155 protein-coding genes and 3 tRNA genes (1 of these 158 only partly in view) are annotated in these 185,952 nt (G+C 60.1%); 77 read left to right on the plus strand and 81 right to left on the minus strand.

Going from position 1 to position 185,952, the window contains the following annotated elements; genetic code table 11:
- The 14 genes from ACR0JN_RS03005 to ACR0JN_RS03070 all read right to left on the minus strand — a co-directional run.
- On the minus strand, positions 1–859 hold the beginning of the coding sequence (locus ACR0JN_RS03005) for a 4Fe-4S binding protein (RefSeq protein WP_480884357.1). 1,265 nt of this gene lie to the left of the window's left edge; only the first 859 of its 2,124 coding nucleotides appear in the window; its start codon is at positions 857–859; the stop codon falls past the left edge of the window.
- 44 nt (positions 860–903) lie between these two features.
- The gene (locus ACR0JN_RS03010; protein WP_480884121.1) at positions 904–1,368 is read right to left on the minus strand and encodes a DUF2946 family protein; all 465 of its coding nucleotides are present in this window, start codon (positions 1,366–1,368) and stop codon (positions 904–906) included.
- Between the two features lie 124 nt (positions 1,369–1,492).
- Positions 1,493–1,756: a hypothetical protein gene (locus ACR0JN_RS03015; RefSeq protein WP_480529918.1), complete on the minus strand. Its 264-nt coding sequence runs from the start codon at positions 1,754–1,756 to the stop codon at positions 1,493–1,495.
- Positions 1,713–3,356 (minus strand): cytochrome D1 domain-containing protein, encoded by a 1,644-nt coding sequence (locus ACR0JN_RS03020; protein ID WP_480884123.1) that lies wholly within the window; start codon positions 3,354–3,356, stop codon positions 1,713–1,715. Before ACR0JN_RS03020 ends, ACR0JN_RS03015 begins: the two co-directional genes overlap by 44 nt.
- The gene (gene nirJ / locus ACR0JN_RS03025; RefSeq protein WP_480884124.1) at positions 3,331–4,545 is read right to left on the minus strand and encodes a heme d1 biosynthesis radical SAM protein NirJ; all 1,215 of its coding nucleotides are present in this window, start codon (positions 4,543–4,545) and stop codon (positions 3,331–3,333) included. Before nirJ ends, ACR0JN_RS03020 begins: the two co-directional genes overlap by 26 nt.
- Positions 4,546–4,548: 3 nt before the next feature.
- Positions 4,549–5,031: a siroheme decarboxylase subunit beta gene (gene ahbB, locus ACR0JN_RS03030; protein ID WP_480884126.1), complete on the minus strand. Its 483-nt coding sequence runs from the start codon at positions 5,029–5,031 to the stop codon at positions 4,549–4,551.
- Positions 5,028–5,477, minus strand: a complete 450-nt coding sequence (locus tag ACR0JN_RS03035) for an Lrp/AsnC family transcriptional regulator (protein WP_480817426.1) — start codon at positions 5,475–5,477, stop codon at positions 5,028–5,030. The genes ahbB (ACR0JN_RS03030) and ACR0JN_RS03035 overlap by 4 nt, the downstream gene beginning before the upstream one ends.
- On the minus strand, positions 5,474–6,463 hold the full coding sequence (ahbB, locus tag ACR0JN_RS03040; protein ID WP_480817425.1) for a siroheme decarboxylase subunit beta: 990 nt from the start codon (positions 6,461–6,463) through the stop codon (positions 5,474–5,476). Before ahbB (ACR0JN_RS03040) ends, ACR0JN_RS03035 begins: the two co-directional genes overlap by 4 nt.
- A gap of 1 nt (position 6,464) precedes the next feature.
- Positions 6,465–7,610: a cytochrome D1 domain-containing protein gene (locus ACR0JN_RS03045; RefSeq protein ID WP_480884128.1), complete on the minus strand. Its 1,146-nt coding sequence runs from the start codon at positions 7,608–7,610 to the stop codon at positions 6,465–6,467.
- Positions 7,607–8,032: a c-type cytochrome gene (locus ACR0JN_RS03050; protein ID WP_480884130.1), complete on the minus strand. Its 426-nt coding sequence runs from the start codon at positions 8,030–8,032 to the stop codon at positions 7,607–7,609. The genes ACR0JN_RS03045 and ACR0JN_RS03050 overlap by 4 nt, the downstream gene beginning before the upstream one ends.
- Positions 8,025–8,786 carry a uroporphyrinogen-III C-methyltransferase gene (cobA, locus tag ACR0JN_RS03055; RefSeq protein WP_480884131.1) on the minus strand — a complete coding sequence of 254 codons (762 nt, stop codon included), beginning with the start codon at positions 8,784–8,786 and terminating at the stop codon, positions 8,025–8,027. The genes ACR0JN_RS03050 and cobA overlap by 8 nt, the downstream gene beginning before the upstream one ends.
- A gap of 188 nt (positions 8,787–8,974) precedes the next feature.
- On the minus strand, positions 8,975–9,382 hold the full coding sequence (locus tag ACR0JN_RS03060) for a cupredoxin domain-containing protein (RefSeq protein ID WP_480884133.1): 408 nt from the start codon (positions 9,380–9,382) through the stop codon (positions 8,975–8,977).
- A gap of 50 nt (positions 9,383–9,432) precedes the next feature.
- On the minus strand, positions 9,433–11,217 hold the full coding sequence (locus ACR0JN_RS03065; RefSeq protein ID WP_480884135.1) for a NapC/NirT family cytochrome c: 1,785 nt from the start codon (positions 11,215–11,217) through the stop codon (positions 9,433–9,435).
- A gap of 125 nt (positions 11,218–11,342) precedes the next feature.
- The gene (locus tag ACR0JN_RS03070; protein ID WP_480884137.1) at positions 11,343–13,019 is read right to left on the minus strand and encodes a cytochrome D1 domain-containing protein; all 1,677 of its coding nucleotides are present in this window, start codon (positions 13,017–13,019) and stop codon (positions 11,343–11,345) included.
- A 223-nt stretch (positions 13,020–13,242) separates the two neighbouring features.
- Between ACR0JN_RS03070 and ACR0JN_RS03075 the strand changes: the two genes are divergently transcribed.
- From ACR0JN_RS03075 to ACR0JN_RS03105, 7 genes are all read left to right on the plus strand, one after another.
- A complete protein-coding gene (locus tag ACR0JN_RS03075) occupies positions 13,243–14,424 on the plus strand; it encodes an NnrS family protein (RefSeq protein WP_480884139.1) in 1,182 nt (393 codons plus the stop codon).
- Positions 14,425–14,523: 99 nt separating this feature from the next.
- Positions 14,524–14,973, plus strand: a complete 450-nt coding sequence (locus ACR0JN_RS03080) for a c-type cytochrome (RefSeq protein ID WP_480817417.1) — start codon at positions 14,524–14,526, stop codon at positions 14,971–14,973.
- 16 nt (positions 14,974–14,989) lie between these two features.
- Complete coding sequence (locus ACR0JN_RS03085) at positions 14,990–16,357, plus strand: cbb3-type cytochrome c oxidase subunit I (RefSeq protein ID WP_480817416.1); 1,368 nt, start codon at positions 14,990–14,992, stop codon at positions 16,355–16,357.
- 5 nt (positions 16,358–16,362) lie between these two features.
- On the plus strand, positions 16,363–17,172 hold the full coding sequence (locus ACR0JN_RS03090) for an AAA family ATPase (RefSeq protein ID WP_480884141.1): 810 nt from the start codon (positions 16,363–16,365) through the stop codon (positions 17,170–17,172).
- A 9-nt stretch (positions 17,173–17,181) separates the two neighbouring features.
- Complete coding sequence (locus tag ACR0JN_RS03095) at positions 17,182–19,104, plus strand: nitric oxide reductase activation protein NorD (RefSeq protein WP_480884142.1); 1,923 nt, start codon at positions 17,182–17,184, stop codon at positions 19,102–19,104.
- Positions 19,101–19,649 carry a cytochrome c oxidase subunit 3 gene (locus ACR0JN_RS03100; protein ID WP_480884144.1) on the plus strand — a complete coding sequence of 183 codons (549 nt, stop codon included), beginning with the start codon at positions 19,101–19,103 and terminating at the stop codon, positions 19,647–19,649. Before ACR0JN_RS03095 ends, ACR0JN_RS03100 begins: the two co-directional genes overlap by 4 nt.
- Before the next feature lie 5 nt (positions 19,650–19,654).
- Positions 19,655–19,942, plus strand: coding sequence for a cytochrome C oxidase subunit IV family protein (locus tag ACR0JN_RS03105; protein WP_480884146.1), 288 nt, complete (start codon positions 19,655–19,657; stop codon positions 19,940–19,942).
- 60 nt (positions 19,943–20,002) lie between these two features.
- Here the strand turns inward: ACR0JN_RS03105 and hemA are convergent, their stop codons facing one another.
- Positions 20,003–21,226, minus strand: coding sequence for a 5-aminolevulinate synthase (hemA, locus tag ACR0JN_RS03110; RefSeq protein WP_480884148.1), 1,224 nt, complete (start codon positions 21,224–21,226; stop codon positions 20,003–20,005).
- A 179-nt stretch (positions 21,227–21,405) separates the two neighbouring features.
- Here hemA and ACR0JN_RS03115 point away from each other — a divergent pair, with 179 nt between their 5' ends.
- From ACR0JN_RS03115 to ACR0JN_RS03125, 3 genes are all read left to right on the plus strand, one after another.
- Complete coding sequence (locus ACR0JN_RS03115; RefSeq protein WP_480884150.1) at positions 21,406–22,092, plus strand: Crp/Fnr family transcriptional regulator; 687 nt, start codon at positions 21,406–21,408, stop codon at positions 22,090–22,092.
- A gap of 201 nt (positions 22,093–22,293) precedes the next feature.
- Positions 22,294–23,406, plus strand: coding sequence for a FecR family protein (locus ACR0JN_RS03120; protein ID WP_480884151.1), 1,113 nt, complete (start codon positions 22,294–22,296; stop codon positions 23,404–23,406).
- 125 nt (positions 23,407–23,531) lie between these two features.
- A complete protein-coding gene (locus ACR0JN_RS03125; protein WP_480884358.1) occupies positions 23,532–25,700 on the plus strand; it encodes a CHASE2 domain-containing protein in 2,169 nt (722 codons plus the stop codon).
- A 70-nt stretch (positions 25,701–25,770) separates the two neighbouring features.
- Here the strand turns inward: ACR0JN_RS03125 and ACR0JN_RS03130 are convergent, their stop codons facing one another.
- Positions 25,771–27,318: a winged helix-turn-helix domain-containing tetratricopeptide repeat protein gene (locus ACR0JN_RS03130; RefSeq protein ID WP_480884153.1), complete on the minus strand. Its 1,548-nt coding sequence runs from the start codon at positions 27,316–27,318 to the stop codon at positions 25,771–25,773.
- Positions 27,319–27,468: 150 nt separating this feature from the next.
- Here ACR0JN_RS03130 and ACR0JN_RS03135 point away from each other — a divergent pair, with 150 nt between their 5' ends.
- The 7 genes from ACR0JN_RS03135 (at position 27,469) to ACR0JN_RS03165 (ending at position 39,671) form a co-directional block, all read left to right on the plus strand.
- Entirely contained in the window at positions 27,469–28,437 is a 969-nt protein-coding gene (locus ACR0JN_RS03135; protein WP_480884154.1) for a homocysteine S-methyltransferase family protein, read from the plus strand.
- A gap of 550 nt (positions 28,438–28,987) precedes the next feature.
- On the plus strand, positions 28,988–30,238 hold the full coding sequence (locus tag ACR0JN_RS03140) for an ABC transporter substrate-binding protein (RefSeq protein ID WP_480817406.1): 1,251 nt from the start codon (positions 28,988–28,990) through the stop codon (positions 30,236–30,238).
- A 102-nt stretch (positions 30,239–30,340) separates the two neighbouring features.
- Positions 30,341–31,234 carry a carbohydrate ABC transporter permease gene (locus ACR0JN_RS03145; protein WP_480884155.1) on the plus strand — a complete coding sequence of 298 codons (894 nt, stop codon included), beginning with the start codon at positions 30,341–30,343 and terminating at the stop codon, positions 31,232–31,234.
- Positions 31,234–32,115, plus strand: coding sequence for a carbohydrate ABC transporter permease (locus ACR0JN_RS03150; protein ID WP_480817404.1), 882 nt, complete (start codon positions 31,234–31,236; stop codon positions 32,113–32,115). The genes ACR0JN_RS03145 and ACR0JN_RS03150 overlap by 1 nt, the downstream gene beginning before the upstream one ends.
- A 6-nt stretch (positions 32,116–32,121) precedes the next feature.
- Entirely contained in the window at positions 32,122–33,234 is a 1,113-nt protein-coding gene (locus tag ACR0JN_RS03155; RefSeq protein WP_480884156.1) for an ABC transporter ATP-binding protein, read from the plus strand.
- A gap of 41 nt (positions 33,235–33,275) precedes the next feature.
- On the plus strand, positions 33,276–34,868 hold the full coding sequence (locus ACR0JN_RS03160) for a GMC family oxidoreductase (protein ID WP_480884158.1): 1,593 nt from the start codon (positions 33,276–33,278) through the stop codon (positions 34,866–34,868).
- A gap of 270 nt (positions 34,869–35,138) precedes the next feature.
- Complete coding sequence (locus ACR0JN_RS03165) at positions 35,139–39,671, plus strand: hypothetical protein (protein ID WP_480884160.1); 4,533 nt, start codon at positions 35,139–35,141, stop codon at positions 39,669–39,671.
- An 8-nt stretch (positions 39,672–39,679) separates the two neighbouring features.
- Here the strand turns inward: ACR0JN_RS03165 and ACR0JN_RS03170 are convergent, their stop codons facing one another.
- The 3 genes from ACR0JN_RS03170 to ACR0JN_RS03180 form a co-directional block, all read right to left on the minus strand.
- The gene (locus ACR0JN_RS03170) at positions 39,680–41,233 is read right to left on the minus strand and encodes an acetolactate synthase large subunit (protein WP_480884162.1); all 1,554 of its coding nucleotides are present in this window, start codon (positions 41,231–41,233) and stop codon (positions 39,680–39,682) included.
- Between the two features lie 79 nt (positions 41,234–41,312).
- Positions 41,313–42,881, minus strand: coding sequence for a hypothetical protein (locus ACR0JN_RS03175; protein WP_480884164.1), 1,569 nt, complete (start codon positions 42,879–42,881; stop codon positions 41,313–41,315).
- An 85-nt stretch (positions 42,882–42,966) separates the two neighbouring features.
- Complete coding sequence (locus ACR0JN_RS03180) at positions 42,967–43,626, minus strand: hypothetical protein (RefSeq protein WP_480884165.1); 660 nt, start codon at positions 43,624–43,626, stop codon at positions 42,967–42,969.
- Positions 43,627–43,781: 155 nt separating this feature from the next.
- Between ACR0JN_RS03180 and ACR0JN_RS03185 the strand changes: the two genes are divergently transcribed.
- Positions 43,782–44,690 carry a hypothetical protein gene (locus ACR0JN_RS03185; RefSeq protein ID WP_480884167.1) on the plus strand — a complete coding sequence of 303 codons (909 nt, stop codon included), beginning with the start codon at positions 43,782–43,784 and terminating at the stop codon, positions 44,688–44,690.
- Between the two features lies 1 nt (position 44,691).
- Here ACR0JN_RS03185 and ACR0JN_RS03190 read toward each other — a convergent pair whose 3' ends face one another.
- The 9 genes from ACR0JN_RS03190 to ACR0JN_RS03230 are packed head-to-tail and all read right to left on the minus strand — an operon-like array spanning position 44,692 to position 59,319.
- Positions 44,692–45,894 (minus strand): ABC transporter permease, encoded by a 1,203-nt coding sequence (locus tag ACR0JN_RS03190; protein ID WP_480884169.1) that lies wholly within the window; start codon positions 45,892–45,894, stop codon positions 44,692–44,694.
- On the minus strand, positions 45,891–46,643 hold the full coding sequence (locus ACR0JN_RS03195) for an ABC transporter ATP-binding protein (RefSeq protein WP_480884171.1): 753 nt from the start codon (positions 46,641–46,643) through the stop codon (positions 45,891–45,893). Before ACR0JN_RS03195 ends, ACR0JN_RS03190 begins: the two co-directional genes overlap by 4 nt.
- A gap of 3 nt (positions 46,644–46,646) precedes the next feature.
- Positions 46,647–48,578, minus strand: coding sequence for a vWA domain-containing protein (locus tag ACR0JN_RS03200; protein WP_480884172.1), 1,932 nt, complete (start codon positions 48,576–48,578; stop codon positions 46,647–46,649).
- A 20-nt stretch (positions 48,579–48,598) separates the two neighbouring features.
- Positions 48,599–49,627, minus strand: a complete 1,029-nt coding sequence (locus ACR0JN_RS03205) for a hypothetical protein (RefSeq protein ID WP_480884174.1) — start codon at positions 49,625–49,627, stop codon at positions 48,599–48,601.
- Positions 49,624–52,344: a virulence factor SrfC family protein gene (locus tag ACR0JN_RS03210; RefSeq protein WP_480884176.1), complete on the minus strand. Its 2,721-nt coding sequence runs from the start codon at positions 52,342–52,344 to the stop codon at positions 49,624–49,626. Before ACR0JN_RS03210 ends, ACR0JN_RS03205 begins: the two co-directional genes overlap by 4 nt.
- A gap of 26 nt (positions 52,345–52,370) precedes the next feature.
- Positions 52,371–55,508, minus strand: coding sequence for a virulence factor SrfB (locus tag ACR0JN_RS03215; protein WP_480884177.1), 3,138 nt, complete (start codon positions 55,506–55,508; stop codon positions 52,371–52,373).
- Positions 55,508–56,794 carry a hypothetical protein gene (locus ACR0JN_RS03220; protein ID WP_480884179.1) on the minus strand — a complete coding sequence of 429 codons (1,287 nt, stop codon included), beginning with the start codon at positions 56,792–56,794 and terminating at the stop codon, positions 55,508–55,510. Before ACR0JN_RS03220 ends, ACR0JN_RS03215 begins: the two co-directional genes overlap by 1 nt.
- Positions 56,795–56,803: 9 nt before the next feature.
- Positions 56,804–58,624 (minus strand): trypsin-like peptidase domain-containing protein, encoded by a 1,821-nt coding sequence (locus ACR0JN_RS03225; RefSeq protein ID WP_480884181.1) that lies wholly within the window; start codon positions 58,622–58,624, stop codon positions 56,804–56,806.
- On the minus strand, positions 58,624–59,319 hold the full coding sequence (locus ACR0JN_RS03230; RefSeq protein WP_480884183.1) for a hypothetical protein: 696 nt from the start codon (positions 59,317–59,319) through the stop codon (positions 58,624–58,626). The genes ACR0JN_RS03225 and ACR0JN_RS03230 overlap by 1 nt, the downstream gene beginning before the upstream one ends.
- Positions 59,320–59,507: 188 nt before the next feature.
- On the opposite strand from ACR0JN_RS03230, the gene ACR0JN_RS03235 reads away from it, so the two are divergent.
- The 7 genes from ACR0JN_RS03235 to ACR0JN_RS03265 all read left to right on the plus strand — a co-directional run bounded on the left by ACR0JN_RS03235 (position 59,508) and on the right by ACR0JN_RS03265 (position 69,691).
- A complete protein-coding gene (locus ACR0JN_RS03235) occupies positions 59,508–60,572 on the plus strand; it encodes a patatin-like phospholipase family protein (protein ID WP_480884185.1) in 1,065 nt (354 codons plus the stop codon).
- 39 nt (positions 60,573–60,611) lie between these two features.
- Positions 60,612–61,682, plus strand: a complete 1,071-nt coding sequence (locus tag ACR0JN_RS03240) for a response regulator transcription factor (protein WP_480884186.1) — start codon at positions 60,612–60,614, stop codon at positions 61,680–61,682.
- Positions 61,679–63,094 carry a sensor histidine kinase gene (locus tag ACR0JN_RS03245; protein ID WP_480884188.1) on the plus strand — a complete coding sequence of 472 codons (1,416 nt, stop codon included), beginning with the start codon at positions 61,679–61,681 and terminating at the stop codon, positions 63,092–63,094. Before ACR0JN_RS03240 ends, ACR0JN_RS03245 begins: the two co-directional genes overlap by 4 nt.
- A complete protein-coding gene (locus tag ACR0JN_RS03250) occupies positions 63,087–63,620 on the plus strand; it encodes a hypothetical protein (RefSeq protein ID WP_480884190.1) in 534 nt (177 codons plus the stop codon). The genes ACR0JN_RS03245 and ACR0JN_RS03250 overlap by 8 nt, the downstream gene beginning before the upstream one ends.
- A gap of 74 nt (positions 63,621–63,694) precedes the next feature.
- Complete coding sequence (locus tag ACR0JN_RS03255; protein WP_480884191.1) at positions 63,695–65,725, plus strand: caspase family protein; 2,031 nt, start codon at positions 63,695–63,697, stop codon at positions 65,723–65,725.
- A complete protein-coding gene (locus tag ACR0JN_RS03260) occupies positions 65,715–66,353 on the plus strand; it encodes a hypothetical protein (RefSeq protein WP_480884192.1) in 639 nt (212 codons plus the stop codon). The genes ACR0JN_RS03255 and ACR0JN_RS03260 overlap by 11 nt, the downstream gene beginning before the upstream one ends.
- Positions 66,350–69,691 carry a CHAT domain-containing protein gene (locus tag ACR0JN_RS03265; RefSeq protein WP_480884194.1) on the plus strand — a complete coding sequence of 1,114 codons (3,342 nt, stop codon included), beginning with the start codon at positions 66,350–66,352 and terminating at the stop codon, positions 69,689–69,691. Before ACR0JN_RS03260 ends, ACR0JN_RS03265 begins: the two co-directional genes overlap by 4 nt.
- 64 nt (positions 69,692–69,755) lie before the next feature.
- Here ACR0JN_RS03265 and ACR0JN_RS03270 read toward each other — a convergent pair whose 3' ends face one another.
- Both ACR0JN_RS03270 and ACR0JN_RS03275 read right to left on the minus strand, forming a co-directional pair.
- Complete coding sequence (locus ACR0JN_RS03270; protein WP_480884196.1) at positions 69,756–71,171, minus strand: peptidoglycan-binding domain-containing protein; 1,416 nt, start codon at positions 71,169–71,171, stop codon at positions 69,756–69,758.
- 359 nt (positions 71,172–71,530) lie between these two features.
- A complete protein-coding gene (locus tag ACR0JN_RS03275; protein ID WP_480884198.1) occupies positions 71,531–73,102 on the minus strand; it encodes a formylglycine-generating enzyme family protein in 1,572 nt (523 codons plus the stop codon).
- Positions 73,103–73,323: 221 nt separating this feature from the next.
- Between ACR0JN_RS03275 and ACR0JN_RS03280 the strand changes: the two genes are divergently transcribed.
- The 3 genes from ACR0JN_RS03280 to ACR0JN_RS03290 are packed head-to-tail and all read left to right on the plus strand — an operon-like array spanning position 73,324 to position 79,282.
- The gene (locus ACR0JN_RS03280) at positions 73,324–75,054 is read left to right on the plus strand and encodes a thiamine pyrophosphate-binding protein (RefSeq protein ID WP_480884200.1); all 1,731 of its coding nucleotides are present in this window, start codon (positions 73,324–73,326) and stop codon (positions 75,052–75,054) included.
- A gap of 13 nt (positions 75,055–75,067) precedes the next feature.
- Positions 75,068–77,902, plus strand: a complete 2,835-nt coding sequence (locus tag ACR0JN_RS03285) for a peroxidase family protein (protein WP_480884202.1) — start codon at positions 75,068–75,070, stop codon at positions 77,900–77,902.
- A 3-nt stretch (positions 77,903–77,905) separates the two neighbouring features.
- Positions 77,906–79,282 carry a hypothetical protein gene (locus tag ACR0JN_RS03290; RefSeq protein WP_480884204.1) on the plus strand — a complete coding sequence of 459 codons (1,377 nt, stop codon included), beginning with the start codon at positions 77,906–77,908 and terminating at the stop codon, positions 79,280–79,282.
- A gap of 2 nt (positions 79,283–79,284) precedes the next feature.
- Here ACR0JN_RS03290 and ACR0JN_RS03295 read toward each other — a convergent pair whose 3' ends face one another.
- On the minus strand, positions 79,285–81,054 hold the full coding sequence (locus ACR0JN_RS03295) for an adenylate/guanylate cyclase domain-containing protein (protein ID WP_480884205.1): 1,770 nt from the start codon (positions 81,052–81,054) through the stop codon (positions 79,285–79,287).
- A gap of 433 nt (positions 81,055–81,487) precedes the next feature.
- Here ACR0JN_RS03295 and ACR0JN_RS03300 point away from each other — a divergent pair, with 433 nt between their 5' ends.
- The 4 genes from ACR0JN_RS03300 to ACR0JN_RS03315 are packed head-to-tail and all read left to right on the plus strand — an operon-like array spanning position 81,488 to position 85,897.
- The gene (locus tag ACR0JN_RS03300; protein ID WP_480884207.1) at positions 81,488–82,783 is read left to right on the plus strand and encodes a hypothetical protein; all 1,296 of its coding nucleotides are present in this window, start codon (positions 81,488–81,490) and stop codon (positions 82,781–82,783) included.
- Between the two features lie 15 nt (positions 82,784–82,798).
- Positions 82,799–84,169: a toll/interleukin-1 receptor domain-containing protein gene (locus tag ACR0JN_RS03305; protein WP_480884208.1), complete on the plus strand. Its 1,371-nt coding sequence runs from the start codon at positions 82,799–82,801 to the stop codon at positions 84,167–84,169.
- Positions 84,162–84,758, plus strand: a complete 597-nt coding sequence (locus tag ACR0JN_RS03310; protein ID WP_480884210.1) for a hypothetical protein — start codon at positions 84,162–84,164, stop codon at positions 84,756–84,758. Before ACR0JN_RS03305 ends, ACR0JN_RS03310 begins: the two co-directional genes overlap by 8 nt.
- On the plus strand, positions 84,755–85,897 hold the full coding sequence (locus tag ACR0JN_RS03315; protein ID WP_480884212.1) for a hypothetical protein: 1,143 nt from the start codon (positions 84,755–84,757) through the stop codon (positions 85,895–85,897). The genes ACR0JN_RS03310 and ACR0JN_RS03315 overlap by 4 nt, the downstream gene beginning before the upstream one ends.
- Before the next feature lie 25 nt (positions 85,898–85,922).
- Here ACR0JN_RS03315 and tssM read toward each other — a convergent pair whose 3' ends face one another.
- The 3 genes from tssM to ACR0JN_RS03330 are packed head-to-tail and all read right to left on the minus strand — an operon-like array spanning position 85,923 to position 91,809.
- Positions 85,923–88,352: a type VI secretion system membrane subunit TssM gene (tssM, locus tag ACR0JN_RS03320; protein WP_480884214.1), complete on the minus strand. Its 2,430-nt coding sequence runs from the start codon at positions 88,350–88,352 to the stop codon at positions 85,923–85,925.
- A 2-nt stretch (positions 88,353–88,354) separates the two neighbouring features.
- A complete protein-coding gene (locus ACR0JN_RS03325; RefSeq protein ID WP_480884215.1) occupies positions 88,355–90,313 on the minus strand; it encodes an nSTAND1 domain-containing NTPase in 1,959 nt (652 codons plus the stop codon).
- Positions 90,310–91,809 carry an SIR2 family protein gene (locus ACR0JN_RS03330; protein ID WP_480884217.1) on the minus strand — a complete coding sequence of 500 codons (1,500 nt, stop codon included), beginning with the start codon at positions 91,807–91,809 and terminating at the stop codon, positions 90,310–90,312. Before ACR0JN_RS03330 ends, ACR0JN_RS03325 begins: the two co-directional genes overlap by 4 nt.
- A gap of 485 nt (positions 91,810–92,294) precedes the next feature.
- On the opposite strand from ACR0JN_RS03330, the gene ACR0JN_RS03335 reads away from it, so the two are divergent.
- The 4 genes from ACR0JN_RS03335 (at position 92,295) to ACR0JN_RS03350 (ending at position 99,114) form a co-directional block, all read left to right on the plus strand.
- Positions 92,295–93,836: an N-acetylmuramoyl-L-alanine amidase gene (locus tag ACR0JN_RS03335; RefSeq protein ID WP_480884218.1), complete on the plus strand. Its 1,542-nt coding sequence runs from the start codon at positions 92,295–92,297 to the stop codon at positions 93,834–93,836.
- Positions 93,837–93,901: 65 nt separating this feature from the next.
- The gene (locus tag ACR0JN_RS03340; RefSeq protein ID WP_480884220.1) at positions 93,902–95,089 is read left to right on the plus strand and encodes a patatin-like phospholipase family protein; all 1,188 of its coding nucleotides are present in this window, start codon (positions 93,902–93,904) and stop codon (positions 95,087–95,089) included.
- 12 nt (positions 95,090–95,101) lie between these two features.
- The gene (locus ACR0JN_RS03345; protein WP_480884221.1) at positions 95,102–97,120 is read left to right on the plus strand and encodes a tetratricopeptide repeat-containing protein; all 2,019 of its coding nucleotides are present in this window, start codon (positions 95,102–95,104) and stop codon (positions 97,118–97,120) included.
- 227 nt (positions 97,121–97,347) lie between these two features.
- The gene (locus ACR0JN_RS03350; protein ID WP_480884223.1) at positions 97,348–99,114 is read left to right on the plus strand and encodes an AAA family ATPase; all 1,767 of its coding nucleotides are present in this window, start codon (positions 97,348–97,350) and stop codon (positions 99,112–99,114) included.
- Between the two features lie 25 nt (positions 99,115–99,139).
- On the opposite strand, the gene ACR0JN_RS03355 is transcribed toward ACR0JN_RS03350, so the two are convergent.
- The 3 genes from ACR0JN_RS03355 to ACR0JN_RS03365 form a co-directional block, all read right to left on the minus strand.
- Positions 99,140–100,198 carry a TAXI family TRAP transporter solute-binding subunit gene (locus ACR0JN_RS03355; protein ID WP_480884224.1) on the minus strand — a complete coding sequence of 353 codons (1,059 nt, stop codon included), beginning with the start codon at positions 100,196–100,198 and terminating at the stop codon, positions 99,140–99,142.
- Positions 100,199–100,225: 27 nt separating this feature from the next.
- Positions 100,226–102,973, minus strand: coding sequence for a hypothetical protein (locus ACR0JN_RS03360; protein ID WP_480884226.1), 2,748 nt, complete (start codon positions 102,971–102,973; stop codon positions 100,226–100,228).
- A gap of 292 nt (positions 102,974–103,265) precedes the next feature.
- Positions 103,266–104,915: a tetratricopeptide repeat protein gene (locus tag ACR0JN_RS03365; protein WP_480884228.1), complete on the minus strand. Its 1,650-nt coding sequence runs from the start codon at positions 104,913–104,915 to the stop codon at positions 103,266–103,268.
- Between the two features lie 148 nt (positions 104,916–105,063).
- On the opposite strand from ACR0JN_RS03365, the gene xylB reads away from it, so the two are divergent.
- Together xylB and ACR0JN_RS03375 are read left to right on the plus strand one after the other, a co-directional pair.
- The gene (gene xylB, locus ACR0JN_RS03370) at positions 105,064–106,521 is read left to right on the plus strand and encodes a xylulokinase (RefSeq protein ID WP_480884359.1); all 1,458 of its coding nucleotides are present in this window, start codon (positions 105,064–105,066) and stop codon (positions 106,519–106,521) included.
- A gap of 2 nt (positions 106,522–106,523) precedes the next feature.
- Positions 106,524–107,462 (plus strand): aldose epimerase family protein, encoded by a 939-nt coding sequence (locus tag ACR0JN_RS03375; protein ID WP_480884361.1) that lies wholly within the window; start codon positions 106,524–106,526, stop codon positions 107,460–107,462.
- 30 nt (positions 107,463–107,492) lie between these two features.
- Here the strand turns inward: ACR0JN_RS03375 and trhA are convergent, their stop codons facing one another.
- The 5 genes from trhA to ACR0JN_RS03400 all read right to left on the minus strand — a co-directional run bounded on the left by trhA (position 107,493) and on the right by ACR0JN_RS03400 (position 113,686).
- On the minus strand, positions 107,493–108,161 hold the full coding sequence (gene trhA / locus ACR0JN_RS03380) for a PAQR family membrane homeostasis protein TrhA (RefSeq protein WP_480884230.1): 669 nt from the start codon (positions 108,159–108,161) through the stop codon (positions 107,493–107,495).
- A gap of 63 nt (positions 108,162–108,224) precedes the next feature.
- Positions 108,225–110,606 (minus strand): fatty acid cis/trans isomerase, encoded by a 2,382-nt coding sequence (locus tag ACR0JN_RS03385; protein ID WP_480884232.1) that lies wholly within the window; start codon positions 110,604–110,606, stop codon positions 108,225–108,227.
- A 74-nt stretch (positions 110,607–110,680) separates the two neighbouring features.
- Complete coding sequence (locus ACR0JN_RS03390) at positions 110,681–111,721, minus strand: TRAP transporter substrate-binding protein (RefSeq protein ID WP_480884234.1); 1,041 nt, start codon at positions 111,719–111,721, stop codon at positions 110,681–110,683.
- 67 nt (positions 111,722–111,788) lie between these two features.
- Positions 111,789–113,117, minus strand: a complete 1,329-nt coding sequence (locus ACR0JN_RS03395) for a TRAP transporter large permease (protein ID WP_480884236.1) — start codon at positions 113,115–113,117, stop codon at positions 111,789–111,791.
- On the minus strand, positions 113,114–113,686 hold the full coding sequence (locus ACR0JN_RS03400) for a TRAP transporter small permease subunit (RefSeq protein WP_480884238.1): 573 nt from the start codon (positions 113,684–113,686) through the stop codon (positions 113,114–113,116). Before ACR0JN_RS03400 ends, ACR0JN_RS03395 begins: the two co-directional genes overlap by 4 nt.
- A 288-nt stretch (positions 113,687–113,974) precedes the next feature.
- Here ACR0JN_RS03400 and ACR0JN_RS03405 point away from each other — a divergent pair, with 288 nt between their 5' ends.
- From ACR0JN_RS03405 to ACR0JN_RS03440, 8 genes are all read left to right on the plus strand, one after another.
- Positions 113,975–115,378, plus strand: a complete 1,404-nt coding sequence (locus tag ACR0JN_RS03405; RefSeq protein WP_480884240.1) for an MATE family efflux transporter — start codon at positions 113,975–113,977, stop codon at positions 115,376–115,378.
- Positions 115,379–115,556: 178 nt separating this feature from the next.
- A complete protein-coding gene (locus tag ACR0JN_RS03410; protein WP_480884242.1) occupies positions 115,557–116,918 on the plus strand; it encodes a V-type ATP synthase subunit B in 1,362 nt (453 codons plus the stop codon).
- The gene (locus tag ACR0JN_RS03415) at positions 116,896–117,501 is read left to right on the plus strand and encodes a V-type ATP synthase subunit D (protein WP_480884244.1); all 606 of its coding nucleotides are present in this window, start codon (positions 116,896–116,898) and stop codon (positions 117,499–117,501) included. Before ACR0JN_RS03410 ends, ACR0JN_RS03415 begins: the two co-directional genes overlap by 23 nt.
- Positions 117,498–119,303: a V-type ATP synthase subunit I gene (locus ACR0JN_RS03420; RefSeq protein ID WP_480884246.1), complete on the plus strand. Its 1,806-nt coding sequence runs from the start codon at positions 117,498–117,500 to the stop codon at positions 119,301–119,303. The genes ACR0JN_RS03415 and ACR0JN_RS03420 overlap by 4 nt, the downstream gene beginning before the upstream one ends.
- Positions 119,300–119,743, plus strand: a complete 444-nt coding sequence (locus ACR0JN_RS03425) for an ATP synthase subunit C (protein WP_480884247.1) — start codon at positions 119,300–119,302, stop codon at positions 119,741–119,743. The genes ACR0JN_RS03420 and ACR0JN_RS03425 overlap by 4 nt, the downstream gene beginning before the upstream one ends.
- Positions 119,743–120,420, plus strand: a complete 678-nt coding sequence (locus ACR0JN_RS03430) for a hypothetical protein (RefSeq protein ID WP_480884249.1) — start codon at positions 119,743–119,745, stop codon at positions 120,418–120,420. Before ACR0JN_RS03425 ends, ACR0JN_RS03430 begins: the two co-directional genes overlap by 1 nt.
- Before the next feature lies 1 nt (position 120,421).
- Positions 120,422–121,114 carry a hypothetical protein gene (locus ACR0JN_RS03435; RefSeq protein WP_480884251.1) on the plus strand — a complete coding sequence of 231 codons (693 nt, stop codon included), beginning with the start codon at positions 120,422–120,424 and terminating at the stop codon, positions 121,112–121,114.
- The gene (locus ACR0JN_RS03440) at positions 121,111–122,952 is read left to right on the plus strand and encodes a V-type ATP synthase subunit A (protein ID WP_480884253.1); all 1,842 of its coding nucleotides are present in this window, start codon (positions 121,111–121,113) and stop codon (positions 122,950–122,952) included. The genes ACR0JN_RS03435 and ACR0JN_RS03440 overlap by 4 nt, the downstream gene beginning before the upstream one ends.
- 8 nt (positions 122,953–122,960) lie before the next feature.
- On the opposite strand, the gene ACR0JN_RS03445 is transcribed toward ACR0JN_RS03440, so the two are convergent.
- The 6 genes from ACR0JN_RS03445 to ACR0JN_RS03470 all read right to left on the minus strand — a co-directional run bounded on the left by ACR0JN_RS03445 (position 122,961) and on the right by ACR0JN_RS03470 (position 127,768).
- A tRNA-Glu gene (locus ACR0JN_RS03445) sits at positions 122,961–123,035 on the minus strand.
- A gap of 22 nt (positions 123,036–123,057) precedes the next feature.
- Positions 123,058–123,132, minus strand: a tRNA-Glu gene (locus ACR0JN_RS03450).
- 98 nt (positions 123,133–123,230) lie between these two features.
- Entirely contained in the window at positions 123,231–124,973 is a 1,743-nt protein-coding gene (gene recJ, locus ACR0JN_RS03455) for a single-stranded-DNA-specific exonuclease RecJ (RefSeq protein ID WP_480884255.1), read from the minus strand.
- Between the two features lie 90 nt (positions 124,974–125,063).
- Complete coding sequence (glpX, locus tag ACR0JN_RS03460) at positions 125,064–126,047, minus strand: class II fructose-bisphosphatase (RefSeq protein WP_480884257.1); 984 nt, start codon at positions 126,045–126,047, stop codon at positions 125,064–125,066.
- Between the two features lie 68 nt (positions 126,048–126,115).
- On the minus strand, positions 126,116–127,402 hold the full coding sequence (locus tag ACR0JN_RS03465; protein WP_480884259.1) for a homoserine dehydrogenase: 1,287 nt from the start codon (positions 127,400–127,402) through the stop codon (positions 126,116–126,118).
- Positions 127,403–127,519: 117 nt separating this feature from the next.
- Entirely contained in the window at positions 127,520–127,768 is a 249-nt protein-coding gene (locus ACR0JN_RS03470) for a hypothetical protein (protein WP_480884261.1), read from the minus strand.
- Between the two features lie 100 nt (positions 127,769–127,868).
- Between ACR0JN_RS03470 and ACR0JN_RS03475 the strand changes: the two genes are divergently transcribed.
- Positions 127,869–128,456 carry a TetR/AcrR family transcriptional regulator gene (locus tag ACR0JN_RS03475; protein WP_480884262.1) on the plus strand — a complete coding sequence of 196 codons (588 nt, stop codon included), beginning with the start codon at positions 127,869–127,871 and terminating at the stop codon, positions 128,454–128,456.
- A 15-nt stretch (positions 128,457–128,471) separates the two neighbouring features.
- Here the strand turns inward: ACR0JN_RS03475 and ACR0JN_RS03480 are convergent, their stop codons facing one another.
- Positions 128,472–129,383 carry a pirin family protein gene (locus ACR0JN_RS03480; protein ID WP_480884264.1) on the minus strand — a complete coding sequence of 304 codons (912 nt, stop codon included), beginning with the start codon at positions 129,381–129,383 and terminating at the stop codon, positions 128,472–128,474.
- A gap of 158 nt (positions 129,384–129,541) precedes the next feature.
- Between ACR0JN_RS03480 and ACR0JN_RS03485 the strand changes: the two genes are divergently transcribed.
- Complete coding sequence (locus ACR0JN_RS03485; protein ID WP_480884266.1) at positions 129,542–130,009, plus strand: hypothetical protein; 468 nt, start codon at positions 129,542–129,544, stop codon at positions 130,007–130,009.
- Here ACR0JN_RS03485 and ACR0JN_RS03490 read toward each other — a convergent pair.
- The 3 genes from ACR0JN_RS03490 to ACR0JN_RS03500 form a co-directional block, all read right to left on the minus strand.
- Positions 130,006–130,527, minus strand: a complete 522-nt coding sequence (locus ACR0JN_RS03490) for a hypothetical protein (RefSeq protein WP_480817789.1) — start codon at positions 130,525–130,527, stop codon at positions 130,006–130,008. The two genes, ACR0JN_RS03485 and ACR0JN_RS03490, sit on opposite strands and share 4 nt — an antisense overlap.
- 85 nt (positions 130,528–130,612) lie before the next feature.
- On the minus strand, positions 130,613–131,203 hold the full coding sequence (locus tag ACR0JN_RS03495; RefSeq protein WP_480817790.1) for a TadE/TadG family type IV pilus assembly protein: 591 nt from the start codon (positions 131,201–131,203) through the stop codon (positions 130,613–130,615).
- Positions 131,200–132,993 (minus strand): pilus assembly protein TadG-related protein, encoded by a 1,794-nt coding sequence (locus ACR0JN_RS03500; protein WP_480884268.1) that lies wholly within the window; start codon positions 132,991–132,993, stop codon positions 131,200–131,202. The genes ACR0JN_RS03495 and ACR0JN_RS03500 overlap by 4 nt, the downstream gene beginning before the upstream one ends.
- Before the next feature lie 542 nt (positions 132,994–133,535).
- Between ACR0JN_RS03500 and ACR0JN_RS03505 the strand changes: the two genes are divergently transcribed.
- From ACR0JN_RS03505 to rpoD, 3 genes are all read left to right on the plus strand, one after another.
- The gene (locus ACR0JN_RS03505; protein WP_480884270.1) at positions 133,536–133,832 is read left to right on the plus strand and encodes a hypothetical protein; all 297 of its coding nucleotides are present in this window, start codon (positions 133,536–133,538) and stop codon (positions 133,830–133,832) included.
- 81 nt (positions 133,833–133,913) lie between these two features.
- Entirely contained in the window at positions 133,914–135,863 is a 1,950-nt protein-coding gene (dnaG, locus tag ACR0JN_RS03510; RefSeq protein WP_480884272.1) for a DNA primase, read from the plus strand.
- Between the two features lie 114 nt (positions 135,864–135,977).
- Entirely contained in the window at positions 135,978–137,966 is a 1,989-nt protein-coding gene (gene rpoD / locus ACR0JN_RS03515) for an RNA polymerase sigma factor RpoD (RefSeq protein WP_480817794.1), read from the plus strand.
- Positions 137,967–138,140: 174 nt separating this feature from the next.
- On the opposite strand, the gene ACR0JN_RS03520 is transcribed toward rpoD, so the two are convergent.
- Positions 138,141–139,160: a helix-turn-helix domain-containing protein gene (locus ACR0JN_RS03520; RefSeq protein ID WP_480884273.1), complete on the minus strand. Its 1,020-nt coding sequence runs from the start codon at positions 139,158–139,160 to the stop codon at positions 138,141–138,143.
- Positions 139,161–139,423: 263 nt separating this feature from the next.
- On the opposite strand from ACR0JN_RS03520, the gene ACR0JN_RS03525 reads away from it, so the two are divergent.
- The 6 genes from ACR0JN_RS03525 (at position 139,424) to ribD (ending at position 143,009) form a co-directional block, all read left to right on the plus strand.
- The gene (locus ACR0JN_RS03525; RefSeq protein WP_480884274.1) at positions 139,424–139,861 is read left to right on the plus strand and encodes a thiol-disulfide oxidoreductase DCC family protein; all 438 of its coding nucleotides are present in this window, start codon (positions 139,424–139,426) and stop codon (positions 139,859–139,861) included.
- Positions 139,862–139,992: 131 nt separating this feature from the next.
- Entirely contained in the window at positions 139,993–140,406 is a 414-nt protein-coding gene (locus tag ACR0JN_RS03530; protein ID WP_480884276.1) for a DUF4166 domain-containing protein, read from the plus strand.
- A gap of 78 nt (positions 140,407–140,484) precedes the next feature.
- Entirely contained in the window at positions 140,485–140,889 is a 405-nt protein-coding gene (locus ACR0JN_RS03535; RefSeq protein ID WP_480817798.1) for a hypothetical protein, read from the plus strand.
- A gap of 21 nt (positions 140,890–140,910) precedes the next feature.
- Positions 140,911–141,324 (plus strand): secondary thiamine-phosphate synthase enzyme YjbQ, encoded by a 414-nt coding sequence (locus ACR0JN_RS03540; protein ID WP_480884278.1) that lies wholly within the window; start codon positions 140,911–140,913, stop codon positions 141,322–141,324.
- A 120-nt stretch (positions 141,325–141,444) separates the two neighbouring features.
- Positions 141,445–141,915 (plus strand): transcriptional regulator NrdR, encoded by a 471-nt coding sequence (gene nrdR / locus ACR0JN_RS03545; protein WP_039525240.1) that lies wholly within the window; start codon positions 141,445–141,447, stop codon positions 141,913–141,915.
- Positions 141,912–143,009: a bifunctional diaminohydroxyphosphoribosylaminopyrimidine deaminase/5-amino-6-(5-phosphoribosylamino)uracil reductase RibD gene (ribD, locus tag ACR0JN_RS03550; protein ID WP_480884280.1), complete on the plus strand. Its 1,098-nt coding sequence runs from the start codon at positions 141,912–141,914 to the stop codon at positions 143,007–143,009. The genes nrdR and ribD overlap by 4 nt, the downstream gene beginning before the upstream one ends.
- 4 nt (positions 143,010–143,013) lie before the next feature.
- Here the strand turns inward: ribD and ACR0JN_RS03555 are convergent, their stop codons facing one another.
- The 3 genes from ACR0JN_RS03555 to ACR0JN_RS03565 all read right to left on the minus strand — a co-directional run bounded on the left by ACR0JN_RS03555 (position 143,014) and on the right by ACR0JN_RS03565 (position 147,536).
- The gene (locus ACR0JN_RS03555; RefSeq protein ID WP_480884282.1) at positions 143,014–145,008 is read right to left on the minus strand and encodes a capsular polysaccharide biosynthesis protein; all 1,995 of its coding nucleotides are present in this window, start codon (positions 145,006–145,008) and stop codon (positions 143,014–143,016) included.
- 3 nt (positions 145,009–145,011) lie between these two features.
- Positions 145,012–146,145, minus strand: a complete 1,134-nt coding sequence (locus tag ACR0JN_RS03560; RefSeq protein ID WP_480817802.1) for a polysaccharide biosynthesis/export family protein — start codon at positions 146,143–146,145, stop codon at positions 145,012–145,014.
- Between the two features lie 92 nt (positions 146,146–146,237).
- Positions 146,238–147,536, minus strand: a complete 1,299-nt coding sequence (locus ACR0JN_RS03565) for a capsule biosynthesis protein (protein ID WP_480884283.1) — start codon at positions 147,534–147,536, stop codon at positions 146,238–146,240.
- A 134-nt stretch (positions 147,537–147,670) separates the two neighbouring features.
- Here ACR0JN_RS03565 and ACR0JN_RS03570 point away from each other — a divergent pair, with 134 nt between their 5' ends.
- Positions 147,671–148,258 (plus strand): riboflavin synthase, encoded by a 588-nt coding sequence (locus ACR0JN_RS03570; RefSeq protein WP_480884285.1) that lies wholly within the window; start codon positions 147,671–147,673, stop codon positions 148,256–148,258.
- A gap of 3 nt (positions 148,259–148,261) precedes the next feature.
- Here ACR0JN_RS03570 and ACR0JN_RS03575 read toward each other — a convergent pair whose 3' ends face one another.
- Positions 148,262–149,317 carry a phosphatase PAP2 family protein gene (locus ACR0JN_RS03575; RefSeq protein WP_480884286.1) on the minus strand — a complete coding sequence of 352 codons (1,056 nt, stop codon included), beginning with the start codon at positions 149,315–149,317 and terminating at the stop codon, positions 148,262–148,264.
- 259 nt (positions 149,318–149,576) lie between these two features.
- Between ACR0JN_RS03575 and ribB the strand changes: the two genes are divergently transcribed.
- From ribB to ACR0JN_RS03595, 4 genes are read left to right on the plus strand one after another with little or no spacing between them, the layout of a single operon-like run.
- Positions 149,577–150,698: a 3,4-dihydroxy-2-butanone-4-phosphate synthase gene (gene ribB / locus ACR0JN_RS03580; RefSeq protein ID WP_480884288.1), complete on the plus strand. Its 1,122-nt coding sequence runs from the start codon at positions 149,577–149,579 to the stop codon at positions 150,696–150,698.
- Between the two features lie 2 nt (positions 150,699–150,700).
- A complete protein-coding gene (locus ACR0JN_RS03585; protein WP_480884290.1) occupies positions 150,701–151,252 on the plus strand; it encodes a 6,7-dimethyl-8-ribityllumazine synthase in 552 nt (183 codons plus the stop codon).
- A complete protein-coding gene (gene nusB, locus ACR0JN_RS03590; protein ID WP_480884292.1) occupies positions 151,249–151,731 on the plus strand; it encodes a transcription antitermination factor NusB in 483 nt (160 codons plus the stop codon). Before ACR0JN_RS03585 ends, nusB begins: the two co-directional genes overlap by 4 nt.
- Positions 151,732–151,788: 57 nt before the next feature.
- A complete protein-coding gene (locus ACR0JN_RS03595) occupies positions 151,789–152,094 on the plus strand; it encodes a hypothetical protein (protein WP_480884293.1) in 306 nt (101 codons plus the stop codon).
- A 226-nt stretch (positions 152,095–152,320) separates the two neighbouring features.
- Here ACR0JN_RS03595 and ACR0JN_RS03600 read toward each other — a convergent pair whose 3' ends face one another.
- Both ACR0JN_RS03600 and ACR0JN_RS03605 read right to left on the minus strand, forming a co-directional pair.
- Positions 152,321–152,746 (minus strand): SRPBCC family protein, encoded by a 426-nt coding sequence (locus tag ACR0JN_RS03600; protein WP_480884295.1) that lies wholly within the window; start codon positions 152,744–152,746, stop codon positions 152,321–152,323.
- Complete coding sequence (locus ACR0JN_RS03605) at positions 152,743–153,063, minus strand: ArsR/SmtB family transcription factor (RefSeq protein WP_480884297.1); 321 nt, start codon at positions 153,061–153,063, stop codon at positions 152,743–152,745. The genes ACR0JN_RS03600 and ACR0JN_RS03605 overlap by 4 nt, the downstream gene beginning before the upstream one ends.
- A gap of 114 nt (positions 153,064–153,177) precedes the next feature.
- On the opposite strand from ACR0JN_RS03605, the gene ACR0JN_RS03610 reads away from it, so the two are divergent.
- Positions 153,178–153,609, plus strand: a complete 432-nt coding sequence (locus ACR0JN_RS03610) for an MmcB family DNA repair protein (RefSeq protein WP_480884298.1) — start codon at positions 153,178–153,180, stop codon at positions 153,607–153,609.
- A gap of 6 nt (positions 153,610–153,615) precedes the next feature.
- Here ACR0JN_RS03610 and ACR0JN_RS03615 read toward each other — a convergent pair whose 3' ends face one another.
- Positions 153,616–153,804 (minus strand): DUF6324 family protein, encoded by a 189-nt coding sequence (locus ACR0JN_RS03615; protein ID WP_480817813.1) that lies wholly within the window; start codon positions 153,802–153,804, stop codon positions 153,616–153,618.
- Between the two features lie 77 nt (positions 153,805–153,881).
- On the opposite strand from ACR0JN_RS03615, the gene ACR0JN_RS03620 reads away from it, so the two are divergent.
- Positions 153,882–154,364 (plus strand): N-acetyltransferase family protein, encoded by a 483-nt coding sequence (locus tag ACR0JN_RS03620; protein WP_480884299.1) that lies wholly within the window; start codon positions 153,882–153,884, stop codon positions 154,362–154,364.
- Positions 154,365–154,412: 48 nt separating this feature from the next.
- A tRNA-His gene (locus tag ACR0JN_RS03625) sits at positions 154,413–154,489 on the plus strand.
- A 70-nt stretch (positions 154,490–154,559) separates the two neighbouring features.
- Here ACR0JN_RS03625 and ACR0JN_RS03630 read toward each other — a convergent pair.
- From ACR0JN_RS03630 to secG, 11 genes are all read right to left on the minus strand, one after another.
- Positions 154,560–155,366: an ABC transporter permease gene (locus ACR0JN_RS03630; protein ID WP_480817815.1), complete on the minus strand. Its 807-nt coding sequence runs from the start codon at positions 155,364–155,366 to the stop codon at positions 154,560–154,562.
- 91 nt (positions 155,367–155,457) lie between these two features.
- Positions 155,458–156,345, minus strand: a complete 888-nt coding sequence (locus ACR0JN_RS03635; protein WP_480884301.1) for an ABC transporter permease — start codon at positions 156,343–156,345, stop codon at positions 155,458–155,460.
- 81 nt (positions 156,346–156,426) lie between these two features.
- Positions 156,427–157,176, minus strand: a complete 750-nt coding sequence (locus ACR0JN_RS03640) for a transporter substrate-binding domain-containing protein (RefSeq protein ID WP_480817817.1) — start codon at positions 157,174–157,176, stop codon at positions 156,427–156,429.
- A 32-nt stretch (positions 157,177–157,208) separates the two neighbouring features.
- Positions 157,209–157,985 carry an ABC transporter ATP-binding protein gene (locus tag ACR0JN_RS03645; protein ID WP_480884303.1) on the minus strand — a complete coding sequence of 259 codons (777 nt, stop codon included), beginning with the start codon at positions 157,983–157,985 and terminating at the stop codon, positions 157,209–157,211.
- A gap of 125 nt (positions 157,986–158,110) precedes the next feature.
- Complete coding sequence (locus ACR0JN_RS03650; RefSeq protein WP_480884305.1) at positions 158,111–158,863, minus strand: phosphate/phosphite/phosphonate ABC transporter substrate-binding protein; 753 nt, start codon at positions 158,861–158,863, stop codon at positions 158,111–158,113.
- A complete protein-coding gene (locus ACR0JN_RS03655; protein ID WP_480884307.1) occupies positions 158,860–159,297 on the minus strand; it encodes a tellurite resistance TerB family protein in 438 nt (145 codons plus the stop codon). Before ACR0JN_RS03655 ends, ACR0JN_RS03650 begins: the two co-directional genes overlap by 4 nt.
- A 20-nt stretch (positions 159,298–159,317) precedes the next feature.
- Positions 159,318–159,767 (minus strand): tellurite resistance TerB family protein, encoded by a 450-nt coding sequence (locus tag ACR0JN_RS03660; RefSeq protein WP_480817821.1) that lies wholly within the window; start codon positions 159,765–159,767, stop codon positions 159,318–159,320.
- A 41-nt stretch (positions 159,768–159,808) separates the two neighbouring features.
- Positions 159,809–160,102, minus strand: a complete 294-nt coding sequence (locus ACR0JN_RS03665) for a DUF1330 domain-containing protein (protein WP_480817822.1) — start codon at positions 160,100–160,102, stop codon at positions 159,809–159,811.
- Between the two features lie 66 nt (positions 160,103–160,168).
- The gene (locus ACR0JN_RS03670) at positions 160,169–160,945 is read right to left on the minus strand and encodes an isocitrate lyase/PEP mutase family protein (RefSeq protein WP_480884308.1); all 777 of its coding nucleotides are present in this window, start codon (positions 160,943–160,945) and stop codon (positions 160,169–160,171) included.
- Between the two features lie 102 nt (positions 160,946–161,047).
- On the minus strand, positions 161,048–162,691 hold the full coding sequence (locus ACR0JN_RS03675; protein ID WP_480884310.1) for a CTP synthase: 1,644 nt from the start codon (positions 162,689–162,691) through the stop codon (positions 161,048–161,050).
- A 159-nt stretch (positions 162,692–162,850) separates the two neighbouring features.
- Positions 162,851–163,216: a preprotein translocase subunit SecG gene (secG, locus tag ACR0JN_RS03680; RefSeq protein WP_480529825.1), complete on the minus strand. Its 366-nt coding sequence runs from the start codon at positions 163,214–163,216 to the stop codon at positions 162,851–162,853.
- Positions 163,217–163,367: 151 nt separating this feature from the next.
- Between secG and nthA the strand changes: the two genes are divergently transcribed.
- The 5 genes from nthA (at position 163,368) to ACR0JN_RS03705 (ending at position 166,834) form a co-directional block, all read left to right on the plus strand.
- Positions 163,368–163,982, plus strand: coding sequence for a nitrile hydratase subunit alpha (nthA, locus tag ACR0JN_RS03685; RefSeq protein ID WP_480884312.1), 615 nt, complete (start codon positions 163,368–163,370; stop codon positions 163,980–163,982).
- On the plus strand, positions 163,979–164,656 hold the full coding sequence (nthB, locus tag ACR0JN_RS03690) for a nitrile hydratase subunit beta (protein WP_480884314.1): 678 nt from the start codon (positions 163,979–163,981) through the stop codon (positions 164,654–164,656). Before nthA ends, nthB begins: the two co-directional genes overlap by 4 nt.
- A complete protein-coding gene (locus tag ACR0JN_RS03695; protein ID WP_480884316.1) occupies positions 164,653–164,988 on the plus strand; it encodes a nitrile hydratase accessory protein in 336 nt (111 codons plus the stop codon). The genes nthB and ACR0JN_RS03695 overlap by 4 nt, the downstream gene beginning before the upstream one ends.
- Positions 164,989–165,302: 314 nt before the next feature.
- Positions 165,303–166,598, plus strand: coding sequence for an adenylosuccinate synthase (locus ACR0JN_RS03700; RefSeq protein WP_480884318.1), 1,296 nt, complete (start codon positions 165,303–165,305; stop codon positions 166,596–166,598).
- Positions 166,598–166,834: a DUF2842 domain-containing protein gene (locus ACR0JN_RS03705; protein WP_480884320.1), complete on the plus strand. Its 237-nt coding sequence runs from the start codon at positions 166,598–166,600 to the stop codon at positions 166,832–166,834. The genes ACR0JN_RS03700 and ACR0JN_RS03705 overlap by 1 nt, the downstream gene beginning before the upstream one ends.
- 80 nt (positions 166,835–166,914) lie before the next feature.
- On the opposite strand, the gene ACR0JN_RS03710 is transcribed toward ACR0JN_RS03705, so the two are convergent.
- Entirely contained in the window at positions 166,915–168,534 is a 1,620-nt protein-coding gene (locus tag ACR0JN_RS03710; RefSeq protein ID WP_480884322.1) for a hypothetical protein, read from the minus strand.
- Between the two features lie 210 nt (positions 168,535–168,744).
- Between ACR0JN_RS03710 and ACR0JN_RS03715 the strand changes: the two genes are divergently transcribed.
- A complete protein-coding gene (locus ACR0JN_RS03715; protein WP_480884323.1) occupies positions 168,745–169,365 on the plus strand; it encodes a thiamine diphosphokinase in 621 nt (206 codons plus the stop codon).
- Here the strand turns inward: ACR0JN_RS03715 and ACR0JN_RS03720 are convergent.
- From ACR0JN_RS03720 to ACR0JN_RS03735, 4 genes are read right to left on the minus strand one after another with little or no spacing between them, the layout of a single operon-like run.
- Positions 169,310–170,224 carry a DMT family transporter gene (locus ACR0JN_RS03720; RefSeq protein WP_480884325.1) on the minus strand — a complete coding sequence of 305 codons (915 nt, stop codon included), beginning with the start codon at positions 170,222–170,224 and terminating at the stop codon, positions 169,310–169,312. The two genes, ACR0JN_RS03715 and ACR0JN_RS03720, sit on opposite strands and share 56 nt — an antisense overlap.
- A gap of 38 nt (positions 170,225–170,262) precedes the next feature.
- Positions 170,263–170,679 carry a GFA family protein gene (locus ACR0JN_RS03725; RefSeq protein ID WP_480884327.1) on the minus strand — a complete coding sequence of 139 codons (417 nt, stop codon included), beginning with the start codon at positions 170,677–170,679 and terminating at the stop codon, positions 170,263–170,265.
- Positions 170,680–170,700: 21 nt separating this feature from the next.
- Complete coding sequence (locus ACR0JN_RS03730) at positions 170,701–172,074, minus strand: L-serine ammonia-lyase (RefSeq protein ID WP_480884329.1); 1,374 nt, start codon at positions 172,072–172,074, stop codon at positions 170,701–170,703.
- 1 nt (position 172,075) lies between these two features.
- Positions 172,076–172,777, minus strand: a complete 702-nt coding sequence (locus ACR0JN_RS03735; RefSeq protein ID WP_480884331.1) for a glutathione S-transferase family protein — start codon at positions 172,775–172,777, stop codon at positions 172,076–172,078.
- 168 nt (positions 172,778–172,945) lie between these two features.
- Here ACR0JN_RS03735 and rpiA point away from each other — a divergent pair, with 168 nt between their 5' ends.
- The 6 genes from rpiA (at position 172,946) to ACR0JN_RS03765 (ending at position 179,123) form a co-directional block, all read left to right on the plus strand.
- Positions 172,946–173,734 carry a ribose-5-phosphate isomerase RpiA gene (gene rpiA / locus ACR0JN_RS03740; protein WP_480884333.1) on the plus strand — a complete coding sequence of 263 codons (789 nt, stop codon included), beginning with the start codon at positions 172,946–172,948 and terminating at the stop codon, positions 173,732–173,734.
- A gap of 122 nt (positions 173,735–173,856) precedes the next feature.
- A complete protein-coding gene (gene gor, locus ACR0JN_RS03745; RefSeq protein ID WP_480884335.1) occupies positions 173,857–175,215 on the plus strand; it encodes a glutathione-disulfide reductase in 1,359 nt (452 codons plus the stop codon).
- Positions 175,216–175,287: 72 nt separating this feature from the next.
- Complete coding sequence (gene hflK / locus ACR0JN_RS03750; protein WP_480884337.1) at positions 175,288–176,430, plus strand: FtsH protease activity modulator HflK; 1,143 nt, start codon at positions 175,288–175,290, stop codon at positions 176,428–176,430.
- On the plus strand, positions 176,430–177,308 hold the full coding sequence (gene hflC / locus ACR0JN_RS03755) for a protease modulator HflC (RefSeq protein WP_480817840.1): 879 nt from the start codon (positions 176,430–176,432) through the stop codon (positions 177,306–177,308). The genes hflK and hflC overlap by 1 nt, the downstream gene beginning before the upstream one ends.
- The gene (locus ACR0JN_RS03760) at positions 177,308–177,502 is read left to right on the plus strand and encodes a DUF2065 domain-containing protein (protein WP_480817841.1); all 195 of its coding nucleotides are present in this window, start codon (positions 177,308–177,310) and stop codon (positions 177,500–177,502) included. The genes hflC and ACR0JN_RS03760 overlap by 1 nt, the downstream gene beginning before the upstream one ends.
- Positions 177,503–177,683: 181 nt before the next feature.
- The gene (locus ACR0JN_RS03765) at positions 177,684–179,123 is read left to right on the plus strand and encodes a Do family serine endopeptidase (protein WP_480884363.1); all 1,440 of its coding nucleotides are present in this window, start codon (positions 177,684–177,686) and stop codon (positions 179,121–179,123) included.
- Positions 179,124–179,197: 74 nt separating this feature from the next.
- Here the strand turns inward: ACR0JN_RS03765 and ACR0JN_RS03770 are convergent, their stop codons facing one another.
- The 5 genes from ACR0JN_RS03770 to ACR0JN_RS03790 form a co-directional block, all read right to left on the minus strand.
- On the minus strand, positions 179,198–182,215 hold the full coding sequence (locus ACR0JN_RS03770; protein ID WP_480884339.1) for a trypsin-like peptidase domain-containing protein: 3,018 nt from the start codon (positions 182,213–182,215) through the stop codon (positions 179,198–179,200).
- 89 nt (positions 182,216–182,304) lie between these two features.
- Positions 182,305–183,324, minus strand: coding sequence for a hypothetical protein (locus ACR0JN_RS03775; protein WP_480817843.1), 1,020 nt, complete (start codon positions 183,322–183,324; stop codon positions 182,305–182,307).
- 244 nt (positions 183,325–183,568) lie between these two features.
- Entirely contained in the window at positions 183,569–184,237 is a 669-nt protein-coding gene (locus tag ACR0JN_RS03780; protein ID WP_480817844.1) for a Crp/Fnr family transcriptional regulator, read from the minus strand.
- Between the two features lie 126 nt (positions 184,238–184,363).
- Complete coding sequence (locus tag ACR0JN_RS03785) at positions 184,364–184,969, minus strand: inner membrane-spanning protein YciB (protein WP_480884340.1); 606 nt, start codon at positions 184,967–184,969, stop codon at positions 184,364–184,366.
- Between the two features lie 17 nt (positions 184,970–184,986).
- A complete protein-coding gene (locus ACR0JN_RS03790; protein ID WP_480884365.1) occupies positions 184,987–185,889 on the minus strand; it encodes an EamA family transporter in 903 nt (300 codons plus the stop codon).
- Between the last annotated feature and the right edge of the window lie 63 nt (positions 185,890–185,952).

Consider the following 185,952-nt stretch of genomic DNA (forward strand, 5'->3'; position numbering starts at 1 on the left):
TCCGGTCGAAAATCCCGCCCCGGACATAGCCCGAGCCCTTGAAGCTATAGGCCCCGCGCCCCAGTACCAGAATGGCCTGTTCGCCTTCGTCCAGCCAGTCGACCATGTTCTGATATTCGGCCTCGCCCAGCAGCGACTTGCCGATCGACGGCACCGAGACCAGCGCCATATGCATGTCGATATATGTGTCATCAGGTTCACCGGGCTCGGGGCGCTTGATTGCCCGCTGATCGCCGGTGGCCTCAAACGCCGCGTTGACCTGCCCGATATCCAGCGTCAGCCGCCGGACCGAGCCGTCGCCCGACAGCGTCGTCCAGTCATAGATGGCGTCCTGCGCCAAATCGACCTCGCGTTTCGGCCCATCGGCCTGCGCCGGTGCCAAGCCGCCCAGCCCCAGCGCGCGCGCCACCTTGATGCCGCCCCGCACAAGACTGTCATCGATCACCATGATCGTGACGGTTGCCCCCGAGATAATATCAAGGTCATGCCCTTCACCGCCCGTCTCGGCCTCAACCTTCAGGTCCAGCCCGGCATAGCCTTCGGTCAGCTCAACCATGCGGGAATTGGGAATGCCGATCAGCACGATCGGTTCGGAGTGTTTGACCAGTTGCACACCCGTCAGCACCGCCTCATCATCGATGGCGGCGACCACATGAATGGGCTTGCCGGAATACCCGGTGGTGCCCACCAGATCAGAGGTTAAGAAAGCCCAGGCGATGCGGTCGCCGTCCTTAAGAACGGGGGCCACCGGCACGTCCTCGCGCACCGGGCCAAAGGCATCGGCACCGGGGGCCAGATCGGCGGGCTCAATCTCGGGCAGGAAGCTGGCAAGGCTGTCGGCCTGGGCACTGATCGCCATCAGGCAGGACAGGACAAAGGCCAGCAGGAAATGGATTGCGCGACTTACGACCACGGCGCACCTCCGGGAATTTGGGTGAACGCCATGGACGCGCGCAGGGCGCGTTCGGTTGTGATTTCGGGCGCGCACGGGGGCCCTCGGGTCTCGGGCCACAGCCGATGAGTTTGGTACAAAACGGAAGATGTGCCGATTTCCCCATGTACAAAATGGAAGATTCCGGCATGCGCCACCTGTGCCAGCTCGGGCATCGGCGCTGCGCTGGTCACGGCGCACAGCGCGCAATCGGCGCATTTGGGGCAATACGCGGTCGGGTCTTCGGCACCCTCCTCAAGGTCAACCTCGACCCAGACCGCGCCGCCTTCCGAGCAGATCTCCACCCAGACACTTTCACCGGGACTCGCCAGCGCCGGCCCAAAGGTCTGCAACAACAAAATGACGATGCCCGCCAACCCGACCGCCGCGCGAACCGCGCGGGCAGGGAGATTGTGCAATGGGTTCAGGGCAGGCATGGAGTCTCCGACTCGGGAAGCTATGCCTCTGTGGTAGGGGATTCGTCCGGGTGGATACTTGACTTAGGTCATTTGTTTTCAGGGCGATCAAAAATTAATCGTATTCCTGAATTTGCATTTATAATCAAGTATCTGCCTCATCCATCAACCCACGTACCCACCGTCCGGCCAGCCACGCAGCGGGTATGCCCAGAGGGATCGACCACAGGATTGCAGGCACCGGCGCGATGGCGCTGAACCCCGCGCTGTGCAGGATCAGCCCCGCCAGAAACAGGTTGATGGCCACGGTCAGCGCCGTGGCCGGATAGAGCAAAACGGCCAGTTTCCAGACCGGCCATTTGCCCTCAGTGGCTGGTGCCTTCCGAGAAGGTGATTTTGTTCCAGACATTGTATTTCCCAGACGGTTTGCGCATCGGCAGGCGGCGGACCTCTTCCAGCGTCTGCGCGTCATAGACGATCACCGCGCCGTCATCTTCCCAGATCGAAACCAGCGCGTGACTGCCATCCTTGGTGAACTCCACATGGGCCACGGTCTTGCCCGGCGCAGGCCGCAAAGTTCTCACGATTTCAAGGCTTTGCTTGTCGATCACATGCATCGCATCCTTGTTCGGGCCAAAGAACACATCGGCCCAGACATAAGGCGAATTCTCATGGCTGCGCATGAAGAAACCGGGCCCTTCGGTCTTGATCCGCTTGACCGTTTCCCAGCTTTCCATGTCGATCACCGACACGGTGCCATCGGTCAGATGCGGCGTCGCCATCACGGTGGTGTCGCCATGTTTCCACGTGATCCCCGAGCCCAAATGCGGCATCCCCGGCAGGTCCAGATCGGCCACTTTCTGCCCGATCACCAGATCGATCACCTGCCCGCTATTGCCATCGCGCGAGGCGCCCATGACGTATTCGTAACTCTGGTCGAAAAAGAAATCGTCCAGATAATCCGGCGTCGTGATCTTGCGCACCGGGAACGGATCAGGGTTTTTGAACTGCCCCTCGATACGGAAATCATGCCCCAGCCCGAATTGAGGAGGGTTAGCGCCATAAAACACTTCCCAGATCTCCGGTACATCCTTCAGCGCCAGCACAAAGCTTTCGCGCGGCGGGGCCTGATAGACCGCTGATACGCGGCTTGAGACTCCATTTTTGCTTTTTATATCAATGACTTTCACAACCGACAGATCCTCGGTCGACAGCAACGTCAGCGAGTTCGGCAGGTAGTTCGCAACAGCCACCCATTTGCCATCACCCGACATGGCGATGTTGCGGCTGTTCAAACCGGCGCGCACCCGGCCCACCTGTTGCAGCGCCCAGATGTCATATTTCTGCACCCAGCCATCGCGCGACATGATGAACACATAGCGCCCATCGGGGCTGAACTTCGGCCCGCCATGCACGGCAAAGGGTGTCTCGAACCGGTCCAGAACCTCGAACGTATCCCCATCCAGAACACTGACATGGTGATCGCCGGTCTCAACCGCCAGCGTGATGTTCATCGGATCACTGTCCCAAACCGGCGCGTCCACCGGCACATATTCCTCATCCAGAACGCGGCTGGCCATGATATCGGCCTCACCCCATTCGGGGTCCGTCTCCAGCGGAGATTTCAGCCACCCCGCCAGCTCCTCAATCTGCAACGCGTCCAGCTCATGCGAAAACGCGGGCATCTGCGTCGCCGCGCGCCCCTCCGCAATCACCGCCGCCACACGCGGCCCCCGCATCCGTTTCAGCGTCTCGGGGATCAGCGCAGGGCCAACCCCGCCCAACCGGTTCTCGCCATGACACGAAGCGCAAAACTCGGCATAATCCGAAGGCGCATCCGCTTGCGCCATCGCGCCCGCCAACACCAGCGCAACGCTGGATAGAAACAGAGCAACCCCCTGCTTCTTCTTGTTCCAAATACGGCCGCCGGAGGCTCCTGCACCCACCACCCGCGCATCGGCTGGGCCAGCAAGATTAACGGTGTCAAAAGAACTGATGCGCCGGATCATGGCTTTTCCCCCGAAACGGCGTGACCTGCAGGCGCGCGCCCGTATCCTCAACACCGATTTCTTGATTTGACAGATAACAGGCCGGGTCCTCGGCCCAGGGATCGCCGGTCAGTTGCAGCGCTCGGATACGAGTGTTGCCGCCGCAGACGTCCTTGAGCTGACAGGCCCCACATCGGCCCTTCAATGGGCGCGGACGCGTGCGCAGCATGGCCAGCATCGGGTCATTGCTGCTCCACAGCTCGGAAAACCGTGCCGTTTTCACATTCCCGACCGTGTAATCCGACCAATAGGTATCGGGATGCACCCGGCCCAGATTGTCGATATTGGCCACGCCCAACCCGCTGGAGTTTCCACCCCATGCGGCCAGATGCGCACGCACATGCGCCGCTTTATCCTCGTCGAAATGGGCCCGGACCCAGTTCAGGAAATAGCCCGCATCGGCGTCGTTATTCCCGGTCACGATATCCAGCGGACGCCCACCTGTGGCAGCCTCCCACGCGCGCTCCAGCAACAGATCCAAGCCCTTGCGGGTGCGCAGATGTTCAGCATCCTCGCCCCGGTTCTTGTCACCCCGCCCGGCATAAACCAGATGCGACAGGTAGAACTTGTCGACACCCTCATCATCGCACAGCTGCAACAGATCGGACAGATGATGCTGGGTGCCCTCCGTCAGGCAAAAGCGCAAGCCAACCTTGATGCCGCGCTTTTTACATTCGCGCACGCCGCGCAGGGCGTCGGCAAAGGCACCTTCGACGCCCCGGAACCAGTCATTTGTGGCCCCGATCCCGTCCAGAGAAATACCGACATAGTTGAACCCCACATCGGCGATCATATCGGCGGTCTCGTCGTAGATCCGGGTGCCGTTGGTTGACAGCGCAAGCATCGGCACCAGATCCCGCGCGCGTTTGGCGATGTCGAAGAAATCGAACCGGTCCAACGGCTCCCCACCCGAGAGGATCAGGGCCGGGACGCGAAATTGGCCCAGATCCTCAAGGGTTACCATGGCTTGCTCGTGGCTGAGCTCACCGGGGAAGGTCACATCCGCCGAGACGGTGTAGCAATGGCGGCATTTCAGGTTGCAGCGCCGTGTCAGGTTCCAGATCACCACCGGTTTCACCGGGCCGGGGCGGCGTTTACGCACCGGGGTTGGTTTGACCAGCTGTTGCATGTATTCGGTCAGGCGGAACATATCTCAGCCTTTCGTTTTCAGGCGCAGCCCGGTCTTTTTCAGGATGCGCGTGGAATAGAGGATATCTTTCGCCCGGCAGGCCTCGCCCAGAATGGCCGCGATTTCGGCGCGCTTTTCTTCGACCTCAGCCCGGTCGGTGCCATGGACCATGGCAAACAGGTTATAGGGCCAGTCGGGCAGCGCGCGGGGGCGTTCATAGCAATGGGTGACAAAGGGCAGAAGGCCGATCTGGGTGCCCATCTCGGCCACGCGGTTGTCTGCGACATCCCAAACGGTCATGCCGTTCGATGTCATGCCCAGCTTGTAGTGGTTTGGGGCCGCCGCAATGCGCCGGATGACGCCGCGCGATTTCATGTCGGCGAGGCGGAACATCAGAGTGTCTTCATCCAGACCCAGCCCCTCGGCCACCTGCGCGTAAGGGGCAGGCACCAGCGGCAGGCCGGTTTGCAGCGCCTCGATAATCTCTCTGTCTTTTGCGTCGATCATGCTGCCACCCGGAAGCCGATGAAAAATTCCTGAAGTTTGGGGAATTGCAGGACCCGGGTCCCGGTTTCCCGTTCGATAGCCTCGGCTGCGGTTGCGATCCCTTCGGGCGTTTCGGTCGCCAGAACGAACCACATATTCAGCCGGTGCGTGCGCTCATAATTATGGGCGACCTCCGGATGCGCATTGACTTTGGTCAGGACGGTTTCGAAATCCTCAGACGGTACAACCATCGCGCACAGACAGAAGGCCCCGCCCATTGCGGCGGCGTCGAAGAAGGGGCCGAAACGGGTGATGACGCGGGCCTCTTTCATGCGGGTCAGACGGCCCAGAAGGTCGGATTCCGCGATCCCCAATTCCTCGGCGATCACCGCGTAGGGGTGCGAGGTCAAAGGCAAGTCGTCCTGCATCCGGTTCAGGATGGCGCGGTCTGTATCGTCGAGCGTCATGCCGCCACCTCTTTCGCCTGAATCAGCGCGCCGGTTTGCTTGAAGCAACGGGTCGAGAATAGAACCTTGTGCCGCGCACCAGCCAGTTCCGGCAGGGCGGTGGCATTGGCCAGAACCTCAAGCGCTTCGGGGCGCGAGCGGGCGTGGATCATGGAATAAAGGCGATACGGCCAGACGCCTTCGACCGGGTTGCGCTCATAACACAGCGTCACACCGGGATGGGCAGCCAGCGCCGGACCTGCGGTGCCGACCTGATCGGCAGGCATATCCCAGACCACCATCGCATTGGCGGACCATCCCAGCGCACGATGGCGCACGATGACGCCGAGGCGTGAGATGATCCCGGCCCCATGCAGGGCCTCGATCCGCTCCATCACATCGACCGTGCTGCGGCTCAGCGACCGGGCCAGTGCTGCATAGGGTTCTGCGACCAGCGACAGCCCGGAACTCAGCGCCTGCAACAGGGGCCGGTCGCCGTCCTGCATCGCTGAACAATCCACCTTGCGGGGGCCGGGAACATTGCGGGTCTCGCCCGACATCCGGAACCCCAGATCAACGTTGAACGGGCGGACCAGCCGCAGGTCCAGCACGCGCAGTCCGGTGCGGCGGCTGATCCGAGCAAGCGTTTCGTTCACATGCGCGCGGTCCGGGCCGGTGGCCACGAACCAAAGGTTCCAGTCATCCTCGCGCTGGTAATTGTGGTTCACACCGGGTTCCGCGTCGATCAGGGCGGCGACCTCTTCCAGCCGCGCGTCAGGGGCGGCAACAGCGGCAAGGGTGCTGGCCGATACCGCACCGGGGGCAATGGTCGCACCCACCCGGGTGATGCGCCCGGTCTTGCGCATCCGCGCCAGTCGGTCGAGCACTTCGGCCTCGTCCAGACCAAGCGCGTCGGCCAGAACCTGAAACGGACGCGCGGTTATGGGGAAATCGCGCTGGAACTCGTCCAGCAGACGGCAATCGAGCGGGTCGGTGATGTGCTGCATTTCAAAGCCCCGTTCTGTGCGCTCGAGCGGTAAAGAAAATGCCCGAGGGGCTGTCGGCCTCGATCTCGCGCAGTTTCTCGAAGCTTTGCGTGTCGTAGACCATGACCTTGTTGGCATCGCGCACGCTGATCCAAACCTCATGCCCGCGCGGCGTGAACTCCATATGCAGCACGGCGGGGCCCGGTTTGAATTCGTGGATGATTTCTTTGGTCACTGAATCAATGACCTGAATCGTATCGTTCAGCGGATGGGCGAAATTCACCCAGACCTGCCGTCCATCAGGACGGGCCATGGCAAAGACCGGCTGGCCATGGGTCTGTGTGCGCCCAGTTTCAGTGAGGGTGTCGGCGTCGATCCACAGAACCTCGTGATGACCAACGGCGGGCAGCACGAACTCGCGACCCGTCAACGCCCAGCCTTCCAGATGGGGCATTTTGTAGACGGGCATTTCCTCTTGCCCGCGCCCATAGTTTGGCAGCACGCGGATGGGTTCGGGCGTCTTGGCCCACAGGTCCAGCGCGGTCAGGCCGTCCTCGCCAAACAGGCCGGTGATATAGGTCCGGCCATTGGCGGTGATCAGCGCGTCATAGGGGTTCTTGCCCATGTCGGTGATCTTGGTGATCGCGGGGGTGCCGTTCGAGAAATCGGCAATCCATGTCTCGCCCGTGTCCCACATGGTGAACACGAACCGGCGACCGGGCGCATCGACCAGCCCGATGGTTTTGCTGTCGGTGGGAATGTCGGCGACCATGTCCAGCGTGTCCGCATCAAAGACCCGCACACCGCCGGGTTCATAGTTCGACACGGCGACCAGCTTGCCGTCATCCGAGATTGCCCCGCCGATGGCATTGCCCGCCTGCACCACGCGGTTCACGATCTGACGAGTGACGATATCAACCTTGGTCAACCCACCATCACGGCCGAAGACATAAGCAAAGCGTTCATCGGGCGAATAGACCAGCGAGGCATGGGACAGATCGCCCAGCCCCTCGATCCGTGCCAGCGTGGCGCGGTCGGATTGATCGACCAGCAGGACCGAGCCCTTGGCGCGTTCGATCACAAGGCCCAGGTCGCCGGTCGCGGTCGGTTCCGCCTGCGAGGTGGTCATCAGCAGCGTGGCTGCGAGTGTGAGGATAAGCTGTTTCATTGTGCCTCCTGTGCCAGTAGGTAACGGGCGATCCATTCGGCCTCTTCTTCGCTGATCAGGGGCCGCCATGGGGGCATCGGAGTATCGGGGATGCCATCGAGGATCACGCCGGTCAGAACCTCGGCGTCATAGTGTTCAAGGGTTTCAGACCGCAGATCGGGACCAAGCCCGCCCTTCAGCGACAGCCCATGGCACGAGCCGCAATCCTGATGGACAAGGCGTTTCAGGGCGTTGGGGTCAAGCGTGTCGGCGGCAAAGGCTGTTGTGGCCACAAGTACGGCGGTTGTCAGGACAGCGCGCGCGGTCCATCCAGATCGCCCGGCGGCAACGCCGGGCCGCCCCCGACCCTCCCCCCGGGAGGGCGCTTCTCGCCCACCCAGGGTCGGGCGCGACCCTAATTTCTTAGAGCCAAGCTTAGCCATGAGCCTGCTCCAATACCTCTGCCACGGGCTGTTCCGCGTATAGCGAAACCACCTTGCCGATGATGAACAGCGTGGGCGCTTTCAGATCGGCGGCGCGCACATCCGCCGCCAGCCGGTCCAGCCGGGACACCATACGGCGTTCCTCGGGGGTGGTGGCTTTGCCAACGGCCAGAATTGGGGTCGAGCCGGGCAGGTTCTCGGTCATCAGCCCCATTGCGATCTGGCCGATATTGGCGACGCCCATATAGACGACCAGCGTGGATTCAGGGTCGGCAAGACGCTTCCAATCCAGATCCAGCACTTTGTCGGCCTGCCGGTGCCCGGTGACATATTGCACCGAGGTCGCCAGCCCGCGATGGGTCAGCGGCACACCGGTGGAACACGAGGCCCCCTGCGCCGCCGTAATCCCCGGCGCGTATTCGACCGGGATGCCGTTTGCCATCAGATACGCGGCCTCTTCCGAGCCGCGGCCAAAGATCATCGGATCGCCGCCTTTCAGCCGCGCAACCGTATGGCCGGCACGGGCCTGTTCGACGAGAATGTCATTGATGCGATCCTGCGGCACCGTATGGCATTTGGGCGCCTTGCCCACCGGGATCAGCCGCGCGCCATCCGCGTGCAGGTTCAGAATATCGGCCGAGACCAGACGGTCATAAACCACCACATCCGCCTCTTGCAGCATCCGCAGGGCGCGCAGGGTCATCAATTCGGGGTCGCCGGGGCCTGCGCCAATCAGAAAAACCTTACCGCTCATGTGTGAACTCGCTTGGTCTGAATGTTCTCTGCGCCCCGCAGCCCTGCGCGATCTGGTGACGTTGCTGGGAAAGCCGGGCGTGTCATGAGGGCAGGTTGGCGGAATCGAAAACAAACCTCCTTGACTAAAGTTAAGGAGCGCGGGTTTTGCGCCCGCGCTCCTGTGATCTTGCCTGTATGTGCCTCGGCTCAGGGGTCGACGGTAATCATTCCGATCATGTTCTGCGTCTCCCAATGCGGTCCGCACAGGTACTCCTGCGGCCCCGGGGTCAGGAAAGTCAGATCAACCGATTCCTCGGGAAACAGCCGGTCGCTTTCGGGTTCGCTGGCGTCCTTCAACAGGACCGAGTGGCTGGTGCGTTTGTCCACGTTCACCCAGCGTACCGTGGTGCCTGCTTTGACCGTCAGCTCGACCGGGCAAAAGAGGTATTTGTACATCAGCACCACCTCGGCATCTTCGACCGCCGATGAGGGCTGGCCGAACAGTTCGACATAGCGCTCTTCGGCCTCGGCGCAGGTGGCGGCGATGTCGTCTTCCGCCGCCAGCGCGGGGGATGCCATCAGCAGCAGGGCAGGAAGAAGGTTTTGGGGTTTCATCGACCTCTCCTTTGGGGTGGGAGGGGGCCGGGAAATCCGGCCCCGATCCGTTACTGTTTGACCACGTTGATGAAGGCGCTGTCGTCATCCAGCGCCAGGCTGGTATCCAGCGTCACGTGGTGGAACCGCGCGGCGGCAAAGTCATCGTGGATGGCAAAGCCGACCGTATAGGTCTGCCCGGGTTCCAGCGGCACGTCACCGGCTGCGCCCGAGTTTAGCGGGCGGGTGAAGACCACCGTCCAGATGCCGCCGTCCAGGCTGGCCGAGGCTGCAATCTCGCCGTCATTGACCACGCGCTGTTCCAGCAGATAGCCGTTGGTGGCGCTGCCATCGGCATAGACGCGCATCAGGTCCAGATAGGTGCCGTCGGCCAGATACTGCTCGATCTGTTCAGCCGCCTGCAGCTTGTCCCAACCCCCCAGCGCCTTGCCGCGACGGCCCCGAACCTCGACCTCGGTGCGGCTTTCGCTGAGATACTTGGTCACGGTGTCCTGCGCAGCCATGCGGCTGGTGAAATCACCATTGGCGGCAATCGCGTCGGCACCCGGATCAAAGGGCATATAGGTGTTGTCCGCATGGCACGAGGCCCAACAACCCACCTGATCACCCATCTCGATACCGGTGCCGGTGATCATCATCGCAACCTTGATCTGGTTGTCGGGGTCCATCTTGCCGCCATCGACGAAGGGCGCAGGGCTGTGGCCCGCATCCGGCCATTGCAGACGGATATACAGGGTCTCGTCATCATGGGCCGCCTGAACCGTCGCGTCGATTACGCCGCGCTTGCCGGGGATCGGCGTTGGTTCCAGCTCACCCCCTGCAACGATCTTGTTGCCGATCGCATCCAGTTCCTTGGCGTGACAGGTCGTGCACTGATCGCCGCCTTTGGTCAGCGGACGTGCGCCGCCATGGGACCGTCCGTTCTGCACCCATTCGAACGAGGCCTGGCCGGGGTAGAACAGTTTCATGTCGGTGCTGACCACGCCAGACCAGTCGATATTGGTGCCCACATCGCTGCCACCACCGGCAGATGCTGCCGCTTCATCGCCTGCGGCCTGGGCGCGCTCCTCGGCCAAGGCGGCGTCAACTGCGGCTGCGATCTGCGCCTGCACGGCCTCTTGCTGCGCTGCGCGGGCGGCTTTGTCAGCCTCGGCGTCGGCAGCTTCCTTGGCTTCGATCCGCTCAAGGCTGGCCAGATATTCAGCCGGGATCTCGCGGATGAAGGCGGGGTTCGGGGCTTCGAGTTCTTCCAGATAATCCTCATCCGCCCGATCGCGGGCATCCGAGTGTGCAATCCCCTTGTGGCAGTCGATGCAGGTCTGACCCACGGACATCGCGTTCAGGTGCTGTTGACGGGCGCGGGGCTTCTGGAACTCGGGCATCATAGATTCAAAATCGTGGCAGTTGCGGCATTCGCGCGAGTCGGTGGCTTTCATCCGCTCCCACTCGTTCATCGCCAGATGCACGCGCTTGGCTTCGAACTTCTCACGTGTGTTTATGGTGCCGACCATCTTGCCATACAGCTCTTTGCTGGCCTTGATCTTGCGGATGATCTTGTGCGTCCAGTCCTTGGGAACGTGGCAGTCGGAGCAGACCGCGCCCACGCCCGAGCGGTTCACGTCATGGATCGTGCCGGTGTATTCTTCGTAGACGAAATCGCGCATCTCGTGGCACGAGACGCAGAATTCCTTGGTGTTGGTCGCTTCCATGGCGGTGTTGAACCCGCCCCAGAAGATGATGCCGGCAGCAAAGGCCGCGGCGATGCCGGCCACGGGCATTCCCCACAGGAAATACCGGCGCCAGATCGGTTTTTTCTTTTCCGGTTCCGAGGTCATATCCGGGCTCCGTTTTGGCTGTCTTGACTGGCCCGGTTTGTCGGGCAGGCGTGTTTGGCTGATAGGTCAAACAGGGAAAGGGCGGGCGAGGGGCCCGCCCTTTCCGGTTCTCGGTGTCCGATCCGTCAGGTGACGTGGTTCGAACGGTTGTAGACGTTGAACTTGCCGGTCGGGGCAAACAGACCCTTAACGCGACCGATCTCTTCCAGCGTCTTGGCGTCGAAGATCACGATCTCACCGTTGGGCTCTTTCGAGGTCGAGCGGTTCCACTTGGAAACCCAAACCTCGGACCCGTCCTGGTTGAACTCGAAGTGGACGGCGACGTTGCCTTCCTCTTCGGTGATCTGGATCGTTTTCACGATCTCACCGGTTGCCTTGTCGATGACCTGCACCGATTGCTGAATTTCGGGCTCGGGGTGCTTGGTCTGGTCGGCCCAGATGTAGTCCGAAGTCGGGTGCGTCCGGATGAACAGACCAGGACCGTCGGTTTCCACCTCGTAGCAGGTTTTCCAGGCCTGATCCGGGTGACCTTCGGGATCGTTGCCCCAAACGGTGACCGTGCCTTCACCCAGGTGGGTTGTACCGGCAACAGGACCGCAATTCGGGTCATCCCAGTTGGCGCCCGGGCCGGGGTGCGGCAGCGGTGCTGTGTCGATCATGGCTTCCAGCTTGTGGGTCTCGGTATCGACCACAACCATTTTGTTTGACGCGTTTGCGGCGATCTGGAAGAAGCGACCCGACGGATCAAAGAAGCCGTCATGCAGGAACTTGGCGCTGTCGATCTTGTCGATCCGCAGGTTGTCCAGGTCGGTGTAATCGACCTGCCAGAGCTGGCCGAGTTCCTTCACCGCTACGATCCATGTGGGCTCGTTCGGGGTGGTGTAGATGGCGGCCACGCGGCTTTCTTCGACATAGTCCCCGTCCACGTTGTAGCCTCGGGTCGAGACGACCTTTTTCGGCTCCATGGTTTCGGCATCGACGATCGCGAAATGCGGCGGCCAGTAGGCACCACCGATGACGTATTTACCGTCACCCGATACCGCTACGTCGCGGGCGTCATAACCAATGGTAACCTCGGCCACGAGCATGTTCTCGGGGTTTTGCCACAGGTCGATCTTGGTCATCTTGCCGTCGCGGCCCATGGTGTACCAGAAGCGGCCCGGGTTTTCCGGCTCTTCCAGTTTGTGGTGCTCGGAGGCTTTCAGAACGTGCACCGCATAGCCGGTCGGGATATGCGCCAGCACTTCTTTGGTGTCACCGTCGATCACCGCTACCTTGCCCACGTCACGTTCGATGACCACAAAGAAGTTTTCCCAGTTGCGGCCATGCAGCGGCTCGGATGGATAGTCTTCGGGTTCGACATAGACCTTGCGGGTCGCCATCATCTGCTCAAGCGACATTTCCGGCGGCTTGGGCGGCTCCATCTGGATGTAGGTCGCCATATCGCGGATTTCGTCCTCGGTCATAACGTCCGAGAAGTTGTTCATACCGCCTTCGGTACCCCACGCGATGATTTTTTCCAGACGTTCCTGACCCAGTTTCAGGGTACCGGATTCGGTCACGGTTCCATCGGCGTTCTTTGTTTCGACCAAAGGCTCAAGGCTTTTACCCGTTGCCCCTTTGCGCAGCACACCATGGCAACCGGCGCAGCGTTCAAAGTAAAGTTGTTTCGAGGATTCAAAGGCTTCCTTGCTCAGGGTTGGCTCGTCTGCAAAGGCTGGCGCGGCGACGCTGCCCAGCAACATCGCCAAACCGACCCCAAAGGCGCGGCCAGTTTTGTTGTAGCTGATTCCAAGTGACATGATCACTCTCCATTTGCTGGTGAGGCAGGTCCAAGGGTGAGACATCGGTGCGGCGCGATCCTTGACGAAAGTCAACAGGTGAGCCAATCGCGCGCCGATTTTCACGAAAAAGCCGCCCTGAAATCTGAGTCTTGAGGTCATATTTTCGGGTCGTTTTGACTTTGGTTAAGCCGTGCGCGCGGGAGGCCTGTTAGAGTTTCCAAAACCGAGCAGGAGAGCAGTCATGCCCGCAATCATCACCCGTATTTTCGGGGAGGGGTTTCGCGTTTTCTTTCTGTCCGCCGGACTTTACGGCCTGTTCGTCGGGCTGGTCTGGGGGCTGTGGCTGACCGTGCCCTACATGGCACCGGATTACGGTATGACACCGCCCATGTGGCACGCGCATGAGATGATTTTTGGCTATGCCACCGCCGCGCTGGGTGGGTTCTTTCTGACCGCAGTGCCCAACTGGACCGGCGCGCCCGACGCGCGCGCGCGATTCATTACCCTCGCTGCAGGGCTGTGGCTGGCCGGGCGGATGGCGATGTGGTTTTCGGGGATGTTGTCGCCTGTTCTGGTGGCTGCGGTCGATCTGGCCTTTGTGCCGATTCTGGCCGCCAAGATCACAACGCAGTTGGTCCGGCGTCCGAAACCGCAGAACATGATCTTTCTGCTGTTGCTGACCTTCATCTGGCTGGCTGATTTGCTGACCCATCTGGAATGGATGGGCGTCACGGAGGACACGCTACAAACCGGGCTGCGCGCGGGGCTGCTGACGCTGTGTTCCATGATCGCGATTCTGGGCGGTCGGATCACACCGGCTTTCACCCGAAACGCCATGAAACGCGCAAACGTGCCCGAGGCCAACTGGCCTGTCTCGGTCGCCGCTCTGGACAAGGTGGGGATGGCGCTGGCGCTTGTGTTGCCGCTCAGCGTTCTGGCGTTGGGCGTGGGACCGGTCTCTGGCGTGGTGGCGCTGATTCTGGGCGGGGTGCAGATCTTTCGCATGGCGCGGTGGCGCGCGCGCTGGGCGGTTCAGCAGCCGATCCTGCTGGCGCTGCATTTAGGGCTGGCCATGCTGGCGCTGGGGCTGATCCTGTGGGGGCTCGCAGGTCTGGGCATCGGCAATGAGGTCGCCGCCGTCCATATCCTCGGCATCGGCTGCGTGGGCGGCATGACGCTGGCGGTCATGAGCCGCGCGGCTTTGGGTCATAGCGGTCGTCCGCTGGTGGCACCGGGGCCGATGGTTGTTGCCTATGGGCTGATGGCCGCCGCGGCCCTGTCGCGCTGGGTCGGCACCGATCTGAACACCGGCTATCTGATGGCGATGCTGCTGTCGGACGGTCTGTGGGTCGGGGCTTTTGCGCTGTACCTGATCGCGATGTGGCCCGCGCTGACGGGGCCTCGGGCTGCTCCGGACGGATGATTTTCAATTCCGACTGAAAGTCTTGACTTTCGTTAAGGCACCCCGACGACCCAACCGCCATTGTTGAGATACTAGCTAATCTGCGCAAAGGAGAGCGCAATGCGAGAAGTCATGACAAAGAGCATGGCTCGCAACATATTCTATGGCGGGTCACTGTTCTTCATTCTTATCTTTCTGGCCCTGTCGGCCCATTCCCACCTGTATATCGTGCGGTCCGAGAACGCTGCGAACCTGGATGAAAGTGTCGTCCGGGGTAAGCACGTCTGGGAAAAGCACGCTTGCATCAACTGTCACACGATTCTGGGCGAGGGGGCTTACTACGCCCCTGAGGTCGGCAATGTGATGACCCGTTGGGGTGTTCTGGACGACCCGGAATCGGCCTTTGAATCGCTCAAGGGCTGGATGGAAGCACAACCGACCGGCATTCCCGGTCGCCGGCAGATGCCCAATTTTAACCTCAGCGACGACGAGCTGCGTGATCTGACCAATTTCCTGATCTGGACCGACAATATCGACGCACAGGGCTGGCCGCCCAACGAGGCAGGCTGAGAAAGGGACAAGGACAATGAAATACGAATCCCAGAAAATCGCCTACGCCTACTTTGCCGTAGCCATGGGCCTGTTCGCGATACAGGTGATCGGCGGCCTGCTGGCCGGTCTGATCTATGTATCCCCCAATTTCCTGAGCGAGCTTCTGCCGTTCAACATCGTGCGTATGCTGCACACAAACTCTCTGATCGTCTGGCTGATCCTTGGCTTCTTCGGGGCTGCCTACTTCCTGATCCCGGAAGAGGCCGAGCGTGAGATCCATTCGACCAAGCTGGCCTATCTGCAGCTGATCATCCTTGTGGTCGGCACTTTGGGCGTGGTTGTGACTTATGTCTTCAACCTGTTCGAAGGCAACTGGCTGCTGGGCAAAGAGGGGCGCGAGTTCCTTGAACAGCCCAAATGGGTCAAGGCGGGCATCGTCGTGGCCGCGCTGATCTTCCTGTACAACGTTTCGATGACCGTTCTGAAGGGCAAGAAGACCGCGATCACCAACATCCTTCTGTTGGGTCTGTGGGGTCTGGCGCTGCTGTTCCTGTTTGCCTTCTACAACCCCGGCAACCTGTCCTTGGACAAGCAATACTGGTGGTACGTTGTCCACCTGTGGGTTGAAGGCGTGTGGGAACTGATCATGGCCTCGATCCTCGCCTACCTGATGCTCAAGCTGACGGGCGTTGACCGTGAGATCGTCGAGAAATGGCTCTATGTCATCGTCGCCGCCGCGCTGTTCTCGGGCATTCTTGGCACAGGGCACCACTACTACTGGATCGGTACGCCCGGCTATTGGCAGTGGATCGGATCGATCTTCTCAAGCCTCGAAGTGATCCCGTTCTTTGCGATGATGGCCTTTGCCTTCGTCATGGTCTGGAAGGGCCGCCGGGACCATCCCAACAAGGCCGCACTGCTGTGGTCGCTGGGCTGTGCCACGCTGGCCTTCTTCGGAGCTGGTGTCTGGGGCTTCCTGCATACGCTGCACGGGGTGAACTATTACACCCACGGCACGCAGATCACCGCAGCCCACGGTCACTTGGCCTTCTACGGTGCCTATGTCTGCCTCAATCTGGCGATCTTCAGCTACGCGATGCCGATCCTCAAGAACCGCGATCCCTATAATCAGGTTCTGAACATGGGTTCGTTCTGGCTGATGACCAGCGGCATGGTCTTCATGACCTTCGTGCTGACCTTCGCAGGTACCGTTCAGACGCACATGCAGCGTGTGGTCGGAGACTACTTCATGGATGTGCAGGATCAGGTCGCCATCTTCTACTGGATGCGCCTTGGCTCTGGCATCGTCGTGGTCCTTGGTGCGCTGCTGTTCATCTACTCGATTTGGGTTCCCCGGAAAGAGATCATTGAACCCGGCGCAGCCGAAACCCCTGCGGAGTGATGACTATGGACGGCTCCATGAAATTGACTGAGGGGGCGGCTGACGCCCCCTTCTACCTCGCCCAGGGCGATGAATGCGACGTCTTCTGCGCCGCCTACACCAACGACCTGCCGGTTCTGTTGAAGGGGCCGACAGGCTGCGGCAAAACCCGTTTCGTGGCCCACATGGCCGCCAAGCTTGGCCGCCCGCTTTACACCGTGGCCTGTCACGATGACCTTGCCGCCGCCGACCTGATCGGGCGTTACCTGCTGAAAGGTGGCGAAACCGTCTGGGTTGATGGCCCCCTGACCCGCGCGGTGCGCGAAGGCGCGATCTGCTACCTTGATGAGGTGGTCGAGGCCCGCAAGGACGTGACTGTCGTGCTGCACCCACTGACCGACGACCGGCGCATCCTGCCGATCGATCGTACCGGCGAAGAGCTTGAGGCCGCGCCCGGCTTCATGCTGGTCGCCTCCTATAACCCCGGATACCAGAATATCCTAAAAACCCTGAAACCCTCGACCCGTCAGCGGTTTATCTCGCTGGAGTTCGACTTTCCATCGCCCGAGATGGAGGCCGAAGTCGTCGCGCAGGAAAGCGGGCTGGCGCTGGAACGCTGCAAGCCGCTGATCCGGCTGGCGAACAAGCTGCGCGGGCTCAAGGGTCAGGACCTTGAGGAAGGCGTTTCTACCCGTCTGGTCGTCTATGCCGCGACGCTGATCGCGCAGGGCATGTCCACCGACCGTGCCATCCTTGCCGCTATGGTTGAACCTCTGACAGATGATGAGGACATCAAACGCGGGCTCCTCGATCTTGTCACGGCTGTCTTTGGGTGAGGCCGGCCGATGGTCAGGATCGATTTTGAGCCATGGGAACCCGAAGAAACGATCGGGAAACTTTGGCACACCCTTGCCAGCCGCCTCGATGCACCTGAGGTGCATGTTGGAGCCGCGGTCGACCTCTCAGAGGTCGCGGGGCGGCTGGCCGTCCTCTTCCGAGGACTTGGGGGTAGCCCGGGCGTTGAATTGCGCCCGGTCTCACCCGAGATTTCACGCCACCGCCTGAGCTGGCGTCGCAAGCTGGCAACCGAGGCCGAGTTGATGCCGCGCGCGTCCTTCGATGGCGAAGTTCTGCGTCTGCCCGACCGGCTTGCCGTATTCCCCGCGCGTGAAGCAAACGGCGCGCTTTATGTCTGGCTGGCCGCCGCTGCCGCCCATGCGGGCACCCGCATTGACGAAGACGACCGACTGCGCGCCGACCTGCGCGCGTTGATGGCAGCGCAGGACATGGTCGCGGCGACGCTCGACGACGCCCCCGGCCTGCGCCCGCTTTATACCGAGCTTTGCAAGGGCGTGCTGCACCACCGCGACATTCCCGGCCTTCCTCCTGTTGAGGCTGCGGTCGAAGAACTGATCCGGCATAAGCTGGGCGACCCGGCCCCCCTGTCGCCAAAGGCCGAGCAGCTTCTGACGCTAGACGACGATCTGACCGCCCCGCGCGGCTATCAACCGATGCGCCCGGTGCCCTTGTGGCCCGAGCTGCGCGCCGTTGGCTTTTCCGAACATAACGAGGTCGAAAACCCCGAAACCGAAGGCGAGCCCGAAGAGTCTGGCGAAAAAACCCACCGCGCCCGCCGCCGCAAATCCGATCAGGCGAACCGCAGCGACAGTTTCATCTTGCATAAGTTCGAAGCGATCCTCAGCTGGGCCGAGTTCCTGAATATCAACCGTCGCATCGATGATGACGACCCCGATAATGCCAAGAAAGCCGCCGACGATCAGGAAGAGATCGGGCTGGGTCAGATCTCCAAAGCGCCGCCGACCAAGCTGAAGCTGCACTTGGACCTCGCGCCCGAGGACGTGAACCGTGAACGTCTCTCTGGCCGCATCCTCTATCCCGAATGGGATGTGCGCACCGGTCAGTACCTGCCGGACCATGTGAACGTCTTGCTGTCCGACGCCGATATCCGTGAGGATGCGGCTGAATTCGGCAAAGACCCCGCCACCGCCCGCCGCATCCGCGCCGTCAAACGCCAGTTCGAAGCTCTGCGCCCCGGTCGCGTCATGACGCGTGGCCATCTGGACGGTGATCAGCTGGATATCGAAGCCGCCGTGCGCGCCGAAACCGACCGCCATGCCAGCGGCGAAGGCAATGAACGCATCTGGATGCAATCCCGCCCCGAGGCGCGCGATCTGGCGGTCTCGATCCTGCTGGATGTCAGCCGCTCGACCGAAAGCGCCGTAACGGGCCGCGCCGTGATCGATATCGAACGCGAGGCGCTGGCCGCCTTGGCGTGGGGCCTGAACGCCTGCGGTGACGATTTCGCCATCCACGCCTTCAGTTCGCTGAAACGTCAGCGCGTCTATGTGCAACGCTGCAAGCGGTTCGATGAGGCCATGGGCACAACTGTCGAACAACGCATCGCTTCGCTGCGCCCCGGCCACTACACAAGGCTTGGCGCTGCGATCCGCCATTGCTCTGCCGATCTGGCAGAGCAATCCCGCAAGCGTCGCCTGCTATTGGTCATCACTGATGGCAAACCCAACGATCTGGATCACTATGAAGGTCGCCACGGTATCGAAGACACCTGCATGGCCGTCCGCGAGGCGCGCCGCGTCGGACAATCGGTCTTTGGCGTCACCATCGACAAAACCGGCAAAAGCTGGTTCCCGCGCATGTTTGGCCAAGGCGGGTTCGCCGTCATCCCCGACCCGCACCGCCTGACCATGGCCCTGCCGCAGATCTACTGCCAACTGGTCGGCGCATGACCGACAGCTCCCTCATCGACGAGCTTCCGGGCGAGTTGCTGATGTGGGTGCTGATCATCTCGGAACTGCTGGTCTTCGGCGCGGGCCTGATCGCCTTCATGGGCGTCCGCCTGACCGACCCGGCGGGCTTTGCCGAAGCACAATCGCATCTCTACCGCACCGGCGCTGCGCTCAACACCGCCATCCTGATCACGTCCGGCTATCTCGCCGCACAGGCCCTGCATTGGCGGCAAACCGCCCGCCGTGCCGCTGCCCGTCTGGCGCTGATCGCGGCGGCTGCGCTGGGCGTTGTTTTCCTGATCATCAAAGGCGCGGAATATGCAGGCAAAGCCGCGCAAGGTATCACGTATGAGACCCACCCGTTTTTCCTGTTCTACTATCTGCTCACCGGCTTTCATGCCGCGCATGTGCTGGCCGGCATCGCCATCCTGCTGCTGGTCGCATGGCGCGACGATCCCCGGAACATCGAGGCCGGCGCGCAGTTCTGGCACATGGTCGATCTGGTCTGGATCATGCTGTTCCCCGTGATCTACCTGCTGGGATAAGTGCGATGCCCGCCGCTTCATCTTTTCAAAAATACTCCCGCCGGAGGCTCCCGACCCCTCTCACACGCGCATGGCTCTCCCTTCTGGCGCTCAGCCTCGCATCGGCAATCCTGACATTAACCCCACTCCCATCAAAAATCCTCGGCGCAGGCATCCTGATCCTGGCGCTGGCCAAATCCCGCATCATCCTTGCGCGTTACCTCGAGCTTGCCACCAGCCCCGCCTGGCTGCGCGGCTTTACCCTGGTGCTGACGGGCTTTGTGCTGACCGTCTTCGGCCTCTACCTGATCTGACCAAAGAAAAACGCCGCCCCCGAAAGGACGGCGCTTTTCCAAGCGGAGGGGGAGCTTTGGTTATTGAGCAGCCATCGGCATCCGCGCGATCTGGCAACGCTGCCACAGCGCCGACAAGGCACCGACCAGATGGTCGATATCCTCATCCGTATGCACAGGTGAGGGCGTGATCCGCAGGCGCTCGGTCCCTTTTGGAACGGTGGGATAGTTGATCGGCTGGATGTAGATGCCGAATTCTTCCAGCAGCGTGTCCGAGATGAATTTGCATTTCACCGGATCGCCGACCATCACCGGGATGATATGGCTGGGATTGGGCAGATGCGGGATGCCTTCCGCGTCCAGCCGCGCGCGCACCTCGGCCACGCGGGCCTTTTGCAGGTCGCGTTCGGCATTCGATTGCTTCAGATGGCGGATCGACGCAGCGGCCCCGGCGGCAATCGACGGCGGCAGAGCGGTGGTGAAGATGAACCCGCTGGCAAAGCTGCGCACGAAATCGCACAGCGCGGCCGACGCGGCGATATAGCCGCCAACCACACCGAACGCCTTGCCCAGCGTGCCTTCGATTACGGTCAGGCGATCCATCAGACCTTCGCGCTCGGCGATGCCGCCACCGTGCGGGCCGTACAGGCCAACGGCGTGGACCTCGTCCAGATAAGTCATCGCGCCGTATTTGTCGGCCAGATCACAGATTTCTTTGATGGGTGCGATGTCACCGTCCATCGAATAGACCGATTCAAACGCCACCATCTTGGGCGCGTCCGGGTCGGCTGCGGCCAGCTTGGCCTCGAGGTCTTCCAGATCATTATGCCCCCAGATGACCTTCTGCGCTCGCGAATGGCGGATGCCTTCGATCATCGAGGCATGGTTCAGCGCATCCGAGAACACGATCAGGCCGGGGATTTTCGACGCAAGCGTTCCCAGCGCCGCCCAGTTCGATACGTAGCCGGAGGTAAACAGCAGCGCGTCTTCCTTGCCGTGCAAATCGGCCAGTTCGCGTTCCAGCAGAACGTGATCATGGGTTGTCCCCGAGATATTCCGCGTCCCGCCCGCACCCGCGCCGCAGCGGTCCAGAGCGTCATGCATGGCGCTGATCACTGCGGGGTGCTGCCCCATGCCCAGATAGTCGTTCGAACACCAGATCCGCACGTCACGCTGCACTGCCCCATCGGTCTGGCGCGCGTTCGGAAACGCTCCGCAGCGCCGTTGCAGGTCGATGAAAACACGGTAATTCCCTTCGTCCCTCAGGGCATCCAGGCTCTGGGTAAAAAATCGCTCGTAGTCCATGAAACTGGCTCCCCGGCTTGCTGGTGTTAGGCAAAGAATAGGCGCGGCTCGCATGGTGGAACATGACAATTGTCAAGTTACACCACCGAATTTGGCTGGCGATTGAGAACCAACATAGCTTAGGCTGTAGCTTAGGGATGGGCTGGCCGAAACATTGGCCAGGGAAGAGAGGACCCTTCGTGGCGCATGAACGACAAAAGGCGATCGCGCGACAATCGCTTCTGCTCAAGAGCTTGCCGGAACAGTATCTGGATCATTTGCTGAGCCGCGCGATCTGGCGATCCTATGACCGGGGTGAGACGATTTTCCTGCAGGAGGAAGAAGCCAACGCCGTGCACGTGGTGCTGGCTGGATGGGTAAAGCTATTCCGCGTCACACCGACTGGTGCCGAGGCCGTGGTGAGTGTCTTCACCCGCGGTGAGAGCTTTGGCGAAGCGGTCGCCTTGCGCAACGTGCCTTACCCGGTTTCGGCCGAGGCGGTGTCCGCTTGCGAGATCATGCATATTCCCAGCCCTGTGCTGTTATCGCTGATGAAGGAAGACCCCGAGATCGGCATATCCATATTGGCCTCAACCTTCACACATCTTCATTCGCTGGTGGCGCAGTTGGAACAGCTCAAGGCGCAGACCGGCGCACAACGGGTGGCTGAGTTCCTTCTGAACCTGTGCGAGATCGAGGAGGGCAGCTGCGACGTGGAATTGCCCTATGACAAGATGCTGATTGCGGGCCGTCTTGGGATGAAACCCGAAAGCCTCAGCCGTGCCTTTTCGCGATTAAAATCGATTGGCGTGAAAATAAATCGCAATCATGCGGAAATCTCTGACATCACCGAACTGCGCAGCTACGCCGAAAGTGAGTCCACGTAGAACCGGCATTGCGACCTGCCGGATTGGCAGTAACGGTTTTCGCGCGATCCGCCGTCGTACTGGGCGTTGTTCTGCTGTTCGTCAAGCCTCGTGAATTACGGGCCTCGAAAAAAGGCTTAGCCTTGGATGAGAGGGGCTGTCTCTGATCAGCCATGAGGGTAATCGTCGCGGCGGCAGGCAGGGTGTTCGTAGGGCGGCGATATGTGGGAAATGGCAAGCTGGAAGTTGATCCTTGGGATGCCGGTTGAGCAAACACCAATACCCGTTCCGACAAAGACCTTGCCAAAAATATTAGCTTTAAGGCATATTTGCACAAATTTATGGATTTTTAAGAAACCAAATAAGCGGTTTAACGAGGTTAAGTTCGGGCTCAGAGCGTTTAGCGCTCATCAGGAACCTTTTGGGGGAAGGGGCTTGGGTGTGACCTGGTTAAAAATTGTGTTGGTTCTTTGTGTTTGTGTGATCTTACCGTCGCAGACCTCAGCCAATATTGGAAAAGTGATTGGCGCAAAGCAAGGTGCGAAGATTACGCGTGGGGGCAAATCTCAGCCTGTGCGCACAGGAATGGAGATCGCTTCGGGCGACGCGATTTCAACAGACCGCAATGGCCTGGTTCAACTTGTTTTCGTGGATGAAACCAAGATCGCCATTGGACCCAATTCGCAAATGGTTCTGGACGTGACGATGCTGCGCAGCAATCGCAAGGCCAAGAGCTTTGCTGTGCAGGCATTGGGCGGCAGCTTTCGCTTTATCTCAGGCAAAAGCCGAAAGCGGGCCTATTCGGTTAAAACCCCGTCGGCCACGATGGCGGTTCGTGGAACGACTTTCGACATGTGGATTGTGTCGAACGACCAAAGCGCAATGCTAGTTCTTGAAGGCACAGTGCAGATGTGCAGCGTGCGCGGGTCCTGCCGGTCAACGGGTCGCCAATGCAGCTTGTATGCCACAAGCGGAAGAGGGCGCGTAGGGCGACCAGCCGATCAGGCGCAATATGACAAGGCGCTAAAGGGCGGCTTTCCCTTTATTCAGTCGCAGGACGGATTACTGCCGCCTTTGCAGGTCAATGTCGAAGGGTGCGCACGGGAGTCAGCGCCCATTCGACGCGTTGAGCCCGACAGACAAGAGACGCGCAGAGAAGCACCTGCGCAGCAGGCCGCAGCTCCGACACCAACTCGTTCAGATCCCCCTTCAGGACCATCGCCGCCCGACGAACCAGAACCCGATGATGACGAACCGGAAAGAGATGAGCCCGAGCGGGAAGAACCTGAACCCGAGGAACCCGAACCCAGTGAACCTGAACCGGAAGAAGAGTAACCCGAGGCCGTACTGGAACAGACCGGAGGTCGCCAGAATCCAAGATAATCCCGCCCTTTTCCCAGGAGGATGATGTGGTCGAAAAGACGCGGAAAACCAGCAATGCCAGATGGGCTTTCCGTCTTGTGGGGGTATGCCTTATCCTTTTGGGTTGTTTTGTCAGGGTTCTGGATCCTTTTCCGGTCCGTATGACGCGTCTGATCTATTTTGACATTTTGCAAAGACTGTCCCCGACAGAGTTCAACCCCGAATTGCCGGTGCGCGTTGTGGATATCGACGAAGTCTCTTTAGGAAAATGGGGCCAGTGGCCGTGGCCTCGGACATTGCTTGCGCAATTGGTGGAAAACCTGGGCGAATACGGTGCCGCATCAATTGCATTCGATATGTTGTTTGTCGAACCTGACCGGTATTCGCCGTCCCGGCTGCTGAACGATCCGACACTGATCGGACGTGTCGCCGTTGAGCCAGATGCCGAAAATCTGGACAATGACGCTATCTTTGGATCCGCAATTGCCGACTGGCCGGTCGTATTGGGCGTCGCCGCCCGCCTGCAAGGGGACGACCGAAAGCTGTCGACCAAGGCTGGAGTTGTCGAAATTGGCGAAAACCCGGCTGCGGGTTTGATCTCGGTTCCGTATTGGACCCCGCCAGCCGCGCCTTTGAACCGGGATGCGTCGGGGATAGGTGGCGTCAATGTCTCGCCGCTCGGGGGCACAGGGGTGGTGCGGCGCGTCCCCGTGTTATGGGGTGGGCCAGAAGGCGTGATCCCCGGTCTCGGGATCGAAGCGCTGAGGGTTGCGCTGGGCGAGCCTGTGATCTTTGCCGAAGGATCGCAAAATGAAGAAGGTATAATGCTGGCGGTCGAGATCGGCGAATACCGTTTACCAACAACTGAAAATGGCGAGCTTTGGGTGAAGTACAGGCGGGATTTCCCGGACCTTTATATCTCAGCCGACGATGTCATGAACGGGTCCGATGACCCTGCCTTGCAGGATCAGGTCGAGGGTCGGATCATTCTGGTCGGCACCTCTGCCGCCGGTCTGTTCGACATGCATCAAACCGCCCTTGGCGAAACCGTTCCGGGCGTTTCCATTCACGCGCAAATTCTAGAGCAGGTCTTGACGAACAGTATGCTCAGCCGGTCCGATGTCACGGCCGCGCTGGAACTGGTTGCTTTCGTCATACTGGGGCTGGTCGTTATTGCGGTCATGTCCAGTTTTGGGGCGGTTGCGTCTTTTGTTGCCGGTGGCGTCGCTGCAGCGGTTGTTCTTTTAATCAGCTGGCTGACCTACCAAAATCAGTTGATCCTGTTTGACGCCACCTTTCCCCTTATCGGGGGGATGGCGAATTTCGGTCTGCTGGCAGGATATCTTTTTGTTTCGACGGAACGCGAGAAGCGTGAAATACGAAAGGTCTTTTCCCACTATGTGGCCCCGGAAATCCTGGATGAAATGGAGTCGACGGGCCACAGGCTGCAGTTAGGAGGGGAGACGCAGGAAATCACCGTGATGTTTTCAGACATTCGCGGATTTACCTCTTTGTCGGAAACCGCCTCCGCGACCGAACTTGTTTCGCTGCTGAATGCGCTTTTTTCCAACATCGGAGATCAGATCCTGAAGCAGCGGGGCACGATCGACAAGTTCATTGGCGACGCCGTGATGGCGTTCTGGAATGCCCCGTTGCCCGTTGAAGATCACCCCTGCCGGGCGGCGTTGGCCGCGCTGGAAATGCGCGGCGCGTTGGTCGAGTTCAATGCCTCTGCCATCATGCGAAACCGACATCCCATCGCGCTGGCGACGGGATGCGCCACGGGTTTGGCCTGTGTCGGCAATATCGGGTCTCAGAAACGGTTCAACTATACAGTCATCGGCGATGTGGTTAACGTGTCGGCTCGGATCGAACAGTGCTGCCGGACGGTTGAATACGACATTGTTGTTTCCAGCGGTGTGTACGAGGCCGCCCGAGGGAAGCTGGCCATGCTCGAAGCTGGCTATGTCGATCTGAAAGGCAAGGCCAAGCCAGAGCCCGTCTATATTCTGGTGGGCGATCAGAATTTGCAGCAAACTGACGGCTTCCAGAGCCTTTTGGCTGCGCACGGGGCTTTGATCGCGGCGGTCAGAGCGCGCGAGCCTCAGGCCGCCATCGAAAAGCTGTGCCTGCATTGCGAAAGCCTCGCCCAGGCGATCGACCCCGGGTTGCACCGGTTCTATCGTGCCATGCCGGGACGCGCGGCGGATTTTCGGTCAGACATGCCGTCCGTCGCATTCGAGTTCGCCCGACATGGCAGAGCGTGAGGGAACGGGATCGGGTACTAGGCCTGTTAGCTTTTAGAGAATCTGATGCTGCGTTTGAATGGTGGCGGTCTCAAACGCCCAAACCAGATGCCGCATCCGCCAATATCTCGCGGAACCGCGTGCTGGAGGCCGGAACAAGCGCCAGAATGTGCTCCTGCCGCAAGTCGGGGTTCCGGCGGCGCGCCTCGTTCACCCACCACTGCGCTCTTTCGCTATTGCCGTTCAGCCAGTTGCTCATCGCAGCGAAAAAGGCCATTCCGGCATGGGACCAGGGTGTGCGGGCGGCTATTTCTGCCCATTTCGTCGCCTTTTCCAGATCGCCCTGTGCGATATACACCCACATCTTGTTGCCCGTCATGCCGGGCCGGAACGGGTCAATCGGGCTCAGGTCAATTGCCCGGTTGGCGTTTTCCATCGCGGTGTCGAAATCACCGGTGAACACACTCGCCCAACTGGCCCCGTAATGCCCCCACGTGTAGTTCGGGCACGAGGCGATGGATTGCGAGAACCACTGTTTGCTGCCCTCGGGGTCGTGGTCCAGCCAGTGGCAGCGCCCCATCATGAAATTGGCAAACGGGTCGCGGGGCTGCAGCGACAGGCTGGTTTCCACGAAGCGCCGGGCGCGTTCCGCCTCGGATATCGTATCCGGCGAATAGCGCATGAACGCGTTCTGGAAGTGAACAAAGGCCATTCCCGCGCTGGCGCGCGCCAGTTGAGGGTCCAACTCCAGCGCGCGGCTTAACATCGTTTTGGCCATCTCATTGCCGCTGCGGCTGAACTGGCTCATGTAGCGAAACCCCAGATGCATGGCAGACCAGGCATCCAGATTTTCCGCCTCGGTCTGCGTCAGGGTCGCGGCCTCGTGCTGCGGGATCTCCAACTCGGCCACCATGATGACATTGGCGGCGATTTCCGCGCGCAGGGCGTGAATATCGTCGATATCGGCGCTTTTGCGCAGGGCCCAGATGACCTCGGAACTGCGGGTGTCGGACAGTTCGGTGTCGATGGTGATCCGGTTGCCGGTCAGATCAATGACGCCCGTCAGGCAATAGCGCGCGTTCAGGATTTGATTGACCTGCGCCAGATCGACCTGCTTGCCGCGAAACTTAAAGGCGGAGCCGTGGGACACCACCTTGATCCATCGCAGGCTCGCCAGCGTCATGATCAACTCGCGCGGGATCGCCTCTTCTATGGCCTCGAACCTGTCCTGATCGCCGTTTCGTTGGAAGGGCAGGACGGCGATCGAGGGCGGCGCACGATTGCTGGACATTGGTGGCTGGTCTAGGGCCGTCGGTGCCGCAGGTGCTGCGCGCAGGGTGACGTCGCCAGCGAACCGGAACCCGTGGCCGCGCACGGTACGCACCAGACCTGCGTCCTGACCGGCATCCGCCAGAACCCGTCGCAGGTCACGAATGCGGCTGGAAATCGCATCATCCGAGACGATGCGCCCTTTCCAGACTTTCTCGACAATCTCATCCCGGCTGATTACGCGATGGGCGTTTTCCACCAAAAGGGACAGAAGATCAAAGACCTGCGGCTGCAGGTGAACCGGCTGCCCGGCGCACCACAACTCCCGGCGTGCATCGTCCAGCAGAAAAGGTTCGAACGCATATTTCACAACGACCGTTCGCTTCTTGAAATCCGTCGTTCAAGCATACCGGGATTGAAAAACCCTGCAATATCCCGGTTTTCTCCCCTCTGTCTCCCAGCAGCGCAGCTGAAATCGACCTAGGGCTGACGGATCGACACATTTCAATGGAGATAGATTATGTCAGATTCTGTTACGACCCCGGTCCTGCCGCTGGCCACTGAGGGTTACTTTTTGACCGATGGCGGAATTGAAACCACGCTGATCTTTCACGACGGCATTGACCTGCCGCTGTTTGCGTCCTTCGTCTTGCTGGAAACCGAGGACGGACGGCGGGCGCTGACCGAGTATTTCGAGCGCCACATCGCCGTCGCCCGTGCGCACCAGCTTGGGTTCATTCTGGAAAGCCCGACATGGCGTTCCAGCCGCGACTGGGCGCGAAAGCTGGGCTACAGCGACGCCGATCTGGACAAGATCAACGCCGAGGCGATCTATCTGATGCGCACGCTGCGCAACCGCCACGAAGACACCGTCTCGCCGCTGGTCATCAGTGGATGCGTCGGACCCCGGGGCGACGGGTATGTGCCGGGCGAGCTGATGAGCGCAACCCAGGCGCAGACCTATCACGCGCCCCAGATCGCGGTCATGGCCAAGGCCGGGGCGGATATGGTCACGGCGATCACGATGAACAACACGCCCGAGGCCACCGGAATTGCGCTGGCCGCCAAGGCGCAAGGCGTGCCCGTGGTCATCGCCTTTACCGTCGAAACGGATGGCAAGCTGGCCACCGGTCAAACGCTGGCCGATGCCATTCGCGAGGTCGACGCGGCCACCGGCGGCTATCCGATCTATTTCATGGTCAACTGCGCGCACCCCGACCACTTTGCGCATGTGCTGCAGGATGGCAGCGACTGGATTGGACGTATCGGCGGGGTTCGGGCAAATGCCTCGCGCATGTCTCATGCCGAGTTGGATGGAAGCGAGGTGCTGGACGACGGCAACCCGACCGAACTGGGCGAGGATTATCGCAAGCTGATGGGCCTTCTTCCCAACCTGCGGGTTATGGGCGGGTGCTGCGGCACCGATCATCGCCATGTAGATGCCATGGGGCGGGCGTGTACGCACGCACATCCTGTTGCCGCGCAATAGTCGCCTCGAATTCCAGGTCGATCCGGGCCCACGCCCGGATCGCATTGCTTCAAGACGAATCCTATAAAGTGGACTTTGTTATTCGCGCCATGCCCCGACCCTTGAATGGTCGGGTGGCTGATTCAGTCAGCCACGGCCGCCCGCGACGCCCCAACTACACAAGTCATGCCATTTGACGTGGATTTGCCGGGTGTTTTGGCGGGAACAGTAAAATAGGCCTTTACATAGAGGCATGGTAGCGCTAACAGTGCCTCATTAGCGGTCTGGAGTGTGAAACCGTATGCCTGCCTTGACTTTGCCCGGTACGCAAAAGCGGGAGTGGTGTGATCAAACACCCGACCGGATGAATACCCCCCAATTGCCATCTGAGGAGACATGCCGCCAGTTCGCGGCTGGAGATTTGGCGACATGGGGCTGAGGGGGGCTTCGACATTAATCCATTAGTATGGACACGGTATCGACCGAATGCCATGCTGGCCGCACGTCAAGAAAAGGTACCCTCATAAAAAGGGGCCGATAAACAAAATACGCATTTAGGGAGGAAACAAGAATGCGCAATCTAATCAAGACGAAATCGCTGATTGTGGCAGGGCTTCTGTGCACGACAAGCATGGCGCAAGCCGAAGAGGTCGAGGTTCTGCACTGGTGGACCTCGGGCGGTGAAGCGGCGGCGCTGAACGTTTTGAAGGATGACCTGTCCGGTCAGGGTATCGGCTGGACCGACATGCCCGTCGCGGGCGGTGGCGGCGAACAGGCGATGACCGTGCTGCGTGCACGTGTCACTGCCGGGAACGCGCCGACGGCTGTTCAGGCGCTGGGTTTCGACATTCTGGACTGGGCAGATCAGGGCGCATTGGCTGACCTGAACGAGGTTGCGGCCAAAGAAGGCTGGGATGATGTTGTTCCGGATGCGCTGAAAGCCTTTGCCAAGAGCGATGGCAAGTGGGTTGCGGCACCGGTGAATGTGCATTCGACCAACTGGGTCTGGGCCAACAAGGCCGTTCTGGATGCAAATGGTATCGCGCAGCCGACCAACTGGGACGAATTCGTCGCAGCGGTCGAGGCGCTGAAGGCGGCTGGTATCACCCCGATCGCGCATGGCGGTCAGGCGTGGCAGGACGCGACGATTTTCGACGCGGTTGCGATGTCAACGCTGGGGCCGGACGGCTACAAGGCGGCGTTCATCGATCTGGACGAAGGAGCCCTTGGCGGTGACGCGATGAAAGAAGCCTTCGACCGCATGGCCTTCATCCGCGACAACGTCGATGAGAACTTCTCGGGCCGTGACTGGAACCTTGCAACCGCGATGGTGATCAATGGCGAGGCCGGTTTCCAGATGATGGGCGACTGGGCCAAAGGTGAATTCCTGGGTGCTGGTAAAGTGCCCGGCGAGGACTTCCTTTGCTTCCGCTTCCCCGGCACGCAGGATCAGGTCACATTTAACGCTGACCAGTTCATGATGTTCGATCAGGGCGGTTCGGTTTCGGCTGAACAGGCCGCACTGGCCAGCGCGATCCTGTCGCCGACATTCCAGATTGCGTTCAACAAGGTGAAGGGCTCGGTCCCGGCACGTACCGATGTTGATGGCAGCGATCTGGACGCATGTGGTCAGCAGGGCATGAAGGATCTGGCTGCAGCCGCCTCCTCGGGCAACCTGTTCGGCTCAATGGCGCATGGCCACGCGGCCCCGGCCTCGGTGAAGAACGCGGTCTATGACGTTGTTACGGCTCACTTTAACGGTGAGTATGACAGCGAAACCGCTGTGACCGAACTGGTGGACGCCGTTTCGATCGCCAAGTGATCCTGATGTGATCCTATCGACAGGGTGGCTGCTTGGCCGCCCTGTCTCACAGGGGCAGGATAAGCCCCGAAAACAACAACTCTGGAACGAGGAGGGCGCGCCATGGCTGTTTCAGCCGACGCGGATTTCAAGACACGCCTTCAGAACTGGATTCCCAAACTGGTCCTGTCACCGTCGCTTGCGATGATGCTGGTCTTTGTCTACGGCTTCATTCTGTTTTCGGTCTACCTGTCCTTTACCGACAGCCGGATTCTGCCCTCATTTGGCTGGGTCGGCTGGGAAAACTACGATAAGCTTTGGCGGCTAAGTCACTGGGAAACATCGCTGATCAATATGGGCATCTTCGCGGGGCTCTATATCGTGATCTGTACCGGTATTGGTTTGGGTCTGGCGATATTCCTCGATCAGAAAATCCGCGGCGAGGGGCTGCTGCGCCCGATTTACCTCTATCCCATGGCGCTGAGCTTCATCGTGACCGGCACCGCGTGGAAGTGGTTTCTGGACCCCGGCATCGGTCTTGAGAACGTGATGCACACATGGGGCTGGACCAGTTTCGAATTCGACTGGATCAAGAACCGCGACTACGCGATCTATACTGTGGTTATGGCAGCCGTCTGGCAGACCAGCGGGTTTGTCATGGCGATGTTTCTGGCCGGATTACGCGGGATCGACAACGAAATCCTGCGCGCGGCGCAGATGGATGGGGCGTCAAACTGGAACCTTTATCGGCGGATCATCATCCCTCAGCTTCGGCCAGCGTTTCTGTCGGCCTTCGTCATTCTCAGCCACCTTGCGATCAAGACGTTTGACCTGGTGATCGCCCTGACCGGAGGGGGGCCGGGCCGGGCAACCGAATTGCCTGCGACCTTTATGTACTCCTACACGTTCACGCGAAACCAGATGGGGATCGGTGCGGCCTCGGCCACGATTATGCTGATGACCATCGCGGCGATCATGATCCCGTATCTGTATGCGGAACTGCGGGAGAAACGCTGATGTCACAAGCCTCGCAAGATACCGCAATCCGCACCGGGCGCGTCACGCGTACGCTGATCTATCTGGTGCTGCTGCTGTTTGCTTTGTTCTACCTGCTGCCGCTTTACGTGATGCTGGTGAACTCGGTGAAACCACTGGAGGAAATCACCGGCGGCGGCATGATGAACCTGCCGCAGGTCTTCACGCTTGAGCCATGGTTCAAGGCATGGAACTCGGCCCAGATCGGTGTCGATCCGACCGGGTTGAAACCTTACTTCTGGAACTCGATCAAGATGGTGGTTCCGGCGGTGATCGTGTCGACCATTTTGGGCGCGCTGAACGGCTATGTGCTGACCAAGTGGCGCTTCAAGTACGACACCATCCTGTTCGGTCTGATGCTGTTTGCCTGCTTCATTCCGTTCCAGATCGTGCTGATCCCAATGGCGCGGATGCTGGGCATTATCGGTCTGGCCGGTTCGACCTGGGGGCTGGCGCTGGTGCATGTGGTCTATGGGGTTGGTTTCACCACGCTGTACTTCCGCAACTACTACGCCGTGTTCCCGACCGAGCTGATCCGGGCCGCCCAAATCGACGGGGCGGGGTTCTTCCAGATTTTCTGGCGTATTCTGCTGCCCAGTTCCGGGCCGATCGCGGTGGTGTCGATCATCTGGCAGTTCACCAACATCTGGAACGACTTCCTGTTCGGGGCCTCGTTCGCCGATGCCAATAGCCAGCCGATGACGGTGGCGCTGAACAATCTGGTGCAGTCGTCAACCGGTGTTAAGGAATACAACGTTCATTTCGCAGGCGCCATACTGGCGGCCATGCCAACTCTGCTCGTCTACATCGTGGCCGGTCGATACTTCGTCCGTGGCCTGATGGCGGGCTCGGTGAAAGGATAAGACCTGATGGGTTTTCTGGACATAGACAACGCGACCAAATCCTATGGGGCGGTCGAGGTTCTGCACAAGGTCGATATCTCGGTGCAGGAGGGCGAGTTTCTGGTACTGGTCGGCCCCTCGGGCTGTGGCAAATCCACCTTGCTGAACATGATCGCCGGGCTGGAGGAAATCACCAGCGGCGAAATCCGCATCAAGGATCAGGTGATGAACGGGGTCCACCCGTCGAACCGGAACATTGCGATGGTGTTTCAGAGCTACGCTCTGTACCCCAACATGACCGTTGGGCAGAACATCACCTTCGGGCTTGAGATGCACGGTGTACCCAAGGCGGACCGCGACAAGGCGATGGCCGAAGTAGCCAAGCTGCTGCAGATCGAACAGCTCCTGGACCGCAAACCGGGGCAGCTTTCAGGCGGTCAGCGTCAGCGAGTGGCGATGGGCCGGGCGCTGGTGCGCAATCCGGATGTGTTCCTGTTCGACGAACCTCTGTCCAACCTCGACGCCAAGCTGCGCGTCGATATGCGGACTGAGATCAAGAAACTGCACCAGAACCTCGGGACCACCATCGTCTACGTGACCCACGACCAGATCGAGGCGATGACCCTGTCCAGCCGTATCGCGGTGATGAACGGTGGCTATGTGCAGCAGCTTGGTACGCCGCAGGAAATCTATGACACGCCCGCCAATATCTTCGTCGCGACCTTCATGGGCTCGCCCGCGATGAATGTCGTGTCCGCCCGCGTGGCGGTTCTGAATGGCCGACCCCATGCCGAGGTCGCGCTGCACGACGGGTCGATGGCGCAACTGCCGTTCAGTCAGGACAACCTGACCGCTTGGGACGGGCGCGAGATTTTGCTGGGTATCCGCCCCGAAACCATCACGGATATGGACGGAGCGGATCGGAAATCGTCGAACATCGCCTCAATGACCAACCGCATCGTGGTTACTGAACCCGCAGGCTCGGATACGTTTGTGTCCATGATGCTGGGGGGGCAGGACGTGATCGCCCGCATGCGCTCGGATGCCGAGGTCGCGCCGGGGCAGGATTTCCCCTTTGCGGTGAACATGGAAAAGGCGGTGGCCTTCGACCCCGAGACCGAGATGCGGATCATCCGGTGACACGGGCCGCGTGCCGCTAGGATACTCTGAGGGCAAGCGGGATGCCTGAGGGATACGATTTCATCGTGATCGGCGGCGGCTCGGCAGGCTCGGTCATTGCCGCGCGACTGTCCGAAGAACCTTCGGCCTCGGTACTGCTGCTCGAGGCCGGTTCGACCGACCGCCATCCGTTTTTCCACCTGCCTGCCGGGTTTGCCAAGATGACCAAGGGCATTGGCAGCTGGGGCTGGTCAACGGTTCCGCAGAAGCACATGCAGAACAAGGTTTTCAACTACACGCAAGCTAAGGTGATCGGCGGCGGGTCCGCCATCAACGCGCAGATATACACCCGTGGCGCTGCGCAGGATTACGACGAATGGCGACAGATGGGGTGTGAGGGTTGGAGCTATGCCGATGTCCTTCCCTATTTCAAGAAGTCCGAAGACAACGACACCTATGACGACACGTTCCACGGCAAAGGCGGGCCATTGGGCGTTTCGATGCCCGCCGCGCCCTTACCGATTTGCGACGCCTACATCAAAGCCGCCGGGCAGGTCGGCATCCCCGAAACACGCGATGCGAATGGCGCGAAGCAGGACGGTGCGGGCTACTACCAACTGACCCAGCGCAATGCGCGGCGGTCTTCTGCTGCGATGGCGTTCCTCGCGCCCAACCGCAGCCGTCCGAACCTGACGGTGCGAACGGGCGCTCAGGTCCGCCGCATCGTTGTGGACAAGGGCAGGGCGCGCGGGGTCGAGATGCTGAGTGGTGAGAGGATCAGCGCATCGAAAGAGGTTGTGCTTTCCTCCGGGGCCATCGGCTCTCCGCGCCTGTTGCAACTGTCCGGGATCGGCCCGGCGGAGCATCTGGAAAGCCTTGGGATCAAGACTGTCTACGATCAGCCGCAGGTCGGCGAAAACCTGCAAGACCATCTGGACCTCTATGCGATTTGCGAGGTGACCGGTCCGCACACCTATGACCGCTTTGCCAAGCTGCCATTCTCGGCCCTTGCCGGATTGCAGTACCTATTCACCCGCAAGGGTCCCGTGGCCTCCAGCCTATTTGAAACGGGCGGGTTCTGGTACGCGGACCCCGAGGCGCGCTCGCCGGACATTCAGATGCACTTGGGACTGGGCACCGGCATCGAGGCGGGGGTTCAGGCGATGCCGAATGGCGGCGTCACGCTGAACGCGTGCTTTCTGCGGCCCCGGTCGCGGGGCACCGTGCGGTTGCAAAGCGCCGATCCTGCGGCGATGCCGTTGATCGACCCTAACTATCTGGCCGACCCTTACGATCGCGAGATGTCCATTCGGGGTCTGAAATTGGTGCAGACCATTCTGGCGCAGGACGCCCTGAAGCCTTTTATCCTTGCCGAACGCCTGCCGGGCCGCGATGTGCGCACCGATCAGGAGTATTTTGATTTCATCTGCACCCACTCCAAGACCTCGCATCATTGCGCTGGCACCTGCCGGATGGGCGGTGATGCGCAGGCGGTGCTGGACCCCCGGTTGCGGTTCAACGGGATCGAGGGGCTGCGGGTTGCCGACGCGTCCGTCATGCCGAGGGTCAATTCCTCGAACACCAACGCGCCGTCGATAATGATCGGAGAGAAGGCCGCCGATATGATCAAGCAGGATCACGGGTTTACCTCGTAACCCGCCCTGTCACACCGCCGTCAATTTCTGCTCAACCATGGGTGGAATTATGCCGATTGCGCGGGTTTGGGGCAGTGACCGGCCCGGAAACCGTCGAAATGTGCTATGTAGGAGGCACTATTTTCCCATTTTTCAGCAGCGGGGGGCTCCACGTTGCAAGATCATTTTAAACATACCGCCCAACAAAAACCTGCAAAACGGACGTTCTGCAAACGCCGGAACCTGAACACGCCGAGGGACATTCTGTCGGCTGCCGGAGGCCTTGCTGCTTTGTCAGACGACGCAAAAACGCTGGTGGTGCCGACCCGGACGGGTATAGCCATACTGGACTTGAGCGCCGAGGCATCGGAATGCGACCCGGTTTGCATTGACCTACCATCGCGGGCGCGCGCTTTGTCCATCGCGCCGGATGGGGCGATCTTTGCCCTGTGTAAAACCCCGTGCGGGGATTGGTCCATTCACCGGGCGCGCGGGGACAAGGCGCAGTGCGTTCTCGAAATTTCCCTGCCGGTCCGCGATTTCGTGGCCACCCGGCACAGGCTGGTCCTTGCGACCGCCGCCTCGGGGCTGGAGCCGCCGGGACTTGCCGTATTTGGCCGTGACAGTGGGCGGATTGTCTCTCGCGAGGCTGTCCGGCGTCCGCCCCGCCTTTTGCGCGGGAAACGGGATGAGGTTCTGGTGATGGAGCCCGGTTCCGGTGCCCTGCGCCGGGTCGATGTGAACCGCAGGGAGTCCGCCTGCGACCCTTCCGATGATCCTACGCGGCATGACCGTGATCCGACCCCGGACCCAGATCACCGTCCGCCAAAAAAGCCCTGCGGCTGCACGCCCGATGACCGGGAGCCGCCGAAAGACGACGGCGGGGGCCGCGTGCCGCCGCGACGTCCCGATGAACCGCCTGAGACATGTATACCGGGCGATGATGGTGACTCGGACGGGTGCTTTGTCTATGTGCAGGCCGGGTCGTCGATCATCGTGCAGAATATCTGCGATCCGGGGCAGGGGCCGTGCGCTCAGGATCTGGGCTTTGGCATTGCCGCCGTGCGCAAGGCGGGGCGGTCCGTGGCCGCGCTGTCGGATGATGGCCGCCAGCTGACCCTGCTTGCGGCGGAAACCCTGAAGCCGCTGTCCACGCTCAACCTGTCACGCGGCACGACGCCGCTTTTTGCACGCGAAAGCGACACCATTCTGCTGCTGGCCCCCGATGGCGGGCTAGAGGAGGTGGACCCGACGCCCGTGCTACCCAGCCTTGACCTCGAACTGCAAAGCAATTCGGGCGGGCGTGTCTATATGGGGCAGGAATCGCCGGTGATCTGGTCGCGCGGCGGCGTTCAGACCGGGCCTGTTCGCGTGCTGATCATCCCGGTTCTGGAGCCCGGTCAGGGCGATTTCCGGGGCACGATCACCGAGTATTTCGATCATCCCGATTTCGACGAGGCGTTGGAGCTTGTCCGCTCATATTACGCCGAAGTGTCCTATTCCGACGACCGAGAGGCGAATGACGTCGATGTCAGTTTCCGGGTCTTTGGCCGGGACACGCCGACGGCCTATTCCGGCCCACCGGTTGTGCTGGACCGCCCGTTCAGGGACTTCTGGAACACAGGCTACATTCCGGGCGGGATCATCGCCGAAGCGACTTTGCCCGCGAACAGAATGTTGCGCTTTGACGGCGATGAACGCCTGACACTGGAAACCTTCACGGCAATCCCGACCGTGAACACGCAGTTCGATATCGAATTCCCGGCGGCCTGCATCAAGGTCCAGATACCCGAAAGCACCACCGGCTATTCCCTTGAATTCAGCGGTGGAAGCGCTCCAGGTCGAAGCTTTTCGCTATCCGGTACCGACCGGACGGGAAGCGCGTTCAATACCAACGCAAACAACTCGGCACTCAGCGGATCGCAAACCGTCGTGATCCCCAATGTCGAGGCGATCCCCGGCGTGCTCGACCAGATTGCCGATATTCTGGAAGAGATGCTGAGCGCTGCCACAAACCAGCCTTTTGAGCGGCCAGAGGTGGTCTGGCACGATGACGGCGAAGGCTGGGGTAGCCTTAGTGTGACGTTCTTTTTTGCCGGCAGCGGCGGGTCGCCTCAGGTCGATCTGGTGGATTTTGCGAACCTGTTCGTCATGGGCGAATTGGGCACCCTCGTCGCGCTTGACGGGGAATTCGATATGTCCGTCACGGGCGATGTCACGGATTTTGCCAGCTATATCTCCATCGCGCTGGCCCATTCGATGGCGTCGCAAGGGGGCATCTACAACTCATCGACCGGTCAGTTCGACCTTGGCCGCTTTCAAGCCCCGCAAGTCAGTGTTGCGGGAAGCCAGTTGACCGTCGATATCCGCCTGTCGCAGGACTATGCCTATTCTCGGAACAAGGAAAGCAACAACGATACCGACCAGTCGCGGATCGAGGTCGCTTCGCAACAGGGCCTGTCGAAGATCGGAATGGACAGCGCCACGCCTTTCATCGGCGAGGAAACCAAGCGAAGCAGTTCGGGCGGGCCGACACTGGATAAGGCCCATATTCTGTTTGATCTGACCTACACGCGGATGATTGACGCCATCATCCGCGATGGTGGCGGCAACCTGCAAACCCGGATCGACAGGGCCAACACGCTGTTCAACTGTGACGGGCTCAGCGCCATCGAATGCAACCTGTTCGAGTTGATAAATGTGTATATGATCATGCCGGTCTACAGGCGCTATGGCGGTCTTGTCGGCCCGGCATTTGATCCCGACATTGACGACGACGGTGCTGATAAACGCCGTTTGCGGGCCTCGGCCCCGATTCTTGCCATGGATGACATGCCCGCAGAATACAGCGATAAGGACCCGACCCGTACGCTGAAGGCGATGCAGATCCCGAACTCGCGCGGGATGATGGTGACGCGATTGAGGTTCAGCGATCTGTCGAACCCCGACCGGCACCTGTCGGACGCGGCGACGCTGGCGCATGAAATCGGGCATTCGCTTCTGGCCTTTTCCGATCAGTATCAACAAAGCCAGGACCGCGATGATCTGGACTATGCAGGGGCCTATGACCCAATGGCGTCGTCCAGCCTCGCGCTGCCGCATTTCTCAAGCTATCACAAGCTGATCGCGGGGTGGCTGGGCGTTGGCTCGATCATAGATTTCACCCGACCCCGCGATGGCGACGAGATCGACGAAGACATCGTGCTGGTCAATATCGAAGGCTGGGACCCGCTGGAAAGGGACAATCTGGCACAGATGGCGCGGGATTTTCTGGACGTCCCGGACGAGTTCCGCATGGGACCCGCAGCGCTGTTACGGCTGGGTGAGGACAGCACGCAATTCAACCTGCTTGAACTGCGCGGACCGGGTGATCAGTTCTCGCAAGAGCTTTCGCCGCCAAGGGTGGTCATGCTCAACGCCATCGACCCGCGCGACAGCACCCGTTACGGGGTTGGCGTGGACGACCCGGACACGCCGGAGGATGAGGGCGAGACCGGCCACAGCGTGCTGACCCGCTATCGCCGTCAGTTGCACCTGATCGACGACAGCGTGCGAAATCCACAGATCACTGGCGGGTCCGGGCCGGGAACGACCTATGATGTGGGCACGCATGATGCGCTCGCCGAAGTGGGGCTGCAATACACGCTTGTCCACCTGGTTCAGGTGGGCCTCGCCGCCCGCACCATCTGGATGGCCAAGGTCCGGGTCGAGTGGGAGCGTGGGCCAGCGGTTGATGTGGGGTTCGACAGTCAGGTGCCCGAGTGGCAGAGTCCCGATATCGCGGTCCTGTTGCCGGGCGATTTCACCTCGGGCGAGATCGGCGATTTCCCCGATCAGCAGGACCCGCAGGGGATCGAGTATTTCCGTATTCCCGGCGCGGGAGATGACCCGCTGGAACATCAGGTTCTGGTCCGGGTACACAATTTCGGCGATGCCGAGGCCCGCAACGTCGAAGTTCATCTGCGCGCCCGCATCCCCTATGGCAATGGCGACTGGACCAGCGACCCGTTCGACAATGACATGCCCTTCGCTCCGCAGGTGATCGACAGCATCGGGCCGGACGTCGAGGTCGTGATCGCGTTTCCCATGTTCGTCGAAAATGTCGAGGACGCGCATATGTGCCTAAGGGCCGAGATTGCGGATCTCGATCCCGTATCGGGGGCCTCGAATGACGGAAACTCGGACAATGACTGGACGCAGCAGAACGTCTTTCGCGAAGAGGTCGTGCAAAACAGCCCGCTGCCGCCGCTGGATCGTCTGATCTCGGTCACCAATGACGGGCCTTATGCCGAAGATGTCTTCATCGCCCCCCGCAACATGGTACCCGGTGCGCGGCTGACGATCCGCCCGACCCAGATGCGCATCCCGGGCAAGTCGCGCGGGGTGTTCAGCGTGCGGGCAGAGCTTGACGATGCCATGCTGGATGCCAAATGCGGCGGCGATTTCCCGGTGATCATCGACGCGTGGATGCAACGGGACCACTATTGGGATCGCTGGGGGGCGACCAAGATCGTGTACCAGCCGAAACGGGGCACCAAGATCGACCTGTCCATCAACCTCGCCCCCGGTATGGGCATTCGGCTGTTCGGCGCGGTGACGCCCGACATAGGTGGTGAGGATCTGGACTTCCACGTTGTCCTGCCCGGCGCAGACCCGATCTGGATTCGCCGCTCTCTGGGGCCCGGATCGACGTTTGAGCACGTGATTGAAGGGGTGGTCGGTCCGAACGAGACCGCCTTTGCAACGGCCTATTTCGACGGCAATGATGAGTTCGCGTCGTCGGTGTCACAGACGGTGTCGGTCACGAATGTCATCGCGGGGTGATCCGTTTGTCAGGCCGGGGGACAGACGACCTCGATCAGCGAGGGGCCGTCGCTGGAAAGCCCGGCGGATAAGGCCTTGACGAAGCTGTCCATGTCTTCCGCCCGCGCCCCCGGAACGCCGTGGCCTTTGGCGAGGGCAACCCAGTCCAACACCGGATTCTCCACGTCGAACATCGCCTGCGCGTTGCGGCCATAGCTTTCGACCCCGACATTCGCAAGTTCGTCGCGCAGGATCTGATAACCCCGGTTCGCGAACACAATCACGGTGACATCAAGGTTTTCCCGCGCCATCGTCCACAAGGATTGCAGCGTGTACATCGCCGACCCGTCACCGGTCAGCGCAAACACCTTTCTGTCGGGGCAGGCGATCGCCGCTCCGGTCGCGCAGGGCAAGCATAACCCGATCGCGCCGCCGGTGCCGGAAAGCACTTCATGCGGGCGGGCCGTGGCGGTTGGCGGCATGACATGAAACCCCGACGTGACGGATTCATTGCAGATAACCGCGTTTTCGGGGATCAGAGCGGCCAGCGCCTGACCGACTTTTGCCAGCGTCAGGTCTCCGGTCGGAAGGTCGGGCAGGTTCAGCGCATAGGTTTCCGGCTGGGTTTTGTCCGACACGCCAACTGCATCCGCTAAGGCCTGTATCGTCCACTCGATGTCGTCCGTTGGGCTGCACAGGCTGGTTATCGAAGAACCGGCGGGCTCGGGCGTACTGGGCTTTTCTGGATAGGCAAAGAAGGCAACGGGCCTGTCGGTTCCCAGCAGGGTTATCGACTCGGTCTGCTCCAGTTGCGCGATCTTGGGCGTGATCGGATACACAAGCTGGTCCAGACGGGCCGTTCCTGCCCCCTTCGATATGCGCGGGATCAGCGTATCGGCCAGCAGGCGGCACCCGGTCGCGGCGGAAATTTGACCCGCCAGCGCGCGCAGAGGTCCAAACAGCGCGGGCCCACCGATCATCAACACAGCACCCGGTGTCGTTAGGCGCGCGGCGGTGGCCTCAACCTCTTCAATGGATGGGCAATGTAGCTGCGGCAGGGCACTGGCCGTCGCCGGGCCGGTGGCAGGGTCCCAGGCAGTGTCGGCGGGCAGGATCAGCGTGGCAATTTGCCCATTTCGAGACCGTGCTGCGCGGATTGCGGCGGCTCCGTCCTCAGCAACACTTGTGGCGTGATCCGACACGCGGGTCCAATGGCTGATTGACTGGCTGATACCAACGATATCGCCTTTCAAGGGGCTTTCGTGGCGCAAGTGACGCGTCGCGTGATCCCCCACCACATTCACAATGCCTGAACTCGCCTTGCGGGCATTGTGCAAGTTGGCAAAGGCATTGCCAAAGCCAGGCGCCAGATGCAGCAGCGTGCCTGCAACGTCGCGCTTCATGCGATAATACCCATCGGCGGCCCCGGTCGTGCCGCCTTCGAACAGGCACAGTACGCAGTTCATCTGGGGGTGATCGTCCAGCGCGGCGACAAAATGCATCTCGGACGTGCCGGGATTAGCGAAAACCGTATCCAAGCCGCTTTGCAGAAAAGTTTTGACCAGAGTTTCCGCGCCGTTCATGTGACCCCCGTTTGCTCAGCCATCCCAGGACATTAGGGGACGAACGATCCGGGTGTCACTTAAAACTTTGGAGGTATGACTAGTTCTGAACCATGCACCGCAGCGTATCCGCGCCCTGAGGGTTACCCGACTTGGACCAGATATCCGCGAACAGGGCCTGGACATCCTGAAGTGCTTTCTTGTCGACCAGCACGATAATCCGATCCGCCGGAACGCGCTGGGCCAGTGCCATGATTTCGAACTGAATGCCTGTGTTGGACTGCTCGAACCCGCGCATGTCGATCAGTACGCGCTGCGCGTGGCTCATCAGAGTCAGGACGGTAGGCCGCCAACTGTTGTCCCGGCAATAGAAATCCCGCATCGGAAACAACCCATCGCTGAGCCGGGCGTTGCCTTCGGCCTCGGCCTGTTTCAGGTCTTCGGGTGTCTCGATAAAGATGTCCCGCAGGCGACGCCGCAGAAACGCCGAAAGCTCGGGTGCGTCCAGCGTTTCAGTAGCGAGATCGGCGGACCCGACCAACAGTACCGGGCCCGTTCTACGCCAATCCAGAAGCAGCCCACGGGCGAGCGAGGTTTGCAGCCGCCGTTGTCCGAAAACACGGAGGAGCAAGTTTACATCTGTTGCACCGGAGGTTGGGCGTAGAAGGCGTAGCGTTACCCGGTAGGCCACGAAGGCGAGGAAATACAAAAGGACGATTGCGCCGCTTTCTCCCAAAGCCATGCCAATCAACCAGAGTACCTGAAACGACCAAAGTAGGTCGTGCTGCATGGTCAATTCGCTGGATCCATCCAGCGCCCAGGCAAAAATTCGCACGATGTTCAGCGCGAGTGCGATACCTATTGCGAGGGAAACAGCCAAACCGGTCAGAACATAGAAAGCCGAAACTAACGTTACTGGAAAGATCAACAACAGAAAATCGAAAACACCGGCGACCATGAGCAAGTACATAAAATCAAGCGAGAATATGAGCGGTACGACAAGCGAGACAGCGACAAGAAACAGCGGAATCGACGTAGTCCTAAGAGATGGATTGCCGACGAGCAGAGACAGGATAAGAGCAGGACCGACGAGCGTGCCAACGACCGCTGCGCTCAGTTCGTCGATAAGGCTGAGTAGAAACATCCAGAATACGGCGAACAGCAGAATCAAGTACCAGCGCAGACCGGCCACATAGAACGCCATGATCATCGCGGGCAGCGCGAAATATGCGACCATCAGGGCAAAGGCCAGTGGAGCGAATTCTGTTCCGTCGATGATTAGAATGTCCAAAGCTATCACGATGGCAAACACCACGCCGGACGCGAGATACCGGAACGCAAGCCCAAACCTCAATGGCAGGCGCTGCTCCGCAGGGGAGACGTCGAACTCAAGCGTCGATCTGTTCGGGCGTATCGCTTGTGGCACTTCAAACGCCGATTCCGGCGCGCCTGATCGGGCCATCATCTCTCGTTTAATCGCCTTTCTGTAACGCGCTTTGACAATCACCCCCAGAATTGCAGCCACCGGAACCGCAAGCAAAAACACGAAAGCCAGAAATCCGCTGAAGTTGTATGCGTTAACCATGTCAGCTCCGGTCACGTCCGTTGGCTGCGTCGCATGGGGACACGTGCTGCCCCCTCCCGCATAGAGACGTCGGGGCAGGCTCAAAGGCCGCGCGCCACCCAAATACGTGATGCAATTCTACGCCATATGACCAATCCGGCAAAGCGCCGCTTGGATTGGGCCCTCGGACCTAAAGCGCGCGCTGAAACCCAACCGTGGCCTCACCACGGGTTTCTGGCTGCACAGTGTCACAGGTGGCTTTTCCGCCGGGTGCGGGGACGCAGGAGATTTGGCGCTGGTGAATATAGCCGTCGTCCTGACACGGCAGATTTCCCGGCTCCAGCAGGTCAAGCCGACCCTCGGAAAACTGCGCCTGCACGGGCCCTTCGCAGGTGATCCCATCGTCGGACCGCATGATCTGCTTGCCGTTGCCTTCTGTATCGAAACACATTTGCCAGTCGCGATAGGTGCGGATGTCTCCGGTGTCGACATCGCGGGTGCGATAGGTCGTATCCAGAGCCCAGCAGCCGTAGAGCATCGTGAGATCAGCGTTGTCCCAGCCTTCGTCATTCAACGGCCCGGTCGCATCCGGCGGGGCCTTGACGCATTGCAGGGCGGCCAGTTCGCGTTCCAACTGAAATATCCGGCGGTGCAGTTCCTCGTTATACGCGCCCGAGGTGGCAAGGCGTTCGACCGTCGCCAATTCCTCGGGCTTGGGGCACTGGGACAGGTGCCGTAGCAGCGGAATGTCCAACGCGCAGGCCTGCAGGATAAGGGCCGTTCCCACACCGGCCAGCCCGATCAGACCGGCACTGGCCAGAGCGACGGAAATTACGGATTTAAAAGACATAAACGCTCACAATAACCGCCAGATACCTGCAATACATGCTGTCAGAGTTGCGGATTATCAGGCGCTGGTCAATCCGTTCGGGGTGATAGTTTTCGTCACTTTGCGGGGCCTTCAATTGCGCTATAGTGACCGGATATTGAGTGTGGAGTACGTTCGTGTCGCGGTTCAGCCATTCCTTCAGGTCCCTGTTTGCCGTCCTTCTGTTTTTTGCCTTGGGAGCGGCGGCCGTTGCCCAGCACCAGAGCCCGAACCAGACCACCCGTGTGCTGTGGTTCAGCGGAATGCCGGATATTGGCCGGGATTTCACCTCGCGGCACCGTCAGAAAATGGCTGATTATCTGGGGCAGTACGGGGACGGCAAGGTCTTCGCTGTCACCTATACAAGGAATCTTTCAGGGGGCGGTCTGGCAGCCGCCATGCGCGGCGGGCAGTATGATATTGTGATCCTCGACGTGGCGAACCGGCGCAAACGCATGAATTCGGCTGATCTGCAGGCCCTGCAACAATTCTATCAGGCCGGAAATCGCACCCTGATGCTGGACGGCTCATTCGCAATTCGCAGTTTCAGCCACAATCCCACGACCAATTTTCCGGGCCGCAATGGGTCGAGCGCGGCGATCCTTGTCAACCAATTAACGGCCATGGCGCAGCGGGGTGGAGGCATCCTGATCGGGACGGATCATGACATCTGGCAGGTTAACGCAAATGCCGCCCTCTCCGCGCTGCTGCCTGGTGCGCAGTTCCGTGGGACGACGAACCCCTCAACCGACGGCGATTTCATCGGGGTGACCCTGATCGGCGGTCGGGAATCCATTAAGGCGATTGATCTGCTGAGGCACTGGGAGTCGGTTCCAAATCAAGGCGAAGCGCCGGTCGGGACGTTTCAGGACTTCACTGGCCAGCAGGTGGTGCTGTATTCGCTGGTCGAAACTGCGGACAAACCGGGCGGCGGGCGCAAGCGGCCTTATATTTCGGCCAGCTATTTTCCGGGTGACAACCGCATTCCGATCGACAGCGAAGAAGAGATATTCGACAACCTTCCCACCCATAAAAGCGGGGGCTGATTCAGGTCGCGCCTTCGCGCAGAACCTCAGCCGGGTCAACCCGGGCGGCGCTGCGGGCGGCGAAAAAGGCGGATGTGCCGACAAACAGCAAGGTCAGCCCGATGATCGCGACGGTCTGCGCGAAGCTGAGAACGACAAGACCGCTGTCCCCGGTCAATCCATTGTCAAACAGCGTTTCCGCAACGGCCCCAGCGATCCGATACAAGGCAAAGCTGACAACAAGTCCCAGCAGGCCGCTGACTAGCGCCTGAATGACAGGGAAGAGCCAAAGGCGGCGCGGGCTGATGCCCAGCAGCGCCAGCGCCGCAAGAGTTTGACGCTTGCGCGCGACTTCACCCCAGAAGCCGAACACCAGTGCTGCCGCAAGGCCAAGGCTGGCCACAACGGCAATCAGGATCAGCGCCAGATTCAGGTTGCGCCCAAGGCTGAGGACGCCGCTGACCTCAGCCGTGCGCGCCTCGGTCTGGACGCCGAAGCGTTGTTCGATTTTCGATTGCAGCTCAGCCAGTTCGGTGATGTCGCGGGCAAAGACGCGCATGCCTTCGAATTCCGGGACACGCAGGCTCAGATCGCGCCCTTCGGTGATGCCGTGATCGGGCAGGGCGTATTCATCATAAAACGCCTCGACCAGATCGAGCACGGCGATGTCGGCCAGAACCGTGCGGCCAGACAGGGCTGAATCCGGCAGAATGGCGATCAGGTTCAAGGGCAGCATCAATTGCCGTTTCCGCTCGCTGGCTTGCGTGAAAATTTGCACCGTGTCGCCCACCGCGAAATCCAACTGGCGTGCCAGACTGGCGCTGAGGACGGCCTGATCAGCCGACAGTTCCATGCCCTTCGGCAGGGTCGGATCGCCGGTTCCCGACGGAACAAGCACCGCGTCGCGCTTGGCGATCTCTCCTTGCTTCCGGACGTTGACGAAATCGAAAACCGACCGTGTTTTGGCGGTGGCAAAGGCGGTTTGGTCCCAGCCCGCGACCTCGGCCACGTCGCTGTCGACGAACGCGCTGTTACCGGTGGTTTCGATACGCAGAGTCGCAGGGTCGTTCAGAAGCCGACCTATCAGGGCATCGTAAATCCCGTTCTTGGCCCCGAAAATCACCATCAGCGGCACCAGTACACCCGCCAGAATGGCGACATTGCAGATCAGATGCGTGCGCTGGCGCAGCAGGTCGCGCAGGGCCAGGTCGAACATCAGCTTCATGACGCGTCTCGTTTTTGCAGGGCTTGGGTCTCGCCCTGCAACTGGCTGACAACGGCAGAGGCTCCGGGCTCGCTGATCAGATTCAATGTCACGCGCCGCAGGTCGAACTGGTCCAGCAAGCCAAGATCATGGGACGAGATGATCACGCCAGCCCCGTCCGACGCGGCCATATCAATAAGCAGCCCCATAGCGGTCGCAGCGGCATCCGGGTCCAGCGCCGCAGTGGGTTCATCCGCGATCACGAAAGAGGGGCGATGCGCCAACGCCCGACAGATCGCGACGCGCTGGCGTTGTCCGATGGACAGCGCACCGGGGTAGAGCCCGGATATGTCGCCGATGCCAAGACGATCCAGCAGGGTTCCACACCATTCCAGGTCGGGTTTTCCAGCAATTTTCTGGGACAGAGCGACATTTTCAGTCACGGTCAGGAAGGGCAGCAGCCCGCCACTTTGCGGCACAAATCCAAACTGCGTTCCGCGAACAAGGGCAGGGGGCATCTGCGCCGAGGCCCAGACCCCGGCCAGATCAATCGTGCCGTCCTGCGACGCGATCTGAAACCGCTCCACGGCCTGCGGTCTGCGCAGCAGCCCAAGTGTTTCCAGTAGCAGAGTCTTCCCAGTGCCGCTTGGACCGGTCAGCCCGACCGCCTCGCCCGAGGTCAGATCAAAAGCAGGCACACTCAGCGTAAAACGGCGGTCCTGATCGGCCAGACTAACCGAAACGTCCCTCAGAAACAGCGTCTCAGCCATCAGCTAGGGCAGCACATCGAAGGGCATGGCAAAGACATGCTCACCATCCGGCGCGCCGTCATAGAGCGGTGTCCAGACCGAACTGTCGAACAGCCATTTGCGGTACTGCGCCAGTTTCTGGCGCATGCCGTCGATAACGCTGCGGCGGAACATGGCGCTTTCGGCCCAGCGTTGCTCGCTCATGCCCAGAACCTGACTTTGGTAGGGTAGCCGGTCGAGGAATTCCATTGCGCCGCCCAGCGTATCGGCATCAGCGTTGACCAGCAGATCGGGGTTTTGCGCCATATCCGCGATCAGTCCGCGCACCTGCGAGAAGAAATCAAGCGATTGCTCCGAGCTTTGCGCGGTCTCGCCAAAGCGCACAAGGTTATCCAGAAACTCTGCCATGCTAGCCATCTCGTTCTTGGTCACCAGCAGGCGGGGTTCGATGGCCAGCCGGTCCGGGGCCTCGACAGCGCGGTTCGACAGCCAGCCTTTGATCACGCTGGGGGCTTGCGTTCCCTTCTGCTCACCCAGCCAGGCCAGTTGCATGGCGCGGCCAAGTTCGACCAGACCTTCTCCGGCCTCTTCGGGGTTCAGAACGGTTTTCTCGCCGCGCACCAGTCGCACATGGTCGGTCAGGGCGGTGACAACGCGGCTGACCACGCCTTCGAAGGCTTCTTCGGAACCGCCCTCAATCGGGAAATAATATTCCCGTCCGGCAAAGCGCGACAACTCGCGGTACTTTCCGGCGGCATAGGCGTGGTTGCCCGAGCCGTTCGGGGTTTTCAGGTGCAGCGTCATGATGACGATGTTCCGGCCCTCGGCGTCTTTTTGCAGCTCGACTGTGCCGATTTCCGACCGCGCGTTCGGATCGCGCGGGTCTTTCGGACCGGCATCGGTGACAAGGATCACGTAGCGCGCGTCAATCTTGTCGCCATCCGCCTTGGTCAGGTCCCAGTCGATCTTGTCGATGGCGTCCTCTACCCCCGCAAGACTATCCTCGTTAAAACCCGGAGAGTTGGCCCGCGCCACATTGGTCGCCTGACCGATTGCCGCCAGAATCGGCGTTTGATCACTGCGGCGGTCGACATCCATCAGGGTTTTGGTGCGGTATTCCAGTTCCGGTACCGCTTCGGTGTTGTCGCGAAAGCCGATCACGCCGAAATTTACCAACTCGCCGATTTCCGTACCTTCGATCTGGCGCACGGTGTTTTGCAGCACCCGCTGCGTCGCGGCGATGTAGGGTTCCATCGACTGCGTGGTGTCCAGAACAAAAACGATCCCCACGTCAAAGGCCGAGGTTTCGTCCTGCAGTTCCTGCGCGCCCGAGGTATCTTTCTGTTTCGGGACCGACGCGACCTGCATCATCAGGATTTCGTCATAGGTCAGCGGGTGCAGCGCCTCGGTGAAATCGAGGATCGGCATCAGGTACAGCTCATCTTTGATGTTGACGAATTCCTGCGGTTCGACCGAAACCACACCGTTTTCCCCGTTGATGACCCCGGCCGAGGCTTCGGCGACCAGACGTTCCTGAATGTCCCGCAGTGCCTCGTGATTCATCAGCCAGTCCAGATCGCCCTGCGTATCAAACAGCAACTGGCGGCTGCGCCCGGCCGAGTTAGTAAACGCCCCGACGATGTTCTGTTTCCACGGGACGGTCCCGTTTTCCTGTACCCAGCCTTCCGGGGCTGCGTTGGGACTTGGTCCGACCTCCAGCCAATCACCTTCGCGCGCAAACACATAGAGCGGCTGGAACGCGGGGTAGGTGACCTGCACGGGCCCGTTTGCCGCCGTATGCCCGGTGGTTCCGGGGCGGGTCAGGACGCGTTGATAGATGGTCTGAGTGCCCTCCAGCAGCAGCGGTTTACGCTGCTGCGCCACTGCATCCGCCGGAACAAAGGCCCAGAGAAGCACCGTCAGACAGGCAAGCCGGAATGTCAAAGCGAGTTGCATGATATTTGGGCTCCTCAGGTTCACTGGCAATAATCCTCAAGCGCGCTTTGGGAAAGGGTGTCGGATTTCAGCCGAAGCCGATTGCAGACCGCATTCAGGTTTGTCGCCGCCTGTTCCGAGCCTGCGCTGGCGGCTCGGCTATAATACTCCGCCGCGCGCGAGGGTTCATCGGGGAAGGTCAGGCCGATCTGCCCCTCGATCACGTCGTCGGTCACGGTGGCGTCGTAGAGCGTTCCGAACAGCGCAAGCGCATCCGCATCGCCGGAATTGGCGGCTTTTTCGACAAAGCCAAGTGCGTTGTCAGGGGATATTGCGCTGCCGCACTCGCGGATTTTGCCCGCCAGTGCGTTGAAGCCCTGCGACGACAGTTCCGCCAACTGCGATTGTTCGCACGGGTTATTTGTGGGGGCGTTCTGTTCAGGCTCAACGACGGCGGTCTCGGGCTCTGCGTTGTCTGATGCGCTCAGGAAGAAATATGCGCCGCCGACGAGCAGCAAAACCAGCGCCGCAAGGCCCGCCAAAAGGCCGAATGAGCGGGATTTACCTTCATCAGTGCCTTCCTCGGTCGCGCTTTCTTCTTCCGCCTCGGCTTTCTGATCCTCGTCAAGCGTCTCCGTTGCTGAAAGCTCGGACTCCGAACTCTCCGCCTCGGGCGTGGCGACCATCACCGTGGGCGCTTTGGCCTCCGGGGTTGCGCCAGTGCCACCAATGCCGCCAATGATGGCCTCATCCGGTCCGGCGTTGATGTCATCCGGCCAATACGTATCCCAACTGCCCGCGCCGACCTCGACCTTTATGGGCGTGTCCTCTTCGATCTGATTGACGATCTCGGGGCCGACAATCAGCCGCAGCACATCGCCGTCTTGCGTGGCAGACCGGGCGGGAATGACGGCCTTGTTCGCCTGCCACCCCTCGGGGCTGAGCCACTTTTGCTGGTAGCTGTTGAACACCGCAACCGTCACCGGGTCACTCTCGGCTACAGCGCCAGAGATGGTGAGTTCGGCAAAGCCGCCATGCGGATGCTTGGGATCTGGCCTGATCTCGATCACGAGGGCTGCTCCGTTCCTGATGACAGCTCGGTCAGGACGCCGCCAAGTTTGATGTTCTGTTCGATATTCACCGTGCCCGCGTCGCTGTCTTTGGCATTCTCAACGAACAGCGAGTCCAGCGCAAAGACCCAGTCGGTCCAGGTGTCGGTTGCTGCCGCGCGAGGCGTCTCGGGCAGGCTTTCCGCACTGCCGGCCCCGATGCGCGGCGCAAAGGCCTTTCGGCTGTTTCCATCGCCCAGATCAATATCCAGCCCCTTGCCATCCTGCACATCCCGCGCGCCAAGCGTCGTGACAAAACTGTTGATACGTTCCGAGCAGACGATCGCCGCCGAGGGTGCCTGCTTGTCCACCGTCAACCCATAGGAAATCGCGCGCAGCATCCCCATGATGTCGTCCTGAACATTGGTGCGCGACAGCCCATGGATCATTTCGTTGACCAGATCGCCCGCTTTTTCCTGATTCAACTGGTAGACGGCAAGGCGTTCTTCGTCTTCCTTGAACCTGTTAAGCTCTTCAATCCAAACGGAAACCGCCGTCGACGCCTGAAAGGACTCCGGTGTCATGGTCCGGATCGTGTTTGCCTTTGGCTTGGCGACTTCTTCCTCGGCGGGGGCCTGTTGTGCCGCCGGTGCCTCTGCCGCAGGCGCAGCCGGACGGGCTGGCGCGCCGGGGCGCAGCGGTGCACCGGGGCGGGTAGGGCGCGCGGTGGTGGCGGCCGGGGCCGCTGCAGCAGCCGGTTTCGGGGCTTCGTTCGCCACCGCGTTGGTGATACGGATCGAGGATGGCACTCGCGAAATCCGATCCTGCACCGCGTCCTGATCCACCGAAAGCGCCTTGAGGAAGGCCCCGAACCGGTGGTTCGATAGGGTCAGTTCCAGGCTGTCGATGATCCCCGCAGCCGCCACCCGTTTTTCTTCAATTCGCTGTTCGACGTCGTCCGAGACGTAGAACTGGGCCAGTTCCTGATGCAACGATGCAGCGACCGCCTCCACCTGAGTGCTGATCTGGCGTAGTTTGCTTTCCGGTTTGCAGACCTTGGTCAATTCATCAATCAGATAGCTCACGCCGCCATCGTTCAGGCCAAGGGCGGCCTCCCACGCGCGGTCGGGGTCTTTGAAGTGTTTCTGCACAGGCTCTGCCTGCAGACATCCGGCCTTGAGTTGCGAGACCCGTTCCACCTTTTCGGGGATGATTTCGACCTCGCGATCATCCTCGTACCGGATCAGCGCCTCGATCGGATAATACGGGTTGCGCAGCCAGTAGCAGTTCGTGAACGGCTCTGACCCCGCCCATTTATGCACCCAAGACGTCGGCACCTTACCAAACCCCTTGAGCAGCGAGGCATCCATGCGCCGTTCGAACCGCTCATAATCTTCCGCGCCCGAGGCGCTGTCGATCAGGTGTTTGTCGAACTTGGTCATCACGAAGAACAGGATACAGTCGTTCTTGGCCCGCTCATCTGGGGTCGCGCCATGGGTCAGTTCGATCCACTGTTCCACCAGCCCCGGCAGGCTGAGCGTTTCCATGTTGCTGTCCGGCACACAAAGCAGCATCGAGGTGATTTCCTGGTTCGACACATATCGGTCGAACAGATAGGCCACCTTGCCGCGCAGAAGCATGTTGGTAACCGCTTCCTCGGGGTTGCGAAGGGTCACCGACAATGGCGCTTCGAACCGGTTACGGGCACCGGGGAAGTCCAGCAGATCGGTCTCGGCAAACAGGGGCGAGGGCTGTTCGTCCATCGGAAACACCAGTTCAGCCGCCAGCGCCGTGGTCACGGCGCGGTTCAACTGACCGTTTTGTCCAGCAGCGGTCTGGATCGACAGCATGTCCTCGTTTTCAGGGCCGAACAGGCCCGACAGGGTGTTCACGTCGATAATCGACGTCTCGCGCGGTTGCAGCGAGTCGAGCGAGGCGTAGATCACCTCGGCATGGTTGATGCTCGCCAGTGCCTTTGACAGCTTGATGTAGAGGTTCGTCAGGGGTTCATAGCCACCCCAAAGGATCGCAAGAAACTGACCGCGGTCTTCGGGTGAAAGCCGGGGGGCGAGTTCCGCCGCCTCGTCCCAGAACCCGCCGAGATTAAAGGCATAAGACGACTTGCTGACCCATTTCTGCACGTAATCAGCGATCTCATAGACTTCTTCATAGTCCAGCCCACCGGTGGGCGCGCCCTGCGCCTTGCCGGAATGCGCCTTGAAATGCGCCTCGAGCGCTTCGGGCGTCGGGGGTTCTTCGCTCAGGTCGCCGTCTTCGTAGAAACTGTTGATCAGGGTTCGGGCAATGTCCGCCTCGGTCAGCAGGTTCAGCTGGATCGGAAAGCCGTCCGGGGTCGGGGCCTTGGTCATGGTAAAGCGGGTCACGAGACCGGTGGATTCGCCGTCGCCTGCCGGGTTGACCTGACTGATGTAGTCCAGCTTTCCGCCCGGCCCGTTGAAATCGGCCACCAGTCGCCCTTCGTTCGGGCGAGCCAGAACCGAGACCAGAAAGGACTTACCGGCTTGCGATGGGCCAAAAACACTGACGCTCATCTTGGTTTGCGCCGCGCGGCTCAGCCGTTCCGCGCGCCGGGCGCTTTTGCGCAGAACTTTGGGCAGATGGGCGACCCGGCCTTCGACGGTTTTTTCGTTTTCGGGATCGTTGATCCATTCCAGCGCGGCGCGCGAAGGGCGCGCGACGTCGGTGCAGCGGGAGGACAGGGCGTCTTGTTGGCTCATATCATCGTCTCATCTGTTCATGCTGGTCAGACCTGGAACACGCCAGTGTCGATCCAGTATTCATCTTCAAAACCAAGGGTGTGCAGGCGCAAGATAACCTCGCTGGATTTCATCGCGCCGCCTTCGCCATCCTCGACCTGATCAATCTCAAACGCTTCGCGCATGGATTCGCGCCGCAGCTTGTCTTCGCTGGTTTCGCCATCGCTGTCGTCGAAATCTGTCTTGCGCAGCTCGACCTTGATTGGCAGGGGGCGCGTCTGGTTGCCGGTATCCGCAAAATCCAGCCGGAACAGCGGCGTTGTGGTCCAGCGATCCAGCGGGAGTTGGCGTGAGCCGATATAGACCGGGGAATACAGGTTCACCGTCGCCGTGTCGTTGCTGGACCCATCGGAATCCAGATCGACATCGCTGAACAGAATGCGCGCATCGGGGATTTGACCGTTGATATCCATTTCCCCGACATAGCGCGCGGTAGACTGCATCTGGAACGCGCCGGTCGTGACCTTGAAGTTAGGGATGCGGTTTTCCGACAAAGCGATCAGCATGCCCCCGACAGCCACCGTCGATTTCGGGTCGCCGATCTTCTGCGAAACCGGGTCGCGGAACGGGTACCAGCGACCGGTCTTGTATTGATGCATCGAGATCAGGCGATGCGGAGGAACCACCAGCATTTCCTCGACGATCGAGCGGATGGCGGGCAGGCGCGAGGGCCGCCCGGTCAGCAGAACCACATCGACACCCAAATGGTCGATCACCTCGCACATATTGCCTAAGACACGCTGGAACACCTCGCGGCTGATCGCATCCACATCCTCGCGCGAGGACGTAAGGATCAGGTCCGCCAGTTTCCAATCCCGCGCGCCCAAGGCGGCGGCGGCGTCCTCGACATAGGACAGGATTTCCGAGCCCACCTCGCCGCTGCTGTCGACTTCCGGCGCGGTGTCGGGGGTGGTTTCTTCCTCATCCGTCTGCTCGTCAGGCTCGACCGGTTCCGGCATGCCCAGAATGCGGGCGACCGGCAGGTCGAAACGTTCGAACTCTTCCGAGGTTTCGCAATGGGCCAGCGTGGCTTCGGCCAATGGGACCAGCACCCGCAGCGAGAATTGCCGTCGTCGCTGAACAGCCTGCTGGTCCTGCCCGCCGATATCGCCGCCGAACAATTCGCGCAGTTTCTCGGCGACATACACGCCACCTGCCGCTTCGATGGATTCCTGAATGCGCGGAATGACGATGGCACTGACCACCCGGTGGACCAAATCATCGCCTGCAACCCGGAACCCCTCGCGGAAAGTCTGTTCGGGGTGCAGAACGCGGTTGGCCTCATTCCGGTAGGTGGTGATCATCAGGTCGGTCGTGCCGCCGCCCACATCAATGCTGGCCAGCCGCAGCGAGGGTTCCTCGGCCCCCGACGGGGCCATTCTTGGCTTGCCTTTGAGGTCGATGAACGTGTCCAGTCGTCCGTCGAACTTTTGCGTCAACTCGCTGTAAAGGTAGACCAGTTGCGTGCACGAGGCCTCGTCCCAATCCACCTTGACCTCGGGCTTGGTCGAATAGGGTTTCTGCGCGTTGTCCAGACCCAATTGGTGCCAGATCAGGCTCAGCGCGCCTTGGGTGCGCGATCGGATGATCGCTTGTTCCTTGATCGGCGTCGCGGTCGGGAGGCTGAGAATGATGCGGTTCAGGCGTCGGGGCAGGTCCGATTGCGCCCGGCGAGACCGGCCCGCAGGATCGTTTATCTGGATCAGAGCATGCGCGATGATCTCGCCCATCATAAAGCCAAACAGCGAGCTGCGCGAGAAACGCGGGCGGATCGCGGGTGTCGTCGGCGTCTCCCCGCGACGACGCAGGCGCTGTTCTTCCTCATACCGGACCTGCTTCATCACATCGCCCGCCTCGTTCAGGTGGCGCATGGCAGATCGCACCGCCTTGGGCAGGTTGTTGGGGTCCATATGGTTGTGAAAGCGCCAGTCCTGCTGAACTGCGGCGCTGTCCCAGAGATAGCGTTTGGGCGAGGACAAGCCCGACAGCGTTTCCGTGCCTTCTTCGCCCTGGACCAACCTCACGGCCTCGGGGCCGATGCGGACGAAGCTGGGCCACAGAAATGCGTTGCGCCGACCCGACCGGCTGGCATAGCGATCATCGCCGAACCGAACGTCCGAAAACTCGACCCGGCTTGGGAACAGGCCGCTATAGTGGAACTCGGGGCGGCTCAGATCGCGGATTTCCAGCGGGAAGGACCGGGCCAGATCGACCCGCGTTTCGCCGGGAAACTGTTCGATCAGAATACCGCAGGTGCGGCTGTTGCCCACGTCTAGCACCAGATCGACATTGACCGGCGTCACCGCATCGCGCGGGCTGACAGTATTGGCAAAGCGCACTGTGGGCGGTTTCGCGGCCTTTTGCACCACATGCAGATAGGCCAGATAACGCGCCCAGTGCTCGAACCGGTGGGGCAGGTCTTCCTCGGCGAACCGGCGACCGGGGCGTTCGGCGCGTTTGAAATCCAGAAACAGCTCTTTCAGCCAGTCCGAGACCCAGCGCTGATGATCCAGCATGTTGCCGTTTTCGTCCGTCTCGGGGCGGCGCAGGAACCAGCGCATGTCGATGGGTTCAGAGACCAGCCGGAAATCGCGGGCCTTTTCGGCGTCCGATTTTTCGGGCGCGACATAGTTCACATCCTGCTGCAGATCGACCAAAGCGGTGTCCAGCGCAATCTGAATCCGGTGAGTATGCCCGGTTTCCGGGTCGGGTTCAGCCAGTTCAACCGTGCGCATACGCGCCCAGCTTGTCGGGCCGGGATCAAATTGCAACTCACCCGCATGGCCGCGCTGGCTTTTCTGCCGCAGGAAGGGAATGGGCACCCACTTGTCCAGAAACGGATCAAGCGCAGCGGTGACGCGGACCGAGTATTCATCATCATCGTCCTGCCGCGCATCCAGTACCTCGGCATCGCGGGTATCGTCGCCGGACAGAGGGAACAGGGTCAGGATCTTCTCACCATCCTGCTCGCCCGTCACGCGTTCGATATACCGCAGCGGGCGCATTTCCAGCTTGGCAATGTCAAAGCCGAAATCCAGCATCTGCGTGCCCGAGAATGGGATCAGAGTGATTTCATCGCGCAAATTCGCGAGTTTACGAATTTGTGGCTTGCGATCTCTGAGCATCAGTTACCCTTTCCGACTTCGTATATCGCGGTCCAGGCCGGTTGGTTCTGCGAAACCGAGCCTGTGAACGTCTTGATCTTGCTGCCCTCTTTGACCCGCAGGCGAAACGGTTGCGTCGTGCTTTGGCCATGTGGGTTGTAAAGAGAGATTGATATGAAATAGGTCCCGTCCGCCGGGGCGTCGAAATACATGCTTTCGATTGCGTTGGGCAGGGCCGTGGTAATATCGTGGTTGCCGCCGATATCGAGCGTTCCGCCGCAGGCAGACCGGTTGTCGTAATTGATGATCTGGCTGTTTGGGCATCGCACGTCCATGTGCAGATCGGCAATCGAGTCCCATAGCAGCGAAATCGTCAGCTTCCCCTCGCGCGCGCCGCGTTCGGTCAGCCTGTTGCTATCGACATCGGGGGCGGCCTCGGTCCGGTCTTTCGGGTCCGGGATCGGGGCCAATACCTTTTCAGGCTGGCAGGCCCGGTCGGCAATGCCGATTTGCCGTTCCAGACTTGCGATCCGGTCGCGCAGCCAAAGGGTTCGGCGCTCCTCTTCCGAAGCTTCGGCGGCCGGAGGCGGGCAATAGTTTTCAACACCCGGAAGGCGCAGGGCGCAGGTTTCAACCATCAGATACCATATCGCGGCGATCATCAGCAGCAACAGCAACCAGCCAAACCACATCAGCCACCAAAGGTTGACGGGACCTCGGTCTGCGGTAGCAACGGCTGCAGGTGCTGTGTCCTGACCGGTTGGCTGGGCGGCTGAGGCCGCCGTCGCCGCAGCTTGCGCCGCCGCTTTCTTCTGGGCTCGCGCGGCCCCTTCGGCCCCGCTCAGATCTCCGGTCACGGCGGCCTGATTGTCGGACACCCAGGCCCAGTTCAGCATGACCGGCTGTTTGGCGTCGCCGTCCTCTAACACATAAACGCAGTCAGGTCCGGGATGCTGCACGGCGTTGCACAAAGCCTCACCCAGACGCTGCTGGTCGGGGTCCTTGCTGTCCAGCAGAGACTGGCCGTAGTCGGTGATATCGGACAGGAGTGATTGAAAATCGGCTTCAATCTCGGCGCGCGTATCTTCGTCGAAACTGTCCAACTGACGCGGCGCGCCAGCGGTGGTCGCGTACCAGTCGAACCGGTCGCCATATTGTGTCGCCACCGGTTCGGCGAACAGGGCAGCGTGCCGCTCACCCAGCTTGTCGCGCACGGTGCCGGTGATCAGCTCGAACGACCGTTGCGGTGCGGTTCCAAGCGGGGACAGGCCCTGCGTCGATGTGTTTGCGAGGAAAGCTTCAAACATTACGCCAACTCACTCGCTTTGCGGCGTCAGCGCTGGAAGTTTTGGCAGAGGCTCGGCGGTGCCTTCCGGCGTTCCCGAAGCCTGCGCGCTGTCCGGCGGCAGCGGGCGCTGAATCTGCGGCGCACAGTTCTGGGTCACAACTGTCGGCAGCGCGCCGGTATCGGTCAGAAATCGCATCAGGTCGGGGGTGGACAGCGCGAAATTCAGGCTGCGCATCGGTCCGACTTTGACAAACGTATTCACACCGACAAGACGACCGCACATGTCGACAAGCGGCCCGCCCGAGTTGCCCCGCGAGATCGGCGCAGAGTGAACCACGACCTTGTACTGCGGGTTGATTTGCTGCTCGGTCGAAACCGTTCCATCCGTGACGGCCAGTTCCGGAACCGCTGTCCGGTCGCCCGCCCGCAATTGCTGAAACCGCGCGTCGCTTTGCAGCAGATCACCGGGATACCCGGCTGCGATGACAGACTGCAGGCGTAGGGATTCGTTTGAATCCAGTACGTTGAAGGATGGCTGCTGTGCCCCTTCGACCCGTAACAGGGCAAAGTCCCCTCCGGTCGCTTCCAACGGGCCCAGTGTTTTCAGAACCTGCGCCTCGCGCAGAGAGCCAAGCGCGTTGTTTGTCACATAGATCGTCGAGCCGGGGGCCGCGATGACATGGTAATTCGTGACCAGCAGATCGGGGCCCACAAAGAACCCAGAGCCGCTGCCCAGACCCGCCGGGGACGGGGCCAGCACAATTGCGGTGCGTTCCTCGATATAGGCCAGCAGCGATTTGGTGTCTTTCGGGCCGTCCGAGTCCGGAACCTGCACGCGTTCGGGATCGGGGGGCAAAATGGCTGTCCGCTCGGCGGGCCGGACCGCGCCGGGGATGTCAGTGCGATCATTGGGGTTCGGCGGCAGCAGCCCCTCGATTGTGCGCCCGTTGGGCATCACCAGCGTGCCGTCCGCCTCGCATACCGCGCCGTCGATGGCGGTTTGCAACGTGGCCAACCGTTCTTCCAGCGACTTGTTGGCGCTTGCCACTGCGGCCAGCGCGGCCTCATCGGTGATGGCCTTGTCGCCTGCCTGTTCGGGAAAGATGCGGTTGCCGGGGATCAGCAGCCAGATCAACACGACACCCGCAATCAGAACCAACAGCAACAGCGGCAGCCAGGCCCACAAAGGCACCCTCTGCGGCGCTGCGGCCACGGGCTGCGGTGCCTGGGGCGGGGGCGGAGGGGCAGCGCTTCCTGTTGCGCCAACCGGTGGTGCGGTCGAGGCCGGGCCGGGGGCCTGCGAAGGTTGAGGCGACGCGGTCACCTCAGGCGGTTCACTCGCCGACGCAGCCACGGGGGCCGCCAGCGGCAGAAAACGCCCGAGGGTCTGGGCATAATGCGCCTTCCGTGTCTCCGCATCGTGCTTGGACCCCGCGGGCATCATGCCCCAGTTGATAATGACCGGTGTGCCATCCACGGACCACACATCGTTCAGATCGGAAATATGCAACGCACTGCCCAGCAGGCCGCTGTTTTCATCTCCCAAAGCGGACCGAAGCGGTTCCAGTCTGCGCGTCAGTTCTGCCGAAAGTGCCTTTTGCGAGGCATCATCCAGCCGCCCGAATGGCGTCGCGTTGCCCTGAACGTTTGTGTACCACGAAACAGACGGCGCAACCTGATCGTTGCCGCGGCTCAGCAAAGGCTCGGCAAAAAGCTGGGCGGCCTCATCCCCGCCGTTAGCTTTCAGGGCGTCCTGCAGGGCCGGGAATGCCTCAATCGCCAGTTCGCCATCAACCTCGAGGCATTGTTTCAGTTCAATCTGTGTTTTGGTCAAAAAATGTTCGGCCATCAGTTGCCTCTTGTGGATCGGCGGAATTCTACGGTTGCGGAACTTCCGACCTCGGGTTGTGTCACGACACAGTTTGCCGTGCCGGCCTCGTTCAACTCGCAACTGCTGCGCAGGCGGTAGATATAGCCGCCATCGCTGCAGGCCAGATCGCCGGGTTCTTCAATGATCAGCGCACCGCTGCCGTCAAACGCGCCCGTGACAGGGCCCTCGCAGCTATTGCCGTTGGCGGCGCGCATCTCTTCACGGCCAACACCGTTTGCGTCGAAACACATGATCCATTGGTTATATGTCGTTTCAACGCCTGTGGTGCGGTTGGTTGTCACGAAACTCGAATCCAGTTCCCAACACCCTTCAAGCAAGCCGATGCGCCGACCTTCCCAATCCCCACGGTCGATCTTTTCGGGCAGCGGGGCGGGTTCCGGCAGGGCCGCCTGTTGGGGCTCCTCGGGCTGGCATTGTATCAGGGCAAGCTCACGTTCGCGCTGCAGAATACGATCAAGCAAAATCTTGTTTTGACCTTCAAGAACCGCCAAGCGCGCTTCGGTCTGTTCGGCCTTGTTTACGGGGCACCAGTCGAACCATGTGGCTGCAACGCGATCCCCGGCACCACATGCCGGTACCAGCGCGGCGGCGGACCAGGCGACAATTGCGACTAGCAATGCAGTACCAAAAAAGACCGATACAATTCGGAGCAAAACGAAAACACCCCCTACAAATCGAAAGTCAGTAAACGTGACTCATCCCTATTGGTCAACGCAATTCTGCGACTGCGATCAGTTACAAAAAATGTCATGCCCACCCGATTACAAAAGCTGTCATTTCAAACGGCTAACCGTAACCGCTACGAAATTATCAATTGGTAAACTCGTAAGGGATTTGGGTCATGTTCGACTTTGAAACAGCAGAAAGAAACGAAACTCAAAAGACGCTTTTGTCGGTTTCCGGAGGCGGCCTGCTTGGGGTAATCCCAGCCGCCATGCTGATGCGTTTCGAGGCGCTTGGAAAAGACGCCTACGGCCCTGCCTACCGGCTGTGCGACAGCTTCGATTCCGTCGCAGGCACATCGACCGGGGCGGTCATTGCCGCCGGGGTCGCCCTTGGCCTGTCTGCCCAGGATATCGCCGACTTTTATCTGCGCGACGTGCCCCGTGGGTTCAAGCGGCGCAAGCGTGCCGTTCCCCTGTTGCACGACGTTTTTGACAGCGAATTGCTGCACAGTTTCTTTGAACAACGCACCCAGGGACGTCTGTTGGACCGCAGCCAGTTGGAATGCGATCTAACAGTACTGACCAAAGACCTTCAACGCGGAAAAGCCGTTGCTTTTACGACAGTTGACAGCGATACCGATACGATCTTGTCCGCAGAAATTCGCCGTGAAAAGCAGCCCCTGTCTGACCTGTTGCGCGCCAGCACTGCTGCGCCGGGGCTGTTTTCTCCGATCACGCTGGACCTGCGGGGCTTGGGTAAGACCCGGCTGGTGGATGGCGGTTTCAGCCTGTTCAACGACCCGTCCTATCTGCTGACCCGACTGACCCGCGAAGCGGGCGCGCGCCGGGCGGCTCTGATCTCGCTCGGGACCGGCAGTTCGCGGCCGACCTATTCGGGTAAAGACCTGGTGGACCGGGTCTCGGTCCTGCGTGCCTTTCGTGGTCTGTTCGGCCTGATCAAGGATGCCGAGGCCTTGTCGCAGGAACTGATGCGCGACATGGCGCAGATGTTCGGCCCGTCCTTGCAGCACGATCACTACGACATGAGCCTGACCCGCAACACTTTCGAGGCGCTGTCCTTTCCCCTGAAACCCGGTGAGTTAAGCGATATGCGGAAATTCGCGGATTTCGCGGGTAAAGAGCGGCTATTCGAAGCCGCTGGCCTTTTGGCTGAACAGCTAATTTCAGAGCCACTGCCGCTGACCGGTGACGTATTAGCCCCTGAAACGGTTGACAGATAATTCCATTTCCGCACCATTTGGGCAGTTGGGAATTTTAGCATGAACACAATTGATGTCTCATATCTGGGCGGCATTCCTGAAAAGAAATCCGCGCGTGTCGAAATACTGAGCGCACAGAAGCTGTCTGTCGTCAATGAGGGCGAAGGGACTGTGACTGTTCTGGATGCGGAAACGCTATCGGATCAAGAGGTGGATGCCCGGCTTACCGAGGTCTCTCAAACCGCCTCCCGGATACTGGTGTTGTTCTCCCTGTCGCACGGGGTCAGCTTCCGCAACCGGCGCGACGCGCTGCTTGCCCTTGGCGCAAGCGACGTCATGTCAGCGGATGGAACGGATGAAGAGTTTCTGACCCGTGTTCAGGCGCTCAAACTGCAGGCTCAGTCTCCGCGCATTCTGATCGTTGAGGACGAAGAGGAAATCGGCGACTGGGCCATCGACGTGCTGCGCGACGCCGGAATGGACGCAACCCGCGTCCGCACCCTGAAAGAGGCGCAGGATCGGTTCGAGGCCGGGCCGGTCGATGCCCTGATCGTTGATCGCGGCTTGCCCGACGGCGATGGTCTGACCTTCATCAGCCGGTTGCGCGACCTCGGGATCCGCATTCCGGCGCTGTTGTTCACTGCGCTGGATTCCATCGAGGACAGAATTCGCGGTCTCGAAACGGCCCGTGCAGACGACTACATCTGCAAACCGGTGCACGAGGGCGAATTGCGCGCCCGTGTTCAGGTTTTGCTGCGCCCTTTGATCTCTGAGGAAACGATGGTCTTCGGCCCGCTCGAGATCAATCGTAAGGACAGAATAGTGCGCTGGCGTGGCACACGGGTCGAGCTTCGGCCAAAAGAATGCGAAATGCTGATCTATCTGGCCGAACGCGAAGGCCTGCCGATCCCCAAGCGGATGATCTATCTGGATGTCTGGCAGAAGACGTTCATGGATGTGGGCTCGAACCCGGTGACAGCCGCGCGGCACAGGCTGGTGCGCGATTTCAAGTCAGCGCTTGGTGAGCGCGGCGAAGAGTACCCAGAGTTTCTGGCAACCGATGGCGACGCCTATGTGTTTCTGTCTGAAGAACTGTTGCGCATTCCTCCGACCATAGGATCGGGACCGTGAACAAACGGGCCGCAGCTTTTCCGCAGCCCTTGCGCATGGTGACAGGGCAGGGGCTGTTTTACGCCGCGCTTGGTGTGTACCTGATGCTGGCTGCGGTCTTCTGCGTTTCGGTGTTTACGGCCGCCGACAGGGCGGATCAGAGGGCTCTGCAAAGCGTCGAGGCGCAGATGTTGCGTATCCTCGAAGACACCGGGGTCAGCGGGCTGGCCACCGCATTTGACCGGTCGCGCAACATCGTTCTCCCGGGAACGGACCGGTTGGAACTGGCGCTCTGGCAAATCGGTGGCGGCAAGCGGCGCGTGTTGCTGGAAACCACGCCCGGGGCAGCGGCGGAGCTTGATCAAGAAGCGACGCAGGCCACCGTTGACGGGATCAATCTGGACCTGCGCTCGGTCGATGTGGCTGCGGCGTCCAGTGACTGGGCCTTGCCTATGGGTGACGTGGCGCTTGTATTCGGTATCGAAGCCCCCAGTGCCGAGGCCAAACGCGCCCGGCGGCTTGCCTTGGCCACCGGCTTTATCTCGCTGTTTGTCTGCGGGCTGATGGTTTTGCTGCAGGTCGCGCACTGGCAACGCTATCGCCGCAACCTGCAGCGCATCAACACTTTGCTCGACCGCTATTCCTCGGGCGAGACCCGCATTCGGTTCGAAGATGAAAACCCCGCACCCGAGCTGCGCGAACTGGCGCGGCAATTGAACACGGCGCTGCCCAAGATCGATGAGCTTTTTGCCGATCTGCGCGCCTTGTCGGCGCATCTGGCGCATGAAATGCGAACCCCGTTGCAGAATATCCGCAGTGGCCTCCGCAAGATCGTGCGTGCGGAGACGGATGAGGAAAGGCGCGCACAGGCCCAACGCATCGACATGGGCATCGACGCCGCCGACGCACGCCTGCAGTCGATCATGCAACTGTTTCGCTTGCAGGCGGATGCGGATATCCAGTTCGAGCCAGAGGTCGCCTTGGGTGATATCCTCGAAGACCTTGTTTATGACTTCGAGGAAGATCTGACCGCGCAGGGCCGCGAATTGACTGTGCGGATCGACAAATCGGTGCGCGTTGCGGGCAATACACATTTGCTGGAGTTGCTGCTGGCCAACCTCCTGTCCAATGCGGTGAAATACGCGCCCGCCAATTCGGGTATCTCGGTGCATCTGCAACGGCGGGCCGGGCAATTTGAGTTGAGGATATCCAATGACGGGTCGTTACCGGAGGGGTTCACCGAAAACGCATTCGACCGCTACGCCCAAAGCGCCGAGAATCCGGGCTATGGTCTGGGCCTTGGGCTGGTCAAGGCTATTGCGCAAAAGCATGGGTTTAAGGCAGAATTGGGTGCAGGCGAAGACGGAACCCGCGTCACCGCATATGTGCACGGCGCGGCGCTGCCCCAACCTGCGGAGGACGGTGATGACTAGCAAGCACATCGTTTCGACCGTCCTTGGCTTCTTCCTCTGCACCGCAGCTTTCGCGCAATCCGATCATCCTGTCGCCCGCGTCGCGGCGGGTCTGGTTCTGGCGGAAACTGCGGTAGAGGATGAAAACGCTCCTCTGCTGATGTCGGCGTTGGAAATGATCTCGGCCTATGCTCCGCAAGGCGGGGCTGCGGCGGGATTGCTGGAGCAGTATCGGGCCGAGGCCCGGTTTCTCGCCCGTGGCGATCCGGCTCTGATCGCCCGATTCGATAAGATAGCTGGCGAAAGATCGGCTCCGTCGCAACAGGGCATGATATGGATTTTGGATGGCAGCACATTCGAGGTGCCTGACGCGCAAGGGATTGCCGCTTTCGCCTCGCAGTCTGGCGGGTCACTGGATCAGGGGCTTGGGGTCGCCTGCCGCCGAGATGGGTTTGTGTGGCTGTGTGATCCGTCGCTCTTGCAGGGACAGGTGACGATCCCCTCAGAAACATGGGTTGTGATCCAGACCCACCCAGCAGCGCAATGAGGCGGCTGGCGCTTTTTTTCACCGCGTTGGCTTGCGTTTTTGCGCAGGCTGTCCATGCAGAGCATAAGGCGTTGATGATCGGCGTCATGAACTATTCCGGCGATCAGACGCGGGATTTTGGCACGCTGGGTGGACCGGGACCGGACGTGGCCCTGATGACGCAGGTTTTTGTCGATATGGGGGTGGAGGCGGAACAGATCACCGTTCTGACCGACGCGCCCGAGTTCCTTACCACCGATGGGATCACGCCAGGTCTTCCGGATCGCGCCAACATACTTGCCGCGCTGAACCGGCTTGCTGAAGGCGCGAAGCCCGGTGATCGGATTACCGTCTATCTGGCAGGGCACGGGGCGCAGATACCCGCAGGCGCGGCGTCTGGTGAAATCGATGGCTTTGACGAGGTGTTCCTGCCTGCGGATTTCAGCCTTGGCGCGGATGGTGTGCCAGTGAACGTTATTCTGGATGATGAAATCGGGGGCAAGATCGACCAGATGATCGCGGCCGGGGCGCATGTCTGGCTGATTGCCGATACCTGCCATTCGGGCAGTTTTCGCCGCGACGCCGGGACTGATCTGGTGGCAAGGTTCGTCAACCTGACGCCGGACACGACGCCCGTGGCCAGGGCGGAGACGCTGGTCGACATTTCGCCACACGGCGCGCAGAGCACGGGGCAATTCATAGGGTTCTATGGAGCGGCTGCGGGGGCGCTGGCCTATGAGGCTAAGATCGCAGGGTCCGAAACGCCCCACGGTCTGCTGACATGGGCGCTGGCCCGTGCAATCCGAGAGGGGCGGGCCGCCACCTTCTCGGACCTTGCGCGGCATATGACGTCGACCATCTGGACGATTGGAAATGGGTGGGCCGATCCGCAATTCGAAGGGGCTATGGGCGCTGCGCATGCATTTGCGGAACGGGCTGAGGGTACGGCCCGTTTTGCTGTTTCCATTGACCAAATAATCACCGTCGCGGCTGGCCGGATTGATGGCGTAGCCCCTGGCACAGTGTTTTCCATACTGGGTCAGACGGAAATGCCCCTGTTCGAGGTGACAGTCAACGATGTGTCCCTGACGCACAGCACCGGTTCGGTTCCCGCCGGGGCGCTGCCGGAACTGGACGACAAACTGTCATCCGAAGGGTTGGATCCGACCCGTTTTCGCCTGCGCTGGTTGCAAGACCGCGCGCCTGTACTTGCGGCTGAAGTAAAGTCGCGGCCAGCGGATTTTTCTTTCTCAGTCGTGCTGTCCTTGTCCGGCGTCGATGCCGAGATGTCAGAGGACATCGCGCAGATGATCGCGGATTTGGCCCCCCGCCTGCGTCTTGAGCAAGAGCGTGGAGACCTGCGTATTGTCGCCAAAGATGATCTACTTGCCCTGCACCCAGCTGCTCCCGGAGCGCGGCAGGCGCTGACAGTTCCGGTTGATCCGATGCAATTGCCTCGGTTGCAGAACATGCTGCAGCACTATGCGAAATCGCGATCATTGGTTTCGGTCGCGCAGTCTCTGCAGACAACGGAGCTTGCCCAAAACCTGATTGTCAGCCTGCATCTGCGCGCCGGGCAGGCGGGTGAGGGCGGGGGATGCACGACCACACCCACCGCTTCGCAGGCCCCGACCCAAGGTATCCCGCATATTTTTCATTGCGACTCGGTTTCCGTCACCGTTCAAAACCGCAACCCATGGCCGGTCGATCTGACACCGCTTTATGTTGCGCCCGACAACCAGGTGTATTTCCTGTCCGGATATCGCGATGCCGCGAAGGGCGGCTGGCGTATCGAGGCCGGTGAAACAGATACCCTCGGCTATGTCGAGGCGACGCAAACGCCCGATGGTTCACCGCTTGCTACGGGGCCGATGCGTCTTGTTATACTGGCCGAGCGCGGCGTTGCGGGTGCTGTTCCGGTCGATTTCCGGTATCTTCAATCCCCTGCTGCGCCGCCCGCCACCAGATCGGCAGACCCCGCGTCCTTGACCGCGCTGCTGACCGAGGCCGGGTTTGGAAAATCCGCGCGCCGCTCGATCGGGGATACGGTCCTGCGCCAAAGCGGGGCCGTGATCATGCCGTTGAAAACGGTAGGGGAAGAAGGGATGGATCGCGTTGCTGAGTAGGTACAAAACAGTCGTCCTATGCCTGATTTGCCTGACCTCGATGGTCTGGGCCGTTGCGGCAATTGCACTGGACAGCAGGCAGAGCGCACAGATCGCAGCGGATTGGGCGGTCGAAACACGCAACCCGCATGCACTAGCCGACAGCTTGTCGGTTTTGCTTGAGGTAGGCAGCACGCTGGATCGCGAAGACCCGTTTTCCGTCTCTCACTTCGCCGATGAACTGGCGGCCATGCCCGGCGGGGCGGACCTGCTCGAGGCCATTGTTGCCTCAAAATCCCGTGGTCAGTTGGGCGGGGCGGCCCGGTTGGATCTGGAGCTTGGGCCCGGCGAGGCGCATGAGGTGGAGGTCGTGCTGGTGGGCCGTGAACTGACCTGGGTCGAGGCCCGTCTGTGGCGCGGGTCAGAGGGTGCTAACATAGACGTCGTCCTGACCGGGACCGATGGCACGGGGCTGGCCGCTGATACGCAGCCGCAGACAGGGGTTGAAGGGGTTGCCGCCTTGCTGGATGTCTGGGTCGAATCTTGCACGCGCGCCAGATTGCGGATCACCAATGCCGGGACGGGCGCTGGCCGGGTCGCGCTGTTTGTCCCACAGACAACCCGCCCGAATTGCGAGGCACCGGGATGAGGGCACGTGTCGGGCTGATAGGATGTGTCTGCGCCCTGCTGCTGTTAAGTCAGCCCCTGACGGCACAGACCCGGGTGGAGACGTTGCGCGAGCAAGCCGTTCAGGCGCTTGTCGCACAGGACTTCGCGACCGCCCGGAAACTGGCCGTTCAACTTGAGCAGATGATTGATCAGGGCCAGCGCCCAGAAGGGGCGAGCGGCGTGTCGCAATATGGTCTTGTGGCCGAGATGCTGTTCCACATGGGCGACACCGAAGGCGCGGAACGCGCTTATAAGAAAGCTGTTGGCGCGGCGAGCTCCGAAGGTCTTTGGACCAGCCAGCAGGGTCTTTACGTTCGCTACGAATACGGAAGCCTGCTGTTGGTACTGGGCCGAACTCCGGCGGCGCTGAAGGTGGGGCAGGAGTTACTGGATGATCTCGACCGTATGGGGCAACTGGCCGGCCCTGCAGGTCTGGACACCGCCATTCTGGTCGGCATGGCGCAGCAGACCACGGGCGACCCCGAGCAGGCGAGCCGAACGTTCCAAGCGGCAGTTGACGCTGCGCAGGAAGGCGGCGACAACGGCCAGAAACTCAGACTGGCGCTTGTGGGTCTGACAAGTGCGCTGACGGAACTGGGTGCATTCGAAGCGGCGCTGGGCCCGGCCCGGCGGGTTGTTGACATGGACCAGAGGCAGGGCGCGTCGGACACCGAACAGGGGCTGTACGCCCGTCTGCGCTATGGCATGGCCCTGGAAGGCGCGGGGGAGTTGACCGAGGGCCGGTCCGTCACGCAGGCCGTTTTGGACGACGCGCTGCGTAGCCTGGCTTCGGGCCATGACGTGACGCAATTCGCCCGCCGAACGCTTGAAAAGATCGAGCGTGCTGAAGGCCGTAAGTTCGCCGCGCGCGCGTTGAACCGCCAGATCACGGATGCGGCTCTCACCAGCGAGAACCCCTCCGTTCGACTGGATGCGCTGCTGAATCTGGCCGCTCACAACCTGGCCAATGGCGAGTTGGACAATTACGAAAAGGCGCTTCTGGAAGCGCTGGAATTGACAACCGAGCATCCTCAAGCCGCGCCGCCGACACGCCGGGCCGAGATTTTGTTCTCGCTGGCGGATTTCTTGGTCAGTTACCGCCTGATGTTTGCCGAAGCCAAACCGCTTTACGAGCTTTCGATCGCTATCATGACGCAGGAACTGGGGCCATATCACCGGGAAACTCTGCGTGTCAAAGCCCGCAGAATTCAGGCGAAAGACAAGGAAATTCAGGTTGCCGCGTTGCCCACTTCCGGCAGTCACGCGGTGTTTTGGGACGGAACCGACGAAGGCAAAAGACCGACGCCGGATGATCTGGAGGTATTGCGTCGCCTCGCTGATGAAGAAAGCAGGCACGGCACGCGGTTCGAAGCCTATGCCTCGCACCTCAGCTATGCGTTTTATCTGTCGGAAGCGGGGCAGTTTGACCGCGCGCTGTCTGTGATCGATGCACAAATCAACAAGCGCCGGGCAGAGCGCCCCGTGACCGACCCGGAAATCGACTACAAGCTGGCCGATGCCAAAGGTTCGGCTTTGCTGAAAAGCGGGCGCTACGCCTCTGCGGCGCAGGTATTTGGTGAGGGCGCCGATGCGCTTTTGCTGTATCTGCGCGGTCTCCAATGGCTGGAAGGACAGCTCAGCGCGACGGCGCTGAACCTGCAGGGGCAAGTTTATGGAGAGCTTTACGCCTCGGCGGTGTTGCGCGCGGCTGAAGGCGGTACATCTGCCGAAAAAGAGCGGTTGACCCAAATGGCTTTCGAGGCGATGCAACTGGCCGGATACGGCCCGGCGTCGGTGGCGGTTGCACGCGCAGCGATCCGCGAGGCTGCTGAAGACCCGGAACTCGTCAAGCTGGCGGCGGAGTGGCAGCAGGCGGTTCTGAACGCGCCCGCAGAAGGGCAGAATACGGACCTCGACCGTTTGCGATCCCGAATGTCCGCCAATTTCGCCCAGTATTTCGAATGGCAGATTCCGGCCCCGGCGGACCTGATCGACGTGCAGAAGAACCTTCTGAACCCAGATGAGGCCCTGATCACGCTTCTGACCGCAACGACCCAAAGTGCCAGTGAAGACGCGGTCAAAGGTTTGGTGCTGGCAGTTACTCAGGAAAAAGCGGTGTTGGCCGAGATACCGTTGGATTGGTCGCAGGTTGTTCAGGACATAAGCGCCCTACACCAATCGCTCGACCCGAAGGGGTCTGACCGGATGGCAGCGCTCAGGGCTCCGCTGGCGAGTGTTCAGGAGACCTCAGAAGCGGAACCAAGGCTTTCAGCGCCTTTCGCTTTTGATGCCGCGCAGCGTCTGCATGAAGCCTTCTTCGGTGAACCTGAGATCGCGGCCCTGATCGATTCCAAGCCGGTCTGGACGTTGGTGCCCTATGGCGAGACGATGGGCATCCCTTTTGCGGCCCTGATTGCAAGCGATGATCGCGCCAACGCCCCGGTGCTGCGTCGTACTGCGGAAGAACTGCGCCGGATACGGTGGCTGGGGCATGAGCGAGCCTTGCAGGTCGTTCCCTCAGTACACGCGCTAAAAGCGCTGCGCGCGGGGCGGACACAGCCACCCCAAGCCGGACGATTGGCCTATGTCGGGATCGGCGCGCCAGAGTTTTCCGGTGCGCAATATGCGGCCTTGCCCAGCACGGATACGGTCATGCTGCGGTCTGCTTCCGAGCGGATGAAAGCGGTCAGTGCTTTACCGGCCTTGCCCGGAACCCGGCGTGAAATAGAAACCTTGGCCGACGTGTTCGGCATTGGCCGCAGCGAGGTCCGGCTGGGTGCAGCAGCGAACGAGGTTCAGATCAAGGCGCTCAATGACGCAGGCGTATTGGCGCAGGCGGATATTTTGCACTTCGCAACGCATGGCCTGCTGTCCGGCGCGTTCGAGGGGTTGTCGGAACCGGCCTTGGCGCTGACCCCCGATTTGACTGCGAGAGACGATCTGACCGGTGATCGCGATGGTCTTTTGACGGCGTCCGAGGCCGCCCGGCTGAACCTGGATGCCGACTGGGTCATCCTTTCGGCCTGTGACACCGCAGGCGAGGACACGCTTGGTGGTGAAGGGCTGGGCGGGCTGGTTCAGGGGTTTTTCGCGGCGGGTGCGCGCAACGTGTTGGCCTCACATTGGCGGGTGGATGATCAGGCGGCTGAGCGGCTAATTACCCGCACGGTCGGCCTGTCGCAGACCGGGACAGGCAAGGCCGAGGCGTTGCGCCGTGCTATGCTGGAACTCTCAGAAGATCAGACGCGCGATCAGTCTTTGCTGACCAATGCGCACCCGTCTGTATGGGCCCCGTTTCTGATGATTGGCGGCGGTTGACCGTGCCCCAAAGGAAAATGGCCAGCCCGAAGGCTGACCATTATGCAACGTCTGTCGATACCGCTTAGTTCTTCGGCGTCAGGGCCGGCAGCGTGTTCGAAACCGGTACAACTTTCGGCAACGTATGGTTGCCACCATTTGCGCGCTGGCTCTGGACCTGCAACGCGGTGCGGATGACCTGAATGCGCTCGGGCGTCGTGCTGGGCACGAAGACCGGTGTTGCGCCGCGCTCAAGCGAATCCATCGCGTTCACGTACCAAGGTGTTGCCGCTGTGGCAGAGGTCTGTACGCCAAAACCTTCACGCAGATGGTGCCCGACCAGTTCGCCGTAAGGCTCGTTCCCGGCTGCCATCATCGTCAGCGCACCCGCCAGAGCCATTTCCGCGTTGTCGAGGCGATAGCCGATGCCGATACAAATCTGCCCGTAGACGCCCATCGTCGCAGGATCGCTCAGGCCCAATTGCTGTGCTGTGGACTGAACGCTCGGAATGATCTGTGCCGGAGCGGCGTTTCCAAGACCTGAAATCGTGTCGCCAAACCCTGTGGCAATCTGTTCGCACAGCGCGGTCATTTCATTTTCAGAAACCGCATATTGCGACGCTACTGTGCCGCCCTGCGTGATCGCAAATCCGCGCGCTTCGCAGAACTTCTCGCTCAGCGCCTGGTTGGGGTCTGTCATGTTGGTTGCCTGAACGACGCCGCCCTGAATGCGCGTGGTCTGATCCACCAACTCGCAGCGGGCCGCCGCCGAGGCCGCAACCTGACCCAGAGGCTGCAACGGTTTAAGCTTGGGCACCGCGCCACCGGCATTCCCGATCACCTGACCGCCCTGAGGCTGCGGCGCTACGGGCTGGACCTGAGGCACCTGCGTCTGAGGCTGAATGGCCGCGTTCTGAGTCCCATTGTCGCCCCAGCGGTTGATCGTACCTTCGTTGTTGGCACCGTAATTTGTGCCCACCAGATCCCCATACCGCGCCGCATAGTTCGGATCACGGCCAATATTCAGCAGTCCACGCGGACCTTCAGCGGCCATGGTGCGCGGATAGGCACCACCGGCACCGGCCTGATATTTCTGCCAGCCGTCGATCAGGTTCTGGCGTTCCCAATCCGACAGTTGCCCGGTCTGCGGGTAGCCCATGTATCCCTGATAATCCCGGATCGCCGCACGGCTTCGGTTCCCCATCACGCCGTCAACGGTACCTGCATTCCAGCCAAACCCGTTCAGCGCGGTTTGAATCTGACGGTTCTGCTGACGTGCCGCAGAATTAACGGTCGCGCGGGGCTGAGTACGGGTTGTCCGCTGTCTTTGCTGCTTGCCCTTACAATTCAGGGCACCCGAGGCACATCCGATAATGGCCGCCGCACCCGCGCCGATGATAACATCCGCAAGATCAGCCTGAGCGCGACTTACTCCGGTGGTGATGAACATGGAGGCCAGAAGCGCGCCACCGATTGATTTACTAACAAACTGAAACCGCATTTCAGTTACCTCCATACCAAATACGTTGCACCGTAATATTTACGTAAACATGTGATTCAATGCATGTTACAAAAAATGTCACCGCATTGCATCCAACCATTTCTAGCGGGTTGTTTGGCCCAGGCAAGGTTCCTGGGCCGATTCCGTCATTTAAGCCTTTGTTAAGAAATTGAAAAAACACGCTCTCGATGTGTGTTTCCCTGGTGTGCTCACGCGTCCGTGATTCTTGTTAGAGTTGGTTTTGAGGGCGCGACATTCGTTAAAAGGGAGTCGGCGGCAATCTGAACTGAGGTCTCAAAATGATTCGCATCGGCGCAGGGCATTGCGAAAAACCAACCACTTACGTGGCTTGACCTGCGCTATTGTATCGCGATCTGCAGTAGTTGGTCTTTTTCCATGTCCGGAGACTCCAGATACACGCCCATGTCGTCCCAGAACCGGTTGAGCATGTCCAGAAGCTGAAGCTGCTCAGCCTCGGCCAGGTCCTGCGCCAGCACCGAATAGGCGGTCTCACGCATCTCGGTCTCAACATCTGATCCCAGCGTTTCTAGTGCGGCCCGGTAAGACAGCAGATACGTGTCGCGACTGGCCCGCAGCGCGTCCAACCGGTCGAGGTTCAAGTTCAACGTCTGCATCAACTGCGCCCGTTGATCGCCCACCGTGACCTGCACAGTGTCCAGCAGCCTGCGGCTGTCACGCTCCAGTTGCCGGATTTCCCGGCTGCCCTCGATCAACGTTTCGACAAAAGCCGCGCCGCTGAGCAATGTGGACTTGGCCGCCTGGGACAGGGACTCAGCCGCCTCTTCCCGCGCGATGCGGAATTCCAGTTGCAAGTCCCCCAGTGCCGAGCGACGGCGGGGGTCTACTTCCTCTTCCAGCAGCGCTTTGAGCGTGGACAGCGGATCAGCCTCGGACTCTGTTGACCTGTCAGCCTCCTCAGTCCAGCCGGTGCGGATGGCGTCATACCGGTCTTCCGAAACAACGGTTGCGCTGATCACCAGCCGGACGCCGAAATACTCTCCGGCCAGCGCTTTGCCGGTCAGGTTGCTGAACATCGGGTATTCATTCCGCCGCGCCGTATAAATCTGGGCGTCCTCCTGATCGACCGAGCCGCCCCGTGTCACAACCCCGCCGGGCTGGCCGTGGGTGCGACCGATGGCGTTCAGGCGGAAGGGCTCAAGCATCAGTTCCTCGGCATTTCCATAGATGTCCAACAGACCAAGCGGGTTCGGGGCGCGGCGCGCGCCGATGATCGACAGTTTCTTGCTGCCGGTACCCGGCGCAAGATAGACCGCATAGTCCGTCAAAGACCCTTCGGAAAAGAAGCGCCGCGCCGCAAAGACCGAGGCATCCGCCTTGGCCCCGCCACGGGCGGCGAATTCCCATTCCGGCTCGGTCGGTAGGCGCAGAAACCCAATCCTGTCCCCTTGTTTCGGCAGGCTGTCGCGCGCGTTCTGCATCAGCCATTCGGAATAGGCGCGCGAGACATCCACCGCCTGAAACCAAGTCAGCCCGCCTTTGGCACGGGCGTCAACGGGTTTGAAACCGCCCTCACAGTCGCCGTTGATGGCGCGGTATTGCCCTTCGTTCAGTTCATAGCGCGCGATGTAAAAATAGCTGACCTGAGTTTCCGGGTCGTCGAAAGCACCCCGCAAATATGTGGGCTTCAGATAATCCGAGAATGCGGTATCGGCATCAGACTGCCCCATGCGGAACGGCCTGTCGGACAGCGGGCTTGCAACATCCACAGGTACGTTCACGCGTTGAAACGCCATCCCGCCGCCGCAGGGCATGGGCAGGATCAGGTCCGCCGGGCCGTGGAACTTGCTGGAGGGGTCCGTCAGAAGCTCGGGCCATTGCCCGTCATTTGCCAACGCTGGCGCGCACCAGGTCAGGAATAACCCGAGGCAGAAACGAATGGAAACGGGCAACTCGGGGCCTCCTTCAACCAGCAGTCCGCATGAACCGCGCTGGTCAGTTTTGCACAAATCGGTTGAACTTCAACCGACAAGATCGGGGCATTTCGGTTGACTGCGCGGGCTCGCAGGCCGGTCGCACTCTGCTTTTGCGTGCATTCGAACCGAGACTGTTTCGCGAAACGTTAATTTTTGTTATCGTGAGCAATTATTGTTCAAATTTTTTGGAGCACATTATGCGAGTTTACGAAGCAGTTGTCGCTGCTTTAGAAACAATTGGCGTTGATGCAGCGTATGGCGGCGCGGGGGAGAACGCGGCCGGGATGATGCTGGCGCTGGATGCTTCTGACAAAATCCGACCCGTTATTGCAAAGAACGAACAAGGCGCGTCCTTCATGGCCTGCGGTCACGCGATGTTCACCGACAAGCTGGGTTTCTGTTTCGCAACCGCCGGGCCGGGGGCGTTCAATTTGCTTTCGGGCATGTGCGTGGCGCTGACCGACAGTTACCCATTGCTGGCCGTCAGCGGATATTCGACGGTCGCCTGGCAGGGGCGGGGCGGGCTGAACGAAACCTCGGGGCTGGCGCGCACACCGGATTCGCGGATGATGTTCCGTGCCGCAACCAAGAAAGACCCGGCCACGGGCGAGCCCGCTGATTTTCTGGTCACGGATCCGGACGATCTGATGGACACGCTGCAGAAAGCCATCGACATCGCGTTTGAAGGGCGGCCCGGCCCGGTGCATGTGGCAATCGCCGAAGACATCACTGACCCCAAGGTCGAAGTTACCAATTTCCGGCCACTGCGCCTGCCGCAGATAGGTGTCACCCCTGAACCCGCCGCGCTGGACAAGGCAGCAGAGGTTCTGGAACACGCGATCAAGACCGAAAAGACCGTGGTGCTGCTGGCTGGATTTGGCGCAATCCGGGCCGGGGCGAATGAGATCACCGAAACATTCATCGAACGGTTTCAGATCCCGCTGCTGACCACGATGGACGGCAAAGGCATCGTGGATGAGGAGAACCCTCTGGCCATCGGCCTTTATTGCGATTCCGGCCACAAGGCGGCGTGGGAACTGTTCTCGGATGCGGATGTGGTGCTGGCGGTTGGCAACTCGTTTGCCCAGCACGCCACCTTTGACTTTCACGACGGACTTTTCGACGGCAAGACGCTGATCCACGTCAACATCGACGCCGGAGAGTTCGACAAGTTCTACAATCCCGATCACGTGGTTCTGGGTGATGCCAAGCAGGTGATGCAGGGGCTGTATGACCGCATGGATGCGGATATCGGCCCGGTGCCCAAGCGCGACTATCGGCCCAAGGATTATGATGAGCGGTTCATCATCTCTCCGCAGAAACAGCTGCATCCGGGGGAGATGGTGCAGAAGATTTCGCAGATGCTGCCTCCGGGCGGGATCGTTCTGGCCGACGCTGGCGCGCATGCGGCCTGGGCCGGGTACTATCTGGAACTGAAAGAGGGACAGAACTTCCGCAAGCCGGGCACCTATGGGCCGATGGGGATCGGCGTCTGCGGGGCCATCGGCGCGAAGTTTGCTGAGATGCACCGTCCCGTGGTGGCCGCCGTCGGCGACGGCTCGTATCTGATGAGCGGGTTCGAGTTGATGACCGCCGTGCAGTACAACATCCCGGTGATCTGGGTCATCTTCAATGACCGCGAATTCAAACTGATTAAGCTGTATCAATTATCGGCCTTCCGGAAGACGGGATTGGTCGAATTCGACAATCCCGATTACGCCGCCTACGCCCGCGCCTGCGGGGCCGAAGGCTATGCGGTGGACCGATTGGAAGAGTTCGAAGACGCGTTCCGCACCGCGCTGGCCAGCGGAAAACCCTGCCTGATCGACGCGCGGATCACGCGTCTGGCATTACCCAATTACTCACCGCATCCCGAGGGCGTGCTGGCCGCGATCTGGTCAGGTGTGCGCGAACGGTTTGGATTGTAAGCAGGAGGTTCCGATGGACGGCAGCCCGAAAACACAGCCGAAATGGCGCGAGGTTTATGTGGGCGGATCGCCCGAGGCCGAGTTGAAGGAAACCAAAGAGCTTGCCCAGATGATGATGGCCGCGCAGCTCAAATCCATGGCCGCGGCCAAGGCGCGGGGCGTGGATCGGGCCTTTCACAAGAAGCCTATTGCGGCGTTCAAGGGGGCCGAGTTGCGCTTTGTCGAGGACCTGCCCGACGACCTGCAGGTCGGTTTCGCCCAACCCGGTGCGTGCTATACGGCGATGGTGCGGTTCTCCAACGCCTCGTCGCAGACACAATCCGATGAGGACAAAGACTTGCGCGGTCTGGCCGTCCGCGTGACTGAGTCCGAAGGGGTGGATCACGACCTATTGGCCACCAACTTCGCGGTCCCCCATGCCCGCAATGCGCGGCAGTTCGTGGTCTTCGCCCACGCGCTGGCCGGCGGACGGCTGTCGAAACTGGTGGGGTTGGTGCGGCTGTGCTTCGTGCTGGGCCTGTCGGAAACGCGCCGGATGCTGGGCAATGTCCGCACCGCGTTACGGGAATGCGAAAGCGTTGCGTTGGAAAGCTATTGGAGCCGGGGCGCGATTGCCTGGGGGTCCGACGCCGTGCGCTACACGTTCAAGCCGGCGCCCGGGACCTCGGGGTTTCAGGGCGCGTTCACCGGGGCAGGGCGGCTATCGGCGGAATACGCTGCGCGGCAGGCCAGCGGAGATATCACCTTCGATCTGTTTGTGCAGCGCTTCTACGCGGAAGATCAGACACCCATCGAAGACGCTGCCCATGAATGGAGCGAGATGGTATCTCCCCCGGTCAAAGTGGCCGAGTTGGTCCTGCCGCAGCGCGATCTGTCAACGCCCGACGCTCTGGCCGAAGCGCTTGAGATCGAGCGAATGGGCTTCAACCCGTGGAACACAACCGATGAGTTCCGCCCGCTAGGCAATCTGAACCGGGCGCGGAGGGCGGCGTATGATGCCTCGGCCGCGCATCGGCAGGGCAAACGCTTCAAGGCCCCGCCGCCGCCGTTGCAGAACCGGATTTTCGGCACTGCTGCGCGGTCGATCCTGCGGGTGGTGAACCGGCGGGTGCCGTGGCACCGGATTCCCAGCGTGTTGTTGCAGATGCTGAACCTCGACGCGCTGCGCCATGACTTGCGGCAGAAAAGCCTAATCGACACCGACCCGGAAGAGCCTGTGCCAAGTACCCGCGCGGTGCCGCCGGAACCCAAAGCAGAACACCGGGTCTACCGCACCCATGACGGCAGCTATAACGACCTGTCCGATCCGCAGATGGGCGCGGCGGGAGCCACGTTTGGCCGCAATATGCCGCCGCAAGTGCAACCCGACGGCAGCCCCAATCCGTATGAGGTGGCGCGCAAGTTGATGGACCGACAGGCCTTTATCCCGGCCAAGATCCTGAACATTCTGGCCGCCTCGTGGATTCAGTTTCAGGTTCACGATTGGGTGGCCCATGAACGGCGGAAACTGGGCGAGGACGACGATGTGGTGCCTGTGCCGGACGGTTATCCCGACTGGACGAACTCCGTCGATGGCAAGCCTGAGCGCGAGATGCGCATCGGCGGCAATGTCCCGAAAGAGGGGGCGGATGATCCGTTCCTCTTCGCCAATCAGAACTCGCATTGGTGGGATGGCTCGCAGGTTTACGGCATCAGCACCGAGGCCGCGATGGAACTGCGGGACGGGCCCAAAATCAGGCTGGATCAATTTAAGGACGGTGAGTACCTGCCTGAGAACGTTCACGGATTTTCCCTGACTGGCTTCAACGAAAGCTGGTGGCTTGGCCTGTCAACGCTACACACGCTTTTTGCCCGCGAACACAATGTGTTGTGCGATGAATTGAAGGCGGCATACCCGACGATGGATGATGAGCGCGTCTATCAAACCGCGCGGTTGATCGTGTCGGCGCTGATCGCCAAGATACATACGGTGGAATGGACACCTGCGGTTCTCGGGACCGAGGCGCTGGATATCGGCATGAAGACCAACTGGTATGGCCCGCCGAAATCCTGGCTCACCCGCCTTGGTATCTGGCTGACCGACACCCATGCGTTGAAAGGCATCCCCGAGACCGAGCCGGATCATCACACTGCGCGCTATTCTCTGACCGAGGAATTCGCCACAGTCTACCGGATGCACCCCCTGATCCCGGACGACTACATCTTTTACAATTTCGAAACCGGCAAGGAAAAGGCGCGTCGCAGTTTTCTGGACATTCAGGGAGAGCAAACGGACGAACAACTGCGCGATTTGGGTCTGCGCGATTGTCTTTATTCGCAGGGCATCGCACATCCGGGTGCAATCACCCTGCACAATTTCCCGAAAACCCTGCAAAACATGGAGCGTGAGGGTGAGATCATTGACCTCTCGGTGGTCGATATCGTCCGAACCCGCGCCCGCCGGGTGCCTCGGTACAACGAATTCCGCAAAGGGCTGCACATGCCGCCGGTGACCGAGTGGGACGACCTGACCGCGAGCCCGGAAACCAACCGTATCTTGAAAGAGCTGTATGGCGATATCGACAAGGTCGATACGGTGATCGGCCTGCTGGGCGAAACGCCCCCGGACGGATTTGGCTTCTCGGACACCGCGTTTCGGGTGTTCATCCTGATGGCCTCGCGCCGGTTGCAGTCGGATCGGTTCCTGACCACCGATTTCCGGCCCGAGATCTACACGCCGCTGGGTATGGATTGGATTGCGCAGAACGGGATGAAATCGGTGCTGTTGCGGCACTTCCCGGAATTCGCGCCGGTGCTGCCAAAGAACGCCACGGCCTTTGCACCGTGGTCCGTCGTGCAGGAGGGGTGAGGTATGGCCAAAAACTCAATTTCCAAGGGGCTTGAATCCTTTGTGTTCGCCAAGACCGCCGAAACCCTGTGGAACCGGCGCACCAAGCGGGTCAGCCGGGGCTCTAACGTGGTGGCAGGCTCGCTGAGTTGGGAGTCAAAGAATGACCGCTCGCCCCTATCACCCTTGCAAGAGGCGATCCTGATCGCCGCCACCGGGGCCTCGGGCATGACCATGCCGGACCGGCCGTTTTTCGACGATGAAAGCGGTGATCCGATCATGTCGAAACCCAATCTGGTGATGGAGGGGCGAACGGCGGGCAGCCCCGACAACGCCCAAGGCACGCATTTCTTCATGATCAACGACAGCGGCACATATTTCCTGCGCCGTCTTGATCCGCTGGAAGGCGGGACCAACACCTGGACGCCCGAGGTGCTGATCGACCGGGCCGAGCAGGCCAAGGTCCAGATCCTCGACCGTCGTATCGACGTCCCGGGCGATATGCGCGATTTCCCGGCCTATCTGGATTCGAACCGCTTCCTGTCGAACACACCGGGCTCGACCATCTTCTTTCCGGTGGTGGACCTGTCACACCAATACATCAACGCGCTGATGTACCTGCTGACGCAGCCGGAAAACGCGCGGCCTGTTATCGTGGATGACCGCAACTTCTATCAGCCAGCCGGTGTGAAAAAGTGGATCGAGAAAGGGTTCCTGAACCCCGACATCAAAATTCCGCTGGGCGTTCTGGGCCAGATGCGCACGCAGATCGAGGCGGATTTGCTAATCCAGAACCTGTTTCTGGTGACCGAGGCGTTGGGGTTGGGTGGATGGATTCACGCGGCGATCTCTCCACCGGTACTGATGGGCGATCCGAAATTCAGTGACCGATACGGCAAGATGTTGGGTTTTGATTATGTGACTCCGAAATGGCGTGTGATGGACCTGTTGCGCTGGCACACCTTGCCGATTGCGGCGATGAAACACGTTCGGGCGCATGCCGTGGGGTTGCGGCATCACGGGGAACATCTGATCAAGGGCAAATGCCCGCCGTACTATCCGACCATGTCCGACGCGGTTGACGCGGTGATTGCAGGCAAGTTCGGGCCCGACGGTATCTATAAGAACGAGGCGCTGTTCGAACGCATCTACAAAGGCGAATTCGGCGACAAGTATCTGGAAGAGGCAGGCGAGTACGAACAAGACGTCATCGACTGCGCCCGTGACATCTGCACCTATATTCACAAAACGCACGGTCGCTTCCCCGCCCATTGCGAGGCGATCCATGCGCCGGGCATCTGGTTGCAGACCCACCGCGTGGAAAACGAATACTACGACACCTATTTCGACAACGGCCTGACTGCAGCGCAGCGCGCGCATGACGACAACTGGGAAGCGTGACCTCAGAAACCGGCCATCTTGAGGCTTTCAAGGAAGTGCTGCGTGTCGGTTTCCAGCCGGTCGGGCTGAATGTCGGCCCAGCGGGACAGTGAGAAATTCGGATGCACGGCGCGGTGTTTGTCGGCAACCTGCCGCGCCATTTCTAGCTCACCCAGTTGCGCATAGCTGGCGGCGAGCATGCGCTGACCCTCGGTCGGGTTGTGCATTTTGTTCACGGTTTCAATAACATCCCCGTAGCGCTTCAAGTTGAAATACGCACCACCCAGATGCCACAAATACTGGTCGGGGAAATAGGGGTTCAGCCGCATCGCTTGCTTGAGATGTGAGATCGCGCCCTCGTTATCGCCGGAATGCGCCAGCGCGTCGGCAAAGTCCGAATGTAGGTCTGCATCGTTCGGGTTCAGCGCCAAAGCCCGCTTGTAGGACTGGATCGCCGAGTCATGTTCCTTGCGGTAAAGCTGAACAAAGCCCAGTTCACCAAACCCGCGTGCATCAGTCGGGTCCAGATCAATGGCCCGCTGGGCATAGGATAGCGCCTGATCCAGCGCGCCGTCCGCGCCGTTGTCCCATGAATACCGCCAGTTGATGTTCAACGTCCGCGACAGCGCTGCCGAGGCGCGGGCATAGCCATCGTCGCGTTCAAGGGCGAACTCATAGCAGCTCTGCGCCCTTTGATTGTCGTTGCGAGTGTATTTAAAGATGTAATGCTGGCCCTTCAGAACCGCCCCATAGGCCTCGAGGTCTGCGGGCGTGGCCTGCGCCATCCGCTGTTTTTCCTGCGACTCGATCATCACGGCGGCGGCGGCGACGATGCATTCTGTCACCTCGTCCAGAATGTCGAAAACGTCATCGATCTTGCGGTCAAAGCGCTCGGCCCAGATGGTGCGTTCTGAATTCACGTCAATCAGTTCCGCGGTGATCCGGATGCGGCTTTGTGACCGGCGAATTTTACCCCGGGCGATATAGCGGACGTTCAGTCTGCGGGCGGCCTCTTTCGGGGGCATCGTCTCGGCCTTGAAGAAGAAGGACGAGTTGCGGGCGATGACGAACAGGTTCCGGAACTTCGACAAGTTCATGATGATGTCGTCGGTCAGCCCCTCGGCAATCCAGCTGTCCTCTGGGTCGCCACTGGCGCTGGAAAACGGCAGCACCGCGACCGAGGGCATGTCGGGCCGCTGCATATTGCCCTCATGCAATTCAGGACGCAGAGTTGCCGCCATCGTCGCGCCCTCGACCTCACTGCGGACGCAATAGGTGGCCACCGGGGCCAGGATGTTTTTGAGGTGCTTGGGGCCAAGGAATTCATAGCCATAGCGCAGGCGGTTGCGGATTTGCTCATAGACAGCGGCGCTGATGAATACTCGTTCCGGCTCGGCAATCTCTTGCAGGCGCGCGGCGATGTTTACGTTGTCGCCGTGAACGCCGCGCTCGTCGAGCAGAACCTCGCCCATATGGACACCGGCCCGGAACTTGATCCGGTGGTCCTTGTCGCGCTTCTGATTGTGCTCCGCCGCTATGCGGTGCAGTTCGACGCTGAACTCGACCGCGCTAGTTGCGGTATCGAACAGGGCCAGAATGCCGTCGCCGCGGACCTCGACAATGGTGCCCTGATACTGAGTGCAGGTGTCTTCAAGCCGGGACAGCAGGGACTTCAGCGCGCTGTAGGTATCAAGCTCGTTCTCGTTCATCAGACGCGAATACCCGACAACATCCGCAAACAGCACTGCGCCGAGCTTTTGCGTGATCTGGGTTTCTGGTCTGCTGTGCGTCACTAACGGTACTCGGTCGTGATTTTATTCAGAGTTCAGGTCGTATAGGGCCCTGTTATCATTCTGGGCGGTCAGTGGAAGCCCCTGTGTAAACTTCCCAGCCCGTCTGATATGGCGCAGGAAAGTACGAGAAAACCGGGACCGACCACAGTCTCCTGCCATCGATCCGTCCATTCCGGTTGAAGGAATCCCCACATGAGCATGTCACGAAACGGATCGCCTGCAAACCACACTTTTTGCAACTTGTCCGGGATTCCATTTGGTATCGGACGAAAGACACAGAAAGCTGTTTCCGTGACAGATCGGGCCTGTGCTGCTAAGATTTAGTATACAATGCAACGATAAGACTGCTCATATTCCTGGGCAAGGTCACAGCTTTACAAGGATTCTTAGGTTTAAGTTCTTTCGCCATTAAAGATTTCGACAGGAGTTTGCGATGGACCAGATTGCAGAAAACAACCCGGCCAAACTGATTGATGCTCGGCCAGAACTGCGGGTGTCCCAAAGCTCGGCCTGGCTTCGGGCCTATGAACAGCGGCAACGCTTTGTCGCCGCCATCGAAGCGGAACTGGCACGGCACAACGTCAAGGCGCTGGTGACAAGGTCGGTCAACGGGGTTTATCCGCCCTGGCTCAAGGTCGAGGCCTGGCTGCCGGACAACGCAGCCCGGCCCGAGGGCAGCGACCCCCGCGTGCGCTGCGAGATGCAGATCATCATCGACACCCGCCCGTATCACGAACATGATGTTGTCACCACCGCACGGGCCGACGATGGGCGGAAGAAGATCGCCGTTTTCAACCGCTTGTATTTCGGGGAACAGCAAGCGGCGGAATGGGTTGCCTACACCATCCAGAAGGGGCCTAAGCCAAGCGGCTACACCCCGTGGCAGGACAGGCTTGAATCCTTTTTTCTGGCCTTCATTCCTTTTGCCAGAACCCGGCATTCCAATCGCATACGCGATATCTATCGCAATAAACTGCGGTTCTCGGGGCCCGGATTTCTGTTGATTGCCGGGGCTGTGATTGCCTTTGTCGGGTCATCCAGCGGCATTGTCCTTGTTCTCGGGCTGCTGGTGATCGCCGCTGCTTTGGTGATCCTGGCGCGGCGGCAAAAAAAGGTCTCGGTCATCAACACACCCGATACCTCGCCCCGGGCGCTATTGTCCGTAGATTCGTGGCAAACGGTTGTGCCGCAATTGGGCGAACGTCTGGCGGATATGAAGGCGCGTATCCTCAAAGCGCTGGGGGATCATGCTGAAAACGGGCTTATGGTCGAAGAAGAAACCTATGGTTTCAGGACGCCCCGCGGCTTTGAAGAGCGTGACCGCATCGTCGTCACCAAGGGGCAAGGCGTGGCGCAGATCCACATTTATCAGTTCGGCAAAGATATCTATGTCGGTTGGGAGAGCTTTGTGAACTGGGCGAAATGGGGCGAGACCAGAGCGATTTCGGCGCTGTCCGACATGACCTCGATCGTCGAGTTCCGGGCGGTGAAGGAAGAGTTGTACATCCCGAACCAGTTCGATCTGATCGACCTGAACAGTCTGTCCGAGGTCGTGCACCGGGACACGTCGGACGTCGTCAAAGCGATGATGAAAGAGTTCGAAATTGATCAGGAGATCGACTTTCAGATCATTCGGGGTGATCGCGACAGCGCGTTGGACAAAGACCGCTTTGACAAGAGGAAGAACAGCGAACGCAGCACCAGCACCCGGCGCTGGTCGATCCGTTAAGCTGTTGGGTGCGCTATGCATATTCTGACGATTGACCGGCAAGATGACACCGTTATTCAGGGCGCCTTGCGGGTCGAATTTGCCAAGAAAACAGATCGCTCGGTGCGTATCTGGGGCCATATGCGGGTCGCGTTGCGCGGTTTTGCAGGCTTGCCTGCCTTGTCGCGGTTTTTGTCTGTCCAATCGCACCCGGATGGCCCGGTCTGCCTGACGCTTGGCGCCGTTTGTGAAACCCAGCACGAAGATGCGCTCCGGCACAGTCTGGCGGGGTTCTTTCGGCTGGACGGACATGGGGATGTCAAGGTCAGTTCACCCGGTTCGGCTGAGGATTTCGGCGAGGCCTTTCTGGACCCGGAAGCCGAAAGGTGGAGTATCCACACCGATGTAACCACCGGCGACGGTAGCGCCCGGCTGCTTTTACCGATCAACCTGTTCACGCTTCTGGGGCAGAATCTGGCCCGCGCAGATCAGTTGGGGGCCGCGTTTCGCTACGAATGCGCCCTGGCCCCCGGACGCCCCGATCCCGAAGTGATGCGCAAAGCGCGTTACGCCGCCACCGCGCTTAAGGCGCAAGGTGCCCCCGATGCGATTGCCGAAGACCAGGTCGCCAGAAGCGAGGCGCTGGCCAATGCGACGGCCCATGTGGTCGAGGCTCTGGTCGCACCGCCAAACCTTTTGCGTGTGGTCGAAGAAGAGGCGCAACGCGCCGTATCCGGGCACCCTCTGGGCGCATCAGGCTATGTGCCCAAGCTGGAACCGGCAGATGATCTGGAAGCGGAAGCGCTGGGTTATCTGACCCATCCCGGCATTCTCGAACCCGGTGCTGATATGGATGCGAACGGTTTTCTGGATGAACCTGCACGGCTGGCTCGGGTGCTGTTAGACCCGTTGGCGCAGCATCTGGGTGTTCCCGATCCTGACGCAGCCGAGGCGTTTGGCCCCATCGCCTCTCCCCCCAAAACCCAAGCGCCGGATATGCAGGGCGAGCCGTTTCTGTTTCTGTCCTATGCCCGTGACGACTGGGATCGGGTCGAACCGCTGGTTCTGACCCTGCGGGAAAAAGGCATCCGCATCTGGACCGATGCCCAGATACAGCCCGCACAGGAATGGGACACTGCGCTTGAGGAAAAAGTGCGTGTCGCGGCGGGGATATTCTGCGTAGTCACGGATTCGTTTGTGCAATCCAAGTATTGCCGCCGCGAGATCAAATTCGCCGACGCACTGGACAAGCCCATTCTGGCAGCGCTTGAAGAAAGCGCGACCTTGTCGGATGGGCTGGCGATGATATTTGCCTCGTGCCAATACGTGCCGATGGATCATGATTTGGTGGTCGACAAACTGTACGGCGCAGCCAAGGTCATGATGCAGGAGGGGGCGCATGAATGAACCCTCGATTCTTGCTTCATTCATTCCGCTACTTCTTTTGGCGGTGCTGTACTGGTTGTTCAGAAGATGGCGAAACCGGCGTGTCGAGCTGAGCTTTGACGAACCAACCCGCGAGTTGTTTCAGGACAATGCCGACCGGACCGAACGCCTGATACGTGCAGGCAAACGGGCCGGGGCGGGCGCTGCACTTAGCGTTGCTTTCCTGCTGCTTGCCGCTGTCGTAGCCAGCGCCGTGGTGAGCCGCTATGTCTTCAAAACCGCGCTTCTTCTTCCATTTGATCTTATCTTTCTTGTTGCAAACGCGCTTGTAATCGCGGTCGCGATTGGCAGTGACCGGTTTGCCTTGATTGGCAAAGCCGCCCGCCGCAATGGAACGGTTTTGTGGCTCAACCGTTTAGGAGCCGTCGGGTTTGCAGTGATCCTTGTTTATCTGCAGTATCAGATCGCTCTGGGCACCTATCTGCGCCGATGGCGGCACGATGTTTTCGACGTTGAGCTTTTCCCGACATACTTTGCCGCAGTCGTCATCTTCTGTGTCGCGGCCATTGTTGCGCTCATACGCCTGTTGCGTGGTCAGGAGGGGCCATGACGGCCGATCTGATCCCTCTGATTGCCGTTGTTTTAGGGATCGGCCTGCCCATCCTCTTCGGTATTTGGCCGCCTATTGTATTTGCCATCGGCGGGGCAGTGCTCTTTGTCGTGTCCGGCCTGCCACCGCGCATGTTTTTAGGGTTTAGCCAGCAAGTCATTCTGTCCGTGCTAGGCGGCTACACGATCATGGTCCTGTTCTTTGCCATCTTCGCAGCGCGACTTTTTGCAACGCTTTACATGCCACCCAAGGGAGAAGGCCCCCTGCCAAAAAGCTGGGCCGCAGTCGTGGGCGGCGGTGCGGGGGCGCTGGCGGCTGATGAAGCACCTACAAGCGCCGAGTTTTCGACGGCGGCACCGCTAGCCCAGTATCTGTCGACCATCGCGCAGTTTGCCCCATTGGCTGTTGGGCCGATTGTGGTGGCGCTTGTTTCTGAAACCAGCATCGCTCGGAACATCGTCCCGCCACTTATCCTTGCGGGGAGTTTTGTTTTCCTCACAATGTACCTGGGACCACGGGAACACCCGCTGGAGTTAAAGGGGCACTCTCGCACCGACTGGTCTGGTTATCTGGCCATACCATCATTCGCGGCGGCTGTTCTTCTGGGCGTTCTCACATCGTCCGAGGCGTTGGCGTTTTCGGTTTTGTGGCTGGCTTACGTCCTGTACCAGCGCGCCGGTTTTGCGATTTTGTCCGATACGCTGAAAACAGGGGCGATTGATGCCGGTTCGCTGATCGCCACCTTTCTGACGGCTTCGTTCTTCGCTGGATTCGCCGTCATGGGCCTTCCGATCCGAAACATGGATTTCGATCTGGTGCAAATGATGCCGTATATCTCGTTGCTCTTTGCGGCGTTCATGGGGTTCTGCGGCGGCCCAATCGTCGCGGTTCTGACCGTTGTTCCTATAGCCATGCCTGTCGCTGTGAGCACCGGCATGACAGACCCTTACCGGTTTGCGATGGCTGTCTTGGTTGCAGGCGAAGCCGGTCGCTTTGCCTCGACCCGCATCGGATATCTCTCGGGCAACAAAGGGATCGATGGCGGCTCGGCAGTTTGGATCACGCTTTTGGCGCTTGCGTCGGTGTTGGTTCTTATCTTCGATTTGGTGTCTTTAGTTGAGGAGCTATTGTCTGGTTGACAGAACAACCCGCTGCGGGTCCAACTTACAGTGAATTGACGCAGCTAAAGTCTCGGACCGCCTGACTGTTGAACGGGTTCAGCACTGACGATGTTTGTATGCGCAAGATCACCAACCGGCCATCGAGGTCTACAGTGGCGCGATATATGTCCAAAGATTTTTCGCGGTGAATGTCCATTTTGTCGAATAAACGGAACAGGGCCCAATCGCCTGTTTCGTAAACGCCATATACGACCTCTTGCGCGTCCGACAGCAATTCCATGGACAGCATCCCGCCGGTCTGGGGCCAGTTGAACATGTAATCGCGGCCGGGGAATGAGTGCCGATAGATAAACAAGCTACTACCCTGAAAATCTATCGCGACGGCCGAGGCCTTGGGGTCGAGCGCCTCGACGGAAAGGGAAAACGCCACGTTGGCCGAGCCGCTTGCGCTAAAGAAAACGTCGCGAATTTCGGCTGCGTTTTCGAACATTCTCAGCGCCGCGTCGGACATTTGCAAATCTGCCGCCGCAGGACGCCAGCGCCAGGGCTTCCGGCTGCGATCGACCATAGAATTCATGTTCGCGTTAAAAAACGAGTCGATGACTCCGCCGGGAGAAAACAGAGTATTAAAGTCCTGCAGGTTGGTGTCGACGGAGGACTCCGGAGCAAACGGGTAACGCTCCTGCGTGGTCACCTCGCAAAGGGCAGACACCTGCGCTTGGAAATCAGAATTCAACCGCGACCGCACGGGCGCGCGAAACGCATCGGTCGCCAGGGTCGCAAACTGAACCGACCAGCGGTTCAGTGGGGCGGACAGGTTTTGGCCGATGCTGCGCAGGTTGTCCGCAGCCGTCAGTTCACTGGGGATTGGCTGAGAGCCAGCGGAGGTGCCCAGAACACTAAGTTCGCGGTATAGCGATCCGAGTTCGACCTGGACAAAATCGGTAAGTTCGGATGGTGTGCCCGCGTTGCCATCGACCATCTGATGCAGCCAGCCGAAATAGTCGTCAACGAACTGCCCTGGCAGCGCGGTCGGAAGTTGTGCCTGTTGCTGCTGCTGTTGCAGCAGTGTCGTGACCCGGGTTAACGCCCGCGTCTGGGGAACGTTGAGGTTTTTTGTGATCTGCTGGTCTGCCTTGGCTATACCGATCCCCGCTGTGGGTTCCTCGAATTCCGCCAGTTTGGTTTCAGCGGAAATCGCATTCATCAGCCGCAGGATCGGCGAGTTCGGGCGTGCGGCAAGTCTTGTGATCTGGACCACCTGTCCCAGCGAGTCGGCGTGAACGATGTCGATATCAGCCAGCAATTCGGACCAGAGGCGGATGTAGTCGTCATAGTATGACGACAAGACATCCTGCGCGATTTCGGCTTTTTGGACCTCGGTCAGGTCGGGCTGTCCGTATTCCCCCAAAACCCAATTGTGCTGCTGCATCTCGTCAATTGCACCGGCCAGACCGGTCAGCAGGACCTCGTGAAATCCGCGGCGCGTGAATAACCCTTCCACCCCGGCAGTCAGGGGCTGACCCGAGGCGCGTGTGAACACCCGTGCGGTGTCGGGGCCGCCTTGTTCGCTGATCTCCCACTGCGGCAGTCTTTTGGCTTCGGGGCCGTCGATGATTTCCCAATATGCGCGCGATGCCAGCGGTTCGCGCGCAAGTACGGCCCGCACGTTCTCAATCAACGGAAGGTTCAGCGGATAGCGGCTGCGCCGGGCGTTGCTGAGCATGACGTTCAGGTGATTTTGCAGGACTTCTTGATCGGTAAATTGACCCGGAAGGGACGTGGCCCAGTCGGAATGCATCCAGACGCGGATGGTTTCGTCATTGGTTGGGCCTGCCTGACCCAACATCAGATACACGCGCAGCGCCTGATTTAGATATCGCGGGTTGTTAAGGTTCTGCGTCATTTGCTGTTCCAGCCGATACATAAGGCTGGTGCGGAAATGGCTGCCGATTAATTCGTGATAGTGATTGCGAAGCCTGCCAGCCTCGGAAACCGGGTTCAGACGGGGCAGAGACAGGAACTTCTCGTCGACCCGCTGCATATTCTGGGCTCGGTTCAAAATCAGGCCTGTCTGCTCAAGCCGACGGTCCGGTCCAAGCTGGTTGGCGCTTATGGACAGGCCGTCCAGGTCTTGCTGCAGCGTAACCATGGTGTTGATGCTGTGGCGGTAGGATCGTTCGATGATCCAGAAACAGGCAATGGCGATCAGAATGGTCGGGGCCAGTTGAAGCGCGACGTAGAACCGGGTGCGCCGCATCTGGCGGGCCGCTTCAGATTTCTCATCCTTGGGTTTGTGCTTCTTGCCGCGACGGAAATAGACAAATGCCCCCACGACCAAAAGAAAGGCCAGGATCAAAACGGCGGCCACCGTCCCATCCGTCACCAGCATCAGATAAAGGAACATCGCCACAAGCGCGATCAATCCGGTCAGGACGAGAGCCATCAGAACGCGGAAAAGAAAGCGGAGCATCGTCAGGACCCCTTTCTTACGATGATTTCGATGCGACGGTTGCGGGCGCGCCCTTCCGGCGTGTCGTTTTGCGCTATGGCTTCCAAATCTCCCCGACCTTCGGCGAATAACCGGCTGTTGTCCTGAAAACTGTCCTTCATCGCGTCTAGAACCGATTGCGCGCGATCCAACGACAGTTGCGTATTGCCCCCCCGGATACCGCGCAGGGGCACGCTGTTTGTATGGCCGACAATTCCGATCGGGCCGGGCAGGGTGTTCAGCACGCCCGCCAGCTTTTCAATGACCGGAATGTAATTTGCGTTCATTTCGGTTGCTCCGGAACTAAACAAATCTTCCGCGCCAAGCGTGATGACCACGAATGGGCCTTGCGACTGCACGTTAACGCTGCCCGCCTCGATTTCGGGATGCAGCGCGCGGGTCAGGGCGGTCCAAGGATCCGACCGGTACGCCACTGCAGTTTCCCCGAGCCCGGCTGAAAAGTTCTCTCTTTGCAGGTCCACGACCGCCTGGATTTGTGTGCTGAGGGCGTGGGCCTGAAGCTTATCCAACTGAATAGCCAGGTCATCGCGGGCACCGTTCAATAATGCGACGCGGGTTCCGTAGAAGGCCCCCAGCAGCACCAGCCCCGCACAGGCAAGCAGCAAGTTGAAACGTGTCGCGGCCCGCATGATGCTCTGATGCCGCTCAGCCGCTGCTTTGGCGGCAACCAGATCGGCCGTTTTGGCTTGGTGGATCATGTCGCGTTGCCATTCCAGGATCGCGCTGCCCAGAACGTCGTGGTAAATCTCGAACCGGTTGCCCATGGTGTCGTCGGCGGCGACGACCTCGCGCAGGATGCGGGATTCCCGCTGGCACAGGCGCTTTAGAACCTCCTCGATTTCGGCAGTTTCGCAATCCGTGTAGTTCGCAAGATCCTCGGCAGAGTGGGCGATTTTCGCCCCGGAGGGGGTTACAAGGTAGTAAAACACCTTGCGCGCAATATCTTGATCGCTTGTCCTCAGACGGTTCAGCACGCGACCCAGATGGGTGCGCAGAATCTCTTGCGCGCCGCCAAGGTCCTTGAGGGTATGCAGCCGCAGGGCGTTGGACCCGGCCTCGCGCTCTTCGCTCCAGATCCGTTGCATGACCAGCTGCAGATAGGGAGTTTCGATTTCCTCGCGGCTCCGCCCGTCGTCCTGCGCAACGCCGCGGCCGCGATGGCCAAATCCCTGCTGCCCAAGCTGAACCTGACGCAGGACCTCTTCCCGCAACTCGGGCTCGACCGATACGCTGGGATCCTTGTCAACCTCGCGGTTTTCGTTCCAGCGTTCCACCGGGCCGTCGATGGCCAACCGCCCGGCTTCGAAATCCAGACGGTCGATGCGCAAGTAGTTGGAAAACAGCTTGGGGATGCGGCCCTTGAAGCGGTCCATCTGGCTGAGCGCATCGTCGCGCAGCGAGACCAGCAGGTTGACGGGCAGGTCTTTGGCCGACGCGATCCGGGCGAGCGTATCTGCGAAATCGCCGGGGATGTCGGTCGGATGATACAGGAAATACTCTTCGAACTGGTCGAGGATCAGGAAAAGCTCGCCGTTTAGGCGTTCGCACCACTGTTCCAGCCGGTCAATCGTCGATTCTCCGTGCACAGGCCCGCCATCCCCACCCATCGCGTCCGCAACGGCGTCCCGGACGGCCCGTTCCAGTCGGATGCTCGGGTCGCCGCGCCATTCGCTCAGCCAGGCGACAGCAAACTCCGGCAGCCCCAGCCGGTCGAGATTGGCGCGTGCTTCGGTGCGCATATCGCGCAGAACCCCGGCGCGTAGGACTGAGGTTTTGCCGACGCCCGAGGGGCCATAAAGCAGCGTGAATCTGGAGGCCGACAGGTTCGACGCAATCACCTTGCGCTCGCGGTCGCGGCCAAAGAAATAAGCGGCGTCTTCTTCCTGATAAGGCATCAGGCCGCGATAGGGATCGGACCTCATGACCTTTTCCACGAAGAGCTTTCACCGATCCAATTTACCAAACCATTGGCAAATTCGGGCAGCGAGGCCTGGATCAGTTCGGCGTTGCGATAGGTCCAGAAATCGCGATCCTGTTCGTCGCTTGTCTGGTCCACAACCCAACTGCGTGCGGGCAGGCGGCCATGCCCGAACACCCGGCTGAGGATAGATCGCAATGTCCAATGCGACAGGGAATGGCCGAGAAACAGATAGTGGCACCGAAACAGCCGCGTCTTCAGCGCTGGCGGCAGCAACTGCTTAATGTCGCGATCGACTACATAGGAAAAATGATCGTCTTCGGTGACCACGAAATGCTCGATCCCGGATTCGGCCCGGTCGACCGTTCCGGCGAGTTTCAGCAGCAGTGGGCGTTCATGCTCGCCCAGCGAGAATTCCGAATTCTCATTGGGGCGCTTGAGCAACTTGGTCTCGTTATCCGGTGAGATATGGCTGAATATGCCGCGATTGTTCTGATCCACGGAGTAAGCCAACACATCCAGCGGCTCGCCAATTTCGGCAAAAGCACGCTCGGTCAGATCGTCATAGTTCACCGTGATAAAGATCGGATTGGGATCAGTCCGCCCCGAGGCCCGTAACGCACCCGGCAACTGCGCCATGGCGCGGTGGATGTCGTTTATCGCGTAGTCGAAGTTCAGCAGATCGTGCAGATCTGAATAAATCGGCGCGATGCCGTCCCGCACCGCAACCCGCTGCGCGACCTCGGCGAGGCAGGCGTCAGCATCAATGGGCAGAGAGTTGTTTTCGGCGATGAACTGGGCGATCTCACCATTCAGCGGCGGGATATCTGGGTTTCCGTGCTGCCATCCGGAATACACGCTCGGGTCGGGGCGGTTCACGCCTTCGCCCAGAAACACCGCGACACGCCCCAGATCCAGCGCGCGGAGTATTGTATTGTACTTATCCGCAAAGGGCGACGTGGGCTCGGTCTTGACCGGCGCGGGCTGCACGGGCGTGGCCGCAACTCGTTGCACTGGGGCCGCCGGGGTTGATTTCATGTCCTGAACCACTGCGGCAAAGGCATCGCCAACATCCGTCCAGGCCTGATCCCGCGCGCCGTTTTCGGTCGAGAACGAAACCACTGGCAAGCCGTCTTTCGGCAACACCTGCAAATCCGCAATTTCGCTGGCCTTCCAGCGGCAGGGGCGCAGAATGATCGGGAACATCTGGACGTTACCCGCTTTCCAGCGTTTTAGCAGGCGGCCCCATTCTTCGGAAAAGATAAACTCTGAATCGAGGAAGTTGGACGACACCAGCAGGACCGCAATATCGCAGGACTCGACGCGTTCGCGGATTTGCTGCAGCCAGGCGTCACCGGGGCTGAGTTGACGGTCATCCCACAGATCAATTTCACCACCACGGGTCAAATCGATCAATTGCTGGCGGAAGGTTTCCTTATGCTCCTCATCATCATGCGAGTAGCTGACAAATACCTTGAGTGATGAAATTCCACTATCCAAAGCAGCGTCCGTTCAACCTGTTTGGTTCACAACGTAAATCCAAATTACATCAAAATGTGACTTGTCGCCAATAGCTTCGGTCGGCGAGGTGAATTTCCAGATCAATTCAGGCCTTTTGCTAGGGTTTTGCAACCGACGGTGTTCTGAAACTGAACGCTAAATTTGTCCCGATTTCTCTTTCCGCGCCAAATCGTGTAAACTGCTAACTAATTTAATTGGATTGCTTTTTTATTTTGAAAGTAGTGCCCAAAGCCGGGCCTCGGAAAGGTAAATTTTTCAAGTCGTTAACGCGTTTTGTGGGGGCAAAGGAATTCAGAAATTGATACGCAAGAAATTGATATATGCGTCTTCTGTCTTCGAAGCTTTGATGCCGCCCGTACGCACAAATGCCGGAACGTGCCCGGTGCTGATGCTCAACATGTCCCCTTATCAGAGTAAGGGCCTGTTCCGCCCGACTGGCCGAACAGGGATTCAGGAGGAAGCAAATGCGAAATATCACGGAAATCATTGTTCATTGCAGCGCGACGCGCCCGAACTGGATGGAAGGCAAGAAAACCACTGAAAAGGTTGAGGAAATTCGCCGCTGGCATACCGACCCGAAACCAAAGGGGCGGGGTTGGGCCGATATTGGCTACCATCACGTGATTGACCGGGACGGCACGATTGCAGCGGGTCGTCCGATTGACAAGGCCGGCGCCCATGCGAAAGGACACAACGCCAATTCCATCGGGGTTTGCCTGCTGGGCGGGCACGGGTCTTCGGAGAATGACAACTTTCAAGATAATTTTACGCCCGAGCAGGACGCGGCGCTGAGGGAATATATCCGAACCCAGAAAGAACGCTTCCCCACAATCGCGAAAATCAGCGGGCACAACGAATACGCGGCCAAGGCCTGTCCGGGGTTCAATGTGTCGGATTGGTTCAAAAGTGGCTTGCCGGTCTCTCTGCTTGCTCTGGCAGAGGCTGGTCCGAAACCCGCATCCCCGGTTGGCGGTGCCCCGGACGTCCGATTTGAAAAGCTGCATGGGTTTGTTCGACAATGGGCGAGCCGGTCCTCCGGGCATCTGGGTATTGAAATCGAAACCCTGGCCGAGTGGCGGAAGTCCGAGGTGTCGATGGACGATCTGAATGCATTAACGCAGGCCGAGGCGGATGAGATATTCCGCGCCCTCTATTACACCGCGTGCCGTTGCAGCGAAATGCCCGAAAGAATGGCACTGGTTGTCTACGACACAGCGACGCAGTCGGGGGTCAAACCGGCGATCGAACTGGCCCAGACCGCATTCAACACGCTGGGGCTGACCGTCGACGGAGAGCCGCTGGACGTTGATGGCATCAACGGACGTCTGACCATAGCGGCTATCAAAAAGACCGATCCAAGCGTTTTGGCCGAGGCGTTCATGGATGCACAAGAAACGCGCCTGCGGGCTGCCAACGATACGGACGGTCTGACCCGGCTGGCGGCCCTTCGTGAGTTTGTGAACACCTTGCCTGAGGGAGCGGGCGTGCGCCCGAACAAGAAAATGGACGTTACCGACAGAGATATTGATCTGAAAGACATTCTGGAAATCGCCGGTGCAGCCAAAAGCGGGGATACCGCAGGTTCTCTGGCCAAGGTCGCCAGCCTGCTGCTGCGGGACGATTCCGATGACAGTGACTCCAGAACGCGCAACAAAGCGCTGGCGCGGATGATCCTTGGCATCAACGATGGCGCGCCCATTCCGGCTGATGTGGCGGGTACGGTTACCAAGGGACCTGACGGTAAACCTCCGCTGACGCCAATTAACGCGGCATTGGGGCAGACCATTGGCAATGCCTTGAACGGAAAGAAATCCGTTTCGGGTATTGTTGGGCTGTTGCTGACGGTGCTTTTGCCGAAGCTGGGTCTTTCGGGCGACATCGTCGATTTTCTTTCGAACAATGCGGAAGCTTTGATCAGTGTTTTCGCTCTGATCACCGGGTGGGGCATGTTTGGTAAACTCGACAAGGCAATTCGCCTGATGGGAATGATCAGTAGCCGGAAGTAAGCGGCGGTCCTACGGTCTGGCCTAAGACTTTGACTCGTTCCCGGTGACAACTATCGGAGCATGCCATGACGCATTTGAACGTTTGGAGCGAAAAATACTCCAGTGAGCGCCCACGACGCCTTCTAGCGCTGGATGGTGGGGGTATTTTGGGGATTATCACTCTGGAAATCCTCAAGGAAATTGAAAGCCAACTGGCCAATGAGACAGGTCAGGGCGCGTCTTTTCGGCTGGGGGACTATTTTGACTACATCGCCGGAACCTCGACCGGGGCGATTATTTCGACCGGTCTGGCGGTTGGCATGTCCGTGGATGAGTTGACCGAGTTTTATGTAAACTCCGGAAGCCGGATGTTCACAAAGCAATGGCTGCTCAAACGGGCGAGAGCGCTTTATGAGGCCGACCCTCTGCGCGAAGAACTGCAGAAAGTGCTTGTGAATGATCAAGACATGGACAGAACCCTCGGGTCCGAGGATTTGCGCTGTCTGCTGCTGGTTGTGACACGAAACGCAACGACGGATTCCGCGTGGCCGGTGTCGAACAATCCTTTTGCCAAGTATAATGACAGATCGGGTTACGCCGACCGGAACAACCTGGATATTCGCCTGTGGGAGCTTGTGCGCGCCTCAACAGCGGCCCCGGTTTACTTCCCGCCCGAGTCGCTTGAGATGGACAAGGACATGTCCTTCACCTTCGTCGATGGCGGCGTGACCCCGTACAACAACCCGGCCTTCCTGTTGTACCGAATGGCCACTTTGCCCCACTACCGGTTGAACTGGCCCAAAGGGGAAGACAAGCTGATGCTGGTGTCGGTAGGGACGGGATCGGCTGCGAAGGTCGAGCTTGATCTGGATGATCGCGGAGAACTGCTTCCCAAGAACGCAGCCGCCATGCCCGGCGTTCTGATGGGCGGTTCTGCCGTGGATCAGGATATCAACTGCCGCGCGTTTGGCCGGTGCCTGTTTGGCGACGTGATAGACCGGGAGCTTGGCGATATGAAACCGCGTGAGGGCGATCCAGTGACCGGCGCCGAGGTTCCGCGCGAAACGCCAACCGGCAGGGATTTCCTGTATGGGCGGTACAACCCGAATGTCAGCCGCGCCGGTCTGGATGCGCTTGGTCTGCCCGATATCCCGGAACGCAACGTGCAGGCGATGGACAAGGTGGAATTCCTTGAGGACATGCGCAAAGTTGGCAGGGCCTACGCGCAGAAATACGTGGACATGTCCATTTTCAGCCATTTCTGTAGCGACTAAGGAGGCCTTGGAATGCGCGCCTTCATCATCCGGCCCTTTGGGACGAAAACCGCCAAAAGCGGGCGGGAAATCGATTTCGACCTGATCGAAGACACCCTGATCGGCCCGGCGTTGACGGCCTCCGAGATTGAGGGGCGGACAACCGGCGACATCATCTCGCAAGGCAATATACGGCGCGACATGTTCCAGCGCTTGCTGACGGCGGATGTGGTTGTTGCCGATATCACCGTCGACAACGCAAACGCGTATTACGAACTTGGCATCCGCCACGCGATGCGCGACCGGGTCACGATACTCTTGCGCGGAACGGCGGCTGAGGGCACGCCGGAACCCGACCCGGTGCCTTTCGATCTGAAAACCGACCGTTACCTCTCTTATGATTTGGACGATCCGGCGGCATCCGTGGACGATTTGACCCATGTGATCAAGTCAAGCCACCGAAACCACGAATCCGACAGTCCGGTGTTCCAGATACTGCCCGGCGTGCAACCGCAGGAGAAGCTAAAGTTCCAGTCCGTGCCACGGGATTTCAACGAAGCCCATGCAGTATACTTGCATGATCGACGGCGGTCTGAGTTGTCTTTGTTGTCCGAAGAAATCGCGCGCTTCAAACCGGAATGGGGGTTGTTGGGGCAGTTCATGATCGCCAAGTCTCTGTTCGAACTGGGCGCATATGGGCGCGCGGCCAAGGCGTGGGAACACGTGTTGCTGCTTGAGCCCGACAATGTCCACGCGAACCTAAAACTGGGCACCTGCTATCAGAAACTCGGCGCGCCGGGTCGATCGAACGTGGCGCTCGCTCGGGTCGAGGCGGACCGGCAGACAGCCCATGACAATGCGGAACGCCTGTCCCTTATGGCCAGCAACAAGAAAAGCCAGTGGATTGACGATTGGCAGGACAAACCAGCCGATGACCGCGCCGACGCCGCGCTGGCCTCGGGCCATTTGGAAGAGTCGCGGAAGCTCTATTCTGCTGCCTTCAAGCGCGATCTGAACCACTATTATTCGGGCTTTAACGCACTGGCTTTGACGGTCATCGAACTGGAACTCGCAAACGCAAATGTCGAAGCCTGGCGCGCCGCCTTCCTGTCCGAGGAGGAGGCCGACGCACGCCATGCAAAACTTGTACGTGAACGCGACGAGTTGGCGGTTGCGGTGCAAGTGTCCTTGGACGCGGCCACACAACCGGACGAACAGGATGAATGGCTGCTTCTGACCCGCATTGATCTGGCGTTGCTAACCATCGACAGGCCCGATGCGGTTGCCCGCCAGTACCAGCGCGCCTTGGGGGGGCTCAGCGCTCAGCAACGGGATACGGTTCTGCGGCAGTTACAGGTTTACACCGGACTTGGCGTTCGCGCAGAGGTCGCCGCGAAAGCCGCCGAAACAGTCGAGAATATGGGGACCGAACGGGCCCAGTCCGTGGACAATCCAATTCCGCTGATCTTCACCGGTCACCGCGTTGATGCGCCGGACAGGGAAACGCCGCGTTTCCCGAACACGCCCGCAGCAATCGGGACTGCAACGCAGATGATACGCGACGCAATCGCAAAAAACACCGGCGGGCTCGACAATGTCATGGGCTTTGCGGGCGGCGCGAGCGGCGGGGACTTGATCTTTCACGAGCAATGCGCCGAGTTGGGTATCGAAACCACGTTGTTGCTGGCGCTGCCACGGGAAGACTACATGAAAGCTTCAGTAAACGATGGCGGGGCTGAGTGGATAGACCGGTTTAACAAGGTCTATGCAGCGCTTTCTGACCAGAACCGCGTTCTGGTTCTGCAAGAAGAACCGGACCTACCAGCTTGGCTATCCGAGGTCGAAAATTACAGCGTCTGGCAACGCAACAACATCTGGACTCTCGGGTTCGGCCTGCTCGCGCCACCGGGTCAGGCGCGTTTGATTGCTTTGTGGAACCAGGCGCCGGGCGACAGCCCCGGTGGCACTCAAGAGATGGTTGACCTGGCGCGCGACTACGGCATGGGCATCGAACTGTTGCCTGCGGCAGAGCTTGCCGCTGCGGCCAACTAGGTGCCCGGCCCAGTAATTCCTAGATTTTTTGCCTGTTTTCCGGCAGAATTCACAATGCTGCCGACCTACGGGTAATTTAACGGTTCGATTCAGTCAAAGGGGCAAAGATGACCTGCCTCGTCACCACAACGGATGTGTTCCGGATTTTTGACCGGTAACATGACCACAGGCTGCTATCGGGCCAACCACGAATGTTTTGATTTTTACTTTTGACGAGTTGGGGGAATATGGAAGGCACCAGGGCGCAAACCGCGTTATCCTCGGGCACGGTCTCCGGGTCCGAAGCGCTCGGGCCGATTTATTGGAGCAAAGCCCACAAGCTGGCCATTGATCGTCTGCGTTTTGCGGTCACCAGCCAGGCACCGCTGACGATATTTATCGGACAGATCGGAACCGGGCGAACCCGCTTGATCCGTGAACTGACCAAGCGCAAGTTTTCGGATGTGGCGATCGGAACGCAGTACAATCCTGACGCATTTTCGGGCGAAGTATACGCCGACGTGCTGTCGGTCTTTGACCCCAAGCACAAACCCAGCGGCGACATCGAAACTGAGCGTCAGAAGCTGTCGACCCTTTTGGACAAGTTTCACGGCAAGAAGCGGTTCCCGGTTCTGATCGTCGATGATGCCGATATGTTGCCCAACCAATACCTGGGGGCCTTGTGCGCTTTGTGCGACCAAAGCGCCGGAATGCGCCCCATGCTTAAACTCGTTCTGGTCGGGCAGCCCGGATTGACGGACGTGCTGGCTTATGAACGGCCCGACCTGACTGGCCCGGCCTTTACGCTCAGCGGGATGAGCGAAGAGGATGTCGCGGGATACCTCAAGGCGCGGTGTTCCAATCTGGGTGCAGACAGCAGCGTTTTTACCGAGGATGCTGTTGCCGAGGTTGCAGCCCAAACCGACGGCATTCCGTCGCGCATCAATGCTTTGTGCGATCGGGTACGGCAGTTTGCAGCCAAAGAGGGGTTGATCGCCCTCAACCGCGAACATATTCGCCGCGTCGTCGCGCTGACCCGGATTTTCGGCACGGGCCGGTTCACACCCACCGCATCACCTCCTCAGAACGAAGACGAGCATGGCTCGGAGGTCGAAACGGCTTTGGGGGTTGAGCAGGCGGAAACGCCCATGCCGGATACATCGGACAGCCCGCAAGCGGCACCCGATGAGGATGAGGTCAAAGCCGAGGACGCGCCAGCGCCCGCAAAACGCTCAGGGCGGCGGAAAACAGTTCTTGCTGGTGCGGTTGTTCTGGCGGGTGTGGCGGCGGTTGCGCTGTTGCCCGAGACCGGGACACGTGTGGGCGACCGCCTGCTGCCTTTGCGCGATGACGCCGTTGCAGCCTCGCAACGGCTTAGGGCGGGTCTCTCTGGCGGCGGCGAAGTCGTTGCCAGTTTTGATCCCGACCAGATTGCCGCAGCACAGGCTCGCGTGACCCGGATTTCAGATGCGTTGACCGGAACCGAATTGACTGCCAGCGGACAGTACCGGGCCGCGCTGGACCTTGCCGACTCCACCGCCGATGCGGCGGTTGTAGGTTTTGCCCGCGCCGCGCTGTCGGGTCATGACAGGTCGGCCTATTACCTCGGCCAGATTTTTGAGACCGGTGAAGGCGTGCCGGTGGATTTGGAACTGGCAAGAGCATGGTACCAAGCCGCCGGGCCAGAAGTGAGCGGGGCGGCCAGCCGCCTTAGCGACTTGCAGCCGCCAGTCGAGGGTGGCGTGCCGTCCTCACCGATCCCACTGTTCTCGAACGAAATGCCGGGCGGTACGGTTGAACTTGTCTGGACCAGCGGAGAGGGGCCAGACCCGTCTTACTATCGCATCGAACTCGCAACCGCTGACGGGGACATCACGCTGAGCGTGCAGCCCGTTGCGATCTCGGCGATCCGGCTGACAGCGCCCGAGGATGCGCAGCAATGGCGTGTTGTGGCGGTGGACGAAAACAGCGGGACGCAGGTCGCCTCGCCGTGGGTTGCAATCGGCCCGGGTTAGGCCGACCACAGCAAGGCGCAAGGTCTCAGCAACCAATCACAGCGCAAATTCTGCTGCGGTAGGCGGCATTGGCCTCGCTTTCGATGCTGTCCTGTGTTGGTACTGCGGCAACGGGTTCGCAGGCCAGATTGTAGTCCGCACTCAGCCCGGCATTCACACATTCCGAGATGTTCCAACCCGGCGGTATATCGTTCAGGTCCACATCGTTCCACTTCGGATGGCCAGACTGCTGCAGGGTCTGGAACTGCTTCACAATCAGATGCGCGGTGTCCGAGACCGCCCGGCAGCTTTGCCGGTGATAGGCATTTCGCCTTGGGTCGTATTCATAGGTCATCAGCACGGCCTTCACGGCGACCACATCGATGGTGTCCTGCTGGAACGGGTAGGTGCCGGCATCAATCTTTGAAGGCGTATACACCGCCGCAAGTGTCGGGTCGGTAATAGGCAGCAGGTGTAGTTTTTCCGGGTCGATCTGATCTGTCTGGAAAATCTTCGTTGGGGCCCCGGCGACGTAGAAAAACGCGTCGATATCCCCGGCAAGCAGCATCTGCAGCGAGGTGTCGGCGTTGATGGTCAGACGCTCGGCCGGGGTCACACCTGCCAGATCAAGAACCAGCGAGGCGGTCAGAAACGTGCCGCTATCCTCGACACCCACCGCAACGCGGCGACCGTTCAGGTCGGACAGCGAATTCACGTCGCGCTTGGCCAGAATGTGAACCTCTTCGTTGTACAGCGGAAAGGCGATGCGAACGCCGAAAATGGCCCGCGCGATCTCGGGGTCTTCGCTGGAATAGGTCTTGAGGTATTCCAACACGTCGCTCTGCACGATGCCCAATTGCGTGTGGCGACGCTTTCGGACACCCAGAAAGTTTTCAAGCGACCCCGCGCTTTCCTGCACGATCAGGTCGATGCCACAGGCCGAGGCCAGATCGCTCATATCGCGCCCGATCTGAATGTACGTGCCCGTCGGCCCGCCGGTCAGGATGTTTCGTTCAAACGCCGAAGCAGGGACCGGCAGTGTCAGCCCAAAGACTGCGACTGCCGAAACCTTGGCTAAAATGCTCTTTAGTTTAAAAAATTTCATTTCACCCTCCCAAAATAACCTTGAAAACTAGCAAATTTCTCCGGACCTGATCAAATGAAGCAGGGTCTGGCGGTTGATCTCGCCAGTCGCGGATCTTAGCGCCTCGGTGGCGCAACTGCCGCTGGCCAGTTCTGCAATCAGGTCCTCGATAGTGTCTTGAGACAACTCGCTCAGCCCCGGCGCGCCGATCAGCAGGGAACGGACACGTTCCACAGGTCGGGCGACCTTGGCGGCAGGCGGGGTTGTCACCGATGCGGGCTGTTGGGGTTCCGCCTCGGGCGCGTTCTGAGGCTGAGCATTGAGCGACGAGAACCGCGAATCCGCCTCATCTGCGAAGCGTTCCAACTCTTCAAGATTTGCAGACAATCTTGACAGTTCATCGCGGTATGCCGCCGCTTGCATACGCAGGGAATCCAGCTCGGCCTTGGCGGTCGCGACGTTGGATTCGGATTCCGAAAGATCGGCCTGATTGTCCGACTGCTGCTGCCGGGCCGCCTCGGCGTCCGATGCTGCCTGAGCCTTTTGGGCCTCCAGTTCCGCAACCTGCACGGCGGCACGTTCGCGCTGCGCTTCCGCCTCGGAAATCTCGGCGGTCACGCGGTCCAATTCCTCGCGGGCCAAGGTGATTTCCTCTTGCGTCCCAAGTAGCTGGGCCTCGGCATTGGTGATCTGCGCGTTTACGTCCTCCAGCGATTGCGACGCCGCAGCAGTTTCGGTGGCGCGGTTGCTTGCCAGTTCCACCTCGGCGGTCAACTGAACCAGTTCCGCGCGGCGCGCATCCACGTCGCTGCGCAGTTGGGTCAGTTCTTCCTCTGCCGCGACCGCAGCCTCGGATGTCTGCTGCAGCGAGGCGACCATCCGGTCCCGCTCTTCATTCGCGGCAGTGGTTGTGGCCGTAAGGTCGTCCCGCCGGGCCTCAAGCTCTGACAACTCGGCCTGCGCGGCATCGCGCTGGCTGGCGGCGTCGGCGATTTCGGCGGCAACGTTGTCGCGTTCAAGACGCATTTCTTCCAGTGCGGCCTGCAGGTCAGATCTGGCCTGCGTTTCGCCGTCAATCGCCGATTGAAGGTCCGTTTGCTGCGCCTGCAGTTCATCCCGCTTGGCATTGAGTTCGACCAGCGTTGCATTGGCTTCCGTGATCGAACGCTGCGATCCTTCCAATTCTTCGTTCGAAGCAGCGAGTTCCGCCGTCAATTGGTCCTGCTCTTGGCGCAAACCTTCAATCGAGGCCGTCAAATCCTGCAGCGCTTGCTGGTCGTCTTGCAGAGCGCTCACCGCGTTTTCTGCTGCGGACTTTTCCTCGGCGGCCGATTGGACGGCATTTTCAAGTTCCGTGCGCTGTGCCGCCAGCGTTTCCAACTCGGCGGATACCGCGTCGCGCCGGTCGGACAGGCTTGTGAGTTCGGTCCGGGATTGATCAACTTCGGCGCGGGCGGTCTGTAGTTCTTGCCGGAGAACCGCTAGATCATCTTCCACGGTCTGACGTTCCAGTTCCAGTTCCGCCAAATTCAACGAGGCTGCCTCGGACTCTGCTCCGGCGGCCCGCGCTTCTTCGATGGATGTGGCGAGGGCTTGAAACTCTTCCCGGCGCTGGGCGATTTCATCTTCCAGTGTGGCCATCTCGGATCGGGTGTCGGACAGGGCCGTTTTTGCCTGTTCCAATTCGGTGGCGGCGTTCGAAGCCTGCGAGGCTGATGCCGCCAATGCCTGCTGCGCTTTTTCCGTTTCGGCACGCAGTGACGCAAGTGTATCTGATCCCTGCGCCAATTCGTCCTCTGCCGCAAGCTTTTCATTCTGCAGAGCTTGCAGCGTGTCCTTGGCGGTTGCGATTTCCGTCTGCAACGCTTCGAATTCCTCGGTGGCACGCTGCAGATCAAGGCCCGCCGTTTCCTTCCGCTTCTCCATCGCTTGAAGCGACGGTTCCGCATTGGCAACGACGGCTGCGAACTCTTCGGCCTCAGTTGCCAGTTGGTCCCGTTCCGAGGCCAGCGCTTGCACCTGTTCTCGCAGGTCGGCCTCTTGCTGCTGCAATTCGCCTAGGGCTGCGGACACGTCTTGTTCCTGATCCTGAGCGGTTCCGATCGCGGCCTCCAGCGCATCTTTTTCCTGTCGGCGCTGCTGGGCTGCGGTCTGCAAACGCGTCAGGTCCGTTGTTGCGCTGACGATTTCCTCGTGCAGGTTCGACAGGTCGGACTGTGAACTCTCAAGTTCGGATCGGGATTGCCCTAGCGCCGTGCTCAAAGTCTCAAGCTCGGTTTGCTTGGCAGAAAGGTCTGATGTGACGGATTCCAGATCAATACGCGAGGTGACTAGGGCTTCGTCCAAGGCCGTCATCTCGGCGTTTGCTTGGGCCTGAATGTCCTGCAACGCATCGACTTCGGTCTGCAATTCATCGGCAAGCGTGCGGTCTGCTGCAATCTGGCTTTCAAGCTCTTGCATTTCGAGTTTCAACTGCTCAAGGGTGCTGACCTCGCCCCTTGATGTCTCGATCTGTATTTGAAGCTCAGCAAGCTCGGCGCTGGCTGTCTGGTTTTTGGCCTCGACCTCTTCGAGTTCGGCATTGGTTTCGGCGAGCAACGCGCCCTTAACGTCAACTTCGCCTTCCAATTGGGTCCGGGCTTCTTCCAGTTCGGCAATACGCGCAGCGTGGTCCAACCTTTGGGCATCTGCAGATGTGATCTGAGCTTGCAGGGCAGACAGTTCACCTTCTGCTTGTTCAACCTCTTGGATCAGATTGTCTTTGGCGGATTGCGCTTGGGCGATTTCGTCTTCCAACAGCGAAAATATCTTTCGCAAAGACGCGGCTGTTTGCGGTGAGTCATCAGAAACCGCCGATGGCTCAACGGGGTCCTCAGCCAATGCGGCAGGGGCCCAGGCACTAAAACAAACACTAAAAATTACACAACAAACCAGAGGAAGCCGTGCCATCCCCCACTCTCCAAACAAAAAACGGCTTAGCAAGTCTCTCACAGGTTCGTGAAAAAGTCGAATCACGCATGCAGTCAGAAAGCCGGTTCCCATGGATCAATGACGTTGAACCGACAGCGCCAGGCTGCGGGATTCGAGTTTACTCAGCCGCCAGGTCTTTCTGTCTGCAATAGCACGAGGCCTTGATCTTTACGTCCGCACGGGCGAGGGCCTTGTCCAGTTGCAACTTGATATGCGCCGCTTCGATTGTTTCACCCCGACGGGTCAGGCATTCGTGCAACCCGTGCAGGCTCCAGACGTTACCCGGATGCTGGCAGGCGCGGCTAAGCGTTGCGTCCAGTCCAAGGTCGGCGCGATAAACCGCTTCGGCTTCTGCGACCTGCCCTTGTTCCAGAAGAAGCGCCCCCAGCGCGTGCCGGGTGGGCTGCATCCAGCCCCAAGGTTCGTCATAGGGCAGGGCGTCATCAATCTTCACCGATTTTCGCAGATGGTCAAAGGCGGCTTCGTGCTCGCCCTTATGATAGGCCAGTTCGCCCAGCATCATTTGCTCGGCGACCTGCAGGATATCGCGGCAGGTGTTGTTAAACAGCATCCGGCTGTCCGGCACACGTTCAAGGGCCTCATAGAACAGCGCTTTTTCAGCCTCGGCCTCATCAACCCGATGGGTGTTGGCTAAAGCAACCGTGCGTGCATAGCGCATCATGGCAGTGGTGACGCTGTAGAGGTCCTGATCCTCGGGCAGCGCCTGATCCAGAATCTGGTGCCAGCGACCAAAGCGGATCAGCACGTGCTGCTTCATCGGAATGAAAGCCTCGAACCAATCCGCCATCGGGCGCAGCGTGTCTGTCGGCAGGGTGTCGATCAATTCTTCGGCAGCTTCCAGCGCCGCGTTGGGTTGGCCCAGAAACATCGCGCCGTAGATTTTGAAGTGGTAGTTGTGACACCGGTAGACCGAATAAAAGTTGTCGGCCCCGGCACGCGCCAGAAACTTCCTGTCCGCCACAATCGCCGCTTCGTTGCGTAGAACCACGTTCATGTAGTCCCCACACAGCACGTCCACATGGGATGGCATGTGCAACAGATGCCCCGCATCCGGCACCAGAGTGCTGAGCGCATCGCCATGCCGCAGGGCGCGTTCTGGGTGCGGCGACATCTCCATCAGGTGGATATACATGTGTAGCAGACCGGCATGTTGCCATGCACCAGGCAGCGTGTCGAAAGCTTTGTCGAGCACGGCAATGGCCCCAAGCGTATCCGCGCCTTCGGCTGGCTGGCCGCTTGGCAGATCCCAAAGCTGCCACGGCGTGCGGTTCATGATCGCTTCGGCAAAAACCGCGCAAATATCCAGATCATCGGGGTGTTTTTCATAGGCCTTGCGCATTGCGTCGGCGAAAGCATCATTCCATGGGCTGAAATCTTCGATATCCGAGGTTGCAGGATACCGCGCGGGCAGTGCTTCGATAAACGCGCGCTCGACTGGGGTTAGTTTGTCCCGCATCCTATGCGCCGCTTCGATGGCGCTTTGGGCAGCTTCGATGCAATCGGGTTTTTCGTCGTCCTCGAAGGTCTCCCAGGGTTTGTTGTAGTTGGGGCCGATGCAGTAGGCGATACCCCAACTCGCCATCGCACAGTCGGGATCAGCGGCCAGCGCTTTGCGAAAGCACTCGATCGCTTCTTCATGGTTATAGGCGTAGGTCCAGGCCAATCCCCGGTCGAACCACAATTGAGCTTCCGTGGACGACGTCGAAACCGGTCGAGAGTAAGTGCCAAGATCATAGTAATCCATCATAGCGGCCTCCTTCCCCTGTATCCGGTCAGGGTACACCATCCGCCTAGGTCCACAAAATGGCACAGGATTGCGGTGGTTGCCTTATAGTGTGAGTACTATGCGCCCTGAGCTTAGCGGGCTGCTGCACGGTCAAAAAGGAAAGACGCGCGTGTATCTGGGTCTGGATTTGGGAACGTCAGGTCTTCGGGCCATTCTGGTCGATGAAGCCGGGCAGGTTGAAGCCGAGGCTGAAGCGGCCATTGAAACCTCGACTCCGCATCCCGGTTGGTCCGAGCAGTCTCCGAATGATTGGATTGAGACTTGCAAACATGTTGTCGCGGTCCTGCGGGATACCAGCCCAGCAGCGTTTTCCGCCCTGCGCGGTATCGGGCTGAGCGGTCATATGCACGGGGCGACCTTGCTCGATGCTGCCGGGGCGGTCGTGCGGCCCTGCATTCTGTGGAACGACACGAGGTCAGCGCAGGAAGCCGTCGCGCTTGATCGGAGTCCTGAGATGCGCGCGGTGACCGGCAATATCGTCTTCCCCGGCTTCACAGCGCCCAAGCTGGAATGGGTGCGTGCGCACGAACCTGTTATCTTCGCGAAGGTCTCTAAGGTTTTGCTCCCAAAGGACTATCTGAGGTTCTGGCTGACCGGTGACTACATCAGCGACTTATCCGACAGCGCCGGCACCGCCTGGCTGGATGTCGGGCAGCGGAAATGGTCGGATACTGCGCTTGGGCTGAGCCACATGACCACAGATCAGATGCCGCGTCTGGTCGAAGGCAGCGCACCGGGCGGAGAGCTGAGGCCCGAACTTTTGCAGGAATGGGGTCTGCCCGGACCGGTCGTTGTTGCAGGCGGGGCCGGGGACAATGCAGCGGCAGCCTGCGGAATCGGAAGTGTCAATGAGGGCACCGGGTTTCTGTCCCTGGGCACCTCGGGCGTTCTGCTGGTTTCGAAAGACCGCTACGCGCCCGCGCTGGAGACCGCCGTGCACTGCTTTTGCCACGCAGTACCCGAGCGCTGGATACAGATGGGCGTTATTCTGTCGGCGACAAACAGCATGAACTGGCTGTCGCGCAACCTTGGGGAGCCGGTAGGCACGCTGGCCGCGGCTCTGCCGGACAAGGTTGACGGGCCGTCTGCGATCACCTTTCTGCCCTATTTGTCGGGCGAGCGGACTCCGCACAACGACAGCGACATCCGGGGCGCGTTTCTGGGGCTGGATGTCTCATCCGAGCCCGCCGATCTGACCCGCGCGGTGATGGAGGGCGTTGCGTTCGCCATGCGCGATTGCCTCGACGCGTTGAAAAGCACCGGAACCGCGCCGGGCAGTCTTCTGGCAGTGGGCGGCGGGGCGCGATCCCGGTTTTGGCTGGAAACCTTGGCGACCGTGTTGAATACACCGCTGGCCCTGCCCAAAGGCAGCGAATTCGGAGCGGCCATCGGAGCCGCCAGACTCGCCGCCTGCGCCGCGAGCGGGGCGGATGTGGACGACATCATGACACCGCCCGATATTGCCGAACTCATTGAGCCGCGTGACGATCTGGCTACCGCATATGAAGCCGAGTATCAGCGTTACCGGCAGTTTTACGCCGCGCTATCGCCTCTGGCGGCGCGATGACGATGGGGCAGGGCGCGGAGATCAAAAGGGTTGTGCTGGAAGACGGTGACATGTCCGTGGCCCTTCTGAACTGCGGCGCGATCACCCAAGGGTGGTGGCTGGGGGAGACGCCGCTGATCCTAGGCTATGAGACCCCCGAAGACTATCTGACAGACCCGTACTATATGGGCGCGATTGTGGGCAGGGTCGCCAACCGGATCAGCAGCGCACGGTTCGAGTTGGAGGGTGCCCAGTATGACCTGACAGCGAATGAGGGCGAGAACACGCTGCATGGCGGGACGGTTGGCCTTTCGCATCGGCACTGGACCCTTGAACAAGCCTCGCTGACTGAGGCTGTGTTGAACCTTACCTCACCCGACGGAGAGAACGGCTTCCCCGGCGAGGTCCGGTTTAACCTGCGCGTTCAACTGAAACATCCACGTCTGACCTATTCGATCACCGCGCAGCCGGACCGTCCGACGCCAATCAGTATTGCGCAGCACAATTACTATACGTTGGGTCGCGGGCGCACCGTGTCAGAGTTCAGGCTTAAACTGGCCTCGGACCGTTTCCTAGAGGTTGACGATCAAGGGATACCGTCGGGCGCGCTGCGAGAGGTGAAGGGAGGAGCGCTGGATTTCACTCACTCGAAACCTGTCGGCGAGGCGGCAACGGATCTGGACCATTACTTTGTCTTCGCCCCCGACCGAGATCATCGCGATCCGGTCGCAGACGTCCACGCTCCGTCCGGCCTTAGCATGGCTGTCTATTCCGACCAACCGGGCGCGCAGGTATATTCCGCGGCGCATCTGTCGGTTCCGTTCCACAGTGGAGCAGGCCTGTGTGTCGAGCCCTCGGGCTACATCAACGCGCCGAACATCCCCGCGTTTCCGTCGATTATCTATTCTCCGGATCACCCTTATCGCCAGACGCTCACGCTGGAGATTTCCGGGAAAAGCTAAGGAGGAAAGGGCAGGCCAGTGTGACGCGCCCTAACCGCTCGGGGCGGGCAGGTTCGAGATGTGCATCGAGACCGCGACAAAAAACAGAACGCTGCCGATCAGGACAAAGACGTGCCAGATGGTGTTGTGAAACGGCATCCGGTCCATCAGGTAAAAGACCACGCCGGTCGTGTACATTCCACCTCCGGCCAGCATGAAGCCCACAACCGTCAGGGGCAGTTCGGTCAGGATCGAGCTGCCCGCCCAAACGGCGGCCCAGCCCATCGCAAGATAGAGAAACAGCGCGAACCACTGAAAGCGGCCGGGGTCCACCATTTTAAGCGCGGTGCCGATGATGGCCGAGCCCCAGAGCCCCGCCAGAAAGCCAGGCGCGGGAACGCTGGACAGCATGATGAACGGCGTATAGGTGCCCGCGATCTTGACGTAGATTGCCGAGTGATCCAGCCGCCGCAGAAGTCCGCTCCACCGGTCGTTTTCGACCATGTTGTAAAGGGCGGAAAAGACCAGCATCAACAGGAGTGAGACGCCATAGATATTGGCGCTGAGGATGGCGGTTGTTTCGGATCGGTAAGCAACAGTCAGCGCAATCAACGCCGGGACGGCGACCAAGGCAAGGCCTATGCCCAAAACATGGACGACACCGTCACTCAGGCGCTCGGCCCGGCTGTATGCCGGTCGGATGTGCGCAACTGACCACATATGTATAAGGTAAGACGGAAGACCTAACGCTTCAATAACAATAACGAAATCGTGCCGCAGGGATCAGGTCGGATCGTCGCCCGGTTTGGGGTCTTTGTACCGGTTGAGGTCCAGAATCCCTGCCTGAATGGTGTCGTGCTGTAAGAAACTTGCGTTTATCTGATCACTTACGGCCCAGAAATCGGGGCTGGTCCGGCGCACGCCGTATTCGGTGACCACATCTATCCAGTCTTTTGGCGTGCGCATCGACGTAAGGGCCTCTGCGAACGGTTCCAGTTGATTGTCCTGAATTTTGAAAAAGAAGTTCGGATAGCTGCCGATTATCCCCGGAAGGATGGTCAGAGTGTCTTCGTCGGGCGTCCGGCGGGCCTGTTCGTTGAACAGAAAGGCCACATTGTCATGCGCCTTGTCATGGATGAGCGTGAATATCTCGTTGGCGTTGTCGGTTTCCACAATAAGAACAGAGAGGTCCGGCAGGAACTTCACCCAATCTCCGGGTTGGTTGGCCAGTGTGCTTAGAACGCGACCGGTCTGGTCAGGCCGACAGTTGCCGTCTGGGCATCGGTTGATTGGGTCCTCGATCGCCCACAGCCCGTTGCCGCGTTCAAGGAGTGCCAACAGAAACTCTTGTTTCGGGGTCTCAGTCGCGAACTCGATCCCGGTGGCAAAACTGTCATCGACGCGGCGTTGGTGCCAGTAGGTGTGAATCTCGGCCAAAAGGCCTTTGTACCAGCTTGCGTGCAGTGCGGGCCGGACCTCGCGCGGCAGGAAGGTCAGGAACAAATCCTCGCTCTCCATGCGCAGCTCGTCCATGTAAAGCCGAGTGGCAAGCTGGTGTTCCACGCGTCCGAACACGTCATATCCGGCGACAAGATCGTAGTAAATCCGCTCGAAAATCGGGTAGTCGATGACCCAGGCAGTTTCTGGGATGCCGCCATGAAACCCGGTCATGGCCGAGGCGTTGTCAAAGTGGCGAAACACGGTGATCAACGCGTTTGGGTTTGTTCCGTTGCCGTCCCAGATGGCATCATATTCGAAGCCCGCGTCGTGCAGCGGAGTGTCCCGATACCGCAGATCCCGGAATTCGAGATACCGGATCTGGTTTTTGTGAGAGACCCCCTGAAGGTTGCCCAATAGCCCACGCTCGACCTGTGCAACAGGCAGTTCAAGATGCACTGCCCCGTCATCCAAATAGTCTGGGTCCGTAATCGACAGATCGAAATCCGGATCAAGGAAGCTGACCCAGAACCGGTCCTCGATCACGTCAACGGCGGTTTCGCCGTGGCAGACCGGTCCCCGGATGAAGCTGCGAACAAAGAACAGGGCGTCGTCCAGCATGAACTGATAGCGGCTGTGAGGCGGTATCGGCGCGAAGGTGCTGAACGGGTTGCCGCCTTCGGCGTCGCCGTAGGGCGGCAGGTCCGTCAATGTCCAGTCGGGGGTCAGGAACAAGTCCTGAAAGCGCGCCATCCGGTCCGGGCCGAGGCTGTAGACCAGATGTTCTTTATGCACGATGGTCTCGTCCACGAGCTGCAGGCGATAGTAGAACGGGGCATTGCCCGGGGCGTCAAAGGGCCGGCGCGTGGCGATCACTTCGATCGCTTCGCCTTGCGGGGTCGCTGAGCGGACGAGTTGGAAGAACCGGCGCGGGTCGTCGCCCGGAAAGTGAAGCCGGGCGAGGAATAGATGCTCGTACAGGTACCGGCTCATCAACTGGTTGCGGGGGGCGGGCGTGTTCAGAAATCCCTCCCACGCGGCGATCTGTTCGGTGATGTCGTTGGGAAGATCGGCTGCGGCAGCGGGCAGCGATGCCCCGTCGCGCAGCCAGGTGATCAGGGTCTCAAATTCGCTGTCAGACAGCGGTGCGGTGGCATAAGGCATCCCGGCAAGTGGGTGGCTGTCTCGAAACACCTCGAACTCCTGCGGTGTGGGGCAGGCGAGGTGGCGGTCGAGGACAAGAGCAAGATCGTCGGGAACCGGGGCGTTGGGTTCCAAGGGCTTGTTGCGACCTAGATTGAGATAGCGCTCAAGCAGGTTCGCAACTCCCGTCGATGCTCCGGGTCCCGGCAAAACAGTGTGGAAATCAAAATCGCGCCATTCCGTCACCGATTGAGCATCAATCCCCAGCCGCGTCGGCTGTGCGTCATTCAGGCGTTGCGTGTGATAGACCGCCTCTTTTGAGCCGCCACGCAGCAGCCCTGCGGGGGATGTCAGCTTCAACTGGCATGGCGCATCATAGCAACTGTGGCAGACCACGCAGCGCTGATCCAACACCCCTTTGACTTTGGCCCAATCCGTGTCGGGCAAAGGGGCGGGTGTGATGAAACCTTCGGATTCAGAATTGCTGCCATCCGACTGCGACCAAACAGGCGTGCAGCACAGAAGAAAGAACGCAGCGGCAAAGCCTTTTGGAATTGCCCGGATGATCAACGGTCGCGTTTTCAATATCCGTTTCCTCCAAACCTGCTGGAGCGCTGCCATTGGGGCGGCCAACGCGTGCCAGCCGCCCCGACTTTTGGTTACTCGAAGTTGTAGGGCACGCCAGCCTGATTGATCACGCTGTTGTATTCGCGGAAGATGCCCACGATTTTCTCGTGCACTTCTCCTTCCTGCGCGATCTCGTTCCAGAACTCCTTGGCCGCGTTTTCGACCTCGGCCCATTCGGCGGGCGGCACTGACCGTAGTTCAAGCTTATCGCCATTTGCACGCAGGGCCGCTTCGCCGCCCCAATACCACTGGTTGCGATAGGTGTGACCTGCCTCGATCCCCGCCATCACGATGGATTTGAGGTGATCCGGCAGTTCATTCCAGCGTTCCTGATTGGCAAACCACGATCCGATCCACGCGCCCGAGATGTTGTTGGTCAGGAAGTAATCCGTCACATCGGCCCAGCCGACGGTGTAATCCTCGGTGATGCCCGACCAGGCCATACCGTCAAGCTCGCCGGTCTGTACGGCAACCTCGGCGTCTTCGTAGGGGATATTCACCGGCACCACGCCGAACTTGGCGAGGAAACGACCAGCGGTGGGGAAGGTGTAAAGCTTCAGGCCATCAAGATCGGCGACCGAGGTGATCTCTTTCTTGGTGTTGAAGTTGCACGGGTCCTGCCCCGCCGCCGACAGCCACTGAACCCCGACCTTGGCGTATTCATCTCGCCAGATATCGGCCAGCCCGTATTGGTTGAACAGCACCGGGACGTCCAGAATATGCTTGGTTGCAAAGGGGAAATAGCCGCCAAATACGCGCAGCGGCGTGGGTGAGGCCATCGAGTCATCATCCGAGTGCACCCCGTCGATTGTTCCGCGCTGCAGCGCCTGAAACAGCTCTCCGGTCGGCACGATCTGGTCGGCGAAAAATAGTTCGATTTCCAATTCGCCATTGGCGTTGGCGTTGATATAGTCGATGGCCGGTTTGGTCACATGTTCGCCCAACGCGCCGCCAGCATAGGTCTGGAACCGCCATTTGATCGGCGCCTGCGCTTTGACGATGGCGGGCGCGGCGAGCGTTGCGGGGGCCGCTATGGCAGCGGTCCGCAGGAAACTGCGTCTTGTTGTGGTCATTGTCTTCCTCTCCTGTGCTTTTCGTTGAACTTCGATCCGGTTGCTCCGGTTTCTCGTTCTTGTTTGCTCAGTTTCCGTAGACGACGCCCGGAAGCCACAATGCGATCTCGGGGAAGGTCATAACCAGCCCCAAAGCCAAAGCCATCACACATACGAAAGGTATGATGGAACGATAAATATCTCCAATAGTTACTTCCGGCGGGGCCATCGCCCGCATCAGGAACAGATTATATCCGAACGGAGGGGTCATATAGGCGATCTGGCAGGTGATCGTGTAAAGGACGCCGTACCAGATCAGGTCAAAGCCAAGCGCACCGACCAGCGGCACGTAAAGCGGGGCGACGATCACCAGCATTGCGGTGTCGTCCAGAAACGTGCCCATGAGAAGAAAGCTGAGTTGCATCAGGATCAGGATGATCCACGGGTTCAGGCCAAGCTGAACCGTAAACAGGTTCTCAATCGCCTTCACCGCGCCCAGACCATCGAAGACAGCGCCAAAGGCAAGCGCGGCGAGGATGATCCACATGAACATGCAGGTGATCCCAAGCGTCTGCTTTACCGAGGTCTCGAACACCTGCCATGTCATCCGGCGTTTCAGAACAGCGGCCAGAAAGGCAGCGATGGCCCCCAGCGCCGAACTTTCCACGAGCGAGGTCCAGCCGTTGACAAAAGGCACCATCATCACCGCGAAGATACCCAGCGGCAGCAGCCCAGCGCCCAGCAACCGCATCTTTTCGCCGGGGGTGACCTGCGCGCGCTCGTCTTCGCTCATCGCGGGGCCGAGCGAGGGATTCAGACGGCAGCGGATGGCGATGTAGATGATGAACAGGGTCGCCATCATCAGACCCGGCACAACCCCAGCCAGCCACAATTGCCCGACCGGCTGGCGCGCGATCATGGCATAAAGAACCAGAACAACAGACGGAGGCACGAGAATCCCGAGCGAGGATCCGGCCTGTATCACCCCAGTCACCATGATCTTGTCGTAGTTCCGCCGCAGCAGCTCGGGTAGGGCGATTGTCGCGCCAATCGCCATCCCGGCAACCGAAAGCCCATTCATGGCCGAGATCAGGACCATCAGCCCAATGGTGCCGATAGCCAGCCCCCCGGACAGCCCGCCCATCCAGACGTGGAACATGCGGTAGAGATCATCTGCGATCCGGGATTCAGACAGGATGTAGCCCATGAAGATGAACATCGGCAGTGTCAGCAGGGGATACCAGCGCATCACCTTGATCGCTGCGGCAAAGCCCAGATCATACCCGCCCCGGTCCCCCCACAGGAAAAACGCGGCGATAACGGCAACGAAACCGATGGCCCCAAAGACGCGCTGCCCGGTCAGGAGCATCAGCATCATGGTCGAGAACATGAGCGCGGCGATCACTTCGTAACTCACCCGCGATGCCCTCCTTCAAGGTCCTCGGGGGCCATGTGCACCGGTTCATCATCTTTCGGGCTCATGTCGTGGCCGCGCAGGCGCAGGATGTCCTTGAACAGTTCCGAGAGCGTCTGCAGCAGCATCAGGAAAATGCCGATCACCATGATCGTCTTGATCGGCCAGATATAGGGACGCCACGCGGAAGACGACCGTTCGCCCCCGTATTGGAACGAATACATCAGGCTGTCCCAGCCGCCCCATAGCAGAAAGCCCAGATAGACCATCAGGAACAGCACAGTGATCGCATCCACCTGACTTTTCCGCCGGTCGGTCCACTCCCCATACAGCAGATCCATCCGCACATTCGCGCCCATCTGCATCGCATAGGGCCCGCCAAGGATGTAATAGGCAACCATCGCGAACTGCGCCATTTCCAGCGTCCATAGCGACGGGACAAAAAACGTCTTGGAAACAGAGGAGTAGAGCAGGATCGCCATCATCACGAAGATGCCGTACATGATGATCCGCCCCAGCATGCGGTTCGAGCGGTCAACGAACCGGATATAGGCCTTCATCGCAGCGATCACGAGACGGCAACCTTTGCAGGATACGCGCTTGGGAACACGGCCTCGACCTTCGGATCACGGATTGGAATCTTGTAGCTCACCCCGGCATCAGAACGGCAGGTTTTGCGTCTGTCAAGAACGACGAGGTCTTGGAACATCTTGAGAGGTCACGGAATTCTTGCGAATGCCTCAAAAAGCGTATTTCGGGCAATCGCGCAGGGTCAGCCTGAAATCCCGGTTGACGGCTGATGGATTGACGTGCTGGCTAGCAGTTGGGCCAAGCGGGCCACGGAAAGAGCGGGCAGGGCAATGGCCAATCAGTCACCGGAAAAGGCGGTTTTCCTCAGCGGCAGCCTGATGGGCCATGTGACGCGCATGTCCCTGACGACCAGCGTTGGGCTGATGGCGATCTTTGCCGTCGACTTCATCGACATGGTTTTCATCTCGATGCTGGGTAATGACGCGCTGGCCGCAGCTGTCGGGTATTCCGCGACGCTGCTGTTCTTTACCAACGCCATCAACATCGGCCTGTCTATCGCCGCCGGGGCGCTGGTGGCTCGCGAACTTGGGGGAGGACGGGCAGATCAAGCGCGACACTTCGCGTCCAGCGTCGCTGTTCTGGGCGTAATCGTCGGGCTTGTCACGCCGGTTCTGGTGCTGCTCAACCTGAGCGCCCTGCTGTCCCTACTCGGGGCCGAGGGTGAGGTTTTGCGGCTCGCGACCCGATATGCCTCAATCATCGTGCCGACGATGTGGGTCATGTCGCTCGCCATGGTCGCGATGGCCGTCCTGCGCGCGCATGGGGATGCGCGGCGGTCGATGATGGCGACGATCTACGGCGGCGTGGTGAATGCGGTGCTGGACCCAATCCTGATCTTTGCGGTGGGGCTGGGGTTGGATGGGGCCGCGATTGCCTCGGTTCTGGCGCGCATCTGCATGCTGGCCGCCGCGCTGTGGCCGGCTTTGCGGGTCCACAAAGGGTTCACGCGTCCGTCTTTGCGGCAGGTGCGGCAAGACCTCAGGCCTGTTCGCGCGATTGCCATTCCCGCTGTGCTGACCAATGTCGCCACGCCCATCGGCAACGCTATCGTGGTGCGCGAGATTGCCCAATACGGCACAGATGCGGTCGCGGGCATGGCCGTGATCGGGCGGCTGATGCCCGTGGCGTTCTCGGTCATCTTTGCGCTTTCCGGCGCGATTGGTCCGATCATCGGTCAGAACTACGGGGCCGAGCAATTCAGCCGCGTCCGGGCGGCCTTTCTGGCGGGCATCAAATTCACCGCCATTTACGTGCTGGGTATGGCCGCCGTCCTGTTCCTGCTGCGCGCGCCGGTTGCCGATCTGTTTCAGGCACAAGGTGAGACGCGGGTGCTGATCTACCTGTTCTGCGGACCACTGGCGTTGGCCTCGTTTTTCAACGGGGTCATCTTCGTGTCAAACGCCAGTTTCAACAACCTTGGCCACCCGGTGTATTCCACATGGGTCAACTGGGGCCGCCACACCGTCGGGACCTGGGTGTTTGCAGTGATCGGCTCGAACCTGGCCGGGGCCTCGGGCGTGTTGTTGGGGCAGGCCTTCGGTGGCGTGGTTTTTGCGGGGATCAGCTGGGTGCTGGTCAGGCGCGTTGTGTCCCGGATGGAGCGTGCCCAGGCGGTTGATCCGTTCGAGGATCAGAACCGGCTTCATTCGCTGTTCGGGCGTCGAGGGTGGTAGACCGCAGCCGGGGTGGATCGTGCATCCAAAAGGCCAATCATCGGGCGGTCCGGCGGCCTCCGACCATCTTCATTTGCCAATTCATGAATTCGTTGTAAGCTGCACGTAAGATTGCAAAAATCGCTGCTGATTTGCGCAGTGTCATTCAGAAAATCACTTAGGCGCATGAGGATAGATAATGTCCCGGAGTCTTTTGAAATTCACCCGTATTCTGGAAATCGTCGGGGACACGATAAAGGTTCGCGTGCCGTTTGACGGTGCAGAAGATGCGGCGGTCCGGTTCAACGATCTGGCGGTGATTGAGGCGATAGATGGCCGCAAAACACTGGCGCAGGTGATCTTTATCGACCGGGATGTGGTCACGCTGCAGGTGTTTTCCGGCACCAAGGGCATTTCGACCGAGGCGACTGCGACCTTCCTTGGCCATCCGATGCAGACACCCTATTCGGCGAATATTCTGGGCCGCGTTTTCGACGGGGCCGGTGAGGCAATTGACGGTGGCCCGGACCTGTCGTCCGAGCCCCGCATCGACATTGGCGGCCCGACAGTGAACCCCGCCGAACGAGCGGTGCCCAACAAGATGATCCGCACCGATGTTCCCATGATCGACGTGTTCAACACGCTGGTCGAAAGCCAGAAAATCCCGATCTTTTCGGTCTCGGGCGAGCCGTTTAACGCCTTCCTAAGCCGCATCGGAATTCAGGCGGATGCCGATATCGTGGTGTTCGGCGGGCTAGGTCTGATTTTTGACGATTATCACACGTTCCGCACGTCTTTCGAGGATGCAGGCGTGTTCGCGCGCACGGTGATGTTTGTCAATCAGGCGATGGACCCTCTGGTGGAACGCCTGCTGGTCCCCGACATGGCGCTGGCCGTGGCTGAGAAATTCGCGGTCGAGGAGGGCAAGCGCGTGCTGGTCTTGCTTACCGACATGACAGCCTATGCCGACGCGATGAAAGAGGTGGGGATCAGTCAGGAACGCGTGCCATCGCAGCGGGGCTATATGGGGGATCTCTATTCGCAACTGGCGCGCCGGTATGAGAAAGCGTGCGACTATGCCAAGGGCGGCTCGGTCACGGTGCTGACTGTGACCACGATGCCCGGCAATGACGTGACCCATCCGGTGCCGGATAACACCGGCTATATCACCGAAGGCCAGTTCTACCTGCATTCCGGCGTGATCGATCCGTTTGGCAGCCTCTCGCGCCTAAAACAGAACGTGATCGGCAAGACCACGCGCGAAGATCACGGGCAGATCATGAATACGATGATCCGGTTCTACTCCGAAAGCCGTGATGCCGCGCAGAAACAGGCGATGGCGTTTGATCTGTCGGACTACGACCATCAATTGCTCAAGTTCGGCGGGCTGTTCCGCACGCGGTTCATGGATATCAATGTCTCGATCCCGTTGGAGGAGGCGCTGGATCTGAGCTGGAAAACCCTGGCCGAGTGTTTCGCGCCCGAACAACTGCTGATGAAGCAAACCCTGATCGACAAGTATTTCCCCAAGGATGCCAATGGCGCGGTTGCAGCTGAATAAATCGTCGCTCGCGCGCGAGCAGACGCAGCTGAAAAGCTATGAGCGGTTCTTGCCGTCGCTGGACCTCAAGCGTCAGCAGTTGATGGCCGAGCGGGTCAAGGCGCGCAAGGATGTGCAGCGTCTGCAAGATGAGGTGCATGCGCTGGCCCAGCAGGTTGGGGAAAAGCTGCCCATGCTGGCGCAGCAGGGGATTGATCTGGACGGTCTGGTCGAACTCAAGGACTACAAGGTCAAAGAGGTCAACGTAGTGGGCGTCAAAATGCCCGATCTCGACCGGATCGAGGTTGCGGTGCGCCCCTATTCGGTGCTGGCCAAACCGCATTGGGTCGATGCCGCCGCAAGCCTTCTGCACGACATGATCGAAGCCCGCCTGCGCGTCAAAGTGGCCGAGGAACGGGTGCGGATTTTCGACAAGGCGGTGGCCACGATCACGCAACGGGTCAACCTGTTCGAAAAGGTTCTGATTCCGCGCGCCAAGGCCAACATCAAGAAAATCCGCATCTATCTGAGCGATGAGCAGATGCAGGCGGTGGTGCGCTCGAAAATCTCGAAACGCAAACATGCGCAGGAGGCAGTGACATGACCGTCGCGCGGCTCAAGAAGATGTCTCTGGTCGGGCCCGCTGCGCATAAGGGGGATACGCTGACGGCGTTGCAGGATTTGGGTTGCATGCACGTTCTGCCTTTGGTGCCGCCGCCGGACGAGCCGGAAAAGATCAGCGACCGCACGGCAAGAGAGGCCTATAAGGCCTTGCGTTTCCTTGCGGAAGTCTCCGATCCCCGGCGTCAGATACAGCGCGACCCCGATTTTGACATGGACCGCTTCGTGCCAAAAGTGATCGACCTGATGCAACGCACCCGCGACACCATGGACCGCCGGGATTTTCTGGCGCATCGCATAGAACAGGTGCGCCCCTGGGGCGATTTGGATTTCCCGCCGACGGACGCGTTGGCCAGCAACCGGCTGTGGTTCTACCAACTGCCCGTGAAACATCGCGCTTCGCTGTCCGAATTGACGCTGCCCTGGGCGATTCTGGAAGAGGATCACCGTTATCTCTACGCCGTTCTGATCGCACCGGACGAACCCGATGATGACGTTCTGCCAGTTCCGCGCACCCATACCGGGTCGCTTCCCATTCACGAGTTGGAAGCGCAGTTGGAAGAGGCAGAAATCGAACTGGAAGCTTTGGAGGCCGAACGGGTCGCCCAGACGCGCTACCTGACCCTGATGCGGCGCAACCTGTCGGTTGCCGAAAGCGCTGCGGAACTGGCCCATGCGACGCAAAAGGTACGAGACGCCGAGAATGTGTTCGCCGTTCAAGGCTGGGTGCCCGAAGATCGCATCGATGCGGTTCTGGAGATGGCGGACGCGAAGGGCGCAGCCGCGTTGATCGAGGAACCGGGGCCGGACGACGCCCCGCCCACCTTGTTGGAACAGCCTGAAAACCGTCGCGCCGCGGTCGATCTGGCACTGTTCTATCAGGTGCCCGGCTATCGGGACTGGGACCCGAGCGTCATCGTCGCGGCCTCGTTCGCGATCTTCTTTGCGATGATCATCGCGGATGCGGGGTACGGAGCTGTCATTCTGCTTGGCTTGCTGATCTTTTGGAAGAAACTTGGCGGCTCGGCGGATCAAAGATCATGGCGGCGCTACGGCCTGATCATCTCGGGCGCGACGATCCTGTATGGCGTTCTGGTCGGCAGCTATTTCGGCGTCGCGCCGCCGGACGGGTCGGTCTGGGCGAAGGTCAAAGTGCTGGATATCAACAATTTCAACGCGATGATGATGTTGTCCATCGTGGTGGGTGTACTGCATCTGATCCTCGCAAACGCTCTGGCGGCGTGGGCGGCGTGGGCGGCGTGGGGGCGGCGCAAAGCCATTGCCAATCTGGGCTGGATCGCGGCGCTGGCGGGCGGGTTCGTTCTGTGGCTCGGCTATATGAACGACAAATCACCGGCGCCGGGAGCGGCGATTATCGGCGCAGGCGTTCTGGCCATCGTGCTGTTTTCCAGTGAACGGGTGATCACGAAATCAACCGACTGGCTGTGGCGGTTTGTCGACGGGCTGCAAAGCCTCGCCGGGGCGATGGGCGCGTTCGGCGACGTGCTCAGCTATATGCGCCTGTTTGCGCTGGGTCTGGCCTCGGCCTCGCTGGCGATTACGTTCAACGATCTGGCGGTACAAGTGATGCATGCGCTGAAAGGGCCGGGCATCCTGTTCGGGCTACTGATCCTGATCGTCGGTCACGTTCTGAACTTCGCCCTCGCGATCATGAGCGGCGTCGTTCACGGGTTACGCCTCAATTACATCGAATTCTTTAAATGGGGTCTGCCGGACGAAGGCACAGTCTTTCGCCCGTTCGCCCGCAAGGAGGTTCAGGAATGAATGATCTTGTTCTTACATTGGGCTGGCTGGGCATCTATGCGCCGATGGCGCTTGGCGCGGCGGCCAGCGCCATTGGCTGCTCGATCGCCGGATTGGCCAGTATCGGCGCGATGACCGAGACCGAAGGCGGCTATGGCCGTTTCGTGGGCGTCTCGGCCTTTCCGTCGACGATGGTGATTTACGGCATTGTCATCATGTTCACCCTGAACCGCGAGGTGACGCCCGAGAATGCAGGCGGCCTGTTTGGCATCGGCATCCTGTCGGGTATCGCGCTGATGTATTGCGGCATCTGGCAGGGCCGGGCCTGCGCGGCGGCGATCAATGCGACCAAGGAAAAGCCCGAGATTTTCGGCCTCGCGCTGGCCCCTGCAGCTATTATTGAGGGCTTCGGGGTCTTTGCCTTCGTCTTTGCCCTGGTGATCAGCGCGGGGATTAGCTGATGGCACAGGACAGCACGATTTCCCATGGCGTCGACGCCCTGATCGACAAGCTGCGCAAAGACGGGGTCGCGGCGGGTCAGGCCGAGGCCGAAAAACTGCGGGCTGAGGCCAAGGCCGACGCCGCGCGCATTCTGGCTGACGCCAAGCGCGAAGCGGAGGCGTTTCAGAAAAAGGCTCGCACAGACACCGACAATTACCGCGCGGCGGGGGAAGAGGCGCTGAACACCGCCATGCGGGATGCGGTGCTGACGATGAAAGCTGGGCTGACGGATCGGTTCAAACAGGATGTCGAACGGCTTGTGACCAAGGAAATGGCCGATCCCGATCTGTTGAAACAGTTGATCCTCGAAGTCGTTGGGCGCGCGGCGGAAGGGGCCAGTCTGGATGGCAAGGTGCAGGTCATCCTGCCTGCCAAGGTCGCCACGCAGGAAGATATCAAGCAAAACGCCGATGACATTCAGTCAGGCAAGCTGACGAAATATGTTCTGGGGCTGACAGCGAAAATGCTGCGGGAGAATGTGGAACTGCACAGCTCGGACGACATTCAGGGCGGCATCCGTGTTCGCGCCGAAGATCAGGGCGTGGTGCTGGACCTGACGGACAAGGCCGTCGCCTCATTGCTGATGGAGCATCTGCAACCCCGGTTCCGCGCCGTTCTCGAAGGGGTGATCCGATAGGATGCCGGAGCCCGACGCCTATATCGCGCTGATCTGCAGCCTGCCCGGGTCCGAGCGGTTGTTCGTCGCCAAGCAACCGCCCCTGTCGCGTATCCGGCTGGATCGCCGCCTGACGGCTCTGACCCCCGAGGATGCGCAGGTGTTGCGCGTTCTGGAACACACCCTGAGTTGGAGCGCGTATGACATGGACGTCACTAATGTGCAGGCGGTTCAGCGCTGCAAACAGGCGCTTCGGGACATCCCTCAATCAACGTTGAAGAAACTGTTTCTGGAGCGGATGGAACTGCGCTCGGTCATTGCCGCCCTGCGTCTGCGCAAACGCGGCGAAGGCGCGCCGCCCGGTCCAATCGGCGTCGGGCGCTGGAGCCGCCACATTCCAGCCCACTGGGGCGATCCGGGGTTCGGTCTGGAAACGGCGCTGCCATGGGTGAAAGAGGCGCAACAGCTTCTGGACAGCGATGATCCGCTGGGTCTGGAACGGCTGCTGTTGTCGGTCAGTCACATACAACTCAAACGCCACGCCGCGCGCCATATGTTCGATTTCGAAGCGGTGGCGATTTACGTGCTGATTTGGAACATTTTCGACCGCTGGGCGCAAAGCAGCGCACAAGCGGCGGCCACGCGGTTCGAGGCCCTGGCGCAGCAGGCCATGTCCGGCACCGCCGATATCGATTTTGAGGGAGCAATCGCATGACAGCCCCAACCTCATCCGCCCAAACAGCTACGGCCCAAGTCGTCTCGGTGCAGGAGGGGCTGGTGCAAATTCAGGCCAACCCCGACGCCGCGGGTCACCCCGGCCAACTGGTCAAGAATGAGGTTGTTTACATCCTGCCATCCCGCCCCGGCCCGCGCGGGCGTCAGGAACGGCTCAAGGCTGAGGTTCTGCGCGTGCGCGGCGACACGGCGGATGTGCAAGTCTATGAAAGCACGGATGGCGTCGCCGTCGGCGATCCGGTCGAGCAATCCGGCCAGTTGCTGTCGGTCGAGTTGGGGCCGGGCCTGTTGGGTCAGGTCTTTGACGGGTTGCAATCGCCGCTGCCGAAAGTGGCGGCCGAGTTCGGCACCTTCCTGCCTCGCGGTGCGGATGTCGCGCCATTGGATGATCAAGCCAAGTGGTCCTTTTCGCCAACCGTGAAAGTGGGCGATTCAGTCACCGCAGGCGACAGTATCGGCACCGTGCCAGAGGGGCATTTCAGCCACAAGATCATGCTACCGTTCAATTGGGTCGGCGATTACAAAGTGGTCTGGGTTCAAAAGGGCGCGGCTACGATCCACGATATCGTCGCACGGCTGGAGGATGAGCAGGGCGGCGAACATACTCTGACCCTGTCGCAGAAATGGCCGGTGCGCAGACCGCTGCCCGAAAGCATCCTGAAACGCGCCCTGTCGGAACGGCTGTACCCGACAGAACCGGTGCTGACCTCGCAGCGCCTGATCGACACGTTCTTTCCAATCGCTCGGGGCGGTACCGCCTGTATTCCGGGGCCGTTCGGGGCGGGCAAGACCGTGTTGCAGAACCTGATTGCCCGGAATGCCAAGGTCGACATCGTGATCGTGGTCGCCTGCGGCGAACGCGCCGGTGAGGTGGTCGAGACCATCGCCGAGTTCCCCAAGATGACCGACCCTTCCACGGGCAGCAGCCTGATGGACCGGACCATCATCATCTGCAATACATCCTCGATGCCGGTCGCCGCGCGCGAGGCGTCGATCTTCACCGGCATTACCTTGGGCGAGTATTACCGCCAAATGGGCTACGACGTTCTGTTGATTGCCGACAGCACCAGCCGTTGGGCACAAGCGATGCGAGAAACCTCTGGCAAGTTGGAAGAAATCCCGGGTGAAGAGGGCTTTCCGGCTTACCTCGAAAGCTCAATCAAGGGGCTTTACGAACGGGCAGGGGCGGTCAAAACCAACGACGGAGACTTGGGCAGCCTGACCCTGATCGGCACGGTCTCACCCGCAGGCGGGAACTTTGACGAACCGGTCACGCAGTCGACCCTTTCTACGGTGAAATGCTTCCTCGGCCTGTCGTCGGAACGCGCATATAAACGCTTCTACCCTGCGGTCGATCCAATGCTCAGCTGGTCGCGCTATCTGGATCAGCTATCGGCCTGGTACGACAAAAACGCCGAACCGGGCTGGACCGGGAAAGTCCGCGATCTGCTGGCGTTGATCGAAAAGGGCGAACAGGTCGATCAGATGATGCAGGTCACAGGCGAAGAGGGCGTGACCATCGAAGACTTCGTGACCCAACAAAAAGCACTGTTCGTCGATATGGTCTACTTGCAACAGGACGCCTTTGACAAAGTGGATGCAACCGTTCCGCTAGAGCGGCAAAAGATGACCTTCAAGCTGGTCTATGATGTCACGCAATCCACTGCGCAATTCGCGGATAAGGCCGAGGTTCGGCAGGTCTTTACGCAACTGACTGGGCTGATGAAGAACTTCCACTATGCAGCGGAAAACACGCCGGAATACAAGTCAATCTGGGGTCAGATCGAAGGCCTGTGCCACGAAAAGTTCGGTGTGTAAGAGAAAAATGGTAGCCCGTAGGGGAATCGAACCCCTCTTTCCAGGTTGAAAACCTGGCGTCCTAACCGATAGACGAACGGGCCATTTAGGCCGGACAAGCGCAAGTGGTAGCCCGTAGGGGAATCGAACCCCTCTTTCCAGGTTGAAAACCTGGCGTCCTAACCGATAGACGAACGGGCCACGCTGGCTTGTGGGGGGCCTTTTACGGTTTACCTCAGACCCCCGCAAGCCGAAAAATGCAGGGATGTGAAAGTTTTTTGGCAGGGGTAAAACTGGCTCTAGCCCACCTCGGCGGCGTCTTCCAGCCTCAGTTGTACGCTCTGCCGACCGCCCCAGGTATTGACCTCGAGCCGCCCCGCAAAATGGAACCGCGCACCGCCGTGATTGGCCAGTTTGTCGCCCATCGGGCCGTCGAACGCGCCAAAGGCGATGGCGTCCAGCCCGCCGCCGACCCCATCGGAGAGCGAGAGTTTCAGGTGGGTCTCTCCGACCCTTTTGGCAAAGCGCACCTGCAGATCAAGCAGGGCATAGCGCGGGGCAGGGGCGCTGGCCCCGAACGGCCCGGCCTTTTCGATCTGTTCGATCAGATCGACGGTGGCCGCGCCGGGCATCAGCGTGCCATCAAGTTTCAGGTCGGCAGGCCCGCCTTCGCCTGCGCCCTGTTTGGCCAGCAATTCGCTGAGCCGCGCCATCGCCGGTTCCAACTGATCGCGCATCACCGTCAGCCCGGCGGCCATCTTGTGCCCGCCGCCTTTGACCAAAAGCCCCTCGGACGCAAGCCGTTGGATCGACGCGCCCAGATCAACGCCGGATACTGACCGGCCCGAACCTTTACCCTCATCCCCATCGAAACCGATCACGATTGCGGGGCGGTTCGCGGTCTCCTTCAGGCGAGACGCCACGATCCCGACGACCCCCGGATGCCAGCCGTCGCCCGCAGCCCAGACCAGAGGCGCATCCAGCCCCCGTTCTTCGGCCTGTTCCAACGCCGCTGCGCGGACTGTGTTTTCGATATCCCGGCGTTCGGTGTTCAATTCGTCCAGCCGTTGCGACAGCGCCTCGGCGTCATGCTGCGAGTCCGTGCTGAGCAACCGCGCGCCAAGATCGGCCTGACCGATCCGCCCGCCCGCATTCACACGTGGGCCAAGAAGAAACCCGAGATGATAGCTGTTGGGTGCCGAATCCATCCGCGCCACATCCGACAGTGCCACCAGACCGGGCCGCTGCCTTTGCGCCATGACCTTCAAGCCCTGCCGCACCAGCGCCCGATTGGCCCCGACCAAGGGGGCCACATCTGCAACAGTCGCCAGCGCGACCAGATCCAGAAGCGAGATCAGGTCCGGGCTTTTGACCCCGGCCTCACGCAATTGCCGACCCGCTTCAACCAGCATCAGGAACACCACGCCAGCGGCACAAAGATAGCCCAGATCGCCGCTTTCATCCTGCCGGTTCGGGTTCACGACGGCCACGCAATCTGGCAGCGTTTCGCCGCCCAAATGGTGGTCCAGTACGATCACATCCGCGCCCTTCGCCGCCGCAATCGGCTCATGGCTTAGGGTGCCGCAATCTACGCAGATGATTAGGTCATGACTCGCCGCAAGTTCCTGCATCGCGGGTACGTTCGGGCCATAGCCCTCGTCAATCCGGTCCGGCACATAAAGCGTCGCCTGCAATCCCATCTGGCGCAGCCAAACCAACAGTAGGGCAGCCGAACTGCCACCATCCACATCGTAGTCCGCAAACACAGCAATACGCTGCCGCTCGCGCACAGCATTCAGAAATCGGCTTGCCGCGACCTCCATATCCTTGAGGCTGCGCGGATCGGGCAAAAGCTCCTTCAGCTTGGGCTCCAGAAAGCTTTGCGCCTCCATCGGCGGTACACCGCGCCGGGCCAGAACCTGACACACAGCGCGTGGCAGATCGGCCTGTTGCGCCAACATATCCGCAGCGCGCTCGACCTCGGGCGTGGGGCCGACCCACCGCCGCCCTGTCAGAGACTGTTCAACACCCAGAAACGCCACATCTCACCTCATGCACCAAGGCCGGGCCCTATCGGACCCGGCCCTTCTTCTTGTCAAAAATACGGTCGCCGAAGGCAGCGGCGCAAGCCGCTAAGCTTCGTTATGCGGCCACATCGGCGTGCGGTATGACATCCGCCGGACCGAGCCCGTCTTGGACCGCATCAGCAGCGTCGTCGTCTCGACCCAGCCCGGTTCCCGTTTGATGCGCGGCAGCAGAGAGCCGCCGGTAACGCCAGTGGCAGCAAAGATCACATCCGCGGTCACCATCTCATCCCGCGCATAGACGCGGTCCAGATCGGTGATGCCTGCTTTGGCAGCACGACCCCGCTCGTCATCGTTACGAAACAACAGGCGACCAAAGATCTGACCGCCCATGCATTTCAGCGCGGCCGCCGCAAGAACACCCTCAGGCGCGCCGCCCTGGCCCATATACATGTCGATGCCGGTCACTTCGCTTTCGGCGCAATGCATGACACCGGCCACGTCGCCATCGGTGATCAGACGGATCGAGGCTCCGGTCTCGCGCACCTCGGCGATCATGGCCTCGTGACGTGGACGTTCCAGAATACAGACGGTGATGTCGGCGGGTTCGCAGCCTTTGGCCTTGGCCAGAGCCTCAACGCGTTCGCGCGGGCTCATGTCCAGATTGACGACGTTTTCAGGGTAACCTGGACCAACCGCCAGCTTGTCCATATACACGTCCGGCGCGTGCAGCATGGATCCGCGCGGGCCCATGGCGATCACGGTCAGCGCGTTGGGCATATCCTTGGCGGTCAGGGTGGTGCCTTCCAGCGGGTCCAGCGCGATATCCACGCCGGGGCCGTTACCAGTGCCCACCTCTTCGCCGATATACAGCATCGGGGCCTCGTCGCGCTCACCTTCACCAATGACCACAACGCCCGCGATGTCCAGCAGGTTCAACTGCTCGCGCATGGCGTTTACCGCAGCCTGATCGGCGGCTTTTTCATCGCCGCGCCCTACTAGCGAGGCCGAGGCCAGCGCGGCCTGTTCCGCAACCCTTGCCAGCCCCAGGGACAGCAGGCGGTCGTTAAAATCGATCTTGGCAGCACTCATCTTCAGTATCCTTAGGTCAATCAAGCCGTTTCTTCCGGCATAGCTTGCGTTTCATGCAGGCCGCAAGCTCAAACCTCTTCAATCCGCAGCGCAACCGGTTCGCCGGCGATCACATCCGTCTCGCGCAGGCCTTCCAATGCGACGTCCAGCGTGGCGCGGGTGGTCTTGTGGGTGACGATCAGAACCGGCGCGGTGCTTTCGGCGTGGGCATACTGGCGCATCCGGTCGATCGAGACACCGGCATCGCCCAAAATGGCGGCAACCTTGGCGAGGGCACCGGGTTTGTCCAGCAGGGCCAGTCGCAGATAGTACGGCGCAGGCAGGCCGGTGACGGCAGGCCGCGCATCTTGCAACGACGTGGCAGGGCGCCCGAAGGTCGGGATGTGCAACCCACGCGCCAGATCGCAGACATCGCCCATCACGGCACTGGCGGTGGGGCCTTCGCCCGCACCGGGGCCACGCAGAACGATCTGCTCGACGGCGTCGCCATCCAGCACGACCATATTGGTGCCACCCTCCAACTGGCCCAGAGGTGAGTCACTTGGCACCAGACAGGGCTGCATCCGTTGCTCCAGCCCCCGCGCGGTGCGTTGCGCCACGCCCAACAGTTTGATCCGATAGCCCATGTCATCGGCCTGATGAATGTCGTCCAGACTGATCTGCTGAATACCTTCAATTTCGATCCCGTCGAAATTCGGCTTGGTGCCAAAGGCGATCGAGGACAGCAGCGCCAGTTTATGCGCCGCGTCGATACCGCCGACATCAAGGTTCGGGTCAGCCTCAAGATAGCCAAGCTGGGCGCATTCTTCGAACAGCGCGTTATAGCCCAACTGCTGCGATTGCATCCGGGTCAGGATGTAGTTGCAGGTGCCGTTCATCACGCCCATGACGCGGGTGATGTCATTTCCGGCCAGCCCTTCGGTCAGCGATTTGATAACCGGGATGCCGCCTGCCACGGCGGCCTCGAACCGGATTACGCGACCGGCGGCCTCGGCTTTTTCCGCAAGCTCCTGCCCGTGGATCGCCAGCAGCGCCTTGTTGGCCGTGACCACATCCTTGCCGCTGGCGAGCGCCGCTTCTACCGAGGCTTTGGCCGGGCCGTTTTCGCCCCCCATCAGTTCGACAAAAACGTCGATATCATCGCGTTTGGCCAGAGCAACCGGGTCGGTCTCCCACGCGTAGTCTGACAGGTTGATCCCGCGGTCTTTGCTGGCATCGCGCGCCGAGACCGCTACGATTTCCACCGGGCGACCGGTCCTTGCCTGCAGCAGTTCCGCATGGCGGCGGACGATCCTGACGACACCCACGCCGACCGTTCCCAAGCCCGCAATTCCTAGCCGCAGCGCCTGTGTCATTCCGTGGGTTCCTTTCCGCTCGAAATATTCTGATTTCGGACCCGTCGTCCGTTCAGCGCTGCCTTAGCGGGTTCAGGCCGAGGGTGCAATCCGTCAGAGGGCCTTGGGCCTACGCGATCAGTTGATCTGGGCGTTTTGCAGGGCTTCGGCTTTTTTCGACAGCGCCTCGCTGCGCGCGGTCAGGTCTTCTTCGACCTCGGCGGCCTCGCTGACCGGATCGACCGGAGGCCCAAGCGTGTCCTGCAGCGGGATAAGGCGCGGGTAGCGGGCCGATTTCACCGAGGCCGGCTCGCTGCCGTCCAGTTCGGGAAAGTCAGCGCATCCGGCGCAGAATATGAACAATGCCAGCAGGGGCAGAGGCTTCACGGCGAACCCTTTCGATTGCGGTCTCATCCCCTGATGCACGGTTTGACCGAGCGGTTCAAGCGGGGTTCTATTTGAACGATTGTTCAGATACGGTGCGACTATGGCACGAACACAAGGCTCACATTCCGACATTACCGGCCCGCGCATCCAGAAAGCGGCGCTGGGGCTGTTCGCACGCCACGGCTACGCGGCGGTGTCGATGCGCCAGATTGCAGGCGAGGTCGGCGTGCAGGCCGGGGCGCTTTATAACTACACGCCAGACAAGCAAAGCCTGCTGTACCGGCTGATGCGCGAGCACATGCAGGAACTTCTGGCGGCTTATGAAGCGTTGGACAAAGGCGGCACAGCGAAGGACGCCTTGCGCTGCTTCGTCGGGTTCCACATCCGCTTCCACCTGCAGCGCCCTGACGAGGTGTTCATCGCCTATATGGAGCTGCGCAACCTGACGCCCGAGAACTTTGCCGAGATCGAGGACCTGCGCAGGCAGTATGAAAACGCGCTGGAAAGTATTCTGCATGACGGACAGCAGGCGGGTTTGTTCTCCATCTCGGACACTAAGATCACCGCCTTGGCGGTAATCGCGATGCTGAACGGTGTCATGACCTGGTATCGGGCAGGGGGGCGATTGTCGCTGGACGAGGTCGAGCAGATCTACTGGGACATGGTGCGCCGTGCGGTAACGGCCTGACCCCAAGGCTTTCGGTCAATGGGCCGGGCGAATGAAGGTCCCGTTGCGCAACTCCTGAAACGCCTGCTCAAGTTCGGCGCGGGTGTTCATGACAATCGGTCCGTGCCACGCCACAGGCTCATCAATCGGCGCGCCCGAGATCAGCAGGAACCGCACGCCTTCGGGCCCGGCCTGAACGGTGATCTCATCCCCCGTACCAAAGCGCACAAGCGTCCGGTCGCCCGACATGTCGCGGATGTTAACCTCTTGCCCTGCGACTTCTTTCTCCAGCAGAACGCCCGTAGGCTGCGAGGCATCGGCAAAGGCCGCTTGTCCTTGAAACACATAGGCAAAGGCGCGCCGGTAAGTGTCGATGCGAAAGGTCTTTTTCACGCCCGCCGGGATCTGGATATCCAGATATTGCGGGTCGGCTGCGTTGCCATCCACCGGGCCGGTTTTGCCCCAGAACTCACCCACAATAACGCGCACGGTCGTTCCATCGTCATCCGTGATCTCGGGGATGTCCCCGCTTTGCACATCCTGATAGCGCGGGGCTGTCATCTTCTGATCCGAGGGAAGATTGCCCCACAGTTGAAACCCGTGCATCTGGCCCGCGGTGTTCCCGTGCGGCATCTCCTGATGCAGGATACCCGACCCGGCGGTCATCCACTGCACATCGCCCGCCCCCAGCGTGCCGCTGTTGCCCAGCGAATCCGAATGTTCGACCGTGCCAGCCAGCACATAGGTGATGGTTTCGATCCCCCGATGCGGGTGCCACGGGAACCCGGCCTGATAATCGCGCGGGTGTTCGTTCCGGAAATCGTCAAACAGCAGAAACGGGTCGAGTTCTGAAGGGTCCTGAAACCCGAACGCACGGTGCAGTTTGACGCCTGCGCCCTCCATCGTCGGGACGGATTTCCGGGTTTCCAATGTGGGTCTAAGGGACATGGTCGGCTCCTCTTCGTTCGAGCAGCATGTAACCTTTGCATGCGTGTGGTCAATTTGCAGCCAAACACCGGCTCTGTGCGGAAATGTTTAAGGTGTTCCGGCCCTGTTGTCCTACCCGAAAACCCGCTACATCAAGGAAGAGCAGACAGGAGGCATTCATGCAGGACGAAGTTCTTGCAACAATTCAGGCGTCATCCGCCAGACGGTGGACCGGGGTCGGGTTGTTGATCCTTGTTGGGACCTCGGTCATCTATGTGGCGTTTGCGTCGCCACCTGAGCCGTTTTGGCAGGCGTTCCTGCTTGCTTTCGGCGGCTCGGCCTTCTGGTTGGCGCACCGCATGTGGCAAGCCACGGTCGACCGCATCGAGCTGACGCGTTCGGAGTTGCGGACAGGGCAGGGGGTTCTGATCGCAGCGCTTCAGGATATCGACGCAGTTGATCGAGGCGTCTTTGCCTTCAAACCCTCAAACGGGTTTGTCATCCTGACCCATAGCAAGCAGGCAAACAGCTGGGCCCCGGGTCTGTGGTGGCGCGTGGGCCGCCGTATCGGCATCGGCGGCATGACGGCCGCCGCCGAAACCAAAGTCATGGCCGATTTACTGTCAGTGCAATTGGCCCAAGGCTAGGCGTCTTTGCACGCCGGATCATCGTTGTTGATATTGTTGTAGCCGCGCGGATGGGTGAAGATGAAGTTCTCCATCGGGAATGAATGATCCCCAAAGCCAATTCTGAACGGGCGGCTGTACCAATTGCGGGTCTCGACGAGGATCATGGTGCTGTCATCTGCCATCGCGGGAATACGATCTTCAATTTGTCCGAACGAGTCATTGCTCCACCTTGTGAAAAATGCCCCCCGAACGCAGGACCACTTGACCTCGTGTTTGTCGTCTTCAGCGTCCCAGCGAATGAATGAAATGCGCATGGAAACGTTTGCGTGGTCCGTATTATCTTCATCCGACCTGTCCCCAAGAAGGGCCTTTAGTAGGTCGTACATCGTATCAATGTACTGAATGTTCACGGTTCGGCTTTCGCGCGAAACGATATCAGCAAGCGCATAGGTCGCTTTAAGATTCCGAGAGCTTTGCTTGTACCCGTCAAAATACGAATACGTGGTCCACATGCCCCAAAACAGCAGGGGCAGCATGAGGATCGCCTCAATCGAAACGGTGCCGTCTTCTTTCCGCCAAAGGCGGTTCAAAAGCCGAGACAGTGTTTTGCGGGGGCGGGGGTTAGCTTGGCTCATGGACAAATACCGACATTGCATGCAATTGGTAGCGACCATTGCTTTTGTGTTTCCGAACTTGCTGGGACAAGGTCGAGCCGACAAACCGAGGTTTGATTTCAGCGCAGGCCCTGATGATCATTAGTTCGTTCGAAGCACCCACTTCAAAAATCCTGTCGTCCGGCTCGTTAATTTCTTCGGGAGTGTCCAGACACAACGGGTCCCTGTTGAACAGCGCTTCCTTGCCTGCTGCCGCGGGATCTTCCATCGGATCAATGCTTTGCATCTCAATCGAGAGATAGGACAAACAATCGCGAATTGACGATGCCTTGTGGCAGATTTCCCTTTTCAGCAGTGCGTGTGTCCAGCGTGCATCGGGCGTCTGATCGTATTTTTCAATGTTGTTCATACGAACATCCTGAATGATCTCATCCAGGGCACGTTCCAGATTGGCGTGATGATACGCGACCATTCCATATTCGATACCGGAATAGGTGCTCATCAGGAAAATCGGGAACCACATCACGAATTCGATGGTCGAGGTGCCTTCTTCATCCCGGCGAAAGCGTTTTGCCTTGGAGAACAGTCGTTTGATCATTGTGTGAGCCTCAGGCTGCGGATGCTGGACCCGATCGAGGCAAAAACGTCCACGATCTGATCGCCTGTTGCTTCGTAGTACGCGCCATCGTCACTTTTGCAGTCCTGCAGCAGCGCTTTACCTGCGTCAGGGGCTTCGAAGGCGATGGTGAATACAACGATGTTCCTGGCGGCCGCCTGAGCGCAGAGCGCACGAGCGCGAGCGTCTTTGGTGGTCCGTCCGATTTCTTCAACGGCCTGGTTGTACCAGTTGTTACCGGCGGTCGTACCCAGAGATTCTCTGAACAGGTCACGAATTGCGCGGCGCGTCGTGCGTTTCCAGACATCCGGCCATTCAAGAATGTTCGAGTTTATCTCATTTCCGGCACTGTCGGTCACGTTGATCTGCCGGGTGAAGTTGTAGTCAAAAGAGGTGCACTCATAAGCTCCGCTGGAATTCTGGCGCCAGCCTATGCAACGGGCTTCGGTATAAGCGTTGGGGCATCCAGAGCTGGTTCTGACATGATAGGGGTCTTCACCTTGGTACCCACCATAGGGGCACTGCTGCCAGACTTCGCGGGCCCAATAGAAACCTCGGCTTGAATCCCACTGATAGTTGGGGACGTCATGCCAGTAGTATCTTTCCCGGACGGTGTCGTAAGTGGAATAGTTACCTTCCGCGCGGTTCCACCACAGGTTCGACGCACCTTCCCGATAAGGTTCGCGGACCTTGTACTGGGTGGTGTTTGCGCCGTCCGTCATCAGAACGACAACCTTCATCGAGTCGTTGCTGGCGTAGGTGTTCGGTCTGACCGCAAACTCAGAGGGAACTTCGTTGTTCGCCGCAAGATCGGCCGAGACGGGCTGGAAGCTTTGGTCCAGAAGGGTCAGACCCCATTTCAGGCCGAGGTCGATCGAGGTGTTACCTGACGCCTCCAGATTATTGATGAACGTATTCAGCGTGCTGGGGTCCTTTTGCAAGGTCGCAACTTCGCGGTTGGACCGACGGTCGCAAACTTCGCTTGAAACGATGCCGTTGGTATGGCGGCGGTCATAAGTGGACCAAGGCGTAAAGTGCAGCGTACGGGGCCTGATCATATCCAGATCGAAAGAGATGGTATCAAACTCATCGCTCGTGAAGTTCAGGCAGTTCGCGTATTCGTTCACGCCGGTGAACGCCGATCCTGGCGTTGGTGCGCCCGGCATGAAATTCGCCTGAATGCTGTTCATCAGACTGTCCGACACGGCAACCTGAGTTGCGTAAGGAATGACCGAGATTGACAGTTTGCCATCTTCGGTCTTGTCCGACATCTCTTGCACAAATTCGGTTGCCGCCTTTTTCAGGTTTGTCAGGCGGCCATAGCTGTTCATCGAACCGGAAACGTCCAGAACAAGCGAGATTTCAACGTCGTCGATGGATTCCTCAGCAACGCTGTGTACCTGAGCCAGAATGGTAGGGTTTTTCAGGCCGTCGGTCTGCCAAATTCCTGTCATGCCCATGAAGTGAGTAGGCACATCCATTCGAACAATGGCTTCGACCCGGCGATAGCCATCAATCGTCACAGCGGTCGAACCACAGACATTCGGCCGCACGTCGACATAGGCAAGGAACTGGTCCAGACCCTCTTTGCTCAAGTAGTCGCGAATAACGTCCTCGGGGCATAGGTCCTGATCCAGGTCAGCAGCGGCCAGAACCGCCCGGTCCAAAGCATATTGCAATCTTGCACGCTCGCGGTCGAACCGCATTACGTCAACGGCAAAACCCGTGACGGTAATAATGATCATCAAAAAGCCCAGCGTCATCGGAGTCATGGCGCCGCCTTCGGGTTTTAGAAAAGAATTACGAAGCCATCGGCGAGCGCCTGATTGCTTCCGTTTTACCAATCCCGACTTCCAAACAAACTTCTTCATAACGTGTCCCTCTGCTGGCCAGACACACTGAACCCAGTTCTTTGCAACTTTAATTTTTTATCGGTCGAACGTGGCGAGAATTGGGCGTGAGTGCCACTATGATGCTATTTTTGAATGAAAATCGGCTGCAGTCGCGGTTTGCACGCGGTCTTTGTTTCGACCCGTGGAACAATGGGGCAGGTGCCGAATCCCCGCGACTCGCCCCAAAGCGCTAGGAAACAGATTATGCGGACCTGGATGAAAAACGCGCCGTCAAAGCCCGCTAGGACGGTAAGTTCGCCTTTGGAATTCCACTTCCAGGGGGGGCTCGGAGTGATCGAGAAAGGCGGGGCAGCCCATGCCTTGCGGCCCGTCAATTCGGCCTTGAGGAATGAATTGAGAGATGGCGGCCCCCCAAAAGCGCGGTTAATCTGCCGGTGTTTGAACGATTCCCGGAGATCCCAATGTTGCGTATCGCACTTGCCGCCGCTTTATTCGCCACCCCCTTGGCCGCTGCCGAGACCAAAGAGCAAAGCTGTGGCTATCAGGCGGACGTCGTAGCCGCGATCCAGAAGGCGCGGCTGGACCGGGTCAAGGAACGCGACGTGGCGCAGGCAATCGCCGATACCGGCCCGTCCTGGCCCGAGAACTACAATGCGGCCATCCCGCTGATCACCCCGTGGGTCTATGAGCAAAAGATGCGCGATGTGCGTAAAAAGGACCTTGGTGCTGCGTGGCTGGAACTGTGCCTGCAGCAATAATCCACAGACACGCGAATTCGCTGTGGACAACCGCGCGCCATCCCCTTGGCGCGCGTTTCGGTTTCTGGCAGGTTTGACCCCATGTCACTGCCCCCCGGATTTCTTGATGAGTTGCGCACAAGGCTGAGCCTGTCTCAGGTCGTCGGGCGCAAGGTCATGTGGGATCAGCGCAAGTCCAATCAGGGCAAGGGTGATATGTGGGCGCCGTGCCCGTTCCACCACGAAAAGACGGCCTCGTTCCACGTCGATGACCAAAAGGGATTCTATTACTGTTTCGGCTGCCACGCCAAAGGCGACGCGATCAGTTTTGTGAAAGAGACCGAGAATGTCTCATTCATCGAAGCGGTTGAGATTCTGGCGCGAGAGGCCGGGATGCCGATGCCCGCCCGCGATCCCAGGGCGCAGCAGAAACAGGACCGTCGCGCGCAACTGGCCGAGGTGATGGAGCAGGCGGTGCAGTTCTTCCGTCTGCAGCTCAAGACCGGGGCAGGGGCAGCGGCGCGCGAATACCTGACCCGCCGGGGCTTGGACGCGCAGGCGTTGGACCGATGGGAGATCGGCTTTGCTCCAGACGGCTGGCAAGCGTTGTGGGATCATCTGACCGGTAAGAACGTGGCCGAAGATCTGATCCTCGGGGCCGGGCTGGCCAAACCATCGAACAAGGGCAAGAAGCCTTATGACACCTTCCGCAACCGGATCATGTACCCGATCCGCGACCCGCGCGGGCGTTGTATTGCGTTTGGCGGTCGGGCGATGGACCCGAATGACAACGCCAAATATCTGAACTCACCCGAGACCGATCTGTTCGACAAAGGCCGAAGCCTCTATAACCACGGCCCCGCGCGGCAGGCGGCGGGGAATGGGCAGCCGTTGATCGTGGCCGAGGGGTATATGGACGTGATTGCTTTGGCCGAGGCCGGGTTCGGCGCGTCAGTTGCGCCCTTGGGAACTGCGATCACCGAACATCAGTTGCAATTGCTCTGGCGGATTTCCGATGAGCCGATCATCGCGTTGGATGGTGACACGGCGGGCCTGCGCGCAGCAATGCGGGCCGTTGATTTGGCGCTGCCGCTGCTGGAGGCCGGGAAATCCCTGCGTTTTGCGCTGATGCCAGAAGGCAAGGACCCTGACGACCTGCTACGTGCCGAAGGGCCGGGGGCGGTGCAGTCGATACTGGAAGGCGCGATTCCGATGGTCAAACTGCTGTGGCAGCGAGAGACCGACGGCAAGGTGTTTGACAGTCCCGAACGCAAGGCGGCGCTGGACAAAACCCTGCGCGAGAAGATCAAGCTGATCCGCGATCCCTCGATCCGGTCGCATTACGGGCAGGAAATCAAGGACCTGCGCTGGCAATTGTTTCGCCCGCAGCGACAACCGCAAAATCGCCCGTGGCAGCCGCGTGGAAAATGGCAGTCGCAGCCTCAGCCTGCGACACCGGGCGCGCGGGCCTCGTTTCTGGCCTCGACCGAGAATGCGGATATCCAACTGCGTGAAGCCGCCATTCTGGCAATTGCCATTCTGAACCCGCAGGTCGTGGTGCAATTCGAGCATCAACTCGAAGAAATGGACTGCCACGATCCCGATCATGCGGCGCTGCGCGGGGCGATCCTGCGGCATGCGATTGACGACCCCGACAATCTGCAAGACCACATCATGCAAACTTTGGGCCCCGAACCCCTTGAAAACCTGCTGGCCCTTCGCCATGTCGCTGTGATCCCCTGCGTGTACAAACCGGGCGACGTTGAAAAGGCTCAGATGACGCTGGCCGAGGAACTCGCAAAGATCAAAGCGCTCCGGGGGTTGGATGCTGAGATTGCCGAAGCTGCAGAGGAGTTGTCTGATCTGGCCGATGAGGCGCTGACATACCGGCTGGCGCAAGCCGCCGAAGAGCGCAACCGCACAAGCCGTAGCCAGAATGAGGACAGGGCCGTTTTCGACATCGCAGACAATGGTGCGCGAATCAACCGCGACGAGAAAGACGCGTTCGAGGCAATTACATCCGGTATCAAATTCGAGCGGAAACGCCGCTAAACTGGTGTTTTCATAAGGCACTTGAAAAGAAAAACGGGTAAACGGGTGGCCGAATCACTTTCACGCGCTAATGATTCGGCTCTGACGAATCACCCATCCCTGCAGGAGCATTGAATGGCCGCCAAGGATACGAACGAAGACCGCAAATCCGACGAGCAGGAACAGGAAATCTCGCTGGATATGAGCCAGGCCCAGGTCAAGAAGATGATCGCCGAGGCCCGCGAGAAAGGCTACATCACATACGACCAGCTCAATCAGGTTCTGCCGCCTGATCAGGTCAGCTCGGAACAGATCGAAGACGTTATGTCGATGCTGTCCGAGATGGGCATCAACATCATCGAAGATGAAGAGGCCGAAGAGGAAGAGAACAAGGGCTCGACCGAACTGACCACCACCGAAAGCAACCGCGAGGTTGCGCTGTCCGGTGCTGCGACCGAGAAGCTGGACCGCACCGATGACCCCGTCCGCATGTACCTGCGCGAGATGGGCAGCGTCGAACTGCTGAGCCGCGAGGGCGAGATTGCAATCGCCAAACGGATCGAAGCTGGTCGCAACACGATGATCGCCGGGCTGTGCGAAAGCCCGCTGACCTTCCAGGCGATCACCATTTGGCACGACGAATTGCTGTCCGAGGACATTCTGCTGCGCGACGTCATTGATCTGGAAACCACCTTTGGTAACCAGATGGACGAAGATGGCGGTGTGCAAGAGCCTGTCGTCGATACCTCGGCAGTGCAGGCGGCAAAGCCCGCCAAAGAGGAAAGTCCCGAACTGGATGCGGACGGCAACCCGATTGTCAGTGACGATGACGACGATGATGACGATCAGGCCAATATGTCCCTGGCCGCGATGGAAGCGGCGCTGAAAGATCAGGTTCTGACCACGCTCGAGCGGATCTCGACCGACTTTGCCCAATTGTCCGAGATGCAGGACAGCCGGATTTCGGCCACGCTGAACGAAGATGGTTCGTTCAGCGAAAAGGACGAGGACACCTATCAGAAGCTGCGCGCCGAGATTGTCGAGCTGGTGAACGGCCTTCACCTGCACAACAACCGGATCGAGGCTCTGATCGACCAGCTGTATGGCATCAACCGCCGCGTGATGTCGCTGGACAGCGCGATGGTGAAGTTGGCCGACCAGGCCCGCATCAACCGTCGCGAGTTCATCGATGCCTATCGTGGCCGTGAACTTGATCCGAACTGGCTATCCGAGATGGCTGAAAAGCCGGGTCGGGGCTGGCAGATGTTCATCGAACGCTCGACCGACAAGGTTGAGGAGTTGCGCAACGACATGGCTCAGGTCGGGCAATATGTCGGTCTCGACATCCCTGAATTCCGCCGCATCGTTCAGCAGGTTCAGAAGGGTGAAAAAGAGGCGCGGCAGGCCAAGAAGGAAATGGTTGAAGCCAACCTGCGCCTGGTGATTTCGATTGCCAAAAAGTACACCAATCGTGGCCTGCAATTCCTTGATTTGATTCAGGAAGGTAACATCGGCCTGATGAAGGCGGTGGACAAATTCGAATACCGCCGCGGCTACAAGTTTTCGACCTACGCGACATGGTGGATCCGTCAGGCGATCACGCGCTCGATTGCGGATCAGGCGCGCACGATCCGTATTCCGGTCCACATGATCGAAACGATCAACAAGCTGGTCCGGACCGGTCGTCAGATGCTGCACGAGATCGGCCGCGAGCCGACCCCGGAAGAACTGGCCGAAAAGCTGCAGATGCCGCTTGAGAAAGTGCGCAAGGTGATGAAAATCGCCAAAGAGCCGATCAGCCTCGAGACGCCGATTGGCGACGAGGAAGACAGCCAGCTTGGCGATTTCATTGAGGACAAGAATGCCGTGCTGCCGCTGGACAGCGCCATTCAGGAAAACCTCAAGGAAACCACGACCCGCGTTCTGGCCTCGCTCACCCCGCGTGAAGAACGGGTTCTGCGGATGCGCTTTGGCATCGGCATGAACACAGACCATACGCTGGAAGAGGTTGGCCAGCAGTTCAGCGTGACCCGCGAACGTATCCGTCAGATCGAGGCGAAGGCGCTGCGTAAGCTGAAACATCCCAGCCGGTCGCGAAAACTGCGATCCTTCCTGGATCAGTAAAGATCAAGGCGCCTCGGACCGAGGCGCCTTTTTCATTGAAACCGATCACAATGGCCGGTTCGCCAATCAAATTGGCGGGAACTCACAAAGATCATGGGCCCGTCGTCGCTATATCCGCCTTGTCCACTCATGGGACGGGCCGGGGCGAGGTGGTAACGCTGATGACCCCCGGTTTTAGGCCTGTATCGGATGTTCTACCCGTGTTTTGAACCGGCCCGGCGTCTGGCCTGTCCACCGTTTGAAAGCGGTCGAGAACGCCGCCTGATCCGCGTAGCCCAGCGAATACGAAATCTCGGACAGCGCCATTCCGTTTGACACAAAAGTCTGCGCCAGATCGCATCGCAGGTCCGAGACGATCTCGCGGTAGCTGGTGCCTTCGTCCTTTAACCGCCGCGCAAAGGTTCTGGGGCTCATGCCAAGATTTGCGGCGGCCTCTTCGGCTTGAATAATCGTGCCGGGCAGGGACCGCGTGATCAACCCTTCGACCTGAGCGCGCAGTTTCTGGTTGGCCGCGTGTTTCTCGGCCAGAACCCGTTCGCCATATTCCAGAAGATGCGCGCGCAGCTTGGGATCGTAGGTGGGAACGGGCAGGTCCAGCGAGGACAGCGCCAGAATGATCTCCATCTTTTCGGCACCGAATACCACCGGAAACCCTGACAATTTGCGGAAACGGGCCGAATGCGCGCCGACTTCATGTTGAAACCGCATTTCAATGGGAAAGAAGTCCACCTGCGTTAGGTTGCGCATGCGCGCCAACGCGGCAAACAGCAGGAACTCGGTGCGCCGATGATAGCGAGCATAGCTGGCATCCTTCCACTCGGCCTCGAACGAGGCGAAGTTCCCGGCGTAGCGCAGGCTGAAAACAACAGCAGGATCAATGATGCCATGAAAGCGCGAGGTGTTCTCGATCACCTGTTTCAGATCCCGCGAGTACTTGCTGATATAGGCCGTCAGGCTTGAGGCCGAGGTGACCCCCAGACCGGTGCGCGCGCCGAAAGTGATGTCGTTCACCGCGTCACAGGCATAGCGCACAAACAAAGCCTCTTTCTGCGCACTGCAGACCGAGGCTGACTGTGCGATGTCATCAGGCGCAAGGCCAGTCTGCGCCAGAACGCGCCGCGACACGGCGGGGTCGCCAGTGTGATCGTCAAGCGATTGAATCAGGCGATGAATGCGCGCGATATCGACGTCCATAAGTCCCTTTCCGGTCAGGTTTCCGTACTATTTGTCAGAATATCACAAAAACTTGTCCAATGACAAAAAGCACTTGCGGGCAGAGGCTTTAGGTTTTCCGCGTCGGGTTGGCACCTTTATGGGGATGGGGTCAGAGCCTCGGAGAGCGTCCTGAGAACGCGCCCGAGGTTCCCCGACGCCTCAACCGGCCCTTCATGTCGCATTGGCGGCCGCAAACCCGCATGACACTATCGCGTTGAGGGCTGATCAAGGGCGCGGGCGGCATGCAAAGTGTTCAAAATCCAGAACTTTTCAATCTTCCCGATCTGATTGTCTTCGACGGAGAGTGCGTGCTGTGTTCGGGGTTTTTCCGGTTCATGCTGAAACACGACCGCGCCGGACGGTTTCAGTTCGCGACAGCGCAAACGCCCTTGGGGCAAAGCCTGTATCGCGACCTTGGGCTGCCGACCGATGATTTCGAAACCAATCTGGTTATTGTGGACGGGCAGGTTTACCAGAAGCTGGACGCCTTCGCCGCTGCGATGCGCCGTTTGCCGGGTGCTTGGCAGGCTCTCGCGGTCTGCCGTTATTTGCCGCGCATAGTGAAGGACCCTCTGTATCATCTGATCGCGCGGAACCGATACGCGATCTTCGGACGCAGCCCGACCTGCCTCGTGCCAACCCCGTCGCTGCGCGACCGTTTTGCACCGCAGGGGTTCTAGGGAATGGACCCATTTCTGCAGGCGCTTCCCTCGGCGCTAGGGCTGCCCACCACGGTGCGGCAATTGCATGAGGCAGCAGGCTCTATTCCGGTCGATGCCAAATCGAACGGGGCAAGGGATGGCTTGTTGCGTTGGCCTTACGAATGGGGCGATTTCCACCAAGCGGGGCGGATGTGCCGGTCACGGTCAGGACCAGCGAGACAAAACAGGGCTGGATTTGGGAGCGCGACTTTGACGGCCACAAAACCCGATCCAGTCTGACCTACGACCAGCGCACCGGATGCGTGCGTGAGGATTTCGGGCGAATGACCATCTGGCTGAAACCGGAATTCAGCGAAACAGGTCTGAAAATCGGCATCCTTGGTTTAACCATATTCGGCCTACCGGTTCCTGCATTTTTGTTGCCCTGCTCCTCCACAGTCGAGCGGCAGGATGAGCAGGGCCGTTTCAGGTTCGATGTCTCGGCAACTGCGCCGGGGCTTGGTTTGCTGATCCGATACCGGGGCTGGCTCACGCCCGTTCACGCGCAGGGCGGGTCTGGCTGAATTGATCGTGAAGCGGCTTTGTCTGAACTTTCGGTAAACTAAATCATGACGTGTCTCAGAACAGGAGAGAGTACGGTTATGAAACAGGTTTTGACTTACGCAATTCTTGCCGCAGCTACATTAAGCGCAACGGAGTCTTCAGCCACTTTTGCGCGGTTCAGTTATCAAACGGCGGCGGTGAACAATTCGGTCTTCGAAGTGATCCCGCGCGGACGCGATGATGTAGACGGGTACTGGTGTGCGGCATCGGATTACGCCCGCAGAACGCTGGGGGCCGGTTGGCAGCAGCCGATCTATGTGGTGCGCGGCTATGGGCCAAGCGAGGCGACAGGGCGCAAAACCGCCGTTCAGTTTTCGTTGCAGAAACCCAGCGGTGTTACGCCGCCGCAGCGCAGCTTCGTTACAAGCGGTTTCGTTCCTGGTACAAGTGTTTCGGTGCAGGGGGCCTATGCCAGATGCAACATCAACATTATCAATGACTGACACGCTGACGAACCGGGATGGATGCAGACTGAATTTACCATCCGGACGCAAGGGCCGGGACTTTATGAATTCACGTCCGAGGTGCACCGCTGGCTAAGGCAGGCAGCGGGGGACGGAGTGTTGACGCTGTTCGTGCGCCATACCTCGTGTTCCCTGCTGATACAGGAAAACGCGGACCCCGAGGTTCAGACTGACTTGCGCGCCTTTTTCGAACGGCTCGTTCCCTCGTCAGATCATCCCGATATGGCGTATTTGCGCCACACCTATGAAGGGCCCGACGATATGCCCGCGCATATCAAGGCGGCCCTTCTGCCTGTTTCCCTGACAATCCCCGTTTCACAAGGACGCGCGCTTTTGGGCACGTGGCAAGGGATTTACCTGTTCGAACACCGCGCGGCACCGCATCAGCGTCTGGTCGCCGCGCATCTGGGCTGACCCATTATTTAGCGGTTGAAAATTCCGACTACCCAAACTCTAGCGGCTGTCCTATAGTTGTGGATAAGTAAGCCAAAGCGCTTACAAAAAGAGGCCGAACAAGGGACGAGGAGACGGCGGATGCGCTGCCCGTTTTGCGGAAACATCGACACACAGGTCAAGGATTCACGCCCGGCAGAGGATCACGTTGCGATCCGCAGGCGCCGGTTTTGCCCCGCTTGCGGGGGACGGTTCACAACGTATGAACGGGTGCAACTGCGCGATCTGGTGGTTATCAAAACCAATGGTAAACGCGAGGATTTCGACCGGGACAAGCTGGAACGGTCCATTCGCATATCCATGCAGAAACGCCCCATTGATCCGGACCGGATTGATCAGATGATCTCGGGCATCGTGCGCCGTCTGGAAAGTATGGGCGATACGGATATTCCGTCCAACAAGATAGGTGAGATCGTCATGGAAGCTCTGGCGCGGATCGATACCGTCGCCTATGTTCGCTTTGCGAGCGTATACAAGAATTTCCAGGCGGCCGATGATTTCGAGGAGTTTGTCCACGAACTGCGCCCGCCGCAGCCTTCGACGGACGAGTGAGCGAAACAGATAAGCGATACATGGCGCTGGCCCTGTCGTTGGGGCGGCGCGGACAAGGCTTGTGCTGGCCCAATCCGTCTGTGGGTTGTGTCATCGTTCAAGGCGGGCGGATCGTGGGGCGTGGCTGGACCCAACCCGGTGGCCGCCCCCATGCCGAGGCTGTGGCTTTGGCGCAGGCCGGGCAGGGTGCACGCGGTGCGACAGCCTATGTCTCGCTGGAACCTTGCGCGCATCACGGCAAAACACCGCCATGCACCGAAGCTCTGATCGGTGCCGGCGTCGCGCGGGTTGTCACGGCTATAGAAGACAGCGATCCGCGGGTGGCGGGGCAGGGGTTTTCCAGGCTGCGCGAGGCGGGGATCGACGTTGAAACCGGAATTCTCGCGGATCAGGCCGCGCAGGATCACGCCGGGTTCTTTCTGAAAACCGAACAGGGGCGTCCTTTTGTGACGTTGAAACTGGCTAGCAGTTTCGATGGCCGGATCGCCACGTCCACCGGGCACAGCCAATGGATCACAGGCCCCGAGGCGCGGCGTTTCGTGCATGCGATGCGGGCGCGCCACGATGCGGTTATGGTGGGCGCAGGCACCGCGCGGGCGGATGACCCGTCGCTGACCGTGCGCGATCTGGGCATTGCGCAGCAGCCCGTGCGGGTCGTGGTGTCGCGCCATTTGGACATTCCTCTGCTGGGGCAGTTGGCACGCACGGCGTCTAAAACACCGGTCTGGCTGTGCCATGGGCCCCATCCCGATGTCGAGCGCGCACGTGCGTGGGAGGGGTTAGGCGCGCGCTTGCTGCCCTGCGCCCTTCGGGATCACCACATCGACGCGGCGGATTTGCTGCAACAGTTGGGGCAGGCCGGGCTGACGCGAGTTTTCTGCGAGGGCGGGGCCGCCTTGGCCGCCTCGCTGTTGGCGGACGATCTGGTGGATGAACTTGTGGGTTTCACCGCCGGGCTGGCCATCGGGGCCGAGGGGCTGTCGGCGATTGGGTCGCTGGGGATTGAGAAACTGGACGAAGCCCCGCGTTTTGAACTGGTTGAATCGAAGGTGCTCGGCGGCGATGTCATGCATCGCTGGAGACGCACGAGCTAGTACGTCAGCGCCAAAGATGGGCGTGCGTGGCAAATGCTCCTTGCAGCTTTGACAGCAGGCGGTTCAGCGGGCCGGACGGCGCAGGGTCGCCCGCCGCCAATCGATCCACCGCAACCTCGACCGGGCAGGGCAAGCCTGTGACAGGGTCCAAATAGCGCGGATAATCGATCAGAGCGGCATGGACCAGACCCATCAACGATGGCCGCGCGCCCCTGCGGGCGGGAACCGCGCCGTGGTCTTTGGTTAGCCCCCACCCGGCGTAGAAGGGCGCGCCCAGAGTGGTGACGCTGACGCTGCGCAACAGGGCCTCGAACCCCAACAGAGAGGTCATTGTCCAGACCTCGTTCACATGCGGCAACAGGGCCGCCGGGTCGCAGTTTGTGGCAATAACATCGGCAAGGCCGTCAACTTCGATCCTGCCCTCGCGCAGACCGGCTTCGACGTCGGGGTGGGGCTTGTAGATCACAATCGCGTCGGGGTTCGCTTCACGAACCATCCCGAGCAGTTCCAGATTGGTCCGCACGCCGCTTGTGCCCAGCAGGATCGAAGCGTCGTCTTCGACCTGCCCCGGAACGAGGATGTGGTGCCCATCTGGCAGGTCCGGAGGAGTGGTGCCGGTGTTGTACTTGCTCAACCCTTCGGCCAGCAGCTTTGCAACCAGCCGTTCTGCGCGCCGTTCCTGATCAGGGCGCAGGGTTTCGCGTTGGGCGATCAACTCTTCCAACTGGCTGGGGTGGGTCGGATCGTAGTAGATGCCCAGATCATCGGTCACGAGCGACAAAGGAGGCACCAGATTGGCCCCCAACCCCCGCGACCGCAGAAATCCATCCTCAACCCGGATGGCATCTTCGGCACCGCGCGACTGGCTGGCCCAAACCATGTGGGGGCGGTCCGGGGTGGACGATGCAGTGAACTGCATCTTCTTGTGCTGTCCAAACATCCTCTGCAAATGTTTGCGTTTCCACAGACGCATCCCTGATGCGGTCCATCCGTTTCGATCCTGCCGCCATGCCCGCGTCTGTGCCTCTAGCGTGTCGAGCACGGATTCCAATGGGCAAAGCTGATCGCGGTAGGGATCGTACCACGTGGGATAAAGGATCATGGCCGCAGCGAACAACTGCGCCCGAGTCAAGTTACGCTGGCGGCGAGGGATTGGGGATTCATCCTGCGTCAGACCCCAGCCTGCGTAAAATGGCTGTCCAAACACGCGAGGTTTATGTCCGGCCAGTATCGCCTCGAACCCCAACTGCGAGGACAGGGTATAAACCGCCACCGCGCCTTCCAGCAGCGGCCATGGGCTGATCGGGTCTTTCAGAAACGACACCCGGTCCGACAAGTCCTGATCGGAGAAATACCCGCCGCGGTGCCCGGCGAGCGTTTCCGGATGTGCCTTGATCAACGCCCGCGCGCCCGGATTTTCCTCTTGCGCGATCACCAGCATCTCGCGGAACCGTGCGGCATCGCCTCCGCTGGCGGTCATGGCGGCGTCGCCCTGCGTCTGATCGACGACCAGAACATAGCCCGGCTCGGGTGGTTCGATTGTCAAGTCGAAGGCCGAATACTTGCTGAGGTGCAGCTCCTGCAGCCGTTCGATAGCGCCACGTGCGCGGTCCAAAAGGGCGGTATTGTCCAGCGGATGCGTGGTCAGCAGGGTTTCCAAGTCCGACGGTGTGCTCGGGTCGAAATGAATCCCGGATCGGTCCAATAGCAGCCCCAGCGGGGCCTCGCCGCTGCGCCCCGGATGCAGGGATCGCAGGAATGCATCCTCGACCCGCAGCACTTTGGCTTCGCGCTTTTCGGCGATGTTCAAGCCGCGATGGGCGGTGGGGCTATTGCCCCACACACCCACAAGCTCATCCTGTTGGGGCAGGCCCAGTCGGATGTCGTATCCGGCCAGCGACAGGATGCGCCGGACGCGTCGGTTGGTCAGGAAACCGCCATTAAAGACGAACAGCCGGTTGCGCTCGGCCCCGGATACGCTGTCGTGATCCGGGTTCATGCATCAGTTTCCGGTCAGGGTGGCCACATTCGCAATCGGAGTCAGCCCGCCCGCGATGAGAGAGATCGACTTGCTCCACTGCGCATAGGGCGCCTCGGTCACATAGATCGTGTCGTCGTCGCGGATCACGAAATCGCGTGCAACGAACAGTCCGTTGGGGGCAGTCAGGTTCAGCAGGTAGATCATCCGCTGGTCGCCTTGCAGGTCGGCCCGACCCATGACGTTGCGCGCGATGTCCTGACGTTCTCTCCGCAGGACGAAAATGCCAGTTGGATCAGACGATAACGTGACCAAACCGCCAACCTGCGCCAGCGCCTCAAGCGCCGATAGATCTTGGCTTTCGAAGGCCACACGCGACTGCCCACCAGTTGCGCCAAGCGCGATGTAGGATCGGCTGTCTTCTTCCACCAGAATGCGGTCACCGCCACGCAGGGCGACATCCAGTCTGGGGTTGCGGAATAGGTCTTCGTACCAGACCGTGCCCTTCTGATCGCCACGGATCAGAGTCACCAGCGCGATGTCCGAGGCGACGGAAACCCCGCCCGACTGAGACAGCATTCCAAGCAAGGAACGGGTGGGGCGCTCGATCGGATAGATGCCCGGTGCCGCAACTGTGCCCGTGATCGAGACGGTCGATCCGTCCCCCGCAACACGGCGCACTTCAACCTGCGGATCGGGTGTCTGTTCCTGCAGCTTTTCCGTGATCAGAACGCGCAACTGTTCCGGTGTATTCCCAGCGGCGCGCATCCGACCGGCGTAAGGGACAAAGATAAAACCGTCGCTGTCGACCTGAACCTCGTCCAGTGCGGTTGCCGCACCGGTTTCGCCAGCCAGCAGGCCATCATCGACGTTTTCCCAGATCGTCAGGCCCAGAACGTCGCCGGGCCGAACCGTGTCAGCGGTCAACGTCTGGGCGCTGCTGAACGAGGATGAGAATCCGAATTGCGGAATGGCCGAGGTCGCGCGAGTGACACGATCATCCACCTCGACCACAAAGGCATTGCCGCCGTTTTCAACCGAACCGGCCAGGATTTCGCTTTTGTTGGGCCCCGATTTCGGAAGCTGGCACGCGGCCAGAAGGCCAATAGCGGCGACAAGGGAAAGCCCCCGCATCCATCGGATTGGAACGAATTGCACTGCCAGATATCCTCGGTCTTTTTTATTTTAGTTTTCTGTTTGCGGCAGGTTACTGGTTTTGGCCCGTAACTTCCAGCGATCGATGCGGCGCATCACCCAACGATTTTCAACTGTGGCGTCATAGCCGCGTTGTCATCTATGGCGGCCTGATAGGGATCGCTGCGCCGCAAGACCATATCGGTCACGTGCCGCAGCAATTGCCGCCGACCCCGATGAGAATAAAACCCACCGGAAATCTGGCTGGTTTCCAGCAGGAAACGGCGGTAGCAGTGATAGGCGTCGCTGTCCGGTGGTTTGGGGTTCGCAAAGAATGCCGCCATGGGCTGCTGCGAGACAAACTCAGGTTTGTCGTAGACCGATCTGCCGAAGATGCGCAGCGGAATCCCACGCCACAGAACCTGTTGTCCTGCGGTCGAGTTGATGGTCACGGCGGACCGCGCCTCGTTCAGCAGGCCGGCCAGCTTGCCGCCGGGCACATAATGGACCCGGTCCGCAATGCCGTGTTGGCGCGCGAAGGTGCGCACGAGGCGGCGCAGAGGTTCGCGGTGGTTTTCCAACGGGTGTTCCTTGATGACCAGCCGGTGATGCTGTGGGGCCCCTTCGGCAAACCCGGCGATGACCTGCTGCAGAAACTCGCTCATGCACGAATAGTCGGAATGGGACTGGACCGAACTGTCATGGCCCAGTTGCAAAAGCGCCAGATGGTAGGGAAAGCCCCCCCAGCGCACCCGCGCCGTGGCCCAGACCCGCGATATGCGGTGGAAGGGCATCAAAGCCAGTCGTTTGAAATACAGCCGGAATTCCCGCGAGACCGGCAGCTCGCGATGGGGGCGGAAGTTGCGATAGCGATGGTTCAGGAACAGAACAAACCAGTGATACAGCGCGCCGTAAAAGATGTGGTGCCGCATGTCCCCCCAGTGGGACGGTGGCAACGGCGTTTCCGCATCTGAATGCGAGAGCGCCTGCCTCATCTGGTCAACATCCGTCGACATGAGGCGCGAGTTGCCGTTCGATCCGCCCCGCTCGTACGTTACCCACCAGGGACGCAAGTATCCTTCTTCGAACACATGCACTGTTATGTTTCGAGCTTTGGCAATCTCAACCGCTCGCGCATGGATCGGGCGGGTATCGCCGTAAAGCACGATGTCCGTGATGCCCTTTTCTGCAATCAAAGCCTCAAGGGCGTCCGGCCACTCGTCCGGAGTATCCCTAAAAGCGATGTAGCTTTTACGATGAAACCAGAACGCCTGATCCCCGGCATTGAACCCAACGCGCCACACCTGCGCGCCCGAGGCGCGCAGCATCCGTCCAAGCGCGCTGAAAAACGGCCCATGTGGACCCTGAAGAAACAGGAAGACCCGTTTTTGCGTGCCTGTGTGCGTGTGGTGCATCTGTACTGCTTTATACGTTTTATTGTCGAAACTATGCCTGTTCTGATCCTATCCGGCAAGCAAGGGCTTGCCGGGACGGGCGCTTGCGCTTACCTCGGCGGTGAGGTTGAAGTTAGAAGCTAAGGGTTAACGGGATGTTTACAGGGATCGTCACCGACGTAGGCACTGTCACCGAGTTAGAGCAGCAGGGAGACCTGCGGGCTCGGATCAGGACAGCGTATAACACGGCCTCGATTGATATTGGCGCGTCCATCGCCAGTGACGGCGTGTGCCTGACCGTGATCGCGCTGGGCGACGATTGGTATGACGTTCAGATCAGCGCCGAAACCGTGTCCAAGACCAATCTGGATACGTGGACCGTAGGCAGCCGTGTCAATCTGGAACGCGCGTTGAAGGTTGGGGATGAACTGGGCGGTCACATCGTCTCGGGCCACGTCGATGGCGTGGCCGAGGTGGTTGCGGTCGAAGACGAAGGCGACAGTACCCGTGTGACCCTGCGTGCGCCCAAGGATCTGGCCCGGTTCATTGCGCCGAAAGGGTCGGTTGCCCTGAATGGCACCTCGCTGACTGTGAACGATGTTGAGGGGTGCGATTTCGGCATCAACTTCATCCCCCACACCAAAGAGGTCACCACATGGGGGAATGTGGCAAAGGGCGACCGCGTCAACCTCGAGATTGACACGTTGGCCCGTTACGTCGCGCGTCTGGCTGAGATGTCCTGACCCTCAGGTCGCGGGGCCAAATCGCGCGGTTAGCTTTTTGGCCAGCCACCAGATCGCAAGCGCCAGAATGATCGAGGCATAGCCGTCAACGGCGTAGTGCCAGGCGAGGTGGACCGAGCCGAAAACGATCACAACGGTGAAGGCGGTCAGGGCCCATCCCGCCCAGCGTGAGTATGTGAACCCGTACAGAGCCAGCAGGACGCTGGTTGCCACATGCATGCTGGGCATGGCCGAGATGCCCCGCACCGAGCCGCCGTTGAAATAACCGTCCAGAAGGACCTGATGCCATTTCAGCGCGCCAATCGGGCTGATCTCGTGCGATTGATGGAGCAAGTCCATTTGTTGAACGAAGGTGTCGCCGAATCCGAAGACTTCGTAATAGACCGGCCCTACGGATGCGAAGACGGTGGCCAGAAGGTTTCCGCCGATGGCCCAGCACAGGGCAAAGGCGACAAGGAACGTCGCGCTGCGGCTCGGGTCGCGACGGTCCAGACATGCCAGGCATACGGCCATGTAGATCAGCATGAACCACCCGTGATAGGCCCAGCTTATGGCGGTTGTGACATAGGGCGAGCCCAGAATGGGATGCAGAAGCACCCAGACGTCGTAGCCCCCGTGCATGCTTCGGTCCATTTGCGCAAAAAGCGGGTCCCAGGAATAGGGGTTTAGAAGGGGAATGGCCTCTTTGAGGTAGGTGAAGGTGATGATCAGCACGAGCATGCAGAAAAAACCGGTGACGGCATCAGAGACATGCGCGCGGTTTGACAGAATGGATCGAAGATCAGCGATCATCCACTGAATCGGCTTTCGCGGTTTCACCTTGAAAACGGCCACTCCAAGCCGCCAGAGCAGGACATTGGCAACCATGATCATCGACAGGGTTTTGAAGGTGACCAGGATCATCGGCGCAGTGGACGACCAGAAAGACGTGCCCAGATAAACGCTGACGCCTACTCCGCAAAGTAAATGAAGTGCGATAACGCACAGCAGTAGCCTGTTGCGTCTGAAAACGCCGGACGGGTAGAGGCTCGGGGTTGATACACCTGAAGAATATGCCATTCGTGCGAGTCTCTTGGGTGGGCAAAGCTTACTGTCCTGATTGGTTTCAATCTGGGGCTATCCGAGGGCTTGAATGCGGCGATTTGTGGACAAAGCGATTTAGCCGGGTCGGTATGTTTGGCAGCGGTGAACAATCGCGACGCAAAACCGGCGCGGTTCGGCCAACCCGCCATGCACATTCTTGCCGGTTGCGGGCTGGCGTTTGCACCCACAGTGGTTTATCCCGCTGTGAAAATATGCTCCTGCGAAAGGCTGCTCCATGAGCTTTGAAACCCCCGGTCCGGTCGAGGCCCAGCTGCGCAACGCGATCAGCCCGATTGAAGACATCATCGAAGACGCGCGCAAAGGCCGGATGTACATTCTGGTCGACCATGAGGATCGCGAAAACGAAGGCGATCTTGTGATCGCTGCCGAGTTTGCCGATGCCGAGGCGATCAACTTCATGGCCACCCACGGGCGCGGGCTGATCTGCCTGCCGATGACTGCCGAGCGGATCGACATGCTTGGCCTGCCGATGATGGCCGTGAACAACTCGTCCCGACACGAGACCGCATTCACCGTGTCCATTGAGGCGCGCGAGGGCGTCAGCACCGGGATCTCCGCCGCCGACCGGGCGCTGACCGTCGCGACTGCGATCAACGAACAGAACACGATGGCCCATATCGCCACTCCGGGGCACGTTTTCCCCCTACGCGCCAAACGGGGCGGGGTGCTGGTACGCGCCGGTCATACCGAGGCTGCTGTGGACATCTCGCGCCTTGCGGGGTTGAACCCGGCGGGGGTGATCTGCGAGATCATGAAGCCCGACGGTACGATGGCGCGTCTGCCCGATCTGGTGGAATTCGCCAAAACCCACGGCCTGAAGATCGGCACGATCAGTGACCTGATCGCCTATCGCTCGCGCAATGACAATCTGGTGGTTGAGACCTCGCGGGAAACCGTCACTTCGGAATATGGTGGCGACTGGGAGATGCGGATTTTCACCGATCAGACCCATGGCATTGAACACGTGGTCATGATCAAGGGCGACATCACCACGCCCGAGCCGGTTCTGACCCGCACCCACGCTCTGCACGAAGCGCCCGATATTCTGGGCCTTGGCCCCAAATCCTCACGCGAGTTACCCCGCGCGATGGAAAAGATTGCCGAAGAAGGGCGCGGCGTTGTTTGCCTGTTCCGCCAGCCGCGCAACTCGCTCTATGCGCTCGAGGAAGAAGGCCCGCGTACAATCAAGCAAACCGGCCTGGGCGCGCAGATCCTGTCCAAGATGGGCATTCAGGAACTGGTGCTGCTGACCGACTCGCCGGAAACCGTGTATCTGGGGCTCGACGCCTTTGGCCTGTCCATCGTCGGCACCCGTTCCATCCTCAAGGAAGACTGATCGTGGCTGAACAAGACAAACACGGCGTCCTGCCGACTCCGACATTCGACAAGCCGGTGAAATTGCTGCTGGTGGTGGCCCCGTTCTATCGGGCCATCGCCGATAATATGGTCGCCGGCGCCAAGGCCGAGATCGAGGCCGTGGGCGGTTCCTGCGATGTGGTCGAAGTGCCCGGTGCGCTGGAAATTCCGACCGCCATCGCTATGGCTGACCGGCAGTGCAATTACGACGGCTATGTCGCGCTGGGCTGTGTGATCCGTGGCGAGACCACGCATTATGAAACCGTCTGCAACGACTCCAGCCGTGCCATTCAGTTGATGGGCCTGCAGGGCCTGTTGATCGGTAATGGAATCTTGACCGTTGAGAATGACGATCAGGCCGAAGTCCGCGCCAATCCGAAAAAAATGAATAAAGGCGGCGGGGCAGCTGCTGCGGCCTTGCATCTGATCGCGCTCAGCCGTAAGTGGGGCTCTTCGCAAAAGGGCGTCGGCTTCAAGCCGCCGTCCGAGTCCATCCTTGTGGCGGGCGACAGCAACGGACCCACGACAGCATGACCCAGACAGACGCGCCGAAACCGGCCAACCAGAAACGCCTGATGAAATCCGCCGCCCGGCTTTATGCCGTGCAGGCGCTGTTCCAGATGGAGCAGTCAGGCCAGACGATTGAAGCCGTCGTGACCGAGTTTCTGGATCACCGGTTTGGTGCCGTCTATGAGGGTGAAGAGATGCTGGACGGCGACATCCGCTTGTTCCGCAAACTGGTCGAAGATGCCGTGAACTATCAGGCCCCCATCGACCAGATGACTGACCGCGCTCTGGTCGCCAAATGGCCCATCGCGCGCATCGACCCGACCCTGCGCGCCGCCTTCCGCGCGGCGGGGGCCGAACTGACCCAAAGCGACACCCCGCCCAAGGTCGTGATCACCGAATTCGTCGACGTGGCCCGCGCCTTTTTCCCCGAAGGCAAGGAGCCTAAGTTCGTCAACGCCGTGTTGGACCACATGGCGCGCGAAGCCCAGCCCGAGGCATTCTGACGCCTTTACCGCAGGGGAGCACGCGCTAGCATACATGAGCGCGCAAGGAGGTCCCCCATGCCCAAACTCGTCCGGCTATATATCACTCAGGTTATCTGGGGTTTTGTTATCTCGGCTGTGTTCGTGGGCGTGCTGCTGGCGCTGAACGTGGCCAATCTGCGCGGTTTGATTACGGGTTCGGATGTGGGGCTGATTGCGCTGGTGATGATCTGGTTCATGAACGGAATCGTCTTCGCCGGGGTCCAGTTTGCCTATAAAATCATGAGCATGGCCGAAAGGCCCGGCGGCCCGCGTCGCGGCTCGCCAGTGGTGCACAGCTTCAAGCCCGCATTTGCCAAGCAGGAAGCGCGCGCTGGTCGCTGAATTTTCAAGGGAAAATGTGGCGGGACCACCAGTCAACCGTGCGGTGTGATTCCCGAGGACCTGTATGTACAGGTGGGCGCCAGGTAATCAGGCCAGGACCTGAACAGAGCCAGCCCCCTCGGAATTGCTTAAGGCCACCAGAATGCTACCAATCACAAGAAGGGCAGAACCCGCCACCGGCCTAAGTAGGGTGTGCGGCGGGTTTGCACAAGGGGTTCATTGGGGGTCAAGCATCAACAGTTTCGTGTAGGGCGCTGCGCATCTTGCCAAAGTGCTCATCCCAACCGTTGTCCAGCGCCAGGATCAGGCCAAAGGCCTCGGCCCCTTGTGGCAGACCTTCGTGCTCCAGCGCCAATCGAGTACCGCCGGGGACCGCTTCCAGCGTCCATTTGACCGTGCTGACGGCGTTGCCCATCGGCTTTACGGTGAACGTGTACTCCAGATATTCCGGCGCGCGCGCCTCTAGCACCTCGCCCCAGATCAGAAGATCGCCGCTGGTGGTTCCGAACATCTCCAGCTTTTGGCCTTTGGCCAGCGGGCGCTCGGGCTTGTGGAACCACTCGGCCAGCCGATCCGGCTCGGTCAGATAAGCCCACACGGTCTCGGGCTCGGCTTGAAGGAAAATCGTCTTTTGCAAAACGGCATTGGTCATTTCTTATTCCTTTCAACAGCTTCTTTGAGGGAATTAAGGCGATCGTCCCAGAACTGGTCGAAGTATCGAAGCCAGTCCAACACCGGGGCCATCCCCTGTGGTTCAAGTCGGTTAATGCGTTCTCTGCCGCGTGCCTCAACCGTGATCAGGCCGCCATCGGACAGCACGGTCAGGTGCTTTTTTACAGCCGCGCGGGTCATGTCGAACCGGTCGGTAAGCTGCCCGATCGTCATGTCCTGCGCTGCGAGCAACTGCACAATGTCCCGGCGGGTGGGGTCGGCAAGGGCGCGAAACGCGTTTTGCGTTTGGTTCTGCATGTGTGACCTCAATCGAGATACCATTTGGTATTATATAAATGAATACCAAATGGTATCATGTCAAGCCGTATCGAATTGCTTTACATTTGTTCACGAATTGTTCACATTTCTCGTATGACACTGGATCTGCAACCGGGACAGAAACTTGCGCGTGGCGTCGCCCGTCACCTGAGCGCGCATGGCTTTGTGTCTGTTGAGGAATTTGTGCCCGCACGGGGTCTGCGGGTCGATGTCATGGGGCTGGGCCCAAAGGGAGAGCTATGGGTGATCGAATGCAAATCCAGCCGGGCCGATTACCAGTCGGATTCCAAGTGGCAGGGCTATCTGGAATGGTGTGACCGATTCTTCTGGGCCGTCGATACCGAGTTTCCGACCGACCTGTTGCCGGACGAAACCGGCCTGATCATCGCCGATGCTTACGATGCCGAGATCATCCGCATGGCCCCCGAAGACAAACTTGCCCCTGCGCGGCGCAAGAAGATGATCCAGAAGTTTGCAACGGATGCCGCGCGCAGGCTACAGGCGCTGCGCGACCCGAGGATTTGAGGCGGCTCAGCCTTTCACGGCCCTTGCTGCGTGCGCGGCGGCGCGAATCTCTTCTGCGATTTCCTCGGCTTCTTCAGGTTCGAAATCCATCGGAACCTCGACCCCATCAGCCTCGATGAACAGCCGCACCATGCCCTGATCGGTCGGACCGATCTGCAGGTTCGCTTGAATATCGCGTTCGGTGTTAATGCCCATATGCGCCTCCGGGACTGAGCGTTTGTGCTAGCGCGGCGACGGTTGAGAATCAAGCCGCCTTTGTGGACAGATAAGCTATGGAGAATGTTGTTCTCAGACCCTTTCACCCAGACGACGCCCCCTGGTTGGTCGAACAGCACGGCACGCTCTACGCGCGGGATGAGGGGTTCGACGACAGTTTCGCCCCGCTTGTGGCGCGTGTTCTGGACGATTTCATCGCGGGTCACGACCCCGCGCGGGAACGGGGCTGGATTGCCGAGCGGGCAGGGCAGCGGCTGGGTAGCATTTTTTGTGTCGCTTTGGACAACCAAACCGCGAAGTTGCGGTTGTTCCTGCTGGTGCCCGAGGCCCGCGGATTGGGGCTGGGCAAGCGGATGCTGGACATCCTAACCGCGTTTGCCCGTAGCGTAGGATATCGGGAAATCTCGCTCTGGACCCATGAAAGCCACAAGGCGGCTTGCGCTTTGTATCGGGCCAATGGTTGGCAGTTGGTGGACAGTAAACCTGTGCATTCCTTTGGGGTCGATCTCGTCGAACAAAGCTGGAAAATTCGGCTTTAATCCCCTTGCATTCCGTGGTCGCGTTCGGTACATCGCCCCCTACCGAGTGCCGCCTTAGCTCAGTTGGTTAGAGCGCTGGATTGTGGATCCAGAGGTCCCCTGTTCAAGCCAGGGAGGCGGTACCATCTCTCCCAAATCGACCCGCGAACAAGCGCAGTTTATTGTGTTCTGACCACGATCGCGACGCGCTGAAATTCAGCGCGCCAGGTTCAGTCGGAACTTCACTTTAGTCTGCTTGGCAACCGGCAAATGCCGGTTCAGGCGTTTGTTGACCGCACCAAAGGCCCAGACGATGACCAGCGTCAACATTATGAAGTAAAACGCCAGAATCGGGTAAGGGACGAACGGGTTGAACGTCTTGTCTGCAAAATAGCTGGCGTAATACAGCGCGTCACCCCGTTGCTGCCAAGCCGGGAAAGCCGAGAAGAAGACAAGCGTGGTGGATTGGAACACAAAGATCGCTTCGTTCGTGTAGGCAGGCCAGGCCAGCCGCAGCATGGTGGGCCAGATGATGCGCCGGAACCGGGACCAACCGGACATGCCATAGGCGTCCGCCGCCTCGATATCGCCCTTGGGGATCGAGCGCAGCGCGCCATAGAAGATCTCACCCGAATAGGCTGCGGTGTTCAGGAACAGCACGATTAGCGCGCCCAGCCAGGCCGAGGTCAGGGCGTCGAACATAGGATATGGTTTCTTCAGCGACAGGAAGAAGAAGTAGGCAAAGAAGAACTGGATGAACAGCGGCGAACCCCGGAACAGAAAGATGAACCACTCGGCCGGTTTGCGCAGCCATTTATTGGGGGATGCCTTTCCGACTGCAAGCGCGGTGGCCAGGAAGAACCCTGTCACCATTGCCATGAGCCCGAAATAGATGTTCCAGATCATGCCCGAGCCGATCAGGGTGAAATGCTCGCACAGGGTAAAGTCGGTTTTCGGCAGCAGACGCTCACCGATCCCAATAGATCTTAGGCCATAGTCCTGAATGGTCTGGAGGCAACTCATGCTCGCGCTCCTTTCAAAGGAGGTCGCCCGCGCGAAAGGGACTGCGCAACAATCGCCTGCGGCACCCGGTTGAGGTCTTGAAGACGCGTCATCATGCCGTGGTCTCCTTGCGCAGAAGCTCTCCGCCGGATGTGGCCTGGCCGTGGGACAGTTTGCGCATCAGGCGTTCAAGACCGATTTCCGAAACACGAGTCATGCCGAGGTAAAAGAGCAGCAGGAACAGGAAGTACCACATGCGCCAATCGCCATGCGGGTAGTCTGTAAAGCGGGACGTTTTGGTGCCGCCCAGTTCACGCGCCCAGTACACGATATCCTCGATCCCCAGCAGGAACAGCAGCGGCGTGGCCTTGATCAGCACCATCCACAGGTTTGATAGGCCGGGCAGCGCGTAGACCCACATTTGCGGCACAAGAACGCGCCAGAACGTTTGGCGGCGGGTCATGCCATAGGCCTCGGCCGTTTCTAGCTGCGCATGCGGAACGGCGCGCATGCCGCCGTATAGAACGTTCGCCGCGAAAGCCCCGAAAACAATAGAGAAAGTGACGATTGCCAGGAAGAACCCATAGGTCTCGTGCACCCATTCCGGTGCGCTGCCCAGCGGCAGTTTGGCGGCCTGGCAGACGATAAAGTCGTTCCCCTGACGAACCGGATCGGTCCATTCCGGGCACATGACCTGATGGCGGGTCCATTCAAAGGCCTGATCCAGCGCGATCACGAAGAACAGGAAGAAGGCGATGTCCGGCACGCCGCGCACGATGGCGATGTAACCCTTGCCGAGCCAGCTGAGTGGCGGGAAATGCGACCGGGCGGCCATTGCGCCCGCGAACCCGAAACTCAGCGCGACGGGGGCGGTGATGGCCAGCAGTCCCAGGACTTTGAGAAAGGACAGATAAAACGACCAGTGGACGCCGTTGGTCAGATAGCACGAAAACCATCGGAACGTTCCAAGCGTGTCAGGATCAGCGCAATAGGAAAACATGGGGCGTCTTTCGAACGTCGGTCCCAGCCAAGGGCCGGGAAGGGGCCGGCGCGCTTCCCGCGCCGACCCCTTGAGTGCGGATTAGTTGGTAACGACAGTACCGTCGGCTTCGTAGGTGGGAACACCTTCGCCGAACCATTTGACGATCATCTCGTTCAGGGTACCGTCTGCCTTCATCGAGGTGATGGCCTGGTCGAACTTGCCGCGCAGTTCCCCATCCGACTCGCGGATACCAAGACCGATGCCGCCACCCAGCGGGACATCGTCACCAACAAAAACCAGCTCACCGCCCGATTCCTCGACGATCGGGACCAGGAAGTCCTTGTCGGCGAATACGGCGTCTGCCTCACCATTGCGCACGGCGGCGATGGTTTCTTCCGGCGTTGCAAATTCTACCAGAGTTGCGCCGCTTTCAGCGACGTGGCCCGCCTGAATGGTCGCGGTCTGGGCGGCAACGATACCGCTGCTGACATCGACACCGTCAGATGCGCCGACATAGGCCGATGCGGCTGGCGGGAAGTAGTTCTGGGTAAAGTCGATGACCTCATCGCGCTCGTCGGTGATCGACATGCCGGCGATGATGGTGTCGTAGTTGCCCGAAACCAGGTTCGGAATGATCGAATCCCAGTCGTTCTTGACCCACTCACAGTCCAGATTGGCGCGCTTGCACAGCTCATCGCCGACTTCACGCTCGAAACCGTCGATCTCACCGGCATCGTTGATGAAGTTGTACGGAGGGTAGGCGCCCTCGGTGCCCATGCGCACGGTATCGGCCATGGCCATACCGGCGGTCAGTGCCAGTGCTGTTGTGGTCAGAATCAGGTTTTTCATTGGTTACTCCCCTTATTGGTTCTGTCCTGAAGTTATGCCGCCTGTGTGGCGGATAGAAAGCCCCTAAGTCGCTCGGATTCAGGGGATGTGAAGATATCTTCGGGTGTGCCTTCTTCCTCGATCAGGCCCTGATGCAGGAACACGACGTGGCTTGAGATATCAGCGGCCATTTTCATGTCGTGGGTCACGATGATCATGGTGCGACCTTCGGCAGCCAAATCCTTGATCACCTTGATCACTTCCTGTTCCAGTTCCGGATCCAGCGCCGAGGTCGGCTCGTCAAAGAGCAGCGCTTCGGGCTCCATGCACAGGCCGCGGGCAATCGCCGCGCGTTGCTGCTGGCCGCCGGACAATTGCGCCGGGTAAACATCGCATTTGTCGCCAATACCTACTTTTTCCAGATACTTACGGGCGCTGTCCTCAACCTCGGCCCTGTCGCGGCCAAGAACGGTGACGGGGGCCTCCATCACGTTTTGCAGGATTGTCATGTGGGCCCACAGATTGAATTGCTGGAACACCATCGACAGGTTTGTGCGAATGCGTAGAACCTGCTTTGCATCGCCGGGTCGACGGTTGTGACCCGAGCCCGCCCAATGCACCGGTTCGCCCTTGAACAGAATTTCGCCCTGCTGACTGTCTTCCAGAAGGTTGCAGCAGCGCAGTAGAGTGGATTTTCCAGACCCGGAGGAACCGATCAGTGACACAACGTCGCCCCGATGGGCAGTGATATCCACCCCTTTCAGCACTTCGAGCCGTCCGAAGCTTTTGTGAAGGTTCTTAATCTCGATAACGGGTGCGGTGTCTGTCACGGGCGGTCCGGTTCTTGGTGCTGTTGATGCGGTACTAGGGCTGAAATTTCAGCGCAATGCAATGCGCAAAAGGCAGAATCGCGTGATGAAAGGCCCAATTTGATCAGAGGCCGTCGTCAAATTGATCAGTGCTGCGCCTCGTGCGCGTGCGGTGGCGGTGGGGTTGGAACGGCCAGATATCGGTCAGTTGGGATGTCGATCAGACCCCGAATATGCAGGGTCGCGCGATCCGCATCGGACAGGTCCGCAATGGCGGTGCGGACAGCCTCGGCGATCTGAGCCGCATTCTGACCAAGGGCGGTGATGTAGGGCAAGGTGGGCGTTGGCTCGGTTCTGGCAACCTCGCGCAGCTTGGTTCCCAGATCGGTATGTTCTTTGAGCATCTCCCAGGTCAGCGCGTCCAAGGCAGCAAGATCAGCGCGCGTTTCGGCCACCGCCTGCGCTGACAAGGTGTGTCCACCGGTTTCAATGAGGGTCGCAGGCACCAGCCCGAGCTTCGCCAGATGCGTAACCGGTGCGGCCCACCCGGACTGGGACAGCGCTTCGTTATACGCGAACACGCCTCTTGCAAGCGCGGGCAGGTCCCGTTCGTCCCCGCGTCGCGCCACAAAGACCGAGCAATAGTGTCCCGGCGGGCAACCCTGCAGCCCGTAGTCCGGCGTGCCAACCAGTTGTACCTTGCCGTGCAGGCGGGTTCGGAAGGGCATGCCACAGGTTTGACCTAAGACAAGGTCGGGGCTCTGCCAAATGTCCCAGACGTCCCTATCTCGTGTCAGGTGCGCCGGACCAAAGCCCAGATGCGCGCGAATCGCTGCCCAGAACCGATCATTCGCGGGCTGTATGGCGGGCATGTCATACATGCCCAGCATCGCAATCACGATTTTGCGGCCTTTTGCCGGGCCATAGCCGAATCTACATCGCTGACACCCAGCAGACTGACAACCAGCCGCAGCAGCGAATCCTCTTCCCCGGTTCGGTGCCCGTCGGCCAAAGCCACCGACCACATCGCCTGAACGACGGCTAGACGGTCGTCATAGGCCACGGCTTCCTTGATGGCGCGGGTGAAGCGGACGGTGTCGGGTGCCTCGGCCTCAAGGTCTTCGGCTTTGGCGCGCAGGGCGGCGGCCTCGAACGGTGACAGGCCATAGCGTTCGGCGGATATCTTGTCGATCCGGGCCATCTCGGTATCGGCATAGTCGTTGTCAGAACGGGCGATGCGCACCAGAAGGGCCGTCAGGGCCAGTCGGGCGTCGTCATCGGCAAGCGGGTCGGGCTGAGGCTGCGTGAGCCGGGACAGGAAATCGCTGAACATGACTGAGATATAGACCCGGCTTAGCTGGCTTCCAAGCGGCTTTGCACCCGTTCGCGCGCGGCCTGACTGTCATTGTAGCTCAGCCCCATTGCAGCGCGGGCTTCTTCGACGATCTTGATCTCGCCCTCGTTCGAATGGCCATCGGCCAGCACGACCTCCCACAGCGCATCCAGCGCGGCCAGACGTTCTTTCAGGTCGGTGGTCTCGCGGATCAGTTTGCCGAACGTATCGGTCTCGGGCGCGGCGGCGTGCAGCTTTTCGCAGGTGGCACGTACCTTGGCGGCCTCGATGGCGTTGTGCTGATAGAGGCGGGCGAGGATGCGGTCTATCAGGCTGATCTCTTCCAACTGGTAATCCCGATCCGCCTGCGCCACGCGCACCATCAAAGCCCCCAAGGCCAGTTCGGCATCCGGGTCGGGCAGGTGATCATGTTGCGGCGGGCGAAACGCCTGAAGGAATTTTTTCAGCATGAGCCTAGGTTAGTCCTTATTTTCCAGAGCGCCAAGCAAGGCTACCCATCATAGCCCTTTATGATCACAAGATCGCCCATCGAGACAGGCGTGCGAATATCCTTGGCCCTTTGATAGCCGTCGCTTTCGTAACAGGCGAGAGCGTCTTCGTAGCTGGGAAACTCGATTACCACCGTGCGCGATCTGGATGTGCCTTCCTTGATCTGGTGCTCACCGCCGCGCACCAGGAACTTTGCACCGTAGGCGGCAAAGGGTTCGGCGTTGGCGGCGATGTAGTTCTTATACGCGTCCATATCGTCGACATCGACATGGGCAACCCAGTATCCTTTGGTCACGGGGTATTCTCCTGCTCGGTCACACGGGCAGGTTGATCAGATTTTCGTTGAATTGCAATCCCGTGTTCAGCCGGTCGGATTGATTGCCGCGCGGGCTTGTTCGGTCAGCCAATTAATCATTTGTTTGTAGGGAACCGGGCCATAGCTGACGCGGGCGACCCCGAGTTCGGCCAGACGCTGGGTGCTCGGGGTGCCGGGCAGGGCGATGATGTTCACGGGCAAGTCGGTCTCCGCACAGAGGCTTTCGATCATCGCCTCATCCTTAAGCCCGGGCGAAAAGAATCCGCTGGCTCCGGCATCCGCATAGGCTTTGGCGCGGGCGATTGCGTCATCCAGCATGGCGGAGTCATGGGTATCGGGTGCTGCTTTCAGGAAGATGTCGGTGCGGGCGTTGATGAAGGCCGGAATGCCCGCCGCATCGCACCCTTCGCGCATCGCGGCGACGCGGGCGGCTTGCGTTTCGATGTCATAGAGGTCCTTGGTGCCGACGATCTGGTCCTCGAAATTGAACCCGACGACACCGGTTTGCAGGGCCTGCTGAACGTTGCTGGCGATGCCCAGCACGTCTGCGGCGTAGCCGCCTTCGAAATCCAGCGTGACGGGCAAATTAACGGCATCCACAATCCGTTTCGCGTTGGCCAGCGCAAAGTCCATCGGAATGTTCTGACCATCTGTGAAGCCCTGCGCCATCGCGACGGGCGCGCTGCCGGTGGCAATCGCCTGCGCCCCGCCTTCGGCTACCGCTGCGGCGCTGCCTGCGTCCCAGATGTTGAACAGGACGACCGGATCGCCCTTTTTGTGCAGGGCTGCAAACTGTTCCGCCTGGGTTGCTTGATTGGTCATGGCCGGTCTCCTGTCGCTGCTATGGCGGCAGTTATCCGTGCAAACCCCCGATGCGTAAAGATGTTTCGCGCCGAGGGGTACAATACTGTGATAGGCCCGTGATCAGACCAGCCGCGAGGTGTCTTTCGCAGCGCGCACGAAATCGCGGAACAGGGGGTGCGGGTCGAAGGGTTTGGATTTCAGTTCCGGGTGGTACTGAACGCCGATAAACCACGGGTGATCTGACCATTCGACGATCTCGGGCAGGCGGCCATCGGGGGACATGCCCGAGAAGTTCAGGCCCGCCTTTTCCAGCTTGTCGCGGTATTTGATATCGACCTCGTACCGGTGACGGTGGCGTTCCTCGATGGCAGTTCCGCCATAAACCTCAGCCACTTTCGAGCCATCGGCCAGAACCGCATCATAAGCGCCCAATCGCATGGTGCCGCCCTTGTCGTCACCGACTTTGCGTTCAACCTTGTGGTTGCCCTGCACCCATTCCTTGAGGTGGTAAACCACAGGTTCAAAACGCTTTTTCCCAGCCTCGTGGTCGAATTCTTCCGACCCGGCCTCGGTGATGCCCGCCGCGTTGCGGGCGGCTTCGATCACCGCCATTTGCATTCCAAGGCAAATGCCCAGATAGGGCACTTTGTGTTCGCGTGCGTATTGGGCGGCCTTGATCTTGCCCTCGGTGCCGCGCTCGCCGAACCCGCCGGGGACGAGGATCGCGTGGAAGCCTTCCAGATAGGGGGCCACATCTTCATTATCGAAGACCTCGGCATCGACCCATTCGACCTTGACCTTGACCCGGTTGGCCATGCCGCCATGGGTCAGCGCCTCGGCAATCGATTTGTAGGCGTCTTCCAGCTGAGTGTATTTGCCGACGATGGCGACCTTGACCTCGCCTTCGGCGTTGTGGATGCGGTCGCTGACGTCTTCCCATTTCGCCAGATCGGGCTTGGGGGCAGGGCTGATCTGGAACGCGTCCAATACCGCCTGATCCAGACCTTCCTTGTGATAGGCCAGCGGGGCGTCGTAGATGGTGCTGAGGTCCTGCGCCGCGATCACGCTGTCGGGGCGCACATTGCAGAACAGGGCGAGCTTTTCACGCTCTTTCTTCGGAATCGGCCCTTCCGAGCGGCAGACCAGAATGTCGGGGGCCAGACCGATCGAGCGCAACTCCTTGACCGAGTGCTGGGTCGGCTTGGTTTTCAACTCTCCGCTGGCCTTGATGTAAGGCAACAGGGTCAGGTGCATGAACAGGCACTGGCCGCGCGGCTTGTCCTGACTGAACTGACGGATGGCTTCGAAAAAGGGCAGGCCCTCGATATCGCCGACGGTGCCGCCGATTTCGCAGAGCATGAAATCAACCTCATCCTCGCCAATGGCGATGAAATCCTTGATCTCATTGGTGACGTGGGGAATGACCTGAATGGTCTTGCCGAGGTAGTCGCCGCGGCGTTCTTTCTCCAGCACGTTGGAATAAATCCGTCCCGAACTGACCGAGTCGGTCTTGCGGGCCGCCACACCGGTGAAGCGTTCATAATGGCCGAGGTCCAGATCGGTTTCAGCCCCGTCATCGGTCACGAACACTTCGCCATGTTCAAAGGGCGACATGGTGCCGGGATCGACGTTCAGATAGGGGTCCAGCTTGCGCAGCCGGACCGAGTATCCCCGGGCCTGCAACAGCGCCCCCAAGGCCGCCGAGGCCAGCCCTTTGCCCAAGGACGAAACCACACCACCAGTGATGAATATAAAACGCGCCATGATTTTCGGCTGCTCCCGTGAGAGGTCATTATCTGCTGCCCGACGGCTTGAAAAAACCGCAGCATCACGGGACTTCACGTATAAAGGATTCGCGCCCAAAGCGCAAGAGAACCGCAAGATGCTGTTGCAGTTCTCCTCCGTAATTCTAGGTTTTGTGGCTCAGTCCGCTTGCGGGATCAGCGGGGCATTGTCGCCCTGCGCCGGCGGAAGCAGGTCATCCGCCGCCGGAACCGCGGGCGCGCTTTCCTCGGTCGCGGCCGGGGCGGGAACGCCCAGACGGTCGATGACCGAGCTGCCCGAGGATTTCTGCGCCGCCAGAATGGTCAGCGTGATCGAAGTGACGATAAAGCACCCGGCCAGAATCCACGTGACCTTGCCCAACGCCGTTGCCGCGGCACGGCCCGTCATGGCCCCGCCACCGCCGCCACCCATGCCAAGGCCCCCACCTTCGGACCGCTGCATCAGAACGACGGCGATCAGGCCAAGGGCCAGAAGAAGATGGATGATGAGAACGACGTTTTCCATGGGTGTCCCGTACAGCGTGGCGTGTATCGCGTGGTACTTATGCAAGTTTGGTTCCGGGGGCAAGGGACGAGTTGGCATCACGGATGGTGATGTTGCACATCACGGCAAAGGGACTGGACAGGGCGTTGATCTGTAACGCAGGCTGCGTGCCATGCCTCATGACGATCACGACCACCCGCACGCCCTTTTGCCACCTGAACCCGCGCTGCGCGTCAAAGCGCTGGAAACGATTCTGACCCAAAAGGGGCTGATCGATCCGGCGGCGCTGGATGAGATCATCGACACCTATCAGAACAAGATCGGTCCGCAGTACGGCGCGCGCGTCGTTTCCAAGGCGTGGAGCGATCCTGCGTTCAAGGCGGCCTTGCTAGAGGACGCGACCCCCGTGGTGGCCGATCTGGGCTATTTTGGGCGTCAGGGCGAGCATATGGTGGTGGTCGAGAACACGCCCGAGCAGCACAACATGGTCGTCTGTACCTTGTGCAGTTGCTACCCGTGGCCGCTGCTGGGTATCCCTCCGGGTTGGTACAAATCCGATGCCTACCGCGCCCGCGCGGTGCGCGAGCCGCGTAAGGTGCTGGCTGAATTCGGCGTGACGCTGCCTGACGAGACCTCGGTTCGTGTCTGGGATTCGACCGCCGAGATGCGCTATCTCGTGCTGCCGATGCGCCCGGAAGGCACCGCAGGTATGGACGAGGACGAACTGGCCGCCCTCGTCAGCCGCGACAGCATGATCGGCACCGGTCTGGCGCGGGTGCCCTCATGACTCGGGTTCACGATATGGGCGGACGGTTCGGCGATGGCCCGATCAATCCCGAAGCCGAGGACGCCCCGATCTTTGCCGAGAACTGGCACGCGCGGGCGCTGGCGGTGACGCTGGCCTCGGGCTTTCTGGGGCAATGGAATATCGACGTCTCGCGCCACGCGCGTGAATGCCTGTCGCCCAAGGACTACGCCCGGTTTTCCTATTACGAAAAGTGGATGGCCGGGCTGGCCGATCTGCTGGTGAAGCAGGGCGTGCTGACGCTGGATGACCTGCGCGGAGAAACCGCGGATGGCGATCACCCGCTGGCCTCGCGCAAGCTTAAGGCCGAGAACGTGGCGACCGCGCTGGCCAGAGGCGGCCCCGCCGATCGCCCGTCTAATGTCGCGGTGCAGTACGAGGCCGGGCAAACCGTTCGCACCGTGCGCCCCACCGCGAACCGGCTGGTCGAGGGCGGCCATACCCGCCTGCCGATCTATGCCGCAGGCGCAACGGGCCGCATCCTGCGCCTGCACGGCACCCACGTTCTGCCCGATTCCAACGCACACGGGCTGGGCGAAGCACCCGAGCCGCTTTACGCGGTGGCCTTCCCCGCGTCCGAGCTTTGGGCCGACCCGGAACACCCCCGCGATGAGGTCGTGCTGGACCTGTGGCAATCCTATCTGGAACCGGCATGAACGAATGTATCACCCATACCGCACCCGAGCCGGTCTTCGCCGAACCCTGGCACGCGCAGGTCTTCGCGGTCACCGTGGTGCTGAACGAAGCGGGCCGCTTTGACTGGCCCGACTGGGCCGTGCGCTTTTCGCAGACGCTGAAACGCAATGGGTTGAACAAAGAGCTGGATGGTGGGGACGACTACTTTCACGCCTGGCTTGAAACGCTCGAGACGCTTCTGACCGAGCAGGGCGATGCTGCCCCCGACGACATTGCTGCCCTGCGCAATGCTTGGGAAGAGGCGTATCTGACCACTCCGCATGGCAAACCTGTGCGCTTGTCGCAAGGTTAGAGGGGGCTCTGCCCCCGCCGCCCGTTGGGCGACTCCCCCGGGATGTTTTTAGCCAGATGAAGAAACGGATTCTTAACGATTTGGGGTGATGAAAAACGGGCGGTACAGGCGGGGACGCCGATGACCGCGCCAGGTGAAGCTCTCCGGCGGATTGGTCGGGGAGCGGATCCCTGCTTCACCTGGCTAAAAATATCCCCGCCGGAGGCATCGCGCGGTACGCGCGATTTTCCACTGCGGCGAAATATCGGTTTCCCTGCCGTCTGAGCCTCGCTATACGAGCCGGGTTTGAATACTCAGCGTAAAAAGGACCGGATATGGCCAACGTGGTTGTTGTCGGCGCCCAGTGGGGCGACGAGGGGAAAGGCAAGATCGTCGACTGGCTCAGCGAGCGGGCAGATGTGATCGCGCGTTTTCAAGGCGGGCACAATGCCGGGCATACGCTGGTCATTGATGGCGAGGTTTACAAGCTGCACGCGCTGCCTTCGGGTGTGGTGCGTGGCGGTAAGCTGAGTGTGATCGGCAATGGTGTTGTTCTGGACCCGTGGCATCTGATCAAAGAGATCGGCTCGATCCGCGCCCAAGGCGTTGATATCTCGCCCGAGACGCTGATGATCGCAGAAAACACGCCGCTGATTTTGCCGATCCACGGAGAGTTAGACCGTGCGCGGGAAGAAGCCGCCAGCAAGGGCACTAAGATAGGCACCACCGGGCGTGGTATCGGTCCGGCCTACGAGGATAAAGTCGGCCGCCGCTCGGTTCGCGTGGCGGACCTGGCGGATGAGGCGACGCTTGAGGCGCGCGTGGACCGTGCGTTGCAGCATCACGACCCCCTGCGCAAAGGGCTGGGGATCGCTCCGGTCGACCGAGACGCTTTGGTCGCACAGCTAAAGGATATCGCGGCGGAAATTCTGCCGTTTGCCGCGCCAGTCTGGAAAGTGCTGAACGAAAAGCGCAAGGCGGGTAAGCGCATCCTGTTCGAGGGCGCGCAAGGCGCGCTGCTGGATATTGATTTTGGCACTTATCCGTTCGTTACCTCGTCCAATGTGATCGCGGGACAGGCGGCGACCGGGGTTGGCATCGGGCCCGGCTCAATTGATTTCGTGCTGGGGATCGTCAAAGCTTATACCACCCGTGTGGGTGAGGGGCCGTTCCCGACTGAACTGGACGATGCCGATGGGCAGCGTCTGGGTGAGCGTGGGCACGAGTTTGGCACGACCACGGGCCGCAAGCGCCGCTGTGGTTGGTTCGATGCCTGTCTGGTGCGTCAGACCTGCGCGACCAGCGGTGTGAATGGCATTTCGCTGACCAAGCTGGATGTCCTGGACGGGTTTGAGACGCTGAAAATCTGCACTGGCTATGAGTTGGACGGCGAACGCCTGGACTATCTGCCAACAGCTGCCGACCAACAGGCACGTTGCACGCCGGTCTATGAAGAGATGCCGGGCTGGAGCGAATCCACTGAAGGCGCGCGCAGTTGGGCGGACCTCCCTGCAAACGCCATCAAATACGTGCGGCGCGTGGAAGAATTGATTGAGTGTCCGGTTGCGCTTTTATCCACCAGCCCGGAGCGGGATGACACCATTCTGGTGACTGACCCGTTTGCCGACTGATGGACAGCGATCAGAAACCGGGCCTCAGCTACAAGGCCCGCCGCCGCTGGTCGTTGGTGATCCTGCTGGTCGGGCTGCCGGTTTACATCGTGGCGGTCGTGACGGTCGTCAATTGGCTGGACCGCCCGCCGATTTGGCTGGAGCTGCTGGTCTATGTCGGCCTTGGCATTCTGTGGGCGCTTCCGTTCAAGTTCGTGTTCCGGGGGGTCGGCAAGGAAGATCCGGATCAGTCCTGAGACTCGGGTAGGGGCGCAAGAGAACGAAAACAAAAAAAGGCCGGGGATGACCCCGGCCCTTAATTTTGATCTCTTGGTTCTTACCCGACGGCGCGCTCGTCATCGGGGCGGAACCCGATCAGGCTTGAGGCGGCAAAACGCCCTCCGCCCGCTTTTTCGATTTTCCCGTCGCGCAGCAGCTGCCCAAATGTACGGAGGCTTTCTTCGCGATTGAATTCGTCCTGCTTGAGCGAGCGAACCTTGTTCATCAATTGCGGGCGCGAGAACTTTTCCTGGCCCTCGATGAACGACAAGTAAGCTGCGGCGGCCTCAAGCAGATCAGGCAGCGATTGCGCGCCTTGATCCTGCGCGAACTGTGCAAAGCCGCTTTCTTCCGAGGCGGCTTCGTCGTGCTCGGCGGTCACGCGGCGCGGGGTTACCGGGCCAGTCTGGGCGTTCTGATCGTCAATGCGCTGTTCCGCGACCAATTTCAGCGGGGCTGCATTGTCGGATTCGGGGCGCATGCTAGTCACCTGGATTTCCGGGCGGCGGGGGCTTACCACCGACGCTAGGTCGCCGCGATAATCCTGATCTGCAGATTTCGCATCCGCGACGGCATCGCCTTCGGCTTCGGTCGCGGCAACGGCGGTACGCAGGTGCGAATAGGTGTCGCGCGTGCCGCTGGTCGACGGATCATCCATCTGTGCGTCGGCCTCATCCATCAGGCGGGACACATCCAGATCAGAAGCGACTTCATCGGTTTTTGTGTCCGCAAGTTGACTGGCCAACTCGGTTTCAATGTCATCAATCTCGCTCAGAAGGCTGCTTTCGTCTTCCGCAGTCAGCACGGTTGCGGTGACTTCCTCGGTGAAATCATCCGAAGCGATCTCGATGGGTTGGTCGGTGACTGCTTCAGCTTCATCCTCGGTCAGGATGTTGGTGATTTCGTCTTCTTCCTCCACCTGCTCGGCGGTATCGTCCAGGTCCGAGAACAGCGCGTCGTCCGAGGTTGCCTCTTCCGGCGCGTTTTCCTGCATCTCGGGGGCGAAAACAGGGGCCGGATCTTCTGTAGGCTCGGCGACGGGCGCGATATCTCGCTCGGGTGCGGCTTCTTCGGGCGCTGCAGCTTCGACCTTCGGTGCGGGCTCGTCCTGCGGTTCAGGTTCAAAATCCTGAGCAGTAAGCGCTCCGGCCTCGAAGGCTAACGCAACGGCGTCGACCGGTTCGGGCGCGTCGCCCAGAAGGCCGCTTTCTTCTTCTTCGGAATAACCGCTCGCGCTGTCGGTCGAGTGGGACACGACGGCCCGGATGCGCTGCAGCTTGGCGGCGATGCTGTCGGCTGCCGGAGGGGGGGTATCTTCGACAGGTTCAGCGTCTACGTAAAGAGGGGGGGACATATCCGCCTGCGGCTCGGGGGTCTGGGCCGCAGGTTGTGCCGCATTTTCGGTTGCAGGGGTCTGAGGGGCTTCGGTTGCGCGCAGCAACAGGCCGGATTCGCTCTGGCGTGCTTCCACCTGTTGGTTCTGGTCGCGTCGGGCGATACGGGTCAGCATTTCGGCATCTGGTTGAGGCGGCTCGGAGCCGAAGTAACGATCTTCGGCAGCGAGATCGCGGAAGTATTCGGCAATGGCTTTCATCGTCTCAAAGGAATCGTCGAATCCTTCCAAAGTGCAGGAGAAGGTTCCATAGGAAACGGTCAATACCTTGTTATTCTGTACCATCAGACGCACGTCCTCTACAAACTACGAGAGCCAACTTGCCCGGGACAGGGCGCACGCATTGGCTCAGAACTTTCTGCATGAACCTATCATTTTGTGGTCTGAATGTGTCCAAATCCGGGAAAAATGATCAATCTTAGAAAAAATAAGCCAATTGTGCGGTCATCTGGCCCAATTGGGCTGTTTGGAGGGGGGCAAATCGGGTCTGGCGACGTGAATCTGGTGCTGAATCGCGTCAGTTCGGTGGTTGCCGCTGACGGAGGCGCGGCTGTTTTGGTCGATTCGGGGCGGATTCCGGACGCGGTGATCGGCGATTTCGATTCGCTGGACCGGGATGTGCGCGACAAGATCCCCGCTGACAGGCTGTTTCCGATCCATGAGCAGGACAGTACGGACTTTGACAAGGCGCTGCGCAGTGTTCAGGCCCCTTTGGTGTTGGGTGCCGGATTTCTGGGGCAGCGGCTGGATCACCAACTGGCGGTTCTGAACACGTTGGTCACGCGGTGCGAGCGTCCCTGCGTTCTGCTGGGCGCGCACGAAGTTGTCTTTCACGCGCCGCCATCGATTGCGATTGATCTGTCAGCCGGTGACGTGGTTTCGCTGTTCCCGCTCGCAAAGGTGACCGGAGGCAGCCGGGGTCTGGAATGGCCGATCAATGATCTGGTTCTGGAACCTGACGGGCGAGTGGGCACCTCGAACCGGGCATTGGGCGAGGTTGAGCTGCAGGTGGATGGGCCGGGCCTGCTGGTGATGGTGCCTCGGGATGCGTTGGACGCGGTTATGCGCGCTTTTCTGTCGGGGCAGACCGGGCAATGGCCCGCTCACGCAGAATGACGTAGAGCCCGGCGGCGACGGTGACCAGGATACCCAGCGCCGCCAGCCCATCGGGCAGGTCGTGGAAGATCAGCCATCCAAACACGGTGGCAACAGGGATTTCCAGATATTGCATCGGCGCCAGAGTGGCCGACGGCGCATATCGCAGCGACCACGTCATCAGCAAATGCGCGACAGTGCCCAGAATGCCGATTGTCAGCATCAGCCAATGCGCGTTGCCCTGCGGTACGATCAACGACAACTCCCAGACGTCGGCTTGCGTGCCGAACAAGATCACCGGCAGCAGCAGAATCGTTGCAAAGACGCCAGAAACGGCCTGCAGCGAAACGGGATCGGTCTCTTTCGCGATCTGGCGCGTGACCAGCATGAACAGGGCAAAGTCCACCGCGACGATCAGAGGCAGCAGCGCGGGCCATCCAACCTCGGCAAAGCTGGGCTGGATCACCAGAAGCGTGCCGATGAACCCCACGATACAGGCCAGCAATCGGCGGGTGCCGACCTCTTCACCCAGCACATAGCGGCCCAGCAGCAGCATGATGAAAGGCATTACAAAGGCGATGGCAATCGCGTCGGCCAGCGGTAGGAACTGCAGCGCGCTGAACATTGCGGTGATGCCGATGATGTGCAGAAGGGTGCGGATCACCGCCAGCCGCAGGATACGCCCGCGCATGCGCCAGGGGCGGCGCGTAAGCGCGACCAGCGGGATCAGTATCAGCGCCTGAACCGCAAAGCGCACCAGAACCAGCAGACCCAGCGGTGTGGTCTCGCCTAGCAGTTTGGCCATAGCGTCGCCCAGCGGTGCAAGCACGCAAAAGCCGAGCATCAGAACGATGCCAAAAACCGGGCGATCATGGGTCATGAGCGCGACGCTAACGACTTGGCGTCGCGCTGAAAAGGTCAGGTTTCGGGAAGCGGCTGTACCTTTGTGTAATCCGGGCCGATGCAGGTGGGCAGATCGTCATTAAGATGCAGCCAGTTCAGCTTTTCCTCATGGGCCACGTGCAGAGTCGGCTGCAGCGTTTCAGGGTTCTCCAGCACCGCCACATACAAATGCAAAACATCCGACATCTTGGTCGAGCGGAAGGACATCGGCGTACCGCAATTGGGGCAGAAGCTGCGCTCGACACCGGGGGAGGAGTTGAAGCGTTTCGGTTCCTCGCCGGTCCAGCGCAACTGGCCATCGCGCACGCCGAAATAGGTGGTCATCGGCGCGGCGCATTGGCGGCGACAACTGTCGCAATGGCAGGTGACGCAGGACAGGACCGGAGGGTTTATTTCGAACCGGACTTTCCCGCATAAACAATGTCCGCGCATATCATGCCCCTTTTTGCGACGTCAGCAGTTGGGAATGTTCACAGCCAAACCGCCCAGCGAGGTTTCCTTATACTTCTCGTGCATGTCGTGACCGGTCTGGCGCATGGTTTCGATCACCGCGTCTAGCGGCACAAAGTGCTGCCCATCGCCGCGCAACGCCAGAGACGCTGCTGAGACCGCCTTGATCGCGCCCAGCCCGTTGCGTTCGATACAGGGCACCTGTACCAGGCCGGCAACCGGGTCGCAGGTCATACCCAGGTGATGCTCCAACGCGATTTCGGCTGCGTTCTCGACCTGCTCGGGGGTGCCGCCCATCACGGCGCAGAGCCCGGCGGCGGCCATGGCCGAGGCGCTGCCGACCTCGGCCTGACAACCCGCTTCAGCCCCCGATATCGAAGCGTTGTACTTCACCAACCCGCCGATGGCGGCGGCGGTTAGCAGGAAATCCTCGATATGGCTTCCGGATGCGCCGGGGACGTGGTCGAGGTAATAGCGCAGCACCGCAGGCAGCACCCCCGCCGCGCCGTTGGTGGGCGCAGTGACGACCTGACCCCCGGCGGCGTTTTCCTCGTTCACCGCCATGGCGTAAACGCTCATCCAGTCGTTGATGGTGTGGGGGGCGGTCAGGTTCATGCCACGCTCGGCGATCAACGCATCGTGGATACTTTTGGCACGGCGGCGTACTTTCAGGCCGCCAGGCAAGATGCCGTCGGTGGTCAATCCCCGCTCGATACAGTCGTTCATCACCTGCCACAGGCGGGCCGAGCCCTTGGCAAAGCTCACCGGGCAGCCGCGCGCAATCTCATTTTCGCGCTTCATCGCCGCGATGCTTTTGCCGCTGGCTTGGGCCATCTCCAACATTTCGACGGCGGATTTGAAGGGGAAGGGGACGGGGTCGCCTTCTTCGGTGGCTTTGCCTTCGGCCAGTTCTTCTTCGGTCAGAACAAAGCCGCCACCGATGGAATAGAATACCTGCCGTAGGATGACATCGCCCTGCGCATCGGTGGCCATCAGGATCATCCCGTTGGCATGGCCGGACAGGTTGTGGTCGTAGTCGAAGATCAGATCGGTCTTGGGGTCGAATTTCAGGGTCGGCAGACCTTCGGGCGTTACCGTATGCGTTTGAGCGATTGCGGCCAGCGCAGCCTCGGCCTTGTCGTTGTCATAGGTGTCCGGCACGAAGCCCGCGAGCCCCAGAATGGTCGCCCGGTCGGTTGCGTGACCAATGCCGGTAAAGGCCAGTGACCCATGCAGCGACCCGCGCAGACCGGCAAATTCAAAGGGCGAGGCGCGCATCATGTCCAGAAACCGCGCGGCCGCGACCATGGGGCCCATGGTGTGCGACGAAGACGGGCCGATGCCCACTTTGAACATATCGAAGACAGAGAGGAACATATCAGGTAGCTGAGCCTTCCGAAGGGGTGGCGTAAGTTGGTGACGTAAACGGTGTAACACCCAGACCCTCGGCGGCGATAGCCGCACGGGTCGCGGGCCGGGTTTCGAGCTGTTGCAGAATGTTCTGCAGATAGGGCGTGTCGGCCAGTTGATACCACGACCGGTCCACCCGCGCCGGGTATAACGCCATCCAGCGCATCATACAGGCGATGTAATAGGTCAGGACCGAAGGTCGATCAGCGCGCAACCACTCGGGGGCCTGTTTCGCTTGGGTATCCAGCAGGTTCAGTTGGGTGCGCAGCCGGGGGCGGATGCCGTCCCGCAACGTGTCAGCCTGCGCCGCGTCGATGTATTTCTCGGCGTAAAACAGGATGCGCAAGTCTGCGTGCAGCGTGTTCGAGGCGAAGAACAGCCATTTCAGGAACGGCGCACGGTCCTGACTGTCTGGAGCGGGTGCAAGCTGCCCATGGGTATCGGCCAGCCACAAAAGGATCGCGGCTGTCTCAAAGATCGGGCCTTGTGGCGTTTCCAGAACCGGGATCAGACCGTTGGGGTTCAGCGCCCGGTACTCTGCCCCGTCCTGTGCCTGCCGCTTGCGGTCGACAAGGTCGGTTTCGTAGGGCAGCCCCATCTCCTCCAGCACCAACCGGATCACCAGCGAGGCGTTGTCGGGGGCATAGTGAAGGCGATAGGGCGCGGTCATGATGTGTATCTACATCGCGACCCGCGATAAGGAAGCACCGATTGCGACGTTTCCTATAAGAAACGCGCATTTCGACGACATGTTTTTGACGGGCATTTGTGCGGTTTGGGTCTCGCAGTCGATCCGCGCTTTTCGTATAACGCGGTCGGGATACCAAGGAATGCTGCCATGACCGGAGAACTCTCGCCCATTGATACGGCAAAATACGTTGCCGCGCGCCGCGCTGCCGAAATGGTTGAGGACGGAATGCGGGTCGGGCTGGGTACCGGCTCGACCGCTGCGTGGCTCGTGCGTCGTCTGGGCGAACGGGTCCAGGATGAAGGGTTGCGGATCAAGGGCGTTCCGACCTCGACTCGAACCGCCCAGCTGGCGCGTGAGGTGGGAATTGAGGTCGTCTCGCTGGACCAGGCCGGGTGGCTGGACATGACCATCGACGGCGCGGATGAATTTGACGGCGAGTTGAACCTGATCAAGGGCGGCGGCGGGGCGCATCTGCAGGAAAAGATCGTGGCCACGGCCAGCGATCAGATGGTAGTGATTGCCGACGCGGGCAAAGAGGTTGAAACGCTGGGCGCGTTTCCCTTGCCGGTTGAGGTGATTCCGTTTGGCTGGCAAACCACGCGAACCCTGATCGAAGAGGCTTTGGACACGATGGATGTCCTTGGAACATCGGCCGCCTTGCGCATGAACGGCGAGGCACCGTTTGTGACGGATGAGGGGAACCACATTCTGGACCTGCACCTGCAACGCATCGGCAACGCGCGGCATCTGGCGTTGGTGCTGAACCAGGTTCCGGGCGTAGTGGAAAACGGGCTGTTCATCGACATTTGCGACAAGGTGGTCATCGGCCACGGCGATGGCCGGGTCGAGTTGCGCGACATCAACGAAGGCACGATTGAGTTGGACCAGCTTGTCAGCGGAACCCGAGAGAACCTGTTTTCGGATATGGCGGATTGAGGTCTGTCTATATTTCTTGTGCAAAGCCCCAAGGAAAAACAGGATTTTCCGGGGTCAGGGGTTGGCACATGGTTTTTCGCGCCCAGATATCCAGAGAATTTTGCTGAATGAAGGAACCCGGCATGAGCTTTGATTATGATCTTTTCGTCATCGGTGGCGGCTCGGGCGGGGTCCGGGCGGCGCGCGTGGCGGCGGGTGAAACCGGGGCCAAAGTGGCGCTGGCGGAAGAGGATCGCTATGGCGGCACCTGCGTTATCCGCGGTTGTGTGCCGAAGAAGCTGATGGTCTTTGCCAGCGAGTTCTCGGGCATGGTAGGCGATGCGCAGGCCTATGGCTGGGACATCCAGCCTGGCGGGTTCAACTGGAACACGTTTCACGGCAAGCTGGTCGCCGAACTGGACCGGCTGGAGGGCATCTACCGCAACATCCTGAAGAACAACGGCGTCGAGAGCTTTGATCAGCGCGCCCGTCTGGTCGATCCGCATACGGTGGAACTGGCCGATGGTACGCAAAAAACGGCCAAGCATATCCTGATCGCCACCGGTGGTCGCCCGGTTGTGCCCGAATTTCCGGGGTCCGAACTGGCCATCACCTCGAACGAAATCTTCCACCTGGACAAGCTGCCCGACAGTATCCTGATCGTCGGTGGCGGCTACATCGCCAGCGAGTTTGCCGGGATCATGAACGGGTTGGGGATTAAGACCACTCAGTTCTATCGCGGCGCGCAAATCTTGCGTGGCTTCGACGAAGAAGCGCGCGGGTTGATCAGCGAAGAGATGTGCCAGAACGGCATCGACCTGCATCTGGGCACCAATGTACTTGAAATGAAAAAGCAGGGCGACAAGATCTGGGTCAAGGCCACCAACGGGTCCGAACAACTGTTCGACGTGGTGATGTACGCGACGGGTCGCGCGCCGAATGCCGATGATCTGGGGCTGGAAGGTTTGGGTGTCGAACGGGGTCGCAAGGGCGAGATTATCGTCGATGAATACAGCCAGACCGCCGTGCCCTCGATCTATGCCATCGGCGACGTGACGGACCGAGTGAACCTGACCCCGGTTGCGATCCGCGAAGGCATGGCCTTTGTCGAAACCGTGTTCAAAGGCAACCCGACGCCGGTGGATCACGACCTGATCCCGACCGCGATCTTCACCCAGCCCGAATTCGGCACTGTGGGGCTGAGCGAGGAAGAAGCCGCCGCGCAGGAACCGATCGAGGTCTACGCGACTTCGTTCAAACCGATGCAAAAGGCGTTTGCGGGCGGTACGCAGCGGGTGCTGATGAAGCTTCTCGTCAGTCAGGCCACCCGCAAGGTGCTGGGCTGCCACATCGTTGCTCCCGGCGCGGGCGAAATGATCCAGCTTGCGGGCATTGCGGTGAAGATGGGCGCGACGAAGGAAGATTTCGACCGCACGGTTGCGGTTCATCCGGTCATGGCCGAAGAACTGGTGACAATGCGGCAACCTGTTCGCACGGCTTGATTTGCAACCGCGCGCACACACGTTACAAGGGAACCCGTGATCACACGGTCCAACACAAGGGAAAAGACACATATGGCGGGCAACAGCGGTGGCCCCTGGGGGGGCGGAGGCTCCTCGGGTGGCGGAGGAAATCGGGGTAACAACGGGGACGGGCGCAAGCCCCCCGAAGGCGACGGCCCGCAGATCCCCGAGATCGACGAGCTGATGAAAAAGGGTCAAGAGCAGCTGCGCGTCCTGATGGGCGGTCGCGGCGGCGGTGGCCGTGGTACGAACGGCTCGGGCGGCGGCGGCGGTCCGGCGTTCACCAAGGGCACGGTTGCGATTGGTCTGGTGGCAGCAGCGGTGCTGTGGGGGCTGGCCAGCTTCTACACCGTCAAGCCCGAAGAGCAGTCGGTTGAGCTGTTCCTGGGTGAGTTCTCGGCCGTTGGTAATCCGGGTCTGAACTTTGCCCCGTGGCCGTTTGTGACGGCTGAGGTTATCCCGGTTACCCGCGAACAGAACGAAGATATGGGCGGCGCGCGTGGCAGCGACGATGGTCTGATGCTGACCGGTGACGAGAATGTGGTCGATATCGACTATCAGGTCGTCTGGAACATCAACGACCCGGCTAAATATCTGTTTAACCTGCGCGATCCGCGTCAAACGATCCGCGCTGTGTCGGAATCGGCGATGCGCGAAATTATTGCTCAAAGCGAGCTGGCCCCCATCCTGAACCGGGATCGCGGTATCATTGCCGAACGTTTGCAGGAGCTTATTCAGCTGACAATGGACAGCTATGATTCCGGTGTGAACATCGTTCGTGTGAACTTTGACAAGGCTGACCCGCCGCAGGACGTGATCGCCGCCTTCCGCGACGTTCAGGCCGCCGCGCAGGAGCGTGACCGTCTGCAGAACGTGGCCGACGCTTATGCAAACCGGGTTCTGGCCGAAGCGCGCGGTGAAGCCGCGCAGGTCCTGGAAGAGGCCGAAGCCTATCGCGCCCAGCAGATCAACAGCGCGCAGGGTGAAGCCAGCCGTTTCAGCGCGGTATTGGAAGAGTATTCCAAAGCGCCGGATGTGACCCGCAAGCGCCTGTATCTGGAGCGGATGGAGCAGGTTCTGGGCGACGTGGACAAGATCATTCTGGATGAAAACTCCACTGGCTCGGGGCAGGGCGTTGTGCCCTACCTGCCGTTGAACGAACTGCGCCGCAACCAGGCCGAGGAGAGCAACTGATGCGTAAGGCGACATTTATTCTGCCGATCATCGTGATTGCGGTTGTCGGTCTTCTGTCCTCGATCTTTATCGTGGACGAGCGTGAACGCGCGCTGGTGCTGCAGTTTGGCCGCGTCGTGGCGGTGAAGGAAGAGCCCGGTCTGGCGTTCAAGATCCCGCTGATTCAGGAAGTGGTGCGCTATGACGACCGTATCCTGTCGATCGACGTGCAGCCGCTGGAAGTCACCCCTCTGGATGATCGCCGTCTGGTGGTCGATGCCTTCGCACGTTATCGGATTTCCGATCTGGAGCAGTTCCGTCAGGCCGTTGGTGTCGGCGGAATTCCGGTGGCCGAGGATCGTCTGGACCGCATCCTGCGCGCCGAAACGCGTGAGGTTCTGGGTTCGGTCTCGTCCCGCGATATCCTGAGTTCTGACCGTGCGGCTCTGATGCTGCGCATCCGCAACAGCGCAATTGCCGAAGCGCGGGCACTGGGTGTCAACGTAATCGACGTGCGTCTGAAGGCGACCGATCTGCCGCAGGCGAACCTCGAAGCCACTTTCGACCGGATGAAGGCGGAACGGGAACGTGAGGCGACCGACGAACGCGCCCGCGGTAACGAGGCCGCGCAGCGCGTGCGCGCGCAGGCCGACCGGACCGTGGTAGAACTGGTATCGGACGCCAACCGCGAGGCCGAGATCATTCGCGGTGAGGCCGACGCCGAACGCAACGCGATCTTCGCCGAAGCTTTTGGCAAGGACCCCGAGTTCTTCGAGTTCTACCGCTCGCTGTCCGCATATGAACGGGCGCTGGGCGGCAGCAACAGTTCGATGGTCCTCAGCCCGGATTCAGAGTTCTTCAACTACCTGAAATCACCAACAGGGCAGGCATCCCAGTAATGGGCATGATCCTTCTGGCCTTCGGGCTGGTGCTGATTGTCGAGGGGCTGGCCTATGCGCTGGCCCCTTCGCTTATTGAACGCATGCTCGAGGCGCTGCGCGCGCTGCCGGAATCGGCTCGGCGGCTGATGGGAATGCTCTGTGTGGTCAGCGGGCTGGTCCTGCTTTGGGGCGCTTACCAGTTGGGATTTTAACACAAGGACCTCACTTGCCGGTGATTTCCCCGCGATCCCGAGTTGCCCATATGGTCAAACTGACTACATTGGATGTGAAGGAAGGCTGCCGGTCGGCAGCCCGGAAGGTTTGTCGACGAGGAGACCCCAAGTGCAGGCGAAAGCGCGCAGTGTGTCCGTCCGGTGGGACGAGTTAAGTGTTATGATGCGGCTGATGTGGCTGGCCTTTGCCGGGTCGCTGCTTGTGCTGGCCCAGACCATCGCGGCGCAGGCGCGGGGCGAAAGCCTGGCGCCACTGGCCGAACAGATCAGCCCGGCGGTGGTGAACATCACCACCAGCACGCTGATCGAGGGGCAGGGCGGGCCTCAGGGGATTGTGCCCGAAGGCTCTCCGTTCGAGGATTTTTTCCGCGAGTTTCAGGACCGCAACGGCGATGATGACAGCCGTCCCCGCCGCAGCAACGCGCTGGGGTCGGGGTTTGTGATCTCGGAAGACGGCTTCATCGTCACCAACAATCACGTCATCGCGGAAGCCGATGAAATTCTTATCGAATTCTTTCCCGGAGACGGTCAGCCCGCGAAGGAGCTTCCTGCAAAGGTTATTGGGACGGACGAGAAAACCGATATCGCGCTGCTCAAGGTCGAAGCATCCGGCCCGCTGCAATATGTCCAGTTCGGCGACAGCGACACTGCGCGCGTTGGCGACTGGGTGATTGCCATGGGCAACCCGCTGGGGCAGGGCTTTTCAGTCTCGGCCGGTATTGTCTCGGCCCGGAACCGGGCGCTGAGCGGGTCTTATGACGACTACATTCAGACCGATGCGGCGATCAACCGGGGCAACTCGGGCGGACCGCTGTTCAATATGGACGGGCAGGTGATTGGTGTGAACACCGCGATTCTGTCGCCCAATGGCGGCTCGATTGGCATCGGATTTTCGATGGCGTCGAACGTGGTGATCAAGGTTGTCGATCAGCTGCGCGAGTTTGGGGAAACCCGCCGAGGCTGGCTGGGTGTGCGCATTCAGGACGTAACCGAGGACATGGCTGAGGCGATGGGGCTGGACAAACCCGGCGGTGCTTTGATCAGCGATGTGCCGGACGGCCCCGCGAAAGAGGCTGGCCTGAAAGCGGGTGATGTGATCCTCAGCTTTGACGGGGTCGAGGTGGAAGACACCCGCGGCCTTGTGCGGCAGGTGGGCGAAACCACTGTTGGCAAATCGGTGCGCGTTGTCGTGCACCGTGATGGCGGCACGCAGACCGTACTGGTCACGTTGGGCCGTCGCGAAGATGCCGAGCGTGCCGAAACGGATGAAGAGGAAACGCCTGATGCCGAAACGGACGAAAACGCCGATATTCTGGGGCTAACGATCTCGCCGCTGACGGACACGTTGCGTGAAGAGATGGGGCTGGACGCTGATGCGGATGGTCTGGTTGTGTCCGAGGTTGACGAAGCGTCTGAGGCATTTGCCAAGGGCCTGCGCGCTGGGGATCTGATCACCGAAGCCGGTCAGCAAAAGGTTGAAACCATTGCCGATCTTGAGGCACGGATGGAGGAAGCCCGCGAGGCGGGTCGTAAATCCCTGCTGTTGCTGGTGCGTCGGGGCGGCGACCCGCGCTTTGTCGCGCTGAGCCTCGAAGAATAAGATAGGGAACGCATTCCCGAGAGAAAAGAAGGCCCCTGCGGGGGCCTTCTTTTGTTTGGAGAGCCGTCAACCTCCTATTCCGGCGCGTTCAGAATGCGCCGGAGCGTGCCCTCCGGGTCTTTCCGGAAACTGTCGGCAACCTTGCGAATACAGCCGTCATCGCCAGAGGGATCAGCTTTAGTCTTGTCCGATTGACCAGAGCCCGCCGCCTCGGTCCCGTCACCCAAGCTAAGCCGAACCATCACGGGACGATGATCCGACACGCGTGTTACGAAGTCGGGAAAGGCCCGATCTGCGGCGATGATCATGAAATCCTCGCTGTCGATATTCGCGCTCATATCCGAGGAGGCGAAGATCGAATCGATTAGCGAAAAGTAGGGGCGCTTGAGATAGGTAATGGCCCCGTCGCGTTCATCCGCCGCGCTCAGCGCCTGAAAATCGGCGTCCAGCAGGCCTTGAAACTGGCCGGTTCCAAGCTCGGCATTGATGTCGCCGCCGATCAGAACATCCGCCTCACCGAACTCGCTCATGGCCATGTTGATGACCTTGGCCAGCATGTTTGCCGCCATCTTGCGCCTTTTCGCACCCTCGGATTTGGCCTTGAGGTGCAGCGGCACCAGCAGAAAATCGAACGGGTCACTGGATGCGGAAGTGGTCGAGGTAAACCGGAACAGCCCCGGATACCGGTTGAAGATTTTGCCGTCCACGGCCTCGAACTCCCGCGCATCGGGGTCGCGGCTGTCGAGTTTCAGCAGCCGATGCGCTTCGGCCGGCCAATCCAGACGCTCGCCCGAGACGGTCAGAGTGTTCCAGATAACGGTCGTGGTCTGCCTGCCGCTGCTGGCCGAAGGCTCCGAGGCCAGATAGTCGAATTCCATCTGGAACTTGCTTTTAAGCTCCGCCACCAGCGCTTCGGTGGCTTGTGGCGAGACCTCCTCTAACGCCCAGATATCGAGGTTGAGGTCCGCGATCACTCGGGCGACGTCGCTTAGTTTGCGGTCGTAATCCCTGTTGAACCATTCGATGTTCCAGAAGGCGACATCAACGTCCTGATCCGCCCCGCGATAGGTATCCACCACGCGTTCAAAGGCGGTTTCGCCGCTTGGCTTCCGGCCCAGTGTGCCGAAATACCCGGTGCGCGAGTCGCTACCGCCCATGTGGCGCAGCACCTCGCGCGCGGATTGCGGGTCGGGCCCGGTACGGGCGCGGATGTCCAGATCGATGGCGATGGCGGAAATCTTGATGCCTTCGTTGATGCGGTCGCCTTCGTATCCTTCCTTTTTGAGCTTCAGTCGAAGATCGTCGCTGACATCCTCGAACGCGTGATGCAGGGCAAACAAACGCCAGTCGTCGCGCAGCACGGGGGCACCCGAACTGCCATACATCGTGTCCGCTGTGTAATGGACCAGCACCTCACGCGAACCGAGGCCGGTGAAAATGTCGTTCTTGCGCAGCGAGGCCCGTTTGGGCCTGCCATCCGGGTGGTGGATGATATGGGCGGGATAGCGGTCCTGCGCGATAAACGACCCGCGCCAAAGCTGGATGCTGTTGAAGTGCTGGCCGGGATTGCCCTCGACCCAGACAAAGCAATAGTCTAAATCTTCCGGCGGACTGGTGATGAAAAGCCTGCTGGGGTTAAGCCGGAACCGGGTAGAGGGCAAAAGCTGCCCGTCCGCGCCTTCTTCGTATCCAAACTCAACCTTGGCTTCCGAGGCGACCTCGGGGCTGTTGATCACATGGGAATTGGTCAGCAGGATGTTGGGGGCTATCAGAAAGCCGGTGCCCCGCCAACTGCCGTTTCGCCCATCCCAGGCCCGGCCACGGGTGCTGATCCGGGCGACGGCCTTGCCGACCTCGGCCCCTTTGGACAGAAAGCCGTAGGGCACGCTGTCATCCTCTTCGATGATCGCCTCGAACCGGGCGCTGGCGGTGAACCCTTCGGCAAACATTTCGAGGTTGGGGATGCCGAGCGTCTCACCAGCAACCTCGGGCACGCCGATGCGAGAGCGGGCCGCTTTGGGCATGGTCGAGATCTCACCCAGCTGGGTTGAGCCACCGCCGCCCCCGTAGACGGCAGCGGTTTCGAACCCGTCGCTGCGCGTTACCACCTGTTTCAGTACCTTATCGAACTTGGCGGCAACCCGGCCAAATCCGGGGCTTTTGGCGTGAATCTCGTCCGCCCAGTCTGTTCTGTGCGTCAGCGTGCCGCGCACGTCAATCAGATGCACATTCGGGTCCTCATCCGCAACCTCGGCGAGGGTATCGTAGAGAGCGTCGATCAGGATGCGGATGACGTCGCGCCGGGTTTTCGGGTTGTCGATCCCCTTGTCTTTAAAGGCGCTGCCCAACCATTTGTCGCGATTGGTAAAAACCCAGATCGGACGACGGTTGTCATTCTTGCTGTTTGGAAACGGGAAGGCGTAGTCGTAGCCGTGGATCAGGATGGGAAGGGTTCTGAACCGATCGTCCGACCGGACGTTGCGCACGACCTTGCGATAGCTTTCGCGCAGGCCATCCGTCACCCGTTTCAACTCGGCCCGGTTGATCAGTTTTTCGGGCCGATCCGACCGCGTGCCGTTGTGCAGCAACGACAATAGCACGGGTTTGCCATTCTTCGCGCCGATCACGTCGTTCCCGGCTGCCGACAGCAGAAACGCCTGAACATGGTGGGCCTGATCGCGCAGGCCCTGCATGTATTCTGCGGTATCATTGTCGATCATGTTCTCGACCGTGTCACCGGCGGCCCCGAGGCTCCAGATCAGGTAGTCCTCGCCCAGATGGTCGATCACGTCGTGCAGAAGCCTCGGGAACTGAAACCAGCTATCGCCTTCGCTGACAAGAACGGGCCGGGTATCGCCCGCCTTTATCGCATCATTGAAATCCCGTTGTCTGCGGCGTCGGCTGCGCGAATTCAGGCTGGACAGGCCGGCCTCGAACCGGGGGATATCGTAGACGGTTTCGGGATTTGGGCGGATGTTGAAGGAAAATGCGCTCTCGCCCGGTTCCATGATGATGTAGTTTTCCAGAACATGATCGGGGGTATCGAGGTTTTCCCACAGATCAATGAATCTGGCGTAAGAAATCTTCTGCATGGTCAATCCTCGGGAATAAAGAACTTAACGAATAAGTCTGACCTTATCACAGATTAACCTGCAAAGCACCTTGGGGCCGGTTTTGGGGGTCAAATGGGCAGCGGTGTGATGCCGCCCGCAAACGCCGCGAGGATCGGCGCGATCAGGGCGAACCCTGCGCGCAGCAGGTCGCTGGTGCCCTCGGACAAGCCATGAGAGGATCGCCATTCGCTGACGTCAAACTCGCTTTCGGCGTCGTCAATCCGGTTTGCTGCAAGGGCCAGCCGGTTGATCCGGCTGTCCAGAATGACCGCGACCGGAAGAAAAAAGCTTAGCATCAGCAGGCAGAAATAGGTGCCTGTGAACAAAGCTGACGACGTGACAAGCGACGTATACGCGGCCTTATGCGCATCCGAGATCATGGGCAGGGGCCAGTGCATCCAACTGGTGGCAAAGAACATGCCAAAGGTCAGGATCAGGCTGGAGATGTACAATTGCTGCCGCATCTGGCGCAGGTTTTTGGCCAATTCGGCTGCCGTTTCCTCGACATCATTGCGGTCGCTTGAGGTCAGGCACAGGATCATACCGACGATCAGCGACCCGACCGCAAGCCCGGCAAATGCGTTGACGATGTCCATCACGCGCCGGAACAGGGAAAAGACCGGCATGTCGCCGCACGCCCCCAGCAGCCATGATTCCTCGGGTGTCTGACAGCCGGGCAGGGTGCCGCGGGAAAGGGCGGTTTCAAACACGGCCTTTCCCACCTGATGGTAAATCTTGGGGGCCTGAGAGGTCGCATATTGCTGGATCGTTGGAACGATTGCCAGAACAAAGATCGCTAGCACCGTCAGGATCGCGGCGGTTTTGGTTTTGCGCTCGATCGGGCGCGACAGGGTGCGGGCCAGCAAGGCCACGGGCAGCAGTGCCAAGGCGACAAAAAACCACGAGGCCGCCAGGAACCGGAAGCGGCCAATGGATTCCAGCCAGAGACGATCGTCCTGCAGGATATCGACAGGCACATCCAAATCCGCCGCGATCATGTGCTTCTGGATAAGCTCATGTACCCCGAATACGATGATCGGCAGCAGCGCTATCGCAAAATACCGCAGTTTTACATGACGTTTCGCCACGCCGGACCTCATGCGTTTCTCATCCACGCAGGTACCAGTTTAGCATGGAATCGGCGCGTCAGCCGTTTCTTCGACGATTGCTGCAGTCCGCAAATAAAATGAGCCATACGCCCGAGGGGCATATGGCTCAGATACAGGGAGAGATCAGTGGACAGATATCGGGGATGATTCTCTGACCTCTTACAGTAACAGGAATCACTTTAGTCCACGGTTGCGTGCCCGTATGTGAAGCATGTCACAAGGGTCAGATCAGGTCGGATTCCGCAAGTTCCCGCAGAGCCTCGAAGTCCTGGATCAGCAGGCCTCCACGCGACGCTTCGACCACTTCGTCGCGTTTCCAGGTCGAGATCGTTTTGGACACCGCCTCGCGCGTGGCACCCACGAATTCGGCCAGTTCGCTTTGCGACAGGGTGATCCGGTCGTTCGGGTTGTCCTGAAGCTCGGACAGGTGCAACAGCCAGCGGGCCAGCCTGATTGGCATGGGCAGAAAGACCTGCTCGTTCAGTTGCGAGCCCATCCAGCGCATGCGCAGGCCTGCCAGACGGACCATATCGACGGCCAGGTCCGGGTGCTGGCGGATCTGGTTCATCACGTCCCGGCGGCGCACACGCAAAACCCTCGAAGGTTCTGCTGCGGCAATCGTGGCAGTGCGGGGGCCGCTGTCGAACAGCGCAATCTCGCCAAAAACCTCGCCGGGGCGCATCAGGGTCAGGGTCAGCTTGCGCCCGCTCATGGCGAGAAACGAAACCTCGAGCGTGCCCTCGAGAATGGCGTAAAGCGCGTCGCCCTCATCGCCCTGTTCGAACAGGGTTTCCCCTTTGGTCAATGAAATCTCGGATGCCTGTGCGGACAGCATTGCCCGCAGCCCTTCTGATGCGTCGGACAAAAAGCCGCTGTTTGGGAAGGCCGTCATACGTTACGGGTCTCCGGGTGTGATTTGTGAGTGGTGAGTTAACCTTTCACAGCTTGGGGGCTAAGCCAAGGATTTTGTCAGGTTTTCGCCGGTTGGGCCAATCCCTGCGACTGCGCTGCACTGGACCTATTGATGGTCGGGATCGTCCATATAGCTCTGCAGTAGGTTGAACTGCAGCATCAGGAATACCATCAGGGCGATCGGAAAGCCGAAGGTTTCGATCTTGACCCAAAGGTCAGTGGACAGCGTGCGCCAGACAAGTTCGTTGGCCACCGCCAGAACAGCGAAACAGCCGCACAAGCGGCGGGTCAGGATCATCCAGCCTTCGTGGCGCATGGGCAGCATCTCGTCCAGCACGTAAGCCAGATAGGATTTACCCTGCAGCAGACCGATACCAAGGATGGCCGAGAAGAAGCCGTAGACGAGCGTGGTTTTCATCTTGAAGAACCGTTCGTCATTGAACCATGCGGTCAGGCCGCCGAAGAAAATCACCATGATGGCCGTGAAAATCTGCATCCGGCTGAGCTTTCCCGTCAGGAACCAAAGCACGCCCATTGCGCCCAGCATCAGCGGCACGAAGATGATGGTGGCGACGATGAAGCCCGAATATTCGGTGCCGCCGATCAGGAAGCTGTCGTCGCGCAGGCGCAGATAGATGAGGAAAAAGGCCAGTGGCGGGCCCAGTTCCAATGCCTGTTTCAGAAACGGATTGATCTCTTTTTTGTCTGTCATCGCCTGCGTCCTGCTGCTTACCCGCCCATTTCAACTATTACGGCGCCGAGTGCAATCAATGCCATCAGGGCAATGCGCCTTGGGCCGACGGTTTCTTTCAGCACCAGCCAGCCAATGAGGGCGGCGAAGACCGTTGAGGTTTCGCGCAGCACGGCGGCTTCGCCAACTTTGTCGAGCCTTGTGGCCAGCATGATGGCCCCGAAAGACATCGGCGCGATGATCCCGCCCGCTAGTCCGCGCAGCATCAGCGGGCCAAGCGCCGGGCGGTGGATCATGGCGCGGTATCTGAGGGCGGCGTAGATCGGCATAGCCGCGCCGTCGATCATGAAGAACCACGCCAAAAAAGTGAACGGATCAGCGGTGGCGCGGATGCCGTAGGCGTCATAGGTGGTGTAGAGCGCGACGAACAGCCCCGTGGCCAGCGCCAGCGCAAGGGCAATGCCCAGCGTTTCGCGGTTCGTTTCGAGGAACCGCAGGTTATAGAGCGCCAATCCGAAGATGCCTGCCATCAATGTTGCCACGCCCAGCCATTGGATGGCTGAAAAGGTCTCATCGAACAGCAGATAGGCTCCGATCACGGTAAAGAGCGGACCGGTGCCGCGAACCACCGGGTAGACCACGGTGTAGGAGCCCTTGGTGTAGGCGGCGGCCTGTAGGACCTTATAGCCGATGTGGATCAGCCAGACGGTGGCAAAGATGGGCCACATATAGGGTTCGGGCCACGGGACCACGAAGAATGCGAAGGGGGCCGCCATCAGGCAATAGCAGGCGTCGATTGCCCCGCGCGACATCCACGGGTCGTGGCGGCCCTTTTGCAGCGCGCCGAAAACGGCGTGCAGGAAGGCGGCCATCAGTGCCAGGCCGAGGGCGAGGTGGTGGCCGGATTCAGTGCCTTCGAGGGAGATCAGCCAGTCGCTCACATTTGGGCTTTCGCTTGGATGGAAAGGGGGCAGGAGGCGGGGCGCCCACCCCCCAGCTCCCCC

The sequence above is a fragment of the Ruegeria sp. G12 genome (assembly GCF_056533565.1).

Excerpts from the sequence above, each read along its gene's own strand:
- ACR0JN_RS03035 (WP_480817426.1), bottom strand. The coding sequence starts at position 5,477 with ATGACGCTCGACGATACAGACCGCGCCATCCTGAACCGGATGCAGGAC.
- ACR0JN_RS03345 (WP_480884221.1), top strand. The coding sequence starts at position 95,102 with ATGCGCGCCTTCATCATCCGGCCCTTTGGGACGAAAACCGCCAAAAGC.
- ACR0JN_RS03210 (WP_480884176.1), bottom strand. The coding sequence starts at position 52,344 with ATGAGCCAACAAGACGCCCTGTCCTCCCGCTGCACCGACGTCGCGCGC.
- ACR0JN_RS03215 (WP_480884177.1), bottom strand. The coding sequence starts at position 55,508 with ATGCTCAGAGATCGCAAGCCACAAATTCGTAAACTCGCGAATTTGCGC.
- cobA (WP_480884131.1), bottom strand. The coding sequence starts at position 8,786 with ATGAGCGGTAAGGTTTTTCTGATTGGCGCAGGCCCCGGCGACCCCGAA.
- ACR0JN_RS03495 (WP_480817790.1), bottom strand. The coding sequence starts at position 131,203 with ATGATCAAACGACTGTTCTCCAAGGCAAAACGCTTTCGCCGGGATGAA.
- ACR0JN_RS03675 (WP_480884310.1), bottom strand. The coding sequence starts at position 162,691 with ATGGCGCGTTTTATATTCATCACTGGTGGTGTGGTTTCGTCCTTGGGC.
- ACR0JN_RS03340 (WP_480884220.1), top strand. The coding sequence starts at position 93,902 with ATGACGCATTTGAACGTTTGGAGCGAAAAATACTCCAGTGAGCGCCCA.
- ACR0JN_RS03610 (WP_480884298.1), top strand. The coding sequence starts at position 153,178 with ATGACACTGGATCTGCAACCGGGACAGAAACTTGCGCGTGGCGTCGCC.
- ACR0JN_RS03155 (WP_480884156.1), top strand. The coding sequence starts at position 32,122 with ATGGGTTTTCTGGACATAGACAACGCGACCAAATCCTATGGGGCGGTC.
- ACR0JN_RS03050 (WP_480884130.1), bottom strand. The coding sequence starts at position 8,032 with ATGGCTAAGCTTGGCTCTAAGAAATTAGGGTCGCGCCCGACCCTGGGT.
- ACR0JN_RS03480 (WP_480884264.1), bottom strand. The coding sequence starts at position 129,383 with ATGTCCCTTAGACCCACATTGGAAACCCGGAAATCCGTCCCGACGATG.
- ACR0JN_RS03220 (WP_480884179.1), bottom strand. The coding sequence starts at position 56,794 with ATGTTTGAAGCTTTCCTCGCAAACACATCGACGCAGGGCCTGTCCCCG.
- ACR0JN_RS03635 (WP_480884301.1), bottom strand. The coding sequence starts at position 156,345 with ATGTTTTCCTATTGCGCTGATCCTGACACGCTTGGAACGTTCCGATGG.
- ACR0JN_RS03730 (WP_480884329.1), bottom strand. The coding sequence starts at position 172,074 with ATGTTCCTCTCTGTCTTCGATATGTTCAAAGTGGGCATCGGCCCGTCT.
- ACR0JN_RS03710 (WP_480884322.1), bottom strand. The coding sequence starts at position 168,534 with ATGGTACAGAATAACAAGGTATTGACCGTTTCCTATGGAACCTTCTCC.
- tssM (WP_480884214.1), bottom strand. The coding sequence starts at position 88,352 with ATGCTCCGCTTTCTTTTCCGCGTTCTGATGGCTCTCGTCCTGACCGGA.
- ACR0JN_RS03725 (WP_480884327.1), bottom strand. The coding sequence starts at position 170,679 with ATGCGCGGACATTGTTTATGCGGGAAAGTCCGGTTCGAAATAAACCCT.
- ACR0JN_RS03565 (WP_480884283.1), bottom strand. The coding sequence starts at position 147,536 with ATGCACCACACGCACACAGGCACGCAAAAACGGGTCTTCCTGTTTCTT.
- ACR0JN_RS03060 (WP_480884133.1), bottom strand. The coding sequence starts at position 9,382 with ATGAAACCCCAAAACCTTCTTCCTGCCCTGCTGCTGATGGCATCCCCC.
- secG (WP_480529825.1), bottom strand. The coding sequence starts at position 163,216 with ATGGAAAACGTCGTTCTCATCATCCATCTTCTTCTGGCCCTTGGCCTG.
- ACR0JN_RS03500 (WP_480884268.1), bottom strand. The coding sequence starts at position 132,993 with ATGACTCCGATGACGCTGGGCTTTTTGATGATCATTATTACCGTCACG.
- ACR0JN_RS03280 (WP_480884200.1), top strand. The coding sequence starts at position 73,324 with ATGCGAGTTTACGAAGCAGTTGTCGCTGCTTTAGAAACAATTGGCGTT.
- rpoD (WP_480817794.1), top strand. The coding sequence starts at position 135,978 with ATGGCCGCCAAGGATACGAACGAAGACCGCAAATCCGACGAGCAGGAA.
- ACR0JN_RS03640 (WP_480817817.1), bottom strand. The coding sequence starts at position 157,176 with ATGAAAAACCTGATTCTGACCACAACAGCACTGGCACTGACCGCCGGT.
- ACR0JN_RS03520 (WP_480884273.1), bottom strand. The coding sequence starts at position 139,160 with ATGGACGTCGATATCGCGCGCATTCATCGCCTGATTCAATCGCTTGAC.
- ACR0JN_RS03255 (WP_480884191.1), top strand. The coding sequence starts at position 63,695 with ATGATCGGCGTCATGAACTATTCCGGCGATCAGACGCGGGATTTTGGC.
- gor (WP_480884335.1), top strand. The coding sequence starts at position 173,857 with ATGAGCTTTGATTATGATCTTTTCGTCATCGGTGGCGGCTCGGGCGGG.
- ACR0JN_RS03270 (WP_480884196.1), bottom strand. The coding sequence starts at position 71,171 with ATGCGGTTTCAGTTTGTTAGTAAATCAATCGGTGGCGCGCTTCTGGCC.
- ACR0JN_RS03250 (WP_480884190.1), top strand. The coding sequence starts at position 63,087 with ATGACTAGCAAGCACATCGTTTCGACCGTCCTTGGCTTCTTCCTCTGC.
- ACR0JN_RS03705 (WP_480884320.1), top strand. The coding sequence starts at position 166,598 with ATGGACAGCGATCAGAAACCGGGCCTCAGCTACAAGGCCCGCCGCCGC.
- ACR0JN_RS03065 (WP_480884135.1), bottom strand. The coding sequence starts at position 11,217 with ATGACCTCGGAACCGGAAAAGAAAAAACCGATCTGGCGCCGGTATTTC.
- ACR0JN_RS03415 (WP_480884244.1), top strand. The coding sequence starts at position 116,896 with ATGGCGCGGTTGCAGCTGAATAAATCGTCGCTCGCGCGCGAGCAGACG.
- ACR0JN_RS03195 (WP_480884171.1), bottom strand. The coding sequence starts at position 46,643 with ATGGCTGAGACGCTGTTTCTGAGGGACGTTTCGGTTAGTCTGGCCGAT.
- ACR0JN_RS03180 (WP_480884165.1), bottom strand. The coding sequence starts at position 43,626 with ATGTCTTTTAAATCCGTAATTTCCGTCGCTCTGGCCAGTGCCGGTCTG.
- ACR0JN_RS03225 (WP_480884181.1), bottom strand. The coding sequence starts at position 58,624 with ATGGCCGAACATTTTTTGACCAAAACACAGATTGAACTGAAACAATGC.
- ACR0JN_RS03140 (WP_480817406.1), top strand. The coding sequence starts at position 28,988 with ATGCGCAATCTAATCAAGACGAAATCGCTGATTGTGGCAGGGCTTCTG.
- ACR0JN_RS03575 (WP_480884286.1), bottom strand. The coding sequence starts at position 149,317 with ATGGCATATTCTTCAGGTGTATCAACCCCGAGCCTCTACCCGTCCGGC.
- ACR0JN_RS03145 (WP_480884155.1), top strand. The coding sequence starts at position 30,341 with ATGGCTGTTTCAGCCGACGCGGATTTCAAGACACGCCTTCAGAACTGG.
- ACR0JN_RS03780 (WP_480817844.1), bottom strand. The coding sequence starts at position 184,237 with ATGACGGCCTTCCCAAACAGCGGCTTTTTGTCCGACGCATCAGAAGGG.
- ACR0JN_RS03555 (WP_480884282.1), bottom strand. The coding sequence starts at position 145,008 with ATGAACCCGGATCACGACAGCGTATCCGGGGCCGAGCGCAACCGGCTG.
- ACR0JN_RS03070 (WP_480884137.1), bottom strand. The coding sequence starts at position 13,019 with ATGTCACTTGGAATCAGCTACAACAAAACTGGCCGCGCCTTTGGGGTC.
- ACR0JN_RS03720 (WP_480884325.1), bottom strand. The coding sequence starts at position 170,224 with ATGACCCATGATCGCCCGGTTTTTGGCATCGTTCTGATGCTCGGCTTT.
- ACR0JN_RS03595 (WP_480884293.1), top strand. The coding sequence starts at position 151,789 with ATGCCCAAACTCGTCCGGCTATATATCACTCAGGTTATCTGGGGTTTT.
- ACR0JN_RS03535 (WP_480817798.1), top strand. The coding sequence starts at position 140,485 with ATGAAACAGGTTTTGACTTACGCAATTCTTGCCGCAGCTACATTAAGC.
- ACR0JN_RS03075 (WP_480884139.1), top strand. The coding sequence starts at position 13,243 with ATGCCCGCAATCATCACCCGTATTTTCGGGGAGGGGTTTCGCGTTTTC.
- ACR0JN_RS03475 (WP_480884262.1), top strand. The coding sequence starts at position 127,869 with ATGGCACGAACACAAGGCTCACATTCCGACATTACCGGCCCGCGCATC.
- ACR0JN_RS03310 (WP_480884210.1), top strand. The coding sequence starts at position 84,162 with ATGAATGAACCCTCGATTCTTGCTTCATTCATTCCGCTACTTCTTTTG.
- ACR0JN_RS03430 (WP_480884249.1), top strand. The coding sequence starts at position 119,743 with ATGGCACAGGACAGCACGATTTCCCATGGCGTCGACGCCCTGATCGAC.
- ACR0JN_RS03785 (WP_480884340.1), bottom strand. The coding sequence starts at position 184,969 with ATGACAGACAAAAAAGAGATCAATCCGTTTCTGAAACAGGCATTGGAA.
- ACR0JN_RS03390 (WP_480884234.1), bottom strand. The coding sequence starts at position 111,721 with ATGACCACAACAAGACGCAGTTTCCTGCGGACCGCTGCCATAGCGGCC.
- ACR0JN_RS03160 (WP_480884158.1), top strand. The coding sequence starts at position 33,276 with ATGCCTGAGGGATACGATTTCATCGTGATCGGCGGCGGCTCGGCAGGC.
- ACR0JN_RS03770 (WP_480884339.1), bottom strand. The coding sequence starts at position 182,215 with ATGCAGAAGATTTCTTACGCCAGATTCATTGATCTGTGGGAAAACCTC.
- nthA (WP_480884312.1), top strand. The coding sequence starts at position 163,368 with ATGCCTCATGACGATCACGACCACCCGCACGCCCTTTTGCCACCTGAA.
- ACR0JN_RS03600 (WP_480884295.1), bottom strand. The coding sequence starts at position 152,746 with ATGACCAATGCCGTTTTGCAAAAGACGATTTTCCTTCAAGCCGAGCCC.
- ACR0JN_RS03235 (WP_480884185.1), top strand. The coding sequence starts at position 59,508 with ATGTTCGACTTTGAAACAGCAGAAAGAAACGAAACTCAAAAGACGCTT.
- ACR0JN_RS03135 (WP_480884154.1), top strand. The coding sequence starts at position 27,469 with ATGTCAGATTCTGTTACGACCCCGGTCCTGCCGCTGGCCACTGAGGGT.
- ACR0JN_RS03630 (WP_480817815.1), bottom strand. The coding sequence starts at position 155,366 with ATGAGTTGCCTCCAGACCATTCAGGACTATGGCCTAAGATCTATTGGG.
- nirJ (WP_480884124.1), bottom strand. The coding sequence starts at position 4,545 with ATGTTCCGCCTGACCGAATACATGCAACAGCTGGTCAAACCAACCCCG.
- ACR0JN_RS03485 (WP_480884266.1), top strand. The coding sequence starts at position 129,542 with ATGCAGGACGAAGTTCTTGCAACAATTCAGGCGTCATCCGCCAGACGG.
- ACR0JN_RS03695 (WP_480884316.1), top strand. The coding sequence starts at position 164,653 with ATGAACGAATGTATCACCCATACCGCACCCGAGCCGGTCTTCGCCGAA.
- ACR0JN_RS03620 (WP_480884299.1), top strand. The coding sequence starts at position 153,882 with ATGGAGAATGTTGTTCTCAGACCCTTTCACCCAGACGACGCCCCCTGG.
- ACR0JN_RS03735 (WP_480884331.1), bottom strand. The coding sequence starts at position 172,777 with ATGACCGCGCCCTATCGCCTTCACTATGCCCCCGACAACGCCTCGCTG.
- ACR0JN_RS03150 (WP_480817404.1), top strand. The coding sequence starts at position 31,234 with ATGTCACAAGCCTCGCAAGATACCGCAATCCGCACCGGGCGCGTCACG.
- ACR0JN_RS03490 (WP_480817789.1), bottom strand. The coding sequence starts at position 130,527 with ATGCTGCCCCTGCTGTTTTGGGGCATGTGGACCACGTATTCGTATTTT.
- ACR0JN_RS03325 (WP_480884215.1), bottom strand. The coding sequence starts at position 90,313 with ATGAGGTCCGATCCCTATCGCGGCCTGATGCCTTATCAGGAAGAAGAC.
- ACR0JN_RS03670 (WP_480884308.1), bottom strand. The coding sequence starts at position 160,945 with ATGACCAATCAAGCAACCCAGGCGGAACAGTTTGCAGCCCTGCACAAA.
- ACR0JN_RS03525 (WP_480884274.1), top strand. The coding sequence starts at position 139,424 with ATGCAAAGTGTTCAAAATCCAGAACTTTTCAATCTTCCCGATCTGATT.
- ACR0JN_RS03315 (WP_480884212.1), top strand. The coding sequence starts at position 84,755 with ATGACGGCCGATCTGATCCCTCTGATTGCCGTTGTTTTAGGGATCGGC.
- ACR0JN_RS03190 (WP_480884169.1), bottom strand. The coding sequence starts at position 45,894 with ATGAAGCTGATGTTCGACCTGGCCCTGCGCGACCTGCTGCGCCAGCGC.
- ACR0JN_RS03265 (WP_480884194.1), top strand. The coding sequence starts at position 66,350 with ATGAGGGCACGTGTCGGGCTGATAGGATGTGTCTGCGCCCTGCTGCTG.
- ACR0JN_RS03505 (WP_480884270.1), top strand. The coding sequence starts at position 133,536 with ATGTTGCGTATCGCACTTGCCGCCGCTTTATTCGCCACCCCCTTGGCC.
- ACR0JN_RS03090 (WP_480884141.1), top strand. The coding sequence starts at position 16,363 with ATGGACGGCTCCATGAAATTGACTGAGGGGGCGGCTGACGCCCCCTTC.
- hemA (WP_480884148.1), bottom strand. The coding sequence starts at position 21,226 with ATGGACTACGAGCGATTTTTTACCCAGAGCCTGGATGCCCTGAGGGAC.
- hflK (WP_480884337.1), top strand. The coding sequence starts at position 175,288 with ATGGCGGGCAACAGCGGTGGCCCCTGGGGGGGCGGAGGCTCCTCGGGT.
- ACR0JN_RS03105 (WP_480884146.1), top strand. The coding sequence starts at position 19,655 with ATGCCCGCCGCTTCATCTTTTCAAAAATACTCCCGCCGGAGGCTCCCG.
- glpX (WP_480884257.1), bottom strand. The coding sequence starts at position 126,047 with ATGAGTGCTGCCAAGATCGATTTTAACGACCGCCTGCTGTCCCTGGGG.
- ACR0JN_RS03365 (WP_480884228.1), bottom strand. The coding sequence starts at position 104,915 with ATGATGGATTACTATGATCTTGGCACTTACTCTCGACCGGTTTCGACG.
- ACR0JN_RS03465 (WP_480884259.1), bottom strand. The coding sequence starts at position 127,402 with ATGACACAGGCGCTGCGGCTAGGAATTGCGGGCTTGGGAACGGTCGGC.
- ACR0JN_RS03605 (WP_480884297.1), bottom strand. The coding sequence starts at position 153,063 with ATGCAGAACCAAACGCAAAACGCGTTTCGCGCCCTTGCCGACCCCACC.
- ACR0JN_RS03655 (WP_480884307.1), bottom strand. The coding sequence starts at position 159,297 with ATGTTCAGCGATTTCCTGTCCCGGCTCACGCAGCCTCAGCCCGACCCG.
- ahbB (WP_480884126.1), bottom strand. The coding sequence starts at position 5,031 with ATGATCGACGCAAAAGACAGAGAGATTATCGAGGCGCTGCAAACCGGC.
- ACR0JN_RS03355 (WP_480884224.1), bottom strand. The coding sequence starts at position 100,198 with ATGAAATTTTTTAAACTAAAGAGCATTTTAGCCAAGGTTTCGGCAGTC.
- ACR0JN_RS03095 (WP_480884142.1), top strand. The coding sequence starts at position 17,182 with ATGGTCAGGATCGATTTTGAGCCATGGGAACCCGAAGAAACGATCGGG.
- hflC (WP_480817840.1), top strand. The coding sequence starts at position 176,430 with ATGCGTAAGGCGACATTTATTCTGCCGATCATCGTGATTGCGGTTGTC.
- ACR0JN_RS03085 (WP_480817416.1), top strand. The coding sequence starts at position 14,990 with ATGAAATACGAATCCCAGAAAATCGCCTACGCCTACTTTGCCGTAGCC.
- ACR0JN_RS03015 (WP_480529918.1), bottom strand. The coding sequence starts at position 1,756 with ATGTCTGGAACAAAATCACCTTCTCGGAAGGCACCAGCCACTGAGGGC.
- ACR0JN_RS03765 (WP_480884363.1), top strand. The coding sequence starts at position 177,684 with ATGATGCGGCTGATGTGGCTGGCCTTTGCCGGGTCGCTGCTTGTGCTG.
- ACR0JN_RS03080 (WP_480817417.1), top strand. The coding sequence starts at position 14,524 with ATGCGAGAAGTCATGACAAAGAGCATGGCTCGCAACATATTCTATGGC.
- nrdR (WP_039525240.1), top strand. The coding sequence starts at position 141,445 with ATGCGCTGCCCGTTTTGCGGAAACATCGACACACAGGTCAAGGATTCA.
- ACR0JN_RS03020 (WP_480884123.1), bottom strand. The coding sequence starts at position 3,356 with ATGATCCGGCGCATCAGTTCTTTTGACACCGTTAATCTTGCTGGCCCA.
- ACR0JN_RS03540 (WP_480884278.1), top strand. The coding sequence starts at position 140,911 with ATGCAGACTGAATTTACCATCCGGACGCAAGGGCCGGGACTTTATGAA.
- ACR0JN_RS03240 (WP_480884186.1), top strand. The coding sequence starts at position 60,612 with ATGAACACAATTGATGTCTCATATCTGGGCGGCATTCCTGAAAAGAAA.
- nthB (WP_480884314.1), top strand. The coding sequence starts at position 163,979 with ATGACTCGGGTTCACGATATGGGCGGACGGTTCGGCGATGGCCCGATC.
- ACR0JN_RS03410 (WP_480884242.1), top strand. The coding sequence starts at position 115,557 with ATGTCCCGGAGTCTTTTGAAATTCACCCGTATTCTGGAAATCGTCGGG.
- ACR0JN_RS03440 (WP_480884253.1), top strand. The coding sequence starts at position 121,111 with ATGACAGCCCCAACCTCATCCGCCCAAACAGCTACGGCCCAAGTCGTC.
- ACR0JN_RS03335 (WP_480884218.1), top strand. The coding sequence starts at position 92,295 with ATGCGAAATATCACGGAAATCATTGTTCATTGCAGCGCGACGCGCCCG.
- ACR0JN_RS03350 (WP_480884223.1), top strand. The coding sequence starts at position 97,348 with ATGGAAGGCACCAGGGCGCAAACCGCGTTATCCTCGGGCACGGTCTCC.
- ACR0JN_RS03285 (WP_480884202.1), top strand. The coding sequence starts at position 75,068 with ATGGACGGCAGCCCGAAAACACAGCCGAAATGGCGCGAGGTTTATGTG.
- ACR0JN_RS03760 (WP_480817841.1), top strand. The coding sequence starts at position 177,308 with ATGGGCATGATCCTTCTGGCCTTCGGGCTGGTGCTGATTGTCGAGGGG.
- ACR0JN_RS03570 (WP_480884285.1), top strand. The coding sequence starts at position 147,671 with ATGTTTACAGGGATCGTCACCGACGTAGGCACTGTCACCGAGTTAGAG.
- ACR0JN_RS03405 (WP_480884240.1), top strand. The coding sequence starts at position 113,975 with ATGGCCAATCAGTCACCGGAAAAGGCGGTTTTCCTCAGCGGCAGCCTG.
- nusB (WP_480884292.1), top strand. The coding sequence starts at position 151,249 with ATGACCCAGACAGACGCGCCGAAACCGGCCAACCAGAAACGCCTGATG.
- ACR0JN_RS03200 (WP_480884172.1), bottom strand. The coding sequence starts at position 48,578 with ATGCAACTCGCTTTGACATTCCGGCTTGCCTGTCTGACGGTGCTTCTC.
- ACR0JN_RS03010 (WP_480884121.1), bottom strand. The coding sequence starts at position 1,368 with ATGCCTGCCCTGAACCCATTGCACAATCTCCCTGCCCGCGCGGTTCGC.
- ACR0JN_RS03425 (WP_480884247.1), top strand. The coding sequence starts at position 119,300 with ATGAATGATCTTGTTCTTACATTGGGCTGGCTGGGCATCTATGCGCCG.
- ACR0JN_RS03435 (WP_480884251.1), top strand. The coding sequence starts at position 120,422 with ATGCCGGAGCCCGACGCCTATATCGCGCTGATCTGCAGCCTGCCCGGG.
- ahbB (WP_480817425.1), bottom strand. The coding sequence starts at position 6,463 with ATGCAGCACATCACCGACCCGCTCGATTGCCGTCTGCTGGACGAGTTC.
- ACR0JN_RS03375 (WP_480884361.1), top strand. The coding sequence starts at position 106,524 with ATGGGGCAGGGCGCGGAGATCAAAAGGGTTGTGCTGGAAGACGGTGAC.
- ACR0JN_RS03660 (WP_480817821.1), bottom strand. The coding sequence starts at position 159,767 with ATGCTGAAAAAATTCCTTCAGGCGTTTCGCCCGCCGCAACATGATCAC.
- ACR0JN_RS03700 (WP_480884318.1), top strand. The coding sequence starts at position 165,303 with ATGGCCAACGTGGTTGTTGTCGGCGCCCAGTGGGGCGACGAGGGGAAA.
- ACR0JN_RS03120 (WP_480884151.1), top strand. The coding sequence starts at position 22,294 with ATGTGGGAAATGGCAAGCTGGAAGTTGATCCTTGGGATGCCGGTTGAG.
- ACR0JN_RS03305 (WP_480884208.1), top strand. The coding sequence starts at position 82,799 with ATGCATATTCTGACGATTGACCGGCAAGATGACACCGTTATTCAGGGC.
- ACR0JN_RS03045 (WP_480884128.1), bottom strand. The coding sequence starts at position 7,610 with ATGAAACAGCTTATCCTCACACTCGCAGCCACGCTGCTGATGACCACC.
- dnaG (WP_480884272.1), top strand. The coding sequence starts at position 133,914 with ATGTCACTGCCCCCCGGATTTCTTGATGAGTTGCGCACAAGGCTGAGC.
- ribB (WP_480884288.1), top strand. The coding sequence starts at position 149,577 with ATGAGCTTTGAAACCCCCGGTCCGGTCGAGGCCCAGCTGCGCAACGCG.
- rpiA (WP_480884333.1), top strand. The coding sequence starts at position 172,946 with ATGACCGGAGAACTCTCGCCCATTGATACGGCAAAATACGTTGCCGCG.
- ACR0JN_RS03170 (WP_480884162.1), bottom strand. The coding sequence starts at position 41,233 with ATGAACGGCGCGGAAACTCTGGTCAAAACTTTTCTGCAAAGCGGCTTG.
- ACR0JN_RS03300 (WP_480884207.1), top strand. The coding sequence starts at position 81,488 with ATGGACCAGATTGCAGAAAACAACCCGGCCAAACTGATTGATGCTCGG.
- ACR0JN_RS03100 (WP_480884144.1), top strand. The coding sequence starts at position 19,101 with ATGACCGACAGCTCCCTCATCGACGAGCTTCCGGGCGAGTTGCTGATG.
- trhA (WP_480884230.1), bottom strand. The coding sequence starts at position 108,161 with ATGTGGTCAGTTGCGCACATCCGACCGGCATACAGCCGGGCCGAGCGC.
- ACR0JN_RS03420 (WP_480884246.1), top strand. The coding sequence starts at position 117,498 with ATGACCGTCGCGCGGCTCAAGAAGATGTCTCTGGTCGGGCCCGCTGCG.
- ACR0JN_RS03615 (WP_480817813.1), bottom strand. The coding sequence starts at position 153,804 with ATGGGCATTAACACCGAACGCGATATTCAAGCGAACCTGCAGATCGGT.
- ACR0JN_RS03290 (WP_480884204.1), top strand. The coding sequence starts at position 77,906 with ATGGCCAAAAACTCAATTTCCAAGGGGCTTGAATCCTTTGTGTTCGCC.